The organism is Flavobacterium sp. LHD-85 (assembly GCF_030929595.1).
GTDB lineage: Bacteria > Bacteroidota > Bacteroidia > Flavobacteriales > Flavobacteriaceae > Flavobacterium.
In genome coordinates this window covers 1-230,686 of sequence record NZ_JAVFVR010000011.1, presented here as the reverse complement: position 1 = coordinate 230,686, position 230,686 = coordinate 1, and the positions used below count along the sequence as shown (strand labels likewise).

The following is a 230,686-nucleotide window of genomic DNA, read 5'->3' as shown; positions in this document are numbered from 1 at the left end:
TTCATTAAAGTAGTAACAGGACCGTAAGTTTCTTCGCGCGCCCAGTCTCTTTGAAGTTCTAACAAATATTGAATAGAAGTTACAGGAATTGCTCCAGCTTGTATCATTCTCTGCACAGCACGTTCGTGAGCTTCGGCAGTTACATCACCGCAAGCGTCTGTAATAATGTAAACTTCGTAACCTTCCTCAATAGCCGATAAAGCAGGTCCAACAATACAAACGCTTGTCCATAATCCAGCAAGAACAAGTTTCTTTTTGTTTTTTGCTACGATAGCTTTATAGGCATTTTCGTCTTCCCAAGTGTTCATTGTAGTTCTGTCAATGTAGCCAGAAGTTGCAATAGGGTAAAATTCTTCTACTTCAGGAAAAACAGGCCCAGAGAAGCTTTCTTCTGCAACTGTAGTGACAACTGTTGCTACATTAAAAATTTTAGATGCTCCTGCAACAATTGCTACATTAGTACGTAATTCGCTTACCGGAATATTGTGCGTTGCAAAGGCCATTTGTCCTTCAAAATCAATTAATACTAATGCGTGATTGTTTGGTGATAATAAGTTAACTGATGGTTTCATACTATTTATTTTTAAGATTTTTAATTGGTTAGGCTAATGAAATCGAATAATCATTAGCGATATTTCGTGTTTTTTTTAAGATTAATGAGTTGACAATTTCTTAATCATTTCAGAAGAAATCGAATCGGCATAAATTCCAAAGGCGCTTGTTAAAACACCTTTGATATTGAAGATTTCAGATTTAATCCCATAGACAATATCTTCGTCTCCTGGATCGGTGTCTCCTTCAAAACGGAATAAATATTCAATTTTGAATTCTTCTGGTGACATGCTTTGTGTATTGTTATTGTAGCGAATACAATTAGAGTCCAGATTAAAGTTTTCTGTAAAACCTTGTGTACTCAGCCATTGCAAAGCTTCTGTAACCGTATCAAAAGAGGGTTGTTGAAAAAAACTCATAATTTGAGAACATTAAACTACCTGCAAATGAACCTTTACAGGCAGTGATTATGGATTATTTGATAAAATCTAAAATATCGTTGTTGATGGTCTCAGCATTTATAGTTGGCATACCGTGCGAGAATCCAGGATATGAAATCAATTTTCCGTTTTTCAGCAATGCAGCCGATTTTGGTGCTTGATGATAAGGAACGATCTGGTCATCTTCTCCGTGTAATACAAGAACCGGAATGTCTAAACTTTTAAGATCTTCTCTAAAATCTGTTTCAGAGAAAGCTTTAATTCCTTCGTAATGTGCCAAAACAGAGCCCATCATTCCTTGACGCCACCAGTTTTGCTTAATTCCTTCTTGAACTATTTGTCCTTCACGATTCCATCCATAAAAAGGAATTGGAAAATCATAAAAATATTGTGATCTGGTAAATGCCGTTCCGTTTCTAATTTCATCAAAAATAGACAAAGGCACACCTTCTGGATTTGATTCGCTTTGAACCATAATTGGCGGTACAGCGCTAATAATAACCGCTTTTGAGATGCGTCCTTTTCCGTATTTTGCTGCGTAACGAATTACTTCACCTCCTCCTGTTGAGTGACCAACGTGAATAGCATCTTTTAAATCTAGAGCTTCAACTAATTGAGCAATGTCTGATGCGTAAGTTTCCATGTTATTTCCTTCAGAAGTTTGGCTTGAGCGTCCGTGTCCACGACGATCGTGTGCAATAACTCTGTATCCTTTTTGAAGAAAAAACATCATTTGTGCATCCCAGTCATCGGCTGATAAAGGCCATCCGTGGTGAAAAACAATTGGCTGTCCTGTTCCCCAGTCTTTGTAATAAATTTCGGTTCCGTCTTTTACTGTAAATGTGCTCATGGTTTTTGATTTTAAGATTAATATTTGAATTTTGTATAATTATATTTAGTTTTTTAACAAATGGTTTGTTGTATGTTTATTATTGTGATGTTTCTGATGCAAACTTATTACGGAAATAGATCTGCATCGATTAACCTAGATTAAGAAGTGAAAAATGACCACGATTTTTTATTTATTAAGGTCTTTTCTATGAAAGTTTACTTTTTCTTTTCTCCGAAAGGCTGGATCTCGATCTCTGAAAAGGCGGTAGTTTTGGTTTCATATGATGTTGCATTTTAAATGGTTTATTGGAATGCCATATCTATTGCCAATTAACGTGCCTTATTTGTAGTGTCTTTATATTAAAGGGATTACTGGAAAATGGGTGTTTTTTTATTTACGATATTTCGTTATTTTATGAATATTCCATTATTTTACAAATGCTATGAAAGTTCTCTGATCAAATAAAAAATCAGAATTAGTTAAAAATAAATACAAAATAGTATGTACTTTTGCCAGCAACTATTGAACAAGCAATTGAAAAGGGTAATCATCATAGCGCTTTCTATTTTAATTCTGTCGCCATCTTTTGGCAGCTTGTTCGTTTATGCTTCTTTTAAAATCAATCAGAAAGAAATTGCTAAAACCATCTGCGTTCAGCGTAAACAAGCTTTTAATAGCTGTAATGGTCGTTGCGAACTTCAAAAAAGCATTAAAAAATATTCTGATAACGAACGAAAAATGCAGGATAGCCTAAAAGACAAATTAGAGCTTGTGTATGTTCAAAATACTGCCGAAATCAATTTTAGCATAATTCCAGTTATCGAATCAAAAGAGAATTCTTCAATTTTATTTGAAAAGAAACCTATCGGGGCTTCTAATCTTACTTTTCATCCTCCTCTCAGTTTAGTGTAGAGGTCATTTTTAGTTTTAAATTCCAATATTTTTAAACTCCAAATTCCAAATCCTAATTTTGGATTGGCTTTTTGCAATCTGTTTTTCTTTTAAAATTAATTTCGATCTTCTTTTGTAATTGAAAGGGAAAACTCTTCCATTTTCATTTACGTTGCCATCTCTTTGGCACATTCACAGCATTTTGGCTCTTTTTTTGGTATTCAAAAATTTATGGCAAGGCGCTACATTTTAAACGTTTTTTATAACATCATCAAATGAAATCTTTTAATTTTTGGATAGTCGCACTATTGTTTGCGGTTACTTCCTGTACAATTGATAAAACAGATTACGAAGCTGAAACCGGTTCTGAAGTTCCTGAAAACTATGAATTTAAAGAAGCAGTTTCGTTTACCAGCGGCAACTACAAGATCACTATAGATGCCTTAAACGGAACATTCTACAAAGGATTTAATGAGCTTCATTTAAAAATTGTCAATACGCAGAATAATCAAGAACTGAATTCTTCTGCAGTAACTTTTCTTCCTATTTTGAGTAATGCAGACGGAAGCAAAAGTTCATGTCCGCATGAATATAATTTTGCTTATGATGCGACTAACAAATATTACAGTGGTTATTCTGTTTTTACTGGCGAAAGTTCAACTACTGTAAGCTGGAAATTGTATATCAGTTTTACAGCTGATAATCAAAAATATGAGATTAATAAAGATGTTTCTGTAGCACAGCAAACCAATAAAAATTTGAACATGACGGCTTTTGCAGGAAATGATGGTGAACAATATGTAATCGCGTTGATTTCGCCTCAAAAACCTACTGTTTCAGAAAATCCGCTTGTGGCTGGGATTTACAAATACAATAAACCAACAACGCCTGCTGGAACTTTTCCAGATCCAACGCAGTTTTCGTACTCAGAAGTGGTGGGCTATACTTTAAAACTTGATCCTAGAATGCCAGAACCTTCAATGGGAAATCATTCTTCGCCAAATAACAAGGATTTGATACAGGAAAACGATGGTTTGTATCATGGAGTGGTTAATTACACAATGACAGGAAATTGGACATTGAATTTAATTATGATGAATCAGAACGGATTAATCGTAAAAGGAACCGTAGTTCCAACGGATCATACGCCTGGAGTAGAAGGCGTAAAAAGCGAATTATATATTGATACTTTATTCTAATTACATGAAATATATTATAATGCTGCTTTTTTTGGGAATGTCTGTAACAGCTCAAAATCAGCATGAACATCACGACAGCATCAAAAACTTAGAAGAAGTAACCGTAAAAAATGCCAAAAAAAAGAAAATTGAAACCGAGATGAAAATGGCAGTTTCTGTTGATGAATTTCTATCATCATCGGAGAATATCAGTTTTATAAAGCGTGGAGCTTATGCTTGGGAACCTTTGTTGAACAATATGAGCACAGAACGTTCTACGGTTACTATTGACGGAATGCACGTTTTTGGTGCTTGTACCGATAAAATGGATCCGATTACGTCTTATGTAGAAAGCAACAATCTCGCGGCAATTGATATTAAATCGGGACAGGAGGGAAGTCTGCACGGATCTACCATTGCGGGAAGTATCGATTTAAAAAGAAAAAGCACGCCGTTTGGTCTTCAAAAGAAATGGAATGGAGCGTATCAAACAGGTTTTGAGTTTAATAATAAGCAGTTTTTCAATTTAGGAAATATCTCTTATTCGGGAACTAAATTTGTGGCAGATGGAAGTATTTCGTACCGAACAGCCGATAATTATTCGGACGGAAATAACAATGAAGTGAAGCATTCGCAATACAATAAATTCAACACTTCATTAGGATTGGCGTATAAAACAAGTGATCTTTCATCTTTGCGATTGGACGCTATTTTTGATATGGCCAAAAATGTGGGTTATCCTGCCTTGCCAATGGATTTGTGGCTTTCGCGCGCGCTGATTACTTCGGCTTCTTATAAACAATTGTTTGAAGAAGGATTGGTTAGAGTGGTAGATACAAAAGTATATTTTAATGCAATCGAGCATTATATGGATGATACAACGCGACCAGAAAATTTGGTTCACATGGATATGCCAGGCTGGAGCACAACTTACGGATTGGTTTCTAAAGCTAATTTAAAAAGAAATAATTATTCGTCTGAAATTCAGTTGAATGCTTACGATAATTTGTCGATTGCAGAAATGCGCATGTATCCGCAAGACAGAAGCGAAAGAACGATGTTTGCCTACAGCTGGCCTTGGGTTACCACTCGTTTTGCCGGACTTTCTATGAATAATTCTTGGGAACTTTCGGAAAAAAGTACCGTGAATCTAGGAGGTTCTTTGGGAGTAAATTACAATTATTCTAAATATATAGAATTCAACTGGATTTTTCATCCTGGAGCGCCTCAGGAAAAAACAAGATTTCTGCCAAGTTTAAATGCTAGTTACCAGTTAAATATTGATCAGTTTAATTTCTCTGTAGGAACGGGTTACGGTCATAGAGCGCCTTCGGTTTCTGAAGGTTACGGATATTACATTTATAATAGTTTTGACCGTTATGATTATATAGGAGATCCCAATTTGAAAAATGAAATTTCGTACGAAGGAAATGCAAGCGCAGGCTTTAAAAACGAAAGATTAAGCATTCAGGGAAAAATAAACTATTTCTACATTGATAATTACATTATTGGTAAAATCTTGAGTTTAGGAAGTCCGATGAATTATCAGTCGGTTGGAGTAAAAGGATATACTTCTCTAGATTATGCTACACTTTTAAATATGTCTGCCAATGTGAGTTACGATATTTTGGAACATCTGCACTGGAAAGGAACGCTTATGTATGCACGCGGAATGGATAACAAAGGTGGAAATCTACCATTTATACGTCCGTTAAGCTATTTGACTTCGCTTCATTATATGTATAAAAATTTCGGAATCCAGACTTCTGTCAATGGCGATTTTGAACAGATTAACTACAGTCCGGAATATGGAGAAGATTTGACCGCAGCTTATGCCATCTGGAATATTTCTGCCAATTATTCTTTTACAATCAATAAAGTAAGAAGCACGATACAGATTGGCGCAGAGAATTTATTAAACGAATATTATAGCACATATGCCGATTGGGGAAATATCCCGAGAATGGGACGCAATATTTTCACGTCTTTAAAATTGAATTTCTAATCAGCAGACCATCAAAATTAAATTTAAACACATAGAAACATAGATTTTTTTGATGCTGAAAAGGAAAAATTGAAAGAAACTAGTTTCTAACACATAGTTTGCTATGTGAATTTAAATTAGTGAAACGCCTTTTTTAAAGCTAAGCAAACTATGTTTCTATGTGTTAGAATAATTAACTCAATAGTTTAAAATAAAATAAAATAAAACACAATAAATTAAAATCACAATATGGAAACTTTAAAAAAATACCTTTTATTATCGGCCGCAGCACTAACATTTGCATCATGTTCAAATGATGATAATAGTCCCGCAGCAAACAATCTAACGTTGGAATTCAACAATACATTTAAAGACAAGACAATTGTTTTAGGAGATGCAACTTCGGCTTCTGCATCTACAAATACTTCTGCGGCAGGACAAATTCATCATTTTTCTGAAGTGAAATATGTAATCAGCAATATTCGTCTAATAAAAGATGACGGAAGCGAAGTGCCTTACAATGTAAATGATTTGGATAAAGGCGCAACAGTAATCGATCAGGCAAAAGCAGCTTCTTTAAGTTATGTTTTGAGCAATGTGCCATCTGCAACGTACAAACAGATTAAATTTGGTTTAGGTATCAAAACAGAACAAAACACTTTGGACCAGACAAGATTTCCTCTATTCTATGCAGCAGCAGGAGCAAATGATACAGCAATGATGTGGGAGTGGGGAACAGGATACCGTTTTACAAAAGTGGAAGGTTTTTATGATACAGATAATAAACCAATGTCGATTCACACAGGAAGTACTGTTGCCGGAGAAGAGGGCGCATACAAACAAGGTGTAAATGCCTATAGAGATGTTACGCTAAACCTTACTGTAAATGCAGTTGTTGGAAAAAATGCTGCTAAAATCAAAATTAAAGCTGATTTTGATAAATTATTGAGCGGAAAAATCAACACAATTACATTATCAACAGGAACAGGAATGGGCGATAATGCAACTCCAAATGTTCATACTGCTGCGCAAATGGTAAAATTTGTGGATAATCTGGGAGGAAATGGAACAAATGATATTTCAGGAATGTTTTCTGTTACTAGCGTAGAAAACTAAACTAAGCTTTGATGTACAAAATTAATTGCCTCCATCTTTAGATGGAGGTGAATAAATTTAGCAAAATTAGGGCTTTAGCCTAAACATGTTGGTTTGGCTAAAGCCTAGCTTATTTACATTTCAAAAATCCCCTAGTTAAAACTAGGGGCTATTGAAAAACACTAATCAAACAAATCTAATTAAATCTGCTTAAATCTTTTAAAATCTGCGTGAAATATTTTTGCGCATAATTTTTTTCACGCAGATTTTAAAAGATTTAAGCAGATATAGACAAATTAAATTAATCTGTTGATTTAAATTATATGAGTCGTCTGAAATTAAAAAGACGGCTCTATTTTAAAATTCATTAAAATGAAAAAAGTATTTGGCTTCATCATAATTGTAATCATTTTTGCTTCTTGCAGCAGTAGTGATTCTGATGACACTTATTTTGATAATCCTGAGCTTTCATTGCATATTCCGACTGATTTTCCAGAAGTAAACAGTTATGTGAGTTTGAACAAGCCTACAAAATACGGAACTGAATTGGGAGAAAAACTTTTCTCTGACAAAAGATTTAGTAAAGACAATACCATTTCGTGTTCAAGCTGTCATATTCAAGGAAATGCTTTTGCAGATCATAATGCTCGAGCAATTGGAATTGAAGGTAGAGTTGGACTTAGAAATGCGCCGCCAATTCAGAATTTGATGTTTCTAAAGTTCTTTAATTGGGATGGAAGCAGACTGCAGTTGGAAACACAGCCTTTAGTGCCGATTATTACCCATGAAGAAATGGATTCTTCGATTCTGGAAGTTATAGGGAAAATTAAAGACGATGCTTCTTATAAAGAGTTATTTAAAAAAGCATTTGGAGATCAAGAAATTACTCCCGACAGAATTTATAAAAGTATCGCTCAGTTTGAATATACTTTAATTTCTGCTAACAGCAAATATGATAAAGTAAAACGAAAAGAAGGACAGTCATTTACAGAAAGTGAAGCGGCGGGTTATGCAACGTTTCAGCAGAAATGTGCCAACTGTCATAGCACAGAATTGTTTACAGACCAGAGTTTTAGAAATATTGGGTTTCCTTTAAATACAGATTCTAATGAAGCAGGAAGAGGCAGAGTTACTGGAATTCCGTCTGATTTTATGAGCTTTAGAGTTCCGAGTTTAAGAAATGTTGAATATACAGCGCCTTATGGAAGTTTTGGTCAGTTTGAGACTCTAAAATCTGTTTTGGATTATTTTGATAATGGTGTTTTGGAAGCAGAGAATCTAGATCCGATTTTTAAGAATAATGGCAATAGAATTCCGCTTACCGAACAAGAAAAAGAGAATCTTCTTGCATTTATGAAAAGCCTGAGCGACAAAGATTTTACTGGAAACTAACCTCGAAAGGACTTGATTTTACTGGCATTTGGCATTTCTTTTGTAAAAAAGAAGGAATGTTTATAATATGTTGATAAATAATACGTTGCGAATAGTGTTAAAATCTGATTTCGATAGATTAAATGTTTTAAATTTAGTAACTGAATGATAGTTAATTATTTAAAATTATTTGAATATGGAAAGAGCTATAAAATTACAGGTTCGCAAAGAGCTTGACGGGAAGCAGCAGGTAAACGTAATTAAGTTAAAAGGCAGTTTAATTACCAAAGGCTACACAGAAATTATCCATATTAGCGATAAGGACGATGAATTTTACATTAATTCATTTGCAACCAAAACAGAAGCAAGTAATGAAGTGAAAGAATTTATTTTAGATTTTATAAACAAAGAAAATTTAAGCAATACAATTAGTGTTCTAGCATAATTTGCTAGAACTATACAATTGTAATGCTTAATATCGCAGATTTAGACTGCACTTGTAAAACTTGTATTTTGATCCAGATAAAGAGGCTTGTCTTGTATTGCATCGTCTGGCTTATCGTCCCAATCTCCCCAATCTCCTATATAAGTTTTACGGAATATTAATTCGTTATTATCACCATTACAAACCAAAGTTCGGTCAGTACAGGTTTCATTGTTTGGACTGAAATTTATTTGTAAATTTTTCATGACGTGATTATTTGTAATTGTTTGTATATGAGATTATAAAAGTAGAAATAACCAATGAGAATTAATTATAAAATAATATTAAATTATTGTTTAATTTGCATGTATTAGATTGAAAAATAATGTTATACAAAAAATGCTAAACATATTGTTTAGCATTTTTTGTATAGTTTTTAATCTTTAGTCTCTCATCTCTTATCTTTCATCTTTAATCTTTCTTTCTCTTAAGGCATCTTCCTCTCGGTTCATCGCCTTCTTGAAGTATAATTTCAGAATGTAAAAACTCTGCGGCATCTGCAGAACCTTGTACTTTTGCTGAACTGCGTTCGAGCATTTCAGCTTCAAATTCGTTTAGTACAGATTCTCTCAATCCTCTTTCTCTCCATTTTGACTTTGCATTACAATCTCTTGAAATTTTTCTAGCCAATTTTAAAGCATCCAATAAAGCTTGATTGGCGCCTTGTCCTTTAAACGGACTCATCGGATGTGCCGCATCGCCAATTAAAGTAGTATTTTGATTTTTTTCTAATAATGCTGCACTCAATAATTCCCGATCGTAAACAGGATATCCAGAAATTAGATTTTCTTGCGTTGCTTTTAGAATCTGAGGAATAGGAGCGTGCCATTGCGTTCTTCGGCGAGCTTCTTCTTTTAAGGCTTGAGGCCCTTTTGCACTCAATTCTTTGGCTTCTTCTTCAGACATCGGAAAACTAAGTTGCCACATAACAGAATCTGCAGTATAGGGCATTACATAAATTCGTTCATTTCCGTTGGCTGTCTGAAATATCGTTGCACCGTCTAATAGTTCGCTAGAAAGCCCTTCGAGAGAACTTAAAGGACAAATTCCTAAAATTACAATGCAATCCAAATAACGGAGCGGTGTAGTTTCTTCGCCAATTGTTAATTTTCTAACAGCGCTGCGAATGCCATCTGCACCTACAACAAGATCGGCTTTTACAGTTTTTATATTTTCGTTCGTCTGAAAGTCTAGTTCAACACCTTCTAAAGATTCTCTTAGATTTACTAATTGATGTCCCCATTGTACCTTATTATTTCCTCCAAGCTGTTCCAAAAGTGCCAATCGAAGCGATTGTCTTGCGATATGTATGTTGGTGCGTTTTGTAGGTGATTTAATGGCGGTTTCCAGCCATTTTCTGGTTCCCCATTCGCCTAATGTTTTACCCTCAGTATTATGTACAATATGTTTTGTCGAAATTACGCCGTTTAGAGAAGTAATTCCTAAGCCTTTCATGGCTTTACTGGCTTGCTGTAAAGTAAGTCCGTAACCCTGAGATCTTGCATCAAAGTCGCTGTCTCTTTCGTAAATTGTAAAAGGAATTCCGCGGTGTAAACAGGCTACCGCTAAAGCAACGCCGCCTATACCTGCACCAATAATGGCAACATGCGGTTTTGTGAAATCAGGTTCAAGATACTTTTCAGATTGAATTAGTCCTGATCCTGAACAATTTGTACACAAATGCAGATGCGCCTTGGGACGTATCGGAGCAATGTTACTCTGCTTATTCTCATATGCAGCCAATTCCGTTTTATAAAGGCGTTGCGCTTTTTTACTGAGTCCGCGATTTATTTTGCCCTGTCCTTGGCATTCATGGCATATAGTCCACATAATCTGTTGTATAACTTACTTTGAGTATCGAGGCAGCAAAGTTACGTCAACAAAAGCATTTAAACTACTGATTTTCAAAGCTAGAGTGTTTTTATTATTAAGTAATTATTTTATTGAAAATCAGTAGATTGTATTTTGTTTGTTTTTTTAATTCGATTCTATGAAGTTTTCAATATAGCGAGTAACCATTTCTGGGTACTGGTGATGCGGACCATGGCCTGTTTGAGCAATCGTGATTAAGGTTGCAGTTGGCAGTTTTTGGTTAAGTTCGAACCAGTTTTCTGGCGGAAAACAAACTTCATGATTCGCAGAAATAATCAATATAGGGATATTTATCTTCATTAATTTTTCTCGGGCTTTGTACGGATCATTCCAATAATCATCGTGCGATTTGCCATAATATTCCCAAAGTTCTGGTCTGACTTTCGGATCTTTATTTTCTCTTTTATTTATTCTATTGTGGCTTTCTATTGCAGCATTTCGGCTTATTTGAGAGGCAGGTTCAAAGAATAATATGGTCTCATGTTCGATTGTATATTCAGGAATATAAGCTGTTTTAATGAAAATTTCTTCCAAAGGATGATTGACTTTTCCAGGAGGTTTAGTCCCTATTAAAACGGTATGTGTAATTCGGTTTGAAAATTCTGTTGTTGCAACTTGCGCTGCCCAGCCGCCCAATGACCATCCGCCTAATATAAATTTGTCAATTTTTAAGGCATCGGCTAAATCAATAGCATCTTTTCCAAAACCTAAAATCGTGTCATGAGGTGTTCCCGTTGAAGAAGCTAATCCTTTATAATTGAAAATAATAACTTGATATTTTTGCGCCAACGCATCTAAAAATGCTGGATCCCAATCGTCCAGATTTCCGCGAAATCTGTTGCAGAGAATAATGGGCAATCCTTTGCCAATAATTCGATAAGCAATTTTATAATCTTGAATAGAAGCAAATTTAGTTTCAGATTGATCAGCCTTGACCAAAGTATTTCCTTTTTCCATTGTTCAAAAATTAAAAATTTATAATTGTTTTTGATTCCGTTTGTCTTAGTTCCAAATGCCAGACAAAGCTTTTTTCTGAATGTTTGCTGCAAACAAAGGCGTCTCTTCTTTGTTATGTGCTTCCAAATTATCTTTCATACCCATACGAACGGGTTCTAAATCTGAAACGCCAGCTCCTGCAAGCAGTTGAAGAAAATGTTCGGTAAGCGAAATCACAACATGATTAGAAAGTTCACAAGAAGAATCAGTTAGTTTCTTAACTTTCAGTTCCCACCTAATTATCAAAGTGGTGCGCCCAAGAGGCGACAAAGAATCTGAAAGCGAATTTACAGCGCAATGATTTCTTTTTGAAATATCCTCAACATAATGCTGAATTAATAAGTTTCCTGCAATCTGTTCGACATTTATAGAAATTCTCCGTCCATCTTCTGCTGTTGAGTTTCCTGCTGCAATGTGCGAAGCAGAGCATTCCTGATATTCTTTATCCTTTAAAGTAAAAAGCCATTCCGTTAAATCAATGTTTTCCAGAGGAGCATTGATCGTCGCTATTGTGGTACTTTCTGTAAAAGATTCCATAACTCAGGAGTTGATATTGTTTATGAATTCTTCGGTAGAAGAAAGAACATGCCCGTAATTCGGAAAATTAGTTTCGACCGTTGCTTTAATTTCTTCCCAATTAAAAGCACCAATTCCGTCTTTGATTAAAGTGACATGATAACCGAGTTCTACGCCAAATCTCGCGGTTGAATCGATGCAAGTATTGGCTCTCATGCCGGCAAGAACAATATGGTCAATATCGTGCTGGCGCAAAAGAAAATCTAAATCGGTGTTGGCAAAACCGCTGGCAGTCCAATGGTTCTGTGCTATAAGATCACCTTCCTGCATAATAAGATCAGGATGAAACTCGGCTCCCCAAGAACCTTTTTCAAACAAAGTAATGCTTTTGCTTCCCAAATGTGAAGGTGCCATAAACTTCCAGTTCAAGTAATCTCCTTTTTGAGTATGGCGATGCGGTGCATAAATCACCTGAATTTTCTTTTCTCTCGCAGCTGTCAATAGTTTTTTGATGTTGCCGACCACTTTGTTTCCTTCGACAGTTTCTTTTGTAACAGGAAATAATTTTCCTCCTTCGGAAAGAAAATCATTAAAAGGATCAATAATGACAAGTGCGGTTTTTTGAAGTTGATACAAGCCCATAATTTAAAATTTTTAAGTTAAGTTGCTGTATTCTAATAATGTGCCACTTGTTTTCTGATGCTGTTTTATTGATGTTTTCCGAAGTATAGCAAAATGGAAACTGCGATATTTAACGGATTTTCGAAATAAAGCAAATTAAGAAAGCCGTTTCATTTTATAATTTTTAAAAATGATTATATAACCCAAACCATTGCATTTGAGGTAATTTTAATAATCATTTAAAAACGAAGCATTATGGAAAAGAATAATCAAACCCAGAAAAATCCGAATCCTAAACAGCAGGGCGGAGGAGATCATCGAAATGATACTAGAAAACATCAATATAAAGAACATGATGAAGTGCTGACAAATGATGAAAATTATGATGTTGACACCAAAAAGTTTAAAGGACAAGAACCTGAACTCGATGATAAATTGAATAATGAAGAAAAAAAATAATGCTAAAACGCCTCAAGTTTGTTTGAGGCGTTTTCTTTTTCCGCTAGAAATCATTTTTATAGATATAAAAAGACTTTTTTTGAAGAGATAAAAGTGAAGTAGTGAAAAATATGAGTGGTTTTTTATAGATTTGTAAAAATCTATTACAATCTCTCAAATAATAATTGGGAAACAATATATAATACAAGGCATGAAATCGGTTACTTCAGTTTTTTTACTTTTAATGTTTGTCTGTTCAAGTTCTTACTCACAATTGAGCTCTGATAAAATATTCGAGAGTTTTAAGCAGGGGGAACGCACCAATTGTTCATCGATTGCTTTTATTAAAGCGTCTTTAAACATTTATGGTTTAGATAACTTGTTTGTCAGCGAAAAGTTAAATGATGATTTATATAAAATCACACTAAAAAACAACGCGACATTCAATCTGCACAGCAGCGAAATTCACAAGGCCAAAGAATCTGCGGGCTTTGTTTATATTAAAGACAACTGCGATAGCGAGAAAATTACCGATTATGCAGAATTGACTTATGCGGTAATGGCAAAATACAAACAGATTATCGATAAAGAATCTACTTTTGACAAAGCATTGGAAGATTTGGAAGATGGTACAGTGTATACTCCAACAATTTATAAATACCTTGGATTTGCATTAGGAAAACAAATTCAAAAGTTAAAAAAAGAATCAGGAACAGATTACTGCGGTGTTGTGGCATGGTCAAAAGTGCATGCTGTCTTTGTGTGCGGAGAATTTATGGACTATTATGGCAACAAAAAGAGTTTGTGGATTAAATATCCGAGCCGTTTTAGAATAATTAAGTCGTAAAACAGTAAAATTAACTTTTGAGAAAATGTGCTGAAATAGCCTAAATTCCTGCCTTTGCTGTAATCTTTTACTTATCGCAACGTAACAATTATAATTTTATTGTGAAAAAGAAATTATAAAAGTTGCATTTTAACATAATTTATATATTTTTGTTTTTATTCAAGAACCAAATCTATTAAGAAAATGAAGAGCAAGATTATTTTATTATGTGTCCTTTTCTTCTTGACGACTGCTGCCGTTTCTGCACAGGCAAAAAATGCACCAAGAAGTATCATTAGTACAACAGCTTTAATTCGTAAATACCATGATCAAAAAGAATTAAGTGGTATGCAAAAAGGAGAACTTTTAGAATTGTACATTGAGCGTATTAAAGTTTTAGTAAAAACACTTCCTTACATTGCTTTGGTTACTAAACCTGGGGTTACAATGGCAGATTTAGGTATTCCAGATACTGGCGAGAACAAAAAAATCTTAGATGGACAAGCAGAAGGAACAACTGTTTTCTTAGATACTACAGTAGATTTTCAGAGAAAAATGATGCCATATTCTGATAAAGGAAATCTTATCGCTGCAATCTTATTTTATGAAACTACATTGAAATCTTTACACGAGTTCAACGAATTGTAATATTTCAACAATAAAAAATAGAAGCTCCAAGGTCTTATGATCTTGGAGTTTTTTTTTGTTTATACTTTACTTAAATCCTTTTTAGTCTCACAATAAAAATATCTTAGCGCACTTTACGAGTAATATTTAACGCAAAGTACACCAAGTTTTTTTTCTAAGAATCATTACAAATGAAAGTTCACAAAGCTTTGCGAACTTAAATTATGTTCTGCTTAGGATTGTGTTTGAAAAATCTTAGCGCACTTTGCGATAAAAATGTAAAGCTATGGAAACAATCCCTATAGATATTGGGATTCGCAAAGTGAAAATATTAGGCTTTTAGTACAATTCTTATAAAACAGCATAAAATTACCTTTTTCGTAACTATTTTATTTTTAGTTGTTTAAGTGTGCTGGTTTAAGAGAGTTAACATTTTTTTTGCAAAAAGTTTAATTAAAATTTGGGAACTAAAATTTTTAACATACTTTTGTTCTATCAAATTAGTAGAGTTTAAAAATATAAGTTAAAAGCATAGAGATTAGAACCACAATATTTTATTTCAAATAAGCAAAAGCATTCGGCAGTTTTCTTCCTTATGCATTCTACGGTTAAAATTCCTCTTTTTTAATTCATTATAAATTTTAAGAAACATAATCCCGAATAGGGGTTAAAATTTTACAGGCCAATTTAAAATAATAGTAATCCAAAAAAAGTAAAAATGAAAAAACGAATGTGCTGCAGATAAAAAGAAAAACCATTTCTGTTGCAGCAGAAATGGTAAGAGTTTAAAAGAAATTGTCATCTCTAAAAGGAAAGCCAGAATGGTATTAAATTGTCTGAGCCAACCTTATTTATTAAACTAAAACAAAGTAATGAAAAAAAAATTAGAAAGATATGCTTGGCTATGTATTTTGTTGATTTCCATAGGGGTTAAAGCTCAAGAGACTAAGCCGCTAATCCAGTCTAAACTGGAAGGAACGGTAGTCGATGCCGTTACAAAAGAGCCTATTATCGGGGCTTCGGTAACAATTCAAGGAACTACGCATGGGGTTGTTACAGATACAGATGGAAAATTCTATTTCCAAACAGGACAAAAATTCCCATATGTACTTTTAGTTAGTTATTTAGGATATAAAAAACAAGAAGTTGTAGTCAACAAAAACGCTATTACGATTGATCTTACCGAAGAACAGAATGCGTTATCTGAAGTTGTTGTTACGGCACTTGGAATTTCAAAAGAAAAGAAATCTTTAGGATATACGACTCAGGCAGTAAAAGGGAAAGAATTGGCGACTACAAAAGAAACCAACTTCTTAAATGCGCTTTCAGGTAAAGTAGCGGGTGTTCGTATTACAAATTCACAAGGAGATATGGGATCTTCACGTATTATTATTCGTGGGGAAACTTCTATTGCAGGAAACAACCAGCCGCTTTTTGTGGTAGATGGAGTTCCTGTAGATAACTCACAATTAAATTTTGGAGGAGCTACTCGTGATTTCAGAAATGCAATTGCCGATTTAAATCCGCAGGATATTGAAACTTTGACTGTTTTAAAAGGACCAAATGCTGCCGCGCTTTACGGATCGCGTGCTGCGCATGGTGTTGTTCTTATTACTACAAAATCTGGAAAAGGACAAAAATCAGGATATGGAGTTACTTTTAATACGGGTATAACCGTTTCTCAAGTGGCTACTTTGCCTTCTTTCCAAAATACTTTCGGACAAGGTTCAAACGGAAGATTTAGCTACGTAGACGGAAAAGGAGGAGGAGTTAATGATGGAGTTGACGAAAGCTGGGGACCAAGAATGGACGGGCGTCTTATTCCGCAGTTTTATTCTAAAGGGGAAGCAGTGCCTTTTGTCGCGCACCCAAATAATGTGAAAGATTTCTTTAATACTGGGCTTACTTATGACAATAGTGTTTCTATTGCTAAATCTAACGAAAAATCAGATTTCCGTTTAGGCGTAAACAATCAAAAACAGCTTGGAACGGTGCCAAACAGTGAAATAAACAAAACAAACTTTACGGTTAATACCAATTACCAGATTTCTGAAAATGTAAAAGTTGGGGTTAATGCTAATTATATTGTAACAAATGCTCCACAATTGCCAGGAGGTCCATCAGGTGGACGTGCTGCGGGCGTAATGCTTCAGTTTCTTTGGTTCGGGCGTCAGGTGGATATTGACCAACTGGACAAAGACTGGTCGACTAATTGGAACAACAGTTACTACAGCAATCCTTATTGGAATGCGTATTACAATACAACAAGCCAACAGCGTAACCGTATAATTGGAGATGTTCACTTAGATGCGAAATTGGCTGAAGGATTGAACTTCAGATTCCGTACAGGAGTAGATTATTATAATGACCGAAGAAAATATACGATCAAGTATGGTACAAACGGAACTCCTTTCGGATCGTATGCAGAAGATGCTTACACTGTAAATGAACAAAATACTGAGGGTATATTTCAATATACAAAACAGCTAAATGATGATTTCAGTTTAGATGCACTTGCAGGTTTCAATATTCGTAACCATAGCGATGCTAACAATTATCAGAAAGCACCACGTTTAGCAGTTCCAGATTTGTACACATTGACAAACTCTAGAGATCCGTTAACGTCGTCAAACTCATTGTCAAGATTACGCGTGTATAGTGCTTACGCTTCTGCTCAGGTAGGATTTAGAAACTATGCTTTCTTGAACGTTACAGCACGTAATGACTGGTCTTCGACATTGCCAAGCAGCAACCGTTCTTATTTCTATCCTTCTTTTAACGGAAGTGTAATCTTAACAGATGCATTGAACATTAAGAGCAGTACGCTTGATTTCTTAAAAGTTAGAGGTGGATGGTCTGAAGTAGGTAATGATGCAGATCCGTACCAATTGGCTACAGTTTACAATTTCCAGACAGCATTTGATGGAAATCCGATTCAGACTTCTTCTCAAAAGAAATTAAATGAAAACTTAAAACCAGAAACAACTCGTTCTACAGAAGTAGGTCTTGAAGCTTCTTTCTGGAAAAACAGACTTCATTTTGATGTAGCGTATTACAATACCAATAGTTTCGACCAGATTTTGGAAATTAAAACTACAGCATCAAGCGGTTATAATTCGCAGTTGATTAATGCGGGTAAAATTAACAATCAAGGTATAGAGGTACAATTGGACGGAAACCCAGTTCAAACTGAAAACTTCAAATGGAATGTGGCTTTAAATTATTCAAAAAATAAGAGTAAAGTAGAAATTCTAGATTATGCTGGAGATATTAAAAACTATACAATAGGTTCTTCGGGAGGTGTAGATGTATTGGCATCTGTAGGGCAAGCTTATGGAGCACTTTACGGAACAGCTTATGAGCGTGATGCAAGCGGTAATATTGTAGTAGGAGCAAACGGACTTCCAAAAGCAGATCCAACTAAGAAAGTTTTAGGACACTATACACCAGATTATTTGGCAGGTCTTACAAATACTTTGACTTATAAAAATCTAGAACTTTCGTTCCTTGTTGATGCTAGCGTTGGCGGAGAACTTTTCTCTGGAACAAACAGAACTGGTAACTATACTGGAGTTTTGGCACAGACTCTTCCAGGACGTGGTGCTGAAAACGGCGGATTAAGCTACTATTATCCAGGAAACAATACTGCTAACCCGAAAACTTTGGTTACTGGTGGTGCTGCTCCAAGCGGTGTAACGGTTTATGATGACGGAATGATTTTCGGAGGTGTATTTGCAGACGGAACACCAAATAATAAAGTAATTAGCGCACAGGAATATTACAAGGCGTCTTACAACATTAGCGAAGCGTATATCTACAGCTCAACTTTTGTAAAAATGAGAGAGATAAAACTAACGTATAATGTTGATAAAAAGTTGGTTAAAAAGTTAGGATTGGAAGGAGCAAGCATTACTGCAGCTGGACGTAACTTATTCTTTATTTACAAAGATGCACCAAATATTGACCCTGAGACCGCTTTCAATACAGGAAATGCACAAGGATTAGAAAGTTTAGCGTTGCCAACAACTAGAAATTTCAGTCTTAACCTTAATGTTAAATTTTAAAAACTCGGAATCATGCTAAAAAAACTATCATATACAATACTGTTTGCATTGGCACTGAGCTCTTGCAGTGATACTTTAGACGATATAAATAAAAACCCAAATGCGACTGAAACTCCGCTTGCACCATATTTGCTGACGGGAACTTTAAAACAAGGAGCAGATTTGTATTGGGGAGATGCGAACAACTTTAACTCAACGTTGCTTTTTGTACAGCATTGGGCTAAAATTCAATATACAGAACCAGATCGATACGATGTTTCAAATGCTTCGTTTACCTCATTGTGGGATAAGGGATATGCAACTCTGATTACAGATTTGAACACGATTATAAAATTTCCAGACGCGCAAGCTAATTCTAATTATAAAGGAATTGCCTTATCGTTACGTTCATGGACATTTTTGTTGCTTACAGATGCTTACGGAAGCATTCCGTACAAAGAAGCAGGTCAAAATGTAACGCCTGCGTATAACACGCAGAAAGAAGTTTACACAGGTTTGCTTGAAGATTTGAAGCAAGCGCAATCTTTATTAAACTCTGCAAATGGTTCTGTTACCGGAGATTTGGTTTACAAAGGGGATATAGCAAAATGGAAGAAGTTTGTGAATTCGCTTCGATTGAGAATTGCTTTGAGAATCTCAGATAAAGAACCAGTATTAGCAAAACAGGCAGCAATTGATGCAACAACTGATGCCGCGGGAGTAATCAGTAGCGAAAGCGAAACATTTAAGTTTACTTACACTAGTTCGCCACAGCAAAATCCAGCTTCGGCTTGGTTTGAAACGAGAGATGATTTCCGTATTTCAAAAACTATGGTGGATCAGTTATATGCATTATCAGATCCGCGTTTGCCAGTATTTGCTCAATTGCCATCAGATGCAAGCGTAGGCAAATATGTTGGAGGCGCAAACGGATTATCAAATAGTGACGCTAACAGCCAAGGTTTTGCTAAAACATCAAAACCTGGAACATATTTCCTTACATCGGCTTCACCTGCGGTAATTGCTTCTTACTCTGAAACTTTATTTAATTTGGCAGAAGCTGCAGCAAGAGGTTATATTTCTGGAGATGCAGAACAGTATTATAAAAATGCTATTACAGCATCATTGATTCAATTTGGAGTTAACAATCCAACAACTATTTCAACTTATCTGAATCAAGCAAGTGTAAAATATGATGCTTCAAACTATGCTAAATCAATCGGTACGCAAAAATGGATTGCTTTCTTCGGACAAGGTCTAGATGCTTTTACAGAGTGGAGAAGATTGGATTATCCAGTATTAAAAGCCGGTCCTGCTACTGTTTTGGACGGAAAAATTCCTTCGCGTCTTTTCTATCCTGGTACAGAACAATCTCTTAACGGAGCAAGTTATCAAGCTGCAGTTGCAGATCAAGGAAAAGATTTATTGACAACCAAATTATGGTTTGATGTGAAATAAATTTGCTTGCAAATAATATTCCGTAGGAATATCTGGTTGGTAGAAAAAAAATGGAACGTTATGCATAGTGTCCTGTAGGGACACCTGTTTTGACGAAAGAATATATTTAACGTTTAATCAAACGTTCCTACGGAACGTAAATTCATAATCCGAAATTAATTTCTACCAATGAAACATTCCTACGGAATGAAAAATTCTACCGACCGAACATTCCTACGGAATGAGTTGCATTATTTTTTTGATATTTTAATATTCCGTAGGAATATCTGGTTGGTAGAAAAAAAATGGAACGTTATGCATAGTGTCCTGTAGGGACACCTGTTTTGACGAAAGAATATATTTAACGTTTAATCAAACGTTCCTACGGAACGTAAATTGATAATCTGAAATTAATTTCTACCAATGAAACATTCCTACGGAATGAAAAATTCTATCAACCGAACATTCCTACAGAATGAGTTGCATTGTTTTTTTTTTTTTTTGATATTTTAATATTCCGTAGGAATATCTGGTTGGTAGAAAAAAAATGGAATCGTTATGCATTGTGTCTTGTAGGGACACCTGTTTTTGCGGAAATAATATGTATAACGTCTAATCAAACGTTCCAACGGAACGTAAATTCATAATCCGAATTTAATTTCTACCAATGAAACATTCCTACGGAATGAAAAATTCTACCGATCAAACATTCCTACGGAATGAAAAATTCTACCGATCAAACATTCCTACGGAATGAGTTTTTTTGAGTCAAAAAGCCCTGTATCAACTAAGATATAGGGCTTTTGCATTATTCCATTCGCTGTTTCTGCCTTTCTTGATTTGATTCTTCTTCAGAACTTCCGCGTTTCCAATATGAAACAGCGTGAAAACGATCACGTTCTAATTGAAGTTCTTCTTTCAGATGTTTTCTTATTTTCCTGATTGTTTCAAATTCTGCTGCAGCAAATACATATTGCTGCTTTTCGTTAGCTAATAAATCGATACATTCTTCAGCTAGTTTGCTTCCATCCAATGGTGAAGAATTATAAATCCCTTTTACATTGAGATTTGCTTTGGTATTTAGAATCAATACATCTCTATAAGAATTCACTTCGAGCAAAAGCATAGCATTTGCAGATGAAGGCAAAGTTTCTAGAATAGCCGAAATAACTGGAATTGCAGTACAGTCTCCCACAATAAAATAATTTTCAGCTGAAGGAACAAGCGGTTTTTGACTTTCTTTCATTGCAATTCCAAGAAAATCTCCCGATTTAGCATTTTCTGCCCATTTAGAAGCGGGGCCATTATCGCCATGCGCTACAAAATCGATTTGGAGAGTTTTATTAATGAAATCAATATTTCGTGTGGTATACGTTCGCACCGCCATAAAAAAATCAGAATTCCAGATGGGCTCGTCATAATCAGTAAAGTATATGGCGGTTTCAGAAGGAATGTAAATTTTATTATTGTTTCCAGAACGCATATTCTGAAATAGATTTACTTGTTCGTCAGACATTTTAAAAGTTATTCTGATGTAATGCGGAGTAAGAAATGCCTTTTCTTTTACCACAAAAATAGATCGCGCAATATTTCGTAAAGGTTTATCCATTATTATTTAAATTTTTAGTTAACAATTGCCTGAATTTCTTTTCGCTCCGATTGAAGAAGGCTTGCAATGGCAACAACACAGCTGAATGCCCCGAAAAAGTAGATAGATTGGTAGTCGAGCCATCCCGCAATTAGACCTGCCGTTGGCCCCGCAATTCCTAACGAAAGATCAAAAAATGCCGCATAAGCGCCTAAGGCAGTTCCTCTCATTTGTGGTGTTATTTTTTGTATGGCCAATACGCCTAAAGATGGAAAAACAAGCGAAAACCCAATTCCGGTAAGTGCGCATCCTAAAATAGCTGTCCAGCCGTTAATGGATAAACCTATGCATAACTGACCAGCTATTTCAATCAAAAAGGAAATCATAGCGACTTTGAATCCGCCAAAACGATCTGGATAAGAAGAGAAAAACACGCGGGTCAAAATATAAGAACCCCCAAAGAAAAGAAATCCAAGAGAAGCTCCATCCCAATTTTTTTGACTGAACAATAAAGCGATAAATGATGCAATGCAGGCAAAAGCAATAGAAGAGAAGGCGAGTGCAATTCCTTGCGGAAACACTTTTCCGATTACTTTATAAAAAGGAGTTCTTAAATGTCCTTTGTGCACAGGAATTATTGGCAATCCTCTGGAAACTGTCCAGCTTATAAATGCCAAAACTAGAATTGAAGAAAACGCAAACGCAGTTCCAAATTGGACAATCCACAGACTAAAAGGAGCGCCAATTGCGATTCCGGCATACATCGCGATTCCGTTCCAAGTCATTACTTTACCCGAATTCTGTTGTCCTAAAAGCCCAATTCCCCAAGTAAGCATTCCTGTAACCAGAAAACTTTCAGCTATTCCGTGAACGATTCGGGACAATAGCAATAAAGAAAGCGATAATAAAGGAATTGAAACTGCAGAGCAAGCGCACATATATAAAACGCCAGCCAATAAAACCAGTAAAATGCCTCGTGTTGTACTAATTTTTGAACCTAAAACATCAGTTGTCTTTCCTGCATAAGCACGCGTGAGCAGAGTTGCCAATGCTTGCAGACCAATAACTAAACCAACGGCAAGATTGCCAAATCCTAATTCTTGTTTTATGAATTTTGGCAATATGCCTAGAGAAATGCCGATTGTGGTATAAACCGCCAAAACCGTTATGACAATAGGAATTAAAAGTTTGGTATTCGATTTAGGATTTAGTTTGGGAGTACTGTTTGTAGTGGTACTTTCTGTCATAATTTTACTTTGTATATTAATAATTTTACAAAGGCAAAATTATGCCTGCGCTACCTTTTAATGGTTGTCTATAGCAGGGGTGTTGTTGGACAAATCATGGTTTTTTAATCTGAACTCAGAGGCAGTCATCCCGATGTTCTTTTTCATAAAACGCGAAAAATAAGCATGATCTTCATAACCCAATTCAAAAGCGATTTGTTTGATATCAAGTTCTGTATAATACAGCAAACGCTTGGCTTCCAATACGATTGTCTGCTGTATCCAATAGCTCACCGTGAAACCGGTAACTTGTTTTACAATTTCATTTAGATACAATGGCGTAATATTTAATAAAGCGGCATAATCTTTAACCTGCTTGCATTCTTTAAATTTTGATTGCACAAGTTGCTTAAACGCATTAACGGTTTGATACTTTTGGCCGCCAATGAGTTCTTTAGCAGCATCTACTTGTATAAGTGCTCCGATAAAAAATCCTAAAAAAGCATCAGCCAGCGAATATTCGGTCTGGTCTTGAAAAATTTCCTTTTTTTGTTTTAGCAGATTTTCAAGTATCGGAATAATGGAGAAAATCAAACTATCAGACGTTAGCTGAATTCCTTGTCTGCTGTTTAAATGCGTATTTAAGATTTGGGTATATTTCTCGGAAATTAAAAGCGAATCCATAAAAATATACCATCCTTTGCAGTTTTCTTGATTTGTATAAGAGTGAACTTGTCCAGGAGCGACATAATAAGCGCAATGATTGGACATTGTAATGTGTTTAAAATCCAGTTCCAGTTCAAAAATGCCCTGAGACAACACAATAAACATATAATGGTCATCACGATGAGGCGCCTGCGCTTTCTCTGAAAATGCTCCAATTGGAATAACATCTATTCCCACAGTTTTCATTTCATCTCGATGTATTTCAATATGATTTAGGTTCATGCTTTAGATTAAATTGCATTCAAAGGTAAAAGGAATTAGAAAAAGTTGTTCGTTAATTTGCAATTTTTGCTCTTGAACTATCTAAAATTTCTTCATTCACTTTTATGTATTTCAATATTGTTTTTTATTGTAATTTTAGGAGTAAATTATAGAAATAGAACCGTAATTTACGGTATAAAAATAAGCTAGATAATATGCAGACTATATTAGGTGCCAATGGGCAGATTGGGGAAGAATTGGCAAGAGAACTAAAAAGAAATTTTACTTCAGATATACGAATTGTAAGTCGTAAAGCACAAAAAGTAAACGATACAGATACTGTTTTTTCAGCAGATTTAACTATTAAAGAAAAAGCGATCGAAGCTGTTAAAGGTTCTGAAATTGCATATTTTACATTGGGACTTCCGATGGATTCTGATTTATGGGAGAAACAATTTCTATTGATTTTAAGAAATGTCATTGAAGCCTGCAAAATCAATAAAACGAAATTGGTATTTTTTGACAATACCTACATGTATCCGCAAGACAGTAGAGTGCTTACAGAAGAAACCGCTTTTGAACCCGTGGGAAGAAAAGGAAAAATTAGAAAAGAAATGGCTGAAATGGTTTTAAGCGAAATGAAATCAGGACAATTGGAAGCTGTAATCTGTCGTGCGCCTGAGTTTTATGGACCTGCTAAAACGCAGAGCATTACCAATACTTTAATTTTCAATGCGATTAAAGAAAATAAGAAACTAAAAGTGCCTTTGAGTGACACTAAAAAACGAAGCCTTATTTGGACACCCGATGCAAGTCGAGCGACAGCGTTGATTGGAAATACGCCAGACGCTTTTGGTCAGACTTGGCATTTGCCTGTAGATGAGAGCCATCTTAATTACAAAGAGTTCATTGCATTAGCTTCTAAAATATATGGCAGAGAACTAAAATATAAAGTTATGCCAAAGTTTGTTTTTGCAATAGGAGCACTTTTTAATAAACAAGCAAAAGAATTGCAAGAATTACTTCCAAGATATGAACACGCGAATGTTTTTGATGATTCAAAATTTAGAAAGCGCTTTCCAGATTTTGCCGTAACAAGTTATAGAAGGGGAATTGAAGAAATAAAGAGGGAGCAATATTCTTAATAGAAATGAATGTTTGAAATAAAGAAAATGCTAAATCCAAAAGATTTAGCATTTTAGTATATTTTTTTTAGACACAAAATATATAATTTCTATATCGATTCATACCAATTTAAAATATAATCGGCAACACTTTCCCAGCCGGGTTCTCCGCAGATAAAGTGGCTTTTCCCATCAAATATTTTTAGATCGACACGACCTGCATTTTCTTTGTATCTGCTGGCAATTGTCTCTGTCAAACTAGGAGGAAAGATATTATCGCTCCCGCCGCCAATAAACAAAATTGGTTCGTGCGGTTTCTTGAAATTAATATTGGAGAATGAATTTAAAACCAATTCTCTGCTGACTTTATAACTTTCAGGCACTGCAAATTTCTCAAAAGCATTCTTTTTTTCTGCTTGTGGTACAGTATTAAAAAAGGCATAATCGTACCAGTCACGGCTTCCCATGAAATATTTTTTAGAAGAAAAGAACCCAAAAGCAGGTATTACCGTTTTTAAGGTTTGAAATGGCGGAAACACATTTTTTGGAGGCGCTCCGTCAATGCTTACTCCAGCTGCAGCTTTGCCTAATTCTACAAGCTTTAGAGTTGCCATTCCAGCCATTGAATGCCCTATTACCAATGGTTTTTCGGGCAAAGTGTCTATTAATTTGCTGATGTTATTGACAATATCAATAAATCCGGTTTTAATCAGATCAGGATGCACTCTTGCTCGCAATTCGGCAGGAACTCCATCGTGTCCGGGATTTGCTGGAGCATAAACTGTATATCCTTTTTGTTCATAGTATTTTTTCCACTCTGTCCATGTTTTGTCGTTCACAAAATTTCCATGAATAAGTACAATAGTTTTTGATTTTGACATGATTCTTTTATTTGATTAATGTTAGAATTTCTTTGAAAATTTCCCGTCTGGAATCTTTGACCAATTCATAAAGACACATTTCAATATTGGTTATGGATGCGCCTTTTTGCTGCAATTTTTCTAAAGCCGTTTCAATACTTTCTGCTGAGCGTGAAGAAATGCAATCGGCAACAATTTCAACTTCAAAATTGTTAGATAATAATCCTCGAGCTGTCTGATATACACAAATATGGGCTTCTATACCACAGATAAGCCATTGTTTTCTTCCAGAATCTATAATTGCCTGTTTAAAAGCTTCATTATCCAAAGCGTTGAAAGAATATTTTTCAATAGGTTTCTGATGAATTAATAGCTTTTCTAATTCAGGAATGGTAGAGCCAAGTCCTTTTGGGTTTTGTTCAGCCCAAATAATCGGAATTGAAAGTATTTGACAGCCTCGAATAAGCTTTTCTAGATTCGCTGCCAGCTTTTCACTGTTGTGTACAATTCGAGCAAGTTTTCCTTGCACATCAATTACAATCAATCCAGTTTCTTCTTGTACAAGCATAACGACTCTAATTGTTTTGGAGATTAAATTTATGAAATTATTTTGTTTAAATATTTGATTTTTAAATAATTATAATTGTTTTATTCAAGTGTTAGATTTACTGAGTTGAAGACTAGTTTATTTAACAGAATACGGCAATGAAAGATTACCGCTGGCAACCGTATATACTTTATAAACGCCAAGCATTGGTTTAGAACCTTCAGAATCATGAGAGCCGCCAGCTCCTGTGCTTACTTCCATATAGCAGCTTACAGCATCAAACTTAAAATTGGTTTTGTTGTTGATTCTAAAATCAGGCACAATGACTTTAATAGAATTTCCTTTTGCAACGATATTAAAACCAGGGCTATCCATATACATCGCCATTCCGGGATTTGTTGGGGGCAGAACCACTTTTGGATCTCCTTTTGTAAACTCTTTAACCGAAAGTCCGCCGCCAACACGTTTGTCTTCAACCAGTAAAACCCAGTGTGCGTGCCAGATTAAACCGTCATTAAGGTAATTTCCGTCTAGATTTTCATCCCAAAGCGGAGTGTCTTCAAAATCGGGGTGTGAGGTTAGGGCAAGAGCCACAATTCCTTCGGCTTGACCGAAACCAATATCTGAAGATTTTAAAGTAGTCGGGAAAACATAGGCTAGAACTGGAGCGCCATTTAGCTGGCCAACTGGTTTAGGCATTGTTTTTCCCGCGGTTCCTTCGACTTTGATGTCCCAAACAGTAAGACCTAAATCTGCTTTATGAGTTATTGTAGCCGATTTTATTTTAAAATCACTGTTATTGTAAGAACTGCATTTATCGCAAGCTTTTGTCGCGCTAAAATTTAGAAAGAGAATAATTATTAGCAATATTGAATTTTTCATAATAAATTGGTTTTTAAGGGTTGACTCCCTAGAAAACCAATTTATATGCCATGCCAATAAAGTCTTTAATAATTAGGATTTAGCACTTTTTATAGGGTTTAAAAGCGCTATATTTCGCTAAACCCATTTAGATTAGTGAGATTTCGCTATAAAAGAAATTAGCTTTTATTCTTCAAATTATCTTCTTTTTTCGTTGATTGGAAACTCTTTGGAAAACTCAATTTTAAGAATAGTTCCGTTATTGTTTTCTATAGAAAAAGCAGCATCCAAATCGTCGCTAAGCCCCTTTATAAGACTTAATCCAAACGAATTTATTTTTTTATTGCTGATATTCGCATCAAAACCAACTCCATTGTCAGCAATTGTCAGGAGGTATTTATCTTCGGTTGTCGCTTGGAGTGTGACATAAATCATTCCTGTTCTGTTGTCTGGAAAAGCGTATTTAATCGAATTGGTAATCGATTCGTTTAAGATAAGTCCGAGCGGAATTGCCTGCGCAACATCTAATTCGAGCGGATCAATTTTAAGCTCAAAACGAACGCGCTGTCCAAGCGAAAAAGATTCTCTTAAATACTCTACCAATTCCTTGATATAATTCGGCATATTAATCGTAGCAATATTCTCTGAATTGTACAATTTCTGATGAATCAGAGACATAGAATGAATACGATGCTGACTGTTTTTAATAGCCGACAATGCCATATCGTTCTCCAAATAGGCCGATTGCGAATTAAGAAGGCTTATTACGGTTTGAAGATTGTTTTTTACACGATGATGAATTTCTTTCAAAAGCCATTCTTTTTCATCTAGCAAATGTCTAAGATTAATATTTTTTTGATTGATTTCTTTTTCTTTGAATTCCAATTCGGCATTAGTTATCTGTTTTAAGCGGTAACGATTGTATAATAAAGCGAGAAAAAGAGCCAATAAAATTAGACTCGATATTGAAAGTATATTTAATAATTTGGATTTTTTTAATGCTGTTTCCTGTAAATCAGTTTCTTTGTCTAGTAGTTTGATTTTCTGTTCTTTATTTTCTGTTTCGTACTGAATTTTGAGCTCTTCAATTTGTCTGTTTTTAGAATAATCTAAAACAGAATCGCTGAATTTTTTATATAATTTATGATGTGCAAAAGCCGATTTAAAATTGCCATTAAGCGAATCTAACTTATACAAAGACATTTCTAGCGCTTCTGAATTATAGGTCTTGCCATATTTTTTGGAAAGCGTTTCAATTTTATCGATGTAAAGTTTTGTTTTTGATAGATTATGTCGATTCGCATAAAACAAAGCAATAGACGAATACGTATTGCAGAGATCTCGATACGTCTGCGGTGAATCTAAAGCATCTGCAGCTTCTCCTGCTTTTATAAAATACTTTTCGGCAGTGCCATAATTTTTAATTCGCCAATAACAATTTGCGTAGGCAAAATTCATAATCATGTTATCGAATTTATTTGGTGGCGGATAATGGCTTGTTATAGAATTCATGTATTCTATTGCTTCTTTGTTTTTTCCTTTCATAGACAAAGATGCTGTTGCAGTAATAAAACTTTTGTACCAGCTGCCGCTGCTGTAAACATTTTGTCCGTACTGAATGCTTTTTTGAGCCATTTTCATTGCTTCATCTGTATGCCCCATTTGCAAATAGATTAAACCTAAACGCATATAAAAAATATCTGCAAAGGTGTAATCTTTGTTAGACTCCATTGTTTGCACACTCTTTTGAGCATAATATAAAGCACTTTTCATATTAAATTGAACTGCTTCTATGTAAGCAATCGTAGTTTCGCTAAATTGCTGCTGCCTGAAACCGATTTTTCGCATATCGGCAATATTCTGATACAATATTTTCTTGGCATCGTTTATTTTTCCATGCCAAAAATAGATAGTGCATATCCTTGCTTTTGTAGCAAGCCTTTTTTCTTCAAAGCCCAACGTTTTATATAAAGCTTCGGCTTCTTTCAGAATTTTTTCTTTTTCAGGATCCAAATCGTATTGATTTGTTGCTTGATTGAATAATGCATCTGCCAGCGCAGCTTTATTTTTTTGTTTTCGGCACTCATTTACGACCTGCAAAAAGCATTTTTTGCTTTCTGGATAATTGTTGATTTGGAAATAAAACTTACCCAAAAGTGACAAACTCTCCTGTTGCCATTTTTGAATTTTTAATTCATTACTAATTTTAACTGCTTCTGTGATATAAAAATTAGCTTTTTTTAAATCATCTGGTTTTGTAAAAGGTTTGAACAAATAAAAAATTCCCAATTGGAGTGCCAATTTTATTTTATCTGTTTCTTTAGACTTCAGAAAGAGCTTTTCGGCAGCTACTATATTTCCTTTTTCAATTAAGTCATTTCCAATTAAATAGGAGCCATCATTAAAACCTTCATCATAAGCTAAAGAAACTGGAAGTTTATAAGCTTTGCATGTTAGAACTACCGAACTATCTGCATCAATAGATCCTTGATTTGAATTGTATAAATAAGATGAACAAGTTTGAATTAATAAGCGTTTCTTTTTTAGGTCATAATTTGTTGTCGCAGGATGGTTTTGCGCCTGAGAATTAATTGTAATAAGAAAGAGCAGACAAAACGAGTAAAGTAGCTTCATGGTTTATTAGAATTAAATTTTAATAGGTTTTGGATTAACAAATATATAGAGAAACAATTTTTAATGTTTTAAAAAATAATATGAAAATTACGGTTAATTGTGATTTTTATTTATCTAAATTTGGGAACTATTAATTTTGATTGCGATAATTAACTATTTTTGTATCAATAAATTAAGTGCAAGATAAGGTAAAAAACACTCACTTATGAAAAACTCTCCCGATAACGGATATGAAGCTGTTGCTTCTGGTTTGAAAAAACGAATTTTAATTGTAGAAGATCAATTTATTGAAGCCCACGATTTACAGTTAATTCTCGAAAAAGCAAATTATGAAGTTGTTGGAATAGCGCGGTCGGTAGAGCAGGCCTTAGAGCAAATTGAGGTAGAAAAACCAGATCTGGTCTTTTTGGATATTATGCTGAAAGGAAACCGAAATGGTATCGAATTAGCCTATATTCTTAAAGAGAAATATATTGGTTTTATATTTATTTCTGCCAATTCTAGCAAAAGTATATTGGATCAAGCCAAAACAACTCAACCATATGGATTTATAGTTAAGCCTTTTCGAGATCAAGATGTTCTGACAACGCTTGAAATAGCATTTTATCGTCAGCAATACAGTTTGGAAAGCCAATTAATCCAGCAATTTCAGCTTCAGAAAGGAATTACCGAAATTATAAATTCAAATTTAAAGAAAGAAGAGGCGTTATTGGCTTTTGCGAAAGCGGCACAGACTTTTATTCCTTTTGATTATTTAGAAATGGGTTTTGTTACGTCAACGCATTATGATAATCTCGGAATTGTACGCAGAAATTTAGATCAGTATCAGATTGTCAATCTGCAGAAACTTTCTCAAATCTCCGAATTACCTGAAAGAGAAATTAATGAAACTTATAGAAAGTCTAAAGTTGATAAAGAACCTATTATTTATAGCGAAGAGGCACTGATTAACAACCTGCAAGAAGCGCCAATTAAAGCTTTAATTGCACATAATTTTGGCATAAAATCGTATTTGGTTTTTCCTGTTTCGATAGCCGCAATCCAGAGCTATCATTTTACTTTTTACAGCCGTAATCTTAATGTTTATTCTCAAGAGCATCTACGAATTTTAAATTCGCTTGAACTGCTTTTCCGTCAATTTATTGCTAAAATTTATGCGAAAGAAGATTTGGGTCTGTCTCCTAAAAAAGCTGAAAGCAAAAATGTAAAGCCTGTTAATACTCAAGAAGGATTTGAAGGAATTATAGGCAATAGCTCGCAAATGAATACAGTTTTCAACTATATCCGAAAAGTTTCGGCTTCAGACACTTCTGTTTTGGTTTTAGGAGAAAGTGGTACAGGAAAAGAAAAAATCGCACAAAGCATTCATGCATTATCTCCGCGAAAAGACAAACCTTTGGTCATTATTAATTGTGGTGCTATTCCTGAGAATCTTGCAGAATCGTTGCTTTTTGGACACGAAAAAGGAGCTTTTACAGGTGCGCTGGATAGGCGTATCGGTAAATTTGAAATGGCAGATGGCGGAACGATTTTTTTAGATGAAATAGGAGAGATGTCTCTCGAATTGCAGGTAAAACTGCTTCGCGTTTTGCAGGAAAGAGAAATTGAGCGTGTAGGTGGTATTTCGCCGATGAAAATAGATGTTAGAATTATTGCGGCAACCAATAAAAATCTGGAAGAAGAAGTGGCTGCGGGAAGATTTAGAATGGATTTGTACTATCGTTTGCATGTTTTTCCTATTATGGTTCCGCCTTTAAAAAAGAGAAAAGAAGACATTCCGGATCTTGCGAATCATTTTATTGCCGTTTATAGTGAGAAAATGGGTAGAAAAGCGCCAATTCTTTCTGATGCGGCTTTGCAGCAGATTATGAATTACAACTGGCCAGGAAATATTAGAGAACTTGAGCATGTTATGCAGCGTGCCATATTGCTGACAGACGGAAATGTAATTAAAGAAATTGAACTTTCTATGTCTTCTAAAATCCATCCTGAACCGGCACAAGAATCATTTTCTATAAAAACGATATTAGAAAATGAGAGGGATTATATTTTGTATATCCTTAAAAAATGCAACGGAAAAATTTCTGGTGCTGGAGGTGCCGCTGAAATTCTAGATATTCATCCTTCAACTTTAAATTCCAAGATTAAAAAACTAGAAATAAAGAAAGGGATTATTTAGTAGAAATATTGATTTTGTTTTTAGTTGCAGTTATAAATATAGCCTGTTGTTTCAACCACAGGAACGCTTATAAATATAGTCCAAGGTTTTAACCACGGAAACACAAAAAAAACGCGATCAATCAAGTAATTTTTATCAACCAGTTTGCTATAAATTCGGCAATAGTTTCCCAGTTTTCTTTAATTACACTTAGATGATTTGAATCTTCAAATTCTTTGTAACAAGTTATAGAATGCAGGTTTTTGTATTTTTTGAAGTTTAAATTATTTAAAGAAACAGAAACAAAAGCATCTTTTGAACTTGATACGAACAAAAGCGGATTGTGCTTTTTCTTGAAATCGATTTTGGCTGATTTAGAATAAATGTTACGTATGATCGATTTAGATTCCGGAATCAATAAGGCCTCATAGGCATCTTTTTGTTCTTGAAACGGCATTTGGTTTGCAAAATAGTGTTGCCATGTCTTAAAAGGCATTAAAAACGTCTTATTTGTTGAACTAAAATGATCGGAAAGATCCCAAATGGCTTTATAAAGCGAAAAATTAAAATGCGTAAGATTGCTTGGTGGCATAGAATTGATGCAGATACCCGCATAACCAAGTTCTTTTTGGATGAGTAATTGAGTTAAGAGACCGCCATAAGAATGGCCAATTAAAATTGGTTTTTCAGGAAGTTTATCAATAATTTCCATATAATAATCCAGCAAATCAATTAATTGAATTGAGGCAATTTTTGAATTGGGATGAGCTTTTCTTAAATCGACAGCAGATTCGTTTTTAAATAGCCAGGGCGGAGCCACAGTTTTATAGCCTTGATTTTCAAAAAAAACAATCCATTCTTTCCAGCACGCATGGCTGATGAACGTTCCAGGAATAAACATAATCGTTTTTTTGTTAGATAAGTACATCATATCGAAGCTATTAGGTTAATTTTAGAAATAGGTGCTATTTAATTTACAAAAGACAAAAGGAGTGCCTTTTTTGTAAAGTATTGATTATAAAAGCTTTGTTCTTGGAACTGATTTGGGAATTATTATATATCGTTAAAAAGAAGATTTGATTCTTGAAATATCATAATTCTTCAGGATAACTATAATTGCTAAATGCTTTATTATGAGAGTTATGTGTTTTGGTTTGATCTTTGTCTGCCTCATAAAAATGAATATTGTTTTGAATCTTTAATTTATGATTATGGAAAAAATTTATAATACAGAAACAAGTTTTGCCGATTTGGGCGATCGTACAATTGCTTATCGTTCTTATGGAAAAGGAAAGGCAATAATTTTTGTAAACCGTTTTAGAGGAACGCTCGATACTTGGGATCCGTTGTTTGTGGCATCGTTAGCAGAAAAGTTCAATGTTATTGTATTTGATTATTCTGGAATTGGTTCTTCTACAGGAAATCTTGCTCCAGATATTACTCTTGTTGCCAAAGATGTCAAAGATTTAGCAGATTTCTTAAAGCTGGATTCCGTTATTGTTTTAGGATGGTCATACGGAGGATTAGTGGCACAAACGGCAACTTTGCTGTATCCTAATCTTGTTACACACGCTGTTTTGGTAGGAACAAATCCGCCTGGAAAAAATGAGGTTCCTATTGAACAAGTATTTTATGATGCTGCACTAAAACCTTTAAATGATTTTGACGATGAGATTGTTTTATTTTTTGAACCAAAATCAGAGTCTAGCCGATTGGCTGCAAAAGCTTCACATGATAGAATTCATAAAAGAATAGAGGTAGAGAAGATTCCATCGACAATGGATGTTTTTCAGTTGTATTTTGGAGGAGGAGACACTTTTAGAGAAGATCCCCTTAATTTCAGAGAACAGCTTAAAAAGATAAAAACGCCAATTCTGATTATTTCTGGCGATCATGACATCAGTTTTGCGGTTGACAACTGGTATCCGATCATCAATCAAATGACAAATGCCCAAATGATTGTATATTCTGCAACAGGACACGGACCTCAACATCAATACCCAGAACTTACTGCACAGTATATCATCAATTTTGTAGAATACGTATAATTTAAGTTCATCAGCAGAACTTAATTATATGCAAAAGGAATAGTGTCAGCAGCTATTCCTTTTTTTATGTAAAAAGTTTTTAGTTTTTTTTTCTCAGAATTAATTGCAGATGATATTTCGCTAAAAGCTATCTTTTAGCGAAATATAGCAATGAAAATCTCCGATTTAGATTTCTATTGTGCTGTTTATTTTAGGGAGAAATAATTGGAGCGAAGCATTTTTAAACGTATCCAAAGCTTTTTGATGATCCATAACAATAAAACCGAAAGTATCATAATGAACGCCTAATATTTTATTTACTCCGACAAGTTTTGAAGCTTCAATAGCTTCCTCGATTCCCATTGTAAGACCATCGCCAATAGGAAAAACAGCAAAGTCAAGTTTTGTAAATTTTGGAATAAGCTGCATGTCTAAGGTTAGAGCAGTATCGCCGCTGTAATAAAAATTGCCATCAGAAGTTGTTAGTACAAAACCACAGGCAATTCCTCCATAAGAACCATCTATAAAACTGCTTGGATGCTGAGCTACCACACATTTAACAGTTCCAAAATCAAAATCAAATTTACCGCCTGGGTTGATAGGATGCGCATTTTCGATTCCGTTTTTCAATAGCCAATTATAGATTTCAAAATTCCCCAGCACTTTTGCTCCTGTGTTTTTTGCAATTCGTTCAACATCTAGAATATGGTCATAATGCGCATGCGAAATAAAAATATAATCTGCTTTTATAGCATCAACATCAACCTCTTTGGCTAATTCGTTTGGCGTAATAAAAGGATCAAAAAGAAGGTGTTTCCCGTTGGCATAAACCGAAAAACACGAATGTCCGTAGTAAGTAATTTTCATGGTAAATTGTTTTAAATCAGTTAATAATGAAGAATGTTTTTTCAAGAAATGTGCCAGTGGAGAAGAGCGCTATAAAAGTAAAAATTATGAAGAGTTGTCTTTAAGTGCACCAATGAAGCAAAATATTTGCAGCGAATTTTAAATTTGGCTAAAGCCCTATCTGCTGAAATTCCTGCTAACCTCCAGCTAAAGCTAGAGGCAATTGATTTAATGCTCTGGCGAAGCAAATTATTGGTAGCAGATTAAATGTTACAACAATAAAAAAAACACCAGCTAAAGCTAGAAGCGATTGATTTAATGCTCCGGCGGAGCAAAATATTTATAGCAGATTCAATTCCTAGACGACAAAAAGCTCCAGAGGAGCGACATCAAAATGCTTCATATTTCTAGTTTTCAAAGAAACCAAAAGCATCATATTTTCCATAAATTAAAATAGCACTTATAAAATAAAATCTTTATCTTTAACTAGTTGGTATATCAGTTTATATGCTTTTTTGCTGTTTAAGTTAAGAACCCCAAATTTTCGTAAACAGTATATTTTAAATACATTCAAACAATTTCAGAATTTATCTGAATAATAAGTTTTTATCTCATTTCTATTTTATCCTGCTGTTTTTAATTAGACAGCAAAGAAGTCGCTAGTTAAAAGTAATTTCAAATCATAAGAATATTATATAGATGCACCTAAAACTAAAATTTCTAAAGCTTTTTATTTTGTTTTGCTTTTTGTCCTGTCTGGAAACAAAAGCACAGACCACTTCTCTGGAAGAATGTTTTTCTATAGCGCAGCAAAATAATATTACCATAAAACAAGCGAAATCTGCATTAAAAACAGGAGAGTATAATCTTCAGGCCGAAAAGAAAGGCTATTTGCCCAAAGTTGATCTTTTGTCGAGCTATTCTTATTTGAGCAATCCGCTTACGATAAATCTGCAAACCGTTAAAGACGGAGTTGTTGAAGGTTCATCACAGCAAAGTGTGAATACGGCAAACGAAATTTATCATGAAATTACGGGAAACAATTTATCTCAGGCAGCTCAGGATCGTATTTATAATGCTTCAAAAACGGTTATTGGCGGTATTTATCCAGATTACAATCCTAGTTTAAGTAAACAGTCCTATTTTATTGCAGGAGTGGGAGTTCGCCAGCCAATTTTTCTTGGAAATAAAATAAGTTCGAGCATAGATCTAGCTCAATCGGTAGCCAATTCAGCAGGAATTGGTGTTGAGATTGCAGGTAAAGAAGTTGATTTTCTAATAGCCGTGCAATACCTCAGAATATTATACCTCAACTCTTTAATTAAAAAACAAGAACAGATAGTAAATGCTTTAGATAAAAACCGAAACTACGCCGAAGAATTGGTCAACAACAAAATTCTTCCTCCGTATCAAAAAAACTGGACGAATGTAGTTTTAATTCAAGCACAGAGTCAGTACAATAATATTAAGATGGAAAAACAAAATGCCCATCTTGAGCTGAATAAACTAATGGGAGTTGACCTTGACACTACAATAGTGATTTCAGATACTTTAAGATATGCCGAAATCAATTTAGAAAAACCTATGAAGGATTATTGGCTTACCAATCCAGTTTATAGAATTGCAAACAATAAAATCTCTTATGCAGAAACTGCTGAAAAGATCAGTAAATCTATGGCTCTGCCTAACGTTTTTGCTATTGGAAATTACAATTTGTATCAGAAAGATTTGCCAGTTTCTATTCCAGATTGGTTTGTAGGACTGGAATTGCAATGGACTTTGTATAACGGACAGACAAGCAAAAAGACTTTAGCTGCAAAACAATTAATAGAAGAAGCCAAGTTAGGAGAGGAGAATTCCAGTTTAATGCTTCAGGTGCAGTCGAGAGTGGCAAAGAATAAAATGAGTTCGCTGCAAAATGATGTTATGGCTATGGATGCTGCTAGAAAAGAAGCCAATACGACCAGCAGTTTAATTACCAAAAGAATGAACAATCAGCTATCATCGCCAAAAGACGTTAATGATGCTTTGCTGGTAGAAACTGAGATAGAAAAAGGATATTATACTGCTGTTTTAGGATACTATCTGGCATTAGCTGAATATTTTAATAGTTTAGGAAATCCAAGTCAAATAACGCAATTTATTAAATAGATGAAAGATATATTTAAAAACTACTGGGCACTGATTATTCCAATCTTTGTAGTAATAGCAGGACTGATTTTTTTCTTAAAAGACAATAATAAAGAAGACGATAATTTCATCGGAATGGTTGATGCAACAAGTGTAGATGTTGCGGCCGAATTCCCAGGTCGATTAGATTCGTTGCTTGTAAAACAGGGCGATACTGTAAAAACAGGACAATTGCTAGCTGTACTTCGATCTAACGAAATAAACGCCATAAAAGCACAGGCATTATCGGCAATTGATGCTGCAAAAGGACAACAGGAACTGCTTACACAAGGAGCAAGACCAGAGTTGATAGAAGCGACTTCTAAATTGTATCAAATTAGTCAGGAACAATATAAATTGTTTAGCACAACTTACGATCGCATGGAACGATTGTATAATGAAGATGTAATATCGGGACAGGAAAAGGATGTTTTCTATTTTAAATTTCAAGCTGCGAAAAAGGAAATGGAAACCGCTCAGTTAAATCTGCAAATGCTGAAGAATGGCACAAGACCCGAATTGCTAAAAACGGCAAATGCGATTGTAAAACAAGCAGAACAAGCTTATGAATTGACCAAAGCGCTTGGAGATAATACAAGAGTTTATGCTCCTGCAGATGGAGTAATTTCTAACTTGGTTACACATCAGGGCGAAATTATTTCTATAGGGTATCCGATTATGACTATAGAAAAGAAAAATTCGACTATAATTAAATTTAATATCAGACAGGATAAATCAAACCTGCTAAAAGTAGGGAGCAAGACTGAAGTTAAAGTTCCGGGTTGCGAACCTGAAACGTTTGATGCCGTTGTGCATTCTATTGCGCCTACATTAGAATTTGCCAATTGGGTTCCGTCAAAAGATAAAGGAGAATTTGAACTTAGAACTTTTACAATAGAAGTGAAACCCGAAAACCTTACACAAATTAAAGGACTTCGTTCTGGTATGACCGCTTCTTTAATTCTTCCTCAATGATTTTGATGCTGAACATAATTATTAGGGAATGGAAGCGCATTCTAAGTCTAAAAGTATTTTATTTGGTAATGCTTGTGGTTCCTGTCGCCTTGTTTTTCTTTTACGCTTTTATTTACCAGAAACAAGACGCTAAGAATTTAGCATTTGCGATTTGGGATGAAGATCAAAGTGCGATAAGTCGAGAGCTGATTTTTTTATTGGAGCAAAAAGAAACGCTACAAATTACAAGAAGAGTAAGCAGTGAAGCCGAAGTTAAAAAACTGATTCAAGAAGGAAAAATACTGGGCGCCGTACATTTTCCTGCAAACTTGCAGAAGAATATCTACAGTCGGCATCCGAGTAATGTGACTTTGTATACCAATGCCGCCGCGCTTGTTCCTGCGAAGTTAGTTTATAAGGCTGTCGCCGAAGTTGTAATCACAGGAAGCACAGGTGTAATTTTGCAGAAATTGGTGAAAACCGGAATGAAATCGGATCAGGCAATGGCAATTGCAAATCCTATTAGTCTGAGAACCTATCAGCTTTATAATCCAACTTACAATTATCAGGAATATTTGGTTCCAGGATTGATTACGGTGGGAATGCAAATGATTCTCATTATCAGTTCTATGCTGGCTTTAAATTATGAATGGATAACAGGAACGATGCACGAACTGTACAATTCATCAAAAGGTTCTGTTATTATTGCAATTATTGGCAAAACAATAGCTCATCTCGCGATCAGCTGGATTAATTTTATCATCATTACTGGAATTATTTTTCCTTTTTTTGATATTGGCATTCCTGCTGCTACGGGAAAGTTTTTTGTGCTATACACCATGCTTTCTTTAGCGTGTATTGGCATCGGAATGTTTATATCGGCTTTGTTTAAAGATGTTATGCTTTCGGGAGATGTTGCGCTTTTCTATACTTCGCCCGCTTTTGTCTTCAGCGGATTTACTTTTCCGAGATGGGCAATGCCTTGGTACGATCAGTATTATGCGCTTATTATGCCTTATACCGCTTTTTTAGACGGTTTTTTTAAGGTGTATTATATGAATTTGCCTTTAAAATATGCTCAAGGAGAAGTGGCAAAACTCTTATTGTTTTGTGTCGTAATGTATCCGACCGCGATGTTGTTGTTTAAACGTCAATTTAATTCGATTAAAGATGAAAAAGAAACCGCAACAATCGCTGATTAATCTTTTCCTAAGAGAAGCTTCGCAAGTAGTAAAGGATCATAGTTTGCTGCTTACGCTTCTTATTGCTCCATTGCTTTATGCATTCTTTTACGGAAGTATTTATATCAATAAAGAAGAATTTGATGTAAAATTGGCCGTTGTTGATGATGACGGCTCGAGATTATCACGTTTGCTGCAGCAAAATATAGACGATTCTCCGATAGTAGAACTGATTCATTTTTCGAATTTGGAACAGGCAAAAGAGCAGATGTATCAAGGCAATTGCCAAGGCTATTTTTATATTCCAGAAGGAACAGAAGCCAATTTATTGAGTTTGAAACAAAGCAACGTAGTATTGGCCATAAACGCTGCAAGGTTTCTTCCATCGAGTGATCTGTTATTAAATGTACAGCAGATATGTCTGACCGTTGGAGCAGGAGTACGGCTTCAGTATTATCAAAAAAAAGAAGGTATGAGCACTACCATTGCAATGGAAAATGTAATGCCTGTAAATTTAGATTATCGCCCTTTGTTTAATGAAAGATCCAGTTATGGTGCATTTTTATTACCAGGATTGTTGGCTTTAATTCTGCAGCAGACCTTATTGATTGGTTTATGCGAAAGTGTAGCAGGCGAGCGGCAGCGTTCTCGATTAAAGGAATGGCTCGGTTCTGGTATTTCTAATGGTATTTGGGGAAAAGGATTGTTTTATCTGATACTTTTTTCTTCGTACGGCTTTTTCTTTTTAAATGTAAATTACAAACTGCTCAATTTGCCCATGAGAGGCAGCGGATTTGAATTAAGCTTATTATTGCTTTTGTTTATTTTGACTTTAATTCCAATGGCTCAGTTTATTGGTTCTTTGTTCAAATCGCAATTGCTTTGTTTGCAGATGATGGCTTTTTCGACTTATCCGATTTTCTTGATTACTGGATACAGCTGGCCGTTTGAATCGCTTCCGCTAGCATTGTAGTGGCTGTCTAATCTTTTGCCAACAACGCCATTTATTGTTTTGTATACGGCTATTGTACAATCGGGTGCCAGTTTATGGGACAATCCGTCTGTTTTGTTGCATCTTATACTGCTTTTTGCTTTTTACAGCACAATCTGTTTTGTTCGTTTAAGATATTTGAAGAGAGTTATGAGTTATGAATTATGAGTTATGAATTATGAGTTATGAATTATGAATTATGAGTGTCGCCTAATCATTACACAATATATTCAAAACATAGCCCGTGGTTTCAACCACGGGGATACGTGTGATGCGTATAAATCAGTATTAATTTGAATTGGCTCCAGCTTTAGCTGGAGTTTAAATAAAGGGAATCGAAATGGCTTTAGCCAAACATACGTTATTTGGCTAAAGCCTTATTCTTGCAATCATTAAAAACTTCCAGCTAAAGCTGGAGGCTATTCATAAAAAAACTCTACTAAAAAAAGTTATATATTATTAAATCTTCGAGAGAACAAATAAAAAAAGCTGGAATAAATCGCATTTTACGATTTGCTCCAGCTTCTTAATTGAGTTAGTTACTTAAATTATTACAATACCACCAAAGGAGAAATTACACCAAGCATAATTCTTCCGCTTGTGATATTAGATTGTCCCAAATCTGTTTTAGCATAATCGCTATAATTATAGAATCGCTGCACATAAGTAGCAAAAAACTTTAAATTGAAGTTTTTGATGGGATAAAATTCTACAGTCGGAATAATACCATATGCAGTACGAATTCGGTTTGAACTTATTGAAGGATCGGGAATATCTTTCCACGAAGCCCTACTTGTCATTCCGATTACCGTAAGTTTCCATTGTTCATTTAGAGAATATACAGTTCTAAGCCAATGTTCTACATAATACACATTTTCAGCAGCGTGATCTAAAACGGTATCTGGAATAATAGTACTTACAACTCCAGTACGGTCTAAATCTTCGCTACTCCATTTGAAATCATATTGAAAAAGCCATTTTTTGCTTCGAAATTGATTTCCTAATGCTGTATAATACATATTTACCGGTCTTCCATTTTTTGTGGCTTCCTGAAAAATACTGAAACTGTATATAGTTTTGAATTTTCCACCTAAAAAACTTCCGTTCCAGTTTCCTACGTAAGCGGCAGGAAATTTGGCTTCTTCAACATCGGGTACATTTTGATACAGTTCAGAAAAAGTTTTGGTTCTGGAATTTAAAATCTGTCCCGAGAAAACATGATCAGCATTTAGTTTCCAGTTTACCTGAACTCCAGTTAAAAAGTTGTCTGAATTATCGACAATATCATTGTATTGATAGATATCAATCGGGTTCATGTCGAACTCGTAACCGCCCCAGTTTGCTGTCATTTTTCCAATGGCAATACTTGTTCTGGCGGAAATATTATAGCCAATAAAAGCCAAGTCTGTAGAACTGCTTATGTTATCTGTAGATTGCGGTTCAGTTTCTTTAGTATATCGGTCTCTGAACCTAAAGAATACTTTGTCCTTATAAACTTTTCCTTTTACTTCCAATCTAAACTGGTTTACTTCAAATTTACTGCCAGTGTAATTTCCGTCATCAAAATAGGTGTTAAAACCTACTTGAGTATTGAAAATTAAATCAACATTGTTTAGCAAATCAACTTTGGTTGCTTTTATTAAAGGCGTTTTATGATTTAGGATCGTATCGGTCTGTTTTTCCTGCTGTGCATATGCACCTGCGGAGAGAAAAACGCTCAAAATTATAAAAGTTAAGACACGCATAATTTACAATTTCAGTTGATTAATACTCAAAGAAATACTCCTGCAGTTTTTTACTGTCAGTAGTTTGGGTAAGACCAAGCATCAATAGGATTCTCGCTTTTTGCGGAATTAAATCATCTGCGACTATAGTGCCAAGCTTTTGATCATCGGTTTCGTCAAATAAAGTAACTCTTCCAGACGGTACTCTAGAAGCTCTCGCAACGGCAATTCCCTTTTTAACAGCACTTGACGCAGCATCTGAGTTTACTTTATTTAGATTTCCGTTACCTAAACCGCCAGTTACAATTCCTTTTACACCAGAAGCCACATAAGCATTTATGGCAGTTGCAGGCGCATCGGCGTATAATTCTACAACAGCCACTTCTGGTAAAGTTGTTAAACCTGTGATGTCAAACGGAGTGCTTTTATTGGCTTTTCTTACCGGAGTTTCATAAAGAGAAACTTTTCCGTCATAAACTTGCCCAATTGGACCATTGTTTGGCGCTGTAAATGCATTTAAATGCGTTGTACTGGTTTTTACAGCACTTCTTCCTGTAAAAATGTATTCATTAAATACCAATAAAACACCACTGTGCGCCGCTTGTTTTGAAGCTGCCAGAGTTACTGCATCATACAAATTCTTTGGGCCGTCTGCGCTTATGGCTGTCGCTGGACGCATAGAACCAGTAATGATTACAGGTTTATCAGATCGTACTGTCAGCGATAAAAAATAAGCTGTTTCTTCCTGCGTATCGGTTCCGTGTGTGATTACGATTCCGTCAGCTTCGTTATTTTTATAAATCTCGTTGATTCTTTTATTCAGCTTGATCCAAATATCGACAGTCATGTCCTGACTTCCCACATTTGAAATCTGTTCTCCTGAAATTTCTGCAACTTTGTCAATTCCTGGAACTGCAGCAATTAAATCTTTAATTGGCAATTGTCCCGCGGTATAAGCAGAACGATCTGCCGATGCGCCTTGTCCCGCAATTGTTCCTCCAGTTGCAAGTATCTTGATTCTAGGTAATTTCTGAGCATAAATACCTGTTACTAATAAAACCGATAATAATAATGTAAATAAATTTTTCATAGATCAGATGTGTTTAATTTAGGATTCTATTATTTTGTTGAGTTTTCCCAGCTGGTTACATATTCCATTAAAATTTTACGGATATTTTTTCCAAGAATTAAATAGCTGTCTGTTGGAAGATTGGCAAGAGAAACTCTGATACTCCATTCTGGCCCAGCAAAACCGCCGCCATTTAAAAGTACAATTGCTGTTTTTTCTGCCAAGCGGAATAAAACATCAACTGGTTCAAAATTCTTTTTCAGCCAATTGGCAAAATCATCACCATAAAAGTGTTTTGCTGCCACCATAACATCAATTTCAGAATAATATCCTGCACGCATTGGATCTTCTAGAATTGGAACTTCTAGTCCTTCCCATAATAAATTAAGACGTTTGTGAATAATAGACTGTGTAAGCGTTTTATAAACATCTTGAGTGTCTAATAGACAAAACGCAGAGAAAAGCATCATTTGAAATTGCTGAGGTAGTGATAATCCTGCTGTGTGGTTTAAAGCTACTTGTCGGCTATCGGCAACCAGTCTGTCAATAAATTTGATTTTTTCTGGCTCTAATGTCAGAGAAGAATAGCGATCGTGTAGTTCTTTTTTAAGTTCTGGACTTAAATTGGCAATTTTTTTATCGAAAATATTGTCCTGATGAATGGCAATTGTTCCAAGTCTCCAGCCTGTACAGCCAAAATATTTTGAGAATGAATATACTGTGATGGTATTTTGCGGAATAATAGCCATTAAAGATCTAAAATTATTAACGAAAGTTCCATAAACATCATCTGTAATAATCATCAATCCTGGATTGTGATTTTTTACAATATCAGCAATATAATTAAGCGTATCGGTACTCATTGCAGAAGATGGCGGATTGCTTGGATTTACCACAAAAGCAACCTTAACCGCTGGATCTTTAAGCTTGTCCAATTCAGAATTTGGGTATTGCCAAGTATGGAATCCGTTTTCGCCAACTCCGCTAGCTTCTACATAAACGACATCAAATTTATATCGATCCAATTCAGGAATTTCGATATAAGGCGTAAAAGTAGGAGTGAGCAATGCTATTTTATCTCCGCGCTCGGTAAGGTGATTTTGCATTAATGAATCAAAAATATAGCACATTGCTGCAGTTCCGCCTTCAACAGCAAAAATATCATACTTGCCTTTGTCATTTCCTGCACCGCACATTTCCTGTACCAAATAGTCGTGAACAATAATTTCTATCTGACTTAGCATACGATCTGGGACAGGATAGTTAAACCCGATTACAGCTTCTATCCATTCACGAATCCATGCGTCGCCATCAAAATCATGTTTATCTACACCATAATGATATGTTTTTTCTAAAAGTGATGCAGCAGGAGAATCTTTATGTTTAGCCAAAAATGTTTCAAAACGAGAAGCTACTCCGCTTTTGTTTTGTACAATTCCTGCCAGTATGCCTTGTTCTTCCATAACATTGCGGCATTCTTCCAATGCAAATTGTCCGAAAAGGAAAAAAGCCTCTCTAGGAACGGTAGCGATCCAGTTTGGGTTTCCTCTTCCTGCATTAAGCGTTATCGCTGTCGATTTAAGTGCGCTTTCTTCCGCCAGATGAATTAATTCATTTTTAATTTCAAATGGGCTGAGGGTCTGAAGTGTTTTTTCTACCTCTCTTGATGTTTTTATTTTTGAAATATCAATTGCCATGATTTAAATGTTTAGAGATTATATAAAAATTCGACTAACTCATGATTAAAATAATGACGACGCCCCATATAATGAGCAGCGTATTTCCAACGGCATAGGTCACAGTGTAACCCAATGCTGGGGTTTTGCTTTTTACAGCGTCTTGCAAAGCTCCCAAGGCTGCTGTAGTAGTTCTTGCTCCAGCGGCGCAGCCTAAGGTTATAATAGGATGGAATTTGAAAATATATCTTCCGATAAAAAGGGCTAGGATTAACGGAATGGCTGTTGCTGCAGCTCCGGCAATGAAAAGTCCCCAACCAGCTTCTTGAAAACCAACAATAAAACTTGGTCCTGCTGTAATACCCACAACAGCTATAAAAATGTTCAAACCAACATTATTCATAATCCACAAGGCAGGTTCTGGAATTCGGCCAAAAGTAGGATGCTGGCCTCTTAGCCATCCGAAGAAAAGTCCAGATATTAAGGCACCTCCACTGGTGCTAAGGCTTATTGGCACTCCACTAATTTTAACGGTCAATGCACCAAGCAATCCTCCCAATACAATTCCTAAACCTACAAAAGCCATATCTGTAGTATTTGTTGGACGGTCAGGATAGCCAATATGTGTCGCAACTTGATCTACGTCTCGTTTAATGCCAATCAGTTCGATCATATCTCCTTTTTGAAGAACAGTATTGGGCAATATAGGCATCTGGATTCCAGATCGTTTTAAAGATCTTACGACAACGCCATGCATATATTTTAAATGGCGCAAATCGGCGATGGTTTTGTCTATTACTTCTTTTTTTACAATTAATATGCTTAAAACTTCGACAGGAAAATTAAGAAGTTCGATATCTAGCACTTCTTTTTCGTTTACGGCAACGTAATTCATCATGTATTCTCTTCTTCCTCCCAGTGCCACAACATCATTTTCTTGAATTACAAATTCTGGAGTAGCATCTATGATTTCTTTTCCTCTTCGGATTCGTTGTATAAACAAGCGTCTGCCTTTGCTTTCTAATTCATTTTCAACCTCTGCAATTGTTTTATTGCAAGCATAAGAATGTGCCGCAATCTGATAAGCATTGTATATTACACGATCATAAGCAGAGGCAATGCTTGGATCATCGCCAATGGCATCTCCTCCAAGCTGAATCTCAAGTTCTTTTGCTTTTTCTACTAAATTACCGCCCAATAATTTTGGCCCAATAGAAGCCAATAGCCAAGCAGATCCAGCTGTCCCGAAAATATAAGTAACGGCGTATGCAACAGGAATTTTATTAATTAAAGCCGTTTTTTGATCGGCGGGAAGATTTAGCTGATTGATCGTGTCTGATGCAACACCAATAACGGCTGATATGGTTTGAGAACCCGCAAGCATACCAGCAGTTAATCCCATATCGTAACCCATAATTTTACCGATTAGATAAGGACATACCAAACATAAAACACATACAACAGCAGCATAAAGCATTTGAGGCAATCCGTCTTTTTTTAAGCCGCCAAAGAATTGTGGTCCGACACTGTATCCGACAGCAAAAAGAAACATTAGAAAAAATACTGATTTTACGTTAGGAGAAATGACAATATCTAATTGTCCGACCAAAACTCCCACAAGTAAAACACTGGTAACAGTTCCTAAAGAAAAACTTCCGATTTTAAATTTTCCGATAAAATAACCTAATGATAGCGTGAGAAAAATAGCCAGTTCGGGATAATCTTTTAATGTAGTAATAATCCAATCCATAAGTATTTGTTTTTAGTTTAGATATATCAATATTGATTATAAAAATCTAGTAGTAGGAAGAAGATCTGAGAGGGGCGTTTTTTAGAACGAATTGTTTAGGCCTTTCAAAAATATGCCATAAAGTGAGAATAATTGCATAAAATTGAAGGCATACATGTTTCAAGTTATAATATGAAACAAAAAAACTTGCAACGAAATGTTGCAAGTTTTTATTTGATACTGAGTTATTTAGGTAATATTTCTTTTAAAGAATACTTAAAAAAAGTTAGAATAGTATTCTAGATTCGAATGAAGTCTCTTTTCAAATTGGAAATATTTTAAACGTTTAATAAGCCTGTTTGATATGATTTTCATTCAATTAATATTTTTCAACTACTGGCGGAATCCAGCTTTCGTCTATAATTGCTTTTTCTCCCCAGTAAGCTCTTATGTATAAAGAAAAATCACCTTTAGGTGCAGGAATCCAGTTGCTTTCTTTATCATTTCCAGGGTTTTTGTTCCCAACATAAAGTGTTAACGAACCGTCAGCATTTTTTTTGAGACTTTTATTTTTTGTACCGAGAGAATATCTTTTTAGATCGTTCGCGAAAAAGAAATGTTCAGAGTTATATAAAGTCATTGACCAAAAACCCTTAACAGGAGGAAGTACTTTATAGGTTACTTTGTAATTTTCGTTGCCATTAAGTTTTTCTCCTTTTGTCGTATTGTCGGTGTAGAAATATTGAGTCTCTGTTGGTCTGTTATCAAATATATTGCTTCTTCCTGAGCTGGTACGGTTTGTATAATCAAATCCCCATACTGCATTATGAAAAGATCTGTTCCATCCATTTCCTGCAGGTTTTCCGTTGTATTTCCATTTTAAATAATCTTTAATAAGCGTTTGATCTAAAGTAACAGCTTCTTGAACAATTATTTTTTTGATTTCTGGATCTTTTGCTGCTGTTGCCAACAAGGCTTTAAATTGTGCATATAAAGCTTCTTCGCCTTTTAGAGGTGGCACTTTTTCTAAAATTTCTGGTAAAAGATCAAAGAATTTTTCTGGAACTACCCATTTAATTTCTCCTCCGCCAGTATTACCTGTTGGAATGTTTGGAACTTTATTCCATTCTTTTGTTCTCATTTTTCCATCAAATTCCGAAAGTGGATACGCTACAATTTGATTGATAATGGGTTGTAATGCCACTCTATCTTGTGGAGTGTCATCTAGAAAAACTCTCGGAATTGCATTTCCTAATTCGGTCTCAAATTTAATAACACCAGTAATTCCGCTAGGAACTTGTCCTTTCCAGTTAGGTCCATGAAGCAGATAAAATCCGGGCTTTGTATTATACATTTTACCCATATGTCCAGTTTGCTCAGTTCTGGCATTGTAAAGGGCATAGACCCAAAAACGATCTCCAAAATCTGGAACCTGAATTACAACGGGAGTTTTATCAAGTTCAAAATAGCCATAACCATAAGCTACATCCTGATTAGGGCAAGCAACACTGTTTTGTTGTGGGGCTATATAGTCAGAAAGCATGCAAATTTGTCCCAGAGGAGCACCTGGAAGTACTCCGTTAAGTCTGCCAGGCTCTTTTAATGGACGAAAAGCATTCCTTCTATTAAAAACATTAGCTAATGGATAGCCCCAAATGTAGGCAGCACGAGCAATAGTTTTTACATATTCAGGGTGTAGCGTCACATCTGAACCTGGAACATTAATTGATTCAGCGTTTAGTGTGTCAGGTGATTTTTCTGAAGTGTTTATATCAGGATTTGCTGCTGATTCTTTTTTGCATCCTGCAAGAATAATTAAAAAGAGACAAGTGAATAATATTGATAATTTTTTCATTTTTAATTGTTTAAGGTTAAGTGGGAATGTGTTATCAAATTTACAGAAAGTGCTAGTTGGTACTTATTTTTTGATGTTGCAGATTATAATTTGCAACCAGTTTAAAAAATCTGGCTCTTTTATTAATTGTAATTTTCGTTGTCAAAAAAATTTTTCATTCTGGAATTCTTTGAGAAGTAAAAAAACTCTATTCCTCGCTAAACTTTTTTGCTGAGATTTCAAACAAACCACATTTAATTAAAATTTTAAACCATGAAAAAAAATGCCTTAAAATTAATTTTTGCAGGTTTGCTGTGTTCCACTTTCATAGGATACATAAGCGCACAAACCAAAAAGAAGCCTAACATCATTATGGTAATTTCTGATGATACTGGCTGGGGAGATTTAGGAGTTTACGGTGGAGGAGTCGGACGCGGAATGCCTACGCCGAATCTGGACAAAATGGCAAAAGAAGGAATGCAGTTCTGGTCTTTTTACGGACAGCCGAGCTGTACTCCTGGAAGAGCTGCTATGATTACTGGCCGCATTCCTAATAGAAGCGGTATGACTACTGTTGCTTTTCAAGGACAGGGCGGCGGTCTTCCTGCTGCAGAGTGGACATTGGCTTCTGTATTAAAGAAAGCAAATTATAAAACCTATTTCTCAGGAAAATGGCACTTAGGAGAGGCAGATTATGCCATGCCAATTGCTCATGGATTTGATAAAATGCAAAATGTAGTATTGTATCACTTGAATGCTTACACATATTGCTTTCCTTCTTGGAATCCGGATATGGCACCTGAGATTAGCGACTACATAAAAAAAGCGACTAAAGGAATTTTGGAAGGAGAGGCTGGAAAACCTGCAAGAGAAATAAGTGCTGTAACTGAAGAAAATATTGCAGAACTGGATATGAATATGGTTGACAATAATTTAAAACAGCTGGATGAATATGGCAAATCTAAAGATCCATTTTTTATGTGTATCAATTTTGCTAAAAATCACCAGCCAAACCTGCCTTCAAAACAGTTTGCAGGAAAATCTCCTGCGAAAAGCAAATATGGCGATGCTGTTGTAGAAATGGATTATAATGTTGGCCGTATTATGGATAAAATTCGTCAGCTTGGAATTGCAGAAAATACAATTGTAATTTATACTGTTGACAATGGAGCTTGGCAAGACGTACATCCGGATGCTGGTTATACTCCATTTAGAGGTTCTAAAGGAACAGATCGTGAAGGAGGAAGCAGAGTTCCTGCAATTGCATGGTGGCCAGGCCAGATTGAAGCAGGAAGTGTAAGTCATGATATTGTGGGTGGTTTAGATTTAATGGCAACATTTGCTGCTTTGGCTGGAGTTGAATTGCCTAAAAATGATAGAGAAGGAAAACCTATGATTTTTGATAGCTACGACATGTCTAATGTTTTGTTTAAAAAAGGAAAACCGCTTCGTGACAGATGGTTTTATTTTACAGAAAACGAATTATCTCCTGGAGCTATACGTATAGGAAAATGGAAAGCAGTATTTAATACACGCGGAGATAACGGCGCGCAAGCAGGAAGCGATACGCCTGGACAGCAATTGGGCTGGAGAGGTGACCAGACTTACATTGCAACTGTTCCTGCTGTTTACGATTTATGGCAAGATCCGCAAGAGCGCTATGACCTTTTCATGAACAGCTTTACAGAGAAAACATGGACAATGGTAATTTTTGACCAAGTTACCCTTGAGCTAATGAAAACGTACGCAGCAACTCCGCCAAGACCACAGCAGAGTGGTGCCTATGGTGGACCAATGGAAATTGGCAAGTATAGAACTATCGAGCAGGCGAAACAATTGTTGAACAGTAAAGAATTGTCACTTCCGCCTTTAAGTGTAGATCCTAAACAATAATTTTTTTTTAAATTAAAAATTAAAAGGCAATATTACCTGCTTTATTAATTTTATAGATAAGCAAAACCATGTACTTTTTGAGAAAAGACATGGTTTTCTTTTTTTATTAGTTATGCGTATATTTGAGAGAATAAAAAAATAAAAGCCATTATGAAGAAAATAGGATTTTTATCATTTGGGCATTGGTCTAATCATCCATCATACAAAACCCGTACAGCGGCAGATACCTTGTTGCAGTCTATCGATTTGGCCGTTGCAGCTGAAGAAATAGGAATAGATGGTGCTTATTTTCGTGTACATCATTTTGCACAGCAGTTAGCTTCACCTTTTCCTCTGCTTTCGGCTGTAGGCGCTAAGACAAGCAAAATAGAAATCGGAACAGGTGTAATCGATATGCGGTATGAAAATCCAATGTATATGGTTGAGGATGCTGGAGCTGCCGATTTGATATCAGAAGGACGTTTGCAATTAGGAATTAGCAGAGGATCACCAGAACAAGTTATCGATGGATGGAGTTACTTTGGCTACGAACCTGATGCAGGTGAAACCGATGCCGATATGGGCCGTAAAAAAGCTTTAGAGTTTTTGGATAAATTGAGTGGAGAAGGATTTGCAGAACCAAATCCGTATCCGATGTTTCCAAACCCGCCTGGATTGTTGCGCATTGAACCACATTCTGAAGGATTGAGAGAAAGAATCTGGTGGGGAGCAGCGTCAAATGCAACGGCTATTTGGGCAGCCGAAAACGGTATGCATCTTCAAAGTTCTACGCTTAAATATGATGAAAATGGCAAGCCGTTTCATGTTCAGCAGGCAGAGCAGATAAGATTATATAAAGAAGCTTGGAAAAAAGCAGGACATCAGCGTGAAGCGAGAGTATCGGTTAGCCGTTCGATTTTTGCACTAGTCAATGATCAGGATAGATATTATTTTGCTGGACAAGCAAAAGGCAATGATAGTTTTGGCTATATTGAGCAAGATAAACGTGCGATTTTTGGTAAAAGCTACACGGCTGAACCTGATAAATTGATTGAAGAATTAGCTCAAGATGAAGCGATTCAGGAAGCAGATACATTGCTGTTGACTATTCCGAATACTTTAGGTGTTGATTATAACATACATATTTTATCCTCAATATTAGAACACGTTGCACCTGCATTGGGTTGGCGATGAGTTTTTATAAAGAAAGAAAAGCCCTCTGTTGATGAAACGAGGGCTTTTCCTCTAATAAATTTTAGTTTAAGAGAGTATGAATCAATTTTGATTTGCAGATTGATACTCTTCGTCAGAAACAGGTTGAAGCCAAGTAACCTGAATATCCTCTTTAAAATTGGTAATGGCAATATGAACCATTTTTGCAGTTGCGCTAGCACCATGCCAATGCTCTATGTTTTCAGGAATGTTTACTACATCTCCTTTTTTAATTATTTGTGCAGGTTTCCCTTTTTCTTGATAAAGTCCTTCGCCCTCAATAACCAGCAGAACTTGACCTTTAGGATGAGTGTGCCAATTTGTTCTCGCGTTAGGCTGAAATGTTACAGACCCTGCCGAGAATTCGTTATTTTTATCTTTTGCCACTAAAGGTTTTAAAAAGGCATTGCCTGTAAACCAATCACTAGGAAGCGGTTCTCCCTGCGGAAATATTTCTGTTGTATTCATACGATCTGATTTAGAATTACATGCGGTAAAAATTACTGATGTGAATATAATGATTAATTTTTTCATTTTGTTTTGAGTAAAGCTTAAAGTCTGTTTTAACTAAACATAAATCAAAAATTATTTCAAATTGTCTAGAAAAAAAGACTGTAGTTTTTCAAACGGAATTTTATCCAATCTGTCATACAAATCAACATGTACAGCACTTGGTATAATAACTAATTCTTTAGGCTCAGCTGCAGCCCTAAAAGCATCTTCACTAAAGTATCTCGAATGCGCATTTTCACCTGCAATTATAAGTATAGGTCTAGGGCTGATTTCTTGAATATAAGATAGAATTGGCATATTCATAAAAGAAACCGGATTTGTGGCAGTCCATGAAGCATTAGAGTTGATTGAACGAACATGAAAGCCTCTCGATGTTTTGTAATAATCAAAATATTCTTTTACAAATTGAGGCTCACTGCCCGTAAGTTTTTGAGGAAGATTGTTTGCAGAAGGCGCATAAATTCCGTTCTCAGCATCTTTCCAGCGCTGTAGACCTAATTGCTTCAGAGTCTCCGTGCGTTGCTCGTTAGTCACTACATCATTGTAGCCTTTAGACATTACTCTGGTCATATCATACATACTTGTTGTTGCTACGGCCTTGATGCGTTTATCAATTGCTGCTGCATTCAGAGCAAAACCACCAAATCCGCAAATGCCTATAATTCCGATTTTTTCTCGGTCAATATTTTTCTGTACGCCTAAAAAATCAACTGCAGCGCCAAAATCTTCAGTGTTAATATCTGGCGATGCAACATTTCGAGGCTCGCCGCTACTTTCTCCTGTATAAGAAGGATCAAAAGCTAATGCTGCAAATCCATGTTCTGCTAATTGGTTGGCGTATAAACCAGAAGACTGTTCTTTCACCGCTCCAAAAGGACCACTTATTGCTATTGCAGAAAGTAATGTTTTGTCCGCATTTTTTGGAAGATAAAGATCTCCTGAAAGAGTAATGCCATAGCGGTTTTTAAAATTTACTTTCTGACGTGTTACTTTATTGCTTAACTTAAAAGTATAATGTTCTTCTGTCGTATTCATTTTTTCTTTCTTTTGAATTGATTCTTTGTTTTGTGCCAATGCTTGTCCGATAACAAAAAAAGACAAAGCGACTAATGCTGTTATTTTCATCTATTTAAAACGGTTTAAATTATAACCACAAAATTAAAACGGCACCATCAGGCGCCGTTAAAGAATATCAAACCAAAAGTTAAGAATTTCAAACTTCAATTTCTCTATATGATTTTGGATTAGTTCCGGTATGTTTCTTGAAAAAATTATTGAAATATGTTGGATATTCAAATCCGAGTGAGTATGCAATTTCTGCAATATTCCAATCGGTATGTTGCAAAAGTGCTTTTGCTTCTGCTGTTATTCTTTCTGTGATATGCGATGTGGTTGATCTGCCTGTAATTTTTTTGACTGCTCGATTTAAGTAGTTCACATGGATGTTTAAATTTTGGGCATAATCTTTCGCTGTAGTCATACGAAGGGGACTATCGGCACTTTCTATCGGAAATTGTCTTTCTAAAAGTTCCAGAAAAACAGATGTGATTCGTGCTGTTCCATTTTTACCTTCATTATAGTTTTCTGATGGCTGTAATTTTAAAGATTCATGAATAATTAAGTGAATATAGCTGCGTATGAGTTCATCTTTGTATGCATAATCACTTTTTTGTTCCTCGATCATCTTTTGAAAAAGAGTGTTAAGAAACAATCTTTGTTCTTCTGAGATATAGAGTATAGGTGTTCCGCCTATTTTAAAGAAAGGAGATTGATGCAAGCTTTCAGATCGGTCAGAATATTTTAGAAACTCTTCAGAAAATAAAATGGTGTAGCCTGTATAGGTGGTAGAAATTGTTTCCCAAGAATAAGGAATATGTGGATTGCCAAAAAACAGAATAGTTCCGTGCTGCTCAAAACTTTTGTCAGCATAATGAATTTTGCTATGTCCTGTAGTTAGACATATTTTAAAGAAATCTTTCCTGCTGTAAACTCGGGTGGCATTGCTGTCATCTTCGATTTGAAAAGCTTTGAAACCTTTTAGTTTAAGTTCATTATTAAACTCAGAAATACTTCGAACTGTTTTATCTTCCATGGAGCAAAGTTAATAAAATCAAATCTATTGCCTTTTTTATACAAAAGATAATTTAATTAAGACGCCCAAGACAGCAGCGATTAAAATAATATACGGTTCTTGAATTTTTTTGATATAAATTAAAGAAAGAATGCTTGCAAGAGCTATCAGTATTGTTGAAACATCTACAATGCTTCTTTTGGCAATAATGATGACAGAACCAACTAAAGCTCCAACTACAGCGGCCGTTATTCCTTCAACAAATGCTTTGACAGGTTTGTTGTTTACAATTTTCTTAAAGAATGGCGCCAAAGCAATGGTAAAAAGATAACAAGGCAAAAATGTCGCTAAAGCCGCTGCTATAGCGCCCAAAAGTCCATTTACCAAATATCCTATAAAACCAACAGTTATTACGACAGGACCAGGCGTTATCATGGCTATTGCAACCGAATCCAGAAATTGCTGTTCTGTCAGCCACTTATTTTCAACAACTACTCCCGAATGTAAAAAAGGAACAATTGCAAGACCACTTCCAAATACAAAAGCACCTGCTTTAGTGAAGAAAACGGCAATTTTCATTAAGGTTGAACTTTCAAAAGCCCAAAAGCCAGACGAAACAACTAGTAAGACATTGGTGGTTTTAGCAATCTTAAAATACGGACGAGCCTTTATCAGCATATAAATAAGTCCTGCGGCTATAAATAATAAAATGTGCTCTTTTTCTGTGATGTAGGTTATTATGATGGCAGAGATAAAGAACAGCCATAAAATCCATTTTTCTTTAAAAGAATTTAGGTTTAGTTTTCCGATGGACTTTATAGTAAGTTTATAAGAACTCAAAGTAATAATTCCGATAACGGCTGCACTGACGCCATAAAATATAGATTGAATCCATAACAATCCGCCATAAGCTTGATAAAGTATTCCAAGCAGTAAAACCATTAGGAAAGAAGGGGCAATAAAAGCAAATCCAGCTAACGTAGCCCCGAGAATATTGTAATGAACATAACCAATATATATGCCAAGCTGTGCCGCCAATGGACCTGGAGCCAATTGCGCTAATGCGAGACCTTCCTTATATTCTTCATCAGAAATCCATTTTTTGTTTTCTACTAAATCTTTGTACATGTAACCCACCAACGCAACAGGGCCTCCAAAACCAATTGTGCCTAGTTTTAAAAAATAGAGTATTAATTCTCTTAAATCATATTTAGGTTTTTCGATCATGTTTTGTTCGTTAAAAAAAGTGATGGATTTAGTTTGAACAAAACTAGAACGAAATAGAAGTTTTAAATAGAATCTTATTTACCTTTTGTATACAGATTACTTTTTGTTGTTCTTTTTTCTTTAAAAGATGAGGTTCTGCCTATTTAAAGTTCAAACCGCCAATTGATCGTTCTAAATATAAAAGGATTAAATTTAATCATATATGCTATTTTAATTGTTTAAAATCTTCTTATGTTAATATTTAAGATTGCTGTTTTTAGATGTAAATTGGTCTAACAATATGGCATTGACATAAAAAACAGGTTTCACTTTATAATTTGAAACCAGTTTAATTGGCGGTTCAATTTTTATGTTTTTTAACTGTGTTAATTTTAAAATTTTATCAATGTAAAAACAAGCATTAAGGATTTGGAATCTTATTTGTGTAATTATATATAATAATAAACTTATGTGTACTAGAATACTTTATCATGGCTTAGACGAATTAATATTAACCGCTAGATCAATGGATTGGAGTTCTGATCTTCATACAAATCTTTGGCTGCTGCCCCGAGGTATTAAGCGAACAGGAGAAGAAGGTTCGCAATCTATTAAATGGACTTCAAAATATGGAAGTGTTATATCGGCAGTGTATGATATGGCGGCAACAGATGGAATGAATGAAAAAGGATTGGTAGCAAATTTATTATGGCTCTCAGAATCAAGATATCCTGATTGGGATGGCAAAAAATTAAAGCTAACCATGGCAGGATGGGTGCAGTATGTTTTAGATAATTTTGCGACAGTTAATGAAGCTGTAATTGAATTGCAAAAAGAGCCTTTTGTACTTACGACTGGCGCAATGCCTGGAGAAGGGCCAAAGGCGACGCTGCATTTATCAATATCGGATACTACAGGAGATAATGCAATTTTTGAATATATCAACGGAGAATTAGTGATTCATCATAGTCCAAAATATACTGTTATGACTAACTCTCCAATATTTGAAAAGCAACTTGCATTAAATGAGTATTGGGATTCTATAGGAGGGCTCACAATGCTGCCAGGTACCAATCGTGCGGCAGACCGTTTTGTAAGGGCTTCTTTCTATAGTAATATTTTGCCAAAAACCAAAGAAGCTGCTCCTGCAGTGGCTGCTCTTTTAAGTGTTATACGAAATTGTTCTGTGCCTCTTGGGATAACTACACCTGAACAACCCAACATTGCTTCTACTTTATGGAGAACTATTTCAGACCAGAAAAACTTAATTTATTATTTTGAGTCTTCTCAAACACCCAATACTTTTTGGGTAGACTTTAAAAAAGTTGATTTTTCTGTTGATGCTCCTGCTAAGAAGCTTAATCTAACAAATAATGAAGTATATGCTGGTAATACTACTGAATTGTTTGTACAAAATGAACCATATAAAATTAAGGGAAGTCCAAAATAAATTTATAATTGGCAGCTATTCTTATGGATATCTGTCTTCGTTCGTTTAAAATAAAACTAGAGAAATATTTAACTTTTTTGTGATTTTAAGATCGATAATATTTAAAACAACATTCATTGCTTGCTTAGTCAGTATTATATAAAATATGGCAACAATTATAATTCAAATAATTAGAGCGTACTTCTAGTAATCAAAAATAGAGAAGTATTATAGCGCGAAAACCGCCATTTTACAAGTAATCGCCAAAACAGTTTTACTAATGTAGTTAATTTTCTATAGCTGCTATTTAATAAAAAAATGAGTTAAAAAAAAAAATAATGCAATGAAAGCATTAAAAGAAGGGAATTAGAGTTTTAACTCTAGTAAAAACAACTTCGATGTTTTTAATGGTAATAATAAAAAGCATCGAAGTTGTATTTAATTTTTTTCCGGCCCAAATTGTTTTAAAGTCTATAAATTATAGCGCATCCCAAGATGCGCTTGGATAATAGATAGAACTTGTTACCGGAGCTGTCCAATAATTTTGACTTCCACCACGGAAAGTGTGAAGGCTTACAGCATTTACATTTCGCTTAGAATCGTTAGTTACCCAGCGAATTTTTTCATTCAATATCTCCGTGCCATTTACGTAATATTTAACATATCCGTCTGTATTTGAACCAGTATTTAGTTTCACAGATATCTGGCAGTTATACGTTACACCTTCTTGGATGTAATATTTTTTTCCAAAATCATTACCATACTGTCCAGGCTGATCTCTGTAATATACATAAGGCTGAAGATAAGCGCCGCTTCCTTTAGCAGTATTCGATCCATTTGGGCAGTACCACATAAATCTGGCGCTTCCGCCATTTCCATCCCATGCTGCATCGCCACCTGTATTCTGGTCACCAATTAAGATTCCATACCCACATTTTCCGCCTCGGCTCCAGTAAAAACCGTTATTGAATTTCATTTGAAACCATACAGTGTAAACACCTGTTGACCAAACGCCATACGATGTGCATAAACCGCCAGGACAAGATAGTGTATTGGTTTGCAATGTGATTGTTCTTGCTCCAGCTGTACCTCTAGCTGTAGTGCTGCCTTCAATTGCAGCATTAGATGCGAGCGTATCTTTGCTGGCAATTTGCTGGGCTTCTTTTTTAGCAAGTTGGGACGCATTTAAATCTTCTTGCTCCTTTTCGCAAGAAATAAGTACTAATGCCATGGTCAATAGCATACTGGTTAATTTTAAGAATTTCTTCATCTTTTTAATTTTAAGGTTAGTAAACGATTAATAGTTAGTAATAATAGATAGTAGATTACGGTATTTGGGAACCGAAAGTGTAAAGTTGGGTAATAATAATTTTTGGAAGGAGTAATAAAGTACGTTTTTACGTACGCAATAATACAGGTTATATTTTTTGTATGTTTTTCTGAAAATTGGAAGACAAGATTACTGGATTTTTCAGAAGAAAGAAGCTAATAATGCTTTGGTCTTAAAACTAGAAATTAGCAAATGACTGAATTATAAAATTTTATAGAATGAAAAGATTCTTTTTTATTAAATTTATGTAGTTGTAATATCATATTAAAAAAGTTCTTTTTTTAAGAAAGAACCTTTTTGGTAAAACTAACTGAGTTATAAGGATTTTAAATATGAAAAATGTTTATAAATAGATTTTGTCTATTTCGGAAGTAGTATTTACAATCTGCAGCCCTAATTTTCTCTTTCATTAGTTTGTAATTTAGTCAAAAATAAAAATTTTCAACTATGGATAATCAATCAAATGACATCAGCAAATGCCCTTTTCACAATGGAAGCATGGACAAGCAAGCCGCATCGGGCACGAAAAACGGTGACTGGTGGCCTAAACAGTTAAAGGTAAATATCTTGAGACAAAATTCAGCATTGTCAGATCCTCTAGACAAGGATTTTAATTATGCAGAAGCTTTTAAAAGTTTGGATCTTGAGGCCTTAAAGAAAGATTTACATGTTCTTATGACCGATTCGCAAGATTGGTGGCCTGCTGATTTTGGTCACTATGGAGGACTTTTTATAAGAATGGCTTGGCACAGTGCGGGTACTTATAGAGTGCATGACGGACGTGGAGGAGCAGGAGCAGGACAACAGCGTTTTGCACCGCTTAACAGCTGGCCAGATAATGTTAGTCTTGATAAAGCAAGAAGATTGCTTTGGCCAATTAAACAAAAGTACGGACAAAAAATCTCATGGGCCGATTTGCTGATTCTAACTGGAAATGTTGCTTTAGAGTCTATGGGCTTTAAGACATTTGGTTTTGCCGGAGGACGTGCAGATGTATGGGAAGCCGATGAGTCTGTATATTGGGGATCTGAAACCACATGGCTAGGAGGTGATGAACGTTATAAAGCGGGATCTGATGGTGTTCCAAAAGATCATGGTGTAGTATCGTCAGACGACAATGCAGATGGAAATATTCATAGTAGAAATTTAGAGAAACCTCTTGCAGCAGTGCAAATGGGACTTATATATGTAAATCCTGAGGGGCCAGATGGCAATCCTGATCCAATTGCTGCAGCCAAAGATATTAGAGATACTTTTGGACGTATGGCAATGGATGATGAAGAAACAGTGGCATTAATTGCTGGTGGACATACTTTTGGTAAAACGCATGGAGCGGCTTCTTCTGATAATGTAGGTGCTGAGCCCGAAGCGGCTGGTTTAGAATTGCAAGGTTTAGGATGGCAGAATAGTTATGGTTCAGGAAAAGGGTCAGACGCTATTACAAGCGGACTTGAGGTGACTTGGACAAAAACGCCAACACAATGGAGCAATAACTTTTTCGAAAACTTATTTGCTTACGAATGGGAACTTTCTAAAAGTCCAGCAGGGGCACATCAATGGGTAGCAAAAAATGCTGAGGCTATTATTCCTGATGCTTTTGATCCTAACAAAAAGCATTTGCCAACGATGCTTACTACCGATTTGTCATTAAGGCTGGATCCAGCTTATGAGAAAATTTCTCGTCGATTTTTAGAAAATCCAGACGAATTTGCAGATGCCTTTGCACGAGCATGGTTTAAATTAACACATCGTGATATGGGACCGCGTGCTCTTTATTTAGGAGCAGAAGTGCCTAAGGAAGAACTTTTATGGCAAGATCCTATTCCAGAAGTAAATCACGCATTAATAGATGACCAAGATATAGCTCAACTAAAAGAGAAAATACTAAACTCAGGATTAAGCACATCTCAGTTAGTTTCAACAGCATGGGCTTCGGCTTCTACTTTTAGAGGATCAGATAAACGAGGTGGTGCAAATGGAGCTCGCATTAGACTTGCACCACAGAAAGACTGGGAAATAAATAATCCAGTAGCACTTAAAGTAGTTTTAGATAAGTTAGAGGCAATTCAAAAAGAATTTAATGCTGCAAATGGCAGTAAAAAAGTTTCATTGGCAGATTTAATAGTTCTTGGAGGTAGTGCGGCTGTCGAAAAAGCGGCAAAAAATGCAGGAGCTTCTGTAACTGTTCCTTTTTCACCTGGGCGTATGGATGCATCTGCAGAACAAACAGATGTTGAATCATTTGGATATCTAGAGCCAAGAGCAGACGGTTTTAGAAATTATAGAAAAACAAAATCATCTGTTTTAACAGAAGAACTTCTTATCGATAAAGCACATCTATTAACTCTCACTGCTCCTGAGCTAACAGTTCTTTTAGGGGGACTTCGAGTTTTGGATATTAACGCAGACGGAAGCAAAAACGGTGTCTTTACCAATAGACCAGGTCATTTGACAAATGATTTCTTTATTAATTTATTGGATATGAGCACAAAGTGGCAATCGGTTTCTAATGATCAAGAACTTTATACTGGGAATGATAGAAGTACTGGACAGCCTAAATGGATAGGTACGCGTGCTGATCTTGTTTTTGGTTCAAATTCAGAATTGAGAGCAATAGCAGAAGTATATGCTGCTTCTGATGCACATGAAAAATTTGTACAAGATTTTATTGCAGTTTGGACTAAAGTAATGAATCTGGATAGATTTGACTTAAAAGCTTAATGCAGCAGAAAAGAATACTCTTAAAAAGACGCCTACTAGGCGTCTTTTTTTTGGGATAGATAATTTAAAATGATATTAATTTACCATGAAATCAGGTATTGTTTTCTCTAGGTGGCGTCAGTAAATTTGTGGCAAATCAAATAAATACCAATGAGAGTTAACACTATAGATAGTTTTTTAGCAATGAAATTAACATTTTTAAAGAATAAAAGTGTAAATCTGGTAAAACAGTTTTTTTATTTAATGATACTGCTTCCTTTTATTGCATTCAGCCAAAAAGAAATTGTACCCGGCAGTAAGGATATCAATACGAAGTATATCAAACCAGGAAAATCACTTTATACCGTTTATTATGTAAAAGGTACAGAATGGAAGAATATGGGAGCATTGACCTATGATATTACATTAGCAAACAATCAGTTAACTTTGGATAATACTTTTACTCCAAAAGACAATGGAAAACCAACTACACGTATTAGCACAGCAGATGCACTAACACTTAAAGCGATCAGTTATTCTGATGAAACCAAAAATGCAAAACTGAACCTTAACTTTGGAGAAACAATTACGGGTAATTTTTATTCGAAGAAAACCAAAAAAGATAAAAAACTGAAACTTAAACCTAAGGAAGAATTTTTTGATTTCAATTGGACCGATCATTTAATCGGAACATTGCCTTTAGATGTAGGATACAAAGGCCGTTTTCCTCAGTTTTATTATAATGATGAGTCAAATGTGCTGGTTGAATATTATACCATTAAAGAGGTAAAAAGTTTTGTTTATAGTTCACCGAGAACTGGTAAACACGAGTCATGGATTGTCTCGGTTTTGGAAGAAAGCACTAATGCCTATTATAATTATATTATAGACAAAAAAGACCGTCGTCTTTGGCAACGAGAAATGTCTATGGCTAACGGAATGTGGGAAATAACCGTTAATGAAGAATTGGATTATCAACCCATTAAAAATAAATTTAATAAAGAGGAAGTTGCCCGACAGATTGCAAATGGCAATGGCGTTATAATAGGTACAGCTTACGCACGATCTGACTCTGGCAAGAGATTGGGCGGTTTGGTTAACACAGCTAAAAAACAATACGCTCCAAAAGGTACAGAGATTACGCTTTTTCCAAGTTCTGCTTATTATGAAGAATGGTTAGAGGTGAACAAGAAAATTCGCAAACAGAAAAAAATGCCAGAAGTTCCGTTGGATAGTGATTTTGGATATTCGGTTAAAAAAGCCAAAGTTTATGACGATCAAGGACATTTTGAATTTGCAGATCTAATGCCAGGAACTTACATTGTTATGGTAAGTTTTGATTTTACAAACTCTTATAATTATTCGTATGTATCTGGTTATACCAATTATTATAATTATTTTGGCTATCAAGGTTCTACGACCAATTATGGTACAGCAAGCCAATCTTATAATGATAAAGCTAACATTGAGAAGCGTGTGACCATTGATAAGGATGGGGAAAAGAAAGAAGTAAATTTAAAAGAAATATAAGAAAATGAGAAAGCCGTATCAGCAGAGAGTTAGATACGGCTTTAGTTTTTTTAATTTTCCTGCTCAAATTTGGACATATACATGTACCAATTCCATTCCCAAGAGTTTCCGTTATCTTCAGAGAATGCTTGGCTCCATACTGGATTATTTTTGTCTCTCGCATCCCATCGGAAAATCACAACAATATCTTTCCCGTTAAAAGTATCTTTAGTAATAAAGTGGCCTACATTATTTTCGAACGAGCCTAATACTGGCGGATCTAGTTTTCCTTCATTAGAATCGGCCCAGTAAATACTCCACAATCTACTTTTCGGATTAAATAATCTAACCGTCATTCCTTCAAATGGATTTCCGTCAAAAGTGGCAAGAAAATTATCAATATTGCCAATTCCATTGAGAATCTTGTACATTTCTTGTGTCGATTCAAATTCGGTCCATTCCGTACAATTAGACAATCTGGAATTGAGTTTCTTATTATGAAGTTTCCATTTTCCTTCAAAAAAATCAAAATCATCTTTAGATGAAGTAGGAGAAGCTGTAATGATTAATTCTCCGTTTTCATCAAAACTGATTTTCGGTATTTCTAAATTTTCAGTTTGCATCATTTTTAGTTCTTTGATTATTAGTTTGTTGGTTTAAAAGTAATAATTTATGATGGATTGTTACCAATTGCTGTATTGAAAAATTTAATGAAGATGACATACCATCAATTGCTTTTTGCTTGGCTTCATAATCATCTTTATCTTCAAAATGAGTTATAGATACCAAGAGATTTTTATCTTGAAAAACAGGAAGTCTTGGAAAATCGTTTTCTTTCATTTCGCTAATCCAAAATGAAATATCGGTAATATTTATAGTTTTTAGAAATGGTTTATATTCAGCATCAAATAACTTTATTACTTGTTCAATTGTACTATTGCAGATATAGAAATCAATCACTGTAAAGCTTTTATTCGTTTTGAGATTATTATTGTTTAATGGTTTTAACAGATAAACATTATCGGAGTTGATCATCATTTCATTTGCTGCTTTTCCGTTTTCTTTCCATGCAATGCTTTCACAGTAAAAGTCATTTAGAAATTTTACTCTTGTGTCCATATCTTTAAAGCCGCGCAACCAAACAAACCGATCATTTAAGCTGTCAATTTTAAATTCTCCTAAAGTGTAACCGCCTAATTCCTTCATTGATTCAACAAATTTGGAATGAAAATATTGGCTGAAAGTATCTGCTAAATTTGGTTTCAGCAAATAATTACGAATTTCCAATACTTGAATATCTTCTGAGTCTTCTAGATTATTGTAAGCCATATTTTTCTATTTAAAATGTTTATACAAAGTAAATTAAATGATATCTTTATGGCAAGTAGGCACTAATTTGTATCCTACATACTAAAAGTATATTAATGCTGATTATCAGTAAGTAATAATTTTAAAAATGATGAAAAAAAATAAATTTGCCTATTGTCCAGTTGATTATGCTTTTCAAAGAATTGGAGGTAAATACAAAGGAAGAATCTTATGGTATTTGAAAGATGGTATTATGAGATATGGGGAGTTAAAAAGAATTGTAGAAGGAATAACACCCAAAATGCTTACGCAAACGCTAAGAGAATTAGAAGAAGATAAATTAATTATAAGAAAGGTTTATAAAGAAGTGCCGCCTCGCGTAGAATATCGTCTTTCGGAAACTGGAAAAGAATTAATTCCATTTATTGACCAGATGCGAATTTGGGGAGAAAAACAAATGGCTATAAGCTAGCCTTTTGATTTCTTCTAAAGAATTTCCAGTATTAGAAAATTAAGCACTTTATATAAAAATAATATCTACTTTTATTAGCTGATTATGAATTGACTATTAAACCAAAAATATGAGTTCTCAAAACCAAAAAAACGAAATAAACCGACGCAAGTTTTTGCAAAATACTACATTAGCAACTGCTGGAATTTACTTGGGTGTTTTAGGTATGCCTAAACTGTTTGGAAATGTCTTGAATGATAATAGTTCTGTTGTTGCGATCCCAGATGTTAAATTGAATAACGGATTGAAAATGCCTATACTAGGTTTTGGAACTTACGGACTTAGCGGCGAGGTTTGCCAGAAATCTGTAGTTGAAGCCATAGCTGCAGGTTACCGTCTTATTGACACCGCAAAAGTGTACGGAAATGAAGTAGAAGTAGGCAAAGCAATAAAACAAAGCGGAATAGACAGGAAACAGCTTTTTGTCACTTCGAAATTATGGGTCGATGATGCTGGTTATGAAAATGCTAAAAAAGGTTTTGAAGAAACACTAAGAAAATTGCAGCTCGATTATCTTGATTTATATCTGATACACCGCCCAAGAGGAGATGTAAAAGGATCGTGGAAGGCAATGGAAGAGCTTTACAAAGCAGGAAAAATCAAAGCTATTGGAATTAGCAACTTTGATCCAGCTCAATTGGCAGATCTTTTGTCTTATGCGAAGGTAAAACCTGTAGTGAATCAAATAGAAACGCATGCTTATTATCAGCAAACAAATGATTATATGGTGCTAAAAGAGCATAATATCCAAATGGAAGCATGGGCGCCTTTTGCAGAAGGCCGCAACGGTCTTTTTACAAATGAAACATTAACCCAGATTGCCAAGAAGCATAGTAAAACTACAGCACAAGTAAGCTTAAGATGGCATTTTCAGCGTGGTATTGTTGCTATTCCGAGATCTTCACAAAAAGCACATATTGCTGAAAACCTCAATATATTTGATTTTAAGCTTGATGATGCTGATATGAAAGCGATCGAAAAATTGGATTTAAATAGAACCCAGTTTCCAGAGTGGAGTTAAAGCTTAAATTGAAAACTATAATCAAAAGCCCATTTCTAACGAAATGGGCTTTTTTAGTTTGTGATTCTTTGCAGAACCGCTATTAACTTTTTTAATCTAATGAATAAAAATTAAACGGATTTATAAAAAGTATTAGCGGATATCCAATCATCTTAGACGAATTTATATCTGTTTAAATTCTCATTCTCTTTTTTCTAAAATTTGTGTTCTAATATTGTTTTGTTGTAAGACAAAATAATAAAACAAGAAGTATTTAAAACCAAAGTAACAAACAAAAAAGTATGAATCCATTATTTTTAATTCCAGTTGTATTGATAACTGCAGGTGTAATTTTTATGATTAGCATGAATAAAAAACACAAGACTGCAAAAGCAGAAATTGATTTAAATTTTGAACGAACAAAATATGACCAATACAAACAAGAATTGCTGGCTAACGATTTCTCGCAATTGAAACATTGGATGAAAGGCAAATCTATTGACGCTTTTACTTCTGCATCTGTGCCTCAATCTACAAGCAGTAAAATTCAGGAAATTGTAAGTGATGGTATAAAGAATGTTGCATTATCACCAGTTGGTGTAAAATTGAGAAGAATAGAAACAGATTGCTTTTGGGTTTTGAGCGGAAACGATTTGCACTTTTTTTGCACTAATACAGTTGGCGAATTAGACGAACATATTGTTTTTGATAATTTCAGAATTGAAGATGCCAAACTTGAATATGGTGGGGTATTAAAATCGCAATTGGGTATTTATTCTAAATCTTCTGAAGAATATTTGCCAAAAACACATATTATCACTTTTAATATCGATGGCAGTCCATTGTCACTTGAAATACACGATAGGCTCAATTATATAGTCGATCCAGCTGATGTATTAAACTTGAAAAAACAATTGGAAATAAGAGCAAAATATAGAGTGGTGGGCGAAAGATTTACCGCTATTCTACAAGGCAAATTTTCTAATTTGAAAGCAGCATAATAGGCATGGGATTTTTTTCAAAAATTTTAAACTCATTTCAAAGTATTAAACTAAACAAAGAAAATGAGGTAAAAGGGTATTTGTTAGACCATTTGCTTGTTGGTTCAATGTATGCCGAACAGCAATCAGCCTATTTGAATTCTTATGAAACAGGTTTAAATAGATCTGATATCGTCACATTGGCTGAGGATTACTGGGGAATATATAATAGAGATCAAGCGATAGAAATTCTTCAGAATCTGCACGACAGAAATCAAGATGAAAATATGAATGTCGTTTATAAAGCTTTTGAGGATAGGGAAAATTATGTTAACATTTTAAAATCAAATCTGCCAAAAGAAGAAGGCTTGTTTGAACATTATATAGAGCTGTTTAGAACACTAAATGATATTGTTCCAGAATTAATGGAACAAAATGTTATAACAGATTTTTCTCAAATAAAAATGACAAAAGATAGCGCCTGGAATTACGGAAGAGGCGCCTTCTTAGCACGCTGCTGTTATGATTTGGGATATCTTTCAGAAAAGGAGCTTAAAGACTATTTAGAAAAATCCCATACCGATTTAAAAAAATACTGTAGCACTTGGAAAGAATACACAACAAGCTATATTTTTGGAAGAGCCGTTTGGGGTGGCGCAAATAATAGCGGAATGATACAGATTGCACATGATTTGCTGAATAATGAAAATAGTCCGCTTAAGAATAAAACCTATATCTAACTGCTTTTTTAATTAATTATAAAAATTTTAGGGTATAATTTTATTCTTTGATTTATTCTTTTTTAATTTGATAGAGGTGAATCTTTGTGAGGTATTTAAAAATGTAGATTCCTTATAAAGATTCACCTCATTTGAATTTTAAAGATGTTTTTTAATGATTTATAACCAAGAAAATTTTCCCAAAATATATTCTGAACGCAATCTAGGAATTACCATTTTAATATATTCACTTTTTGGACTTTTAGGTGTTGCAATGCTCGCCTTATTTGTTGCCCTGCCGCTCAGCATTCAGTTGGAACACAATAGTCCTTTATCTAGTGGCGAGATGATCTTCGATCTTATCTATTTTCCTTTGCTGCTTTGGGGGATTTGGGCGCTGTACAAAAATTATCAGCGACAAAGGCTGAAAAAAGTCACTATGATTTCTGTAGATCGTTATGGTGTGCATCACCATCAGTTAGATGGTAAGATTCAAAGCGTTTTATATAAAGATTTGGAGGTTAGTGCAGAAGTTTACGTAAGTGATATCGATCGAAAAACGGGAACAAAATATTCTCCAAGCTATATTTTCGGATTTAAGAACGGAAAGCGCATTCCCATTTATTTTTCTACATCAGAGAATGGGCTGTCATATTTACCTAAGAATGAAAATCAGTTAATTGCTCATTTTTTGCAGGGCGTCGCTTTGTTTTGCCCGCATCTAAAGGTTTCCCAAATGGTTTATGGCTTTTATTTTATAAATCCTGAGATTTTTGAATTAGATAAAAAAGCCCAAAGAATCGCGTATTTGATAGCCTTTGTACTAGTTGTAATTATCCTTCTTGCGATCGATCTGCTTCTAAAATACACCAAAGGCTTTTCGTTATTGTTTTAAATACAAACACAACTTTGTAAAATTTTCAGATTTTAACTTATCTTCGCTGTTTATAGGTTTCCAAAAACAATTAACTCTTTTAAAATCTAATTTGTGAAAAATAATCATGATGCCGCAGAAGACAATCAGCTAAAACGTGGACTGACTAATCGCCACATTCAATTAATTGCCCTTGGCGGATCAATAGGAACGGGGCTTTTCCTCGGAATTGGCCCAGCGGCTGTATTAGCAGGACCATCTGTTATTTTAGGATATGCCATTGCCGGAATTATCGCTTTCTTTATTATGAGACAGCTTGGTGAAATGGTTGTTGAAGAACCTGTTTCAGGAAGCTTTAGCTACTTTGCCTACAAGTATTGCGGTTCTTTTGCTGGTTTTGCATCAGGTTGGAATTATTGGATTTTGTATATTCTAGTTAGTATGGCCGAGCTTACAGCCATTGGGGTTTATGTGCAATTTTGGTGGCCAGAAATTCCGTTGTGGGCATCCAGTTTATTTTTCTTTTTAGTTATCAATGCTTTAAATTTTGCTTCGGTAAAAGTTTACGGAGAAACCGAATTCTGGTTTTCAATTATAAAAGTTGTTGCCATTATTGCGATGATCCTTTTTGGGGCTTATTTGCTAGTAAGCGGAACAGGAGGAGAGCATGCTACCATTCATAATTTATATAATGATGGAGGTTTTTTTCCAAAAGGTCTTTTCGAAAAAACAGCAAATGGCAGTTTTCAAGGTTTATTATCTGCAATGGCGCTCATTATGTTTTCTTTTGGAGGCTTAGAACTAATCGGAATTACCGCTGCTGAGGCCGAAAATCCAGAAAAAAATATCCCTAAAGCAACCAATCAGGTTATTTATAGAATCCTAATATTTTATGTTGGTGCATTGGTTATTTTATTTGCCTTGTCACCTTGGCGACAAATTACTACAGACAGCAGTCCGTTTGTAATGGTTTTTCAGAATCTTAACGGAATGGAATTTGAACTGTTTGGCAACAAAATATACTTTACGCGCCTTATTGCCAATGTGCTTAATTTAATTGTATTAACTGCCGCTTTATCAGTTTACAATAGCAGTGTTTACAGCAACTCACGAATGTTATTTGGATTAGCAGATCAAGGTAGTGCTCCTAAGTTTTTAAAGAAGCTCAACAAACATTCTGTGCCCGTTAATGCTATTTTAATTTCGTCATGTTTTGCAGCCATCTGCATTTTAATCAATAAAATAATTCCAGAAGAAGCTTTCAGTATTTTAATGTCTCTAGTGGTGTCTTGCTTAGTTATTAACTGGGTTATGATTTCGTATACGCATCTGCAATTTAGACGCACAAAAGACAGCGAAAATATAAAGACCAAGTTTGCTTCCATATTTTATCCAATAAGCAATTACATCTGTTTTGTATTTTTATTGGGCATTTTATTGATCATGTGGATGACAGATATGAAGTTATCTGTAGAATTAATCCCTATTTGGCTGGGCATTCTTTTTATTTTTTATAGAGTTTTTAAAACTAAAAAATAAGCAAGTTTTAATGCTTCATGTATTGTATAAATTTTGTGATACATGAAGCAAATAGTTTTGAAATATTGTACCATGAGCAATACATTTTCTGATAACAGCCAAATTGGAGTAGTAGCTACTTTCTCCGAACTTGTGCATACCAATTTCAAGGGAGAAATGAATGCGCTATGCTGGCATAGAAATTTGGATGGCGATTTTAAGGAAATTGTAGCCAAACTGTCTTTAAAAGAAAATATAACCGAAGTTTCTCCCAAAGATTTAATTGAACTCCAACTCTCAGAAAAGGGGAATATAGCAAGAGAAATAATCTTAAATGATTTGCAATTATTAGCCGATTTTGGTGCTTCGCCTTCTCTTAATTTACTGAAGTGTTACGAACGTGACGATGAATTTGATTTCATATCTACAGATGTATATTCGTTTCACGTCGATCGTTCGCCCATTGCAACCGATACTTTTTTATGCACCTATCATGGAGCGGCTAGTGATATTGTTGCTAATGCGCAAGCAGAACAAAAGATTCTAATTCCAGAAATTCGAGCAAAGTTAAAAGAGCTTCATGATGGAGCAGAAGAGGACTTTGAAGATTTTTTAAAAGAAAATTATTTTGACTTGCATTATCAGTTGCACCAAAATGCAGAACCAATTAATTTAGGATTAGGGCATCTTTGGCGATTGGCTGTAGATCATCCAAAACAAGAAGTAATGCCTTGTATTCATAGAGCACCTGTAGAAAATGAAGGAGAATATAGATTGTTGCTGATTTGTTGAGAAATACGGTCTGTCGAGTTTAGATTTCTATTGCAATAAAGTATTCCCAACAAATTGATTTGCTTTAAAAGTCTTGTCTTCCGATGATGGTAATAATCTCTATGCGCTTATCTCCCTTAATTCTGTAATAAATAGTGTCAACACCGCAAACACAATAGCGATATCCTGTTTTAATGTGATCAGCAGATGGAAATAAAAAAGGATTTTCTTCTATTTTTTCAAAACAATCATAAAACATATTAAAATAATTGTCAGCTTGATTAATGCCAAACTTACCAATACCATAATAATAAATTCTTTTTAAATCTTCTTTGGCTTCGCTACTTAAATAATAGCTATACATTAGGCAGATCTTTTTTAAATTCGGCTAACATTTCTTCTCTTGTCTGTTTTTCTGCAAAGCCGCTTTTTTCTCCTTTATCTATTTTAGCTCTCACAAACTCATAATATTCTTCTTTTATACGAGCCTGCTTAATCAAATAGTTAATAGCTTCACTTTTACTGCTAAACTCTTCTGTGTCAACCTGATTTTTTAACCACTCGTCATTAGGGGCAGTTAATGATATGCTTTGTCGTGTCATAATGATTCAAGTTTAAAATTGGTGTAAATTTACACCAAAATCTTTAGATGAAAGACATAATTTAGATGAAATTGTTTTTTAGTTCTTGGGATAATGAAGTAGATATTTTAGATCCTAATCTGTCGAAGATAAAAATAGGTTTTTAATAACATTATTAAAAAACGAGAAGAAAATATTTCACTTGAGTTTATAAGACTGGCATTTTTTTGATTAAACAGTTATCTATTTTACTAAAAGTTTGTTGCAAATTATAATCTGCAACATCATTAAAAGATTTTGTAAAACCCATGTTTGTAAATTTATTACGAATAACAAAATCTCGTAATATGAAACCGTTTATCAGCCCAAAATTGCTTTTAATTTTAGCTGTATTTTTTTTCAGCTGCAATCAATCCCAGAAAACAGATTCTGTAACAGAAAAAACAGATTCAGGAGAATTAGACCGAACTACACTACCAATTCCTGAGCCACCTTTTGGCGGAAAAATTGGAGAAACCTACAAAGAATCTAAAGAAGAATGGCCAAAACTGGTTACGCCTCCACAAGGAGCTCCAAATGTAATTGTTATTCTTTTAGATGATGTTGGTTTCGGACAGGTAAGTACTTTTGGAGGGCCCGTTCCAACACCAGAATTAGATAAATTAGCGGCAAATGGTTTAAAGTACAATAGATTTCATACTACTGCAATTTGCGGACCTTCTAGAGCGGCTTTATTAACCGGAAGAAATCATCATAATGCCGGTTCTGGTTTCTTGGCCGAATGGGCAACAGGATATCCTAGTTACAATTGTATGATTCCAAAAACTACTGCAACTTCGGGTAGAATCTTAAAAGGAAATGGATACAGTACAAGTTGGTTCGGAAAAAATCATAATACTCCAGACTGGGAAACTTCTGTTACTGGTCCTTTTGATCGCTGGCCTACGGGTTTAGGGTTTGATTACTTTTATGGATTTAATGCCGGAGAAACACATCAATATTATCCAGTTCTATTTGAAAATACAAAAGCCGTAGAACCCGATAAATCTCCAGAGCAAGGCTATCATTTCATGACCGATATGACTGATAGAGCTATTAACTGGCTGGAATATAGTAAATCAGTAGCGCCTCAAAAACCGGTTATGCTGTATTTTGCTCCAGGTGCGGCACATGCACCGCATCATGCACCAAAAGAATGGCGTGATAAATTTAAAGGACAGTTTGATAAAGGCTGGGATGTCGTGAGACAAGAAACTTACGAACGTCAGTTAAAAATGGGAATTATACCAAAAGGAACAAAATTGACTCCAAGACCAGACTGGGTTACGCCATGGGACAAACTTTCGGCAGATCAGAAAAAGCTTTTTGCACGTTTGATGGAAAATTATGCGGGATATCTTTCGTTTGCCGATCATGAAACAGGACGACTTTTAGAAGCCATCAGTAAGCTTCCTGATGCAGATAATACTTTGATATTTTACATTGTAGGAGATAATGGAGCAAGTTCTGAAGGAGGAATGGAAGGTACAGTTAACGAAATAAAAGCATTGAGCGGAATCGCAACTCCGTTGAAAGATAACTTAAAACATCTTGATGAAATTGGAAATCCTAATACGGAGCCTCATTATCCTGTGGGTTGGGCTTGGGCAGGAAATGCTCCTTTTCAGTGGGTAAAACAAGTTGCGTCTCACTTTGGCGGAAGCCGAAATCCGATGGTGGTTAGCTGGCCAAAAGTAATAAAAGATAAAGGCGGTATGCGAAGCCAATTTGTGCATTTGATTGATGTGCTTCCAACCGTTTTAGAGGCGTCTCATTTGCCAGCGCCAAAAACGGTTGATGGTGTTGAACAGAAACCTATGGACGGAGTTTCGTTCTTATCTACTTTTACTGATAAAAATGCAAAACCAGTTAGAACTAGACAATATTTTGAGATCTTTAGCAACAGAGCTATTTATGATAATGGCTGGGTTGCCGCGACACAACACACTTTCCCATGGAGACAGGATTTTGCACCAGGAAACTGGGATAAAGATAAATGGGAACTTTATAATATTGATGAAGATTATAGCGAATCGGTTGATTTGGCTAAAAAATATCCTGAAAAGCTTAAGGAACTGCAAGCGATTTTTGATGAAGAAGCAAAAAAATACAATGTTTATCCATTAGACGATAGAGGAACAGGCCGATTAATTTCTCCAAAACCAACTCCATCAGATCCTAAACGAAAACATTTTACTTTCTATGCAGGAGCAACGAGATTGGCGGAAACGGCATCTCCAAACACCAAAAATAAATCGCATAGTATTACAGCCGAAATCGAGCTGAAATCTAAATCAGACAGCGGTATTATTGTAGCTTCTGGCGGAAGTTCGGCAGGATTTGCGCTATATATTCAAAACGGAAAACTGGTATATCATTATAATTATTTTGATGAAGCCCGTTACGTCATTACTTCAAAAGAATCACTTCCAGTCGGAAAAAGTACAGTAAGATTTGATTTTGCTTATGATGGCGGTGGAACTGGAAAAGGGGGAACAGGAAAATTGTATATCAACGATAAATTAGTTGGCGAAGGACGAATTGATAAAACCGTGGCGGCGCGTTTCGGAATCGATACTTTCGGAATCGGCGAAGATACGGGCTCTCCAGTTGCATACTCGTACAAGCTTCCATTTAAGTTTACGGGTAAAATTGATAAGGTGAATATTGACCTGAAATAATTATTAATTATAAATGGTGAATTGTAAATTAAAAAAATTAACATAAATAAGCATGAAGAAATATATTGTTTTATTAGCAGCCCTTGTTTTTGCCACAAAAATTACCGCACAGCAAAATTATTTTAATCCAACGGTTAAAGTGAAAGAGTATTTAGAACCTGCAATTCCGCATCCTGATCAGGATAAGGAAATGAAGGATAAAATGAGCAAATTAAAGAAGAAACCTAATGTTCTGATTATCTTAATTGATGATATGGGATATGGCGATATTGGCGTTTATGGTGGAGGAGTAGCAATAGGAGCACCAACTCCAAACATGGATAAAGTAGCTCATGAAGGTTTACAGCTAACTTCGACCTACGCGCAGCCAACCTGCACACCAAGCCGCGCCGCAATCATGACAGGAAGAATCCCCGCAAGATCAGGACTAACAAGACCAACTTTGACAGGAGAAAATCCAAAAGTAAATCCGTGGGCTTCTGAAAATACTACAGCCAAAATACTTTCTCAAAGCGGTTACAAAACCGCCATTTCAGGAAAATGGCATTTAGGCGAAAGCAAAGGAAGTTTGCCAAATGAAGTGGGTTATGATGAATGGCTTGGATTTGGTTCTGTTCAATCCGAATATGCACAGCTTGTCAATGAGTGGATTTATCCGGATTTAATCAATAAACCAGACCGATTAAATGCGGTTAAAAAAATGGTGAACCAAAATATTCTTACGGGTAAAAAAGGAGAAGAAAATAAAGTTGTACAGCCCATTTCGACTATCGAAGAATTATCTAAAGTAGATCAAGTTTTTGCTGATTACAGTGAGGATTTTATCAAGCGTTCTGTAAAAGAAAATAAACCTTTTTATTTAATTCATTCTTTCTCTAAAGTGCACAATGACAATTATGTGTCTCAAGGTTATAAAGGAAAAAGTCCAGCTGCGATTCCATACAAAGATGCCATTGTTGAAGTTGATGATATTGTGGGCAGATTGATGAAACTTTTGCAAGATTTGAAAATAGACGAAAACACATTTGTATTTATAACTTCAGACAATGGACCAAACGAAGATGTATGGCCAGATGGCGGATATACTCCGTTTAGAGGTGGAAAAGGAACCACTTGGGAAGGTGGAGTAAGAGTGCCGGGAATTGCTTATTGGAAAGGTATGATTGCTCCAGGACGCATTAGCGACGGTTTATTTGATATTTGTGATTTGTTTAATACTTCACTTTCACTTGCTGGAGTTGTAGATAAAATTCCGTCAACAAATTATATTGATGGAGTCGATCAGGCATCGTTTTTATTATCAGATAAAGGATTGTCAAATAGAAATGCCGTTTTCATGTATTCAGAAACCAAATTTATGGCAGTGAGATGGCAGGAATATAAAGTGCATATGAATGTTTTTAATACATCGGCAGAACGAAAAAACTTGGATCAGTCTACCATTCAAAGTATTGGAATGAGTCCGTGGGTATATAATCTGTATTCAGATCCAAAAGAACAATTAAGTACAGGACATCGTTATTTTGAATGGGGAATTCCAGGCGTTATGAGCGTTATTGCCGCTCATTTGGCAACCTATCAAAAATATCCAATGAAAGATATCGGTTTGAAGAAACCGGGTGCAGAATAATACTTTAATAAATTCATCAAAAACAAAGACTCCTAAGCAGAAGGAGTTTTTGTTTTTGATAGTAAATGCATAGTAAATCAATGTTTTATGAAAGAGTTTTATAATTTAAAGTCAACCGCATATTTCGAAAATAAACTTAGCATTATAGTTTTATTTTTTGTTTTGATTTTTGGTCATTATTCCAAAATTTACGCACAGGATGTTTTGCCTTTTCCACCAGTTCCGAGTGCCAGTGTTGCCAATGAAACCCTTGCAGAAAGCACACATAAGCGAAGAGCGCAACCAGATCATTTGCCAAAAGATGCACCAAATATCGTTATTATTTTAATGGACGATTTGGGGTTTGGCACACCGTCAACTTTTGGAGGTGGAGTAAATACGCCAACATTAACCAAAGTATTTAAAGAAGGAATTGCTTATAATGAATTTCATACGACTTCGATTTGTTCTCCGAGTCGTGCTGCTTTATTAACAGGCAGAAACCATACTCATGTAGGAAATGGAACCATAGCAGAAAGAGCCGTAGATTGGGATGGGTATACCGGAATTATTCCAAAAGAAGCTGCGACAGTTGCCGAAGTTTTAAAAAATTACGGTTATAGCACATCGGCTTTCGGAAAATGGCACAATACGCCTGCGAACCAAACAACTGTTGCAGGGCCATTTGATTATTGGCCTGTGAATTATGGATTCCAGCATTTTTACGGATTCTTGGCTGGTGAAACTTCACAATATGAACCAAGATTAATAAACGATTTCACACCCGTTGAACCTCCAAAAAATGAAAAATACCACCTTACAACTGATTTGGCTGATCATGCTATTGATTGGATGAAACAGCATAAATCGTATGCCGCGGACAAACCATTTCTATTATACTTTGCCCCAGGTGCAGGCCATGCTCCACATCATATTTTTAAAGAGTGGGCAGACAAATACAAGGGAAAATTTGATGACGGCTGGGATGCGTATCGCGAAAAAGTATTTAAACGCCAGAAAGAATTAGGCTGGATTCCTAAAAGTGCCATGTTGACTGCAAGAGACAAAACAATGGCTTCTTGGGAAAGTATTCCGAAATCTGAAAGAGCGTTTCAAATTCGAATGATGGAAGTATTCGCTGGATATGTAGAACACGCCGATCATGAAGTTGGACGCGTTTTGGATGCGCTTGAAGCAAATGGACAAAAAGACAACACAATCGTATTTTTCATTTGGGGAGACAACGGTTCGAGTGCTGAAGGGCAAAATGGTTCAATCAGTGAATTATTGGCTCAAAATGGAGTTTCAAATACGATAGAACAGCAATTAAAAGCTTTAAATAAACTTGGCGGATTAGACGCAATTGGCGGGCCGCTTTTAGAAAACAATTATCATGCAGCCTGGGCTTGGGCAGGAAATACGCCTTTTAAACATACAAAATTAGTGGCTTCTCATTTTGGAGGAACACAAAATGCAATGGTTGTTCGTTGGCCAAAAATGATAAAACCAGACAGTACGCCAAGAAGTCAGTTTCATCATATCAATGACGTTGTACCGACTATTTATGATATTTTAAGTATCAAAGCGCCAAAAGTGGTTAATGGTTTTGAGCAAATGCCTTTAGACGGAGTAAGTTTTAAATATACTTTTAATAATGGCAAAGCAAAAGAAGTATCCAAAGTTCAGTTTTTTGATAATAACGGAAGCAGGGGAGTTTATAAAGATGGTTGGTACGCCTGTACTTTCGGGCCTTTATATCCGTGGATTCCTGCACAAAAAGGCTTAGCCGAATGGGATTCTACAAAGGATGTTTGGGAATTGTATAATATCAAGGAAGACTATACACAGTATTACGATTTGGCCGCTAAAAATCCGCAGAAATTAAAAGAACTTCAGAAAGTATTTAACGAAGAAGCGAAAAAGAACAAAGATTATCCAATTGGTGCTGGAATCTGGCTTCGCATTCATCCAGAAGATGTTATTAAAGCGCCTTATACTTCGTGGGTTTTTGATGAAACCACTAAAAGAATGCCCGAGTTCAGCGCACCGGGTTTAGGCAAAAAAAGCAACAAAGTAATTGCTGATGTTGAAGTTAAAGAAAATGCTTCGGGAGTTTTATATGCGCTCGGAGGTTCTGGTGGCGGCGTGACTTTATTTATGGATAACGGAAAACTAGTTTACGAATACAATATGCTGATTATAGAGCGCTATAATGTAGAATCGGCTGAAAAGATTTCGGTTGGAAAACATACCATTGAAGTTTTAACCACAATTGCAAAACCTGGAGCATCGGCCGATATTGTAATTACAGTTGATGGCAAAGAATATGCTAAAGGTCAAGTAAAACGTACCGTTCCTGTAGCCTTTACAGCCAGCGAAACGTTTGATGTTGGCGAAGATCTTGGAGGGCCAGTTTCTATTCGATATTATAAAAAAGCGCCTTTTAAGTTTGAAGGAAAAATAAATAGCGTAAAAGTGAATTTGCTTTAATTGATTAAATAATAAACTTTCTGTTATGGAAACTAGAAAATATAAAAAACTGATTTTCTTTTTTAGCGTAAATGTTTTATCGATACTTTTTGTAAATGCGCAGGATGTATTGCCATTTCCTCCAGCTCCTTCGGCTTCTAAGGCGGGAGTTACGATTGAAACTTCGAGTTACAAAAAAAGAACAGAGCCGAAACATTTGCCAGCAGATGCGCCCAATATTCTAATTATATTAATGGATGATGCTGGACCGGGTGCTCCATCTACATATGGCGGAGAAATAAACACCCCAACATTGTCCAGAGTTGCCAATACCGGAATTTCATATAATCGTTTTCATTCCACAGCCATGTGTTCGCCAACTCGCGCTTCCTTGCTTACGGGACGCAATCATACTCGCGTAGGAAACGGTCAGATTGCGGCTATTGCGAATGATTTTGATGGTTTCAGCGGAACTATTCCAAAGAGTTCTGCAACAATAGCTGAGATTTTAAAAGATTACGGTTACAATACCGCCGCATTTGGAAAATGGCACAATACGCCCGAAGAACAGATTACTTCAAAGGGTCCGTTTGATTATTGGCCAACAGGTTACGGATTCGAGTATTTTTATGGTTTTTTGGCGGGAGAAGCTTCGCAGTACGAACCAACTTTAGTTAGAAATACATCTTATGTAGAACATCCCAAAACTTCCGGCGGACATGATTATTACCATTTATCAGAAGATTTGGCAGATGACGCCGTGCTTTGGCTGAGAGAACAAAAGGCATACGCGCCTGAAAAGCCCTTTTTTGTGTATTGGGCGCCAGGTGCTGCTCATGGGCCGCATCATGTCATGAAAGAATGGGCAGATAGATACAAAGGCAAATTTGATGACGGATGGGATGCTTATCGTGAAAGAGTATTTAAACGCGAGAAAGAACTAGGATGGATTCCGCAGAATACGTTGCTTACGCCAAGAGCTGCTTCTATGACTGCATGGGCAGATATTCCAGAAGCGGAAAAGCCGTTTCAACGTCGACTTATGGAAATATGGGCTGGTTTTGCAGAACATGCCGATTCTAATGCAGGGAGAGTTATTGATGAAATTGAAAAATTGGGAGAACTAGACAATACCATTATTATTTATATCTGGGGAGATAATGGCTCATCTGCAGAAGGCTTAAATGGGACAATTAGTGAGCAATTGGCTCAAAATGCCATTCCAACCAAAATTGAGCAGCATATTACAGCTCTAAACGAACTAGGAGGTTTAGATGTCTTAGGTGGTCCAAAAACCGACAATATGTTTAATGCAGGATGGGCATGGGCAACAAGTACTCCGTATCAAGGAACAAAATTGCAGGGCGCTTATTTTGGAGGAACACGTCAGCCAATGGCTGTTTCGTGGCCAAAAGGAATTAAACATGATAAAACGCCAAGACCGCAGTTTCATCACGTAATTGATATAGCATCAACGATATATGAAATCGACAAAATTCCGATGCCAAAAGTGGTAAATGGCTTTGCTCAAGACGAATTAGATGGCGTGAGTATGGTTTACACCTTTACTGATCCAAAAGCAAAAGGAACACGCCGAACGCAATTTTTTGATATTATGGCAAGCCGAGGCATTTATAATGACGGTTGGTTTGCAAGTGCGCGCGGACCAAGAGAACCGTGGGTAGGAGGAATTCCGAAAGGCATTAAACAATGGTCACCGCTTACAGATACTTGGCAGTTGTATAATCTGGATCAGGATTGGTCGCAGGCGGTTGATTTGGCACAAAAAGAACCAAAAAAACTGGAAGAGATGAAAGCTTTATTTTTAACCGAATCGGCAAAAAATAAAAACCTTCCAATTGGTGGAGGATTATGGTCAACTGCGCTCTATCATCCAGAAGACGCGCCTTCTTCTCCTTTAACCGAATGGACTTTTGATTCGCCAATAAAAGGAATGCCAGAATCGGCGGCTCCAAAATTAGGAAAAGTGAGCAGTATTGTAACCATGGACGTAGAAGTTCCAGAAAATGCAAACGGAGTTTTGTATGCTTTGGCAGGATTTTCAGGGGGAGTTACCTGTTATGTAAAAGAGGGGTATTTAAATTATGAGTTTAATTTATTTGAAGTACAACGCACTAAAATTAAATCGAAAGATAAACTGCCAAAAGGAAAAGTGAAAATTGAAATAGAATCAAAGCTCGTAGATAAAATTGGTGGTTCAATGAATGTGACTTTAAAAGTGAACGGAGCAACAGTTGGGCAGGGAACTGTTCCAACAGCTATGTCGCTTCATTTTACTTCAAACGCCACTTTTGATATTGGAACCGATTTAGATTCTCCTGTTTCTTTAGATTATTTTGAGCAGGCTCCATTTTCATTTAATGGAAAAATAGGAAAAACCAAAATTGTTTATTTAAAGAAAAGTTGATGAAACCTGATTTTTTTGTTCTGAATAGCAATGCAGTAAGCGTGTGAAGAAACTAAATGCGTATATTTGAGGTATGAATAAACAAACTCCTTTTTCGGTATGCGGAGAATTATTGTCGGCTCCAATGCATATTTGCGGTTTTTTCGATTCGAGAGAACAGCAATATGAAGTAATCATTCCCTATATTCTGGAGGGGTTGGAAGCCAATGATAAAGTTATAAACATTCTTGAAGGAAATCGCCATGGTGAACATTGCCGTTGTCTGGCTGAGAATGGAATTTCTATTGCCGAAAAACTATCGAGCGGCCAACTGGAAGTTCTGGCTTCTGAAAATTCTTATATAAAAGATAGCGAGTTCGCTGCAGATAAAATGTACAAAATGCTCGAACAGACTTTATTGTCGGCTTCAAGAGCGGGTTATGATAGCGTAAGAGCGTGCGGAGATATGGTTTGGGCTCTCAAAAACTTGCCAGGAACTGATGAACTCTTAGAGTATGAGGCAAGATTGAATCTTCTAACCCCACAACATTCAGTTTCACTAATTTGCATGTATGATATCAGCAGTTTCAGCCAAAAAGCACTTGCAGATATATTGCTTACACATCCTTACGTGATTAAGGACGGAAAAATTAGCAAAAACCCACATTATGTAGAACCTTTAGAATTGCTTTCTAGTCTTTCTTCTCGATCTGGTGCGCTTAAATCTTAAATCATTCTTTTATTTCTTAGAATAGACACTGTCAATTTCAATTTAGATAATGGCAGTTTATTCAAAACAGCTTAAAAATACTACAAAAATATTCTTAAATATAACAAAAATTACTATTTTTGTTATATTAATGCAATTAAACTGATTATCAGTATTGTAGTGGTTTAATTTTTAAAGAAAAAATGGAATTCAGCGCTGATAAAAAAACGTTAAAAGCATTCTTAATTTTAAAGTGGCACAATTCCTGCCTGCAAAAAATCATTGAATAATCAGAGCGCTTAATCGGTGTTCTAAAAAAATTAAAATAAATGAAAAGATTTAAATGTATGTATGTTTTTGTAGTAGTGTTATTATCAACATTTACATATGGTCAGGAAAGTTTAAAAATGTTTGTGAAAGAAAGTAAAGTGCCATGTACAGGTGTTGGCCCTATGGAATGTCTGCAGGTAAAGTATGACAATGACAAAGAATGGCAATTATTTTATAATCATATTGAAGGTTTTAATTTTGAAAAAGGAAATCGATACGAGATACTGGTAACGAAAACAAAAAGACCAGAACCCATTCCGGCTGATGCTTCTGCATACGAGTATAAACTGAAAAGTATCATTTCTAAAACTCCTGTAAATAAGGAAAAAGGAATTTATGATACCAAAATGATTTTAACGCAGTTAAACGGAAAAAAGATAAACAGCGGAAAAGCATTTATCACCATTAACGATGAAACTGGAACAATAAGCGGTAAAAATGGATGTAATAATTTCAACGTAAAATACACGAAGCTTTCTTCAAAAAATCAAATTAAGACCAATTCTCCTATGGGAACTTTAATGGCTTGTGACAAAGAAAGCATGAAATTGGAACAAGATTTTAGCGCTGCAATAACCAATAAAAAGTTCAAAATTGTCAAGAAAAACAATACAGTACAGTTTAAAAATACTAAGAACAAAGTGGTTATGGAATTTTCTATACCAACAGAAGACCAATTATGGAGTTTTATTGCAAAAAACAATTGGAAACTAATTGCACTTGAAAATGTTGGACAAGACTACGGAAAAGCTTCTATTAAGTTTGATCCAGCAGGAAAGAAAGTGAGCGGAAATACAGGTTGCAACAACTTCGCTGGAACTTATGAAACTAACGGTAATCATATTTCTTTTGATAAAGTAGCAGTTACAGCAATGGCATGTATTGGTGAAGAAGGAAATAAAACAGAACAAAAAATAGTATCTTATTTAAATAATAAAGACTTACGTTTTGACGTAGCAGACCAAACTCTTAATTTTTATCTTAATGATAGATTGGTCATGATGTTTGGCATTACAAAATAAATTCAGTTCTATTAGTCATCTTGAAATAGATGATTTATGAAATAATAGAAAACCAGTGAATTAACTTCACTGGTTTTTTTGTTTATGACTCATAGGTTTTAAATTTCATATATGTAAATTAGCGCAAAGTCGGAGACATTTACGCAGCTTTTCATAAGAATACTTAGGAGAGCAGGGAAAGCTATATGAATTTTTGAAAAACCTTTGTCGTTTGCCCATGGATCTCTAAAAACAAGCTTTGCCTTCTATTTTTAAAAACTACTAGAAAATTAGGGGTTATATAAAGTTAAGACATGCATATTTTCATATTTATGATTTCAAAGTAAATAATTGAATTAAAAAGAATAATTGATTATTTTAGCTAATAAATTTTATTTTCATGATTGAAAAAATAACCTTTGAAGGCTATAAAGGCTTTAAAAATTCAAATGAGCTTGATATCAAACCTATGACCGTACTTATCGGAAAAAATAGTTCTGGAAAAAGTGCTGTTGCAAAGTTACCCACCATCATAGAAGAATCTCTCTCAACTACAAGTAAAACCCCAATACTTCATACTATAAAAGGAATTGAGCTTGGCGCTGAATTTAGAGATTTGTTGTATGGTAGAGATATTCAAGGAGAGCTTAAATTCATGATTCAAAATTCTGAAAATGAATCTATAAATGTTCAGATAAATAATTCTCCTATCAATAATTCTCCTATTATTACAAAATGGCAGTATCAAGACGATGTGGTAATTACTAATATTGATCCCTCAAAAATAAAAAATGTAACCTTTGAAGGTATATTACCAAATGATATCGAAGATTTAAAAACTAAATTCAAATTTGAAACTAATTACTTAGGTCCATTTAGATTAAATCCTCCGAGGAATTTTTATCTTCATGGAACAACAGAATATAAAAGAATCGGAAATAAAGGTGAAAATGCATATCAGATATTAGGAAACAGTTTTAATAATAATGATGATTTAGTTAAGAAGGTAGGAGATTGGTATTTTAATAATTTTGACGGATGGAGATTGAAGGTTGTCAAAAATGAGCCTTATTATGAAGTTAAAATTGTAAAAGACAATTTTGGTAGTGAAAGTGAAGTAAATATTGTTGACGTTGGACAGGGAATGAGTCAAGCTTTGCCAATAATTGTTAAAGCTTATATGAAATCTAATCCATCACTCGTAATTATAGAACAACCTGAATTACATCTTCATCCTGCAGCTCATGGGAATTTAGGGGAGTTACTAGTTACATCAATTAAAGAGTCAAAAAATAGATTTTTAATTGAGACACACTCTGAAAATTTTATTTTGAGATTAAGGAGAATGGTTGCTGAAAAAAGATTGGATGTAAATGACTTAGTAATATATTCTGTAGAGTATGACTTGGAAGATAATTGTAGTTTTTTAAAGAGAATTAATGTAGATGAAAATGGAGAAGTGGACTACTGGCCAAAAGACATATTTAAAGAAAGTTTTGAAGAAGTTAAAGCATTGAGAAAAGCACAAACTGAAAGAAAATGATTGTGCATATAAACTCTGCTGCATTTAATGTAGAAAGCAATTTTCAGAAATTAAATCATATGTTTGCTTTTTTTGAAGATGAAAAACATACTTTGTTCTTAAATGAGGATATCTCTGAATCAGAATGGGTAAACAACGCTAGTAAAATAACTAAAAAGTTTTGTGAGATTGAATTTAAAAATGGTGCATACTCAATTGAAGCAGAAGTTGACCTGAGAATTGGCAATGAAAATGATTTAGAAAATAATATATATTCTGTTTTTGATGGATATATATTGTTACAGAATAATCCTATAATTTTTGTTGAAAATGCTACTAGCGATGGATTATTTCTTTATAGTATATTTAATAACTTTACAGAATGTGATAAAATAAATAAAAATTTCAAAAACAGATGGATTGAGGTGAGAGGAGTAGGGGGTAAAAATGAATTTAAAAAGGGAATCAATAATGAACTCCGAAAATTTAGAAAGGAAAACTTACCGAATGAAAAATATTTACGCGCTATCGTTATAGTTGATAGTGATAAAAAGTATCCTCATGAAAGTTTAAGTAATACTCACAATGATATTATAAATTATTGTAATGAAAAAAAAATAAAGTATCATGTGCTTGAAAAAAGAGAAATAGAAAACTATTTGCCTATAGAAGTTTTTAATGATTTTCCTCATAATCATCCAATTGTTAAGAGCTATTTAAATTTAAATAGTAAACAACAATCATATTATGATTTTCAAGATGGTTTTAAAGGTAGAGCTATAAAAACATTTGACATAAATATTCAAGATCTTTTTGCAGGGATATCCACTGATGATGAGAAATATTTAAGAGTAGGATTTGATAGATCAATTAAAGATTTTTTTTCAAAAAAAGCATTTCCTTTATTATTCAAACATGCTAGAATTTCTCGAGAAACTCTTTTAAAAAATTGTAATATGCAAAATGACCCAGAAGAATTGATTCAAATTATTAAAAAGCTAGAACACTTACTTTAATCAAAATGAGTTTAAAAAATAAAATATACGTCAAACCTGAAAAAAGTAGATTAATAAATTTATTAGAGGATATTAAAGCAGGAAGAATTAGGATTCCTATTTTTCAAAGAGATTACGTTTGGAAAAAAAATCAAAGGCTGGAATTATTTGATAGTTTAAACAGTGGTTTTCCAATTGGAAGTTTGTTGTTTTGGAAGCCTCAAGATTTAGTGTTTAATTATTCTCCAAAAATAGGTCCTTTTGAAATTAAATCAAGTTCTTCTAATTATTCATACGTTTTGGATGGCTTTCAACGAGTTTCAACATTATTTGGAGCTTTAATAAATCCTTTTACTTATGGGGATGGAGTTAATGAAAATTATAATGATTTTGTAATCCATTATGATTTGAAAGAAGAAGAATTTGTACAATTACGAGGTAAGGAAGAAGTCTTTCAGATACCTCTTTATAAACTAATAGATACTTTTGAATTTTTAAGTTTCTCTGAAAATTTAAGATTAAGTATTTTAGATGTAGATATTAGTTCGAAATATATTAATAGTGCAAAGAGATTGGCAAATCAACTTTTAGATTATGAAATACCTTTTGTTGAGATTATTGGGGGAGATATCGAAGATGCAGTAGACATTTTTCATAGGATAAACTCAAAGGGCAGTGATATATCCCCGATTTGGATGTTGAATGCATTGACTTATGTCGAAGATGAATTTAGGTTTCATAATGAAATTAAAGAATTAAAAGAAAAATTAGAGCGTTATAATTTTCAAGATTTACCAGCAGACATTATTTTGCATTGTATTGAAACATCAACAGGTAAAATCTATTTTGATGTTAATCTTCAACTATTATCAAAAAGGAAAGATTTTCCGTTGTTAGTTAAAGAAACGTTTACAAATATTGAAAAAGCTGTTGAATTTCTCTATTTTAAAGTTAATGTATTTGACAACAAAATTTTACCATATAATCTTCAATTAATTTTTATTACAGAATTTTTTAGATTAAATCCATTTCCTAATTATTTTCAGTTACGAGAATTAGAAAGATGGTTTTGGACAACATCATATGCTAATTATTTTTCAATTTACTCTTTGAGTAAGCAAAGGATTGCTTTTAATCAATTTCAGAGTTTTGCTAGAGGGGAAATATCAAATTCTATTTATAATGACGATGATAGACAAAGATTTAAAACACTTGAGTTTCCAGAAAAAATTATTTATGGAAGCGTACGGTCAAAATGTTTAGGTTTGTTTTTAATTAAAAATTATCTAGCATATACAGATTCGGGTCTTTTAGTAAATAATGAAAATGATTTTAGAGATTTTGAATTTAAGTATTTAATTAATAAGGTTAAAAAGGCAGAGATGGCCATTCCTGTTAAAAAAAATAGTTTTGAATCTTCTTTTTTTGATAAAAACAATGAATTATTATCTTATTTTGAAGATTTAGTTGATGAATCATCATATAATGCGCTTTTAATTGATGAAACGATAGTTGAACTTTATCGAGAAAATAGAGTTGACGAAATGATTAGCCATCGAAAAAATTTGATAATTAATTCTGAATCTAATTTTGTTGAAAATCTGAATATTGAATATTTAGGTATTGATAGTTATTACTATATAGATAATTTCCATAAATCAACAATTAGGGCTCATTGTTATAGGCTAGAATGGGATACATTGCAAGATTGTGTATTTTATGATGATGCACGAGGGGCAGAATATTTTACTGCATTTTATGATATAGATGAGCTTGTATTTTTTTTGGACGAATTAGTAATCCAAGATGTTTTAAGTGAATTGCCTACAAGTTTTCTTAAAGAGAATAACGAAATACTTGATTATACAGATGAAATTCGACTTTTTCTTTCTGAAAACTATTTTGTTGAGATGTCTAAAATTGGATGGGACGTGTCAGATATTGTATAAAAAAAGAATTTTACATTTCCAGCTTATTTAATAAATTAGTTAATAGCAATGCAAATTTATTAGCTTATTATGTTAGTATCAAAATAAAAAAGAGACTTTAAAAAAGTCTCTTTCTAAAATTACTATATCTCTATAAATAATTACTTCCCAATCAATTTCTCAAGTCTCTCCATCATTTCATCTTTCCCCCGCTGGCGCGAGCGTCTCGCTCGTGAATGCAAAGTATTTCTTACATTAGCCCAAAAATAATAAATGAGCAGAAGATACAAATTTGGAGATAAAACTGAAGCTTACTTTATAAGTTTTGCTACGGTTTACTGGATAGATATTTTTACAAGAGAAGAGTATTTTTGGGTGCATTGTTGAATCATTAGATTACTGCAGAAAAAATAAAGGAATGGAGATTTATGGTTATTGCATAATGCCAAGTCACGTTTATTTAATTTTCAGATCTGAAAATGGAGACCCTTCTGGTCTTATTAGAGATTTTAAAGGTTTTACCTCTAGAAAAATGCTCAAAGCAATTGAAGAAAATCCGCAAGAAAGCAGAAAAGAATGGATGCTCTGGATGTTTGAAAGAGCCGGAAAGAAAAACAGCAATGTAATATTCAAGCAATTTTGGCAACAAAACAACAAACCTATTGAAATCTGGTCTTTAAAAGTTTTTGAGCAAAAGTTAAACTATATTCATAATAACCCACTCGAAACTGGTTTTGTCACTAATTCTGGAGATTGGAAATACAGCTCTGCTAGAAATTATGGAGATAACGTCAGACTGTTTTAGAAATTGACATTAATTGACTTTCTTGGTGTGCACGAGTGAGACGCTCGCGCCAGCGGTGTATTATAAGTAGCATTTATCGATTATTCTCATACAAAATAATTTCCAAATCATTTTAGGAATGATTGAATGAAATTGGATTTTTTTTAAGTTTATTTGTAAGATAATTATTTTAAAATTTTCAGTTTAAAACCGATTTGCATTTAAAACGAATTGGACTTAATGCGTAGATATAATAGTGCGGATTTATAAATAATAGTTGCGAATGTTTCAATATTTAAGACGAATTTATATTGGCTTACATTCTTATTCTCTTTTTTTTAAAATTTGTATGCTGACTTGTTTTCTCAGTTGCAAATCAATTACTAGAATTAAAAGAAACATTTAACATAACCACCAAAATATGAAACCAGAACATTTAACAGAATTAAGCGATCAAGAGCTTTTACAGAAAATGAAGAAATTAAAAAACAATAAAATAATTGACGCTACAATTATTGGAGTTACAATCGGAATTACGGTTTATGGCGTTGTAACTAAAGGTTTTGGGTTTTCTGTTTTCTTTCCTTTAATAGTTGGATATGTAATTATGAGAAATTCGAAAAATAATGAACTATTGTATCAAGAAGTACAAAAAGAACTAGAAACTCGAAACTCAAAGCAATAAACATTTTTCCGAAAAGAGATTTAAAGCAAAATGAAAAAACTAATTCCGATTTTACTGCTTTTCAATGCTTTTCTTGTCAGTTGCAAGCAAGAGGCAAACCCACTTAAAATAGATTCCAAAAGCGAAACATCAATTGAACCGAGAGTTCAACCTTTAGAAGTAGAACCTATTGATTCTACGCAATTTCCGAAATTATTGAAATATGAGGGATTTGTAAAAAATGCTGTTCGTTGGAAAGATAAATGGGGTGATAATATTGTAATAACTACAGAAACTGGAAACTACAGAAGTGAAAAATTTCAGCATGAGTTTGATGAAAGCGGAGATGCCGAATTATTCGGGTATCATTTTTTAGTAAAAAATGGTCAGCCAGTTCAAACCTGGAAAGTATACGATTACATTCAAGATTGTCCGGTTGATATTGTGGCTTCATTTGTAAAAAATAGCTTTGAAATTACCGATTTGGATACTAACGGAATTGCAGAAATTTGGTTGATGTACAAAACGATATGCCATGGCGATGTGAGCCCTTGCGATATGAAAATTATCATGTATGAAGGAAAACAAAAATTTGCTATGCGTGGTGAAAGCAAGGTTCAAATAGGAATTGGCGATAACGGAGAAAAACTATTTGAAGGTGGCAATTACAAATTTGATGCTGCATTTGAAAAAGGTCCAAAAGCTTTTAAAGATTTTGCTTTAAACTTATGGAACAAAAATATAATTTAATGATTTTAAGATTTTTACGACACACTTATTTATGAAGAATTTTTTAGTACTGCTTGCCATTTTTCCATTTATGATTTCGTGCAATAAACAAGAGAAAATCGATTTGTTTAAACTAAAACTAAACGAACCAATAAAAAATGTGGTAGATTTTAATGACAGCTTGTTTGTTGGCGTTGAAACGGTAGAATATCCGTTTTGCTTATTGGTCGAAGTAGAAAAATCTGCAAAATATACTTTTGAAGGAATTGATTTGGAGGAACAAAAAGTAACTTTTCAGATACATTCAGAAAAGCTTAAAACAGATAGTATTACAAGATTTGGCGGTGCTCATATTGATTTAAAATTAATCAAAGAGGAGAACGAAATGATGAAGACTTTAAAAGATTTTAATGCAGAGGATAAAATCTATGGAGTAAGAATTGCAGTAGAAAATGCAGGTTTAAAATCGGAGATTCTAAAGAAAATAGAATTAAAATATGGCAAGGGAACCAAAAATCCGAATACAGATAATGGTTTATATTGGAATGTAAAAAAAGAAAACAAGTATATTTTCTTTGCGCCAGATTATGACAGGCTTATTATTTTAAACAGTACCAATTTATCTAAAACTTGCTATTGGGACATTTTTAATGGATTAATAGATTTCGGTGGCTGCGATAACGAACAATACACCAAAGATTTAGTGAAAAATAGTACCAAACCAGAAGATGTTAAAAATAAACCCGTTGTAAAAATCGATAAAAACTGGAATGTAAATGATCTGATTATAGGCAAATCAACCGAAGAAGATTTTTTGAAATCTCAAACCAGTAAAAATTTTGAGCGAGTAGAGGAGATCAGCGGAAGTTCGGGAAGTGTAAATCAAATCATGTATCAAAATGAATATCATGATTTCTATTTCTATTTTAATACGAATTTAAAAAATCCAGAAAATAAGAAGACAAATGTCATTAAGGGCTTTTTATTGGACAATTTGAAAAAAGTCGAAATTTCATTTGAAAATGGTCTGAAACCAGGAATGAAGTTTGAAGATGCTTTAAAATTACTTGACAAAAAAACAGTAAAAAAGACCATAAAAAATGAAGGCGAATTGAGTTTTGCAAATTATATCATTATCGAAAACGGCCAATATGAAGTATCATTGGTTTTTAACGAGGAATTGCTTTTTTCAGGAATGCATATACGATAGGAAAACTTGTTGAAAACGAAACTGTTGTAGGATATTTTAAATCAAAAAAGAAATAAAAAAAATGAATTTACGTGCTGTAAAATGCCTTAGGCAAATGGTAATGGCGGTTTTCTTTGCAAGTTTTTTAGTAAGCTGTAAAGCGAATAAAATTTCAAGTGAAAAAAGCAAAACGTTAAATGAAGTCGATATTTATGTTGCTGGCTACGAATATAATGACAGCAAATTTGAGAGTTCGATAGAAGAGATTGCCGACGAAGTAGGGATGAAGCATGTTGTAAAGTTATGGAAGAACGGTAAAAGCATCGATTTGGAAGGAAAAGAATATTATTCTGATGCAAATTCTGTTTTTGTGCATAAAAATGATGTTTATGTTGGAGGTTCTATTAGACCTGATGAAGAGTATGTGGCAATTATTTGGAAAAACGGAAAAATGCAGAAGCTAACTGATGGCATAAAAACGGCTTTTATTCAATCGCTATTTGCTGAAGACGATACGATTTACTTTTTGGGACAACAATTTAATGATCCCAATTATATTATAAAAGTTTGGAAAAATGGTACAATAACCAATATTACAGACGGAAAGAAATGGGAAGACGGAAACTCATTTTTTGTTGATAAAGGAAATGTTTACATCTGCGGACATGAAAAAAAAGGAAATAAAAGCGTGGCAAAAGTCTGGAAGAACGGAATTCCTCAAGATCTTACAAATGGCCATAATAATGCGTATGCACTTTCTTTGTACGTAGAGAACGGCAATGTGTATGTGGTAGGATATGAGATTGAAAACGATAGATATATTGCCAAGTTATGGAAAAACGGAAAAGTTCAAAATCTTTCTGACGGTGTAAATAATTCGTATGCATCTTCTGTATTTGTCCAGAAAGGAAATGTTTATGTGGCAGGAAATGAAAATGTTAATGAAAAAAGCATATTGAAATTATGGATAAACGGCAAAGCGCAAAACATTACAGATGGTACCTATAGTGCTGATGCCAATGCTATTTTTGTACATAACAGCACAATTTATATTGCAGGATATGAAAACAACAGTTTAGATCGAAATGTTGCAAAATTATGGATAAACGGAGTTGCTAAAGATCTTACTGACGGAACAAAAAATGGATATGCAGAATCCCTTTTTATTGTAGAAAAGAAATAAATCCATTAAAAAAATGAACATAGCGTTTATGCAAAACATCTTGATTCTTATCTTTTTATCGTTTGCAGTTGGATGTCAAGGTCAGGAAACTTCTACTCCGTTGGTGGTTTCAGAGGTATATTCTTCTTCAAAAAAAGAGAAACTTTCTACAGCTGCTTATGAAGTTTTTAGAACCAATAAATTTTTAAATTTTAAAGATAAAGATGTTCTTGTGGAAAAAATTGATGGTGTTGTTTACAAGAAAACCGATTTGAATAATTTTTTTGATTCTAAAAAAGATTGGGTAAAAATTCAAAAAGAAGATACAGCTTCATACGTAAAAAAAGAAGGTGCAAAGTATGCCTATAAAGACAATGCAATGATTGAAACTGTTGTTGAAGTTGGAAGTTATAATGTGCGAAAAGAAATAGAAACAGTTTACAGTCCGAAATGTTTTGTTTTGCGATACGAGAAAAAATATTTTGTGGGAGAAAATTACAATCGCACCGAAAGTATTGCCAATGAATATGATAATCTTAACAGAGTCACCAAAATCATAAAACGTACAGAATATAGCAATAAAAAGGATAACACAGAAGCTACAATCGCAATAAAATACGATGATGGAAATGCAATTATTAGTACTGAAAATGGCACTATAGTTTGTGAATTGCTTAAAGATGAGAATTCAATTGGAACGATTTCTAAATTAAGCGCAAATGATACTGCAGAATATTTTCGTTATGCAATTGCGCAGCAGCAAATTGAAACGGCCAAAGAATATTGCAGCGAAAAAATGGTGAAAAAGATAGATGAGAATTTGAATCTGTATCAAAACGTTGGTGGTATAAAATGGTTGGGCGGCACTGGCAGTTTTGGAGAAAAAGTGACTATTAATGAGGATTGGGAAATTACATTTAAAGACCAAAAAACAGAAAAATGCCATGCTATTTTTGTTTTGGTAAAGCAAAAAAACGGGTGGAAAATAGATGATTTTGAAATAGCAAAAGAAGCGTTAAAATAAAACGCTTATTAAGTAGAGTTTGTATGAATTTGAATGAAAGAGCAATTACAAAATTAGTTGGTGTTTTTACACTAATATTGGGGCTGGCAGTAATCTTTTTTTATATCAAAAGCGGATATAAGTCTTTTGGTTTATACCTAATTCCCATTGTTTTTGTTATCGTTTCATTATCGATTATTTTAAAAGAGAATGTTACAAGATGGTTGAATGAAAAAAGAGCGGAAAAACCAAGAAGGTCAATATCGCAATTTTCGTTTTTAGGCTTTTTTATTTTACCGCTTTCAATATTTTCAATAATTGGATTCTTTTTGCTGTTTTTTGCTATTAAATTAAAATGGGATGTTGGTTTATTAGGCTGGATAACCGTTTCTACATTCGCATTTTTTCCTTTAGTTTTAATTTACAGTTTGATATTCGGATTTCCAATTTCAAAAAAACGGCAAAAACAAATAGAGGAAAGGCAAAATAAATTGTTTGCTGACGATAAAGGAATGACAATTGAAATGCCTTTATTTGACAAAAACTGTTTTATAAATTGGCAATCTATAGAAGCAATTAGTTATTATAATTATATTATAAATAGTGACTTCACAGAGCATTATGAAGGTTATAAACTCTATTTGAATGCAGTTCCCATCTATACAAAATACGAAAAGCAATTTTGGTTAAATAGGCTGTTTCCAAAAGATTCACAAAGCAAGATAATTGATATAAATAATGAAACAAAAAGCTTTGGTGAAATACCAAAAATTGTAGAGAAATATTTAAACGCCAAAGTAGGAATTGAGGTTAAAGATCTAATGAAAAATACATTGATTTCAAGCGAAACTTATATCAGAAAAAATAAAATTTCTACCGTTGAAAAATGGAAACCAAGCAATGGGAGAGACGAAGAGGTTGTTTTTGATAAATTCAATAGGAGTATAGACAAAATTAGAAAAAGCTATTATTAAGAATAGATAATATTAGTCCAAAGAATAAAGAAAGAAAATATGAAGAAAGCATTATTTGCAATTATGACATTTGTATTGGCCGTTACAAATACTTATGCGGGTTGGTATGAATGTTTTAGCTATAAAGGCAAAATTGATAAATACCCCATTTCACTGTCTTTTCAAATAAAAGAAGGATATTTTGGCGAAAAGAGCAAGAAAGATTTCAATGTTATTGGGGTTTATAAGTACGATAGCCATAATAGCCCAATTAGGCTTGAAGGCACTTTTGATCATAAAAAGAACAAAGTTTTACTTTACGAAATCAATAATGATAAACATACAGCCACATTTGAGTTTGATTTTTCTAAAGAAAAATGTGCTGGCGTTTGGACAAACCTCTTAACCAATAAGCAGTTGTCTTTACAATTAACCAATACTTCGATTTTAATTGATCAAATAGAAGAAAACGAGTTTAATAATATTGATATTTTGCAAGCAAATTCATTAGGCGCATTTTATTTTATTGGTGTTTATTCAAAAAAGAGGAATCATGATACCGCACAAATGGATCGACTTAAAATTATTAATAAAAAAGATAATGCCGTTTTTCAAACAATTGATTTTTCAAAAATAGAAACTTTAACGGGTAACATAAGAACCATAATTTTTGATAATGTTGAGATAATCGATAATAAGAAAAAAGAACTGATTGTTTGGAATGATGTTGGAAGAATGGGAGGCTATTTAACCATTCAATTTGATTCGAAAACCAATAAATTCAAACTAGATCCGAAGCCAGCAATTGATGGTCCAAATTAATGCAGATACTAGCATTATAATAAATATTAACTAAATGAAATGGTTTAATATGGCAAAAAGAATTACAATTATAATTTTATTGATTTCTCTACCTTTTCTATTGTTTTATGTAGCTACTAAACTATCGCAGATGTATAACAAAATGCACTATGATACTAGTTACAAAAACTACGAAGAGGGAATTAATGCCGAAAGTTATGTCCTACTGCCAGTATCGAAAGTTATTCCGCAGGATTTAATATCCGGAAATATTAATTTTGATACTTTAAGCCATAAATTTATTCTTCCTCTAAAACATCAATATTATGATGAACAAAAGCAAGAGGCTACTGTAACTAATTGCATGTATGTATTTGATAAAAACGGCGTTTTGCTTTCTAAAACAGAATCTGCGGAGGAAAGCGAACAAGAAACAGAATTTGAGCATTGCGTGAAGTTAGAAGATATTTTTTTTGACAACAGCAAATGTGTTAGCGTTGCCTATTTCTTAAAAGAGAGTTATCGTTACAGCTGGAATCCTTTTAGAGGAATTGGCAGTCCCACTGGCGCTGGCAGAAATATGACTTGGGAGGGAACTGCGTATGTCGATTTAAAACTGAAAAAAGAAGCTTTAAAACTTAAAATAGGAGAGGTATTTGCTCAAAATTTTTTTTCGAATAAAGTTGAAAGAAATGATTATGCATTATATATAAGTCTTTATCAGTTGCCACTTAAATTTCAAAAGATGTCAAGTATTAGCTTTTTCGTGAGACGCAAAGCGTACGGTCCGAATGAATTGTATATCATTAAATCAAAATAATGAATAGAATTATGGTTTTTCGGGATACGCATCTTTTAAAGGGATGACGACACCGTTTTTCGAGATTTCACCTTTAGCATAAGCATTTTTATAAATTTTAAAATTAAAATTTATATCGCCCGGAGCATCATTCGCATTTAATTTTCGGAAAGCCGTTAAAATTTCAATAGGAGAGAAAGTATATTGAATGCTATAATTTTTTTTATTCTCCCAATAAATGTAAAAAGTGGATGGGATACTTCGAATTGATGCCGTATCATTGTCTTCTAGGACATCTATACTTTCCTTTTTAAAAGAATTTGCGTAAACGCTTTTGAGAATATCACCATCTTCTTTTTCGATCTTTACAGACCATTTAAACTGATTTTGAAGCAAATCTGCATAGTCAGTAATGCTTTCTATGCCAGGATAGCGATTATACTTTTCGCCTAAAGATGTTTCATAAACCAGCATATTCAGATCTCCTGTAGTTTCTTTAGAAACAAATGTTTCTACTAGTTTTGGTTCGGCATTTTCTTCATTTGGACGTATTTTCAAAAGTATTTTCCCTTTTGGTTGAACTTCTAAAATTAAAAAAGGGACCTCGTTTTTATCTTTAACTAAGTTTTTCATTTTCTCATAAGGGAGGTGAGTTTGAAGCAGATAAAATTTGCGTTCATCGATAGAGAAATATTTCAAGTTGAGAGAGTCTGGCAATAGTTCTTTTTGCCAAATTTTAAACGAAATAAAATCTTCACTTTTTGCACTCGTTACCCGTTTTGATTCAGAATCAATATCGCTTACAGATTGATTGAAATTGTTGTGTAAAGAAGCCTCAACAATTTGGATAATATTTGAATTTTCTGTTTGTGAATCTTCAGTATAACTATGAATTTCAGCATTCCACAATATCTTATCTTGTTCTTTATTTTTAAATCTTGCGGCAAAATTAAGCATAACTAATACGACCAAAATTATGGTTAAAGAGATATTGATATAGTCTAACTTTGTTTTTCTCATAATTCTTCAATCAATGTTGGTATGCTTTTCCTAAAGCCGATAAATAAGATAATATCAGAAAAACGATAACGGAGATAATAACAAGAAATATAGAAAAGTTTCTAAACTCTTTTTTGTGTTCGATATCGTTAACGGAAAGCGAAATTAAAACCGAAACAGCGGGAACCGTAAAGCAAAAAATAGGCAAAATTAAGCCTGCATATTCAGAAGAAGGCAATACTAGATCTATATAATCGATATAAATGTACAGTACTATTTCTATGCAAAACAATAGAATTACTGTAATAAAAGGATTGTTTCTCATAGATGAATTGCGTTTGATTTTTAGATTAAAAATAAAGGTAAAAATTTAATTTTAGCATTTCAGTGTCACAATATATTGCAGCTTTTTATTCTGCTTTAATTGGCGCATAGATTTTACCTTTCCAAAATATTGGTTTTTCTGGGGCTTCTTTAGAATCAAAAGTAAAGTCAAATTTAGCCTTCATAATTCCATTATTCCACAAATTTTTATCGATTTTAATGTAGCCTTTTTTACAAATATATATTACCTTTTTTGCGGTGCCAGTAACGCTGTTGAGCTTGATTACAGGTATGCATTTATCCTTTGTAATGATCAGGTCTAAACTGCTATGAGTGGCTGCATTATTATCTGTAAAGCAATGAATGGTATCGTTACTCATTTTTACTGCTGTTAGAAAATTTGTTCCTGTCCATTCATAACTATTAGAATTCGATTTAATAGAATGAAAAAGATGTGTTGTATCTACCAATTGATAAAATCGGGGCAATGAGTCTTTAAATATTCGTCCATGGTCATCTTTCATTTTGTCTGTTTCGGCTGGACAAAGACCATCGCAGCTTACTTGTCCAAAATCGTTTCGATAAATTCCTTCGGGATAATCCCAGTTTTCTTTGAAAGAAAAACTACCTGATAAATTTTTCATCCAATCAATTTTAATTTGACCATATTTCAAATTTTCGTGCTTGTCAATTACTGAACCGCACGAGAATACTATTGCGATTAAAAATGCACCTATAAGAGATTTTACCATAGAATAGTAATGCGATTGCATTTTATTATTTTGATTTTATAAATGTCAAGTACTTTTCGTCGCACTGTACAAAATGCACAAATTCATTCATTGAATTTCCGTAATTCTGAATCTGAATTTTATCTGTATCATACATTCCGCCAATTTTTCCAAAAGACAAATAGAGAATTTCATCGTCTTTTTGTTTTTTGACTTTACCTTTTGAAATTACTTTATTCCTGTCATAAATTAGAAACAAATATTCCCCCGCTTTCTTTTCTATTTTGATTTTAAATCTTGAATCTTCGCAAGATTCCAAAACATAAACACCCATAATTTCGGGATCGGCAGTATAAAATAAAGCTAAAGATGACTGTCTTTGAAAAGCGTTGGCAAATAGAGAGAAGCTCATAAAAACGCAAAACAGAAAGTTTTTATAGTTCATAATGATATAGTTAAAAAAGAATTGCATACTAGATACAAATTTGGTGATAAAAGGTTTACAAATTAAGACCAATATAAATTCGCTGAAGATTTCTCGAGATTTGCAGTACTCTTTTTTTGATGTGCATTAAACTTATAGATTGTTTAGAAAATATTGTAATAATGGTCTAAAACAAAACAATCATTTGGCATTGGGACAGAGATAATATTCTATTAAGAAGATTGGAATAAAAAATTATATATTCGTATCACAATTTACTCCCATATGAGGAGCAATTTCCAAGCGCTGTCATTCAGGACAAAAGATAATTTGTAAAACTGTTATTCCATATATGGACAAAATTAGAACATTAATTATAGAAGATGAACCAGCGATTAGGAAAGAATTGCAGTGGTTAGTTTCGCAAGAAGAATCATTAAAGCTTGAAGCAATGGCGGGTTCGGTAAAAGAATCGTTGCAAATTATAAAAAGTACAGAGATTGATTTAATTTTGATGGATATTCAGCTTACAGACGGGACGGCTTTCGATATCTTAAATCAATTGGAAGAACCTTCCTTTCAAATTATTTTCATTACTGCATACAATCATTTTGCCATAAAAGCAATTAAATATGGTGCGCTTGATTATCTTTTAAAACCAATTGATAATGATGAATTTTTGACTGCAATCCAAAAGATCAAAAAAGTAAAACAGGCAGACTATCAAAATCAGATTAAACTTTTGAAAGCACACCATACAGCTAAAACTATCGATATGAATTCCAGAATTTGTATTACCTCTTTAGACTGTATGCAGATTGTTCGTCTTTGTGAAATAGTGTATCTCTCAGGAGATGGATCTTATACTCAAATTCATCTGGAAAATAAGAAAATAGTAACAGCATCTAAACCCTTAAAGTATTATGAAGATATTTTGCCTGAAGACTTTTTTATAAAAACTCACCAGTCTTATATTGTCAATAAAGATTTTATTGATAAGTACATGAAAACTGGTGTGATTATTATGAAAAATTGTGCAGAAATCCCTGTTGCAAGCCGGAGAAAAGAGTTTGTTGTGAATCATTTAAATCCTTTGAGGTAATGAAGAAAGCAATTTTTTTTCTGTTGTTCATTGTAATTTCTTGTCATAAAAAAAACGAAAAAGCCCAAATTCATCCAGAAAAAATGCTGGATAGCTTGCAGGTTATTAGCGATAGCTTAGATCAAGACCCAGAAACAGATAAACTTGTTTTTTGGTCTAGCCGACTTAAAGAAAAAGAATTCTCAAAAACAGGTTCTGCTTTAGCGTTTATTCATTATAATTTGGCTAAAAGTTCGGTGAAAAAAGATATTGATAGCGCAAAAAAACATATCAATATTGCCTTAAGTCTGATCGAAAAAGAAAAAGAATCCAATGCCCTTAAATTTACCATTTACAATGGTGCAGGTTTGATATCAGAACTTGAAGGGAAGTATTATCAATCGGTATATTATTTCAACAAGTCCGCGGCTATAATAATGAACGATGATTCGCTGAAGTGTAAACCGTTGGCAAAAGTGATCTGTCTATTAAATGCAGCTCAGGACAACAATAAAATTAGCCAATATTCAAAGTCTATAGAGCAAAACCAGCTTGCTTTAAAAATTTTAAAAAAACAGCCAGAGGATCATTATAAATATAATTTTAGAGCCTATTCGCAACTCTTTACTGCTTGCGAGGAAGGTTCTATTTATAAGGCAGATTCGCTTCTTTTGTATATTAAAAAGCTAAAAGAGATTTCTTCAATAACAAACGATCCAATTCAGATTAGATTTACTAATGAGCACATGGCGCATTATTATCTCTTAAACAATCAGTACGATGAGGCAATACATCATTATAGTTTAGTAAAAAAGTATGATGGCGAAAGTTTAGCAGCAGACCCTGAGAATCCTGTAGCGATTAAAAATTTTTACACGACGATTGCAAACCTGATTGATTTGCATGTTTTGAGCAAACAATTCCCTGAAGCAGAAGATTTAATCGAACAGGCCGATAGAATAGAAAAACAGCATTTGCAACTATTGTCTTATTATGAAAAGTGTTTAAATAAGAAGGCAAAAATGAACTATTATTTAGCTAAGGGAAATAATGAGAAAGCAAAAAGTGAAGCTGATGAAGTATTGTTGCTTAAAGACAATATTCTTAGAAATGCAGGGATTCAGGCAACAGAAGAAATGGCAACTATTTATGAACTTCAGGCAAAGGATAAATCTATTTATGGACTTAATAAAACCATCGATACAGCAACAAATCGTTTGGAACGAAATAGATTATTGCTGTTGATTGTTGGATTATTGGCGCTTTTGGCAGTTTCGTGGGTGTTTTTGCTTTATTTCTTCCAAAGACAAAAAAGACATAAACAAGAAAGAGAGAAAATTCTATTGCAACAGCAATTGCTTAGAACGCAAATGGAACCTCATTTTATTTTCAATACTTTATCAGCATTGCAAAGTTTTATCAGGTTTGATGAAAAAGAAAAATCAATAAAGTATTTAAATCAGTTTAGCAGATTATTGAGAAGCAGTTTAGAGCTAAGCCGTAAAAATTATGTGCCACTTGATCAAGAGCTCGAAGCAATTGAAAATTACCTGAGCTTGCAGCAAATGCGTTTTGAATATTCATTTGCTTACGAAATTATTTCACCAGATACGGATACTTCAACTTTGCTAATACCTCCAATGCTCATTCAGCCTTTTGTTGAAAATGCAATAATTCACGGTATTGGAAATCATTCAGATAAAGGATTTATAACGCTGGAAATTGTGCTGCATGAAAATCAGGTATTGGTAAAAATTACAGATAACGGAAAAGGATATCAGGATAAAACGAGTATAGATACTAATCATCAGTCTTTGTCTGGTGCGATAGCCCGAGAACGTTTGGAGATTCTGGCTCGCGAGAATAAAATAAAAACTAATATAGAAATTACTTCTAACAACAACGGAACCATTGTTCTGCTTACGCTTCCTTTAAAAAATTAAAGGCATTAAAACGAATTTATAAAGAATCTTAGCGAATATTCAATTGCATGAGACGGATTTATATCGGCTCAAATCTGTGCACTTATATTGTTCAAATTTGTCGTGAAATAAAACCATAAACAATCAAAATCAATTGCAACATTATGAGGCTTCTATTTTTTATCTTTTTTGTTTTTACTTCTTTATCAGGCTCAGGACAGGGCAAGATCCAGAACGAAATCAATTACATTCGGAGTTTACGTAAAGAATCCACCAGACTTGTTGTAGAGTTGGGCGTTAAACCAAAACTCTGTTTTATAGCCTTAAAAAATAATCCTAATTATGCCAAGTTTAGTGCCTTATTGCAACCGTATGATAAGAAAGAAAATCTATATGAATTAGGAATTGAAGAGAATACGGGTAATGTAAAGACTCTTAGGGTTTTAAGTAAATTGGAATCAGCAGAATACGAATATATTAAACCCTATTTTGGAGTGGCTATTGCGGCTGTTTCGGAAAGTGATATGCCTGAAAAATTTTATGATATAGCGCTTGAACTTTATAATAAACAGCAATATGATGAAGCAATTGTGACAATAAATAAGTCGATTGAAATAAATACCCAGAATCCTGAATATCATCAGTTAAAAGCGCTTTGTCTCGCGAAACTTGAGCAATACAAAGAATCTACTAATGAAACAAAATATGCGCTTGAACTGGATAATGCCAATCCTGAATTGTATGAATTGATTGCAAATAACTACTATTTTTTGCGAGATAATGAAAATTCAATTCAATACTTTGAAAAAGCCATTCAATATAATAGAGAAAATATTACTAGAATTTACCATAATTATATAAAATGCCTAATTGATATACCTAGTCCGCAAAGAGCAATTGAAGTTTACAAACTTTATAAATATCGCTTAGACGGGCCAGATTACTATGGTGATAATTCAGGAGATTTTGCAGATGATTTAGAGTTTTATGCAGGTCAGGCCTATCAGCAAATAGAGGATTGGAATACGGCTCTTGAAATTTACGATAGGCTAATTGTTATGTCGCCGAATGTTTATGGATATCGCGCACAGAGAGGAAGACTTTATCAGCAGAAAAAAGAATTTCCAGCTGCAATCAAAGATTTTGAGATTGCGTTGAAGCTAGACCCAAATGAGAATATTCTATGGACAAATCTCGCTGAAATATATATGGAACTTCACGATTATCAAAAAGCAGAATCAGCTTACAATCAATATCTCGACAAAAATTCAAATGATGCTCAGCAAATGAGTAATTACGGTTATCTTTTATTGGATGAAGCAAAGTATAAAGAAGCGCAAATTAGATTTGAAACATCATTTAAATTGGACGAGAAAAGCATTGATACTTGCATAGGAAGAATTCTAGCAGCTCATCTGCTTGGCGAAGTAAAAAGAAAGAATCGATTAATTGCTGAAGCAAAATTACAGTTTCCAGAAACTCAAATTAACAAAGAAACTTTAACAGCTCTTATAAAAACGGGAAACTATTATTATTCTGAAAAGATTATAACCATTTGGAATGATATGATTCCTTGAAAATGAAAAATTGATCGAGGAGAAGAAGTGATTAAACAATAGTCTTTTTGATAATTTTCTAAAGTATAGATAAATCGTATGAGTATAAAATATTTCGTTTTTGTTTTGTTGCTGAGTGTTTCATGCAGAGAATACAAGGAGACAGGAAAAAAAACATTAGAGCAAGAAGTAGTGAAAGGCCATCACAACGAAAAATTAAACGTTCAAAAAGAAGAGAAACTTAAAAAAGACATTAAAATTATCGAGATTGGCTATCAGGAAAAACTGGACAATCTACCACATTTTCGACTAGATAGCATTAGCGAAGCTGAATACAGCAGATTTCCTTCGAATAAGAGTTTTAAAGAAGTGAATGTAGAGAGCGATAAGGATTTTTTTTATATTCAGGGAGCAATTAAAAAATTTAAGTTTAAAAAGTACAGAGATTACAAAGGAGAGGAAAGCTGGAGCGGTTTTGAATTTATGGGTTACTGCGGCAGTTTAAGCCTTGTAGCCGTAAGAGAATCAAGTACAGCAGATCATTTGGGTTTTTCAGAACTGCAATTATTGGACACATCCAACGATTTTCAGTATAAGATCATTTCCCTTGGCGATTCGAGTGTTTCTGTTCCAGAACTTTCGCCAGATGGCAAATTGATGGTTTATTTTCAAAATCCGGAATACGAATTAGGAACTCTCTCTATTGTAGTTTTAAAAGTTAATGGCAAAACTGACCCCACAGGATTTTTAACGGAATATAAAAGCAGTTTTTCAGAAGGCAAAGATTCCATTGAAGAGATCAAATGGTTAAATGATAATACATTTTATATAAAAACTTCACAATCGGCTGGATTTAATGAAAGTGGACAGGAATTAAAATATTACTCTTATTATAAAGCTGAAATTTAGAGAAAAAAAATAATTCATTTGCGTATAATAGACGATATAACGCAACGTAATAAAAATTATAATTTGTATAATCCCATGTATTTCGTTATCCATAATAATATTGCGATAATCTTCTGGTAATCGTTCACTGAATTTTATTAAACAGCTGTCGAGACTTTCTTTATTATCAAAATCTGTTTACAGGGGCAATGCTCTTCAAAAATAATTTAAAATTTTCCATTTCCACTTTTTTTAATTGATTTAAATACTAGAAGCTTAGTTTGAATAGAATCTTTTTCTGAACCAGAAGGCAAGATTAACCAATGCAATAAGAGCCGGCACCTCGACCAAAGGCCCTATAACCCCTGCAAAAGCCTGACCGCTGTTTATTCCAAATACGCCGATCGCCACAGCAATGGCAAGTTCAAAATTATTCCCGGTTGCTGTAAAAGCAATAGAGGTGGCTTTTGAATAGTCGGCTCCAAAATATTTTCCGGTAAAAAAGCTGATGACAAACATCAAAGTAAAATAAATCACAAGAGGTATTGCAATACGCACAACATCCATAGGGATCTGAACAATAAGTTCTCCTTTCAGACTGAACATTACAATAATTGTAAAGAGCAATGAAATAAGTGTAATTGGCGAGATAAATGGTACATACTTACTCTCAAACCATTCAGAACCTTTTAAAGCTATCAAAGTATAACGGCTTATGATTCCCAAGGCAAAAGGAATCCCTAAATAGATACCTACACTCTCTGCAATCTGAGCAATGCTGATGTTCACCTCAAATCCAACATATCCAAAGTAGGGAGGGAGAATGGTTATAAAGATATAAGCATATACGCTGTAAAGCAGCACCTGGAAAATACTGTTAAGCGCAATAAGTCCTGCGGCATACTCACGGTTTCCGTCTGCCAGATCGTTCCATACCACAACCATTGCGATACAGCGTGCTAGACCGATCAGAATCACCCCGATCATGTATTCAGGATATCCGTTCAAAAACAGGAGTGACAATAAAAACATTAAGACAGGACCAACAATCCAGTTAAGAAATAAAGAAGCACCCAAGACTTTAGTGTTTTTGAAAACCTGTCCCATCTGCTCATATTTTACTTTTGCCAGTGGCGGGTACATCATCAGGATAAGTCCTATTGCCAATGGAATGTTTGTTGTTCCACTTGAAAAAGAATTGATGAAATCTCCGCTTGAAGGAATAAAGTACCCTATTGCCACGCCTATTGCCATAGCAAGGAAAATCCACAGGGTTAAGAAGCGGTCAAGGAAACTTAGTTTTTTGCGCTCGACAGCTGGTGCACAGTTATTTGCTGACATTTTAATTTTTTATTTGTGAAAACACATAAAACATTTCGGTTGCTATCTGGAGGCTACGTTCCAGATAGGTCTCTTTTTGCAGAGGGGTTCCATCAGAAATTTTAGGATCTTCAAAAGTAATCGGGATTCTTTTCTCGGCGCCTGCTATAAAAGGGCATCCGCCGTCGGCCTGTGAGCAGGTCATTATAGCTGCAAATCCGTTTTCAGGATTGAAATCATCATCATAGGTTTTAGAAAAACCGATTACAGGAAGTTCATTTGCGGAATATTTTATTGCATAAACAGGATTCGATCCTACTGAAAGAGTTTTGATTCTAAATCCTGAGTTTTTTAAAGTTTCAGCGACCATTGGGAACAAAGCTGTGGCTTCAGTTCCTCCTGAATAGCATGCAACATTTTTGATGTCGTAGTAGGACGCCGCGGTCTGCGCCCAAACCTGCGAGAGGTGGCTTCTTCTAGAATTATGGGTACAAATCAAATTAAGTCTTACTTCCTGTTGATTGGTTGTTTTGGCTTGAATAAATTCAATTAGTGGTTGCAATATTTGTTTTCTGTCTTCAGACAAGAACGCAAAAGGCAAAGATTCTATAGTTTTTGTTAAATCTGGATACATTATTATTTCTTTTTAAAATGACAAAAAATAAAGTTCTGTACTGTTTCAAAAGGAGTTTGATGATTTTCTGTAAAACATTCCATTTTACGAAAAGCATCAGAAAAAACCTTGTCTAGTTTTGATTCAGAATATTGTGTTATTTCGAGCCCACTGCATTTTAAAGGGCCAGATTCTGAAAAAGTTCCCATAAAAAGATTGGCATTTGCATTTGTATATTTTTCAGCAATTGCCTTGTATTTTTCTATTTCCTCTATTGAAGTTAAGAAGTGAAATGAAGCTCGGTCGTGCCAAAAATCAAATGACTCATCAGTAGTAAACTCTAAAATGTCTGAAACAATAAATGTTACATAGCGAGATTTCTCATTCAAACGATTTTTGATTCGATCGATGGCCTTTTCAGAAATATCCAAAAGATAAAGATTAGTATATCCTAAATCAATCAATTTATCTATCAGGTAGCTGTCACCACCTCCAATATCAATAATTTTAGCATTTTTTGGCAAATTACTTTTTAGAATAGCTTTTATCGATGTTTCAGGATTTATTTGATACCAGCTTACTTCATTTTCTTTCTTAGTGGAAAAAACGTTTTCCCAATGTTCTTTTCTACCCATAAATAGTCGTATTAGCAGCATCCTCCGCCCGGAGTGCATGAAGAACCGTTGTCAGAATTTAGCTGAGATAATTTCACTTTAGGTTTTTCTGACGGAATGCCGCACTGTTCTTGAGCAAGGCAAGCTGTCTGCTTATTAAGTAAAGTGAAGTTTTTTCCATCAAAATCTAAATCGTATTTACCAATAGTTGTGTTTTGGTATTCCACTTCAATTTCATGATCCTCAATTCCAAGCACTTTTTCTGAAAGTTCGATTATGTGAATTAGTTTCTGTGGTTTAAGCCTGTGTTCGTAGTCGTTGGCATCCCAAAGCTGAAAGTTTACCACAGTTTCTTTTCTAACCGTTCCTCCGCAATCAATGAAATTTTTGGTAACTAAACCTACTTCAGTTACGTGAAAATATTCTGGTACAAATGTGCCGTCAGGCAGTTCAAAATTTACAGCTTCAACTGTTTTAAGCACTTCTTTAATTTCTGAAAGTTTCATGATTTTTTATATTTAGTTAAACTATATTTTTATTAAATAATAGCAGAGCTTCTTCTTTCAAGAAGCGCAGTATCTCTCCAGATACCATTCTGTTTTCCGATTTTTTCCCTTATTCCAAGTATCCTGAAACCAGCTTTTTCATGGATGCGTAGGCTTGCTATATTCTCTGGAAATATTCCTGCCTGAAGTGTCCAGATGCCTTCTTCTTCACTTTGATTTACAAGTTCATTTAAAAGAGCAAGGCCAATTCCTTTTCCTGAATGCACAGAATCAACATATACGCTTACTTCTGCCACCCCTGCATATACGCAACGGGAAGAAACGGGAGTGAGGGCGGCCCATCCAATTACTTTGCCGTATTCTTCCATCACAATTCGGCAAGAAGTAAGGTGCGACTGGTCCCAGTCTTCCCATGTTGGGGCACTAGTTTGAAAAGTGGCGTTGCCAGTGTCGATTCCTTTTTGGTAGATTAATTTTACCTGATCCCAATCTTTGCTTGAAAGTTTTCTGATTTCCATATGTCTAAAATTAACAGCATTCATTTCTCTTTTTTGCTAAATGATTTGATATATGCTCAAAAAATCCTTTTATCTTTTCGAGTCCTGGTTCATTGATACAATAGCAGATTGAATTTCCTTCAATACTTCCTTTAATGAGGCCGGCATTTTTTAATTCTTTCAAATGTTGGGAAACTGTCGGCTGTGAAAGAGGAAGTTCGTTTACAATATCTCCGCAGATGCAGGCATCCACTTTTAATAAATATTCCATAATAGCAATACGCGCAGGATGTCCTAACGCTTTAGCTAAAATAGCCAGCTCATTCTGGCTTTCTGTAAAATGATCTGTTTTTGTTGCTCCCATCGCTTTATATTTATATTGCAATATTACGATAATGAATTTAATAGACAAAACTTTTTTGCTCTTATTTTCAGGGTGTTGGTTGTTTGAAGGCTGATGATTTTTTTAAGACTCTAAAAATATTGCAATTATATTACTTGGATCTACCTATATACTGCGTGTCATAGTGGTTTAAATTCTGGGGTGGCCATCTCAATGACATGCTTAATTTTTTTTAGATAAAGATTTGAGTGTGCAAAAATAGGGTATAAAAAAACGCTGAAACATACGTTTTAATGTTTTTAAAAGTGACGGGGACAGGACAAATTTCAACATCATTTTTGGATGATTTGAGGAAATTGGCTTTCCATATGTAGTGTCTGTCTTCTATTGGCTTTGTATATTTGGTTTGGATGTCCTGAGTAGGATTGATGCAAAAATTGTAAAAACTCAAGAGATTCATCGCATTAAACTGATATATAAATTTAAAAAATTTAGGGAGGATTTTAAAAGAATATTTTAAGTTAAGGCAAGATTGTCTTTATTTGGCTCTATGAATTATTTGATTGTTGTTCAACTGGAGCTAAAAAAATGATTTATTTCTATTATTTCTTTTCGTATTTTTTAATTAACAAAAACTCTTCCAATGAAGAGTTTTTGTTAAAAAAGTTATAAGTGGATTTTAAGTTAAGGCTTTTTTCTTTTACTGCCAATGACCGTTACACCATTACCTTTAGGTTTATCAGTTTCAAAGTAACGAGTTCCATCTGTTATATAGCTGCGAATATAGCTGGATGATTTTTTTAGTGTTCTTAATAAATGATCGAATCTATTCCCTGCAAGCTCAAAATTAGAATTTCCGTCTTTTATTATATTTAAGTAAATTTCACCATTATCACCTTCTTTATAAATTCCATCTGAATCCAAAACGTAATAATTAATATGAGTAGGGGCATCATACAACGAAGCATATGCATCATTGCTATTCTTAGTCGATTTCATTCTCTGATCTTTAGGGATTTTAAATTTGAGTGTGTCCACTTTGTTTAACTGCATATTCGGAATTTCCTTTTCCAATTCATAAGACAATACCATCAGATATTGTTTTTTTGTCTTTTTATATGTAAAATATATTTCAGAATAACAATAAACATTAGGACTGGGGTAGTCTTGAGGCTTGATGCTTTTAAATTTGGCCTCATAATCTTTCAGCTGTTTTTCAGAGAAAGATTTAGGAGGAAGAATGAATGAGTTTGCTTCCTTAGCATAGTCTTTAAATGCGGGAGGATAATTTTTTGCGCAATATCCCCAGTACCATGAAGGCTTGTAATCTGTTTCTACTGGTTTATGAGCATATATGTAATAAGGTGTCTGGTAATAAATGATTTTATCTATTGTTAAATGCTCTAATTTTTCATAAGTTTTAGTTTTTTTATTATTCTGATTTTGTGCACATAAAACTAATGGCAGAAAAAAGAATAATTTTAACAGAATTGAATATTTGAATTTCATAATTATATTTATTTTATATTTTGTTAATTAATCGGCACTATAAATTATCCATGGACTGTATGGAATATCCTGTTCGTTCCATATAGGAAAGCTTCCAGCAATAATTTCACATTTTTCCTCTAGAGTTCCAATGTTGACTTTTACTGACAGGCTGTAATCTGCGCCAACTTCTCCAATTTTGAGACGCGGAGTTAAAAGTATCACTCTTCCCAGATTATTTGCCATTAAAGTTCCGCCAACTTTAAAATATCCAATGTTGACAGTTCCTGTAGCTGCTGCACAAAGTTTTTCTTCATCACCAATTACTGCTGAAACTCCTCCTGAAAATGCGGTAAAGCCTAATTCAAAACCGCCTTCGAATTCTGCAGTAGCTTCCGTTGAATCATCAAAGATCCCTTTTATATTTGCTGAACCTGTAGCTGTGCCTAAATCAATTGTAGCATATAAATGAGCCACGCCACTTTCATAGATAGGGATTTTGATTTTTGGCATGGTCATAGTGTATGTTCCTTTTAAATCTAGAGAAGTTGCCTTTCCGCTTCTGGTCCCATCATTCAACATGTCAACGTTCCATCTTTCAATAGTCCCGGTAAAATCCAAAAATTTTTGCCCCTCAGTAACTTTATTTCCCTTTGCTTCAACAAAACTTTTAAAATTATCAGCTAAGTCATTAATCTTGTCTTTTATCCCATTAATTTGAGCTGAAAAATTAGTCTTATTTTCATTTATGATCTCAATCTTGCCATTTGTAGATAATTCCTGGGTAATTTTCATGTTAAAATTAGAAGTAGAATTTCCTGCGTAAGAAGCTGAAATTCCATTACCTGTAATGCCTGTTCCAGACCATATGGGATAATTTGATCCAATCGCTGGTGTGTAATTGTCTAATTTAAGAGATATCTCTGCTGTTCTATCAGAGTCCTTTTTGACCATGACCAATGCTTGTCCATCAGTAGCAACTCTATTTGGGTTATTACCGTCAGTAATTATAAAACCAGGACTGCATTGATTTTGTAAGTTGTAATATGTATCATCACAATCTCGACCCATTGAAGTACCTAAATACCAGTGCTCGCCAGGAGGCTCATTTTCTTCGGTAATCGCTATAGCGGAATCAAAAGCATCTGTATCCTCATCTTTAAACCATAAAAATAGCCGTTCATCTTCTTGTATTTTTCTCATAAGTTCCTCAACATCTCCTGCACCACCACCAGAAGAGGGTTCAATTCTGTAAATTTCCCATTGCTCTAATATAGAACGCAGGTAATGATAGTCATTAGTAACATCAACATTATTCAGCTGATTGCATCCAGATCCCACGCAAACATTTTGTAACCAGCCCAAATTCCACATGTAATTTGGATCGTCAAAATTCGTGCCCCCGTTTCCTCCGTTATAGTCCTGCCCAAAAGTGATCTGCCCGGTGAACAAACACAAAAAAGTGAACACTATTAAAATAAGTCTATTTTTCATCTGTTTACTGTTTAATTAAAATTGTAGTTTTTACTTCGTTGTTATATTTTAGTTTTAAAGGATAGTAACCTGCAGGCAGATTGAGCGAAATTGTCTTGCTCTGGTGTCCGGCTGCCATCTGTTTCCACTCTCTGTTGTATAAACTCACACCATTCATGCTGTAAATCTCTACGCTGACATCCATTATGGTATCCAGGTCAAAGCTTATATTAAACTCACTTGAAATGGGATTTGGAAATATAACAACTGATGAAAGGCTTTCTTTTGTGGGCTTAACCGTTTCGCTTTTTTGCATTATTAGAAACATGGGTTTCTCATTTTCATGTCTTTTGCTGTCATAAAGCTGAATGTTTCCTGCAAGAAATAAGACGTCGTCTGTTTGGATAAGCTGGATTTGAGCTTCTTTTATTTCATATGAAGTAGGAGAGCCTTTATGATAATAGTCCACAAGTTCTATATTAGAATCTTCAAACAAAACTTTATTATTCTGGATCTCTCCTTTTAACTTTACGTTTTGACCTGTTTTTTCTTTTAACAAACCAGTAATTTTTTTTCCATTCTGCACAAAGTTTAGCTCTAACGGAATAGTAGTAATGATGTTTTGTCCGCTCCAGTCGTAACGAACCAGACTTCCTGAGTAATTTCCAGTTAAACTATTGCTTAAGGGAAGCTGCTTGACTTTCATGAAAGTCTTGGGAGCTTCATTATTGCTGAGATCTGTTACTTCATCAAATGGTTTTGACAATGTTTTGGCTTGATTTGGTTCTGCATTTTCCGGAATCGATTCAGATAATTCACGATCTGATGATTTTACTCCCAGCGAAGCAGATTTGGTTAGCCAGAATTTTGCTTTTTCCGTATCTATGGCTGTTCCATATCCATTTCTATAGCACAGCCCAAGCATATACATAGCGAATTTATTGCCTTTCTGTGAAGCGGTTTCAAAAAGCTGTAATGCTTTGGAATAATTCTGCTGAGAGCCGAATCCCTTGTAGTATAAGTATCCCTGAGCGTAAATACAGTGCACGTTACCATGCTCGCTGCCTTGTCTGAAGATATCTAAAGCTGCTGCGTAGTCCTGGGGAACATCTATCCCATCTTTGTAAATTTCCGCCCATTTCTGCCAGGCTTCTTTATAGCCTGCCTTAGCCGCTTTTTCAAAATAGGAAACAGCTTTATTTATATCTTTTGCTTTTCCCACGCCATCCTTATAAAGAAGGGCTAAATTGTACCAGGATTTTGCATATCCGCTTTCTCCCGCCTTCTCGAGCCATTTAATACCCTCTGTTTCATCTACAGGGGTTGCTATGCCCTTAAAGTAAATTAGTCCGAGTCCATTCATGGCTCGAGGATTGCCTTTTGAAGCAAGGTCAGTGTAGGTTGCTACTGCTGCACGCGGATTATAACCTAGGCTTCCTGCAATAAGCTGTTTTTCAGCCCTGTATAGAGCGTTCTTGTCGGTAATTGATTCCTGCCCATGGCATAAGAAGGGGCTGATACCGCACAGAAGCAGCGTAAGTGCTTGTCTAGTAATTTTTTTCATGGTTTGTATTTAAGGTTAGATAATTCGTGCTTTACCAGGTGAGCTCATTTTTTGTGGCAATTCCTTTCGATTTGTTTCGAGCGATTAAATCCAATTTCTTTAGAAGTTCTGGTTTTTTCTGTTCTATATCTCTTCGGTAAAATGAGTATTCTGATGTATTATACATTCTTGCTTTCTCATCAGCAATTAAAAATTGAAGTTGGTATGCTGCAAATTCTTTTACCACAGCATCCTGATTGAGACCTTTTATTAGTCCTTCCATTTCCAATTTTTTCCAATTTTTTTGAGCAACTTTTAATGACTGGTTCTTATTTTTACTTGCCAGCCAGATGTCAATTTGTTCCGTAGTTAAAATCTTTATAACATTTTCATACTCTGAAGGTTCTTTAATTGGCAGTTTACTGGTAAGATCCCTTTCTTCATTTTCAAATCTTAGAGCCACTAACTGCTTATACTTTGACAATATGGAATCAGTTTGTGAAGAGGTAAGCTTTATATCTCTTTCATATTTTATAATTGTAGAATAGGTATTGTTTTTATATTCACCTGCTGATAATATATTGGCTCTTATTAAAAGAGGCGGTTCCTGAAGAGCAATTTTTTCAGTCTCAAATGCAAGTTTCTTTTTGTCATATTGTTCGGAATCTGCATCTAGATAGCTGTTTTTAAGCAGATGGTATTTTTCCAGTTCAGCATACTGAACACCATTGTTTTTATCTGTAATGAGATTAAGCTGTTTTATTCTCTCCCAGTCTTTTTTGGCATCTGTTTTCGATTTATCTCTGTAAGTGATCTGCAGTAAGGAAACGTACTGTTCTTTAGTGAGTATGCTGCTGAGTTTGCTGTTATAAAAAGCAATAATTTCTTTTTTATCGGTAAGTTTCTCAGTAGGCTGTACATCTTTTTGCTTTCGGATTTTATTTATCTGATCAGGGTTAAGCTGTAAATCTGCCGCAAATTTTAATGCGGTCAGAAAACGGTCACTGTTGTTGTTTTCAAACTCATAGCAATCGTATTGATATGGCGTTAGTGTTGTTTTAAGCGTTTGGCTGTCGTCATTATAGAAGCCAGCAAGCTTGGAAAGGGACTCTCCGCTGGCGAGACTTTTATTTGCCAGACTGTCTTTTATAAAAAAGCTTCGCCCCAGTCTTGATTGCTGCTCTTCACTTAGGTTGACTAGAGTTGAAATCTGCTGCACCTTCCAAACTATATGGGCAGGAAGGTTTCTAATTGCTTTATCGTTAATTTGTGCGGTAAGGAACACCGGACAAGTCAACAGCCCAAGCATTATGGCTGGTAAAGTTTTGTTTTTCATTTTGAGATAGTTTTGTATGTATGTTTATTTTTTGTAATCGATTACATTTTTAGGTAAAAAAATGCGGATTCTTAGATTATTTTAATACCAGGTCCTGCTGCCGTCATCTCCAACTGTAAAAGGTCTTTCCAGCTGTTTGGTATCACTCGCCACCAAAAGCAGTAAGGCATTTTTTGGAACTTTTTCAAATTTTAATTCTGATACAGCAGTGGAGACATTCTGAATTCCTGCTATTTTCCACCCGTCCTGCCAGTAAAATAATCTGTATGAAACCCCTAGTTTAAACTTTAAATATTTCTCCTTTTCTGCTAAAACAATATCTCTCCTCTCGTTAAGATCAGGAACCAATATCTTATTATCATTTGAACCAACAACTACTGGTGGGCCTGCAGGAACTAATTTTCCATTAATGAAGTATTGGGGTATGATAACTGTTTCTTTACAAATAGAGGTAAATACGGTTTCATTATTTATGATGGTTCCCCACCAGAAAGGCTGCCAAATTAGCCCATTAAATGTTGTGGCGTATACAATTTTTGACTTGTTATAAGTCTGATAGAGAGAACAGCTGACATCTCTAGTATCCCAAAAATCTTTAGTTACATCAATATAGTTTTGCTGCTGCAGTATTCCCGGCGGAATTTTCCTGATGTCTTCAAAGGAAGCAAGTGTATTCGGATTCTTAGAATAAGTTTTTCGAAGTACTTTTGCAGGTTCTCTCTGCAGTTTTTCTTCAAAACTTTTCGCACCGTAATCGCAGTAATTCTCTTTCATCTGATCCCCGAAGAAGGTATTCATGAAGTGCCCTCCGGTTGATGTAGCCCAAAAGGGGATAACATTTACTGTGGCGGGTATGCCTTGGGAACGCATTATAAATACACCCAAATCAGCTATGTCAGGACAAGGACCCTGTTTTCTCTGCAGGAGCTGTAATGCACTAAGTCTTGGCAATGGCTCTTTTCTTTGTTCGCCCCATGTGTTGGTAAACCATTTATCATAGTCATCCTTTACGTAAGGCAGTACCTCACTGAATCCTTTAGATGATATTTCTTTATCGATCCACTTAAATTTTTCAGAATAGGAGCTTCGCCATTCCTGAATAGGTTCCACATCTATGCGATAAGGGAGTATATATTCACAAAAGTCATTAAAGGAAATGTTTTTCAATGGCGTATCCTGCCATGATTTGAATGCTTTTTCTAAATTTTTTATAAGAAAATCTGCCGTAATGGTTTCGATGTCCTTTAAGATGACGGGTACAGGTTTTATGCCTGGATTCTGTTCTTTCAGTCTAATAAAAGCCTCTTTAGCCTGTTCAAAATCAGTATATTCCAGTTCGCTGTATGCTATTTTTTGTCCAGAGCTGTTTTCCCAGTAATAATCTGATGTGTGGTGAATATCCATATTGGTTATTAGGAAATCCATCGCTTTAAATTTAAGCTCGTTGTTTTTGCCCGAAAAATGTTTCAGCGCCTTTTCAAGTTCTGACCTGTTGTTTCCCGCTTTTTTTAAAGCTATTTCCAGTTGGGGAGAATACTGGGCAGATGAAGAAATAAATGTAAATAAGAAAATTAATTTCAATGCTGTTTTAAACATGGTTACTTTGGTAGTTAGTTGAGATTATGATATGAACTGTAAACTAGAACAGTATTTTCTCTTTCTGCTGGCTGGCAATTTTTAGTAGATTATAGCACATCTTTTTATAGCTGTTTACTTTATCTGAAGGTATCTTAGGCTTGGTATGAATGATTTCCGATGCCAGACTCAAAGCCTTTTCGGTGTTTCTGTTTTTTAGATACATCTGCAGTAATGCCATTTTATAAATGAATCTAGATGGGTCTAAAGAGGTCAGTATTTCATATTCTTTTATAGCTTGAGGATATTTATTCATTCTTTCATAACATATGCCGCTGTATGAATATACTTCGGGAAGGGAAGTGGCTTTTTTTGCTTTTTCAAAGCAAATAACGGCTTTCGAATACTGGCCCATATCGAGATAAATCCGGCCGTAATTTTCCCAATAATCGCTTTGAAAGGAGATTTTGTTTTCTAATGCGGGCATAATTTCTAGAGCTTTCTGGTAATTTCCCGCATTTCTCAGCATGGCTGATTTTTTATTTAGCCTGTCAGAACATGCTGCCGATGCAATAAAATACATTAGATAAATACACGGCAAAGTCAGTACGGTCCTATAAAATACAGAAGTTATTCGATTTGTTTTGGGATATGCATGCAGAAAAAGGATTTTGATAGGCTGCTGCACACTTGAAATCATAGCTGCATATAAAATAAGCATAAAAACCAATGGAATAATCTGAAGTGTAGAATTGACCATTGACATTGCAATAAAAGAGCCCACGCCTGCATAAGCGACATTTATAATGTTTTTATCAGATGATCTTGATGTCTGTGGTGAGACAGAATTTTCAGCATCTTTCTTATTATTTTTAATTTTTAAAAACAGTGAGGTGAAAAATGAACAAACAAGAAATAGCCCTATAATGCCTCCTTCGACCCAATTTTGGATTAGCTCATTGTGAGGCATTATTACAGGTCCTGCGTTTTGAATTTCCGCAATTGATGCGTATCCTTTCCTTATATAATCTGACTGAAATAAATTATATTCCTTTTCAAATAAGCCGTATCCATATCCTGTATAGGGTTTTTCAGATGCCATCTTAATGGATACACCCCAAATGAATTTTCTTCCATCGGCGGACTCTTTTTTGGCGTTGTATAAACTAGAAAATAACGGAGCTAATATTAGCAGGGCAATAACAATTAATGCCCTGTAAGAATTTTTGTTTTTTTTGTCTCTAATCCAGTTGATTAGACGGAATTCTAAGAAGAAGTATATTAATATTGAAAATAAAAAACCAATCAAAGAAGTCCGGCATTTCAGCATCATTAAGACAATAACAACAAATACGATATTTAAAATTATTAGACTTTTAAAACTGCGGCGAAGCAGAAACATATGCACCGGCAACGTCAAAGAAAGAAACATAGCGGTGACATTAGGATTATTCCACGTTCCTGTAACTTTGTAAAAAATGTTTTTGCTATCTGCGAATCCGAAGTATTGGAGTATACAATAAATTGACTCTAATGCTGTAATAAATACTATTCCATACATCAATAGATTTATATCAATCATTTTTCTTCTAAGCAGATTGCTGATAATAACCAGCAGAAGATATAACGTTATCATTTGGATTGAAATTAAGGCAGTTGCGGATTTGTCTGAAAAACGTAACAGAACATAACAACACCAAATTCCAAACAAAGTATTTGTAGGGGTTAATGCAGAATTTAAAGGCGATTTACATAAAATGCCGATTATAACAAATGAAAGAGAAAAGATTGTAAATGTGTAATATGGCCAACTTATCGGAGAATAAAAAAAATCAGAAGTGACAAGTGCTGATAAAAAAATGTTTAACAGAAAGATGGTTAAAAACAGTTTTACAGCTGGCACTGAAAAGTATTTAAATTTCAATTTTGTTTTTTTTTAAGTTAATTGTAGGACAAATCTATAATATTGGACTATTATTTTTATTAATGCTTTAATTTTTGATAAATTATGTATTTAGATGTCTTTTTATTATTTTTTTTAAAATTAAATGTCAATTAAACACTTGTTAAAATGATTTAAATGTAAGAAATATGTTAATTTACGTGATTCCTCATTTTGAAAAATGGAGACAATTTTATAAAAAAAAAGAAAAAAAAATGCTACGAAGCACCTCTATAAGCTATATGATATTTTTTACTTATTGTGAAAGTGACTATATTTGAAAAAATAGATTAATGAAAGTGCTAAAATTTCCTTTTATATTTTTCCTTTTTATGTTTGCCAGTGTCAAGAGTACTGGAGCAAATAATATGGCAGGAAATGAAGTAAGTTTTGAATCTACAACTACTTATAAACTGCTCAAGATGGACACTGTTTTTTATGGAAATAACAGCATTGAAATAGATTCCTATAAAAAAATGTTTAATAAAGCAATAGAGAGGATAAAAGGCAAATTTTCATATCATGAAATAAAAAATGCAGATTCTCTGGTAGCTGTCAGCATACTTAAAATTATCGACAGTACATTGACAGAAGAAAATTTTCTTTTCAAGACAGGTCAGAAAAGGAATTTTGACTTTTTGACTGGTGCTATGAGAGAGCAGTTTAGTTTTGAAAGTGCCGGTCTGAGGCAAAATGAATATAGAGAGAAATATTGGCTTAACAGAAAGGAAAAATTATGCAGATTTATTGATTGTGACCTCTATTGTGAAATTTACATTGGAATAGGGCAGATGGCGGGACTTCCGTTGAAAATGGTTGAGATTCCAAGTCATAATTACATTAGATGGTTATTTGCGGATGGAGGGTATATTGTCTGGAATGGAAATGACGGTAAAGTGTATGCTGAAAATAAGATGGAATGTTACTATAAGCTGACAGACAGTAACAGGAGTCATTATCTTTTTAACTTTCAGGAAAATAATATTTTAGGGTATTATCTGTTTTTGATCGGTATGAATTTCCATTTTAGGAATCCAGTGGATTTGAACCGTGCGAAAGAGTTTTATGAGTTGTCGATAGAACTTGATGGCGATAGACCTTCGACCCTTAATAATTATGTATGGCTTCATATAATGAGTCCAGAGCTGGATGATAGTTTCAAAGATAAAAAAATGATGGTCTACATTGATAAAGCGATTTCTCTGGAAAAGAACTTAAATTTTTACGATGCAAAAGCATGCCTTTATGCTCTTCAAGGGAATTTTGCAGAAGCTTTGAAAGTTCAGAGTGATGGATTAAAACTTTTACACGATCCGTTCTTTAAAAGGAAGAAAGCAGAGAATCATTTTAAATGTTTCTTGAAAAATGAAGTTTGCAGGGAAATCCCTTAGATCCTTATTGATTAAAAATTGAAATATGAATTCCAAATTGAGTCAATGTTTAGCATAACTTAAGATTTTTTCTAAGTCTCTTTACTTTTATTCGTTTTTTAAGGAGTAATAACCGGTAACAAAATTAATTTTTTTCTTCATTATTGGTGTTCGAATCCTGTTAAGTTATCGAATGGTAAATCAACTATCTGTGCTGCTTTTTATATAAATATATACACTCAAGCAATTTTGCTATTATTTTAAAGAAACAAAATGATAGCAAAAATGACTCAAAGTTAGCGTGTTTAATAGCATAAATAAAAAAATGGCGCCAATTGTCTTCAATTGGCGCCATCTGGCTGAGTGACGGGGACAGGACAAATTACAACATCATTTTTGGATGATTTAAAGAAATTAGCTTTCTATATGTAGTGTCTGTCTTCCATTGGCTATGTAAATTTGGTTTAGATGTCCTGTTGGGGATTGATGTAAAAATCTATTTAATTCCAAAATAATTCGTAGATAAATATTTTAAGATAATTGTTTATTTAAAAATAGACACATGGAAAATTTATAGCAAAAAGAAATCAAGTATAATTGGGCAAAAAAACAAATGGTTACAATTATCTCAGTAGACTTAATTTAAGAGAAAAAGCAATTAGTGATTCTTTGTCAGTTGATAAAATTCCTAACTTCGTTTTTATTATAATTGCAAAACCAAAATTTGTAAAAAAAACTGACTGTAATAATGACTTCGAAATTTATTTTATTTTTTATTTTAACATTAACAACTTGTTTTAGCCAAAATATTACGGATCCTTTGCCAACCGCTGAAAAAGAACTTAATGAATGCATTAAAGCCAATAGCAAGGAAGAGTTAAATTGCAGAAAAGAATACTATCATGAACTTCAGTTCTGGGAAACAGAAGTTTTTAATGCTGTTTTAGAAATTGTTTATGGAAATAGAACTGAAGAAGAAAGAGCAGCATTTGAAAAAAAACAAGCGGAATGGAAAGAGACAACATATTATTATTTTGCAAAGACCATGAAGGAGTTTCAAGTGAAGCATCCTGGTAAATTTGTGTGGGATAATGATTCTGCTTTAAAACCCGATGCCAGAATCTTTTATCAAAAAAATGCCAAATATTATACGGATAGGATTTCTTATTTATTAAGTTTAGTAAAAAAGAAATAAAGGATGTAAAACAAAAAGAACTAATTAAAAAATAGAGGGTGTTGATTACAAATAGCTATTCATCAAAAAAAAATAAAAAACAGCGAATTTATTTTACTGTATTCTCATTTATTATTTTGCCTTTTTTCCATACAATCTTAGCTCAAGACGCAAATAAATACACATTAATTCCTGATATTAATTTTGAAAATGCTTTAAGGGATTCTGGTTATGATCATGGTGTACCAGACGGAAAAGTTCTTACTGCTGATATTGCAAAAGTAACGGAACTTCATCTTAGAAATCGTGATATAAAAGATTTAACCGGTATAAATGATTTTGTTTCATTAAGAAAACTGATTTGTTTAGAAAATAAGCTAACCAAGTTGGATTTATCTGATAATTTGGCATTAACCACTTTGAATTGTGAAGAAAATAAATTAACCATATTGAATATTAGCAGAAATGAAGCTCTGATATCTTTGAATTGTTCAAATAACAGGATAACCGCATTAGATTTAAAGCAAAGTGTGAAATTGACATCTTTAAGTTGTGATAGAAATCAATTAGATGAACTAGATGTTTCTAAAAATATAAGTTTGCGTGAATTGCGATGCGGAAAAAATAAATTAACTTCCTTAGATATAAGCAGAAATATAGTTTTAGCTAATTTTTACTGCAATACCAATCAGTTAAAGGCATTAGATTTATCACATAATATTAATTTGATGTCATTCGGATGTTCTGAAAATCAAATAACAGATATAGATCTTTCGGCAAATCTTTATTTGTCGAATTTTTCTTGTAGTAATAATCCATTGAACAAGTTAGATCTAACACATAATATTTATTTGAGTTATTTAGTTTGTATGAATACGCCATTGACCAACTTGGATTTAAGCAAAAATATTGCTTTGAATAAAGCGTATTTAGACGAAAATAAACTGAACTCTCTTGATGTCTCAAAAAATATAAATTTAACGTACTTGAGCTGCTATAAAAATCAGCTAGTTAAATTAAATGTAGCCAACGCGCCATTAAACGAGTTGGTTTGTTATAGCAACAAGTTGGTTGCCCTTGATGTAAGCCAAAATCCATTATTGCTCAGTTTGACTTGTTCGAACAATCAGTTGGTTAGTTTGGATATTTCGCAAAACCCGAAAATATATGCGCTCTATTGCAACTCAAATTCACTTACGAGTTTGAATATTAGTAATGGAAACAATCAAAACCTGAATTTTCATGCCTATTTTAATCCCAACCTTAAATGTATTCAAACGGACAAAGATATAGTTCCTCATTTTAACTGGCGGAAAGATGGAATCGCTAATTATAGCTCAAATTGTAAATTAATAACTTATTAAGTAAGAAATTTACGAATCTTTTAGTTTTTGAATTAACACTTTGTCACAATAAATATATTATGAAAATTAAAAATATAGTAATACTAATTTTAATATTGCCTTTTTTTTCTTTTAAGTCGTTTGCAAAGAGAGAGGGAAAAATAACGGCCGATCTTTCCCCAATTAAAAATTATTTTGATCATGTCGTAATAAAAATGACAGGCTATGCAGAATTTGGAGATTCTGTCGAGACAATTGATACCATAAAGGCTATAGGAGGGAAATTTGAGTATCATTTTTCTGTACCGGAAACAAGAATGACAACTATTGTGCTGTTAAAAAATAATGAAGAAATAACTGATCTTGCAGTCAAAGACGCAGCGCTTTCTGAGGAGTATGGCTATGATGGAGAGTTTTTAGTTGGAAACGAGGATATAAAACTCAGTTGTACCTATCCCGAGTGGCTTGGAATGCCTTATGTTCAAGTTTCCTCTATAGGTTTGAAAGAGCACAAGTTGTACAGTTGGTTGAATATACATGATTTAAATTATCACTATGTAAATAAAGATTTTATTAAAAAACATCCTGATAGTTACAGTGTATTGCAGGCCGTTTATTTTCAAAGAGGAAGTTTGCAAACGGATGATATCGCTAGCATGATCGAATTATTTTCTGATGAATTGAAACATTCGAAAAGTTATGCTGCCATAAAAAAATACCTAAGTAAAATAAAAATGCTGCAAAAAGGTGAATTTGCAACAAGCTTTAATTGGTTTGATGTGAATGGGGTTGCATATGATTTTAAATCGGTTTTAAATGGCAAAAAATACGTTCTAGTTGTTTTCTGGTCAAGTGATTGCGAGTCGTGCAGGTATGAGGTCAAATTTGCAAAAAATATAGAACAGCGATATGGAGATAAAGTCAGCATCGTTTATTTAAGTATTGACACTGATTTTCAAAAATGGAAACAAGCAGTTGAAGAAGAAAAAATGACTTGGTATAATTTGTCAGGACTTCCAAACAGTAAAAAGACCGTCGCAGAAAATTATTATACTGATTACGCTCCAGAATTTCTATTACTTGACACCGAAGGAAAATCATTAATGCCGAATAGCTGCCATCTATTTTTTGAAATTGAAAGTTTCTTTAAAAACGAATTGAATCTTTCCAAATAGATATAGGAAATTAAAAACTGGAGTTAATTGTTTTTTTGCCTGATTAAGCAGCAAGCAGTAATCGAAGATTGGAGCTATTGAAATGCTATTTAAATTAGCGTAGGCATGCTTAAATGTTTTTTAGGAGCTCTTCCCGCTATACGTTTCATTCTTTTGTGCCAAACCCCGACACAAAAGGATTTTCACTGCTATCGGGGCTAGGGCCGCTATGACGCCCTGTTTCTTCTTTTGAGAACTGATAGTCCAACCCAATTGTTGCATTAAAAAATCATTGGCAATTCAATGCTGATTCGACAAGTTATTCTCCTGAAAGCAGAGGTTTTCTTTTTGAAATAGAAGATACGGCAGAACCTTTCTAAGCCTTGCACTGATTTTTCAATTGTGCAAGTATCGCTTGCACAATTCATGGTATCGCATTGGCCGCTTGGTTTTATTTTTAGTTCTGATTTCTCTATAGAAAATGCACACTAGATAGGTTAATAGCTTGATTAAAAACAATAAAGAAATGGCGCCAATTGTCTTAAATTGGCGCCATTTGGCTTTTGTGACCCTTACTGAACAATTTACAAACCATTTTATGAATGATTTAAAGAAATTAGCCTGGTTTCAAGTGAATTTGTAAGATAATTATTTTAGGTTTTATCAAGAAGTGGTTTGTATGTATCGTAGAGGTTTAATGTTCGTGCTACTCACGGCAAGGAATCCCTTAGCTGTTGTAGGTTGTTTTTTAACTTTTCTTGAAAATTTTGTATTTTGGTTTTTCGTAATCTGTTATGTCCAAAATAATATCATAAACACCTGTTAAAATTTCTATATTATCTCCTTTTGGCATTATTCCGTCGCTCGTATCTTTTCCAAAATTTAAAGTCCAATCGTCATTAAAACGAAATTTAAACTCTCCTGTTTTTAGAGTCATATTTTTAATTGTCCAAATTCCTTTTGTTTCAGTTTCAACAAGTTTTGCATCAGGACCTTCCCAGCCATTTTCTGTTGCACTTCCTGCAATTCCCCAAGAAGGAAATATTTTTTTTGCTTTTTTTAGTTGATTTCCTACATGAAAATTTAATGACTCTATTTGTGAAGTCTCGTTTCTTTCAAAAACTACATCACCCATTAATTCTTCAGCGTAAAACAAATTTTCTTTTACAGGAAATAGAATAGTTGTGGGCCCATTTCCACTTTGCAATTTTAATTTATTGTTTTCAAGGGTAAGGTAAATTACAAAATTGTTTTCTACTTGATAAGTTCCCAGATATTGCTTTAAAGTTTCTGAGCTCATGTTGGCGACAATTGGAATTTTATAATCTTTATTATATAAATTATACAAAGTTTTTATAATAGCATAAGTGGCAGTGTCTAAACCTCTTTCTGTATTTGTAAGTAGTATAATGCAGATATCATCTTCGGGAATTTGAACAAAATTGCTGCAAAAACCTGCTGCATAACCACTATGGCCAACTGTCATTTTTTTAAACATCGGCCTTATAATCCAGCCATAGCCATAATTGTTTTTGAAAGGTGTATATGCTTTTTCTAAACTTTCTTTGGAGATAATCTTGTAATTTTTTAGTCCATTATAATATTTATTTAAATCTTCAACAGTTGAGTATATTCCACCAGCAGCAAAAGGCATAGGCGGATCATAAACAATCGATGGTTTTTGTTCTTTTTCAGAAAAAATCTCATACCCCGTTGCTTTATTTTCACTTTTCAGATTTTTAAAAGCAAAACCACTTTGCTTCATTTTCAATGGTTTAAATATGTATTTTTCAACTGCTTTTTCGTAACTTATTCCAGTAACTTTTTCAATTATATAGCCTAGAAAATAATATCCTGAGTTAGAATAACTCCAATCAGTTCCAGCAGGAAAATCCAAAGGTTTAGTTTTTTGAAATTCAACAAATGATTTTTCTGTTTGGTCTTTCATATCATTGCCTCTAGTATATTCATAAATTCCAGAGGTATGGGTTAGCAAACTTTCAATTGAAATAGTATTTGCATCAGGATAATCCGGATAGAACTTTGAAAGTTTATCCTGTAATGAAAGTTTTTTTTCTTCTACTAATTTTAAAATTACCGTTGCTGTAAAAGTTTTTGTAATGGAATATATTTGAAAAATACTGTTAGCGTTATTTTCCTTTTTTAAAGTGACATTTGATAATCCATAACCTTTATTTAGTAAAGTTTCTCCTTTTTCAGAAATAAAAACAGAACCGTTAAATAGATTTTGTTGATTGTAAAATTCAAAAAGCTGTTCTAATTTTTCTTTCTTACTTTGCGTAAAACCCAATTGTGTTATAAATAATAAAATAAAAGTGATTGATTGAATTGATTTCATGTTTTTTTGACTTTTTATTGAATTCTAACTAGCGGTTAGTCCTTTGTGATAGTTGGGTAAAATTATAATAAAAGATTACAAATAAAAATGCCTTACTGAATTTCAAGCAAAATTGAGAGTACAAGTTATATCCATTCCTTCATTATAAAGCATTTTTGAGTCTTTTGAGGTGTAATTTTTTATTCGAGATTTTCATTGTCAAATTCCATAAAACTAAAATTATTGTTAACAGAAAGATAAGAAATTTGTAAGTCTAATGTTTTACAGTGTTGAGGAGCGGTTTGAATCCAGTAAGGTCAACTCTACAGGACAACCAAACCATTTGTTTTTAGAGGTATTAACTGATTAAATCGATATAAGAAGGTCAAAAAAAATCCCATTTCGTTAGAAATGGGATTTTAAGTTTGTGACGGGGACAGGACAAATTACAACATTATTTTTGGATGATTTAAAGAAATTGGCTTTCTATATGTAATGTCTGTCTTTCATTGGCGTTATGAATTTGGTTTGGATGTTCTGAGTAGGATTGATGCAAAAATTGTAAAAATTCAATAGATTCATCGTATTAAACTGATATATAAATTTACAAAATTTATGGAGGATTTTAAAAGACTGTTTAAGTTAAGGCAGGATTGTCTTTATTTGGCTCTATGAATTACTTTATGCAATTTAGGTTTTGTGGCACGAATGTAATACCTTTCAAGCTTCAATGTCGACAGCTATCGAGAATGTTTCTATGATTTCAAAGGTGATTAATATTGTTGTACGGTGTAAGGAATAGAATATAAACACTTTACTTTTTGCCCATTTTTTATTGCGGGATTCCACTTTTTACACAGTTTTAAAACTCTTATAAGTTCGTCTCCAGTTCCATATCCAATATCGCGAAGAATTCTTATTCCGGATAATACGCCATTTTTTTCAACTACAAATGTAGTATATACTTTACCTTTAAGCCCTTCTTCGGTCGGTATGCGATATTCTTTTTGTACAAATTTATAAAATTCATCAATTCCACCAGGGTAGTCCGGTTTTGTATCTACATTTACTGAATTATATATATCATTATCAGTAATGTATTTGTTTTCTTCTCTAATTTTTTCCCATTTAGGATCATACATTTTTCCTAGAAAATTATATGATATAGTAGTAGTTGAACTTTTTATTACCCAATATCCTTTGTTATTTTTTAATATGTAATAATTTGAAGGTGAAAAGAAACGTTCTGTAGTATTTTTGACTGGAGGTTCTTCATATTGTATATTGTCCAATATTAATTCCAAATTCTGACTTCTAATTATTTTTAAGGTCTTTAAATACAAAAAGTTTTTATCTGCTAAAAAAGAACCTAAAATACGTAATGAATTTGGATCAACATTCGGAATCTTCTGCAACCCTAAATCTGCGCTGTAATAATAGACATTATTATTGTTTTTATAATAATTTAGTCCCACACGCTGAAAACCTTGGGCATCAATATTTGTTAATTTGTTTTGACAATATATCTGATTATCCTTTTTATAAAAGTCATAATCGTAGTATTCTGTATTAGGTTCACTAAAATAACCCATACCACAGATTGCGGAAATTTCTTTTAATTTATATCTAATAACCTTTAGGAATATTTAAATTAGGATCCATAATGGCGGTATCCTTTTTTTTATTTTGGCTATTTGCAATTGAAAATACGCCTAAAAAGATAAAAAATAGTGCTCTCATTTGATGGATGATATTTTGGTTTGTAATTCTTTATTAGATGTGTTTGATTCTATAAAGGTTGGAAGCTATATTTTGTATATATTACATTAATTATTTGAAATGTAAAAAATGCTAATATATAAATTTGAACGTTACAGTAAGCCGAACTTTTGTGAGAAGATTTTAAATCATATAACGATCTTCGCAGGTTTGATTTTACTTTTGAGACAGCCTCATCTCTTTAAGTGCCTTATTGAACAATTGACAAACCATTTTATGATTGATTTAAAAAATTGGCTTATTCTTATAATAATTTGTAGGATAATTATTTAGAATTTTAATTCTAGAGAGGTTTGTATAAGGGTCAAAAGTTGAAAATTGCTAAGTATCAATATCTTTTTTAATTTTTTTTTCATTCTATCCCAACCTTTTTACCTTTTAAATTATCTATGTGATTATGGAGTAGATTTATTTAGAAGATTTTTATTTTATTGTTACTGTAATGAAATAAATTTTGTTTTTTTACTTCTAAAAGCAGATAAAAATAGTGATGCCCCATTCATTAAGCCAAGATCTATGATAAGAATATTTTTAATATCCATTAGTTTTGTATTATTCTTTAGCTGCCAAAATACTAGTATACCAGCATTGGAAGATCCTGCTCTAAAAATAGAATATGGCGCACGAGAATGCAATTTTGTTGAAAATCCTACTTACATCGTAAACAAAGATTATGTTGTGTATCAAGATGCTTGTACGCATATTGTTTTTTATCCGAATATTGTTTCTTTTAAACCAGGGGAAAATAAGGAATCTGGGTTCGCTTTTGATAAAAACGGGATGTATGTTAAAGGTGAATTTTTAAAAATAGATACCACTGGTTTTGTTGTATTAGGGAGAAATGAAGAGAATGATCTCCTTTGGAAAACAAAATATAAAGTATTCAAAAACACTTTAGAATTAAAGGATATTGATGTGGCAACTTTTCAGCCTAATCCTTGCAAGAGTTACAATGGAGAGGTTAAAGATCAATATTATAAAGACAAGAATTTCATTTATTACTTCGACAAAAAAATAGAAGGTTCTGATGGCGCTACGGCAAATACCAGTCCGTATGATTTTTGTCATGATAAAAAATACATTTATTTCAAAGGTGAAGTTGCTTCTTTTGGAGGAGAACCCTATCAATATGTTAACTGTGATTTTTTTAAAACAGAAAAATACGTCTTTCGCAATGGAGAATTAGTGGATGATATGCATCCAGACAATTTAAAAGCACTGTCGGGACATTATACCAGATATAACAATGATGTATATTTTAGAGGTAATAAAACTCCAATGAAACTTAAAAATTCTAGTAAAGTTAAAGTTTGGACTGCTGATAACTATGATTTTTTCATTACTGATGGTAAAAGCATTTTTAAAGATGGTAAAGAGATTGACCAAAAAGTAGATCTTCCTTCTTTCGGTTTTCTTAGCGGTGCCTATTGTTTTTATGATAAAAATGGAATTTATGAAAGAGGGTATAATCAAGAGTTGAAAAAAGACATTATCGAAAAATTACCTTTTAAATACTACGGAAAAATTGATCACAATGCGATTTCGTACAATAAGTTTAGCGGTATCGTTTTTTATAAAAACCAAGCTTATGCCACTCGAACAAAATCTTTTTATGAAGATTTAAGTCCAAAACAAATTGCGGTAGCAAAAGCACAAAAAAATGATGTTGACGACTTTGATGGTTCCAATAAGGTTTTCATCGATTATAATTTTTGCAAAATGTATGATCGTATTTATTTTAGGGATAAACGAACTTCATTTGATGCTGAAACATTTGCACCAATGGATGAGGGAGATAAATATTCTGAAGATAAATATTATAAAGATAAGAATGTGGTTTCTTATTGTAATGAAAGAAGTCCAGAGATAAAAAAAATGAGTGATGTCGATGTGAATTCTGCCCGAACTTTCAATATTTTTCTGGTTGACAAAAACTATTTGTATTGCAAAAATGTAAAAATTATTAAAAGTACAGGAATAGAATTATTGGCTTCTTTTTCTGGATATAGAGGTGGTTTCTGCGGTAATGATCCAACGCCTCTTTCAAATTTTTATTTGTTTCGAAATTCGGAAGGTTTTTGGCTTGTCAAAATTTCAGATAAAATTTCGTATCGCTTTTTAGGTAAAGTATTTGACCGTAAATGGGAATCTTCTTTTGAAGCAATTGATCTTGCCAAAAAATATGGAAACAATAGAACAATTGTACCTCGAAAAATAGTAAAACAAGAAAAGAAAGAGAATAAAAGTAAAACAATTGATAATGAAGTTTATAATGTTGTAGCTGTCCAAATTAGGCCTGATTATCCGGGCGGAATTCAAAAGTTTTATGCTTTTATAAAAAAGAATTATGTTATTCCAAAAGAAATACTGGATGAAGAATCTTCTAGAGGCGGAGTTTTTGCAAAATTCATAATTGAAAAGGATGGAAGCTTGTCTGAGATAGAGGTGCTTCGTGATATTGGTTACGGATCGGGAAAAGAATTAGAAAGAGTTTTAAAATTATCTCCTAATTGGATTCCGGCAATTAAAGATGGAAGTCCAGTAAGGTGTTTGTACAGTATTCCATACTATGTTCAATAATTAATTAGTATATATAATGAAAAATTATATTTATATCATTTTGTCTTTTGGAACACTTCTTTGCTATAGTCAAGAACCTCCTGCAATCTTTAAATTAAAATATAGTTTACTAAATACCGATTCAAATCACTTAGTAAGTGCATATAGAATAAATTCCCCTTCGTTAGACTATTATAAAAAATCAAAAAATGCTTATTTGACAGAAAGTTATTGGGACAATTATAAAGATCGAATTAGGATTGATGATGAATTTGCTTATTTGTATATGGGGAACCCATTTCCCAGAGAAAATGACATAATTATTTTGAATATTTTTAGAAAGGATGATATTAAAATGAGCATCTTCATAAAGATTAATTTTGATTTAGATTTTGGAGAATTCTTGTATTTAAAAGGATTGAAATTTGCGGAAGGAAATTTTTTCATTGACTTATCACAATCAAAAAAGGAAATTAATAATTTGTATATAAGCAATTACAATAAGAAAGAGGTTGATTTAAGTAATATTGAAGTTTATAAAATTAGTTCCAAAAATCTAGATCATAAATTTATTAAGTAAAGCAGAAAAAGAAATAACGCTGTTTATGTTCCGAAAAATAATTATAATAATGACGATATTTTGTTTTTTATCATGTAATGATAAAAAAGCAATCTATTCTGAAAAATTTGATGCAAAGACTTCAGAAAAATTCGATTTAGAAAAATTCAATGATAATAAAATTGACAGTATTTACGAATATGCTTTGCAGGATACAATTATCAAGTTATATGAGGGAAAAGATCTGTATAAGAAAGAACTAATTTCTGATAATCATAGTTTTAAACAGACGTTTGTTTACGATAAAACAACTAAATTATTGGTAAATCAATTTAGTCATTTTTACGGAATGCCAGTTGGTATCTGGAAAAGTTATGATGAAAATGGAGTTTTAATAAGCTGGAAAAATTATGATGAAAACTTTGATTTTTCGGTAAATGAATTGATCCTGATGCTGAAAAAAGATTTGCAGATTGACTTGATCAACGACACGAATTATCAGTCATTATTAATAGATAGATTTTCATATAAACATCTTTTTTTGTTTACCAGTTATTGTTATGCAGTACAAATAAATTCAATGGGAGAAACTAGAACAATAAAAATTGATGGTAAAACAGGAGAAATTTTAAGTGATGTAAAAGACTTTATGTTAGAATAGAAAAACAAAAATAGACAACAATATGGCTGAAATTGAACAGCAAAAACTAAAAAAAGGATTTCAAAAAAAAGTTACTAATTTATTTATTATAACTGCATGAAAAAAATATTGCTAATATTATTTGCCTTATTGCCTTTAATAAGTTTCTCCCAAAGTAGCGAAGCTTTAAGAAAACAAGCTATGCAGTTTTACAATGAAGGAAAATTTAATGAATCTCTTAAAACATTTAATAAAATAAAAGATAAGGAATTTTTACAAAATACCAATATTGGTGTTTGGAAAGAGCATATTGCTTCGATTCTCAATCATAATTTTTCGGAGAAATATGCAATATCCGATAAAGATACCTTGAACATTAAAGTTAGAGTACAAACTTTAAATATTGTATCTGAAGGTATTTTTAATAGAAAGACAAATAGTTATGTGATTGCACCTGTTTACGATTGGATTTTAAATTTCGATGATAAATTTAATTTTTTTGTGGCCAACAAAATCAATCAGCAAGCACTTCTTGATAAAACTGGAAAAATTGTAATACCATTTAAAAATCAGAAAATTACAACCAGCGAAGATTATTTTACTTATTACAACGGTTTGCGTGGGACGCTAGAATATTTTATCGTAACCGATTTGGATAAAAATTCAAAAACTCAAGAAACCATTGGTATTTATGATTTAAACAGCAAACTGGTTTTTGAGTGCTCTTCTGCTATACTGTATAGAAATAACCTGTTATTGGCTAAAAAAGATGAAAAATGGAAATTTATCAATCTAAAAACCAATGAAGTTTTAGTTGATTCTATTGATTCTTATGAAGAAATGTATCCGAATTATGCTGAAGAAAAGGAATCGAAATATTTTATTTTACATATTGGCAATCATCTTTCAATCTACCGTCCTCAATCTAACCAATTCATCAAGGATGTTTTTGACTCGTATACAGAAGAAAGCCAGGATGACAATATTTTGTCAGAGATTATTTTTAGCAAAGAAAATTTTAGCAAGCCCAACGAAATCCCTTTAAAAGATAAAAACAAATATTTAATTGTAAAGAAAGACAACAAAGAGGGGGTTTATAATTTTAGCAAATTTGAGTATTATACAGAACCTGTTTATGATTCGATTTCGAATATGGGAAATACCTTTTTAAAAGGTAAGGAATCGAATCTTTTCTTTCCAGAGCCTGTTGTAGAACAAAAGGAATATTCAAAATACTATATTTTCATTACTAAAAATAAAAATAAGTTTGGTGCCAGGCTATTAGATGGGAAAAAGCTATTGGATAATGATTATGATGAAATTAAAAGTTTTAGCAGTAATAACTATTACAAAGATGTGTTATTTTATAGGATAAAAAACAAATGGGGGTTTACTATTTTGAATAATAAAAAAATAGAAAAACCACAGTACGATTTTGTATGTAGAGATTATTTTAAAGCGCAGGATTTACTTATAGCAGCTTATCATAACAAAAAAAAGACCCTTTATAAATTGAATGGTGAATTATACCACGATTCAAAGGACAATAATCCTAAAGAATATGTATCAAGCCAAAATGCGTTTGATGGACTGAATGATAGTTACACAGATCGACAATTATTTAAACAAAATAATAAATATGGTATTGAGGATGCTGATGGTAAAGAAATTCTAAAGGCTCAATACTCGTATATAGATCGTATTAGTAAAAATATTTTTTTAGCTGGAAATGATATAAAAGATTCTAAATCGCTTCAAGGTTTGTTGGATATTAATGGAAAAGAAGTTTTACCCGTAAAATATGAAAATATTATTACTTATCCGAGTCCAAACTATAATGAAAAAAGAGAAGAATCCCTTGTCTTTGAAGTAAAAAATAAAGATAATAATTATGGTCTGTATAACAGCAAAGGACAAAGCATTTACCCTTTTATCATTCAGGATATAATACAAAGATTAATTATCCGAAATGATTCCATAGAAACATACTATTATATTATTTCTGAAAAAGTAAATTATCAAGGCATTACCTATTTTGATAATGGGAGACAAATTTATGATTACAAAATATCCTTGTTAAAAATACAGGGAGACACACTTACCAAAGTATTGGATAATTGCAATAATATCCAAACTGATATCCACAATATTATTCTTGGTTATCAGGATAAATTAGGTCGATACGGATTATAAAATCTTCAAAACGGAAAGGATTCGGGAACAATATTGGCACGTTATACTTATTCACAGAATGATCAAAAATTTATTTTCGCACACACTGCTGATGAAAAACAAGTGTTTTTTGATACGGATTTTAATATGTATCAGGCTCCTTATCCAATATTTTCGTATAAAAATAAATATTTTATCTATAATGATAAAGATCTGTACGGAGCAATTAACGATAGATTGGAAATTGCCAAGTTCAAGTATCCAGTAGTAGATTATTATTATCAAAATGATAAAGAAAGAAATCAAGTTTCTGAAAATCAAAAGATAATTTTTAGTTTATTTAAGTTTAAGACCGATGCCAAAAGTGATAAATACGGTATAGTCAACTTTGACGGAAAAGTTTTAGTGTCAGAAGATAATAAATATGATGAAATCATTTTTCCATTTGAAAGTCATAATAGTGTTTGGTGCAACAAAGCAAAAAGAGATGTTATTTTAGAATATGTCAACAAAATATTCATTTGCAAAACCAAAGACAAAGTAGATATTATAGGCCCAGAAAACAAAAAAATAGTTTCGTTTATAGCTCCTGCCAATTGGAAATTTGATTTTAGTGATATAACCGTCAATCATCATTTGATACTTAGGGACGGTAACACCATTAAACTGCTGAATTTAAAAACGCAAAAAATAGATTTAGAAACTACAGTAACAAAATTTAGTGACGACATTGACGGAGGTTATTCAGATAGGGAATATGACTATAAAAATCATAGTGTGAAAATGATTAAATACAGTAAGTATGGTCGCTTGATCTTTGAAGATTCAAAAACAGTGCAGCATTATGATCTTAATTACGATCCATTTTTACAAACTACTCTTTTTATGGTCAAAAGAAATAATAAATATGGGGTAATTGATGCATACGAAAGTATAGTAATACCCTTTGTAAATGATAGCTTATATACGCCGGACAATATCAATTTCATTGCTAAAAGAGGTACTAAATATGGAGTGCTTACCAATAAAAATCAGATGCTTCATGAATTTGTTTATGATAATATTAAAAATATTGATTTTAATAAAGGGTATGCAAATCAACAAAAGGTATTGCTAGTTACAAAAAACAAGAAAAAAGGAATCTTAGATTTTCTGAGCGGTCGCGCAATAATTCCGATAGAACAAGATGATTTAAATTTTACAGAAGTAATCCAAGGCAGGAAGAATAAAACTCGCACAATTTATGGAAGCTATGGAGAAAAACAATTCTCAATTGAATGCGATACATTGTATAGAGAAAAAAATCTTCCTTATTGGTGCTATACCTTTATAAAAGATGGAAAAAAGGGGCGAATTGATTATTATGGAAACCTAATTGATAACGACCGTAATCCGTATGAAATTACTCCTGCAAATCAGGAAAATGATAAAACCAAATCGGAAAACAATAAAGACTATGATGATTATCAAATCCTTGAAGGGACAAATTTCGCTATCGTTTCCAAAGAAAAAAAGCAGGGAGTGGTAGATTTATCAAACGTCATTATTATTCCACTTATTTATGATGATATCAGATATATAGAGAAGGGGTATTTTGAATGTAAACAAGGTAAAAAAACAGTCTTGCGAACACCTCAAAATAAAGTGTTTTACGAAATAAAGAATAACTCAAACTGATGAAAAACAAGTGGATTAAAATAGTATTGAAAATAACAGCTGTATTTCTGATTTTAGTTCTTATCATAATGGTAATTCCTGAAAATTCTTTTTTATTCAAACAGAGACCCATTGAAAATCAGCAGCAATTAGGAACTGAAATCCTAACAGCATTTAAAAACAAATACGTTACTGTTGACACTGTATTTATTGCTACCGGAAGAAATTATTTTGTGGAGTGTGGTACGGGTATTGAAAGTAGCTTACTAGACAAGATAAAATACAACATAGTATATAAATACAAAAAGTTAACCCATAGAAACATAATTTACAAGGATAATGTATTTCCCTTGTCTCAAAAGAGGTCTGATAAAATTGTGGTAACTGAAATAATAACGTATGATAACGAATCAATGCCAAATGATAGTGATCTTATAACAGTGGGAAATGAACAAAGCTTAACACATCTAAAATCAAGTAGTAAAAAGATATTTCTGGTGGATTTTGTCTCAGTTACTAGCGACAAAGTAGAAGTTGTCTTTACAGATTATAAAAAAAGTTCAACTGCCTTTCAATTCTCATTGGTTTGTGAAAAAAATGATAAATGGAAGATACTTGATAAATAATACAAAAGGTATTCGGCATCATCATTTCAAATCAGAAATATTCCTTTCTCAGGATGAATAAATTGCAATTCACCTTCCTTTTAATAAAACAATTTATTGTTTCAATCGTGCAGCAATTATATTTGAAAAAAGGAGAGAATGAAATTCAAATAATTTTGAAATATTAGACCATTTTAAAAATGAGATTTCATTTTATGAAATTGGACGGTAATTAGAAAAAACTACGATATAATAATGCCATAATTAGAGTTAATTGTGGGTTGTTCTAATCCTGTAAAGTTATCGAAGGGTAAATCAGCTATTTGCGCAATTTTTTATATAAATATATACGCCTGGTGCAATTTACTATTACTTTAAAGAGTTAAAATTAAAACAACAATGATTCAAAGTTAGCGTATTTATTGAGCTTAAATAAAAAATGGCACCAATTGTCTTCAATTGGCGCCATTTGGCTGAGTGACCTCGACGGGACAAATTACAACATCTTTTTTGGATGATTTGAAGAGATTGGCTTACTATATGTAGTGTCTGTCTTTCATTGGCTTTGTAAATTTGGTTTAGATGTCCTGTCGGGGATTCATGGGAAAATCTATTTGAATTCTAATTTGATTAAATGAATATTAGTATTTTTATTATTTCGCATTAGATATATTGTTTGCTCATTTGTGTACATGAAATAAAAGTTTAATTTTACTTTTTAAACTATACACCTTTTCCGGCTTGTCATTTAAAAAATAATCCTTCCTAATTATTTAGACAAACAAGATTAAAGAATGCATTTTTAAATGCTTATTTTTTATTTACAAAACTCAAAATTTCATGTATCAATTTGTAAAATATATTTTGATGCTCATTTTGGCATCTTTAAGTTTAATATCCTGTAAACAAAAACAGGGTGACAAAATTAGAGTTGGTTTCTCACAGGCGATGACGACTGACGATTGGCGCAAGCAAATGAATAGTTCAATAAAAATTGAAGCTTCTTTACGACCTGAAGTCGATTTGACAATCAAAGACGCTAATAATAATGTCGATAAGCAAATCGAAGATATCGAGCGTTTTATTTCTAATAGAGTAGATGTTATTATTGTATCGCCAATTCAATCCAAACCTTTAACGGCAGTTGTCGAAAAATCCATTAAAGCTGGAATTCCAGTTCTTGTTGTAGATCGAAAAATTGAAGGAGAAAGCTACACAGCTTATCTCGGAGCGGATAATATTGAAATTGGACGAATTGCCGGCCGTTACATTATCTCGCACAGTAAAGGTTCTGGCAATGTTATAGAAATTACAGGAGCCAGTGGATCATCTCCGGCGTACGAAAGAACACTTGGTTTCAATCAGATTATCAATGAAAATAAGCGTTTTAAGATTGTAAAAACCATTCAGGGCGATTGGGAAAAAGAATCGGTTAAAGCGCCTTTGAAAGCAATTCTTCTACAAAATCCGAATATTGAATATATTTTTGCTCATAACGACCGAATGGCTTTAAGCGCTTGGGAAACTGCTAAAACCCTGGGACTTGAAAAGAAAATAAAGTTTATTGGTGTTGACGCCTTAAATTCAGTAAACGGTGGAATTGAGCTGGTAAAAAGCGGCGTTCTTGATGGAACGATTTTATATCCAACCGGAGGAAACGAGGCTCTAAAATTGGCATTGAAAATGTACAACAAAGAATCAATTTCCAGAAACAATATCTTAAATACGATTGTTATTGATAAAAACAATGCTGAAATTATCGAAAACCAAATGGATAAAGTCGATCAACAGCAATTGGTAATCGAATCACAGCAAGGTGCTATTAAAGTTCAGGAAAGAGAATATGCTTCGCAGAATAATTTGGTAAGATTGCTTAGCTTTTTTCTTGTCATTATTTTGAGCTTAACGATTTACAGTATTTATTCTACCATTTCGATTTCAAAAAAGAAAAAACAACTAGAAAGAATCAATCAAACAGTAATTGACCAGAACAATGAAATTCAGGAAATGGCACAAATTGCAGCTAAAAGCAATGAAGCAAAACTGAATTTCTTCACCGGACTTTCGCATGAATTTAAAACGCCAATTACGCTAATAATGAGTTACGTGGAGTCTTTAATCGAAAATGAAAAAATTAAAGGAACTGCATTGATTGAGGAAGTAAAACTGATTCACAAAAACTCAAACAGACTACTGCGTTTGATCAATCAATTACTGGATTTCAGGAAAATTGAAGAGCAAAAATTTACGCTGAGGGCTTCGAATACAAAAATTTACGATTTCACAAATGAAGTCATGGCAAACTTTAAAGGTGAAGCCGCCCGAAGAAATATTGATTTTCAATTAAGCTGTAAAAACAAAAATCTGGAATTGTTTATTGACCGTGGATTAATGGATAAAGTGTATTTCAATTTATTGTCAAATGCCTTTAAATTTACGCCGGACAATGGAAAAATTAGTATTTCAATTGTCGAAAATCAAGATAATACCGTAAAGATACATTTTAAAGATTCCGGAATTGGAATTCCTGACGATGAGCTTTCAAATGTTTTTGATCCATTTTTCAGGGCTTCAAATAATAATAAAAACAGTTCAGGAATTGGTTTGCATTTGTCTAAAGAGTTTGTGCTTTTGCATCAGGGAACTATTGAACTGAAATCTAGACAAGGCAGCGAATTTGTGATTACTTTATTAAAAGGAAACAGTCATTTGCAGCCTGGTGAAATTATTCAGAAAGTAGAAAGCCTAACCAGTATTCCGAATTTAATTACCGATAATTTAAACATAGAACCCGATTTAAAAGAATCAAATACGATTTCAGATGCTGAAAAACACTCGCTGCTAATTATTGAAGACAATGTAGATTTGGTTAATTTTCTAAAAGCAAAACTGTCTAATGAATATGTAGTTTATAATTCTGATGGAAGCGATGCGATTGAAAAAGCGTTGGAAATTATTCCGGATATTATTATCTGCGACATTAATTTGGTAGACAAAGACGGTTACGAAATCAGCAAAGAGCTAAAGAAAGATCTTCGTTCCTCTCATATTCCAATTATAATTCTAACGGCACAAAGTAACAAAGAATCTGTTTTAAAAGGCTTGCAGAGTGGAGTAGACCAGTATTTGACAAAACCATTTAGTCTTTCAATTCTAAAACAATCCTTATCGAGTTTGCTTTTCAACAGAGAAAAACTGCGCTATTATTATACCAATAATATTTACAGAGTTGAACCTGAATCTAAATTTGGCAATCAGGAACAGTCATTTATTACCAAAATGAATGACATTATTAAAAAGAATGTCGAAAATCCAAAGTTTTCAGTTGAAGATTTGGCGGATAAATTGGGCGTTTCGAGAGTTCAGCTGTATAGAAAAGTGAAAGCAATTATCGGAATTAATATTAGCGATCATATTAATAATGTCAAATTAGAGAAAGCCGCGGAGCTTTTGAAGTCAAATGAAATGAATATTTCTGAAATTGCCTACTCGCTAGGTTTCTCTTCGCCAAACTATTTTTCTACAGCTTTTAAGAATAAATTTGGAATTTCTCCTAAAGAATACAAAACGTCCAGCTAATTTGTCTTTGAAATTGTTTCTTTTAAAGTATCAATTTTGAAGGTTATGTAACAAAATCGAAACTACAAGGTTTTCGTAAAAGTTTTTTAATTTGTGTAAAACCTTGTAAATAAAGGTTTTGGGTTTGAAATGCTAAACTGTCAATATTTATAGAAATAAATTGTAACATCATTAAAAATAAGTTGTTTTTTTTGCAGATATCTTAGCAACAAGTTTTTAATACATGTACAATGAATAAGATATTGATTTGGTCTGTTACTGCTGCACTGGCAGGTTTTCTTTTCGGTTTTGATACCGTAGTTATTTCTGGAGCTGATAAACAATTACAGCTTCTGTGGCACTCTTCAGATGCCTTTCATGGTTCAGTTGTTATGGCAATGGCATTATGGGGAACTGTAGTTGGTGCAATCTTTGGAGGAATCCCAACAAATAAAATAGGACGTAAAAAAACGCTGTTCTGGATTGGCATTTTATACTTTGCTTCTGCAATTGGTGCTGCTTTTGCCAACGATCCTTTTGTTTTTGCTGCCTTTAGATTTATTGGTGGTTTAGGAGTTGGCGCTTCTACTATTGCTGCTCCCGCTTATGTATCAGAAATTGCTCCGGCAGACAAAAGAGGGAGATTGGTAGCTTTGTATCAGTTTAATATTGTATTAGGAATTTTGATTGCCTTTATCTCTAATTATTTTCTTAAAGATATTGGAGAAAATGCCTGGAGATGGATGATTGGCGTTCAGGCAATTCCTTCTCTAATTTATATTCTGTTTATTTTGTCAATTCCTGAAAGTCCGAGATGGCTTTTGTCTAAAAATCGTGACGAAGAAGCTCGTAAAGTTTTATATAACATTGATCCGTCTGCAAATATTTCAGACTTGATAGACGATTCCCGTGAAAACGGTGTTACCAAACACGAAAACATTTTCATGAAGAAATACCGCTTTCCTTTGATTCTGGCTTTCTTAATAGCCTTTTTCAATCAGTTTTCAGGAATTAATGCATTTCTATATTATGCGCCAAGAATTTTTGAAGAAGCCGGCTTAGGACAAAATACAGCGTTGTTAAGCAGTATCGGAATTGGAGTTACAAATCTTATTTTCACCTTAATTGGTGTGGCATTAATTGACAAATTAGGAAGAAAGTTGTTAATGTACATTGGTTCTGTCGGATATATTATTTCACTCGGATTAGTATCGGCTTCTTTTTATTACAATTGGGGAGGTTTATCAGTTCCTATTTTCCTTTTCCTTTTCATTGCTTCACATGCAATTGGTCAGGGCGCGGTCATTTGGGTTTTTATTTCAGAAATATTCCCAAATCATATTCGCGCATCTGGACAAGCATTCGGAAGTTCAGTACATTGGGTTTTGGCAGCGATTATTCCGTCTTTAATTCCGATGTTGTTTTCAGAAATCGGACCCGAAGTTGTATTCCTTATTTTTACATTGATGATGGTACTGCAGCTGTTGTTTGTAATTTTTCTGATGCCGGAAACAAAAGGAATCTCTTTAGAAGCTTTAAGCGAAACACTAACTAAAAAAAATAACCACAAAAATGAAATCAAAGAAACATCTGCCGTTAGCTCTTTATAGTGCTGCCTTACTGTCGATAGTAGGATTAAAACCGTTTTCTGCAACTGCACAAACTTCTGCCGTAACTGTATCGAACACCGCGGAAGAACAAATGTATCGACCAAATTTTCATTTTACGCCAAAAAAAGGCTGGATGAACGATCCTAACGGAATGTTCTTCGCCAATGGGTATTATCATTTGTTTTACCAGCATTATCCTGATGGAAACACATGGGGACCAATGCATTGGGGACATGCCATTTCTAAAGATTTAATCAAATGGGAAGAACAACCAATTGCGCTTTACCCAGATAAAGACAAATATATATTTTCAGGAAGTGCCGTTGTCGACACCCAGAACACATCTGGATTAGGAACAGGAAAAACAGCTCCGATTATTGCCATTTATACGTTGCATGATATGACAAAGGAGAAAGCAGGCAAAATTGATGTGGAACAGCAGGATATTGCTTTTTCTAATGATAACGGTTTTACATGGCAGAAATTTGAGGAAGGAAATCCTGTCGTGAAAAACCCTGGAATTAGAGATTTTCGTGATCCAAAAGTATCTTGGGATGAAACTCACAAACAATGGATTATGGCTTTGGCAGCGCAGGATCGAATACAGTTTTACAAATCATCGAATCTGAAAAACTGGGAATTTACATCTGAATTTGGAAAAAACATTGGTGCTCACGGCGGTGTTTGGGAATGTCCTGATTTCTTCGAAATAAAAGTAGAAGGAACAAAAGAAACAAAATGGGTTTTAATCGTAAACCTTAATCCGGGTGGACCAAACGGAGGTTCCGGAGTTCAATATTTTGTTGGAGATTTTGATGGCAAAACTTTTACAATAGACGCTACTTTTGCTGAAAGGGTAAATAACGAAAAAGCAGTCTGGGCAGATTATGGAAAAGATAATTATGCAGGAGTGACCTGGAATAATGTTCCAACTTCAGACGGAAGAAGATTGTTTATCGGATGGATGTCAAACTGGGAATATGCACAACAGGTTCCAACAACGACATGGAGAAGCAGTACCACGATTCCGCGTGAATTGAAATTGGTAAAAAATGATGGCAATTATAATTTGGTCAGTATGCCAGTACGAGAATTAAATAATTATGTTGCTGAAACTATTACTGCCAAGAGTTTGAACGGAAAAGGAAATTTAACATTGGTTAAAGATGGTTTTAATGATTTGACTAAAAGCATAATTAGTTTAGATTTAAAAAAATTAAAACAGTGCGATTACACTTTTACACTTTCTAATTTAGATGGCGAATCTTTAAGTTTCGGTTTAAACAACAAAGAAAATTATTTATTTGTTGATCGTTCAAAAGCTGGTAAAGTTGATTTTTCAGATAAGTTTGCGTCACCAGTGAGTAAAGCATTTTTGGGAGGAAGCCAAAAAAGCGCCGCTTTTAAAATTATTTTGGATAAAACTTCAATCGAAATCTTTTATAACAATGGCGAAAAAGTGATGACGGAAATCTTTTTTCTAAACAAACCATTTTCAGCTCTTTCTATTTCTTCACAAGAGAAAATAGAGGTAAACAATTTTAAAATTCAAGAATTAAATTTTTTTAAAAGTCATTAAAAGAGAATAGCAAAACACTTTTTCTTTAGTGAAGAAATAACTGTGAAGGCTTGAAAAAACTCGAAAGATTTTTCTTTCTGACTTTTTATGCCTTGTTCTGAAAATTATCGGATGCTTATCGCAAGCGAAATACTAACTACATAATTAACCAATTAAATATAAACCAAAACCATTATTTTATGAAAAGTAAGATTATATATTTTCTATTTTTCTTCTTTCCGATGCTGATGATGACGGCGCAGGAAAACGGAATTAAAGGAACGGTAATTTCGTCTGATGACGGAATGCCGCTTCCTGGAGCGACAGTAATTATTTCAGGTACAAATATCAGTTCGGCAACCGATTTTGACGGAAATTTTTCTTTCCCAGATGTTGCTTCAGATGCTGTGCTTGTAGTTTCTTTTATAGGATACGCCCCGCAATCGATCTCTGTTAAAGGGCAAAAAACAATCAATATAACACTAAAAGTTGACAACAATCAATTGAATGAAGTTGTTGTAACGGGATATTCAAAACAAAAGAAAACGGATATTACAGGAGCGGTTGCTGTTGTAAACATGAAGGAAGTCATGAAACAGCCAGAACCAAACCCTATAAAAGCTTTACAAGGAAGAATTGCTGGAGTAAAGGTATCGTCGGATGGTTCGCCAAGCGGTGGAAATACCAAAGTGGTGATTCGCGGTGTTGGAACTTTAAACAACACAGATCCGCTTTATGTAATTGACGGAATGCCTACAAAATCGGGAATGCATGAACTGAACCCGAATGATATTGAAACCATTCAGGTTTTGAAAGATGCTTCGTCAGCAAGTATTTACGGTTCCCGAGCTTCAAACGGTGTTATTATCATTACAACCAAAAAAGGAAAAGAAGGTAAAATGAGAATCAATTTCAGCACTTATGCTTCTTTTTCTGATTATTCAAGAAAATTGAATGTTCTTAATGCAAACCAATTTGGGCAGGCACTTTGGCAGGCCAATATCAACGACGGTTTAAATCCGAATAATAATAATTTGCGCTATCAGTTTGACTGGTCGGTAAATAATAATAAGCCGCAATTGAATAAAGTTTTGGTTCCGGAATATTTAGATGCAGAACAAACCATAAAAGCTTCAAATACGGACTGGTACGATGCGATTTCTCAAACTGGAGTTGCCAATTCTTATGATTTATCAGTTTCGAATGCTTCTGATAAAGGAAATTATGTTTTCTCGTTAGGTTATTATGGAAATGAAGGTGTTGTAAAAACAACAGATTTTGAAAGAATATCTGCCCGAATGAATAGTTCTTACAAATATTTTAATGGCAAATTAGTTATCGGAGAAAACTTCAGTCTAAACCGCACGAACGAAGTGACAGATCCGGGCGTTTTAGATCCTGCATTGAGAGCTTTGCCAATTATTCCGGTGCATACGGTAGACGGAATTGGTTGGGGAGGACCTGTCGGAGGAATGAACGACAGACAAAATCCGGTTCGTCTTTTAGAATATAATAAAGATAACAAATACGATTATTTGCGCCTTTTTGGTAACGCTTACGCGGATTTGGAAATCATTAAAAATCTACACATCAAAACCAGTTTCGGAATGGATTATGGTTTTTATAAAAAACGCACGTTACAAAGAAGCTACAAATCGGGTTATCTGCAAAACGATCAGACTTCTGTAACTATCGATCAGTCAATCAGTGATAAATGGACTTGGACAAATACAGCAATTTATAGCTTAAACTTTGGGAAAAGCAATCTGAATTTGATGGCGGGAACGGAGATGTACAAAGACACTTATGATACAAATACGCTACGTAAAAATGACTTTTTGATCGAAACGCCAGACTACATGTATCCAGATGCAGGAACAGGAGAATCTTTTACCAGCGGAACTTCGACTGTATATTCTTTGCTTTCTTATTTTGGAAAAGCAGATTACGAGTTTGATAATCGTTATTTGGTTTCGGCTACAATTCGTCGTGATGGTTCTTCTCGTTTTGGAAAAAACAATCAATTCGGAACATTTCCGGCAGTTTCAGCGGGATGGAGAATCAGCAATGAAAACTTCATTAAAAATAGTGCTCCAGTTTTTTCTGATTTGAAATTAAGAGCGGGCTGGGGACAAACCGGAAATCAGGAAATCAGTAATACGGCAGTTTATTCGCTTTATCTGGCAAGTTACGCAGGCGGAAGTCCAACTTGGGCAACGTCTTACGGAACAGCTTACGATATTGCAGGAAACGGAAACGGATTGCTTCCGTCTGGTTTTATCGCAACGCAATCAGGAAATGATGATTTGAAATGGGAAACGACTACACAAACCAACATTGGTTTGGACTTTGGTTTATTCAAACAAAAATTAAGCGGATCTATAGATTATTATATCAAAAAAACAGATGATATTTTGGTATTGCCACCTTATTTAGGAGTTATTGGAGAAGGAGGAAACCGTTGGGTAAACGGAGCGTCTATGGAAAATAAAGGTTGGGAGTTTTCTTTAGGTTATCATGATGAAACTTCATTTGGATTGAAATATGATATTTCCGGAAACATTTCGGCAAATAAAAACAGGATTACAAAATTGCCGGATGAAGTTAAAAACAATTACGGCGGCGACGGACTGGATGATAATATTTTAGGACGACCAATTAATTCGATGTACGGTTATGTTACTGACGGATTATTTACAAGTCAGGATCAGGTAGACAACTCGGCAATTCAGGAAGGAAAAGGACTTGGAAGAATTCGTTACAAAGACTTAAATGGCGACGGAACAATTACAGATAAAGACCGTACGTGGATAGGAAATCCGAATCCGGGATTGTTGTACGGAATCAATTTAAACTTATCTTATAAAAACTTTGATTTTACCACTTTTTGGGAAGGTGCAACTGACGTCGATGTGATTAACAACACAAAATACCAGACTGATTTCTGGAGTGTTGATGATGTTGGGTCAAATAAAGGAACACGTTTGCTGAATGCCTGGTCTTTGGATAATCCAAATTCAACTATTCCGGCACTGACAACAGTTGACAGAAATGCAGAATCTAGATTTTCAACTTATTATGTAGAAAACGGAAGTTATTTGAAACTTAGAGTTTTGCAATTTGGCTATAGCCTGCCAAAAGATTTACTGAAAAAACTAAGCATGGAAAGTTTCAGGTTTTATATCAGCGGTCAAAATTTATTGATTATCGATGCGAAAAGCTTCACAGGAGTTGATCCGGAAAATGCAGGTTTTGGTTATCCTCAGCCGACAACTTTTACTGCTGGTCTTAATTTTACTTTATAATAAAAGATTTAAAAATGAAAAAAATACTATATATAGCAGGATTTGCAGTGATAGGTTTATTCGCTTCCTGTTCCGATTTTTTAGAAAATGATCCGCGTGGTGTGTTGTCAGAAGAAGATATTGTTACACCGCAGTCGGTTGAAGGATTTATGAATGCAGCTTATGCACAGTTAGGAAATGATCATTACGATTCTCCCTACAGTTTATGGCCGTTTGGAAATGTTCGTTCAGATGATGCCTACAAAGGCGGAAGCGGTACAAATGATATTCAGGATTTTCACTTTTTTGAAGTTTCAAATAACATACGTCCAGATTTTGGGGAATTAGATAATTTCTGGTACATCAGTTATGTAGGGGTTTCAAGAGCCAATAAAGCCTTGAAAGCCTTGGAGCAAATCTCTGAGGCAGATTATCCGCTGAAAAAAATACGTATGGCTGAAATGCGTTTTTTGAGAGGGCATTTTTACTTTATGCTTAAAATCATGTTTAGAAATGTGCCTTATATTACCGAGGATATTCCTGTAGAGGAATACAAAACGATTTCGAATACATCGCTTTCAAATGAAGAGCTTTGGAGCAAAATCGCAGAAGATTTTCAGGCTGCAGCTGAAAATTTACCTGATGCTCAGCCAGAAGTAGGGCGCGCTACTAAAAAAGCGGCTTATGCTTATTTGGCAAAAACGAGATTGTATCAAGCATATACACAGGATGAAACATTCAAAGTAACGGGAATCAGTCAACAGCATTTGCAGGAAGTAATTGCAGCAACCGATAAAGTAATCGGGAAAGCTTCCTTAGAACCTGATTTTGCCAACAACTTCCTGCCGGGAACTTATGAGAATGGACCTGAATCTATTTTTTCGATTCAGTTTTCAGATAATGACGGGACACTATACGGAAGACTGAATTTTTCAGATGTTCTTTCTACACCGCAAGGTTTAGGATGCTGTGATTTTCATAAACCAAGCCAGAATCTAGTGAATGCTTTTAAAACCGGAACAAACGGTTTACCGGAATTTGATACCTATAACGATCAGGATTTTGATTATAAAAATTTAGCTGCCAACACCGTCGATCCCAGATTATACCATACAGTAGCGATGCCGGGTCTGCCTTATAAATATGACCCAGAATTCCTATATGTTGAAGCTTGGGTACGATCTCCGGGAACGTATGGTTATTTTGCTTCTTTAAAAGAAAATGTTGCCCCAAATTGCAGCTGTGTCGTAAATATTGATCCGTTTTACGGAAATTCAAAAAACAGAATCCAAATTCGCTATGCTGATGTGATTTTGATGCGTGCCGAAGCTTTGATTGAATTAGGAAGACAATCAGAAGCTTTACCGCTAATCAATGAAATCAGAGAAAGAGCAGCGCAAAGTACAGGAAGACTGCCTTATGTGAGCAACTTCAAAATCAATACGTATGTGGATGGAAGCAACTGCAACTGGACACAGGATTTTGCCCGTAAAGCTTTGCGTTGGGAACGCCGTTTAGAATTGGCGATGGAAGGAAGCAGATTCTTCGATCTTGTTCGTTGGGGAATTACAGATCAGGTTATGAATGATTTTTATGCAAAAGAAAAAACAAAACGTACCTATTATCAAGATGCCTTTTTTGATGCACACAAAGAGGAGTATTGTCCAATTCCGCTGAAGCAGATTAATTTCAGTCAGGGATTGTACAAACAAAATCCAGGTTATTAATCTTTAAAGAATCAGCAATATGAAAAAAGCTTTAAATAAATATTGGACTAAAATGTCTATAGTATTGGCAATGATTTTTATGATTACTGCCTGCGAGAATAGTTTTGAAACTGGCGGATTTGATGTAAGCTCGCCTTCAAATGTACTTTCATTCAAACTTAACGGAGTTGCAGGAAGCATTGATCAGGCAGCAGGAAAAATTACTGTTGTAATGCCTTACGGATCTGACATAACATCAATAAAACCGGAAGTTGTCTTTGTAGAAGGGGCAACATCAAATCCGGAATTAAATTCGGCTAGGAATTTTACAAATCCGGTAAAATTCAGAGTGGTTAATGGTAATTTATATAAAGATTATACGGTAACAACAACCATTTTGAGTCCGATTAAGAGTTTTAAGATTAATGGCGTTGCAGCAACGGTAAACGACATTAGCAAAACCATCAATATGACGCTTCCAGAAAATACAGATTTAACAGCATTGAAACCAGTAATTGAACTAACAGCTGGTGTTACAATTTCACCTGCTTCAGGAGCAACCGTTGATTTTACAAACGCAGTCACTTTTGTAATAACATCAAACGGAAAAAGTGTTAATTATACGGCAAATGTTGGAGTTCCGGTTACTGGATTAACCGTTGCATTTTTAGGAACTGCCGCTATAAGATCTGGAATCACAAATATGGATGAAGTTACAGCTTCAAACTGGTTGTTTGATAGTTTCCCAGGAGCTAAATATATTTCTTTCGAAAGTATACAAAACGGTGCCGATTTAAGTGATATCGATGTGATTTGGTGGCACTTTGATTCGGCTGCAAATTTACCTTCTGTGGCTTATAATCCTGCGGTTACAAACGCTTTGAAAAATTTCAGAACAAATGGAGGAAACTTTCTTTTGACATCTTTTGCTTCGCAATATGTAGATGCTTTAGGAATTGTTCCGTCAGGAAAAGGACCAAATAATGTTTTTGGAGATTTTCCTCCAAATGGATTTGTAGACGGTAATTCATGGGGAATGTCATTCGTTGGTCATGAAGGTCATCCAATCTTTCAGGGTTTAACTACTTATGAAGCAGGAAAAGCCAATTTACTACAAAGCGGAACTTTCAGATTAAACCATACAGCGTGGTGGTTTTTACCGGAATGGGGAGGCTACAATAATGGAGAAGGTTGGAGAAACCAAACAGGAGGAACCAATCTGGCAAGTGAAGCCTGGGATAATGAACTGAACGGAAGAGTTACCATTGCAGAATTTCCAAATACAAGTACAAATAAAAATGTAATTGTTATTTCTATGGGAGCTTACGATTGGTACAATGAAACCAATAGCAGCGGAGTGCCAAGTCAGGCCAATGAGTTTATAACAAACATCAGACTATTGACGCAAAACAGTATCAATTATCTAGCGGCAAAATAAATCACTTTGAATTTAATAAAATGAAATATAGAAATATAATAACAATCGCCTTCGTTTTCTTTTCACTGGCTTCATGCAGTCAGGATGAAACGTATATTGGAGGTTCGATTTCGGGAGGGAATTCTGAAATAGCAAGTGTTTTTCCTGTACCACCGGCGCAATGGATGGGTGCAAATGATCCCTATTACAGCGCAGGTTATACGGGAGATATTATGCCTTTTTTCGATAACGGAAAATTTCATATTTATTTTCTGCATGATGCTCAGAATAAACCTATCGGAAAAGGATTTCATGATATTCATGAATATCAAAGCACAGATTTGGCACATTTTACTTATGAAGGCCAGACTATTCCGTATGGTACAACTCTTGAACCTGATTTTGCTATTGGCACAGGATCAGTTGTCAAAGTAGGCAATCTTTATTATTTCTATTACACAGGACACAATGAAAATCCGGCTTTTGTTCAGTCCAATGCCAGAGAAAGTGTGTTGTGTGCCACAAGCAGTGATTTGAAAAATTGGACAAAAGTTCCATCTTTTAAAATTACAGCTCCAGCGGGCTACTACAATTATGATTTCAGAGATCCGCATGTGTTTTATAATGATGAATTGAAAAAATATTCCATGTTAGTAAGCACGCAGACAGAACCGGGAAGAAAAGCCGTTTTGTTGCATTTTACAAGCGCAGATCCTGCATCAGGAAAATGGAATGTCGAAGCTCCAATTTATACCACAACTCCTGAAGATAATTATCTGATGATGGAATGTGCGGATATTTTCAAAATGGGAAGCAATTGGTATTTAATTTTTTCTGAGAATTGGAGTGGCAATAAAGGAACGCATTACAGAATTTCATCATCTATAAATGGCCCTTGGACAAAACCGGAAAATGACAGAATCGATGGAGAATATTTTTATGCCGGAAAAACAGCTTCTGACGGAAATAAAAGATATGTTTTTGGATGGAATGCCAGAAAAACGCCTGATAATGATTTAGGAAATAAAGATTGGGCAGGAAATATGGTCATTCATGAATTAACTCAGAATTCAGATGGAACTTTAGGAACTCAGTCGCCGAAATCGGTTAAGGATTTATTTTCGAAAAAGAATACTACTGCAGAAGTAGATGCAATTTCATCTAATGCAACAGCCAATAATGGAACTTATTCTTTAACGGGAGAAACAGAAAAAGCAATGGTTACTTTTAAAAGCGTTGGAAAGAAAGTCAAAATAAAAGCCGAAGTTACTTTAGCGAAAGCTAGTGGAACAACTGGATTTGTTTTTCATACCAATGATACAGGAAGTTATTATAAAGTGGTTTTGGATATTGCTAATAGTAAAATAAGCGGTTACAACTCGGCTTCACAGGAAGTAACGCGTTTGCCATTTGTATTTCAGACAAATGTAAAATATGATGTTGAAATAATTGCCGAAGGAAGTGTTGTCGTAGTTTGCATCAACGGAAAAGCAGCACTTACCAACCGCATTTACGGAAGAGACAAAAATAAATGGGGCTTAATTGCTGAAGGACAAACGAGCACAATCTCAAATCTTCAGATTACGCAACCTGAATAAAAACTAATAATAAAATATTTTAGAATGAATAACGGAAAAAACCTTAAGGCGATGGCATATGGAGAGGTACTTTGGGATGTTTTTGCCAATGAAAAAAAAATTGGCGGAGCACCATTGAATGTTGCCTTACGCATGAAAACGCTGGGTTGCGACGTGGCCATGATAAGCTGTGTAGGAAATGATGAAGACGGAAAAGCAATAAAAAATCAGGTAAAAAAACTGGGACTTGAAACGGATACAATTGTAGTTTCTGAAGATTTTCCGACTGGTTTGGTCAACGTTACCTTAAATGAGCGTGGATCGGCAACTTATGAAATCAGTTATCCGTCTGCCTGGGATAAAATTGAATTGAATGATTTGGCTAAAACAACTGTAAAATCGGCTGATGTTTTGATTTACGGAAGCTTGGTTTGTCGTGACAATGTTTCGAGAAATGCTTTAGAACAGTTGCTTCAATATGATGTTTATAAGGTATTTGATGTGAATTTAAGAAAACCACATTATACGTATGGAATCCTGAATCAGCTTATGCAATCGGCTGATTTTATTAAGTTTAATGATGAAGAATTGCTTGAAATTGCAAAAGCGATGAATTCTCCTTTTGAAAGTCTGGAAGAAAATATGGCTTTTATTGAAGAAAAAACAAAAGCTACTGCAATGTGTGTAACAAAAGGTAAACACGGCGCTTTATTATTATGGGAAGGAAAAATTTACGAAAACAACGGTTATCCAATTGAAGTTGCTGATACCGTTGGTGCCGGAGATTCATTTCTTGCCGCTTTGATAACTTCATTATTAACCGAAAGAGAACCTCAGTATTCAATTGATTTTGCCTGCGCAGTTGGTGCATTAGTGGCTGAATCTCCTGGAGCTAATCCCGAAATTTCATTTTCCAGAATTGAAAAGATGATGTTAAAAATGAAAATTTAACTTTTATGAAATTTATATGAAATAGGAGTTGTTTAAAACAAAATTCTTGCAATTGGCCTTGTTAACAGCAATAAGTTTAATATCGCTTATAGGAGGTCTTATCTATTTTTAAAATCCGAATTTTATTAAATGCATGGGATTTTGTTTAAGTTTTAATTACTTATTTTAATACCCGTTTTTTGAAGTAAAGCCTGATATCTTTTAGATATTAGGCTTTTATCGTAATAGTATAAAACTCGGAAGCAAATAAATGAGGAAGATGCGCTAGATTTTACATTTTCGGATAAAAATGTCTAAGAATTTGTTTAGGTGTTGTAACAACTTCTTTACTAATTGGGTCAAACCATTTTACTTCTTTTGTAACTTCTGCACAACACTCGTTATTTGAGTTAAAAAAACAGCTTTTAATATTGATTTTATCCGCTATGTAACAATGCTTCATTTCAACAAAAAAATGTTCTGTAAACATCAGGTTTTTATAGATGATTAATTCATGATTTCCTTCCTGTAAACCTAAATGCATATAATTAAGTTTTTCTTTGGAAAAACCATTGTAAAATAAAAAATGGTATAACAATCGGATCGTATAGGAGATGTATGCGGCATCTTCCATAATCATATAATCATTTACATCTTCACCAGTAACAACATAATTTTTACAGATCATTTTAATGTGATTTAAGGTTAAAAAAAGAGACCGGCGTAATCAATTTACCGGCCTCTAGAACATTAGTCATGTTTAAAATTCTTTTGAATGGGATTATTTAGCTAATAAAAAATTGTAATTAATCTTTATTTTGTCAGCAATTTTCTTTCTCACAAGACTTGGTATTTCAATATCAAAATCTTCTGGTTTTGCTTCAAATGTGCCAATAGCATTGACACCGTTTGGAGCTTTGGAAATTTTTACAATCACTGAGACAGCTTTTGTTTTTCCATGAATAGTAAGATCTCCTTTTAGTGTAAAATTTTTAGGAGAACTTGTAATTTTAGAACTATCAAAATCTTCTATTTTACCTTTGAATGTTGCTTTCGGAAATTTTTCTGATTCCATATAATTTTCATTAAAGTGCTCCTCCATTAAAGCTACTTTAAATCGAAAACCTTTTATAAGAACCAAACTCGCAAAATCTCCTGTTGTCTGATCCAGAACTGCTGATACTGATTTGCTTTCGGCTGCAACTTCTTCGTAAGAAGGCATTGAAGCTTGAAATTTTATATTCCCAGTTTTTGTAATTAGTTTTTGCGCAAATCCACTTGTATTTGCAACCATAACGAGCAATAATGCAAAGAAATTTAGGAATGATTTTTTCATAATAATTAATTTTCTTTTAGACCATCGGCGTTCCATTTCACAATTAGATCAATATTAGCCTGAGCCATTCTTCCGCCTTGAGGCATAAGCCCTTGCTGGCCGTTTTGAAGCTGGATTCTCCCTAATAATCCGGCACTTTCTACGGCAGCTTTTACTTGAGCAAAAGTAGTCAGCGGTCTAAAAGCTGCAGACCTTCCGCTTGAGTGGCAGCTTACGCAGTTGGCGTCAATAATAGATTTTACATCTTTATTGTAAGTAACCGCAGTTGTCGGATTTGTTGGGTTCGTCGGGTTTGTTGGATTTGTTGGTGTAGTAGGTGGTGTTTCGATATCCTCATAGGTATCAGAATCACTACAGCTTGCAAATGCAGCCAATAAAATTGTAAGTAAGATTGTTTTTTTCATGATTTATTGTTTTAATTATTAGAATACTCTGTAAAGGTTAAAGCCAAAGAAGAAATCTCCTTTACCCCAGTCTCCAGAGGCATTAGTAAGGTATCCGCTCTCACTCATAGATTGTGAATTGGTAAAAATTAATTGAAATACGTGTCCGCCAGTTTCTACATCAAGACCTACAGACAAAGGATTTTTATAAAAGTCGGGTTTGTCAAAATTGTGCATGTATTCTAAATTGACAGATAACCTTTTCGTGATTTTATAGCGTCCGCCACCGCCAAAAGAAAACTGATTGTCTCTTTCGATATCAGGATTGTAAAGGTTTTTGTGTATAAAAGATGGCACTAACTCTAATGAGAATTTCTCGCTGATTTTTCTAGAAATTAAAACCTGCTGCACATACGTCAATCGGTGCTTAAATTCTAAACCAGGATATTGGTCTTTTTCTAAAAAAGTATTGATATCTGCAACACTATACCCAACAATATCCAGCGGAAAATTATCATTTTGTCTTGCTAATCTGTACTTTAATCCTGTTTCATACATTTTGTTTAAAGTATGTCTCGAAAGGCTGACAGATAGCCAGTCTGTAACACCATAAATTCCTCCAAGTTTTGTGGTAGCATTATCAAGGCCAAAAAAACTGTCAAAACCATCTTTTACAGTTCCAAAACGATGCGAAACCACAAAATAAAACTCTTTTTTAGCAGGCATTTTTGTGGTCTGCAGCGTTACAAGCTGTAAAGCTTTAAAAGTTGCTGTAGAGTAACTTTCTTCTACTTGAGTAGAATCAAGACTTTTCAGTAAATCATCCTGAGAGTAGGCCAGCGTAACTAAAAACAGGCAGAACGGAACTAGAATTTTCTTCATAAATTAATTGTTATTTGTTTGGTTTATTTAATGCTGCATTGATCTATTTTGACTTCCATAAATAGTTCGTCATAACCAATGCATTTGCCTTTAATGGTAGTTTTATTATCCATCAATTTGACTTTCAGTTTTTCTTTAAAAAGACAGAAGACGGTATTTTCAAGTATAATTGCAGAGTCGGTTTCTTTGGTCACTTGACCTGTTATTTCAATAGTTTTATTGAGGTATAGTGAATCTGCTTTTTTAGGATCTACGTTGTAATCTTCAAGTAGTTTTTTTGCCGTTATGCTAAAATCTGGAGCTTCTGATTCTATATTTCGGGCTTCTTTAAATATTATTCCGTAATAAAAATAAATTCCGGCAGAGACCATTAACAGTAATACCGCAGTTATAATTGCTGTTTTTTTTCTTTTCATATTTGGTTTGTATTGGTGATAATAATAATAGTCAGTCAGCGCTTTTTTTTATCTGATGGCTTTCATCACGGATTTTTTTTCGATGCTGAATTCCAAAATTTCGCAATGCTTTAATTATAGGTTCAAGCGATGAACTGTAATCTGTCAATTGATACTCGGTTTTAGCGCGGCTTTGATCATCTGTTTTCTTTTCAACAAATCCGTTTAGTTCCATTTCTTTTAACTCATCTGCTAAAACTTTGGAGGTAATTTTCTGGAATTCTTTCTGTATTTCAGAAAACCGTTTGTTGCCTTCCATAAGTGTTAGAATTATTGGAATTCTCCATTTCCCGTTAATGATGTAAAGAGCATCCATAATGGGCACTATTTCAGATTTGCATTTTGACGCAAACCTGATCTGACGCTTATTATCTGATGCATTTTCTTGTGTATTCATACTTTAAAACTGTTTCAAATCAAATGGTGATTCTATAGTGAAACAGCCTTGGCGCAGATTACCCTACCAAAGAATTGTAATTTTTTGAAAAAAAAGTAAAAAGGAAGAATTAGAGCTTTAAAACTCTTGTAGAAAGGATATTAAAATGAACCTATTGGGTACAATTCATTGTTTTTCTTTTCAACACATAGAAACATAGATTTTATTTAAAAAAAAAAGGGATTAAAAAGAAACCAGTTTCTAACACATAGCCAACTATGTTTGTTTTAATAAAGTGAAACGCCTTTGTGGGTATCGTAAATCTATGTTTCTATGCGTTTGAATTAATTGTACCCAACGGGTTAAAATGAAACTCTAAAACTCAGATTTGGAGTTCTTTGCAAAGAGAAAGTATCCACTTCTTCTATAGAATTGGTTAAAGAGTTAATTCTATAATATTCGCTGATTTCATTTCTTCTGTTTAGGATATTTAAGATTGAGATTCCTATTTTGTATTGAATTCCGCTTTCGGTTTCCCACTTGTAAGTCGACGAAAAATTAACCTGATAAAATACATTCAGATTGCTGTTATTGGGTTTGTTGTAAACCAAAACAGGATTAGAAAGATCAATTTGAGATAAGTCTGGAGATGTTTTTGGTCTTCCGGAAGACCATTTTGTTCCTAAAGCAATTTTGAAGTTATTCTTCTCATAAATACCTGCCCAAGACAAAGTATGTGTGAGCTCAAAGTTGTTTGGAAAACGAGGATATTCATAATTCGGAAAATTATAATTATTTTCATTGTAAGTGTAACTTAACCACGTAAGAAAGTGATTTATTTTTTTCTGAACCAACATTTCTGTTCCCCAAATTTCGTAACCGCCAGTAGTTCTAACAAATTCCAGCTGATTCTGAAAACCTTGACTAGCAGTAGTTATTCCGGTTACTTTTTTATAAAAGTTTTCGATGTCCAAAAGCCAGTCGTTTTTTTTATAAAATAAGTTTAAAGATAACTGTCTGCTCTTTTGTATCGGAATTGAGCCATTATTTGAGACAATCCAGCGTCTTTTTTCAATACCAAAATAATCTTTCTGCAAATCAATAATCTGCTGGGAGTTTTGGCTTTTGAGTTCGCCAAGCAATTCTAAATTAAGGCTTTTGCTTATTCCGTAACCCAATTGAAGTCTTGGTTCTGCAATGTACTTTTTAAATTTTTCAATATAATTTAACCGCATTCCGCCCTTAAAATATATTCGAGAAATGGTATCGTTATATTTTCCTTCTAAAATTAAAGCGTGTGTCCTTAATACGTCTTTTACTTTACGATAAAAATCAGGATTAGTTACCTGTTCTAAATTAGTAATACCAATTTCATTAAATTGATAACCATCACTAAAACTAAATTTAGCGTTTAGGATATGATTGTTTTCTAAATTTACACCATTGTTATTGACCGTATTCTCTTGAATAACAGTTTGGTTTTCATAAACTGACTTTTGATCAGCTAGAAGTTCATAGGAAGAATTGTAGATATTAATTTTGGTTGTGTTGAAGCTGTTCCAGTTTCTTTTCCAAGACAAATTTCCGCCATAATTCTGCTGGCGTAAAATATTATCTTGTGCTTTATTTATATTGTATGAAGCGGCACTTTTAGTAACTTCCAAATTGTCTTTTATTGTTATTAAATCAAGTATGATTTGATCTTTGCTGCCAATTTTTTGCGCATATTTTATAGTAGCGTCATAAAAGCCAAATTTTTTATCACTTTTATAATTAAGATTTTGATTCTGCGAAAAATCTGTTATTGTCGTGTTTTGAAATACTTTATTGAAATATTCTTTATAAGTAGGAGTTTCAACAAAATCGGTAATCGATTTGCGCGCCGAAATTTCGATGTAACTTTTTTTAGAAAGATTATACTTTCCATAAACATCAGCATTAATCATGTTGATTCCTGCGCTGAAAGAGTTTTTTTCTGCTTTTTCTGGAGTAGAAGAAATAGCAACTACGCTTGAAACGCTTTCTCCATAAAAGGCAGAACTTCCGTTTTTATAGATGGAAATGGTATGCCCAAGATTTGGATTGAAAACGGATATTAAACCAAAAAAATGTCCCGTTTGAAACATTCGTATTCCATTCCACAAAAACAAATTCTGATCGTGCGTACCACCGCGAACATTAATGCTTGAAACGCTTTCATCCAAACTGTTTACACCCGGAATCTGCTGCATGGTTTGCAACGCATCGGGTTCAATAAGGCCGGGAAGGATACCAAATTTTTTAGGCTTAATTTCAAGAGATCCATCAGTGTTTTTTGAAATGCCCGAAGCCAAAATCGCATTCGTTTTAATTTCGTGCAATTCTGTAATTTCAGGATCTAAAAGGATTTGAATGCAATCTTTTGCCTTTGCATTTCCTGCTGTAATTCTTTTTGAAGCAAAACCAACGTGACTAATTACAAAAGTATTTTTGTTTTCCTTGTTAAACTCAAAATAACCTTCTGAATCAGTTATAAAATGGTTTTTATTGTTTAAAATAATGTTGGCATTTTCAATAGGCTTTTTATCTATGGAAGATAAGACATAGCCACAAATCATCTTTAAAACAGTATCTTTTTTATAGATGTTGATGAATTTGTTGCCTATATTTTCAAAGGATAAATGGGTTCTTTTTTCAAGATATTCCAGTTTTTGTTCTAAAGAAAATGATTTCTTAGGAGGATTTAATTCGAGACCTTCAATATTATCTTCGGTATAATTAAAGCTCACGCCATATTGTTCTTCAATATCAGTTATTATTTTTTTAATGGGCATCACTTTTTCTTTGTCCTGAGCAAAAAGATTCAGGACAAGGAAAAAGAGGAAAAACAAAAAATGAAATTGTTTGGGGCGGAACATTTATTTTTCGTCAAAAATTATTTTATTGTTAGAAACTTTTCTAGCTTCTAAATGATAAGTCGTACCAATAATCTGCAAAGCGGTATTGAGATCTTTTGCAGGTAATTTTCCTGTAAATAGGGAGATGGTATCTTTAGCGTTTAAATCGATTTTAATATTGTATTGCCTTTCAACTTCATCTAAAATTGTTCTTATGTTTTCTTTATAGAAAGATATCTGGTTATCCATCCATTCCGGCTTTGATGAACTTACAGTCATTTTGATCTGTTTTCCATTCTCAAAACGAACGCTTTGTCCATGAGTTAATAAAACTTGAATGTTGTTATAATTTACTTTGACACGGCCTTCATAACAGACAACATCAAATCTATTTTTTCTGGCTTTAACATTAAATTGCGTTCCTAAAACAGTTACTTTTCCAAGATTGGTCTGCACTTCAAATTTTCTGCCTTTTGCAACTTTAAAATAAGCTTCTCCTTTTAGTGCCAAATGTCTGTTGTTGTCCCAATTCCACTTTTTATAGTGTATTTCAGAACCTGAATTTAAAACCACTTCAGAATTGTCGGGCAGTGAGAAAGCAGTCTTTTTTCCAAGATCGGCAGTTTCAGTTTGAGGCACAAACACTTTCATTGCAAACGTAATTCCAAGAGCCAAAACAAAGATAGCGGCAGCTCTAAAGGCCCATTTTTTGTATAGCGGAACCACTTTCGGAGCTATTTTTTTCTGACTTAAAATATTCGATAACATAGTATTTTCATCCAAATCACTTACTTCGAGATGATTGGTGTATTTTTTTATCCTTTGGTATTTTTCAAAATCGGGACTTGCCTCAAATGTTGCCAATTCATCCGGAGATAATTCGTCGTTGAGCCATTTTGCCAATAAGCGATCTTTTTTCATTTTATCGTATTATTTAATTAAAACAATTAGAACTAAATTTACCCTACTTTTTATAAATCAATTTCTTTGCGTAAGCTTAACAGGGCTAAATGAATGCGTTTTTCTACTGCCTTTACGCTAATGTTAAGCTCCGTGGCAATTTCGCTGTATTTTTTGCCGTCAATTCTGTGCATTAAAAAAGCAGTGCGCTGTTTTTCGTTTAAGTTTTCGATGGCTTTTAAAAGTTTTGCCTGAAACTGTTTTTCTTCCAAGAGATATTCTGGACTTTCATTTGTCTTATCCAAACCAGTGAAGTTTTTTTCATATTTCAAAACCACTTTCTGGTGCGCAATCTGGTTGAGGCTGCTATTATTTGCGATGGTGTAAAGGTATGATTTTGCTTTTTCTAAAGGTACAGAAGCGCAGTTCTGCCAAAGCTTAACAAATGCTTCCTGAGTTATATCTTCTGCCTGTTCTGCGTTTCCGAATTTGTAAAAAAGAAAATTTCGAAGTGCTTTTACATGACTTTTGAAGAAAGACGAAAAAATGATTTCATCACAAGTATTAGATTGATTTTGGTCTGGCATTTAGGGTTTCAATTTTTTCAGCGTAAAAGTATTTGTTTTTAATTTAAGTAGGGTAAAAGTAAAGATGATTGTTTTATTGAGTAATAAAATGCTATTGGTTTTTGATAATTTAGTATAGATGAAAATTATGAACCCCTTGATGTTAGTTTATTAAAAATGGTTTCTTTTAAAATTTATTTACCTTTGTAAAAACATAAATATGTTCCTTTTGAAAAAATATTTATCAATTGCAGTTTTCCTGTTGTTATTGTTTTCTTGTCAAAGTGAAATAGACGAACAAAACAATAATTCGCAGGGCACAATTACTACTGTTTCTCCGCTCACTACTTATCTGCAAAGAGTTGCTATGGTTAGAACTGTACAAGATAATATGATCGACGGATCGAGCTACTGCACCATAAAACTCCCATATACTGTTACAATAAATAATGAACAAATTGCAGTAAATACCGCTTCCGATTATCAGAAAGTTTTGGATAATGCCAATGCAAGCAACTATGATGATGATATTGTAAAAATAGATTTTCCTGTAACAATGGTTTACTATAATTACATTGAAAAACTGATTCCAAATCAGGGAGATTTTGATGCTTTAATTGATTATTGGAATCTTTACCCAGATCTTTTATCCAAAATCAACGGTCTGAATATCAATTATCCTATCACTATCAATATCTACAACAGCGTTAATCAAGTAGCAAGTTCTCAATCGATTGTAAGTGACGAGGCCTTTTTTAATTTCATTAAAAATTTAAATGAAAGCCAGTATATATCTCTAAAATATCCTATCACGGTTGCAGATTATAATAATCAGGCAAAAACTATTTCAAATAATCTCGAGTTCGAAAACGCTATTAAATATGCTATAGATTATTGTCCCGAAAACAATCTTGTAACACTAGATTTTACAGAAGCTATCACAAATGGTTCTTGGGAAATACCCTATTTTTACTATGGTACTGTAAAGACTTCAAATTATAGTGGCTACACTTTTGTTTTTAAAACAGATAAATCTGCAGTTGCCACAAAAAGTGGAATTTCAGAAACTGGGCAGTGGGAAAGTTCTGTTCAAAATGGTGTTAGAGAAATAAAAATAGTTTTCAGTACAGGAGTGCTTTCTAAATTAAATTTTAGCTGGAAATTGTTTGAGTTTAATAATTCTCAAATACGCTTAAGAGATATGAATACAACAACTAATTATCTTTACTTCCAGAAAAAAAACTAATTGCTTTTTTTCTTTCTTCCTAACCAGATGAGAAGTCCCGTAATGGGTAATGTTGCCGCAAAAAGACAAACCAGAAAAGCTAAAAATTTTGTAGGATAACCATAGATGCTCCCTGTGTGAATTGGGTAAATTAAGCGTCGTATTTTATCGCCATTGCTGAAGGATTCATAAGGTCTTATTTTCAAAAGTTTACCCGTGTATTTGTCAAAATAAGCCATACTTGAAATATTTGGAATAGATTTTTCAAGATTCAATTTAATAGCCATAATGCTATTTATGGTATCAGATGGAATTCTAATCTGGGTGTCTCCCTTATCGTGTGATATTTCCATTCAAATCAATTTCGATACCTTTCGATTCCTCCTCACCAAATAAAAAATGGCGCCAATTGTCTTCAATTGGCGCCATTTGGCTTTGTGACGGGGACAGGACAAATTACAACATCATTTTTGGATGATTTGAAGAAATTGGCTTTCTATATGTAGTGGTCTGTCTTCCATTGGCTATGTAAATTTGGTTTAGATGTCCTGTTGGGGATTGATGCAAAAATTATAAAAATAAATTGGTTCATACCAGTAAACTAACATACAATTCTACAAATATTATGGAGGATTTTAAAAGAATGTTTTAAGTTAAGGAAAGGTTGTCTTTCTTTGGCTCTATGGATAACTTTATGTGATTTAGGTTTTGTGTCACTAAGGTAATCCCTTTCATTGGAGTTGTTCGCGCTATGCGCTACACATGAGCGGTAGAGAACTGGCGAAGCAATCTTTTGAGCCGAATCCCGGTTTGATTGTATAATTTTTTTAGGAGCTTTATCTCGCTATCCGCTTCAATCTTTTGTGCCGAACCCCGGCGCAGAAGGATTTTTACTGCTATCGGGGCTAGGATTTTTCTGCATATTTTTTAAAAAGCGGATCCGCCTTTTGCCAAATCTTCCTTATCAGGGGATGTGGATACGGTCTTGGCTTTTCCTTTTACCATCGTTTCGGCAACAAAAACAATCTGTCCTTTTTTGTTGGCAAAATAATCTGAATGCAGCACGCGGAAATGGCCTTTTCTGAAATGAGGCATTTTGGAGAGCGTTGATTTCTCGGTATCACGGATTTTATCGGATAGGCCGACGGTAAAGTTCTCCGCCTTATTGTGCTGGGTTTTCTCCAGCAGATCATGGGGAACGCCGTCCGTCACGCAGTCCGGGAAGCATTTCATATAGGCGATTTTATTGATGGCAAGGCGGAACATTTTTGAGGCTTTCAGTGCAACCTGATCATTCCTTTTGAGGGTTTCCGTGTAGAATCTGTCGGCCATGCGCCCGCCGTTCTGCCCTTGTGAAAAATACAGCTCCACGCTTCCATCTTCCTCTATGCTTAAAGAAAAGGCGCAGCCCTCCGCCTCGTAGGGCACTTTACATGACTCTAAAAAAAGAGAAAAATCAGGCCACTCCCCAAAATAATCTATAATTATGACAATTGATTGATAATTTATTGCCTTATTTTTTAATCTTTTCTTATACAAATTAATTATACTTTTTATTAAGAGTCATCTAAAAGAAAATAATGTTTTTAACTTAGACTTTTTTTTCTAATTTATAATTTAAGATTTTGTGCAGGGCTTCCAAAGTTTTTCCAAAACCCTTTTTTGTACTTTCTTCGAGGGATCAGGTAAATTTAAGGGATCAAGATTTCGATAATAATTCCAAAGTTCTGCATAAGGTATTTTGGTTAAATCCCATTATTTTCTCTCAACACACCAGCCCAGTGCATAAGAAATATCGGTCGTTTGTACGGATCTGTGAACTTTCCTCCCTTTACGATTCCTCCAGGCAGACCAGCCCAGCATTCCAACTTTATATCTTTGGTAATTGTACCGCCCCACATAAAAAAAACAAATAAACTTCCGTAATTATACCCCGAAGTCACAATCAAATAATTCAGAAAAGGCTGCTCCATACATAATAATTCCATATCGTCTTTGAGAGTTAAGGCTTCCTCTACTTTTTCCATTATCCAGCTCATCGGTAAAATGTTTTTTGAACTTGCGATAAAACCTGTATTTGTCGCATATTCAATTTGTGTTTTATTCAATTTATTTTTAGCGTAAATTGAATCTTTCCAGACCCATTGTCTGATTTCCGGAAGATTGGAATGTGAGGTAAAAATTCTACAGTGTGATAAATTTTGCCAGACAAAAGAAAGACTATCGAGAATTACGGTGTATATATCGATATATATGAATTGCTCAAATTCACCTTCCCATGCAACCAGTTTTCTATAAGCTCCAACAACATTTCCATGGAATTTTAAGCTGATATCATCACAGTTTTTTAACAACTCTTCATTAGGAAATACATTAAATTGTAAATATTTTTCATCGCTTCTACCTGATCAAATTCATTATTATAAGGTATGAGGCAAAGTGGAATTTCTCTATTATGGGTTCGAAAACTATTTAAAAAAGCAGTAGCCATTTCGAGCACTTTGTTATTAGCTAAAAAATAGACTCCCTGACTTTTTATAGGTGTTTTCATAATAATTTAAAATAGTTTTATAACAGTATTTTGCTCATAAAATAGTATGGAGATACTCAAAGTTCATATTACTTTTCCTGTATATTTAACATTTATTTAACTGATTTATATATTGTGTAAACTATTTTTTTAATCATTTTTACAAAAAAAATACTTACTAATTTTTCGACTAATTAATTTAAACTTAGCAACTAAAACAAACTAATTTAAATTATTTCATAAAATTAAAAATATATTAATTTATTGTAATGAACAAAAATATAAATTACTGCGACCCTGCTTATGGTCATTTTGACTTTTTAAATTATTTTACATCTACAATAAATTTTGCGATATACCTTTTCACTACAGATACTCTCCAAGTACAATTTGAACTTTTCTTTAATTCACTAAATTTTGTATTCAAGAAAAATCAAAAGAATTATTGTCTTGCATAACCTCTTAATTTATGATCAGCTAAATATATCTGTCTAGCAATTGTTATAAAAAACAGAAATGACAACCTGCGATTTTCCTAAATAATAATATTTTTTGATTTTTTTTTTATAAAAAAATCTTGCTTTTATATTCAAGTTATCCTTTTATAAAATATACATCATAATGAAAAAATATATATTGATCTTTCTCTTACTAGTGATCCAAACAGTACTGGGACAATCAAAACCTACTGAAATACAAAAACTTGCTATCACTTGTAAGATTTGGGGGTACCTAAAATATTATCATCCAGAGGTGGCTAGTGGGAAAACAGATTGGGATAAACAGCTTTTTAATGTATTACCAAAACTAGAGGAAGCACAAACAAAAGAGGAGTTTTCTTCAATTCTTGAAAATTGGATTGATGCTTTAGGAACGATAAAACAAAATGATCCTGTCCTGAAACCAAAACAAACCGTTTATTTTGATAAAAATTTCGATTTAAGCTGGATCAGCAAAAATAAACTGCTCTCGAAAAATCTTTCTGCAAAGCTGAAATTCATTGAAGATAATAGGTATCAGGGAGAACAATATTATGTGGCGCCATTTGATGCTGAAAATATTTTTGTAAAAAATGAAAATTATAAAGATTTAAATTTTAACGATAAAAATCCAAGAATTTTAGCACTATTTATGTATTGGAATTTAATAGAGTATTTTTTTCCATATAAATATTTAATGGATCAGAAATGGGACATAAGCCTCACCCAAATGCTGCCCCTCTTTATTGAAGCTAAAAGCGAAGATGATTTTTATATTGCTTTGCAAAAATTATCAGTTAAACTTAATGATTCTCATGCTGTATTTGTTATGTATCCTAGAAAAAACAGCCTGAATTTCTTTCCCGCAAAATGCAAAATAATTGACGAAAAGATAATTGTTACCGAAATTTTAGCAGACAGTCTTGCAAAAGATAATGGAATAAAAGTAGGAGATATTATTACTAAAATAAATAGCAAGACTATAAAAGAAATTATATCCGAAAAAAGAGCGTTAATCAATGGATCGAATGAAGCCGCTTATTTAAATAATGTTGTAAAATCAGCATTATCTGGTTATTCAGAAAATGTAACACTGGAGTTTTTAAAAGATGGCAGTTATACAACAAAAACAATAAATTGGTACGAATATTACATTTCTCACAAAAATGAGTATGTAAGAAAAAACAAAAAGGAAAAATTTAAAATTTTAGAAAATAACATTGGTTATGTAAATATGGGCACTTTGAAAGTTCAAAATATCCCTGCAATGATTGAGAAACTTAATTCTACAAAAGCAATCGTTTTTGACATGAGAAATTATCCAAACGGAACTTTTGAAGAGATAGCAAAATTTTTAAACTCGAAAGAAAAGGAATTTGCGATCTATACAACGCCTGATTTAAGTTATCCGGGAAGATATAAATGGACTAATGCACAGAAGTGTGGTTCAGAAAATAATAATAATTATAAAGGTAAAGTTATTGTCTTGCTTAGTGAGGACTCTATGAGCCAGGCAGAATGGACTGCAATGTGTTTTAAAACTGCTGATAATACAACTATTATTGGAAGTCAAACTGCTGGTGCAGATGGGAATGTAAACGGCATTGATTTTATAAGAGCATTTCATACACAATTTTCGGGGGTGGGAGTCTATTATCCGGATAAAAGCGAAACACAAAGAATCGGAATTATTCCAGATATCGAAATAAAACCTACTATTAAAGGAATTCAGCAGGGGAAAGATGAGGTTTTAGACCGCGCTATAGAATTTATTAACTCGGGAAAATAAATCACTAATACTTGATTTCTCAAAATCTTATAGATAAGACAGAGTTTAATAGTTTTAGAAGATTAATGCTTATTAAGTTTTTAAAACAATATTACTTGTATTTAATATAAAATTGAGTTTTTAATACTTTATACCTGAGCCTAATATATTATTTTAAATACCAATACTAACTTAAAATGAAAAAAAACATATTATTTCTTTTTTTAATCATTTCACCAATTGTATTGGGACAAGTCCCAATAAGCCAAGCAGAAAAATTAGCCACTACATGCAAATTTTGGGGCTATCTGAAATATTACCATCCAACTGTTGCCAGTGGAAAAATAGATTGGGATCAACAGCTTTTTGAAGCATTGCCTAAAATTGAAAAAGCAAAAACCAAAGGAGAGTTTTCGTTATTGTTAGAAAAATGGGTTGATGCCTTGGGTATAGTTCCGGTTAACAAGTCTAAAACAGCGGATACAAACGTTGAATATTTCACTAAAAATCTCGATTTGTCCTTGACTAAAAAAAATGGAATGGAAGTGCCGTTCTAGGAGGGCATTCCTATGCTGATTCGCCTCAGTTTTATCAGGCAACACTATATTACGTTAAATCAAATAAACCTTAAAAAATGAAAAAAATATTGTTTTTAATTTCGTTAAAGTTTTTTCCCAGACAGCTTCTCAAAAGCAAAATGCAAAGGCATGGTTTGATGATTATGCAGTCTGCAAATGCATTACGAAGACAGACTGGATTAATGGAATAAAGAACGAAGATAAAAGTATTCTCTTTTACAATAAAAAATTGGGGCTGTCTCCCAATAGTTTTGAAACACTTGACTCTTTTATAGGTTTCTATATCAATGAAAAAATAAAAGGAAAAGATCAGATATTAAGAAGTTGCGTAAACATTAAATATGATGATGGTTTTAAGAATTTGGTATTAAAAATTCTAAAGGATGATATAATGCTAAAAGGTAAAATTTTTGAATCTCCGAAATAAAAGGATGGAGATTTTATTCTGGCAGATGTATCTAATAAAATAAATATTTATTTTAAATGCTTAATTGCAAAGGCTCCAAACTTGGAGCCTTTGCAATTGGTGGTAAAATTGGAACCAAAAATAAGGAGGCGGAAATGCATGTTTTATTTTATTTTTTAAGTTGATGTCAAATAATTGCACGGCTGCAGCTAAAAGTGTTTTTTTATTGCTGTTGGAAATATTGGCTTGACTGTCGGGCCTTATCCGTTTATCTTATCCTTGTGGTGGTCGGTGAGCCATTTTTCCATCCCCTGCAGCAGCCGGATCTGCTCCGGATCCCCTGAGGGGTCGGAAAGCCCTGTGACGGTTCTCCGGTAATTGAATTTTTTGTCTTCAAACAGGTAGGTGAACTTCGGGAACTCGTTGTGGGATACCAGCCATTGGCCGTTCTGCTGTTTTTTAATCTGAAACTTCTTCATTTTTATTTATTTCCTTAATCCATGCCTCCAAATCAGCAATAGATGCCCTCTGTGCTGTTTTTGCCTGCGCATTTTAAACTGGAGAATTAGCGTATTATTGCAGTGTAGGGCAGGATGTTTGAGGTTTAAGATTTTTTTTGGAGCTTATCCCATTTTCGCTTTATTCGAGAGCTGCCGGACTGGGGAAGCAGTCTTTTGTGACCAGCTGTGCGCCAATTGCATATAATAATGCTTTTTTTGGAGCTTTTTCCCGCTATGTGTTCCAATCTTCTGCGCCGAAACACGGCGCAGAAGGATTTCCTCTGCTATAGGGGCTCAGGAGCTGGAATTTTTTTTTGATGAATGATGATTAGTTAAATATATGATTTTCAAGTGAAATGTTCTTCGAATGTGAAAAAATAAACTGAATTGGACTGCACATGAAATTCCCGTGGATTGATCATTAAATTTGATTATCAAGACAGTTTCGAACTTAAGCTTCCACCAAGCGGCGGAGGCGGATAAAAAATTACCAATAATTTGGGACTTAGATTAGTTTTTAGATGGTATCTGCCAATATAAAAAAAAATATGTTTTATTTTTAATTGAAATAATTTCAAAAAAACACAAGGATAGTATGTTTCATAAATTAACAGATGAAGAAAAAGAACAATGCTTATTTAGAATAGAATTTCATATAAATTCTAAAAAACTTTTTTTAAGTAAAGATTTATCTTTGGCTCAGCTATCAGCTGAAACAGGAATTACAGTTCATAAGATTTCTTATCTGATTAACAATGGGTTTGGGTTAAATTTTAATGATTATATAAATTTAAAAAGAATTCAATACTTGATAGAAAATATAAGGGAACCCATATTAAAGGATTTATCTGTTGAAAAAATGTCGCTTGTATGCGGATTTGGCTGCCGAACAAGCTGTTTTAGGGCATTTCGCAAACATAAGGGTAAATCTCTTTTGAAATATTTGAACGATATCTGCAAAATCTGATAATGCTTCTCAAATTAGGTTGGATATATGGGGAAGAAAAATTAAGAATAATCTGAGATGAGTACTTTGCAATTATGGAGAAGGCTGCTAGCTGCAGTAAAAAGTTCTGCAGGCATCTCCAAAATAGTTTTAACTATAAACGGCATATCCTTATCGACGAGATTAAATAGTAAAATAAAAAATGGCGCCAATTGTCTCCAATTAGCGCCATTTGGCTTTGTGCCCCATAAAGGACAGATTACAAAACATTTTATGGAGGATTTGAGCAGATTGGCTTATTGGAAGTAGAGGCCGTCTTTTATTGGCTATGTAAATTTGTTTTGGATGTCCTGTTGGGGATTGATGTAAAAAATTATAAAAACTAAATTGCTTTATGGCAGTAAACTAATATACGATTCTACAAATATCATGGAGGATTTGAAAAGATTTTTATGCTTAAGGCAGAGCTGTCTTTCTTTGGCTTTGTGAATTGCTATCTGGGATTTTATATTAATGATTTTTAGGAGCTCTTCCCGCTATGCGTTCCAATATTTTGCACCGAACCCCGGCGCAAAAGGATTTGCACTGCTATCGGGGCTAAAAAGTTAAAAAGACAATTCTTAATTGTAAAATCGGCCCCGTTGTTATTTGGCATTAAAAACAAATTGAAACAATTTAGAATGTTAAAGAGCCAGTTTTTGTCCTATCCCTGTTGTTAGAATCCTGTTTTAAGTTATCAAACTACAAACTTTAAATTTATTTTATTTATCGTACAAATAAATATTTAAGTTAACTTATTTAATGTTGCTCGACTAAAGCTAAAAATTGATTTATTCCTAGTTTATTATTACTGTTATTTAGTTTTATATAAGGGACAATATAAATACACAAATTAATCGTTGTTATTAAGTACAACGATTAATTTGTATCTGGAATTTCTTTATTTTTTAAAGATTACTTTTCCATCCTTATTAAGTTCTATATTTTCCCCTTTCCCTCTTAATTGATAATGCTCATTTTTATAAAATATTCCTGATGCTGTTTCTTGGCCATTTAAATTAATTTCAGTTCCATTTAAATACATGGTAGCTGTATTTGCCGTATTGTCAAAGATCATTTCAAGGGTCTGATTTTTATCGTTTTTTATTGTAGTGATTACAATTTTGCCATTGTTTGTAAAAATTAGCCTTCCATCTTTTTTTAGTTCAACAATATTTCCTTTGCCTCTTAATTCGTAGCGGTCATTCTTATACCAAATCCCTGACGCAGGTTTTTGCCCGGTTAGTTTAATATCATCACCGTTAAAGTTTAAAAAAACCATGTTCTTTGTATTGTTGAATGACATCTCTAATTTTTTACCATTTTTGGAGACTGCATAATTTGTTACAATTTCATCGTTTGTTTGTTCTGTTTTTTTTGTCTCGACAGCCTCTGTTTCCTTCTGTTTTGGGCTTTCTTTACAAGAATTTAAAAATAGTACTATCAGTATTGCGGATATAATTTTTTTTGCTTTCATTTTTCATTTTTTTTGGTGTTTATAAAAAAGTTAGGGATTATAGATTTTACTTTTCGTGAAATTTAAAACTCAATTTAAATTAGCTTAAGATAAGAATAATTTTTGAAAGAAAATAGTAGTCACTTGTTTTTATATGTGATTTAATTTAGGCCTTCATATTTTTAGGTATTTTTTATATTAACAGGATGATAATAACTTTGGCTGAGATGTTTTTTTAGTGTAAGTTTCTAATTGAGCCGTATTTTTTTCAAAACGGATTCGATTGGTAAATCTCCTGGGCGCAACCCCATGAAAAAGCAACACCGGAACCCCCATGGCCGTAGTTGCGAATTATTGACGAGTTCTTCTCCCAAGCTTTAAACGAACATTTCCTTCGCTCTTAAGCTTTTTGATCAAATGAAATACAATAGGCCTTGTCTAAAAATAGCAAATTTTGCTCCATAATTTTTGATTCGTACTAAGGCCCCTCTTAAAGGATGCATAATTTTATTCGCTAATTTTATTGAACCTAAACCAGTACAGTTTATTATATAATCACACTGATATTGTTTTTTGAGTTTTTTTTCGACTGAAATTAAGTCTGAATTAACATCTCCCTGAATGACTTCTGCTCCTAATAAAAGAACTTGCTGCATAAACCATTCCGTATAGGTAAAAACTCAAGTATTGATGAGATAAACTATTTTCTAAATGAGATCGCATTATAAGTCTTTGAACAACAGCTAAAAATAGTTTAGGGAATTTAAAACTTTATATCTTTTCTGTTTTTGGTGTTAGAATCCTGTTAAGTTGTCGAAGGCTAATTTTAAATTTGTCTAAACTTTTGGGTGCAGTCTATTTTGCTAGTTGTCTCCTTTAAGTGACTCTGCTGAACAATTTATAAATCATTTTATGAATGATTTAAAGAAATTGGCTTATTTTTAAGTGAATTTTTAATGTAAATATTTTGGTTTTTTATTTAAGGAACGGTTTGTATGTCCTGTGGGAGTTAAACGTTAAAAATTGTTAAAAACATATGCAGCTTTAATTTATTATAGCATAATAGTGTTCTATAAAATTCTCGGCAATAAAATATAGTAGTGTCAGAAGAAAACGAATTAGTTTTTAGTAAAAATATATAATAATCTGGAGATCAATCCAATCAAAATTTGTTCAGGATATTGGTTTTTAAATGCCTTTAATCTAATTATGTTAGGCATTTACCAGGTATGAGGAGAGCAGAATTCGGATCTTAAGCTAGAAACCGCTGTATATGCCACATTTATTCCTGTTTTGAACCTCTGTGCACTGATTCTGCACCAAATTCAAATTTTTACGAATTAATAGAAAGTAGAGTTATTCTTTTTTTGTATTATAAATACATTAAAAATATATTAAAAATACTGGTTTCTTAATTCATTTAACTAAGCTTTTAAAAATCTCATTAACATTGATGCAAATTTTATGAAGTAGGAAGGCAGTCCCATTTCATGTCAAAATTTATGACGATTGATTTCTGCAGGCTACAATCTTAAATTTAAGTCGCAAAAAGGTATTGCCTCTACTTTTTTTAGTCAGTTAGCCATGTTTCGATTAATGGATATTTTTCTTTTTTTTAAAGCTGTTTTTTTTGTTTTGGACGGCGATGGGCAAACCGGTAAGGTAGTGTGTGTATTTGAAAAGTGTTTTTGAAATAATGGAAGGTGAAAGAGGTCTCCGAATATATTGCCTCCAGTAAATATCGGGAGTTTATCATTATATTAAATTTATGGAAAGCTAAGAGGCCAACTCCCTAAGTTGAGCTGGATCATTGCGTTAAAATTACAATTAAAAGTTAAATGCAGAATTTAAAAAATATATTATGATGCAAAGCAGGACTTTCTTTCTAATACCTCCAGTTTATCTTTGCATATCCGTTCTTATAAGTGTTTTCTTTAAAAAAGAATAGAGTTACGTGCTTGTGCGGTTTTTATTGTGTTATTTAATAAAAAATTATAATTTAATATTTCCTTTTGTTACTTTTACTGTGAATTTAACAGGAAAACAAGGAATTATGATAAATTTAACACGAAGAAATTTTATAAAAAATGTTGGATTTGTTAGTGCAACAACTCTTTTTTGTGGCTCTCTAGTAGCTCAGAGCACTTTGGAAAATTTTTCGATTTCAGAAAATGATGAAGGAAATATTCTAGCCAAATTTTCAAAAGTAACCTTTTTTGATGCTTTCCTTTTAGATCAGCCTCTAGCAGATTGTTACAAAAAATCTATTTTAAGTTGGGAAAAAACGGGATATGCCGCTTCAGGAAATTATTGTTTAAGTTCTTCAGACGGCTTATTAAAAATGTTTCCCATGCATCTTCAAACTGAGACTACTGGAAAAGTAGATAATGTTTTATTATGTTTTGGAAAAGATTCAAATGGCAGCTGGAAATCTCTAAGGGCTTTATCGGGATTTGATTTGGAAGCTATTACCGTAGCTATGCGTGACTTAAATATCTATCGTAATGAGGTGAATTTATCCCATTATTTATTTCCTGCGCCTACGCAAAAACAAAATCCTTATGGATATGATACGAGAAAAGGCAGTGTTTCTCTTCAAACTAATTTAGCCATGGAACAAACCGTAACAAAAATTATCATAAATGAAGGCAATTCTATTGTATACCAGAAGGAAATAATTTCAAAGCATAGTCTTGCCGCTGATTCTTTTTTTGTCTAATATAATTACTTTGAATAACCTATAAATAGTCAAAATTATGGCAACACCTTATTTAGGAGAAATACGTATTGTGTCTTTTAACTTTGCTCCAAAAGGCTGGGCTTTATGTAATGGGCAGTTTTTGCCTATAAACCAAAATCAAGCTTTATTTTCACTATTAGGAACAATGTACGGAGGCAATGGCCAAACGACATTTGCTTTACCAAATTTAAAAGGAAGAACTCCTATTCATTTTGGAAATGGACATACAATAGGAGAGCAAGGTGGAGAGGAAGCACATACCTTAAGTGTATCAGAACTGCCTCAACACACCCATGTATTGCAGGCGAAAACAGATTCGGTAAGCACCAATATACCCAGTTCGTCAAATTTATTGGCTAATACTGCCCCCAATTTAGTTTATAGCGGCCAGAGCCAAAACTTTACTTCGATGAACTCCGGTTCTCTTAGCAGTGTTGGCGGAAGTCAGCCTCATTTAAACATGCAGCCATTCCTTACCTTGAATTTTTGTATTGCTTTACAAGGTATTTTTCCTTCTCCAAATTAATTATTAATTGTAAAAAGTAAAGATATGTCACAACCTTACGTTGGTGAAGTTAGAATGTTTGGAGGAAACTTTGCTCCTGCAGGATGGATGTTCTGTGAAGGGCAGATTCTTCCTATTTCTGAGAATGAAACATTATTTCAATTAATTGGCACTACTTATGGAGGCGATGGAGAAAGCACTTTTGCTTTACCAGATTTGCGCGGAAGGGTTCCTATCCATTTCGGTACATCCTCTAGCGGTTCAAATTATATATTGGCAGAGACAGGCGGAGCAGAAGATATTACGTTAACCACTAATCAAATTCCTGCTCATAGTCATAGTTTAATAGCAACTACAGATTTGGCAGATACTGCAAGTCCGTCCAATGCACTATTTAGTACAAATCCTCCGGGAAGTAAAATGTTTTCTAGTGCTGCACCAACAGCAGCTTTAAATCCATCCGCGATTACAAGTGCAGGGGGAAGCCAGCCTCACACCAATTTTCAACCTTATTTGTGTGTCAATTTTATTATTTCATTGTTTGGAGTATTTCCTTCCCAAACATAGAAATTTAAAGTTTTCAATACTTTTTTAATAAAAATAAAACAATACATCTATGGATCAATTTGTTGCCGAGATACGCCTTTTTCCGTTCAATTTTGCACCAGTAGGCTGGGCCATGTGCAACGGGCAATTATTGCCTATATCTCAAAATACAGCACTTTTTTCTTTATTGGGAACCACGTATGGGGGGGATGGGAAAAACACTTTTGCTCTCCCGAATTTGCAAGGGAGTGTTCCTATGCATCCTGGACAAGGTCCCGGATTATCTTTACATGATTTAGGAGAAACAGGCGGAAGTGAAAATGTTAGTCTGCTTGAATCTGAAATTCCAGCTCATAGCCATTCATTAATGGCAGCAACTTTAAACTCGCAATCCACATCTCCAACTAATAATAGTTTAGGCCGCGGAAATCCTGTACGAATTTACGGCCAGTCAGGAACAAATGCTAATATGAGTTTAAATTCTGTATCTATTGCTGGCTCTGGATTGCCACACAATAATATGATGCCTTATTTGACAATGAATTTTTGTATTGCTCTTCAGGGGATTTTCCCATCAAGAGGCTAATTTAACTGGATTTGAATTTAGAAATAAAAAATATTAGTTTTCGAGATATTCTGGAAAGTGATAAAACTCTTCTTCGGGAAATGTATGGAAGTACCCGTCAAGAAGAACTGGATAAAGGAACAAATTGGAATGATGAACAAAAAAAGCTTTTTATTGATCAGCAATTTTCTGTCCAGCATGAATATTATCAGAAGAATTTTTTAGACGCAAAATTTTATATAATTGAAAATGAAAAAGTCCCAGTTGGAAGATTGTATATTGATTTCGTTTCTGAAAATGAATCTGTTAAGGTTATAGATATTGCAATATTGCCTGAATGGAGAAATAAAAATATTGGCAGCTCTATTTTAAATGAAATTCTTAAAAAAGCAGGCAGCAATAATTTAAAAGTCTCGATACATGTTGAAGCTTTTAATCCTGCAATGAATTTATATAAACGGTTAGGCTTTAAAAAAATAAGTGAAACAAATGGTGTTTACCACTTAATGGAATGGAATTCTAATAACTGAAATTAACGATTAGCAAAATTATATGGATATATCTTTACTCTCTATAAATAACTTTAATTCACTACTTAACGAAGTATTTATCATTAAATTTTCGGAAGAAATGCAGCTTAATGCTGAATTAATTTCAGTTAATGAGTTTAATAGCTATTCTCTGTTAGAAAGAACTCCATTTTCTCTTGTTTTTCGAACTCAACAAAAAGACGAATATTACGAACAAGGCATTTTTACCATTGTGCATCCTGAAGAAGGCAATTTAGAATTATTTCTTACACCACTAGGGTTTGATGAAGTGGGAATGAAATATGAAGCAGTATTTTCTTAATTAGGCTAATTTAAAGCGAAAAAAAATGAAAAATAACAAACTCTTAGTTGTAATAATACTTGTTGGATTTCTAAGTTTCGGAATGAAATACAATACTATTATTAAGAAAAATTTTGTTACCCCTATAGTCGAAAGTTTGGTAAAAGCTGAAAAAACTTTTATTTATCAGAAAGAAGAAAATAAAAGTAAAAAAGCTGAAACTAAAGAAAGCACAACTAGTAATTCTGCTGTAGCAGCAACGGTTACTGTGACAAACGCTGTAGCAATAAATGGAGGTGGAAATGCCCAGCCAGGTTCTCAACTTGATTATACTATAACAATTGCTAATACAGGTGCCGATGATGCATTGGGAGTAAATTTTCAGGATATTTTAGATTCTAATTTAACCTTAGTGGCAAACTCTTTTAAAGCAACACCAATAGCAAATAATAATTCTTATTCCTGTATTGGAAATGTTGGAATTAATGTGGATGCTGCCGGAGGGGTTTTAACAAATGATGCTAGCCCAGATGGAACCGCTTTAACAGCAACTCTTTTGACTGGAGCAACAAACGGAACTACTGTTTTGAATGCAGATGGTTCTTTTACTTATAATCCAAATGCGGGATATTCTGGATCTGATAGTTTTACCTATACTTTAGCCACTGCCAGCGGGAAAACTTCAACTGCCACTGTAAATATTACTGTAAGCACTCCTATAATCTTTGTTAATAGCGCAGCGGTAACAGCAGGAAACGGAACTTTAGCTGCACCGCATAAAACTTTAAATAGTATTACTGGAAGCACTGCATATCCTATTTTTATCTATACAGGTACAGTTACCGGACTTTTGACTTTAAATGATAATCAAAAAGTAATTGGACAAGGGGCAACTGCGAGTCTGGCTTCTATATTAAGTCTTACTGTGCCAACTTATAGTAATACTTTACCTTCTACTGGCGGAACAAATCCTACTATTGCCGGTGTCAATTTAAAAGCAAATAATGATATTCAAGCTGTTGCGCTAACAGGTACTTTGTCTGGTTCGAATGTAGGAGCTTTAAAAGTAAGGAATACGACTATTAGTACAACAAATGCACAGGCCGTTAATATTACCAGCGGCGGTGCTTTAGATTGCATTTTTACCAGTATTTCTGCTAGTGGTGTTTCTAAAGGAATTTCTGTAAATAGTTCACAAGGAAGTTTTCTGGTTACAGGAACAGGATCTACTGCAGGATCTGGAGGGACAATACAAAATATATCGTTAAGAGGTGTTGAGTTTATATCGTGTGCTAATGTTACGCTTAAAAATATGAATTTTACTAATGCAAATAATTCTACTTCTGTAATTATTGATCCTGAAGATGATAACACTAATTCTTATGGTGCACTGCATTTTAAAACTATCTCTGGAGGTGTTAATTTAGATAATATTGTTATCACCGGTACTACAAACTCTGTCGGAATAAATTTAAATGATGTTAATAATTTCATATTAGCCAATAGTACAATTACAGGCTGCGGAAGTGCAAATGGAGGAAATGTAAATGTTGGAGGGATATTTGCATTAAATTTAAAAGGAACAAGCTCAATAACAAGCACAAATGTTAATGATTCTTGGGGAAGGGGCTTTTTTGGATTTAACGGCCAGCTTTCTCAAAATCCTACACTTAATTTGACAGTAACTGGTTGTCAATTTAAAAACTCTTTTAATAAATCAAACGGAGACAGTAATTTTATTTTTCAAGCTAAAGGAACTACAAGCAATACATTAGTTTTTAAAAAGAATGATTTTTCTAACTCAAAAACTACTGGTTTAGCACTAAATTTTAGCGGATCTTCTATAAATACTGTTCAAATTGGAGGAAATAATGCATCTACAGATGCTAATACAATAAATGCTGCAACATTAAGTCCAGGAAGCAATGGTTTATCTTTACAAGCAATTGGTGCAGCAACTGTAAATTATAATATTATAAATAATACTTTAAAATCAAGTTATAATGGTCTTTTTGCATGTAGTGTGGGAAATCAAGGCTCTGGGACTATAAAAGGACGTATAAATAATAATATTATTGATGGAGGAGGCTCAACTTCTTCTAGTAACGGCATTAGCGTTGCTGCTTATGGAAATGCTAAACATATTACTGAAATAGCCAATAATGTAATTACTAATGCTGCTAATTATGGTATTTTCTCTGAAGCAAATGATAACGCTGTATTAAGTACAGGAAGAATTGATGCTTCAATTACTAATAATAATATTGGCGTTATAAATAATGCTTATACTCATATTGGAGTAGTTGCCTATGCTGATAATACTTCTAGCACAATGGTTAGCGCTGCAAAGGTTACTGGTAATATAGTTAACTCTGCAAGCGGATTGGCAGCAGGAAATTTTGATGTGCTCTCTCAGGGACCAAATTGTTCGGTAATTTTGCAAGGTAGTCCAGTATATGTTTCAGGAAGCGGAAACAGAAGCGCTGCTCTAACAGCCTTCTGGAATAGCAACAACCCTAATACTCCAACAGGAGTAGGAGTGGATGAAGGTGGTACCGGAACTATAATTTCAGGAACTGTCACTATTCCTGATAATGCAAGTGCTTCAAAAATGGCTATTCAAAAAGAAACAACACAAGAAGAAACAACTTCTTCTGTATCAGAATCTGTGAATAGTAATACAATTAATAATTCAGTATCTGCTAAAACTGTAGCAGCAAATGCTGTTAATCAAACGCTTACTGCCGGGCCATTTACTTTAACTGCAGGAAAAAGCACTGTTATTACTTTTAGTGCGACAATTAATGCGGCGGGCACATTACCACAGAATACCTGTTCAGTTACAAATCAGGCAATCGTTAGCGGTGCTAATTTTGCAACTGTTAATTCTAATATTACAACAACATCAATTAAACCAGAAAGTGCTACAGTTACTGCAGATACACAAAATATTCCTTGTTTAGGAAGCACTGCTGTTACTTTAAACGCTTCTTGTCCGCTTGGTACAACTGCTACCTGGTATACCGCGATGACTGGAGGAACAAGTTTTGCAACAGGAAATTCAGTTTCTGCAACACCTACAGAAAATAATACTACTTATTGTGTTGCTTGTGAAACAGCTTATTGTGCTAGCGACAGAGTGCTGGTAAAAACTGTAACAGGTACTCCTTCAACCACATCACCGCCCGTAACAGCAAATGCATGCGATTCTTATATATGGAGTGCAAACGGAACGACTTATACCGCTTCTGGAACATATATAACTGTGGTTGGATGTGATACCAAAACTCTAAATTTGACCATTACTCCATCTACAGCGTCTGCACCTGTAACGGTAAATGCATGTGATTCTTACACTTGGAGTGCAAATGGAATAACTTATACAGCTACTGGAACATATACTGCAGTTGTTGGGTGTGATAGTAAAACTTTAAACTTAACAATCACTCCTTCAACTTCATCTCCGACTGAAACTATTTCTAGATGTGATTCTTACACATGGCCAGTAAATGGCACTACCTATACAGCTTCTGGAAATTATACCTATTCTTCAGGATGCGACACCAAGACTTTAGCATTAACGATCACTAATTCTACAAGCTCTACGCAAACCGAAACCGCTTGCGATAGCTATACATGGCCAGCAAATGGCATTACCTATACAGCTTCTGGAAATTATACCTATTCTTCAGGATGCGACACCAAGACTTTAGCATTAACAATCACTAATTCTACAAATTCTGTACCTGAAACAATAACTTCATGTGATTCTTACACATGGAGTGAGAATGGAACAACTTATACAGCTTCTGGAGCATACACAGCAGTGGTTGGATGTGATACCAAAACCCTAAACTTAACAATCACTCCTTCGACTTCATCTCCAACTGAAATTATTTCCAGATGTGATTCTTATACTTGGCCAGTAAATAGCACTACTTATACCGCGTCTGGAAATTACACCTATTCTTCAGGATGCGACACGAAAACTTTAGCATTAACGATCACTAATTCTACAAGTTCCATACAGACTGAAACTGCTTGCGACAGCTATACCTGGCCAGCAAATGGCGCTACTTATACAGCTTCTGGAAATTATACCTATTCTTCAGGATGCGACACCAAGACTTTAGCATTAACTATTAGCAGTTCTTCTGCAATTCTAAAAACAGTAGCATTAAATTCTGGAATTTTAACATCAGATCATTCTGGAGCCATTTATCAATGGTATAAGTGTCCTAACACACTGCTGGCAAATGAAACTAACCAATCATTTTCACCATCTGTAGTTGGAGATTATAAAGTTGAAATTACTGTTGCTGGCTGTACAATTGTTTCTGACTGCATTGCTGTAAGCACTTTGGGACTAGACGATTTCAAAGTATCCAACTTTAAAATGTACCCTGTTCCAAGCATGGGAATTTTAAATATCGTCACGAGATACAGTGGAAATTACACCATAATAGACGGCTCTGGAAAAATTGTAAAATCAGTAAATCTAGATGCAGATATCTTAAATGCAATTCACTTGGAAAATCTTGCAGATGGCGTTTATTTAATTAAAAACACCGATCGCAATTCATTTAAAGCCCAGAAATTTATTTTGAAAAAATAAGGAGATCTGTTAGATGTGCTGGTAGTTAATTGCTCCTTCCAAACATTTACGGGAAATCAGAGGTTTATAGTAAGATTGCAAAAAAAATTAAAACAGCCTTTTGGGCTGTTTTTTTATTTTATAATGTTTTTTATGCTAGCTTATGTCAGAAAAAAACAAATTTTGGCGTCAGTAGAACAGCAAATTAATAAGTAGTTTAGGAATAAAAGCAATCTGGCTATTTTTTGAATAATTTACATGTTTTCTAATTTTGAAGAGGTACACCCTGCCATTCGAAGCTTAGTAGAGAAGAGTTTGATTTTAATGAATTAAGTACCATGTGAAGAGCCTGAAGCGGAGGCAAAGTATAAACAAATACTTACCGCAATTGAAGCCGCCAAAAATGATCCGAAACTAAAACAGGTTATAATAAATGCTGCTACTGGCCAAAGGAAGAAGTAGTAGAAGGTAAATGGATCCTCCGGCATTAATAAAAGTGAAATGACAATATGCTGTTTTAGATTTAATACAGTTTCGAACGTAAACTTGTCTTGTTTTTTGCTGGATTTTTGATTTAAAAAATACCTTATGCTGTGATTTTGCCATGAAGTGTCAGAAAAAAGAAAGCAAGATTATAAATAATTTGCTTCCTTAACTTCTTGTGGCAAAATAGAAGGCAACACCAACCGATAGATGCTAATATTGGAAGTGGCGAAGCAATTTTGAAAGAGCAAAAACGACTCAAAAAAGTATGCCTGTGAAATCCCAATCTTTAAAAATAAAACCAATTAGAAATATAATTTATCTATGAAATAATTGAATAAACATTTTTAGCAAAAGTCCAAATTAGTTTGAAGATGTGCAGCTGTAAAGTAGATTATGCTTTTGAATTAGATTGTTTTTAATTAAATTTAATCCTATTTTACTTAAAAAAAATATTATTTTTGACGAAAAAATATAATTGAATAAACTGTCAATCGATTAAATATAAAGTTCTTGAAGGCTAAAAAGTATTAAAAATGATAAAGTTTGCATTTTTTAATAGAATTTATTTTGTCATATTATTTTCTGCAGTTTCAAACCAAATTCATGCACAAATAATAAACCTAAGAGAAGATCAAATATACCCATATAATTTGACTAATTTTGTATCAGTCTTTAAAGATTCAACAGCCAATCTAAATTTACGTGAAGTTCAAAAACAGGTTTTCATTAAAAACCAAAAGGAATATCTTAGTTTTCCTTTTTCTAATGCTGTTTATTGGGTAGAATTTAAAATTAAGAACAATTCGGCACAAAAACAAGAATTATTTTTGCAATGGACTAACCCATTAGTTGAACAGCTTGATTTTTATATTTTTAATTCTTCTCAAAAAAAATATATTCACAAGACACAAAAAAACATTACTTCTGAGAGAGAGAAAATATTGATACACGAATACCCTAAATTCGCAATCACATTGGAACCTAACCAATCCAAAAGTGTTTTTATAAAAGTTAGTAGCAAACGAGGACATTTTGCAATGGTTAGGCTTTATTCTCAACAGGCTTATTACCTCTCTCGCATTGATAATTGTACTGCTCAAGGCTTGTTAAATGGGTTAATCATTTTTAGGCTTTTTTTAATTTTTACTCTCAGTTTTTTTGTAATTAAAGAGCTGGATTTTAGGCTATATTCGGTAATTGTCATTTTTAAAACTTTAGCTTATTGGGGTTATACTAATATAGCAGGCCCTTTATGCACCAACGATCCGGAACTGGCGATAAAAATAAATTTTTTTTGTTATAGTAATTTTGCCACTGGAGTTGCCATTTTTCTATTGTATGCTGTTGATGTCAAAAAAATATCGAGTACGATCAAACGATTTATTTTAATTTCAATTTTTGTTTCGTCATTTCTCAATGTTATGACTTTTTTTGATTATCAATGGTATTGGCTTAAAGGAGGAATTTATAATGTCGTTTTATCTTGTATTTTTTTTCTTGTTTTGATTATCTATTGTCTGTACAAAAAAATGCTGATTGACATTTATTATGCAATACCAATCATTTTAGGATTAATTGGAACCACTCTATTGTATTTTCCACTTACTGGATGGATAGACTATTTTCCTTTTTATGGTTTGTCATATGCTATTTTTATCAATGAGATTATTGTTTTTATATTTTTCTTAGGTAGAATTATTAAAAAGTCAGAACAGAAAAAAGTATTTTCGGAGAAAGAATTACAAATAAAACATTTGCAAAATAAGCAGCTTAAAGAACTAGATGACTTAAAAACAAGATTTTTTACTAATATTTCTCACGAATTTCGCACACCGCTTACCTTATTGATAAGTCCTGTTGATGATTTGCAAAAAAAATACCCTGATGAAAGCATTCTCAAAGTAATGCAGCGTAACTTGAGCAGATTGCAAAACCTGATCAATCAAATACTGGAAATCTCAAAACTTGAAGCAGGAGAAATGGGAATTCAAAGAGAAAAAGCAGATGTAGTTTTATTTTTGCAACAACTAATAGAATCTTTCGAATTGTTAGCACAAGATAAAAGTATTGTTTTTAATTTATCTGTAAACAAAAAAACGGAGTTTGGTTATTTTGATTTGGATAAACTAGAAAAAATAATTGTAAATGTACTGTCAAATGCTTTTAAATTCACACCAAAAAATGGAAGAATTTCAGTGCAAGTTTTGTTTGATGCTTCTGGAATTCGATCAGCAAGAAAACATAAAACAGAGTGTAGTCTGGAGATAATCATAGAAGATTCAGGAATTGGAATAGCTCAGGAAAGATTGCCCTATATTTTTAATAGATTTTATCAGATTGATGATTCGAGCCAACGTTTGCATGAAGGAGCAGGCATTGGTCTGGCACTTGTAAAGGAGCTGGTAGATGTATTAAAAGGGACTATAAAGGCAGAAAGCCAATTGAATAAAGGCACTCGTTTTTCCCTAAACTAGCCCTATGAACATTTAGAGGCACCAGCAAATTATGCCCATAATTGCAAAGCCAATAATAATCTGTTAAACTTTTTTGAAAAAAGTAAAGCAGATTCAGAGAACCAAAATAGTAATAATGCGAATATTATGCTCATCATCGAGGATAATCCGGATTTGCGTTTTTATATAGCTTCTATTTTTGAAAATCAATACCAATTTATAATGGCAGCTGATGGTGAGGAAGGATTGATAAAAGCGATTGAATTTGTGCCAGATATTATAATTTCTGATTTGATGATGCCAAAATTGGACGGATTAGGTTTTTGTTTTAAACTTAAAAATGATGAAAGAATTAGTCATATTCCTGTAATTTTACTTACGGCAAAAGCCACCATAGATGATAAATTAGTAGGATTAAAACAGGGTGCTGACGACTATTTATCTAAGCCCTTTAACAAAGAAGAACTAATTTTACGGGTTGTGAATTTGATTCAGCAAAGACAAGTATTGAGAGAGAAATATACAGCCAAAACTATTGCCAGTACAGCAGAAAAAGCACTTGAAACAGCTATAATAATAGAACCATCGCTAGATGATTTATTTATAGAGAAAGCTAAATTAATTATCGATAAATATTTAGACAAGAGTGAGTTTGATGTTGAGGCTTTTGCCCAGGAAATGAAGTTGTCAACGGTACAACTTCGTCGAAAGCTAAAAGCCATAACCAATCAAAACAGTACCGAGTTTGTACGTAATTATCGTATAGAAAAAGCTTCTGAAATGCTCAAAAAAGGTGATAAAACGGTTTCACAAGTTGCATACGAAGTAGGATTTGAGAGCCTGCCATATTTCTCGAAGGTGTTCCAAAAGAAGTTTGGAAAAACGGCTTCGGAGTGGCGGTGGTTATAGTTCAGGCAATATATAGTGGCTTTTGTTCTCTGTAAATTAGAATGATTAGTTTTTTATAGAAAAGTATTAAATTATAAAGCATCTAAAGTAATAAGTGTGTTGACTAATAAAAACTGGTAATTAGCGCGAAAAGTTTTAGAGAGAATAAAAAGTCCAAAACAAGGAACGAAATAAATAATTATTTTAAAAAAAAGGCGGTTGTTTCATGTTGAAACAACCGCCTTTTTTGTCAAAATGAGGAATAGAAAGTACTTTTTGAGTAATAGTATTGATGAGATTTTATTTGAAGTTTGTAAAGGTATTTGTGATTAATGATCGATTGATTACAAACCTAATTAGACAATATTAATTAATAATTAAAACACACTGACAAATGAAAAAACATTCTATTACAATCGACAAAATTATATGCAATTCTGATTCAGAAATTGGATATGATGAAGTCTACTTAAAATGCCAAAGTGATGCAGGACTTACTTTTAGACTGCCCAGGAATAGATACGAATCAGAATCAATGAGTAATGGAGATACTTGGGTGCCAATGGTCACGGGGGCTAATGGAATTAAAAAACCACTAACACTGTATTTTTATTTTGAGGTGCTTGTGACCTTGTGGGATAAGGATGAAACTAGATTACCAGGTAATGACACTTATTTGCAAAGTTATGATTTTCGGCCTGGATCTGGATCGGGCAGCGTTACGCTAAGCAATCTTAATGGCCAAAGCTACACTATTGAATACACTTATGGTAAAAAAAACATTTAACAATCTAAAAAACTATCTAATGAAAGAACAATTAATAGCCGATTTGGCTCCCTATTTAGAAAATTACGACAGAATAAAAGAGCCCTTAACTCAAGTGTTTAGGCAAAGCAATACATTGTCTACAACTGAAAAAGAGGTGTTTGCAGAAGCTTCAAAGGCTTGGGAAGCTTATTTGGTATCAACTGATGGTCAGGAGTTGGAACTTTTAATTAGTGAATCTAACCTGCCAGGGATTCAACAAAAACTAAAGTCAATATTTGATAGTAAAGTGTTTGAGGCGCTTAAAATATTATTAGACAAAACAGGGCTGGATGCAGGAAGTTTTTCTATTGGTCTTAATATTGAAGATGAGATGTTTTTGGGTTTTACAGTAACGATAGGCTTAGCAATAGGGGTAGGAATTAATAAAGGAGTATCTTCGTGCGAGTTTATATCGGTTGGACTAACCGAAGGAATAGATGAAGGAGTTCTTGTGGGAGTGCAATTCGGGCTTTGGTCTAATGCTCCTGCTGATTTAGGAGGTTTCTCCCTTGCCACAGAAGTTGATTTGGGATTAGGTGTAGAGATTGCTACAAAAGTAGTTTATGAAGCAAAAGGTTCTAGTAAGGTATTAGGCGTTACAGCAGAAATAGGTGTTGGTGAAGAAGATGGAGTGAACGAACAAGAAATTTATATTTTTGTGTTTGGTTCTCAGGACTTAGGGGGGATCTTTAGAAAAACCTATCAATCAGAGAGAAGCAATTTGCTTATTATAGAATCCATAAAATGTATTCATCCAAAAAATGATGGTACTGGAGATGAAAATGAGATTTTCTTCACATTCAGAGCTGATAATATCACTAATCCGTATTACTATCCAACATATGATTATATGTCTATGAAAGAAGGTTATACCTGGAATTGCGGAAGATCCGTTTGGTTCGATGAAACTATAGAGATTTTCTTGTATGACGATGATGGTAATGGAGTAAGAGATAGTGATAAAATAACCAAAAATCCTATTATAATCAATGTTTTAGATTTCAAATCAAACCCTTCTAAAGTTTATAAGATTGATTATAAGGACGGTTTAGATAATATTGAATACGAAATTACTGCTGCCTTGGTTGCAAGCAATAAATAATTGGTTTGGCCTTTTATTTAATTAATGAATTAATAAACAATAGATTTGGCAACTTTCTGTAAGATGTCAAATCTATTTTCAGAGATCAACAAATTTTATAAAAATAAACTAGTTAGTTAGTTAGTTAGTTAGTTAGTTAGTTAGTTAGTTAGTTAGTTAGTTAGTTAGTTAGTTAGTTAGTTAGTTAGTTAGTTAGTTAGTTAGTTAGTTAGTTAGTTAGTTAGTTAGTTTTAAGTGGATGGTAGGTTGGTTTGAGCAGAAGTTTATTTTAATATAATCGAACCATGTTTTTTAGGTTTTAATTTTGCTAAGGGGTTGCATTTCTATTTTAGAATGCGCCATGATTCTGCCACAAAACTTAGATAGCATGAAAAAAATAAAATAGCTTTAGATTTCAGATATAGAAAATGTAAGTACTTCAAGTATAGTATACCAGATTGCAGCTATACAATTTATTCGGAATTTATCTTTATATCAAGATTGAGAATGTTCTTTAAGTCTTATAAACAGTCTTTTATTTGATTTTATTATTCTTTGTTTCATTTAAGATAAAAAATTAAGTAATCAATGTGGAAAACCGTAAAAATATCTTGTTAAATAAAATTAATTTTGGTTAGGATTGAATCAAATTTTTATAGAAATAACCAAGTGCACGCAGTTAAAAAAATATGGAAATTTTGAGCAACTTTTAAAATTTAATAGAACTATTAAAAATTGGACGATGAAAAAACTAAAATTAAGAAATTTGACTGTTAAAAAATTGATTAAGGGATATTTAAATCAAATTAAATTTACAAAAACGGTTTAATGAAAAAAATAGTTCACATCCTGTGTATTCTCCTGGTACAAATTGGATATTCTCAAAATAGCATAAGTGAAGTTAATAAATTAGTACTGACTGCTAAGGTTTGGGGGTTTTTAAAATACTACCATCCCAATGTTGCAGACGGAAGCAGAAACTGGGATGAGCAGTTAGTACAAATTTTGCCTCAGATAGAAAAGGCACAAACTGCAACTGACTTCTCAAAAATTATGGAAGACTGGGTAGATTCATTGGGAGCGGTGAGGCAGGTAAATAGTATTCCTTCAAAAGATATTGTTTATTATGAGCGAAATTTTGATTTGTCATGGATAGATCAAAAGGTTTTTTTTTCAAAAGAGCTTTCTCAAAAGCTCAGGTTTATAGAGAACAATAGATATCAGGGTGTACCATTTTATGTAGGTCAGACGGAAGCGGGGAATGTATTTTTAATGAATGAAAATTATTCTGATTTTAAATGGGAGAAAACAGATTTACGTCTTTTGGCACTTTTTAGGTATTGGAATCTAATAGAGTATTTCTACCCTTATAAGTATTTAATGGATTATAAGTGGGATAAAAGCCTCGAGGAGGTATTGCCTAATTTTTTGAAGGTCAAAAATGAAGATGATTTTAAAATTGCCATGCTGAAACTAGTGGTTCGTATTAGTGATACGCATTCAGGTTTTTACTACAAATTATCTAAAGACATGGGAAAAATGAGAAATTTTCTCCCTGTGAAATGCATTATTCTGGATCAAAAGATGGTGGTAAGCGAGATTTTAAGCGATACCTTAGCGCAGCATTTTGATATTAAGATAGGAGATGTTATCTCAAAAGTGGATAATAAAACGGTTTCACAGATTATTCGTGATAAAAGGGACTATATAAGCGCTTCTAATGAATCTGCTTATCTGATGAATCTTGCTTCTGAAATTTCGTCCAATTACAATGATTTTATGGATTTGGAGATTACGCATAACAACATTACAAGCAATAAAAGAATTGAATGTTTTGATTATAATATTTCACATAGTAATGAATTTAAAAAAACGAAAAAGGAGAAATATTATGTAATGCAGGATAATATAGGATATGTAAACATGGGCAAACTAAAGGTGTCTGAAGTTCCTGACATGATCAGCAAGTTGAGGGATACACAGGCCATAATTTTAGACTCCAGGAACTATCCTAAGGGAGCAAATTTTGAAATTTCTAATTTTTTAAACTCTAGCCCTAAAGCTTTTGCCAAATACACAGCTCCCGACCTTAGTTATCCTGGTAAATTTTATTGGCAGAAAGAACTGCATATTTGCGGTACAGAAAATAAGAACAATTATAAAGGGAAGGTAATCATACTGGTTAATGAAAATTCCATAAGCCAGTCTGAATGGGCTACGATGTGTTTTCAGACAGCAGATGATGCCACCGTCATTGGAAGCCAGACAGCAGGTGCAGACGGTAACACAAGCCATATTGATTTTGTTAAAGATTATGATGCCCCTTTTTCGGGAATAGGGGTTTATTATCCTGACGGGAAGGAAACACAAAGGATTGGAATTATTCCTGATATTAAAGTAAAACGTACAATTTTGGGTATTCAGCAAGGAAAGGATGAAATTTTAGATTGGGCGATTCTTTTTATTAAAGAGAATAAATGATTGATAAATTAAGAGAGCATTTAATAAAGAAAGCGATTAGAGGAATAAACCAATTTTTTGCTTCTGGAATAAATCGATTTGCAGCCTCAGTTGAGTAAAAGCTAATAATTGCATACATGAAATTGATTTAATTAATGATCGGCCATTTTCTAAATGAGATTACACTATTAGCCTTTAATAAGCCGTTAAATACAATTTAGGAGAATCTGAAACTCATTTTCAGCTTTATTCTTAGTGTTGGAATCCTGTTAAGTTATCTAATTATAAATTTTGAATTTTTATTACTTATCCTACGAATAAGTGTTTTTCTATAGTTTTTCTTTTTTATAAAATTTAAAAAGAAAATAAAGCAGAATCGAGCATTGATAGGGGATATAAAAAAATGATGCCATTTGGCTTTGTGACAGGACAAATTTCAACATCATTTATGGCCGATTTGAAGATATTGGCTTGCTATATGCAGTTTCTGTGTTTCATCGGCTTTGTGAATTCGGTTTGGATGTCCCGCTAGGGATTGAGGTAAAAACCTGCTTGATTTATCAAATGATCTTAATGAAATATCTCAGCAATCATGTTTTTAAGCGCTGCTGTGTTTTCTGCACTGCTGCCCATCCATCTGCCGATGATAATGCCATTTTTATCGATTAAAATTTTTGTTGGAATTGCTGTGACAGCATAGATGCCTTCAATTGCGCTTTTATTTTCTTTGGTTGAAAAATGTTTCCATTTTCCAATATTTTCTTTTTGTATTGCGGCTCTCCATAAGTCTAGTTTTTCATCCCTGGATACACTTATAATTTCAAAGCCTTGGTCTTCATATTTGGAGTACATTTCTTTTAGAAAAGGAAAATCTTCTCTGCAAGGGCCGCACCAGCTTGCCCAAAAATCAAGAAGCACATATTTGTTATTCCTAAACGAGCTGATTTGCAATAAATCGCCATTCAAATCATTTGCCTCAAAATCAGGGGCCAGGCTTCCCGTTCTGCTATTTTTAAAATAATCTAATTTTTCAGCCAATTCTTTTCCGCCGTAAGATTTTTTTACTTCTGGCCCTAATTTATTGTATAAATTTTTAACTGTATCGTATGAAATTTGATCATCCTCTTCTGCCAATATGCGATCTAATAAGTCAGGCGCTACAAATGAATTGGGATTTTTTTTTACAAATTCAAAATCCAACTGCATATTTTTTTTTACACTTTGATCCGCCAATTGATCCAATTGCTGGTCAAGGGAATCTAAACTCTTTTGGAATTTAATTTTTAAAGAATCATCACCTGTTTCAATCATTTTAGCAGAATAAAGTCTGTTCAATTCTCTGATAGAGTCAATTTTATTAGTGTTTTTTTTCCTTTCCGCTGCATTCTGTAATGCATAAAATTCATCATTTGTTTTAGAATTATTAATAGTCATAGTGCTCAAATCATCAAAATCGAGTTTAATATCCATTGTACGCGGCTCCAAATAAAATACCATTGAATTTAATTTTGTCATATAAAAATTAGGGTTAGTGCTAATAATTGCTCTTACGGGAAAATCAATTTCACCATTAAATGCAAATTTATTGTTAGAAATCTCTGAGGGTTTGCTAATGCGCTTCCCGTTGACGCTATATGTCAAATAAATGTTTTTTTTATTGGCGATTTTGGAGCAGGAGCCATTTAGCACAAAGTTGTGCTGTGAAATCATAATAAATGGAAGAACTGAAAAGAAAAGTGAAAGCCATAATTTCATGTATATTTATTTTAAAATTTTAAAAAACAATTAATCATAATTTAATGAGATTTGCAGTTTTTAAGCCTAATCTGTTTCATATAGAAGCACTACACAACATATCGGATAAAAGAAATTATTAATATTGCCGCACGCATTTGCAGCCTGATTCACAATCATATTGTTTGCAAAAATAGGGATTGGAAATATATAAATATTGTTATTAACATAATTAACGGCTTTGCCGCATTGGGAATAAAGCATTTTTTTGTTTCAGTCGGGCAACAAGGTTCGGTCGCATTTAGGAATAATTTTATCTTTAGAATTTTAAACGCGCCGAAAAATGAATGCCAAAGGGCATTGTTATCCAAAGGCTGTTATTCTGCAGGCAGCCTATCTCAAGCTTGGGTCTGCTTTAAGTTATCGAGATGCTGGAGAAATAATGAAAATAAGGGGCGTGATTGTGACCATGCCAGGATGGAAAGCTGGGCTTTTAAGTTTTACATCTTTCACCGAAGCTATTTTTAGCAGCTCTTCCCGCTATTCGCTCCAATCTTTTGCGGTGAAGCCCAGCACAAAAGGATTTCACTGCTATCGGGGCTAGGGCTGCTGAGGAGCCCGACTCTTTAGACGAATAAAAATAAGGAAGGTTTAAAAAAAATGGCGCCATTTGGCTTCAATTGGCGCCATTTGGCTTTGTGACGTTTAGTTCACAATTTGCATATCATTAACTGCAGTGGGTAAAGAACAAGAACAGCTTATTTCGCCGTTGCTGAATGAATTTTATACTGTGCTGCACTCAAACCTTGATGATAAAGAGATAGCACAAGCTATTGAAGTTTTAAAGAAAATGCAGAAAAATATCAGTTGATGTTTTTTTTATATATAGTTTGATATTTAACCATATAACTTTTAACTATTATATGTAATATTATTTTTAAGGAATCAACCGGTTTTTTAAATATAAATAATAGAAAATTAGTAAAATAAAATAGATGAATAAAGAATGCATTAGCGTAATAATACCTTTGCTGAACGAGGCGGAGTCATTGATTGAATTATATAATCAATTGAAAAATTCTCTTGGAAAGATGACTGAGAATTACGAAATTATTTTTATTAATGATGGATCGAGAGATAATTCTGATTTGATATTAGACGAATTGTCGAGGAATGATGCTAAAGTTAAAGTAATTTCATTTTATAGAAATAACGGCAAATCTGCTGCATATACTGTGGGTTTTAAAGCAGCTAAAGGAGATGTTTTTTTTACATTGGATGCGGATTTACAAGATATTCCCTCGGAGATGAATAAATTGTTAAATCCGATATTAAACGGATTTGATTTGGCAATAGGATGGAAACAGAATAGAATAAATAATGAGCCATTAAAGAAAATCCCATCATATATTTATAATTATTTCAAATATTTATTGTTTGGTTTAAAACTACATGATTCCAATTCAGGTTTTCGATGCATGAAGCGCGAAGTTGCACTAAGTTTAAGTTTATATGGTGACAGATATAGATTTATTCCTGAATTTACACATTTGGCAGGATTTAAAGTCGTTGAAATCCCAACTTTACATCAGGCAAGAAAATTTGGAAAATCAAAGTACAGCGGTGCTCGATTTTTAAGAGGACTTCTGGATTTAATAGGTGTTCGATATTTATCATATTATGCCAATAATCCCCTTCAGTTTTTTGGATCAATTGCCTTGTTTTTATAGTGTTGGCAGGTTTTGTTGAAGGTTATGTAGTGCTGGAAAAACTGAATGGTTCTTCTTTTCAGATGCATATTGCAGCATTAATATTAGGAGCTTTATTCGGCACTATGGGGCTAATTTTTTTGAGTATAGGACTTCTGGGAGAAATGTTAACATTGAAAGATCACGATTCTAATTATGGAATAAAATCTAAAAATGGGTTTGAACTTTAAAAATAAATTTGGAATATAAAATAGAAAGTAATTTTTAACTTTAGGTCTTCCACTAGCAGAACTTCAAATTATTTAATTAAAACAGCAATTTTCGGGATACATTATTCAGGGATTGGGATACATTTTTGATGATACATTAGTAGAACTTTGCTATAAATAATTAATGTCAAATTTTAAAAATTATAATATGTCAGAAATTAAAAAAATAAAGCTCGGAAGTCAGGGACTGGTAATTCCCGCTGTAGGATTAGGGTGTATGGGGATGACCGATATGTTTGGTGGTAATATGTACGGTAAAGCAAACGAAAGAGATTCAATAGCCACTATACACCGTTCACTTGAACTTGGAGGAAATTTTCTAGATACTGCCGATTTGTACGGTCCATTTATAAACGAACAACTGGTTGGGAAAGCGGTTCAAGGCAATCGAGGCAGCTATATAATTGCCACTAAATTTGGATATGAGATAGAGGAGAATAATCAGCTCACGGGAAAGATAAATGGAACAAAGCAATATGTTAGAAAATCTATTGAAAGATCTTTAAAGAATTTAAAAACAGATTATATCGATATGTATTATTTGCATCGTTTAGACAAAAGCATTCCCATTGAAGAAACGGTGGAAGAAATGGCGGGACTGGTAAAAGAAGGAAAGGTAAGATATATTGGCTTGTCCGAAGTTTCTTCAGCAACGATAGAAAAAGCAAATGCAATACATCCGTTAACGGCTGTACAATCAGAATATTCGCTTTTTGAAAGAAGCATAGAAGAGGCAGGAATTCATAATACTCTTTTTGAATTGGGAATTGGTTTAGTTGCTTATTCGCCTTTGGGCAGAGGCTTTTTATCAGGACAATTTAAAAAAACGGAAGATTTTCCTGGGAATGATTTTAGAAGAACTTCGCCAAAATACAAGGGGCTACAATTTCAAAAGAATATCGAACTGTTGGAAAAAATTGAACAGTTAGCTGTTGAAAAAAATATAACGAGTTCACAATTGGCACTGGCATGGACTATTGCTAAAGGTGCAGTTCCTATTCCGGGTACCAAGAAAATTAAATATGTTGAAGAAAATATTGCGGCCACAACTATTGAATTAACACAAAGTGATTTAGATAAACTGGAAAGTATTATTCCTTTAGGTACTTCTACTGGAAATCGATATGACGATGCAGGCATGCAAATGATTGATTAAATTGTTTATTAATTGATTCTTAAATACTGGAAATACTTGTTTTTAAGTCTTTCCAGTAAATCTTTCTTAACTTGCAATTTATTCTATAAGACAGATAATTCTATGAAAAATAAAGCTGTTATACCAGAACAATTTACTACAATTTCTTCACTTCACAACTATCTTAAAATCAAAGGTCCAAAGAATCCATTGGTTAGTATTATTTCTCTTGACGAACTTGAATCAGATTATTTGGAGATTGAAAAGTCCCTTTCCTATTCTTATAACTTTTATGTTATTGGATTCAAAAAAAACTTCGAAGGAAAAATACGTTACGGACAGCAATATTATGATTTTGATGCCGGAGTAATGACCTGTATTGGCCCAGGACAAGTTATAACTATTGATAAGAACTCACCTTCTAAAGTAGAAGGCTACTTGCTTGTGGTTCATGCTGATTTTTTTGCAAATTATCAACTTGCGACCAGAATAAAAGAATATGGTTTCTTTTCTTATGCTACAAACGAGGCTTTACATTTATCAGATGATGAAGAATCACTTGTGATTTCAATGTTTAAAAATATTGATATGGAAATCTCAGCAATGATTGACCTTTATACTCAAGATCTTGTAGTATCTCATATTGAGTTATTGCTTAATTATTGTAACAGGTTTTATAATCGTCAGTTTATAACTAGAAAAACGATAAGTAATGGTATTTTGACAAAGCTTGAATTTGAACTTAATAATTATTTCGAAAGTAAATCTTTGGCAGATAATGGGCTTCCTTCTGTTCAGTATATTGCCGAAAAGTTAAATGTATCACCTAACTATTTAAGTGATATGCTTCGAGTCTTTACAGGAAGAAGTACCAGTCAGCATATACAGGATAAAGCTATCGATAAGGTTAAGACGCTGCTGACAACTACAAACTTAACTGTAGCAGAAATAGCTTTTGAGCTAGGTTTTGAATTTCCGCAATCTTTAAATAAGTTTTTTAAAAGAAAAACAAATATGACTCCGATTGAATACAGGCAGTCCATGAATTAATTTAAAACTACTGGTATAGATTAGTTTATCCAAAAAACTAATTATGAAGATACATTTGAAAGTATTTAGTCCCACTAAAATTTAGCAGTGTAAAGCCAAAACAGACCAATAAAGGCGATAAACTGACCTAGTAATGCACATTTTGATGGAATACATTTGCCCTAATAAATGAATCCTCTGTTGCATGAAAATTAATTCTTTTTTGGTAGTACTATTTGTATCTGTTTTTGGACACGCACAATTTCCTGTTGACAGAGATTCTATAGATAAAATCATCACACGTCTTCCTGCTTTTTCAATTTATAAGGATAATTATTTTGTTACGGGTGTCCATCTGGGAGAGAATCCTTCAAGGAACACTATGGATGCTAAGTTTCAATTCAGTTTCAAACAACGCTTGTCGGATAAAGCCTCAATTTTAGGTGCATATCCTTATCTTACCTATACTCAGAAATCATTTTGGAAAGTTTATAAAGCCTCAAGCCCCTTCGAGGAGAGTAATTATAATCCTGGATTAATGCTTCTTAAACCTGTATTTAAAAATGATCGATTCTTTGGTGCTTTAACCTTTGGAATAGAGCACGAATCAAACGGACGTGATAGTATTTATTCAAGAAGTTTAAATACGGTTTCAGTTGGATTTACCAGGGTGTTTTCTCCTAAATTATTGGTTGGTGTAAAAGCATGGATACCCTTTCTTATTGATAACAATCCTTCACTTCCAAAATATATTGGTTACGCAGAGGGGCAGTTGCAATGGGTAATAAATAAAGATAGATTGTATTTTGATGTAACCGTACGAAAAGGGGCTGACTGGGATTTTAAGGGAAGTATAAACACGGCAATTAGTTACAGAATAACCAAAAATGCAAATCAGCTCATTACACTTCAATATTGGCAAGGGTACAGTGAAAGTCTTATAGATTTTAAAACGGAAAGAGGAATGTTGCGGATTGGATTTGTTTTAAAGCCTACTTATTATCGATTTTATTAATTTTTTTCTTAAGTATAAAATTTGCTAAAAAAATGATTACACAAAAATCATACTTATCAGAAAAGCTATAAATAGACCAATCTTGGCGATGAACAAACCTTTTAAATCAGGATGTGGTCAGATATCTTTGCAGGAAACTGTATTGTAATTACTCCTTAATTCGACCTGATACACTTTATAAAAAAATATTTAATTATGCCATCATTACATACAATACTTGCTGCGACAGATTTTTCTGTTATTGCAACTAACGCTGTTACTTACGCCTGCGGATTGGCAAAAGCAACAGGCTCTAAACTTATACTGCTTCATGCATTTTCGCTGTCCGTACACAGCTCAAATTCTAGAATATCAAGTCAAGGCATGCAGCAGGAACTAGATCTGATTACAAAAAGGCTTAAAAATCTAGGCAGCGATTTGTCTAAACTCTATGAAATAGAGGTTGATATTTTTTGTGCTTATCTTCCATTGGAAGAGGAGCTTTTTATGCTCATTGAAGCCCATAAACCTGAACTTGTTGTCATGGGTATGGCAGAAAAATCTTTAGAACAGGATTTACTGGGGAATTCTACAACTTCTGTTATAAAAAATATAATTATTCCAGTATTGGCAGTTCCGCAGAACGCTCGTTTTAATAATGCTAAAAAAATACTTTTTGCTTTTGACAATTTTAGTTTATCATCTGCAGAAAGAGTGAGCTGGTTCACACGTATGGCTGAAAATTTAAATGCTGAAGTTGAGTTTTTTAGTGTTGATGAAAGGGTGGTTGAAATGCTCAGAAAGCCAAATAAAATAGAGACTATTGAAGAGTTGGGTTTTGAAGCTAAGTTTGTATATAAAAATCTAGATTCTAGTACGGTATTAAGTGAAATTAAGAAAGAAATTAGAAATTACAATGCTGACATCTTAGTAATGATGCCTCAAAAATATGGTTTTTGGGATTCGATGATACATATAAGTAAAACAAGAAGTATGGCTACAGGTTTAGATATTCCTTTATTGTCGTTGCCAAATTATTAATTTTAGTCCGTGTAAATAGAAAGAAAAGACTTTAAACTACTTTTTTACCCAAATGAAAGTTTAAATTTTTTCCTCGATAGAAAACTTAATTTTTGTGTTACTTGACTATTGTTAATTAAAGAACCTTCCTTACAAATGTTTGTGAAGGCTTTTTTTATGGAGAACCATAAGCTAAAATGCTACATTTAATGATTGAATGGTTGCGTTTTTTACAAATTATGAGCCTTATTTAATGTCCTGTTTTTTAGAGAAAGAAAAGTCAATACTACGAAGTACAATGCATACAAAAAGGTTAATGTTTGGAGAGTGTTCTATCAAACTTTATACACAAAAACGGATTGCAGTCTAATTTGATCTGCAGTCCGTTTTTGTGTTTTAAGGTATTTGGTTAATTTAAATCGTTGATTGCTTTTTTATATCTTGCTTCGCTGATTTTATAACGGGCTTTAGCATCAATGGTGTTTGAATAGGCGTGCTGCCATAACACTTGAGCCTCAAGAACATCTTTTCCTACAACGGTTCCGGCATCAAAGCGATCGTTGTTTAAACGTAAATTCTCTTCAGAGCTAATTAATGATTCTTTGCTAAGTTCGACTTGCTCTTTTGCCTGAGCGAGCTGGAGGTAGGTGTCCTGAACTTCTATAGCAATTAATTCGCTGGCTTCTTTTAGATCAGTTTTTCTGGCCTCGGTTTTAAATTCCTGTTCCTTAACTTTTTGTTTTCTGCCTCCCCAATCGAAAACTGGAACAGAAATATTAACCAATCCATAAAAAGAAGTCAGATCATCTTTTCCGTTAGAAAAGTTAATCGCCTTTCCTGCGGAATAAAGTCCTGAAGCGCTTAAAGCTACAGTTGGTTTTCTGTCAGCTTCTAAAATTTTGGTTTGCAACTGATCTATTTCAACAGCATTTTTAAGCAAAGCTGTTTCAGCGCGATTCTCTGATTTCAGCCTGCCATCTTCTTCAAATGGAAGTATGTAATTATCTGAAAAATTGCCCGTTATAGTGAAGTCTGTATTTTGAGTTCCCATAATTTGGGCAAGGGTTAATTTTGATATTACCAGACCGTCTTCTGCTTTTTTTAGGTCGAGTTGTGCTGTGTTAAGCTGTACCTGTACTCTTAAAACGTCATTTTTGTAAATTAACCCTGCTGTAAATGAATTGTTTAAGTCCTTTTCGAGAGCTTGCAGCAGACTGATGTATTTTTTAGATAAAATAACTTTTTCATTCAGATTTACAATTGTCCAATAGGCAGTCTCCGTTTTTAATAAGACTTCATCGGTTGTGAGCTGATTCTGCAATTCGCTTATCTCGACCGCTTTTGAAGCTGTTTTTTTTGCATAATTGATTTTTCCGCCGGCATATATGAGCTGTTTTAATCCCAGGGTTGCATTTGCACTGTATTCGGGCAGGATCGCACTTAGAGGATCCCCTACATATAACCCTATTAATCCTGCGTCTACAGAGGGTTTGTCGAGTGTATGGGTTGCTTTTTCAGCAGCCTGAGCAGCCTGAATATTCTGCGTTGTTTTTTTTATATTGTTATTGTTTTTTAAAGCCTGTTCTTTGGCTTGCTCCAGCGAGAGTATTTGATTCTGCGCTTTTATTTGTGAAACGCTGCAGAGTATAATCAGGCAGAGTGTAGTCTGGATTTGTTTTTTTATTTTCATAATAACTATTTTAAAGGAAAGTCTAAGGTTATCTAGACTGCTGTGGATAAATCAGAATCCTAACTATATTTAATCGAGCGTTACAGCAGTCCGATAACACTATGAATTAATGACCTTCATGATGAGACGGTTTGTATAATATTTCGTCATCATTATCAGGATGATAATGCTCGTTGTTTTCTTCTGGTTTTACAAATTTGTAATATAGGATAGGCACCACAAATAATGTCATAATCATCGAGACTACTAACCCAACTGCAAGCACACTACCTAAAGGAGCCCAAAGTGGAGATTTTCCCACAATCATTGGAATTACACCTACTGCTGCAGCTACAGAAGTTAAAAAAATTGGACGCATACGTCGTTTTCCGGTTGCTATTGCTGCAGCTTTTATAGTATATCCGTGCTCGTGAACTAGTTCATCTGCATAATCAACCAATATAATTCCATTTCGAACTACAATTCCAATAAGACTTATGATTCCCATAAAAGCAGTGAATCCCATTGGATTTCCAGTTATTTTCAGTCCAAGAAAAGCGCCTAAAAGACTTAAAGGAAAAGTAGAGAGTACGATAAGCACTTTACTAAAGTTTTTAAACTGAAACAATAAGACTAAAAAGATTAAAATTAGACTTATTCCTAAGGACATCATCATTCCGGGACCCGTTTCATTGGTGCTTTCAAATTCTCCTCCATAAACAAGTTTTATTCCATCGGGAAGTTTGATTTGATCAATTTTTGGCTGTATCTCAGTGAGTATTTTTGCTGCTTTAATTCCTTTTTGAGCTTCGGTCATTACAGTAAGGGTGCGTAATCCATTTCGATGCGCAATAACTCCTGTATGCCAGGCGGGTGATATGTCGGCCACTTCTTTTAATGGTACTTTTGTACCGTAAACCGTTGAGATTGTAATGTTCTCAAGTTCGGTAAAATTAGAGCGGTTTTTTGAGTCTAAACGCAGTAAGATATCAATTGGTTTATCACCTTCGTACAATGTTGAAACAGGAAATCCTTTAAGTCCTGCTCCAAGAGTCTGCGCCACCGCACTGCTTGATACTCCTAAACGTTCTGCTTTGTCTTCTTTTAGAACAACTTTTACACCATAATAATCTTCCTGATAGCTTGTTCTGGTCCAGTTGGTTCCCTGAGCATTCTCCATTATAGCTGCAACTTGCTGAGCGACCCTTTTTTGATCATTTAAATTATCACCAATCACGCGTACTTCAAGTGGAGCAGGACTTTCTTTCATCGATAATTGTCTTACTCTCACATAGCCATCTGAGAGAAACCCATCGAATTTTATTAGATATTCATCGGCTAGCTGCTGCGTTTCTTCTTTTCCGGCAGTGGTAATGAATATCTGCGCAAAATTACGTCTTGGTGTCTCAGGCGCATAAGTAGAATGGAAACGAGGGGAGCTTGTACCGATAAAACTGGCGATGCTCAGTACTCTTTTGTCTGATTTGATTTCATTCTGAATTTTAGCGACAGTTTGTTCTGTTTGTTCTAGACTAGCACCACTAGGAAGCCAGATCTCCAGGTTAAATTGATTTCTTTCGGCCGTAGGGAATAATTCCTGTTCAACTCCTGATGCTATAATTAAAGCTAAAATAACCGAAAATAATCCTGCTGCCAGAGTAGCTTTGGGCCATCTAAAACTAAATTCAAGGGCATTATTAAAAACATTCTGCAGCCTGTCAAGCATGTTTTTCTTAACAGGACGATCGCTGACTTTATGTTTTAATCCTTTTTTTATAAATACATAGCTCATGTATGGCGTTAACAATACCGCTACAATAAATGAAGTGATTAGCGACACAGCGACAGCTATGGGAAGTGACTGAATGAATTCTTTTGCAATTCCGTTTAAGAAAAATGCCAGTGGAAGAAAAGCAAAAATAATAGCGGCTGTTGCCGTAAAAATAGGCAGTAAGAGTTGTGTCGCACTTTGCCACGCTGCGGTCCATGGATCGACTCCTTCATCAAGTTTTTCAATATAATTATCAACAACCACAATGGCGTTATCAACCACCATTCCTAGAACGATGATTAGAGCCGCCAGGGTTACCTGATGAATTTCTATACCAATTATATTAAGTACTCCAAAGGTGATTACAATGGCAATAGGACAGGCAACGGCTGATACCATAGCTACTCTAAAAGGCAGTAGTACAATCACTACAACAATAACCGATAAAATGGCTATAGCAAATTCAAGCATAAAGTGGCTAATACTTTCTTTAACAACTTCTGGCTGATCTACAATAGTATTGATTTCAACATTTTGCGGAAGCTCTTTTTTTACTTCGTTAATTTTATCACGCAGTTTTTCTCCAAATTCAACAATATTTTTTCCCGGCTGCATTTCTACAGTGAGCATCATTACTTTTTGGTCTCCGAGTTTGATGAAACTTGCAGGTTCTTCGTAACGGCGCTCAATTGTTGCTACATCTTTTAATCTTACAACTTGTCCTTGAGGATTGCTATAGACAATTTGATTTCCTATTTCAGCTTCATTCTTATATTGATTTTTTGCAAATACCGAAATTTCACCATTTTCAAGTGTTAATCCACCAGTAAAGTTTGTTCCATTTTGAGCCTGTAGTACTCGTGCAATTGTTGAAAAATCAAATCCGTATTGATGTAATTTCTCATCTTGAACCGTTACGTAAATCTGCTGCTTCTGACCGCCGTATCGTTTTATTTTTGAAGTTTCAGGAAGAGTTTTAAGTCCGTCTTCAAGTTTGTCCAGATATTTTTCAATCTCTGCATAACTTCTTTCAGGCGCAGAGACCGTAATCATTTGAGCTACAACATCTCCAAAATCACTATTTACAATAGGACCCACCATACCTGGAGGCAGTGTGTTCTGCATTCTAAAGGTGGTATTAAGACCATGCTGGAGTGTCGCCCAGAATCTCTTGGTATCTTTTACATTTTCATTCAGTTCGCAGGTTATAACAACTTGGCCTTCCTTAGTTTCTGATTTTGTTTTTTCTTTTCGAACTTCTTCAAAACTGAAAAGATATTGTTCAATTTTATTGGTCAGCTGTTTTTCAACCTGAATTTCATCGGCACCGGGAAGTGCTGCGATAATTAATCCGCTTCTTACAGTTATTTTTGGATCTTCACTCCTGGGCATGTTCAAGAGCGCCACTAGTCCGAAGATCATTAGTAAAACTGTAACGACAATAGTTACCTGACGGTATTTCATTGCGGCTTCTATGAAATTTATTTTTACTTTTTTCATTTTTATTGCGTTGACTATATTTAAAACTTAAAAAGAAATTTCCTGTCCGTCTTTAAGGTTTCTTTGTCCACTTATGATCACATTTTCACCTTCTTCCAGACCTTTGGTTACAATCACTTCTTCTGCTTTAAAGCTTCCAAGATTGACTCTTTTTCTAATTGCTTGTTTTTTTGAAGCGACAAATACATAATTAATATCATCAGCGTCTCTAATTACTGCCGAAGCAGGAATTGTTATGGCTTGAATCATTTTGCCCGTTTGTATTTTAATATCGCTTATCATTCCCGGAAGTAGTGTTCCTTTAGTGTTGTTCAATAGCACTTTAACATCAAAAGTTCTTGTGGCAGCATCAGCGCTCGGATTAATAATGGTTACTTTTCCGTCAAAGGTTTGATCAATTGAGGCAATTTTTACCTTTGCAGGAATTCCAATTTTAATATTGGCTATTTCATTTTCATTTATAGAAGCTTTTGCATATACTTTATCGGTTTTCATGATTGTAAAAGAGGGTATTCCCGGTGCTACACTGGCACCTCTTTCGATTAATTTAGCAGTTATGATACCCGAAAAAGGGGCGTAAATTTTGGTGTCTTTAAGTCTTTTTAATGCAGAACCGCTATTTGCTTTGGCCTGTTCCATAGCAATTTTAGCATTGATATGATCTCGCTGGGGAAGACTTCCTTTTGCGTACAGCAAATCAAGTCTTTTAAAATTGTCAACAGCCAGATCAAGTCCTGCTTTGGCAATCGTATACGCATTTTGATATTCTTCTGTTTCAATTGTAGCCAGTAATTGTCCTTTATTTACACGCTGCCCTTCTTCGATGGTAACCGAATTTACTCTCCCCGATACAGAAAAACCTAGAGATACGGTATTATCCGCTTCTATAGTACCGCTGTAGCTAAACACTTCAGGCTGGGCTTCTGCATTTAATGTTTTGATGCTGACTTTTGGAATGCTCTTGGGAGCGTCTTCGTTTTTTTTCTCCCCACAGCTGTTTAATAAAACTGCTAATGCAAGAAGTATTGAGATATTTTTTAATGATGTAGACATAGATAATTTTATTAAATTATTTTTTAATTTAAATGTTGGACTAAGACTCTCTTTTTGTAGAAATACCAGATGAGCTGGTATAGGTAAAGAGGATATCCATTAAAAACAGCCAATGACAGTTTTGTTTTGAGCTTAAAACGCTAATGCTGAGTGTTTTTTTTACTGTTTAATGAGACTCGTGCAATACCTATAAAGGCATTTTCTCTTTTAGAAGTTTTGTTAATTGGTATGCTTTCCAGCAATAAGAAGCAGCTGGCTCTACTTGTGGTTTCTTTGAAATCATCAAGTACTAATTTTTTTTTGTAATACATTTTATCCGCTATAATTTGATTAAATAATAGTGCAAAGATGTAATAGGAAGTAGTTTTATAAAAGGTCTGTTTTATGACATAATTGGTCAAAAACAGTTTTTTTAAATAGAATTGTTAAAAATGACGTAAGCCAATATTTTTATCTTTTACGTTGTAAATGCACATATTAAAAGTCAATTGTGAATTTATTGAAGATTTGAAAAATAAGAATTGAAAATGTAATTTGAAGAATTTAGTCCATATTAATCATTAGAACTAATAAAGTCTATTCTTGTTTTCTATAGTCAGAAGGGGAGAGTTTCATGTGTTTTTTGAAGAATTTTCCAAAGAAAGACTGATCGCTGAAATTTAATTCCTCGGCGATTTGAGCAATGCTTAGAGATGGATTACTCAGAAGGATACGCGCCTCCATAATAATGGCTGCATCAATAAGCTCTCCGGTTGTTTGTCCTGAAACTTCTTTAAGGGTTTTTGAAAGATGCCCTGCCGTCATAAATAAGGCATCTGAGTAAAACTGCACTCTTTTTTCTTTTTTAAAATTTTCTTCCAGCAGTTTGAAAAAAATGATAGTTAGTTCTTCCTTGCGTGTTATTTTTGCTTTGACTTCTGCATTATTTGTTCTGTAAATAACTGCAATTTCGTACATTAAGAGATTGAAACTGTGTGTGAGGATTTCTCTGCCGTAAAAAGGATTGATTCGAGTATTATTTTTATGCAATAATTCGATTAGATTAGAAATAGAATTTATTTCTTCTTTGTTGAGTTTTAAATGCGGGACAGTTTTGGAGGCAAAAAAATCAAAAGTATCCATTTCGTTTTTAGTGACATTGCTGTTGATGGCAAAATTAAGCGTGAAGCTAACGCCTGCCATAACTATTTCCTCTTCTATTTCCTGCATATGAGTAACGGTATGAGGGGAAACCAAAACCATATCGCCTGCCTGTAGATTGTAGGTAATCAAATTGAATTGTATTTTGATACTTCCGGAGACCAATAGAAAAACGGAATAATTATCTGAACGGAAAGGATAAGGGAAAGGTCGGTGCGTTATTCCCTCTTTACCAACATATACGTAAAGCCCGTCTGATTGAGGAACATCTCCCAAAGCTTCAAGCAGATCATTTATTGAGTGCTTTTTTATATTTGTTTTATTCAATGTAGATATTTTTGGGTAAAGTTATAGTTTTTTTGAGACTAATTATCAGTCTTTCTCTTTGTAAAGGAAGAGAAACTTTAAGAAGATTCTAAAAATATATGAGTCTCTTAAAAATATATAAAAACGTTTAAAATAATTGGTCTTATAATTTTGATTTTTTAAAACAATATAAAGAGTATTTTATTTGGCGTTTTTTTTTGAAGAATTGTTTTTTTAGCTCCAATTCCCATTCCTTGTTATAAAAAGTTTTTTATGAGGTGTACAAATGTACAACTCGTTTCCAAAAAATGTGCACGAGGTGTGCGTGAGGTGTACAAGGTGCACAAATTAAAGATAATAGAAGAAATAAAAAATAATATAAAGTCAATAATTACGGGCTAATAGCAAGTGATGGAAACTTAAAGAAACCTGATTTACTGTCCAATTTGGGTAGTTATTTCAATTATTCTCCGCAAAAACTGCGGTTATTATATTGTTTTTTACCGCATATAATAGTATGCTTTATTGGATTTAAATGGAGTTGAAATACATTTTGCCTTTTAGTGAGCTAAGCAATAGGAGGGAAATGCAATGAGATAAAGTATCAGAAAATAAGATTTAATATAATGATGGTAGAAGATACTCTGCCTAGATAATTTTAGCTTTTTTTTTAGAAATTTCAATTAAAAGATTGTCTAAATTCCAAAGGAGAAAGATTTGTTTTTAACTTAAAGAGTCTATTGAATGAGGATTGGTGTTCGAAACCTAATTGGTAAGCGATTTCACTAATAGTTAAATTGGTTGTTGATATCTTTTCTTTTGCTTTTTCAATAAGTTTTTGATGTATGTGCTGCTGTGCATTTTGTCCGGTAAGGTTTCGAAGCATATCGCTTAGATAACTTGGTGAGATTTTCAAAGTGGTGGCAAGGAATAGAACTGTTGGAATACCTTGCGTCAGCGATTTTTCATTCCTAAAATAATCATCTAAAAGCTCTTCCAGTTTTTGCAACAAATCATTGTTTGCAGATTTTCGGGTAATAAATTGCCTCTTATAAAAGCGATTGCTATAATTTAATAATGTTTCAATTAGTGAAATAATCACATCTTGACCAAAAATCATCAAGCCTGTTTTGTAATTCTTGATCAATGATTTTGAAAATAGAAATAATGTTTTCTTTTTCTTTATCTGAAAGATGCAGTGCTTCATTGGCTGAATACGAAAAGAAACTATATTGTTTTATTTTTTTTAGCAAAGGATACCCAGCTAAAAAATCCGGATGAAAAAGTAATGTAAAACCGGAATGATCTTCATTGTTAGTATCATTTGCACTTACTTGATTGGGAGCTTTGAAAAATAAACCGCCTTTTTGAAAATCATAAAAGCCTTGCCCGTATTTTAATTTCCCACTGAGTTTCTTTTTATATGATATTTTATAAAAATTATAGATAAAAGAATTAGGGAGTTTATCTGAATCTATTTCATTGGTCTTGATCTCTACCAGACTTATCAAAGGGTGCAATGATTTTGGCAAGCCCAGCACCCGATGCAAGTCGGAGAGTGATTCAAATTTATGCGGAATGTTTTCTTCCTTTTTCATCGGGTTAATTTAGCCATTTTTTTCGAAGATATTGCATTATTTTGACGTTCAATTATTCAAGTATCTAACGTTTTATCTGTTTAAAGTATTCATAAATTTGTCCGGATAACGATTCCCTGATACAATTCCAACAGGCATAATAGCCTCTATACTTTCCAAATCTTCTTTGGTGAGCTGGACATTTTCTGCTGCAATGTTTTCTTCGAGGTATTTTATACGTTTGGTTCCAGGGATCGTAATAATATCTTCTCCTTGTGCGAGTACCCATGCAATTGCTAATTGAGAAGCTGTACAGCCTTTTTCAGAAGCTAAAGTTTTAATTTTTTCAACCAGTTCCAGGTTTTTATAGAAGTTCTCTCCTTGGTATCGGGGCATGTGTATGCGATTGTCTTTGAGATCTTCCGGATTTTTGAATTCGCCGCTTAAAAAGCCGCGGCTTAGAGGCGCATAGGCGACCAGACCGATGCCGAGTTTGCGAATAGTTGGCAGTATTTCGGCTTCAATCTCCCTTGTCCAAAGCGAGTATTCTATCTGCAGTGCTGTGATGGGATGTACAGCCGCTGCTTTTTCAATAGATGCTAGCGCCGCTTCTGAAAGGCCAATATAGCGAACAATTCCTTTGGCAACAAGTTCTGATAATGCACCGATGGTTTCTTCTATTGGGATGTTGGGATCTACCCGTGCCAGCGTGTACAAGTCAATGTAGTCGGTTTTCAGGCGTTGCAAGCTATGCATAACAGCGTTACGAATGTAATCTGGATGGCCACTTACCGGACCAGGACCTGTGGGAGAAACCAATTGACCGGTTTTTACAGAGAGAAAGGCCTTGTCTCTTTTTCCTTTAATGGCTTTTCCAATTAGATGTTCATTATGTCCCGCCAGATAGTAATCAGCAGTATCTAAAAAATGGTGTCCAAGCTCTAATGCTCTTTCTATGGCAGCAATAGAAGTGACATCATCACTTTGTCCGTATGCTCCCGACATTCCCATGCACCCTAAACCTATTGCCGATACCACAGGACCGTTTGTCCCCAGTTTTCTATTCATCATTTTTTCTTTTAAATTAATATTAAAGCAAAGTTCAGTAGAAGTCTTTTAACAGATTTAGCCAAATTGAAGGATTGTTTACCCAAAATGAGAGAGTAAGCTACTGTACAAGGTTATGTGATGTCATATACTTAATGAATACTTCTGTTTGATTATAAAAACGCCTTTGGCTTATGAATTAAGAAGTAGTTGTGTCTCAAAGCCTAAATAAATATTTTTTAATTAAATCTATTTATCTTTAGTCTAAATAAGGTTTAATGTTTTATATTTGCACAAAATTTTTAAATGCCCTTTAAATTGAAATATTTCGTTCTACTATTCCTTTTCATTGCAACTACTATTTCGGCACAGCAGCACATAGTAAAAGGCCATGTTGTTGAAAGTATCACTCAAAAACCACTGCAAAGCGTTACTGTTTTAGAAGTAAAATCGAACAAATGGACGATAACGGACGAAAACGGATATTTTGAGATCAAATTAAACGACATCAAAGAATTTAGTTTGAATTTTCGTTTATTAGGAAAGCAAGAAAAAAGTATCGTTTATACCAAAGAGCAAGTTGCAAAATCTATAATTGTAGAATTAGAGAATGACGATTTGAGATTAAAAGAAATCATCGTTTCGGCTCGAAAAGGAAAAAACTTCTCAGAAATTATCATGGGAAGAGAAGCGATTAACCAGGTTCAGGCCTTTTCTCTTAGCGATGTTTTAGAGCAACTACCCGGTCAGGCTACAACTAATTTTGATATGAATGAGTTTAAGACTATCGCTTTTAGAACTGTAAAACCTAGTTTTATTGGTAACTCTGCATACGGTAATAAATCTTTTGGAACCTCTATTGTCGTAGATGGGATTCCGATTTCAAACAATGAAAACATGCAGTCCTATGCAGGAAATTATGGGATAGGAGAGGTAGGGCCATTCTCTCCAAATTTGCTTGGTTTTGGAGATCCTTCTGCCAATGATTTTAACGGTTATTTTTCTAATGCCAATTTTGGAGCAGATTTAAGACAGATCTCAACAGGAAATATCGAAAAAATCGAAGTGGTTCAAGGTATTCCGTCAGCAAAATATGGAGATTTAACTTCGGGATTAATTAAAATTGAACAAAAAGCAGGACAATCACCTTTTAGAGTTTATGCTTCCTTAAGAGACGGAACCAGCGAATATGGTTTCTCTAAGGGATTTAAAATTAGTGATAAGTTTGGGTTTTTAAATGCCGCAGTTAATTATACCAAATCCAACTCAGAGCCACGTGTTTCCTATACAAAATACGATCGTGTCAACACGAATTTGATGTGGAGCTGGGCAAACAAAAATATTCGTAATTCATTTTCTGTAGACTATGGTTTTAATAATGACAATGTGAATTATGAAGCGGAAGGAACAGATGATAAAATTGTAAAAAACAAAAAGACAGACCTCTCGATTTCGAATCGTTTTAAAATGAATTTTTCAGAAAGTTTTTTTGATAATTTAGATGTGAATTTTAATTTTTCACACGGAAAACAAAACACTTTTGAGTCCGAATTAGTAAACGTTGGCGGAACTATAGTAGGTACAAGTACGACAGAAGGTGTATATACCGGAACATATACAATGCCAAGTTATACTACTGTAAAGGCAGTAGAAGGCATTCCTATTTCTTCTTTTTTATCGGCAGATTTATATAAGTCATACGCTGCTGGTAGCTGGATGCATAATATGTCTTACGGAACTGCCATAAGAATGAGTGATAATAAAGGGCGTGGCCGTTTAGGAAGTCCGGAGACAATGAACAGCGCTTTTACAAACACTAATGGCGGGTCAGGACAGGCTTTTAGACCTTATAATTATGCTGACAATATTTTAGCTGAATACCAATTTTCATTGTATGCTGAGGATAATATTGTAAAAAACTGGAGTCGAAGCGCTTTAAACATTGATGCCGGTTTGCGTTATGATAATCAATATGGATATTCATTTTTAGCGCCCCGCATTAATGCGTCTTATGCGCAGGATAATTTTAAAATTCGTGGAGGTTTTGGTTTAACTTCAAAAGCACCTTCTTTAAATCAGGTATATACAGGTCCCCGTTATTATGATGCCGTTTTGGGAGATTACAGACTTCCGGGTTATTATAATTTAGGGATCGTTCAGACTTTTATAGATTTTTCTAATAATGAAAATTTAAAACCTTCAAAAAGTTTGCGTTCAGAAATTGGTTTCGATTACAAACTGCCTTTTGCAACCGTTAACATTACCGGATTTTATAATAATTTGTATGACGGAATCACAAGTCAATCGCTTCCTACAGCACGTCAGGTTGCCGATCTTCAAATTAACTACAATGGAAATCAGACTCCAACTTATGATATTACGGGATATTCTCCTTTTTATTATTTGCAAACACAATTGGTAAACAAATATTTGTCAAAAGACAGAGGTGTTGAGTTCTTCATGAATTTTGATAAAACGTTTATAAAAAATATCTCTTTTGATCTTAACGGAAGTTACATTGAAACAACAAATCGTAATGATATTGACAGTTATTATCGTTCTACGAATGTGAATACAATAGAAAAATTCGGCGTTTACAAACCTTATGATGAACATTACAAAAGTTTTAGTTTAGCAGGAAACCTTAGTTATCATTTGCCTAAAATTGGTATGGTCATCGCAGTTAGAAGTGAGCATTTTATTGTAAAAGATAATAATTATAATAAAGATAATCTGTTGTATGCCTATTTAGATCAAAACTTAAACAAGGTTTTAATTCCTGCAGAAGATCAAAACAACAAAGTGCTTTACGGACATATCTTGAAAACACCGTCGGTTTATGATAGAGAGCTTCAAAAAGTGTATCATAACTTTAACCTGCGAGTTTCAAAAGATTTCCTTAATGGATTTCGATTTTCATTCTATGCCAATAATTTCTTAGATCTAAAACAAACAGAAATTGCACTTGTAAATGGTACGTATGTACAACGAATAAAGCCAGACATGGTGCAATTATCATTTGGAACCAAGATCGAATATCAATTTTAAATTCTAATACAATTTCAATTTTATGAAAAATATAATCCTCTTATTTGCTATTGCGGTTACTCTTTTTTCTTGCACTATCAATGATGATTTTGGAGGCGGTACAAATTTGCAGCCTGTTACTTTTACAGTAAATTTAAAATACGATAAAGAGCAATATAATGGTTTAGAGGTTAATACAGGTAATGTAGTTTTAACAAATACAAATACCGGAGATTCTTATACTGCAACATCAACTGCGGCCGGAATAGCGAGTTTTGCCAATATTCTTCCGGGAACTTATAATGTTACGGCAACGAAAGCAGTAACAAGCGAAGAGTTTTTTAACTTATTTCAGTTTGCTCCAACAACTGCAACGGTAACATTTAATGGTTCTCAGGAAAAAATAATTGTCAATGCTAACATCGCGACAACCAATGTTGAATTGAAGGCAGCAAGAATTGGTGATTTAGTAATTAAACAAATTTATTACGCAGGTTCACATGCGTCGCAGGGTGCGGTTTTTAGAGATCAGTTTATTGAAATCTACAACAATTCTAACGAGGTTATTTATGCCGATGGTTTGTATTTAGGACAGTTATACGGAAAAATAAATATTACGCAAAGCGCTGTTACATTGGCAAATGGACAGTATGATTGGAGCAAATCAATTGGTATGACAGCTGGAGCTGATGCCAATACCAAAAATGTATATGCAGATTATGTTATGAGAATCCCTGGTACCGGAATGCAATACCCAATTAAACCTGGAGAAAGTATTGTTATTGCACAAACAGCAATTAATCATAAATCTCCTTTGGTTGATAATACAGGTATTCCGTTAAGTGTGAAAAATCCTGATTTAACTGTTGATTTAAGTGCTGCCGATTTTGAAGTCTATTTAGGAGATTATCTCTTATCAAAAGGAAAAGATGTTTTTCGTTATGATATTCAGAATCCTGCGGTTAAAGATTTGGAAATTGCCTATTGGGGACGCGCTGGGTATGATAGTGGCAATCAGGATTTTTTAATGGATAATCCGGGAAGAGATAGCTTTGTTATTTTCCGTGCTGATAATTTTGATAAACTTTTGGATTATTCAGATCCTTCGATAACAGTAATAGACAGCAAGGCTAAATTTTTTGTTCAAATTCCAACAAAGGATATTATTGATGGGGTTGATTTACAGAATTTCAATCCTAGTGCTCAAAGGCCAAAAATGCTGCCTTCAGAAATAGATGCTTCGTTCACGAATTGTGATGCAGCATATAATTCGCAATCTGTTATTAGAAAAACGAAAAGCATTGTCAACGGACGCAGAATTTTAGAAGACACTAATAATTCTGCTAGTGATTTTGTAAAATTGGCTATGGCAAATCCAAAAGGTTTTGCAAACTAAAATATAAAGAAAGAATTAGAATGACAGCACGTTTTTTATTTCTTTAACAAGTTAGAATCTTAAAAATGATTTCAAAAAAAACAATACTATTTTTTTTACTGCTGTTAAGTTGTGCCATGCAAGCGCAGCTTACAGATAGTTTATTAGTCAAACAAAATTCATTTTATAACGATATTGAAGTTCGATTATTTGAAACTCCGTTATTATTTACCTCTCAGAATTTAAGTGATTTTACACAAACCCAACTTGATTTTGAGCAAAAGATATCGCCGTTTAAACGGGTGCAAACTGCAGAAAAATCTACAAAATATGCGTTTGCAACACAGGGAATTTATAATTTAAAACCTCGATTGCGGCTTTTTGGAAATTTTGTCTATAATCAAATGTTTGAAGATGGTTTAGGATATAATCTTACCACAGAGCGCACCGAAAATCAAAATGTACTTTCTCCAAATTACTTTTTCGCTCCAAAGAAAGGGAATTGGGAGATTCAGAATTACACTCTAAATGGAGGATTGTCTTATCAATTAGAAAATAATATCTTACTTGGAGCAACGGTTTTTTACAACAACAGCAAAAATTATAGAAAAATTGATCCTCGTCCACAAATTTCTTTGAGTAATTATGGAGGAGAACTTCATGGCGGATATGTTTACAAAGATCATCGAATATTTGGTTCTGTAGGGATGTCAAAAAAAACAGAAACAGGTGATATCGATTATGTTGATGCTACTCAAAATGCACCTGCATATCCAGAAACATTTACCACTTTTTCGTCAGGATATGGCAGGGTTGTTTTTAATTCGTCTTATAGTAAATATATTTTTAGTACGATCGACAAGAATTTTGGTTTAGGATATCAATATCAAAATGATAGAAATAGTTTGGGATTAACTTATAAATTCAACAAATCGATGCAGGATTTTTATGGAAAAGATGCCAATGGTAATGTGTACATTGAAAATGATTTAAGGCAGTACCGTTATCGTTTTTATTCGAATACTGCAAAATTGAATTATTATCACGATGGAGAAGTTAAAGATTATAAACTGCAATTAGAATATAGTGCCGGACAGGGAGATAATTTCTCGGTTGCCGAAAACGGACAGAATTATAGAATGAACTTAGACCGTTTGCAGCTTAGCAGCGGAATCATTAAAAAAGAAAATGATCGCGTACTTTATAATTTTGAACTTATTGGTGCTTATGCAAAACACAAATACATTGATTTACTGGGAAGCACGAATAAAAAGTTAAACACTTTAGTGATTCAGGCGGTATTCAATAGAGATATTTTTGCTAGTGAAAAGAATAAATTGAACCTCGAATTTGGTGTAAATTATTATGTTGCCTTAAAGGAAGAATTATTATATGTGCCAATTTCATCAAATACGTCGTTTGCCAATAATGTGATCATTCCGGATCATGCTTACGATAGCACTTCAAAATTGCAATCGAATATTACGGCCAATTATTATATCAAATTGCCTAAGAAGAAAACGCTTCAATTTTTTATAAACTATAAAACGTTAACGGCATTAGATAATAAATATTTAGAGTATTACGCCAATTTAAATACAAAAGCGAGTACTTATTTTAATGGTGGAGTTTCGATAAATTATTAAGTTTTATGCCAGTCAAAAAATAATAATTTATAGTTTTGCAATCCTTTTGATTTGAAAGTCAATATTACCACAAATGAAAAAAAAATCAGCACTAATAATCCTTTTATTACTTAGTATAACATTAGTTTCAGTACGAAATTATAATCCTGATAATGGCACCTATTATTCTATAGCCGAATTAAAAAAAATGTACAGCAGCGGCGATCATAGTAAATGGCCTAAAGCTACTATTGATAGTTCGGTTGTTGATTTTGAAGATATAGGAGTACTTCCGGATGCTGTATTTCCAGCAGATAATCCGTATTCGCTTGCCAAAAGAGAATTGGGTAAAGTATTGTTTTTTGATCCGCGATTATCTGGTTCCCAGCAAATTTCTTGCGCTTCGTGCCACGATCCTGAATTGGGTTGGGGAGATGGAAAACGTGTTTCCAACGGACATGACAGAACTGCGGGGACACGAAATTCAAAACCGATTATCAATGTTGCTTTTTCTAAAGTATTTTTCTGGGACGGACGCGCTGCGACTTTAGAAGAGCAGGCAAAATTTCCTATTGCTGATGTTAAAGAAATGAACAATCATATGGATATTGCTGTAAAGAATATTCAAAAAATTGAAGGCTATAAGAAGTTCTTCTATAGCGCATATGGAGAAGAAAAAGTAACCGAGGAAAAAATTTTAAAAGCAATTGCAACTTTTGAACGTACGGTTGTGAGCCGAAAAAGCCGTTTTGATAAATTTATTGAGGGAGACAGCACGCAGCTTTCAGATAAAGAAGTTAACGGATTGCATTTGTTCAGAACAAAAGCAAGATGCATAAACTGCCATAATTCACCTTATTTCTCAGATAATCAATTTCATAATGCTGGTTTGACCTACTACAAACGAAAGTATGAAGATTTAGGAAGATACAATATTACGCACGATCCCGCAGATGTTGGAAAATTTAAAACGCCCTCATTAAGGGAAATTTCGCATACGGGGCCATATATGCACAATGGGCTATTTCCGCAGCTAAGAGGAGTTTTAAATTTGTATAATGCCGGAATGCCCAACTTGAAGCCTAAAGGTGATCAAGTTAACGACCAATTGTTTCCTGTGACTTCGCCTTTATTGAAAAAATTGAATTTGACCGAGCAAGAATTACAAGATTTGGAGGCATTCTTAAAAAGTTTATCATCCGGGATTTACCGTGAACCTGCTCCCGAAGAATTTCCTAAGAAGAAAGAAAGCAAAGCTGTGAAAATTAAAAATGGTTCCGCGACAATAAAAGCTCCTATTGAATATGTTGATGAAAAATCTATATAATTGATATCTCCATGCGCGACAAAATTAACAGTTATTAAATTTTGTTTTATATCGGGATGACGAACTGTATAAGTACGAATCGTTGCCCAATTTTCTCCATTTCGGTTTTCAGATTCAGGCAAAATAATTATTTCTTCTTTGTTTTGTGGCACTAAAATTTTATTGGTGTCGCCAATTCGTGCGTCAGAAAAAACAGCCATATCATTACTTTCAAGAATAATTAGAATATAGTTTGAGGTTAAAAATGTTTTTGTTTTCACTTTTAAGGCAGCCTGCATCATTTTGTTTTTTTTATTGTTTTTTTTAAAACAAAATTATCTGATAATCAATAATAAACTAATGTGTTGTTTCTTGTTTTGCTCAATCATTCATGTAAAGTATGATTTGTTTAGTGTTATAATTAAATTATCGACTGTATTTATTTAGTAGCTCTTTATATCAGTAATTTAGAAGGATTCAAGGTATGTAGATGCAAAAAAAAGAAAAAAAAATCTAGCTTCTTTTTAGATTATAGTTATATTTGTAACCGTTATAATTATAATTAATATTAGGATGAAACGAAAAATAGCTGTTGAACTCAATAGTGTAGATCTTATAAAATACGCCTTGTTTAAAGATTATTCTTTACCCGAAGAATTGGCATTTCTCAATCTTACCCAAGAAAGAATTTTGATGACCGTAAAAAAGTCTGTTAATGTATCTATGGTGTCCATTTCCAGAGCTATAGGCTTAGAAAAAGGTCCGTTTTCTCAAACAGTTGATAAATTGGAAGAACTTGGATTGTTAGAAAGAATAAGATCTTCTTCAGATAAAAGAGTGATTTGTTTGTTTTTGACAAAAAAAGGAGAGTTGCTCGCTGAAAAAGTGGAGCAAAGTATGGAGAATCATTTCTCTAACAATATAAAAGTGCTTTCAGATAAAGAGCTGAACGATTTATACCGATCACTGGACACATTAAAACAAATTGCAGAAACTTTAATATCAAAATAAGAATATGAATAAAATGCCAATTAATAAGACAGAACACTTAGTATATACCTTTTTGATGGTTATATTTATGGCCAGCGCAATGACAGCTTACAATGTAATATTGCATAAGGGATTTTCGATGGAAAGTCTAAAAATTGCGTGGTTAATGTTTCCTTTTACTTTTATTGCAGCTTTTTTATGTGAATGGTTTCTAGTGGGGAAGTTAGCGATGAGACTCTCTCATAAATTTTTAAAAGAGGATGATTTATTATTAAAAAAAATACTTATAACGGCTCTTTGTTTTGTTACAGGAATGGTTGTATTGATGTCTTTTTTTGGGCCTTTAATTGCAAATGGGCTGCAATCAAATTTATTTGAAATATGGATAAAAGGCATTCCAATGAACTTTGCTATGGCTTTTCCTCTTCAAGTAATTATTGCCGGACCATTAGTAGGGTTTGTATTTAGAAAATTTTTCCCGATTGGAACTATAGTTGTACCTGGTGAAGAGGTTTAATGCATTGTTTCAAATTTGTTAGATCTTATAAAAGTTCTAAATTCCCAATATAAAACTTGACTTTTGTATCAAGGTATCTGCTAAAAGCCACTCAAATTGAGCGGCTTTTAGCGTGAAAAGAAGTTAAATGGTTCTGTCACATTTTGGAATAATTTTATCTTTATAATTTTAAACCCATAGAAAAATGAATACCTAAGGTCATTGTTATCCAAAATCTATTATATTGCAGGCAGTATATTTTAAGCTTAGGTTTACATTAAGTTATCAGGATGTTGAAGAGATCATGAAAATGCGAGGAGTGCTTGTGGATCATGCCACAATTCAGCGCTGGGTCTATAAGTTTACACCTTTGCTTGAGTCGGAGATGAAGAGGAGAAAAGGCAGGGTGGGGGCGTGTTGGAGATTGAATGAGACCTATATCAAAGTGAAAGGTATTTCGTGTTATTTATATAGAGCAGTAGATAAATTAGGTAATTAATTTGGAGTGGTGATCATCGTCAATTGTATGTAATACTATTTTTTAGGAGCTCTTCCTGCTATACGTTCCACCCGAGCTTCAGCGAAGTGGCGAAGCAATCTTTTGTGCCCAGCCCCGGGTCAATTGTATGTTTTAGGTTTAATATTATTTTTTAGGAGCTTTTCCCGCTATTCGTTCCACCCGAGCGGAAGCGAACTGGCGAAGCAATCTTTTGTGCCCAGCCCCGGGTCAATTGTATGTGGTGTATTTTTTAGGTTTAATATTATTTTTTAGGAGCTTTTCCCGCTATTCGTTCCAATCTTTTGTGCCGAACTCCGGCACAAAAGGATTTCCACTGCTATCGGGGCTAGGGCTGCCGAGGAGCCGGATTCTTTAGACTAATAAAAATAAGTGAGATTATAAAAAAATGGCGCCGATTGTCTTTAATTGGCGCCATTTGGCTTGTTTGTGACAGGAACGGGACAAATTTCTATAAAATTTATGGAGGATTTGAAGACATTGGCTTACCATATAGTACCTGTCTTTCATTGGCTGTGTGAATCTGGTTTAGATGTCCTGTTGGGGATAGTGTCTTTTTAGATGAGAAGAATACTGTCTATGATGTTACATTTTTTTCTTAAACTGAACCTTAATATATTTGTCAGCGATTAATAGTAAAAATATAGTTCTATTATCTTCCATTTTTTTGATGTGCTACTGTAAAATTGTCCGGCAGATGTAGCTGCCATAAGCGAAATTTCTTCACACAGACATAGACATACAGCAATGTCGGCGAATTTGTCGCTTTTTCCTGAACCCAAAAACCCCATTAACTCAAGGCATTCTTTTTGTGTTGGAAATGAAGTGCCTCCGCCAACGGTTCCATTTTGCAGATAAAGAAAATATGAAATAAGAAGAATCGATGGATTTGAGTTTAATTTTTCAGTATCCCGAAGATTAAGGCCTTAAGTTTTTGTGACAAAATTGGAGGCAGCTCCAGTTGGATGTTTCTTTTTTATTGCTAAAACTATTTTTTTATGTTCTTTTTTTTGTTTTTTTTATTTTTTAATTCTATTTTTTTGATAATTAGGTAAATATGCTGTAAAAAAGTAAGAAATTACCTTATTATATTTTTTATTTATATAACTTAGCTTATATAAAAATAAAAGAAACATATGAAGAATTTACCTAGTAATGTCAGTCGCGCAAAGTATGATTTTATAGATTCATCAGTTGTAGAAAAATTAGAATCTTATCTCCCAAAGTTAACCTCGGATCTGGAAAAAATTCCAGCGCAAGATCCATACAGTTTAAATGGTCAAAAATTACGTTTAAATTTTATCCGTCAACAGTTAAAAATTGATGTAGATTATCTTTCAGGCAAAAAAAAATTTGATGATAACGAGAGTCTTAAAGGTAATATAGAAAACTACATTGGAATGAGCCAAATTCCAACTGGAATTATTGGACCAATATTAATAAATGGAAGTGTGGCCCAAGGTCCTTTTTATGTTCCGCTTGCAACGACTGAAGGAGCGCTTCTGGCATCATACAACAGAGGATCGAAAGCCTGCAGGGAATCGGGAGCAATTACTGTAATTACCTTACAAGAGGGTGTACAAAGAACACCTACTTTTAAGTTTAAAAATTTAATTGATTTAGGTAAATTTACAGCATGGGTATTAAAGCATAAGGAAATTTTTGTTTCAATTACCAGAGAGGCAAGTAATTATGCCATTTTAAATGATTTAAGTATAAGTATAGAAGGTAATATTCTAATTTTAAGGTTTGAATATACTTCTGGTGATGCATCAGGTCAAAATATGGTTACGATATGCAGCGATAAAATCTGTAAATATATTTTAGAGAATTGCCCTATTGAACCTGTTTTTTGGACTATTGAAGGCAATACCTCTGGAGACAAAAAAGCTACCTCTTTAGTCACAAGAGTTCGAGGAAGAAAAGTAACTGCCGAAATTACATTAAAAAAAGAAGTTGTTGACTCTGTTCTTAAAACTACTCCGGCATTACTACAACAACAATGGAAAATATGTTCTTCAGGACCTGCCAAAACAGGAACTATCGGTACAGGGATGCATCCTTCAAATGCTTTGGCGGCTTTATTTATCGCTTGTGGACAAGATGTTGCCTGTACCGGTGAAGCTTCTACTGCTATTACAAGGATGGAAATTGACGAAAACGGGGATTTGTATTGCTCTATTACTATGCCCAACATAATTGTAGGAACTGTTGGTGGAGGCACTTCATTTCCAACACAAAAAGAATGCCTTGAGTTAATGGGGTGTTACGGCGCTGGTAAGAGTGGTAAACTTGCCGAAATTGCAACAGCCTTATGCCTAGCTGGTGAAATTTCAATTTTAGCGGCTATGTCAGCAGGGCAATTTACGGCTGCCCATCAAACACTTGGAAGGTAGTAATAATAATGAATTATCGTGCTTTAGCTTTAATTTGCTAAAGAAAAAGATTTCAAATTTAATGAAGATCATTGAAAAGTCTTTGTTTTCAAGTATCATTAAAAAAGCCTGTATATTTGGTTGTTTTAAAATTTAATTTCCTTATAATAAATCGCGTAGATAATAACCCAAAAGAACGAAATTTAGTGTTTTTGCTCTTTTGGGTTATTACCTTTTTTCCTATTTTAAGAGACTAGCCCTGGGTATAAGGAATGCTCCATTAAACAGGTTATGAAAGTCTTTATTAACCAGTCTATTACATATCGAAAAGTAAAAGCCTTGGTTGCACTAAAAAGAAAAGACATGTAAACAATTGCCGATATGATGGAATTTATTAAAAGATTCCTATGATTTTAGGAGGGAGTAACTGTACATCATCTGATAATACTATCTTAAGTAACTTAAAAATTTGCTATTAATAGGCGTAAAGAAAATATATTATTCTTGGCATTATCGATTCCAAAGTAATTTATACATTAAGCGGTCGGAATGTTGAGAAAATAATGAATCAATTTACCTGCTATTTATAGGTAAGGAATTTAGCTAAGGCCACGATATTTATAATGAGCATTTGATCTTGTATTTTTAAGAAGTATTTTTGATGCTAAATATAATGCAGTGGCTTCTTATTTTAAATTAATGCTTTTTGTTAAGTCATTATTGTACAGGTGAAATCAATTTGAAAATGGATTGAGTAAAATGTATTATCGTATTTAAATAAACAAATTACAACTAAAAATCATTTGATAAAAGTTGTAAAAAGAGTTTAAAAAGAGAAATCAAACATTTCTTAGTATATTTATACTGAAGAATTTATATTAGATTAGAAAAGACTTCTATTTAAAGGGAATTAAAATCATAGAAGTCTTTCTTTTGTTTGTAGTCTTGAGCTCATAAAAGCATGACTATAGGTAGAATTGCAGCATTGGAAAAGCAATTGCTGGAAAATTTTAATTTATAAGATTAAAAAGTTGAACCATATTTTAATTATGAGTGGAAAAAATGACGCGATACATAGTAAATTAACTTTAGGAGGTTTATTTGTTGCATTAGGAATAATTTACGGAGATATAGGAACTTCTCCTTTATATGTAATGAAAGCTATAATTGGAATTCATTATATTAAAAATGATATAGTTTTAGGAGGAGTATCAGCAGTACTTTGGACATTAACATTACAGGCTACAATAAAATATATTTTCATTACACTCAGCGCTGATAATAATGGGGAGGGAGGGATTTTTGCTCTTTATGCACTGGTAAGGCGAACTAAGGTGAAATGGCTAATTATTCCGGCAGTTATCGGAGGCAGTGCATTACTTGCAGATGGAATCATCACTCCTCCAATGTCTGTATCTTCAGCGATTGAAGGAACAAGGACTTTGTATCCTGAAATTGACACCGTCCCCATTATTATTGCAATTCTATTCACGCTTTTCGCAATTCAGCAGTTTGGTTCTAAATTAGTAGGGAAATTTTTTGCACCGGTAATGCTGATATGGTTTGGTATGCTGGCAGTATTAGGAGTTATGCAAATCACAAATCATCCAGATGTCTTAAAAGCAGTAAATCCATATTATGCTTACCATTTATTAAGAATTCATCCGGAAGGGTTTTATGTTTTAGGCTTTGTTTTTCTGTGTACAACGGGAGCTGAAGCTTTATACTCAGATATGGGGCATTGCGGTAGAAAAAATATTAGGATCAGCTGGGTTTTCGTTAAAATTGCTTTACTGTTAAATTATTTTGGGCAGGCAGCTTATTTGATTCAGCATGAGGGGAAAACGTTGTTTAGTCTCGGAGGTAAATATGCAAATCCATTTTATTTAATGATGCCACAATGGTTTGTGCCTGTAGGAATATTGATTGCTACACTAGCTGCTGTTATTGCTTCGCAAGCTTTAATAAGCGGTTCCTTTACATTAATCAATGAGGCTATCAAGCTTAATTTTTGGCCTAAGGTAAAAATTAAATACCCTACAGAACAAAAAGGGCAATTGTACATTCCATCAATTAATTGGCTGATGATGGCGGGCTGCATCATGATTGTACTTCATTTTAGAGAATCTCAAAAAATGGAAGCCGCGTATGGACTTGCAATAGTTTTATGTATGATTATGACCACTTTACTGCTTAATTATTATTTGATAATGAAAAGAGTCCCATGGTATATTATTGCTGCTTCCATAACAATTTATATGATACTCGAAATTAGTTTTTTAATTGCTAGTTTAAACAAATTCATGCACGGCGGATATGTCGCAGTATTAGTAGCCCTAACATTGATTGTAGTAATGACTACATGGTGGAAAGCCAAATCGATAAGTAAAAAATATACAAAATACGTCAATATATGTGATTATAAAAAAGTACTGTCTGAACTAAGTACTGATGAGTCAATTCCAAAGTATGCTACACATTTAGTTTATATGACAAATGCTGTAAGAATTAGTGAAATAGAGCAAAAAATAATTTATTCTATCCTGCAGATGCGTCCTAAACGAGCTGATATTTATTGGTTTATTCATATAAATATTGTAGATGAGCCATATAAAAAAGATTATAAAGTGACTGAAATAATGAAAGATGATTTATATAGAATTGATTTTTATCTGGGATTTAGAGAGCCGATAAAAACAAATTTGATGTTTAAGGAAGTAATTCGTGATATGGTGCTAAATAATGAAGTTGACATAACAAGCCGTTATTTGTCCTTACACAATAATAATATTATAGGAGATTTTAAATTTGTATTATCTCAAAAAATACTTTCGATTGACAGCAATTTCAGCTGGTTTGAAAAACTAATTATGAATAGTTATTTTTTACTTAAAAAAATCAGTTTATCTGAGGAAAAAGGCTTTGGCTTGAATACCAGTGCTGTAAAAATAGAGAAGTTTCCTTTACTGCCGGATTTTCCAGAAGAATTTAAAATGACACGTGTACGAATTCAGAATTAAAACTTATGCATAAATTGAAATAAGCAATATTACCAACGCTTTACTAATTGAAATTGGCGCAATGAAATGCAATTGCGAAATTTAAAAAAACAATAATAACAACCTGACTAAATTTGCTTAATAGTAAGCGCAATATTGTATTGAGTTTATTACTGTGTTTAATTTACTGTAATTTTAAAATTAAAGCCTTTTACGGTTTTAATGTGTTAGGTTCTTGTTGCATTGTTTAATATTTTTTAATTTCAAATATTTTTGTTTGTAGATATCGTAAAATCTGCTATTTGCCATTACCTAATACTTTTATATTGTACTATATATTTTTCTTTATTTAAATTAGGAATGATTCCAGGATAAGAAACTCCAGGGAATATTAACAGTTCCATAGGGCGTTTGTGAAGATTGGCTATAATCTAGCGGATGTGAGGTAATGATAGATTGCGGTATGTTAGTTAATCTATGAAAAACGTCATCATACTGGATGTGATATTCTTGAGAATCTGATATTTTTTGAGATTCTTCCTCGTTTGATTTTGGAATTTCTGAACTCATAATTTCTAATTTTTAAGTTATTTTTAGATTTTATTTTTAGATTTTATTTTTACTTTCTTTGGACAACAATTGTATTTTTTTAAAGATTATATAATGCTAAGTCATAGAATCTCTAAAAACTGATTCAAATAAAAAAATCTCCTTTCGGCATAATTAAGTTAAAGAACTTTTATATTTAATGTTTGATAAAAGTAAAAAAAATAACTCATAAAAAAGAAAAATCTTATATTCAGCATTTAGTATATTGATTTACAAGTGTTTGTGTGTATTTTTTTTATTTAACTCATATGAAGGGGGGGGAGTACTACGAAGCTATTTAGATACGATACGAGACCAGCATTATCATTTGTTTTTTTAAAACGAAATGACTCAGCTGTTAAAAGAAAGTACAGGCTAATGTTCTAAAAACTGTGGTACATTATGTGAATGAATTTGAAAGGAAGGAAAAATAAAAGCTTTGACGAAAAAGAGGGAAGTAACCATCAAGTTTAAGTAAGGAACTAAACAATAGAGGTATAGAAAATATTTTAATTCATTACCTTTGATAAGAGACATTTTTTCTTAATGATGCGTAAAATTTTGCTTATTTATGTTTTATAGCTGATAAATTATATTATCATTAAGTAATGATTGTATTTGAAAATTATATTTGTTCGTTATTTATGCGGTTGATTTTAAAATATATTATTTAAATAGCATTATGATTTAATTATTAATTTTAAAAAAAAACAAAACATTATGAGAGATTTATTCTGCTATTGATAATATTAACCAGCTGTTTTTTGAATCAAAAAAGTAATATTTTGCTAATTTAAAGTTTACGGTGCTGCTGTTTATTTTTTTTATTGCTAAAATTGTGGGGCTGCTGTGATCTTTTGTGATTATATTATCGCAAAAGAAATATTCAAGATTTTTTTAGGGCTGTTCCTGGTAGATGTTACTGTTGCGTGCCTTTATAATTTTTGTCTATTAAAAAATGTATTGAAATTTTCTCCATACTTGTTTTTAATTAGTAAGTCATTTGTGTTTTTAGTCGCCCCAAGTTCATATCTTTATATTAGAAAAGATCTTTCTTTAAATAGAAAATATTCTAATAGTAATGTGTGGCTTCACTTTATTGCATTTATAACTTGTTTTTCTTTAACATTGATAACATTGATAATATTGATAAACATTTTTAGTAAGGTGCGAATCATTCAATATTATTTGTTTAAGTGTCACGACCTGCTTTTGGCGATAGGTTTGATAATATGGCTTTTTCATATGTGTTTTATTTTTTTTGAGTCCAATAAAAATCTGCTAAAAATCTAATTTTAGTCTTTTGAATCAATAATTAAGAGTCTTTCAATAGGTTGTATTTGCTTAATTGTACCAGTTTAATTTCTTTGATTTTTATTTATAAAAGGATAAGAAAAATGTAAATTTTCATATTCGTGCTTCTGATCTGTATTACTACAATTCTTTGCGACAAGTGTTTGTGCTTATCCAGTTAATACTCAGTTTTTATCACAGATTTATAGTCTATTAAAAGCTACGAGCTTGTATTATCTTTATGCTGTTGGAGTTAGTCTTACACTAAATCCCAGGCCAGCTAATTGGGTAACGAATTTTTGAACATTTTTTTGTTTATTTCTTTCTTTTAACTTTTCTATCTGCAACAATGGTTCTTTATATTCTTCTTTGTTCTTTAGAATATGATACGTTGCTTTGATAATTTTATGACTTACTGCTAGTAATGCTTTTTTACTTCCTTTTTTAATTAATAATCGCTGGTAGAATCCTTTTAAATAGCCTTCCTTTTTCCTACTTGCTCCCCATGCTGATTCTACTAAGCAGGATTGGATGTGTTTGTTTCCGTGGATGACTCGTGTACTTTTTTTTTACCAGCACTTTCATTAGTTCCAGGACTTAATCCAGACCAAGAGGCTAAATGATGTTCATCTGCGAACCTACTCATATCAGTCCCAATTTCGCTTATTATAGTAATTGCTGTATCACGTCCAACTCCGTCGATAGTTTGCAGAAGTTGTAATTCTACTTGATATTTTTCGACACTCAAATCGATTTGCTGATCTAATTTGTCAATTAACCGTTCATTTTCAGCGATGGTTTCACGAATCATTCTTAGCATAAAACGATGATGGGGTGTAATTCTTCCAGTTAAGGCTTTTGCAATATCTTCCTTGCTTGCTTTTATTCTGCCATGAACATAGGTTAATAAATTAGTAACATCATCTTTACCATCAATAATCTCGTTGATGATTTTTGTTGCACTAGCTCCCTGTGTATCGCTAACTACACTACTTAATTTGATATTACAATCTTCTAGAAACTTGATCATCCTGTTTTTCTCCGAGGCAATGAATTGCGTTTTTTTCTTTCTGTAGCGAATTAAATCTCGTAATTCTCGTATCTCTACCGGTGGAATAAAGCTGCCTTTTAGCAATCCACTCAATAGTAATTTACTAATCCAAATACTGTCTTTCTTATCCGTTTTATGTCCAGGAACATTCTTAATATGACGAGCATTAACTAAAATGATTTCAAAATCCTCTTCGAGAATATTGAATAAGGGTTTCCAATAGATCCCAGTACTTTCCATCGCGATATGGGTAACTCTTTCCGTTTTACACCAATCCCGCAAATCTATCAATGAACTTGTAAAAGCACTAAAGCTTTTGGTTTGATAATCTTTGTTACTTCTACGAATGGTCGCAACTATAACATCTTTATGAACATCTATTCCGCATCCTACGCAAATGAGCTGTTCGAATTGAACGGTTTCCATAATATTAAATGTTTTTTAGGACATCTAATTTACGTAATATATTCACGTCGTGCGAAAAACTCATCGGTGTTTGCGTGCGCTAAATCATGATTGTTTTTATGTGTTTTTTCAAATGATGATTGTTTTGAATTATGATATTACTCAATATAAATAAAATAGTTTTAATAGAATGAAGTTTTTACAGTGGATTCGTATTTATAATTTAGCAGTACTATTTTTATTTTCATTGTTATTTGTTTTTCATTTTTTGAACATTCAAATTGATGAAATAAATTACTGGAATGAGATATTATGTTTTTTTATAGCTCTATTTACTGCTGGTTGTTTGTGTTTTAAACTTCAGTTGCTTTATATGGCAACATCAGATGAGATTGCTGACAGCTTGTATTTAGTGAAAAAGAGATTTAGCTTTACTAAGTTAGATGAAACTAAGACTAGAACTATATCGATGATTAAAAACGAATCAGATTTAGGTTTTGAAAAACAGTTTAATTGCCTATTACGCTTGGAGAATATTTTTATTAATGAAAAAATGTTTTTAAAAAAAGACTTGCAAATTAGTGATGTGACAATTAAAATGGGACTGTCGGTAAATCAATTGTCAAATATGATTAATTCGGAACTTAATATGAATTTTCGGGATTATGTAAATTTAATGAGAATAGAATATTTTGAAGAAAAAGTCATTAATTTGGAGTGGGAACATTTCTCATTTAAGGATATGGTTTTGGCATCCGGTTTTAAAAGCAGAACGACTTGTTTTAGAGCCTTTGTAAAGCATACGGGAAAATCTCCAACGCAATTTTTGAAATTAAAAGTATGATCTAAAAAAAGAAGGTTGAAGGATTTTACTTTATTAATTTAAAATTTATGTCATGATGTTAAATAAATATATTTCGGTGAAATATTGGTCACGGTGAATACTATGTTTTATTTATGGCCTAGTTAAAGATTAACATACATTTAATCTAAAAAATTTAGGTTAGTTAAAAAAAAACCTGAAGATTATAAAAGTAAATAGGAGTCTTACTTTTTATGGAATATAAATTAATCTTTTGAGAATTTGTTTAATAGTTGTTTTTATTTAAAGTTTTGAAGCTTTATGCATCTGCTTTTGTTGAAAGATGTCGTGTAGTCAATTTTTTTTTAAGATTACTAAATATCAATTTACTTACTATAATTGTAAAACCAGATGATTGTTTGATATTTAAAAACAATTATGAATTGAATTAATGACCTAAAATTAGATTATAAATTGTAAAGAAAGAAATCTTTTTAAGAAGTATATTAAAAGCTTTATAAATGAATAGATACTACTTGATATGTGAAATCATTTGTAGAATAGCAAGGAGGCGGTGCTTCTGAAATGTAGAAATTGAGATAAAATTTATCTCCAATATGTCATTGTTTTCGTGAAATACCAGAGATAAATTTTCATTAAAAAAAAGTAAGATATATTTTGTATTAGTTTTTTTAATTCATAGGGCTGGCAAATAAATAATTTTCACCATTGCCTCCCACATTTGCAGTAGGTGGACTACCATTACTATTAAATTCTCGAAACCATGAATAGATAGTAGTAGGAGTGGTTACCTGTATAGGAATGACACCTGATAGAAAAGAATATCCAGTGCCTCCAGCATTACTTTGAGGAAGCCAGCCTCCTACAAGATTACTGGCCAGATAGGTGTACCCTGTGTTGGTTATTGTGCTATTGCTGCTGCTCAGTGTAATCCTCATCCATGTGTTGTTAGTTGCGGTTGCTGCTGATCCAGTTGTAATTAATTGGCCAATATAAATTACCCATTTGCCTGGTGGAAGAGTTATATTTGAGCCAATTAGTGTATTTGGGCTGACTACTTTTGATATTGTATTCATAGTGCCGAGTACTGTTGCAATCGTACTTGAACTGGTTATCCAGGTCGCTTTACCTGAATTGTCACTCATTAAAACCTTATTAGCTCCTTCGTTTCCATCCTGAAGTTGAAAACCATCATTTGGAGTTGTACTTACAATGTGCAATTTTGATGCAGGATTTATAGTGCCTATTCCTATGTTTCCGGATGATTTAAGAGTCATTCTTGGTGCAAAATCTATAGAGTTTCTTGTGAGAAATTGCAAGCCTGCAAAATTATTGGTTATATCTCGATCTATTCCTTTAATTGTGGCAGCCGAGGGAGATGCAGAAGATTGACCAGCAATAAAGTCTATGGTAGCAAATTGTGTTGCCCATTCCTGCTCGTTAAACAAAGTTAGATTTCTTATCTCCGGATTTCCACATGGGATGCCGCAGTTTCTAGCTCCCAATGAAAGTATGTCTATATTTCCTTCCGCGGTTGATGGAAATATGGATAGAACCGTAGAAGGAGCTATAGTTCCCATTCCAACTCTATTGTTTGCGGCATCAACAGAAAACGTACTGGCATCAACAGAAAACGCGTTTACGGATGTACCGGTAAATGCCAATTTATTTGCGTTCTGAGTTACGATGCGATCTCCTGATAGTGTCCCGTTAGCATTATAAATATTTATGGGAGCAGCTATTAATTTTGTCCAAGCTGTTCCGTTGTAGTAGTAATACCCAACTACATCAATGTTAAGTGCTGTTCCGCTTTGAGTGCCAGTTGATACACTGTTTACATATATCAATGTTGAGATAGGGACCGCTGACATGCTTTGTGCTTTTTGACGGTCTATTCGAGGAATTAATAAGCCTTCTACAGAGGTGGAAGTACCGGTGGAGGTTTTAGCAGTTATATCCAAAGTAGAGGCTGGGGTAATTGTATTAATCCCTGCTTGAGAATATAAAATGTTACTAAAGCAAATACTTGCTAGAATTGATATTAGAGTAATATTTCTTTTCATTTCAAAATAATTTAATTAAGGTTAGTGTTCTATTATGAAAGAATATCTTGTATCTTGACTAGTTTGTCGAATAATTATAGCAACCTAATTTTAGTTATATGTAATGTGTGATCGTTTGGGACATTTATTCGTTTAGTGTTCTTTATTTTTAAATTTCTCCTGTCTTATTGCTTCGTGTAAAAGAAAATAAGATCAAGACTTGTATAAAGGCAATATTAAAAAGAAGGTTAGATTTGGCATGTTTAAAAAAAATCTTTTTAACTCTAATGTGAAATAAATACTGCTATAATGGTTTTTCATTACTTTAATGCTATTACTTCATTTGCTTTATTGATGTTAATTTTATATATAGATTATTTATAAAGAAAAGTTTATTTATCTCAAATGTTAGTTACATATTAAAGTAGACATTCAAATATAATACTTGTTTTATTAAAAAAAAAATATAAATGCAGGTAATTTCATGCAAACTGGTTTGTGGTGAAAAATGAAATATAATAGAAGGTAAATAGAGTTTAATTTTGGACAGTCGATATACAAAAAGAAACTAAATTGCTTATTATCAATTCATGTTGCTATAATGCTGATGGAATAAATTTAAAACGATAAGAACTTACTCATTTAAAAAATAGAGCAATTAAACATTTTACAAGTATTACAAATTTTAAATAAAGTTTTTTTTTAAGATTAATTATATGCTTTAATAATAAAGATCCTCGTAGAATCTTATACGCATGAGCAAGAGCTTTTGAAATTGTTTATTAAAGAAAGTAAAGTTTCTTGTCAAGGTACTGCATCTATAGGATACTTGCAGATAAAAAAATATAATGAGAAAGTTGACCTTTTTTTACAATCACATCGAAGGTTTTATTTTCGGAAATGGATACCGATATGAAATTATTGCAATCAAAATTAAAAGACAAGGTTCTGTTCTTATCGTATCTATATAAATATAGACTTAAGTATAATTTCAAAAATATTAATACAGAAACCTAAAGAAATTTAGGATACAAAAGGGGTATCGCAACTTTGTGTCAAATTAGACACGAAATTTACCTGCATTATATTAATAAGTTCATTCTATCTCTTTTTGCATTGTAGATTATGATTGAAATAAAATAATAATTAAGAAATGTAGATGCAACGAAAAATACAAATGTAATTATAGTGCTACTTGTTTTTAATAAAAAACTTTTCTCTTTAGAAGTAAGAAATATATTGCTTTATATGAATTGCATAATAACATCATTCGTGTCTAGGGGTAAAGTTTTAAGTTTTTACTTGCTTTTTCAATATTTAATGATTTTGTGATATTTAGATTGGAAACCTGAAGAAGTATTTGATTAGTTTTATTTTAAAGCTTATGGCATACTTACTGGATTGTCTTTAGGAAAAAGTTTTTTGAAATTTGAGTTTTTATTTATTTTTGTAAGATTAAAAAAAAAAGTAAATATTTTCTTAGTTATGTATTAATATTTTGATTAACTTCACTTTACGTAAATAAAGTCATTTGGATTGGTTTTTAATTACACTCAAAGAATATCCTGAATAAGCTTTTCTTACATTATCACGAGGGTGTTTTATTGGAAATTTAGAATTGGACGTTTCTCTTTAGGGACTGTAACAGGTGTTTTACTTGTTGTGGGTAATGGACTATTATAATTTCTCCAAATGTAAAATCGTTTTTTTATTTTATCATATTGTTAAAGGCAATTTCAAATTAACAGTTTTTTAATTCTAATCATCTAAAAAAAATGATATGAATAAAGTTTTTTTTTTTGTTGTTATTCACATGTTATGTGAGTAATGCACAAGTAGGAATCGGAACAAGTCTTCCGAATTCATCTGCACAATTAGACATTGTCGCAACCAATAGAGGAATTTTAGTCCCTAGAGTAAATCTGCAAAGCACAAGTGATAATTCGACAATTCAAAATGGTAATTTAAATAGTTTGTTGGTTTTTAATATCTCTGAAAACCAATATATTAGCCAAGGTTTTTATTATTGGTTGAATGATAAATGGAACAAAATCATTGTTAAAGATGATATTATTGATTCATTAAGTAATGTGATTTACAATTCTGTACTGAATCAGTTTTCATATATTGATCTTTCTGGAAACCCCGTTGTAATTAATTTTGATAAGATTGTAAAGGAGCATGAGACTTTAACTTTTTTGAAGTTGGATGATCTTTCCCAATCTTTAGAATATAAAGATGAACATGGTTCGATTACAGCAATTGATCTTAAGGAATTAGTAAAAGCTAATGAGACCGTAACCAGACTTGTAAATAATGGAAACGGGACAATATCATATTGGAATGAGGAAGGTTTGAAAACAACAATTTCAATACAGGGGACGCAATCTGGGCCTCAAGGACCGCCTGGTATAGATGGTAATGGGATTAGTTCAACAGTAGATAATGGAAATGGAACTTTTACTATCAATTATACAGATGGTGGTAGTTTTACAACCTCTGATTTTAGAGGTGCCACAGGTGCGCAGGGGCCAATGGGAGATAAAGGGGATCAAGGGTTTCAAGGCATTGCCGGACAGCCTGGTTTAGATGGCGCAGTTGGTGCCGCAGGAGCGCAAGGACCAAAGGGAGATAAAGGAGATCAAGGGGTACAAGGCATTGCCGGACAGCCTGGTTTAGATGGCGCAGTTGGTGCTACAGGAGTGCAAGGACCAAAGGGAGATAAAGGAGATCAAGGGGTACAAGGCATTGCAGGACAGCCGGGTTTAGATGGCGCAGTTGGTGCTACAGGAGTGCAAGGACCAAAGGGAGATAAAGGAGATCAAGGGGTACAAGGCATTGCCGGACAGCCTGGTTTAGATGGCGCAGTTGGTGCTACAGGAGTGCAAGGACCAAAGGGAGATAAAGGAGATCAAGGGGTACAAGGCATTGCAGGACAGCCGGGTTTAGATGGCGCAGTTGGTGCCGCAGGAGCGCAAGGACCAAAGGGAGATCAGGGGGTACAAGGTATTGTAGGACAGCCAGGTTTAGATGGTGCAGTTGGGGCCACAGGTGCGCAGGGACCAAAAGGAGATCAAGGAGACCAGGGGCCACAAGGGCCGGCTGGAGCAGATGGTGGTGGGGCGATAATCCAAGCAGGTGATAATGTAAGCATTGGAGGGTCTGGAAGTGCAGTTGATCCTTATATAATAAATGCAAGGGTCAATAATGCTTTATTTAATACCTCTGATAATGTTATGCATTCGCAAATTGATGGTGTTGAAGCAACAGCTTTAATTGTTACTTCAGTAACGAACTCGCTGATAGATGGAACGTTGACAACTTCAGTAAATGGTGTTGAAGGTTCGATAAATCTAAATGTTTTAAGCAATGAACCTTGGTTTGAAACTGCAAATAATGGACCTGCAACTACGAACGATCAAAATATTTATACCAAAGGTTGGGTAGGTATTGGAGGACAGATGACTCCATCTGGCAGTGGTAGTGAAAAATTGAGGGTAAACGGAAGTATTACAACTGCCACTACTTCTTATCCTGATTACGTTTTTGAAGATTATTTTAAAGGAAAGTCTAGACTTAAAACTGATTATAAATTTAAATCGCTTTTCGAGGTTGACAAATTTATCAAAGAGAATAATCATTTGCCGGGGGTAGCATCAATAAATCAATTAGAAAAGACTGAGAAGGGATATTTTTATAATGTTTCGGAACTTTCTATTCAGTTACTAGAGAAAACGGAAGAACTTTATTTGTATACAATTGAGCAGGATAAAGAATTAAAAAAATTAAACGAGCTGTTGAAATGTAAAGAGGCTGAAATTGAAGAGCTCATAAAGAAAACGAATAAATTAAACGCAGATCTTGATTATATGAATGAGAGAATTAAAGAAATTGAGGAAGTGATTTCAAAAATGAATTAAAAAGTTTTAAGCATTTTTTTAAAATAAATTAAAAGTGAAACTGCTCATTGAGGTTTTGAATAATATTGATTATCTAGAATTACTTTTTTTAAGATTATTTATTTTTTACTATTTGCATAATTATACGTTGTATATGGGTTAAGTTTTTCTTGAGCGAATATTAAATTTGATTTTAATTTTCTGCCAAACTTGAGTTGTTGATATTATTGGTCTCAGGTCGAGGTTGAAAACTTACAATTTATGGCGGTACTTAAGAGATAAGGGAAAAGGAATAGTTAATGCTTTATTAGTAAATTTTGATTAAATCATCTTAAAAAAAGTAGAGGAGTTTTGAGTCGGATTCCAAATAAATCGATGCGTTAAAGATGCAGAACAGTTTAGTTTATATTAGGCTGTTATTATTATTATTTTGAGTTATACACTTAGTTGTTGCTTGATAATCAGTTAATTGAATCTATATTTTGCGTTTAATATTCTAAACAACTATAAAGATTAACCTTAAAACAACATCTAATAAAATTAAATAGTTAATAATAAGCATTTTACAAAATTGCTTAAGCGTATAACTCAATTATTATTATTATTATTATTATTATTATTATTATTATTTAATGTTTTTTATAATTACTTATAATGAAATCCATTGGCAACAATGATTTAATTCTGAACTTTCTAAAATGATTAAGAAGGGCGGGTTTAATATTTTGCTAATTTACGCAGGAAAAAAAAATAAAAAATTTCTTATATTTACTTAATATTTATCTTTATATTTATTTAGTAAATGAATTGGTTTGAATTTAATTAATAGATGAGCACATAATTTAATAGTTGTTTTATAAGGAGGAATTGACTAGCTAGAATTTTTATTTTTTAGATGTTCTGTAAAAAGGAAGAACATGTTTTTTTGACAATTGTGCAAGATATTATTGAGAGCGTGAAGGTAATGTGTTTTTTAATCAAAAATAAATTTAGGCAGCTTTTGAAGTTATATCTCTTATGGCTATGTATAAAGTATTTTTTTTTAGCCAATCAATGCTTTGATCTCTAGATAAAACACTTTCGTGTAGAGAACTGGTACCTATAATATGTCCATTGGGCGCTTTAAGATAAAAATAGAAGAGCCAATTAGAGTTGATTCTTTTATGAAATCTATTATGATGCTGTGTGTATATTTTGAATCGTTCAATTCCTTTTTTGCAGTTAGCCTTTGTTAAATAAGTTGTGCTGGTAATTAAAGTTTGATTTTTTTCATTTTTTAAAGTAAACTGAAATTCTCCATTAACTGTTTTGTAGATAATAAAACGTCCCATATATAATAGAATTAGAAATAATATATAAAAATACAAAAATATTCTTACATTTTTAAAAGAAAAAAAATAGAAGTTAAAATAGATCTATATATCTAGGTGCAAAGTTTTTAATAATTGATTATTTAAATTTGTTTTATAAAGCTATATTATGAAAGCGTTAGTAATTGGAGCTGCAGGTCATACGGGAATGGTTTTGGTTGATAAACTATTACAAGATAGTGATTACACTTGTGTTGTTGTTTTTGTAAATAGATCTACGGGGAAGAAGCATACTAAATTCAGGGAATATATTGTTAACTTATCTGATATTGACTCTTATAGGAAAGATGTTGTTGGAGATGTACTTTTCTTCTGTTTTGAAACTGCTATAAATGGAGTTGCGATAAGAGAGCATCAATGGAAATCTGATATTGAAATTTTAAACGGCTTTATTATGCTGGCTTGCGAGAATGGTGTTAATTCTTTTATTTTGGAATCTTCACTTAACGCATCGTCTAACAGTTGGGTACATTATTTTAGAATGAAAGGGATATTAGAAGAAATGATAGCTGAGTTTTATTTTGAGCAGTATGTTATTTTTAAGCCAGGACTAATAATAAAAGAAAGAACGAGCTGGATTAAGGAAAAAATTATAGTAAATACATTACGGGTATTTAATGCAATGGGAATGTTTGAGGAATTTAGGCCGTTGTCAGCTTCATTATTAGCAGAAAAACTGGTTAAAGCTCCTAAAGTTCTGCCTAGTGGTACTTCTGTGATTAAATTTGAAAGAATATTTACTCTTTAAGTTAAGTGAGTTAACGAAAATATACCTATTGATTTTTTAGGAAATCATTCTGGTTTGAAAATCAAATTAAGGGATAGTTTTAGTCTGCTATTGCAGATTAATACTCAAGAAAAATGTGTCGAATCAAATTATGTACGAGAAGTATTGATTTCATCTCATCGTAAAATAAGTTTTGATAATCTTAGGTGATATTGAAGCCGAACTAATCTCTATGAGTACATTTTATAAAATATTGTGGCAGATTTATTTTAAGTGTTCAATTGGTAAAGTACAATTAGTGAAGAATTATTGAAGATTAATTTAAACACTATTATTGATAAAATGTAAGATTTACGAATTTGTGTAAAAGTAAATTATTAGAATTTAGATATAGTCAATATTTTTTTTTAATGAGTGATTTAATGTGTAATAGTTTTATTATCAATGTTGTTTTGGTGATTTGTTGGTTTCGATGAATTGGTACGTCCTTTAATATGGTGTTTTTCTTGTAGTCTTTTTTTTCTAAAAAAAAAAATATTTTTTGTAGGATAGTTTTCGAAATGTATGTAAATTTACGTTTATATTTTTAAATAAGAATAATTGTTGTAATGTTTATTTAGTATTTAATTTATTCGTTTTTTAGAATTGCATAATTTCAATTTTTTCAATTTCTGTTTTTTTTAATTTTTTATTGTTACCCAATAATTTATTTTGTTTTTTGATTGACTTACTTATAATAAATATTTATTTGCCTCCTTTCGTACTCTAAGTTTTTTTATTTCTATTGTAAGAAAATATATTTGATAATCTTAATAATTGAATATTATGAAGAATAAATTACTTCTGTTTTTATTGTTTTTAAGTAGTTATTTGTCTTATTCTCAGGTTGGTATTGGTACAGTAATGCCTAATACATCTTCTCAATTAGAAGTTGCTGCGGCTGATAAAGGAATTCTAATTCCGAGAATTAAATTAACAAGTATAACTGATGTTACAACAATCGCCAATGGTAATGTAAGTAGTTTGTTAGTTTTTAATACCGCCACTATATCTGATGTAACTCCGGGATATTATTATTGGTATGAGAATAAATGGAATAGAATTATTGTATCAAATGAAATTACAGCAACTCCTGGGACAGTTATTTATAACCCATCTAGTCAGTTATTTACTCATGTTAATACTTCAGGGAATGCACAATCTTTAGATATAAATGCAATTGTAAGAGCTAATGAAAGCTTGACTACTGTAGTTAATAATGGAGGAGGATTATATACTTATACAAATGAAGCAGGAACTAAGGTAAATATTAATATTGTTGGTGATGTGAAAGAGAATTTTACTACTATTGCTAATGAGCCTGCTGTAATTGCTATTATTCAGAATATAGCAAACAAAACTGAAGGAAACGTAGTTTTCGATTCTACACTAAATCAGTTCAGTTATATTAGTGCTTCTGGTATTAGAGAAGTAGTTGATATTGGTAAAATTGTAAAGAATAATGAAACTATAACCACACTAGGTAAAAATTTAACTAATAAAGGAAAATATCTTTACACAAGCGAGGATAATACCGTTACAGAAATCGATGTTATTCAGGATGTTGTAGCAAATTCCGCAACAATTTTAAATAATTCAAATTTTAAAAGTGAATTAGTAAACGTTGTAAAACTAAATCAAACCACAACAACGCTTGCGCAGAGCACCAGCACAGGGGGGATCACTTACACCAATGAGGACGGGACAGCCCAGACAGCTGCAGTCAGAAGTTCGGATTCAGGCAATATCATCACTGTT

181 protein-coding genes and 3 pseudogenes (1 of these 184 cut by a window edge) are annotated in these 230,686 nt (G+C 33.5%); 106 read left to right on the top strand and 78 right to left on the bottom strand.

From position 1 onward, the window contains the following. The 3 genes from RB618_RS18270 to RB618_RS18260 all read right to left on the bottom strand — a co-directional run. Nucleotides 1–572, bottom strand: the 5' portion of a protein-coding gene (locus tag RB618_RS18270) for a hydrolase (RefSeq protein WP_308070077.1). Its footprint begins 61 nt before the window's first position; 572 of the gene's 633 nt are visible here — the first part of the coding sequence; it begins with the start codon at nt 570–572; its stop codon lies beyond the left edge, outside the window. An 81-nt stretch (nt 573–653) separates the two neighbouring features. Then, nucleotides 654–971, bottom strand: coding sequence for a phosphoribosylpyrophosphate synthetase (locus tag RB618_RS18265; RefSeq protein WP_308070076.1), 318 nt, complete (start codon nt 969–971; stop codon nt 654–656). Between the two features lie 55 nt (nt 972–1,026). Next, nucleotides 1,027–1,842, bottom strand: a complete 816-nt coding sequence (locus RB618_RS18260; protein WP_308070075.1) for an alpha/beta hydrolase — start codon at nt 1,840–1,842, stop codon at nt 1,027–1,029. Between the two features lie 483 nt (nt 1,843–2,325). On the opposite strand from RB618_RS18260, the gene RB618_RS18255 reads away from it, so the two are divergent. The 6 genes from RB618_RS18255 to RB618_RS18230 all read left to right on the top strand — a co-directional run bounded on the left by RB618_RS18255 (nt 2,326) and on the right by RB618_RS18230 (nt 8,788). Next, nucleotides 2,326–2,736, top strand: coding sequence for a hypothetical protein (locus RB618_RS18255; protein ID WP_308070074.1), 411 nt, complete (start codon nt 2,326–2,328; stop codon nt 2,734–2,736). 254 nt (nt 2,737–2,990) lie between these two features. Further along, nucleotides 2,991–3,914 carry a hypothetical protein gene (locus RB618_RS18250; protein WP_308070073.1) on the top strand — a complete coding sequence of 308 codons (924 nt, stop codon included), beginning with the start codon at nt 2,991–2,993 and terminating at the stop codon, nt 3,912–3,914. Between the two features lie 4 nt (nt 3,915–3,918). Continuing rightward, nucleotides 3,919–5,898, top strand: coding sequence for a TonB-dependent receptor (locus RB618_RS18245; RefSeq protein ID WP_308070072.1), 1,980 nt, complete (start codon nt 3,919–3,921; stop codon nt 5,896–5,898). A gap of 228 nt (nt 5,899–6,126) precedes the next feature. After that, a complete protein-coding gene (locus RB618_RS18240) occupies nt 6,127–6,993 on the top strand; it encodes an MbnP family protein (RefSeq protein ID WP_308070071.1) in 867 nt (288 codons plus the stop codon). 351 nt (nt 6,994–7,344) lie between these two features. Beyond that, nucleotides 7,345–8,364 (top strand): cytochrome c peroxidase, encoded by a 1,020-nt coding sequence (locus tag RB618_RS18235; RefSeq protein ID WP_308070070.1) that lies wholly within the window; start codon nt 7,345–7,347, stop codon nt 8,362–8,364. Nucleotides 8,365–8,539: 175 nt separating this feature from the next. Further along, nucleotides 8,540–8,788 carry a hypothetical protein gene (locus RB618_RS18230; protein WP_111369468.1) on the top strand — a complete coding sequence of 83 codons (249 nt, stop codon included), beginning with the start codon at nt 8,540–8,542 and terminating at the stop codon, nt 8,786–8,788. A 41-nt stretch (nt 8,789–8,829) separates the two neighbouring features. On the opposite strand, the gene RB618_RS18225 is transcribed toward RB618_RS18230, so the two are convergent. From RB618_RS18225 to RB618_RS18205, 5 genes are all read right to left on the bottom strand, one after another. Continuing rightward, complete coding sequence (locus tag RB618_RS18225; protein WP_308070069.1) at nt 8,830–9,033, bottom strand: hypothetical protein; 204 nt, start codon at nt 9,031–9,033, stop codon at nt 8,830–8,832. Nucleotides 9,034–9,238: 205 nt separating this feature from the next. Then, on the bottom strand, nt 9,239–10,657 hold the full coding sequence (locus tag RB618_RS18220) for an NAD(P)/FAD-dependent oxidoreductase (protein WP_308070068.1): 1,419 nt from the start codon (nt 10,655–10,657) through the stop codon (nt 9,239–9,241). A 147-nt stretch (nt 10,658–10,804) separates the two neighbouring features. Then, nucleotides 10,805–11,656: an alpha/beta hydrolase gene (locus tag RB618_RS18215; protein WP_308070067.1), complete on the bottom strand. Its 852-nt coding sequence runs from the start codon at nt 11,654–11,656 to the stop codon at nt 10,805–10,807. A 45-nt stretch (nt 11,657–11,701) separates the two neighbouring features. Next, nucleotides 11,702–12,232, bottom strand: coding sequence for a hypothetical protein (locus RB618_RS18210; RefSeq protein WP_308070066.1), 531 nt, complete (start codon nt 12,230–12,232; stop codon nt 11,702–11,704). 3 nt (nt 12,233–12,235) lie between these two features. After that, nucleotides 12,236–12,853 (bottom strand): isochorismatase family cysteine hydrolase, encoded by a 618-nt coding sequence (locus RB618_RS18205; protein WP_308070065.1) that lies wholly within the window; start codon nt 12,851–12,853, stop codon nt 12,236–12,238. Nucleotides 12,854–13,087: 234 nt separating this feature from the next. Here RB618_RS18205 and RB618_RS18200 point away from each other — a divergent pair, with 234 nt between their 5' ends. The 5 genes from RB618_RS18200 (at nt 13,088) to RB618_RS18180 (ending at nt 20,224) form a co-directional block, all read left to right on the top strand. Beyond that, on the top strand, nt 13,088–13,291 hold the full coding sequence (locus RB618_RS18200; RefSeq protein WP_308070064.1) for a hypothetical protein: 204 nt from the start codon (nt 13,088–13,090) through the stop codon (nt 13,289–13,291). Between the two features lie 190 nt (nt 13,292–13,481). Then, entirely contained in the window at nt 13,482–14,117 is a 636-nt protein-coding gene (locus tag RB618_RS18195; RefSeq protein WP_111375969.1) for a hypothetical protein, read from the top strand. 183 nt (nt 14,118–14,300) lie between these two features. After that, the gene (locus RB618_RS18190; RefSeq protein WP_111375968.1) at nt 14,301–14,744 is read left to right on the top strand and encodes a hypothetical protein; all 444 of its coding nucleotides are present in this window, start codon (nt 14,301–14,303) and stop codon (nt 14,742–14,744) included. An 851-nt stretch (nt 14,745–15,595) separates the two neighbouring features. Further along, nucleotides 15,596–18,787 carry a SusC/RagA family TonB-linked outer membrane protein gene (locus RB618_RS18185; RefSeq protein ID WP_308070063.1) on the top strand — a complete coding sequence of 1,064 codons (3,192 nt, stop codon included), beginning with the start codon at nt 15,596–15,598 and terminating at the stop codon, nt 18,785–18,787. Nucleotides 18,788–18,799: 12 nt separating this feature from the next. Next, complete coding sequence (locus tag RB618_RS18180; RefSeq protein WP_308070062.1) at nt 18,800–20,224, top strand: SusD/RagB family nutrient-binding outer membrane lipoprotein; 1,425 nt, start codon at nt 18,800–18,802, stop codon at nt 20,222–20,224. 787 nt (nt 20,225–21,011) lie between these two features. Here RB618_RS18180 and RB618_RS18175 read toward each other — a convergent pair. The 3 genes from RB618_RS18175 to RB618_RS18165 are packed head-to-tail and all read right to left on the bottom strand — an operon-like array spanning nt 21,012 to nt 23,965. After that, nucleotides 21,012–21,812, bottom strand: a complete 801-nt coding sequence (locus RB618_RS18175) for a siderophore-interacting protein (RefSeq protein ID WP_308070061.1) — start codon at nt 21,810–21,812, stop codon at nt 21,012–21,014. A gap of 14 nt (nt 21,813–21,826) precedes the next feature. After that, nucleotides 21,827–23,038: an MFS transporter gene (locus tag RB618_RS18170; protein ID WP_308070060.1), complete on the bottom strand. Its 1,212-nt coding sequence runs from the start codon at nt 23,036–23,038 to the stop codon at nt 21,827–21,829. Between the two features lie 57 nt (nt 23,039–23,095). Further along, nucleotides 23,096–23,965, bottom strand: coding sequence for a helix-turn-helix domain-containing protein (locus RB618_RS18165; protein WP_308070059.1), 870 nt, complete (start codon nt 23,963–23,965; stop codon nt 23,096–23,098). A gap of 194 nt (nt 23,966–24,159) precedes the next feature. On the opposite strand from RB618_RS18165, the gene RB618_RS18160 reads away from it, so the two are divergent. Then, a complete protein-coding gene (locus tag RB618_RS18160) occupies nt 24,160–25,089 on the top strand; it encodes an NAD-dependent epimerase/dehydratase family protein (protein ID WP_308070058.1) in 930 nt (309 codons plus the stop codon). 89 nt (nt 25,090–25,178) lie between these two features. On the opposite strand, the gene RB618_RS18155 is transcribed toward RB618_RS18160, so the two are convergent. From RB618_RS18155 to RB618_RS18140, 4 genes are all read right to left on the bottom strand, one after another. Then, nucleotides 25,179–25,949, bottom strand: a complete 771-nt coding sequence (locus RB618_RS18155; protein ID WP_308070057.1) for an alpha/beta hydrolase — start codon at nt 25,947–25,949, stop codon at nt 25,179–25,181. A gap of 7 nt (nt 25,950–25,956) precedes the next feature. Next, nucleotides 25,957–26,496: a hydrolase gene (locus RB618_RS18150; protein ID WP_308070056.1), complete on the bottom strand. Its 540-nt coding sequence runs from the start codon at nt 26,494–26,496 to the stop codon at nt 25,957–25,959. 117 nt (nt 26,497–26,613) lie between these two features. After that, on the bottom strand, nt 26,614–27,357 hold the full coding sequence (locus RB618_RS18145; protein WP_308070055.1) for a hypothetical protein: 744 nt from the start codon (nt 27,355–27,357) through the stop codon (nt 26,614–26,616). A 177-nt stretch (nt 27,358–27,534) separates the two neighbouring features. Continuing rightward, on the bottom strand, nt 27,535–29,970 hold the full coding sequence (locus RB618_RS18140; RefSeq protein WP_308070054.1) for a sensor histidine kinase: 2,436 nt from the start codon (nt 29,968–29,970) through the stop codon (nt 27,535–27,537). Nucleotides 29,971–30,175: 205 nt separating this feature from the next. Here RB618_RS18140 and RB618_RS18135 point away from each other — a divergent pair, with 205 nt between their 5' ends. After that, a complete protein-coding gene (locus RB618_RS18135; protein WP_308070053.1) occupies nt 30,176–32,149 on the top strand; it encodes a sigma 54-interacting response regulator in 1,974 nt (657 codons plus the stop codon). A gap of 121 nt (nt 32,150–32,270) precedes the next feature. Here the strand turns inward: RB618_RS18135 and RB618_RS18130 are convergent, their stop codons facing one another. Beyond that, a complete protein-coding gene (locus RB618_RS18130) occupies nt 32,271–33,059 on the bottom strand; it encodes an alpha/beta hydrolase (protein WP_308070052.1) in 789 nt (262 codons plus the stop codon). A gap of 280 nt (nt 33,060–33,339) precedes the next feature. Here RB618_RS18130 and RB618_RS18125 point away from each other — a divergent pair, with 280 nt between their 5' ends. Then, a complete protein-coding gene (locus RB618_RS18125) occupies nt 33,340–34,176 on the top strand; it encodes an alpha/beta hydrolase (RefSeq protein WP_308070051.1) in 837 nt (278 codons plus the stop codon). 165 nt (nt 34,177–34,341) lie between these two features. On the opposite strand, the gene RB618_RS18120 is transcribed toward RB618_RS18125, so the two are convergent. Beyond that, nucleotides 34,342–35,022 carry a metal-dependent hydrolase gene (locus RB618_RS18120; RefSeq protein WP_308070050.1) on the bottom strand — a complete coding sequence of 227 codons (681 nt, stop codon included), beginning with the start codon at nt 35,020–35,022 and terminating at the stop codon, nt 34,342–34,344. Between the two features lie 678 nt (nt 35,023–35,700). On the opposite strand from RB618_RS18120, the gene RB618_RS18115 reads away from it, so the two are divergent. The 4 genes from RB618_RS18115 to RB618_RS18100 are packed head-to-tail and all read left to right on the top strand — an operon-like array spanning nt 35,701 to nt 40,278. Next, the gene (locus tag RB618_RS18115; RefSeq protein WP_308070049.1) at nt 35,701–37,152 is read left to right on the top strand and encodes a TolC family protein; all 1,452 of its coding nucleotides are present in this window, start codon (nt 35,701–35,703) and stop codon (nt 37,150–37,152) included. Beyond that, on the top strand, nt 37,153–38,145 hold the full coding sequence (locus RB618_RS18110; RefSeq protein ID WP_308070048.1) for an efflux RND transporter periplasmic adaptor subunit: 993 nt from the start codon (nt 37,153–37,155) through the stop codon (nt 38,143–38,145). A gap of 5 nt (nt 38,146–38,150) precedes the next feature. Beyond that, entirely contained in the window at nt 38,151–39,326 is a 1,176-nt protein-coding gene (locus RB618_RS18105; RefSeq protein ID WP_308070047.1) for an ABC transporter permease, read from the top strand. Then, entirely contained in the window at nt 39,295–40,278 is a 984-nt protein-coding gene (locus RB618_RS18100) for an ABC transporter permease (protein WP_308070046.1), read from the top strand. The genes RB618_RS18105 and RB618_RS18100 overlap by 32 nt, the downstream gene beginning before the upstream one ends. Before the next feature lie 569 nt (nt 40,279–40,847). On the opposite strand, the gene RB618_RS18095 is transcribed toward RB618_RS18100, so the two are convergent. The 5 genes from RB618_RS18095 to RB618_RS18075 form a co-directional block, all read right to left on the bottom strand. After that, nucleotides 40,848–42,041: a porin gene (locus RB618_RS18095; RefSeq protein WP_308070045.1), complete on the bottom strand. Its 1,194-nt coding sequence runs from the start codon at nt 42,039–42,041 to the stop codon at nt 40,848–40,850. A gap of 19 nt (nt 42,042–42,060) precedes the next feature. Continuing rightward, nucleotides 42,061–43,110 carry a type II asparaginase gene (locus RB618_RS18090; protein ID WP_308070044.1) on the bottom strand — a complete coding sequence of 350 codons (1,050 nt, stop codon included), beginning with the start codon at nt 43,108–43,110 and terminating at the stop codon, nt 42,061–42,063. A 29-nt stretch (nt 43,111–43,139) separates the two neighbouring features. Next, the gene (aspD, locus tag RB618_RS18085; RefSeq protein WP_308070043.1) at nt 43,140–44,786 is read right to left on the bottom strand and encodes an aspartate 4-decarboxylase; all 1,647 of its coding nucleotides are present in this window, start codon (nt 44,784–44,786) and stop codon (nt 43,140–43,142) included. A 34-nt stretch (nt 44,787–44,820) separates the two neighbouring features. Then, a complete protein-coding gene (gene aspT / locus RB618_RS18080) occupies nt 44,821–46,515 on the bottom strand; it encodes an aspartate-alanine antiporter (RefSeq protein ID WP_308070042.1) in 1,695 nt (564 codons plus the stop codon). Nucleotides 46,516–46,873: 358 nt separating this feature from the next. Next, complete coding sequence (locus RB618_RS18075; protein ID WP_308070041.1) at nt 46,874–48,349, bottom strand: DUF1254 domain-containing protein; 1,476 nt, start codon at nt 48,347–48,349, stop codon at nt 46,874–46,876. Between the two features lie 252 nt (nt 48,350–48,601). Between RB618_RS18075 and RB618_RS18070 the strand changes: the two genes are divergently transcribed. Then, nucleotides 48,602–50,221, top strand: a complete 1,620-nt coding sequence (locus RB618_RS18070; RefSeq protein WP_308070040.1) for an arylsulfatase — start codon at nt 48,602–48,604, stop codon at nt 50,219–50,221. 150 nt (nt 50,222–50,371) lie between these two features. Then, entirely contained in the window at nt 50,372–51,394 is a 1,023-nt protein-coding gene (locus RB618_RS18065; protein WP_308070039.1) for an LLM class flavin-dependent oxidoreductase, read from the top strand. Between the two features lie 81 nt (nt 51,395–51,475). On the opposite strand, the gene RB618_RS18060 is transcribed toward RB618_RS18065, so the two are convergent. The 4 genes from RB618_RS18060 to RB618_RS18045 all read right to left on the bottom strand — a co-directional run bounded on the left by RB618_RS18060 (nt 51,476) and on the right by RB618_RS18045 (nt 55,223). Then, complete coding sequence (locus RB618_RS18060; RefSeq protein WP_308070038.1) at nt 51,476–51,946, bottom strand: cupin domain-containing protein; 471 nt, start codon at nt 51,944–51,946, stop codon at nt 51,476–51,478. Nucleotides 51,947–51,997: 51 nt separating this feature from the next. Continuing rightward, nucleotides 51,998–53,050 carry an alpha/beta hydrolase gene (locus tag RB618_RS18055; RefSeq protein WP_308070037.1) on the bottom strand — a complete coding sequence of 351 codons (1,053 nt, stop codon included), beginning with the start codon at nt 53,048–53,050 and terminating at the stop codon, nt 51,998–52,000. An 88-nt stretch (nt 53,051–53,138) separates the two neighbouring features. Continuing rightward, nucleotides 53,139–54,017 (bottom strand): helix-turn-helix transcriptional regulator, encoded by an 879-nt coding sequence (locus RB618_RS18050; RefSeq protein ID WP_308070036.1) that lies wholly within the window; start codon nt 54,015–54,017, stop codon nt 53,139–53,141. Between the two features lie 36 nt (nt 54,018–54,053). Continuing rightward, on the bottom strand, nt 54,054–55,223 hold the full coding sequence (locus RB618_RS18045) for a chromate transporter (RefSeq protein WP_308070035.1): 1,170 nt from the start codon (nt 55,221–55,223) through the stop codon (nt 54,054–54,056). Nucleotides 55,224–55,671: 448 nt separating this feature from the next. Between RB618_RS18045 and RB618_RS18040 the strand changes: the two genes are divergently transcribed. Beyond that, nucleotides 55,672–56,652 carry a linear amide C-N hydrolase gene (locus RB618_RS18040; RefSeq protein WP_308070034.1) on the top strand — a complete coding sequence of 327 codons (981 nt, stop codon included), beginning with the start codon at nt 55,672–55,674 and terminating at the stop codon, nt 56,650–56,652. A 457-nt stretch (nt 56,653–57,109) separates the two neighbouring features. Here the strand turns inward: RB618_RS18040 and RB618_RS18035 are convergent, their stop codons facing one another. Next, the gene (locus tag RB618_RS18035; protein ID WP_308070033.1) at nt 57,110–57,901 is read right to left on the bottom strand and encodes a polysaccharide lyase; all 792 of its coding nucleotides are present in this window, start codon (nt 57,899–57,901) and stop codon (nt 57,110–57,112) included. A 507-nt stretch (nt 57,902–58,408) separates the two neighbouring features. Between RB618_RS18035 and katG the strand changes: the two genes are divergently transcribed. Both katG and RB618_RS18025 read left to right on the top strand, forming a co-directional pair. Continuing rightward, a complete protein-coding gene (gene katG / locus RB618_RS18030; protein WP_308070032.1) occupies nt 58,409–60,682 on the top strand; it encodes a catalase/peroxidase HPI in 2,274 nt (757 codons plus the stop codon). Nucleotides 60,683–60,832: 150 nt separating this feature from the next. Next, entirely contained in the window at nt 60,833–62,191 is a 1,359-nt protein-coding gene (locus tag RB618_RS18025) for a hypothetical protein (RefSeq protein WP_308070031.1), read from the top strand. A 50-nt stretch (nt 62,192–62,241) separates the two neighbouring features. Here RB618_RS18025 and RB618_RS18020 read toward each other — a convergent pair whose 3' ends face one another. Together RB618_RS18020 and RB618_RS18015 are read right to left on the bottom strand one after the other, a co-directional pair. Further along, nucleotides 62,242–62,796, bottom strand: a complete 555-nt coding sequence (locus tag RB618_RS18020) for a hypothetical protein (protein ID WP_308070030.1) — start codon at nt 62,794–62,796, stop codon at nt 62,242–62,244. Further along, entirely contained in the window at nt 62,783–63,499 is a 717-nt protein-coding gene (locus RB618_RS18015) for a hypothetical protein (RefSeq protein WP_308070029.1), read from the bottom strand. The genes RB618_RS18020 and RB618_RS18015 overlap by 14 nt, the downstream gene beginning before the upstream one ends. A gap of 130 nt (nt 63,500–63,629) precedes the next feature. On the opposite strand from RB618_RS18015, the gene RB618_RS18010 reads away from it, so the two are divergent. The 7 genes from RB618_RS18010 (at nt 63,630) to RB618_RS17980 (ending at nt 69,872) form a co-directional block, all read left to right on the top strand. Beyond that, entirely contained in the window at nt 63,630–63,950 is a 321-nt protein-coding gene (locus RB618_RS18010; RefSeq protein ID WP_308070098.1) for a helix-turn-helix domain-containing protein, read from the top strand. A gap of 109 nt (nt 63,951–64,059) precedes the next feature. Further along, the gene (locus RB618_RS18005; RefSeq protein ID WP_308070028.1) at nt 64,060–65,010 is read left to right on the top strand and encodes an aldo/keto reductase; all 951 of its coding nucleotides are present in this window, start codon (nt 64,060–64,062) and stop codon (nt 65,008–65,010) included. A 281-nt stretch (nt 65,011–65,291) separates the two neighbouring features. Then, complete coding sequence (locus tag RB618_RS18000) at nt 65,292–65,990, top strand: hypothetical protein (RefSeq protein WP_308070027.1); 699 nt, start codon at nt 65,292–65,294, stop codon at nt 65,988–65,990. A 5-nt stretch (nt 65,991–65,995) separates the two neighbouring features. Beyond that, entirely contained in the window at nt 65,996–66,709 is a 714-nt protein-coding gene (locus tag RB618_RS17995; RefSeq protein ID WP_308070026.1) for a DUF1266 domain-containing protein, read from the top strand. A gap of 154 nt (nt 66,710–66,863) precedes the next feature. Beyond that, entirely contained in the window at nt 66,864–67,583 is a 720-nt protein-coding gene (locus RB618_RS17990; protein WP_308070025.1) for a hypothetical protein, read from the top strand. A 93-nt stretch (nt 67,584–67,676) separates the two neighbouring features. Next, entirely contained in the window at nt 67,677–69,101 is a 1,425-nt protein-coding gene (locus tag RB618_RS17985) for an amino acid permease (protein ID WP_308070024.1), read from the top strand. 72 nt (nt 69,102–69,173) lie between these two features. Next, nucleotides 69,174–69,872 carry a DUF1826 domain-containing protein gene (locus tag RB618_RS17980; protein ID WP_308070097.1) on the top strand — a complete coding sequence of 233 codons (699 nt, stop codon included), beginning with the start codon at nt 69,174–69,176 and terminating at the stop codon, nt 69,870–69,872. A gap of 64 nt (nt 69,873–69,936) precedes the next feature. Here the strand turns inward: RB618_RS17980 and RB618_RS17975 are convergent, their stop codons facing one another. Further along, the gene (locus RB618_RS17975; RefSeq protein ID WP_308070023.1) at nt 69,937–70,215 is read right to left on the bottom strand and encodes a type II toxin-antitoxin system RelE/ParE family toxin; all 279 of its coding nucleotides are present in this window, start codon (nt 70,213–70,215) and stop codon (nt 69,937–69,939) included. Then, entirely contained in the window at nt 70,208–70,453 is a 246-nt protein-coding gene (locus RB618_RS17970) for a CopG family transcriptional regulator (protein ID WP_308070022.1), read from the bottom strand. The genes RB618_RS17975 and RB618_RS17970 overlap by 8 nt, the downstream gene beginning before the upstream one ends. A 326-nt stretch (nt 70,454–70,779) precedes the next feature. Between RB618_RS17970 and RB618_RS17965 the strand changes: the two genes are divergently transcribed. From RB618_RS17965 to RB618_RS17880, 18 genes and pseudogenes are all read left to right on the top strand, one after another. Next, nucleotides 70,780–73,152 (top strand): arylsulfatase, encoded by a 2,373-nt coding sequence (locus tag RB618_RS17965; RefSeq protein WP_308070021.1) that lies wholly within the window; start codon nt 70,780–70,782, stop codon nt 73,150–73,152. Nucleotides 73,153–73,204: 52 nt separating this feature from the next. Continuing rightward, nucleotides 73,205–74,782, top strand: a complete 1,578-nt coding sequence (locus tag RB618_RS17960; RefSeq protein WP_308070020.1) for an arylsulfatase — start codon at nt 73,205–73,207, stop codon at nt 74,780–74,782. A gap of 87 nt (nt 74,783–74,869) precedes the next feature. Next, a complete protein-coding gene (locus RB618_RS17955; RefSeq protein WP_308070019.1) occupies nt 74,870–77,251 on the top strand; it encodes an arylsulfatase in 2,382 nt (793 codons plus the stop codon). Nucleotides 77,252–77,276: 25 nt separating this feature from the next. Then, on the top strand, nt 77,277–79,658 hold the full coding sequence (locus RB618_RS17950) for an arylsulfatase (protein WP_308070018.1): 2,382 nt from the start codon (nt 77,277–77,279) through the stop codon (nt 79,656–79,658). A gap of 73 nt (nt 79,659–79,731) precedes the next feature. Then, nucleotides 79,732–80,367, top strand: coding sequence for an MEDS domain-containing protein (locus tag RB618_RS17945; protein WP_308070017.1), 636 nt, complete (start codon nt 79,732–79,734; stop codon nt 80,365–80,367). Nucleotides 80,368–80,675: 308 nt separating this feature from the next. Beyond that, the gene (locus tag RB618_RS17940; protein ID WP_308070016.1) at nt 80,676–81,698 is read left to right on the top strand and encodes an META domain-containing protein; all 1,023 of its coding nucleotides are present in this window, start codon (nt 80,676–80,678) and stop codon (nt 81,696–81,698) included. Between the two features lie 379 nt (nt 81,699–82,077). Further along, complete coding sequence (locus RB618_RS17935) at nt 82,078–83,220, top strand: AAA family ATPase (RefSeq protein WP_308070015.1); 1,143 nt, start codon at nt 82,078–82,080, stop codon at nt 83,218–83,220. Further along, entirely contained in the window at nt 83,217–84,215 is a 999-nt protein-coding gene (locus RB618_RS17930) for a hypothetical protein (protein WP_308070014.1), read from the top strand. Before RB618_RS17935 ends, RB618_RS17930 begins: the two co-directional genes overlap by 4 nt. Nucleotides 84,216–84,220: 5 nt before the next feature. Then, nucleotides 84,221–86,143: a DUF262 domain-containing protein gene (locus tag RB618_RS17925; RefSeq protein WP_308070013.1), complete on the top strand. Its 1,923-nt coding sequence runs from the start codon at nt 84,221–84,223 to the stop codon at nt 86,141–86,143. A gap of 252 nt (nt 86,144–86,395) precedes the next feature. Next, a pseudogene (locus RB618_RS17920) lies at nt 86,396–86,944 on the top strand (transposase). Between the two features lie 383 nt (nt 86,945–87,327). Further along, on the top strand, nt 87,328–87,591 hold the full coding sequence (locus tag RB618_RS17915) for a hypothetical protein (RefSeq protein ID WP_308070012.1): 264 nt from the start codon (nt 87,328–87,330) through the stop codon (nt 87,589–87,591). A gap of 30 nt (nt 87,592–87,621) precedes the next feature. Next, complete coding sequence (locus RB618_RS17910) at nt 87,622–88,320, top strand: M949_RS01915 family surface polysaccharide biosynthesis protein (RefSeq protein WP_308070011.1); 699 nt, start codon at nt 87,622–87,624, stop codon at nt 88,318–88,320. Between the two features lie 31 nt (nt 88,321–88,351). After that, nucleotides 88,352–89,509: a hypothetical protein gene (locus RB618_RS17905; protein WP_308070010.1), complete on the top strand. Its 1,158-nt coding sequence runs from the start codon at nt 88,352–88,354 to the stop codon at nt 89,507–89,509. A gap of 61 nt (nt 89,510–89,570) precedes the next feature. After that, nucleotides 89,571–90,671, top strand: a complete 1,101-nt coding sequence (locus RB618_RS17900) for a hypothetical protein (RefSeq protein WP_308070009.1) — start codon at nt 89,571–89,573, stop codon at nt 90,669–90,671. Nucleotides 90,672–90,684: 13 nt separating this feature from the next. Continuing rightward, complete coding sequence (locus tag RB618_RS17895) at nt 90,685–91,674, top strand: hypothetical protein (protein ID WP_308070008.1); 990 nt, start codon at nt 90,685–90,687, stop codon at nt 91,672–91,674. A gap of 23 nt (nt 91,675–91,697) precedes the next feature. Then, nucleotides 91,698–92,627 carry a hypothetical protein gene (locus tag RB618_RS17890; RefSeq protein ID WP_308070007.1) on the top strand — a complete coding sequence of 310 codons (930 nt, stop codon included), beginning with the start codon at nt 91,698–91,700 and terminating at the stop codon, nt 92,625–92,627. 39 nt (nt 92,628–92,666) lie between these two features. Next, nucleotides 92,667–93,428: a hypothetical protein gene (locus tag RB618_RS17885; RefSeq protein WP_308070006.1), complete on the top strand. Its 762-nt coding sequence runs from the start codon at nt 92,667–92,669 to the stop codon at nt 93,426–93,428. Between the two features lie 34 nt (nt 93,429–93,462). Beyond that, nucleotides 93,463–94,227 (top strand): hypothetical protein, encoded by a 765-nt coding sequence (locus RB618_RS17880; protein ID WP_308070005.1) that lies wholly within the window; start codon nt 93,463–93,465, stop codon nt 94,225–94,227. Between the two features lie 9 nt (nt 94,228–94,236). On the opposite strand, the gene RB618_RS17875 is transcribed toward RB618_RS17880, so the two are convergent. The 4 genes from RB618_RS17875 to RB618_RS17860 all read right to left on the bottom strand — a co-directional run bounded on the left by RB618_RS17875 (nt 94,237) and on the right by RB618_RS17860 (nt 96,705). Beyond that, nucleotides 94,237–95,226 carry a hypothetical protein gene (locus RB618_RS17875; protein ID WP_308070004.1) on the bottom strand — a complete coding sequence of 330 codons (990 nt, stop codon included), beginning with the start codon at nt 95,224–95,226 and terminating at the stop codon, nt 94,237–94,239. 10 nt (nt 95,227–95,236) lie between these two features. Then, nucleotides 95,237–95,530 carry a hypothetical protein gene (locus tag RB618_RS17870; protein ID WP_308070003.1) on the bottom strand — a complete coding sequence of 98 codons (294 nt, stop codon included), beginning with the start codon at nt 95,528–95,530 and terminating at the stop codon, nt 95,237–95,239. A gap of 85 nt (nt 95,531–95,615) precedes the next feature. After that, a complete protein-coding gene (locus tag RB618_RS17865) occupies nt 95,616–96,173 on the bottom strand; it encodes a hypothetical protein (RefSeq protein ID WP_308070002.1) in 558 nt (185 codons plus the stop codon). A gap of 133 nt (nt 96,174–96,306) precedes the next feature. Then, on the bottom strand, nt 96,307–96,705 hold the full coding sequence (locus tag RB618_RS17860; RefSeq protein WP_308070001.1) for a hypothetical protein: 399 nt from the start codon (nt 96,703–96,705) through the stop codon (nt 96,307–96,309). Nucleotides 96,706–97,036: 331 nt separating this feature from the next. On the opposite strand from RB618_RS17860, the gene RB618_RS17855 reads away from it, so the two are divergent. From RB618_RS17855 to RB618_RS17840, 4 genes are all read left to right on the top strand, one after another. Then, nucleotides 97,037–97,786 (top strand): LytTR family DNA-binding domain-containing protein, encoded by a 750-nt coding sequence (locus RB618_RS17855; protein WP_308070000.1) that lies wholly within the window; start codon nt 97,037–97,039, stop codon nt 97,784–97,786. Then, nucleotides 97,786–99,708, top strand: coding sequence for a histidine kinase (locus tag RB618_RS17850; protein ID WP_308069999.1), 1,923 nt, complete (start codon nt 97,786–97,788; stop codon nt 99,706–99,708). Before RB618_RS17855 ends, RB618_RS17850 begins: the two co-directional genes overlap by 1 nt. A gap of 143 nt (nt 99,709–99,851) precedes the next feature. Then, nucleotides 99,852–101,264: a tetratricopeptide repeat protein gene (locus RB618_RS17845; protein ID WP_308069998.1), complete on the top strand. Its 1,413-nt coding sequence runs from the start codon at nt 99,852–99,854 to the stop codon at nt 101,262–101,264. Between the two features lie 78 nt (nt 101,265–101,342). Continuing rightward, nucleotides 101,343–102,152, top strand: a complete 810-nt coding sequence (locus tag RB618_RS17840) for a hypothetical protein (protein ID WP_308069997.1) — start codon at nt 101,343–101,345, stop codon at nt 102,150–102,152. A 255-nt stretch (nt 102,153–102,407) separates the two neighbouring features. Here RB618_RS17840 and arsB read toward each other — a convergent pair whose 3' ends face one another. The 12 genes from arsB to RB618_RS17780 all read right to left on the bottom strand — a co-directional run bounded on the left by arsB (nt 102,408) and on the right by RB618_RS17780 (nt 115,363). Continuing rightward, nucleotides 102,408–103,472: an ACR3 family arsenite efflux transporter gene (gene arsB / locus RB618_RS17835; protein WP_308069996.1), complete on the bottom strand. Its 1,065-nt coding sequence runs from the start codon at nt 103,470–103,472 to the stop codon at nt 102,408–102,410. Between the two features lies 1 nt (nt 103,473). After that, nucleotides 103,474–104,085: a protein-tyrosine-phosphatase gene (locus tag RB618_RS17830; protein ID WP_308069995.1), complete on the bottom strand. Its 612-nt coding sequence runs from the start codon at nt 104,083–104,085 to the stop codon at nt 103,474–103,476. Nucleotides 104,086–104,087: 2 nt separating this feature from the next. Next, on the bottom strand, nt 104,088–104,699 hold the full coding sequence (locus tag RB618_RS17825; RefSeq protein ID WP_308069994.1) for a class I SAM-dependent methyltransferase: 612 nt from the start codon (nt 104,697–104,699) through the stop codon (nt 104,088–104,090). A gap of 11 nt (nt 104,700–104,710) precedes the next feature. Beyond that, nucleotides 104,711–105,184 (bottom strand): DUF6428 family protein, encoded by a 474-nt coding sequence (locus tag RB618_RS17820; protein ID WP_308069993.1) that lies wholly within the window; start codon nt 105,182–105,184, stop codon nt 104,711–104,713. Between the two features lie 32 nt (nt 105,185–105,216). Then, nucleotides 105,217–105,702, bottom strand: a complete 486-nt coding sequence (locus RB618_RS17815) for an N-acetyltransferase family protein (RefSeq protein ID WP_308069992.1) — start codon at nt 105,700–105,702, stop codon at nt 105,217–105,219. Nucleotides 105,703–105,712: 10 nt separating this feature from the next. Further along, nucleotides 105,713–106,045: a metalloregulator ArsR/SmtB family transcription factor gene (locus RB618_RS17810; RefSeq protein ID WP_308069991.1), complete on the bottom strand. Its 333-nt coding sequence runs from the start codon at nt 106,043–106,045 to the stop codon at nt 105,713–105,715. Nucleotides 106,046–106,708: 663 nt separating this feature from the next. Continuing rightward, nucleotides 106,709–107,533 carry a hypothetical protein gene (locus tag RB618_RS17805; RefSeq protein WP_308069990.1) on the bottom strand — a complete coding sequence of 275 codons (825 nt, stop codon included), beginning with the start codon at nt 107,531–107,533 and terminating at the stop codon, nt 106,709–106,711. A gap of 27 nt (nt 107,534–107,560) precedes the next feature. Beyond that, complete coding sequence (locus RB618_RS17800) at nt 107,561–108,970, bottom strand: hypothetical protein (protein ID WP_308069989.1); 1,410 nt, start codon at nt 108,968–108,970, stop codon at nt 107,561–107,563. A 40-nt stretch (nt 108,971–109,010) separates the two neighbouring features. Next, a complete protein-coding gene (locus tag RB618_RS17795) occupies nt 109,011–110,549 on the bottom strand; it encodes a T9SS type A sorting domain-containing protein (RefSeq protein ID WP_308069988.1) in 1,539 nt (512 codons plus the stop codon). A gap of 31 nt (nt 110,550–110,580) precedes the next feature. Continuing rightward, the gene (locus tag RB618_RS17790) at nt 110,581–111,864 is read right to left on the bottom strand and encodes a hypothetical protein (protein WP_308069987.1); all 1,284 of its coding nucleotides are present in this window, start codon (nt 111,862–111,864) and stop codon (nt 110,581–110,583) included. 81 nt (nt 111,865–111,945) lie between these two features. Continuing rightward, nucleotides 111,946–113,460: a hypothetical protein gene (locus tag RB618_RS17785; protein ID WP_308069986.1), complete on the bottom strand. Its 1,515-nt coding sequence runs from the start codon at nt 113,458–113,460 to the stop codon at nt 111,946–111,948. A 43-nt stretch (nt 113,461–113,503) separates the two neighbouring features. Continuing rightward, on the bottom strand, nt 113,504–115,363 hold the full coding sequence (locus RB618_RS17780) for an O-antigen ligase family protein (RefSeq protein WP_308069985.1): 1,860 nt from the start codon (nt 115,361–115,363) through the stop codon (nt 113,504–113,506). 311 nt (nt 115,364–115,674) lie between these two features. Here RB618_RS17780 and RB618_RS17775 point away from each other — a divergent pair, with 311 nt between their 5' ends. The 4 genes from RB618_RS17775 (at nt 115,675) to RB618_RS17760 (ending at nt 120,443) form a co-directional block, all read left to right on the top strand. After that, a complete protein-coding gene (locus RB618_RS17775) occupies nt 115,675–116,772 on the top strand; it encodes a hypothetical protein (RefSeq protein ID WP_308069984.1) in 1,098 nt (365 codons plus the stop codon). A 727-nt stretch (nt 116,773–117,499) separates the two neighbouring features. Then, nucleotides 117,500–117,946: a hypothetical protein gene (locus tag RB618_RS17770; RefSeq protein WP_308069983.1), complete on the top strand. Its 447-nt coding sequence runs from the start codon at nt 117,500–117,502 to the stop codon at nt 117,944–117,946. A gap of 41 nt (nt 117,947–117,987) precedes the next feature. Beyond that, entirely contained in the window at nt 117,988–119,289 is a 1,302-nt protein-coding gene (locus tag RB618_RS17765; RefSeq protein ID WP_308069982.1) for a hypothetical protein, read from the top strand. A 59-nt stretch (nt 119,290–119,348) separates the two neighbouring features. Beyond that, on the top strand, nt 119,349–120,443 hold the full coding sequence (locus RB618_RS17760; RefSeq protein WP_308069981.1) for a thioredoxin family protein: 1,095 nt from the start codon (nt 119,349–119,351) through the stop codon (nt 120,441–120,443). 727 nt (nt 120,444–121,170) lie between these two features. On the opposite strand, the gene RB618_RS17755 is transcribed toward RB618_RS17760, so the two are convergent. Both RB618_RS17755 and RB618_RS17750 read right to left on the bottom strand, forming a co-directional pair. Then, nucleotides 121,171–122,781: a serine hydrolase gene (locus RB618_RS17755; RefSeq protein WP_308069980.1), complete on the bottom strand. Its 1,611-nt coding sequence runs from the start codon at nt 122,779–122,781 to the stop codon at nt 121,171–121,173. A gap of 752 nt (nt 122,782–123,533) precedes the next feature. Then, nucleotides 123,534–124,352, bottom strand: coding sequence for a DKNYY domain-containing protein (locus tag RB618_RS17750; RefSeq protein ID WP_308069979.1), 819 nt, complete (start codon nt 124,350–124,352; stop codon nt 123,534–123,536). 703 nt (nt 124,353–125,055) lie between these two features. Here RB618_RS17750 and RB618_RS17745 point away from each other — a divergent pair. The 14 genes from RB618_RS17745 (at nt 125,056) to RB618_RS17680 (ending at nt 148,391) form a co-directional block, all read left to right on the top strand. Further along, on the top strand, nt 125,056–127,119 hold the full coding sequence (locus RB618_RS17745) for a DKNYY domain-containing protein (protein WP_308069978.1): 2,064 nt from the start codon (nt 125,056–125,058) through the stop codon (nt 127,117–127,119). A 16-nt stretch (nt 127,120–127,135) separates the two neighbouring features. Beyond that, a complete protein-coding gene (locus RB618_RS17740; protein WP_308069977.1) occupies nt 127,136–127,678 on the top strand; it encodes a hypothetical protein in 543 nt (180 codons plus the stop codon). A 49-nt stretch (nt 127,679–127,727) separates the two neighbouring features. Continuing rightward, on the top strand, nt 127,728–128,318 hold the full coding sequence (locus RB618_RS17735; protein ID WP_308069976.1) for a hypothetical protein: 591 nt from the start codon (nt 127,728–127,730) through the stop codon (nt 128,316–128,318). 96 nt (nt 128,319–128,414) lie between these two features. Continuing rightward, nucleotides 128,415–130,490, top strand: a complete 2,076-nt coding sequence (locus tag RB618_RS17730; protein WP_308069975.1) for a WG repeat-containing protein — start codon at nt 128,415–128,417, stop codon at nt 130,488–130,490. A 33-nt stretch (nt 130,491–130,523) separates the two neighbouring features. Beyond that, nucleotides 130,524–132,146, top strand: a complete 1,623-nt coding sequence (locus RB618_RS17725; protein ID WP_308069974.1) for a WG repeat-containing protein — start codon at nt 130,524–130,526, stop codon at nt 132,144–132,146. Then, entirely contained in the window at nt 132,146–132,751 is a 606-nt protein-coding gene (locus tag RB618_RS17720) for a hypothetical protein (RefSeq protein ID WP_308069973.1), read from the top strand. Before RB618_RS17725 ends, RB618_RS17720 begins: the two co-directional genes overlap by 1 nt. A gap of 819 nt (nt 132,752–133,570) precedes the next feature. After that, nucleotides 133,571–136,309 carry a substrate-binding domain-containing protein gene (locus RB618_RS17715; protein WP_308069972.1) on the top strand — a complete coding sequence of 913 codons (2,739 nt, stop codon included), beginning with the start codon at nt 133,571–133,573 and terminating at the stop codon, nt 136,307–136,309. 230 nt (nt 136,310–136,539) lie between these two features. Further along, a complete protein-coding gene (locus tag RB618_RS17710; protein ID WP_308069971.1) occupies nt 136,540–137,898 on the top strand; it encodes a sugar porter family MFS transporter in 1,359 nt (452 codons plus the stop codon). Next, nucleotides 137,861–139,477: a glycoside hydrolase family 32 protein gene (locus RB618_RS17705; protein WP_308069970.1), complete on the top strand. Its 1,617-nt coding sequence runs from the start codon at nt 137,861–137,863 to the stop codon at nt 139,475–139,477. The genes RB618_RS17710 and RB618_RS17705 overlap by 38 nt, the downstream gene beginning before the upstream one ends. 179 nt (nt 139,478–139,656) lie before the next feature. Beyond that, on the top strand, nt 139,657–142,761 hold the full coding sequence (locus RB618_RS17700; protein ID WP_308069969.1) for a TonB-dependent receptor: 3,105 nt from the start codon (nt 139,657–139,659) through the stop codon (nt 142,759–142,761). 14 nt (nt 142,762–142,775) lie between these two features. Further along, complete coding sequence (locus tag RB618_RS17695; RefSeq protein ID WP_308069968.1) at nt 142,776–144,467, top strand: RagB/SusD family nutrient uptake outer membrane protein; 1,692 nt, start codon at nt 142,776–142,778, stop codon at nt 144,465–144,467. Nucleotides 144,468–144,486: 19 nt separating this feature from the next. Continuing rightward, entirely contained in the window at nt 144,487–145,884 is a 1,398-nt protein-coding gene (locus RB618_RS17690; protein WP_308069967.1) for a DUF4960 domain-containing protein, read from the top strand. 20 nt (nt 145,885–145,904) lie between these two features. Beyond that, on the top strand, nt 145,905–147,461 hold the full coding sequence (locus tag RB618_RS17685; protein ID WP_308069966.1) for a glycoside hydrolase family 32 protein: 1,557 nt from the start codon (nt 145,905–145,907) through the stop codon (nt 147,459–147,461). Nucleotides 147,462–147,485: 24 nt separating this feature from the next. Then, complete coding sequence (locus RB618_RS17680; RefSeq protein ID WP_308069965.1) at nt 147,486–148,391, top strand: carbohydrate kinase; 906 nt, start codon at nt 147,486–147,488, stop codon at nt 148,389–148,391. Between the two features lie 271 nt (nt 148,392–148,662). Here the strand turns inward: RB618_RS17680 and RB618_RS17675 are convergent, their stop codons facing one another. From RB618_RS17675 to RB618_RS17635, 9 genes are all read right to left on the bottom strand, one after another. Next, nucleotides 148,663–149,058, bottom strand: a complete 396-nt coding sequence (locus tag RB618_RS17675; protein ID WP_308069964.1) for a hypothetical protein — start codon at nt 149,056–149,058, stop codon at nt 148,663–148,665. A 93-nt stretch (nt 149,059–149,151) separates the two neighbouring features. Further along, nucleotides 149,152–149,706, bottom strand: coding sequence for a YceI family protein (locus RB618_RS17670; RefSeq protein WP_308069963.1), 555 nt, complete (start codon nt 149,704–149,706; stop codon nt 149,152–149,154). A gap of 5 nt (nt 149,707–149,711) precedes the next feature. After that, nucleotides 149,712–150,110 (bottom strand): cytochrome c, encoded by a 399-nt coding sequence (locus tag RB618_RS17665; protein ID WP_308069961.1) that lies wholly within the window; start codon nt 150,108–150,110, stop codon nt 149,712–149,714. An 18-nt stretch (nt 150,111–150,128) separates the two neighbouring features. Beyond that, entirely contained in the window at nt 150,129–150,971 is an 843-nt protein-coding gene (locus RB618_RS17660; RefSeq protein ID WP_308069960.1) for a DUF5777 family beta-barrel protein, read from the bottom strand. Nucleotides 150,972–150,994: 23 nt separating this feature from the next. After that, on the bottom strand, nt 150,995–151,387 hold the full coding sequence (locus RB618_RS17655; protein ID WP_308069959.1) for a hypothetical protein: 393 nt from the start codon (nt 151,385–151,387) through the stop codon (nt 150,995–150,997). 31 nt (nt 151,388–151,418) lie between these two features. Continuing rightward, nucleotides 151,419–151,823 carry a helix-turn-helix domain-containing protein gene (locus RB618_RS17650; protein ID WP_308069958.1) on the bottom strand — a complete coding sequence of 135 codons (405 nt, stop codon included), beginning with the start codon at nt 151,821–151,823 and terminating at the stop codon, nt 151,419–151,421. A 341-nt stretch (nt 151,824–152,164) separates the two neighbouring features. Beyond that, on the bottom strand, nt 152,165–154,615 hold the full coding sequence (locus tag RB618_RS17645; RefSeq protein WP_308069957.1) for a TonB-dependent receptor: 2,451 nt from the start codon (nt 154,613–154,615) through the stop codon (nt 152,165–152,167). 84 nt (nt 154,616–154,699) lie between these two features. After that, nucleotides 154,700–155,599, bottom strand: coding sequence for a FecR family protein (locus tag RB618_RS17640; RefSeq protein ID WP_308069956.1), 900 nt, complete (start codon nt 155,597–155,599; stop codon nt 154,700–154,702). Between the two features lie 50 nt (nt 155,600–155,649). Further along, nucleotides 155,650–156,165, bottom strand: a complete 516-nt coding sequence (locus RB618_RS17635; RefSeq protein WP_308069955.1) for an RNA polymerase sigma-70 factor — start codon at nt 156,163–156,165, stop codon at nt 155,650–155,652. 199 nt (nt 156,166–156,364) lie between these two features. On the opposite strand from RB618_RS17635, the gene RB618_RS17630 reads away from it, so the two are divergent. After that, the gene (locus tag RB618_RS17630; protein WP_308069954.1) at nt 156,365–157,390 is read left to right on the top strand and encodes a hypothetical protein; all 1,026 of its coding nucleotides are present in this window, start codon (nt 156,365–156,367) and stop codon (nt 157,388–157,390) included. Here RB618_RS17630 and RB618_RS17625 read toward each other — a convergent pair. The 3 genes from RB618_RS17625 to RB618_RS17615 form a co-directional block, all read right to left on the bottom strand. Beyond that, nucleotides 157,387–157,722 carry a PepSY-associated TM helix domain-containing protein gene (locus RB618_RS17625; RefSeq protein WP_308069953.1) on the bottom strand — a complete coding sequence of 112 codons (336 nt, stop codon included), beginning with the start codon at nt 157,720–157,722 and terminating at the stop codon, nt 157,387–157,389. The two genes, RB618_RS17630 and RB618_RS17625, sit on opposite strands and share 4 nt — an antisense overlap. Before the next feature lie 574 nt (nt 157,723–158,296). After that, nucleotides 158,297–158,908 carry a hypothetical protein gene (locus tag RB618_RS17620; protein ID WP_308069952.1) on the bottom strand — a complete coding sequence of 204 codons (612 nt, stop codon included), beginning with the start codon at nt 158,906–158,908 and terminating at the stop codon, nt 158,297–158,299. Between the two features lie 206 nt (nt 158,909–159,114). Continuing rightward, nucleotides 159,115–159,723 (bottom strand): hypothetical protein, encoded by a 609-nt coding sequence (locus RB618_RS17615; RefSeq protein ID WP_308069951.1) that lies wholly within the window; start codon nt 159,721–159,723, stop codon nt 159,115–159,117. 797 nt (nt 159,724–160,520) lie between these two features. Between RB618_RS17615 and RB618_RS17610 the strand changes: the two genes are divergently transcribed. After that, nucleotides 160,521–162,167, top strand: coding sequence for a S41 family peptidase (locus RB618_RS17610; protein ID WP_308069950.1), 1,647 nt, complete (start codon nt 160,521–160,523; stop codon nt 162,165–162,167). A gap of 176 nt (nt 162,168–162,343) precedes the next feature. Beyond that, nucleotides 162,344–162,703: a hypothetical protein gene (locus RB618_RS17605; RefSeq protein WP_308069949.1), complete on the top strand. Its 360-nt coding sequence runs from the start codon at nt 162,344–162,346 to the stop codon at nt 162,701–162,703. A 687-nt stretch (nt 162,704–163,390) separates the two neighbouring features. Here RB618_RS17605 and RB618_RS17600 read toward each other — a convergent pair. Then, nucleotides 163,391–163,609, bottom strand: a complete 219-nt coding sequence (locus tag RB618_RS17600; protein ID WP_308069948.1) for a hypothetical protein — start codon at nt 163,607–163,609, stop codon at nt 163,391–163,393. A 616-nt stretch (nt 163,610–164,225) separates the two neighbouring features. On the opposite strand from RB618_RS17600, the gene RB618_RS17595 reads away from it, so the two are divergent. Then, complete coding sequence (locus tag RB618_RS17595; RefSeq protein ID WP_308069947.1) at nt 164,226–164,597, top strand: helix-turn-helix domain-containing protein; 372 nt, start codon at nt 164,226–164,228, stop codon at nt 164,595–164,597. 57 nt (nt 164,598–164,654) lie between these two features. Further along, nucleotides 164,655–164,885 (top strand): hypothetical protein, encoded by a 231-nt coding sequence (locus tag RB618_RS17590; RefSeq protein WP_308069946.1) that lies wholly within the window; start codon nt 164,655–164,657, stop codon nt 164,883–164,885. A 631-nt stretch (nt 164,886–165,516) separates the two neighbouring features. On the opposite strand, the gene RB618_RS17585 is transcribed toward RB618_RS17590, so the two are convergent. Then, on the bottom strand, nt 165,517–166,092 hold the full coding sequence (locus RB618_RS17585) for an MliC family protein (protein ID WP_308069945.1): 576 nt from the start codon (nt 166,090–166,092) through the stop codon (nt 165,517–165,519). Nucleotides 166,093–166,484: 392 nt separating this feature from the next. Then, a complete protein-coding gene (locus RB618_RS17580; RefSeq protein WP_308069944.1) occupies nt 166,485–166,727 on the bottom strand; it encodes a hypothetical protein in 243 nt (80 codons plus the stop codon). 1,397 nt (nt 166,728–168,124) lie between these two features. Here RB618_RS17580 and RB618_RS17575 point away from each other — a divergent pair. The 12 genes from RB618_RS17575 to RB618_RS17520 all read left to right on the top strand — a co-directional run bounded on the left by RB618_RS17575 (nt 168,125) and on the right by RB618_RS17520 (nt 184,049). Next, nucleotides 168,125–168,790 (top strand): hypothetical protein, encoded by a 666-nt coding sequence (locus RB618_RS17575; RefSeq protein ID WP_308069943.1) that lies wholly within the window; start codon nt 168,125–168,127, stop codon nt 168,788–168,790. Between the two features lie 37 nt (nt 168,791–168,827). After that, nucleotides 168,828–169,337, top strand: coding sequence for a tail fiber protein (locus RB618_RS17570; RefSeq protein ID WP_308069942.1), 510 nt, complete (start codon nt 168,828–168,830; stop codon nt 169,335–169,337). Between the two features lie 24 nt (nt 169,338–169,361). Further along, nucleotides 169,362–169,883 (top strand): tail fiber protein, encoded by a 522-nt coding sequence (locus RB618_RS17565; RefSeq protein ID WP_308069941.1) that lies wholly within the window; start codon nt 169,362–169,364, stop codon nt 169,881–169,883. 49 nt (nt 169,884–169,932) lie between these two features. Beyond that, nucleotides 169,933–170,448 (top strand): tail fiber protein, encoded by a 516-nt coding sequence (locus RB618_RS17560; RefSeq protein ID WP_308069940.1) that lies wholly within the window; start codon nt 169,933–169,935, stop codon nt 170,446–170,448. Nucleotides 170,449–170,459: 11 nt separating this feature from the next. After that, nucleotides 170,460–170,957 carry a GNAT family N-acetyltransferase gene (locus tag RB618_RS17555; protein WP_308069939.1) on the top strand — a complete coding sequence of 166 codons (498 nt, stop codon included), beginning with the start codon at nt 170,460–170,462 and terminating at the stop codon, nt 170,955–170,957. 22 nt (nt 170,958–170,979) lie between these two features. Then, complete coding sequence (locus RB618_RS17550; RefSeq protein ID WP_308069938.1) at nt 170,980–171,279, top strand: hypothetical protein; 300 nt, start codon at nt 170,980–170,982, stop codon at nt 171,277–171,279. A gap of 25 nt (nt 171,280–171,304) precedes the next feature. Next, nucleotides 171,305–175,873, top strand: a complete 4,569-nt coding sequence (locus RB618_RS17545; RefSeq protein ID WP_308069937.1) for an Ig-like domain-containing protein — start codon at nt 171,305–171,307, stop codon at nt 175,871–175,873. Between the two features lie 998 nt (nt 175,874–176,871). Next, entirely contained in the window at nt 176,872–178,812 is a 1,941-nt protein-coding gene (locus RB618_RS17540) for an ATP-binding protein (protein ID WP_308069936.1), read from the top strand. Nucleotides 178,813–178,938: 126 nt separating this feature from the next. Next, nucleotides 178,939–179,700 (top strand): response regulator, encoded by a 762-nt coding sequence (locus tag RB618_RS17535; protein WP_308069935.1) that lies wholly within the window; start codon nt 178,939–178,941, stop codon nt 179,698–179,700. A 373-nt stretch (nt 179,701–180,073) separates the two neighbouring features. Beyond that, nucleotides 180,074–180,466, top strand: a complete 393-nt coding sequence (locus RB618_RS17530) for a hypothetical protein (RefSeq protein ID WP_308069934.1) — start codon at nt 180,074–180,076, stop codon at nt 180,464–180,466. Beyond that, the gene (locus tag RB618_RS17525; protein WP_308069933.1) at nt 180,435–181,589 is read left to right on the top strand and encodes a hypothetical protein; all 1,155 of its coding nucleotides are present in this window, start codon (nt 180,435–180,437) and stop codon (nt 181,587–181,589) included. The genes RB618_RS17530 and RB618_RS17525 overlap by 32 nt, the downstream gene beginning before the upstream one ends. 807 nt (nt 181,590–182,396) lie before the next feature. After that, complete coding sequence (locus RB618_RS17520) at nt 182,397–184,049, top strand: S41 family peptidase (RefSeq protein ID WP_308069932.1); 1,653 nt, start codon at nt 182,397–182,399, stop codon at nt 184,047–184,049. A gap of 549 nt (nt 184,050–184,598) precedes the next feature. Here RB618_RS17520 and RB618_RS17515 read toward each other — a convergent pair. Then, nucleotides 184,599–185,783, bottom strand: a complete 1,185-nt coding sequence (locus RB618_RS17515; protein WP_308069931.1) for a TlpA disulfide reductase family protein — start codon at nt 185,781–185,783, stop codon at nt 184,599–184,601. Between the two features lie 322 nt (nt 185,784–186,105). Here RB618_RS17515 and RB618_RS17510 point away from each other — a divergent pair, with 322 nt between their 5' ends. The 6 genes from RB618_RS17510 (at nt 186,106) to RB618_RS17485 (ending at nt 191,939) form a co-directional block, all read left to right on the top strand. Further along, nucleotides 186,106–186,366: a hypothetical protein gene (locus RB618_RS17510; protein WP_308069930.1), complete on the top strand. Its 261-nt coding sequence runs from the start codon at nt 186,106–186,108 to the stop codon at nt 186,364–186,366. A 391-nt stretch (nt 186,367–186,757) separates the two neighbouring features. Beyond that, on the top strand, nt 186,758–187,492 hold the full coding sequence (locus RB618_RS17505; protein ID WP_308069929.1) for a glycosyltransferase family 2 protein: 735 nt from the start codon (nt 186,758–186,760) through the stop codon (nt 187,490–187,492). 396 nt (nt 187,493–187,888) lie between these two features. Then, entirely contained in the window at nt 187,889–188,896 is a 1,008-nt protein-coding gene (locus RB618_RS17500; protein ID WP_308069928.1) for an aldo/keto reductase, read from the top strand. 102 nt (nt 188,897–188,998) lie between these two features. Beyond that, nucleotides 188,999–189,925 carry an AraC family transcriptional regulator gene (locus RB618_RS17495; protein ID WP_308069927.1) on the top strand — a complete coding sequence of 309 codons (927 nt, stop codon included), beginning with the start codon at nt 188,999–189,001 and terminating at the stop codon, nt 189,923–189,925. A gap of 184 nt (nt 189,926–190,109) precedes the next feature. Beyond that, entirely contained in the window at nt 190,110–190,919 is an 810-nt protein-coding gene (locus RB618_RS17490; RefSeq protein WP_308069926.1) for a phospholipase A, read from the top strand. A gap of 195 nt (nt 190,920–191,114) precedes the next feature. Further along, the gene (locus tag RB618_RS17485; protein ID WP_308069925.1) at nt 191,115–191,939 is read left to right on the top strand and encodes a universal stress protein; all 825 of its coding nucleotides are present in this window, start codon (nt 191,115–191,117) and stop codon (nt 191,937–191,939) included. Nucleotides 191,940–192,327: 388 nt separating this feature from the next. Here the strand turns inward: RB618_RS17485 and RB618_RS17480 are convergent, their stop codons facing one another. The 7 genes from RB618_RS17480 to RB618_RS17450 form a co-directional block, all read right to left on the bottom strand. Further along, entirely contained in the window at nt 192,328–193,608 is a 1,281-nt protein-coding gene (locus RB618_RS17480) for a TolC family protein (RefSeq protein ID WP_308069924.1), read from the bottom strand. A 106-nt stretch (nt 193,609–193,714) separates the two neighbouring features. Beyond that, nucleotides 193,715–196,858 (bottom strand): efflux RND transporter permease subunit, encoded by a 3,144-nt coding sequence (locus RB618_RS17475; RefSeq protein WP_308069923.1) that lies wholly within the window; start codon nt 196,856–196,858, stop codon nt 193,715–193,717. Nucleotides 196,859–196,885: 27 nt separating this feature from the next. Beyond that, the gene (locus RB618_RS17470) at nt 196,886–197,911 is read right to left on the bottom strand and encodes an efflux RND transporter periplasmic adaptor subunit (protein ID WP_308069922.1); all 1,026 of its coding nucleotides are present in this window, start codon (nt 197,909–197,911) and stop codon (nt 196,886–196,888) included. 576 nt (nt 197,912–198,487) lie between these two features. Further along, nucleotides 198,488–199,378 (bottom strand): helix-turn-helix domain-containing protein, encoded by an 891-nt coding sequence (locus RB618_RS17465; RefSeq protein ID WP_308069921.1) that lies wholly within the window; start codon nt 199,376–199,378, stop codon nt 198,488–198,490. Between the two features lie 658 nt (nt 199,379–200,036). Beyond that, the gene (locus RB618_RS17460) at nt 200,037–200,477 is read right to left on the bottom strand and encodes a helix-turn-helix domain-containing protein (RefSeq protein WP_308069920.1); all 441 of its coding nucleotides are present in this window, start codon (nt 200,475–200,477) and stop codon (nt 200,037–200,039) included. Beyond that, complete coding sequence (locus RB618_RS17455; RefSeq protein ID WP_308069919.1) at nt 200,440–200,955, bottom strand: hypothetical protein; 516 nt, start codon at nt 200,953–200,955, stop codon at nt 200,440–200,442. The genes RB618_RS17460 and RB618_RS17455 overlap by 38 nt, the downstream gene beginning before the upstream one ends. 72 nt (nt 200,956–201,027) lie before the next feature. Continuing rightward, entirely contained in the window at nt 201,028–202,005 is a 978-nt protein-coding gene (locus RB618_RS17450; RefSeq protein ID WP_308069918.1) for an aldo/keto reductase, read from the bottom strand. Nucleotides 202,006–202,299: 294 nt separating this feature from the next. On the opposite strand from RB618_RS17450, the gene RB618_RS17445 reads away from it, so the two are divergent. From RB618_RS17445 to RB618_RS17430, 4 genes are all read left to right on the top strand, one after another. Further along, the gene (locus RB618_RS17445; protein WP_308069917.1) at nt 202,300–205,029 is read left to right on the top strand and encodes a TonB-dependent receptor domain-containing protein; all 2,730 of its coding nucleotides are present in this window, start codon (nt 202,300–202,302) and stop codon (nt 205,027–205,029) included. 22 nt (nt 205,030–205,051) lie between these two features. Beyond that, nucleotides 205,052–206,404 (top strand): DUF4876 domain-containing protein, encoded by a 1,353-nt coding sequence (locus RB618_RS17440; RefSeq protein WP_308069916.1) that lies wholly within the window; start codon nt 205,052–205,054, stop codon nt 206,402–206,404. Nucleotides 206,405–206,469: 65 nt separating this feature from the next. Beyond that, nucleotides 206,470–208,029 carry a DUF6850 family outer membrane beta-barrel protein gene (locus RB618_RS17435; protein WP_308069915.1) on the top strand — a complete coding sequence of 520 codons (1,560 nt, stop codon included), beginning with the start codon at nt 206,470–206,472 and terminating at the stop codon, nt 208,027–208,029. Between the two features lie 73 nt (nt 208,030–208,102). Continuing rightward, entirely contained in the window at nt 208,103–209,335 is a 1,233-nt protein-coding gene (locus RB618_RS17430) for a cytochrome c peroxidase (RefSeq protein WP_308069914.1), read from the top strand. A 17-nt stretch (nt 209,336–209,352) separates the two neighbouring features. Here the strand turns inward: RB618_RS17430 and RB618_RS23725 are convergent. Continuing rightward, a pseudogene (locus RB618_RS23725) lies at nt 209,353–209,613 on the bottom strand (siderophore-interacting protein); the annotation flags it as partial. 274 nt (nt 209,614–209,887) lie between these two features. Here RB618_RS23725 and RB618_RS17425 point away from each other — a divergent pair. The 3 genes from RB618_RS17425 (at nt 209,888) to RB618_RS23720 (ending at nt 211,299) form a co-directional block, all read left to right on the top strand. Next, a complete protein-coding gene (locus tag RB618_RS17425; protein ID WP_308069913.1) occupies nt 209,888–210,325 on the top strand; it encodes a MarR family transcriptional regulator in 438 nt (145 codons plus the stop codon). Nucleotides 210,326–210,329: 4 nt separating this feature from the next. Continuing rightward, entirely contained in the window at nt 210,330–210,821 is a 492-nt protein-coding gene (locus RB618_RS17420) for a DUF2798 domain-containing protein (protein ID WP_308069912.1), read from the top strand. Between the two features lie 283 nt (nt 210,822–211,104). After that, complete coding sequence (locus RB618_RS23720; protein ID WP_374121142.1) at nt 211,105–211,299, top strand: DDE-type integrase/transposase/recombinase; 195 nt, start codon at nt 211,105–211,107, stop codon at nt 211,297–211,299. 647 nt (nt 211,300–211,946) lie between these two features. On the opposite strand, the gene RB618_RS23715 is transcribed toward RB618_RS23720, so the two are convergent. Next, nucleotides 211,947–212,189, bottom strand: a complete 243-nt coding sequence (locus RB618_RS23715) for a hypothetical protein (protein WP_374121141.1) — start codon at nt 212,187–212,189, stop codon at nt 211,947–211,949. Nucleotides 212,190–212,453: 264 nt separating this feature from the next. On the opposite strand from RB618_RS23715, the gene RB618_RS17415 reads away from it, so the two are divergent. Beyond that, nucleotides 212,454–213,713 carry a hydroxymethylglutaryl-CoA reductase gene (locus tag RB618_RS17415; RefSeq protein ID WP_308069911.1) on the top strand — a complete coding sequence of 420 codons (1,260 nt, stop codon included), beginning with the start codon at nt 212,454–212,456 and terminating at the stop codon, nt 213,711–213,713. 1,028 nt (nt 213,714–214,741) lie between these two features. Next, the gene (locus RB618_RS17410; RefSeq protein ID WP_308069910.1) at nt 214,742–216,712 is read left to right on the top strand and encodes a KUP/HAK/KT family potassium transporter; all 1,971 of its coding nucleotides are present in this window, start codon (nt 214,742–214,744) and stop codon (nt 216,710–216,712) included. 333 nt (nt 216,713–217,045) lie between these two features. Here RB618_RS17410 and RB618_RS17405 read toward each other — a convergent pair whose 3' ends face one another. Beyond that, nucleotides 217,046–217,261, bottom strand: a complete 216-nt coding sequence (locus tag RB618_RS17405) for a hypothetical protein (protein ID WP_308069909.1) — start codon at nt 217,259–217,261, stop codon at nt 217,046–217,048. A 1,828-nt stretch (nt 217,262–219,089) separates the two neighbouring features. Then, nucleotides 219,090–220,049 carry an IS110 family transposase gene (locus tag RB618_RS17400; RefSeq protein ID WP_308069908.1) on the bottom strand — a complete coding sequence of 320 codons (960 nt, stop codon included), beginning with the start codon at nt 220,047–220,049 and terminating at the stop codon, nt 219,090–219,092. Between the two features lie 169 nt (nt 220,050–220,218). Here RB618_RS17400 and RB618_RS17395 point away from each other — a divergent pair, with 169 nt between their 5' ends. Continuing rightward, on the top strand, nt 220,219–220,872 hold the full coding sequence (locus RB618_RS17395; RefSeq protein ID WP_308069907.1) for a helix-turn-helix domain-containing protein: 654 nt from the start codon (nt 220,219–220,221) through the stop codon (nt 220,870–220,872). A gap of 650 nt (nt 220,873–221,522) precedes the next feature. Here the strand turns inward: RB618_RS17395 and RB618_RS17390 are convergent. Beyond that, nucleotides 221,523–222,914, bottom strand: a complete 1,392-nt coding sequence (locus RB618_RS17390; RefSeq protein WP_308069906.1) for a hypothetical protein — start codon at nt 222,912–222,914, stop codon at nt 221,523–221,525. A 1,778-nt stretch (nt 222,915–224,692) separates the two neighbouring features. On the opposite strand from RB618_RS17390, the gene RB618_RS17385 reads away from it, so the two are divergent. After that, on the top strand, nt 224,693–226,813 hold the full coding sequence (locus RB618_RS17385) for a hypothetical protein (RefSeq protein ID WP_308069905.1): 2,121 nt from the start codon (nt 224,693–224,695) through the stop codon (nt 226,811–226,813). A 968-nt stretch (nt 226,814–227,781) separates the two neighbouring features. Here RB618_RS17385 and RB618_RS17380 read toward each other — a convergent pair. After that, on the bottom strand, nt 227,782–228,123 hold the full coding sequence (locus RB618_RS17380; RefSeq protein ID WP_308069904.1) for a YegP family protein: 342 nt from the start codon (nt 228,121–228,123) through the stop codon (nt 227,782–227,784). Nucleotides 228,124–228,271: 148 nt separating this feature from the next. Between RB618_RS17380 and RB618_RS17375 the strand changes: the two genes are divergently transcribed. Both RB618_RS17375 and RB618_RS17370 read left to right on the top strand, forming a co-directional pair. Further along, a complete protein-coding gene (locus tag RB618_RS17375; RefSeq protein WP_308069903.1) occupies nt 228,272–228,910 on the top strand; it encodes a semialdehyde dehydrogenase in 639 nt (212 codons plus the stop codon). 804 nt (nt 228,911–229,714) lie between these two features. Next, nucleotides 229,715–230,686 (top strand): annotated as a pseudogene (locus RB618_RS17370) (hypothetical protein); the annotation flags it as partial.

Bases quoted from the DNA above. Each gene is read 5' to 3' on its own strand.
- RB618_RS18265 (WP_308070076.1), bottom strand. From the start codon at position 971: ATGAGTTTTTTTCAACAACCCTCTTTTGATACGGTTACAGAAGCTTTG.
- RB618_RS18260 (WP_308070075.1), bottom strand. From the start codon at position 1,842: ATGAGCACATTTACAGTAAAAGACGGAACCGAAATTTATTACAAAGAC.
- RB618_RS18255 (WP_308070074.1), top strand. From the start codon at position 2,326: ATGTACTTTTGCCAGCAACTATTGAACAAGCAATTGAAAAGGGTAATC.
- RB618_RS18250 (WP_308070073.1), top strand. From the start codon at position 2,991: ATGAAATCTTTTAATTTTTGGATAGTCGCACTATTGTTTGCGGTTACT.
- RB618_RS18245 (WP_308070072.1), top strand. From the start codon at position 3,919: ATGAAATATATTATAATGCTGCTTTTTTTGGGAATGTCTGTAACAGCT.
- RB618_RS18240 (WP_308070071.1), top strand. From the start codon at position 6,127: ATGGAAACTTTAAAAAAATACCTTTTATTATCGGCCGCAGCACTAACA.
- RB618_RS18235 (WP_308070070.1), top strand. From the start codon at position 7,345: ATGAAAAAAGTATTTGGCTTCATCATAATTGTAATCATTTTTGCTTCT.
- RB618_RS18230 (WP_111369468.1), top strand. From the start codon at position 8,540: ATGGAAAGAGCTATAAAATTACAGGTTCGCAAAGAGCTTGACGGGAAG.
- RB618_RS18225 (WP_308070069.1), bottom strand. From the start codon at position 9,033: ATGAAAAATTTACAAATAAATTTCAGTCCAAACAATGAAACCTGTACT.
- RB618_RS18220 (WP_308070068.1), bottom strand. From the start codon at position 10,657: ATGTGGACTATATGCCATGAATGCCAAGGACAGGGCAAAATAAATCGC.
- RB618_RS18215 (WP_308070067.1), bottom strand. From the start codon at position 11,656: ATGGAAAAAGGAAATACTTTGGTCAAGGCTGATCAATCTGAAACTAAA.
- RB618_RS18210 (WP_308070066.1), bottom strand. From the start codon at position 12,232: ATGGAATCTTTTACAGAAAGTACCACAATAGCGACGATCAATGCTCCT.
- RB618_RS18205 (WP_308070065.1), bottom strand. From the start codon at position 12,853: ATGGGCTTGTATCAACTTCAAAAAACCGCACTTGTCATTATTGATCCT.
- RB618_RS18200 (WP_308070064.1), top strand. From the start codon at position 13,088: ATGGAAAAGAATAATCAAACCCAGAAAAATCCGAATCCTAAACAGCAG.
- RB618_RS18195 (WP_111375969.1), top strand. From the start codon at position 13,482: ATGAAATCGGTTACTTCAGTTTTTTTACTTTTAATGTTTGTCTGTTCA.
- RB618_RS18190 (WP_111375968.1), top strand. From the start codon at position 14,301: ATGAAGAGCAAGATTATTTTATTATGTGTCCTTTTCTTCTTGACGACT.
- RB618_RS18185 (WP_308070063.1), top strand. From the start codon at position 15,596: ATGAAAAAAAAATTAGAAAGATATGCTTGGCTATGTATTTTGTTGATT.
- RB618_RS18180 (WP_308070062.1), top strand. From the start codon at position 18,800: ATGCTAAAAAAACTATCATATACAATACTGTTTGCATTGGCACTGAGC.
- RB618_RS18175 (WP_308070061.1), bottom strand. From the start codon at position 21,812: ATGGATAAACCTTTACGAAATATTGCGCGATCTATTTTTGTGGTAAAA.
- RB618_RS18170 (WP_308070060.1), bottom strand. From the start codon at position 23,038: ATGACAGAAAGTACCACTACAAACAGTACTCCCAAACTAAATCCTAAA.
- RB618_RS18165 (WP_308070059.1), bottom strand. From the start codon at position 23,965: ATGAACCTAAATCATATTGAAATACATCGAGATGAAATGAAAACTGTG.
- RB618_RS18160 (WP_308070058.1), top strand. From the start codon at position 24,160: ATGCAGACTATATTAGGTGCCAATGGGCAGATTGGGGAAGAATTGGCA.
- RB618_RS18155 (WP_308070057.1), bottom strand. From the start codon at position 25,949: ATGTCAAAATCAAAAACTATTGTACTTATTCATGGAAATTTTGTGAAC.
- RB618_RS18150 (WP_308070056.1), bottom strand. From the start codon at position 26,496: ATGCTTGTACAAGAAGAAACTGGATTGATTGTAATTGATGTGCAAGGA.
- RB618_RS18145 (WP_308070055.1), bottom strand. From the start codon at position 27,357: ATGAAAAATTCAATATTGCTAATAATTATTCTCTTTCTAAATTTTAGC.
- RB618_RS18140 (WP_308070054.1), bottom strand. From the start codon at position 29,970: ATGAAGCTACTTTACTCGTTTTGTCTGCTCTTTCTTATTACAATTAAT.
- RB618_RS18135 (WP_308070053.1), top strand. From the start codon at position 30,176: ATGAAAAACTCTCCCGATAACGGATATGAAGCTGTTGCTTCTGGTTTG.
- RB618_RS18130 (WP_308070052.1), bottom strand. From the start codon at position 33,059: ATGATGTACTTATCTAACAAAAAAACGATTATGTTTATTCCTGGAACG.
- RB618_RS18125 (WP_308070051.1), top strand. From the start codon at position 33,340: ATGGAAAAAATTTATAATACAGAAACAAGTTTTGCCGATTTGGGCGAT.
- RB618_RS18120 (WP_308070050.1), bottom strand. From the start codon at position 35,022: ATGAAAATTACTTACTACGGACATTCGTGTTTTTCGGTTTATGCCAAC.
- RB618_RS18115 (WP_308070049.1), top strand. From the start codon at position 35,701: ATGCACCTAAAACTAAAATTTCTAAAGCTTTTTATTTTGTTTTGCTTT.
- RB618_RS18110 (WP_308070048.1), top strand. From the start codon at position 37,153: ATGAAAGATATATTTAAAAACTACTGGGCACTGATTATTCCAATCTTT.
- RB618_RS18105 (WP_308070047.1), top strand. From the start codon at position 38,151: ATGCTGAACATAATTATTAGGGAATGGAAGCGCATTCTAAGTCTAAAA.
- RB618_RS18100 (WP_308070046.1), top strand. From the start codon at position 39,295: ATGAAAAAGAAACCGCAACAATCGCTGATTAATCTTTTCCTAAGAGAA.
- RB618_RS18095 (WP_308070045.1), bottom strand. From the start codon at position 42,041: ATGCGTGTCTTAACTTTTATAATTTTGAGCGTTTTTCTCTCCGCAGGT.
- RB618_RS18090 (WP_308070044.1), bottom strand. From the start codon at position 43,110: ATGAAAAATTTATTTACATTATTATTATCGGTTTTATTAGTAACAGGT.
- aspD (WP_308070043.1), bottom strand. From the start codon at position 44,786: ATGGCAATTGATATTTCAAAAATAAAAACATCAAGAGAGGTAGAAAAA.
- aspT (WP_308070042.1), bottom strand. From the start codon at position 46,515: ATGGATTGGATTATTACTACATTAAAAGATTATCCCGAACTGGCTATT.
- RB618_RS18075 (WP_308070041.1), bottom strand. From the start codon at position 48,349: ATGAAAAAATTATCAATATTATTCACTTGTCTCTTTTTAATTATTCTT.
- RB618_RS18070 (WP_308070040.1), top strand. From the start codon at position 48,602: ATGAAAAAAAATGCCTTAAAATTAATTTTTGCAGGTTTGCTGTGTTCC.
- RB618_RS18065 (WP_308070039.1), top strand. From the start codon at position 50,372: ATGAAGAAAATAGGATTTTTATCATTTGGGCATTGGTCTAATCATCCA.
- RB618_RS18060 (WP_308070038.1), bottom strand. From the start codon at position 51,946: ATGAAAAAATTAATCATTATATTCACATCAGTAATTTTTACCGCATGT.
- RB618_RS18055 (WP_308070037.1), bottom strand. From the start codon at position 53,050: ATGAAAATAACAGCATTAGTCGCTTTGTCTTTTTTTGTTATCGGACAA.
- RB618_RS18050 (WP_308070036.1), bottom strand. From the start codon at position 54,017: ATGGAAGATAAAACAGTTCGAAGTATTTCTGAGTTTAATAATGAACTT.
- RB618_RS18045 (WP_308070035.1), bottom strand. From the start codon at position 55,223: ATGATCGAAAAACCTAAATATGATTTAAGAGAATTAATACTCTATTTT.
- RB618_RS18040 (WP_308070034.1), top strand. From the start codon at position 55,672: ATGTGTACTAGAATACTTTATCATGGCTTAGACGAATTAATATTAACC.
- RB618_RS18035 (WP_308070033.1), bottom strand. From the start codon at position 57,901: ATGAAGAAATTCTTAAAATTAACCAGTATGCTATTGACCATGGCATTA.
- katG (WP_308070032.1), top strand. From the start codon at position 58,409: ATGGATAATCAATCAAATGACATCAGCAAATGCCCTTTTCACAATGGA.
- RB618_RS18025 (WP_308070031.1), top strand. From the start codon at position 60,833: ATGAGAGTTAACACTATAGATAGTTTTTTAGCAATGAAATTAACATTT.
- RB618_RS18020 (WP_308070030.1), bottom strand. From the start codon at position 62,796: ATGATGCAAACTGAAAATTTAGAAATACCGAAAATCAGTTTTGATGAA.
- RB618_RS18015 (WP_308070029.1), bottom strand. From the start codon at position 63,499: ATGGCTTACAATAATCTAGAAGACTCAGAAGATATTCAAGTATTGGAA.
- RB618_RS18010 (WP_308070098.1), top strand. From the start codon at position 63,630: ATGAAAAAAAATAAATTTGCCTATTGTCCAGTTGATTATGCTTTTCAA.
- RB618_RS18005 (WP_308070028.1), top strand. From the start codon at position 64,060: ATGAGTTCTCAAAACCAAAAAAACGAAATAAACCGACGCAAGTTTTTG.
- RB618_RS18000 (WP_308070027.1), top strand. From the start codon at position 65,292: ATGAATCCATTATTTTTAATTCCAGTTGTATTGATAACTGCAGGTGTA.
- RB618_RS17995 (WP_308070026.1), top strand. From the start codon at position 65,996: ATGGGATTTTTTTCAAAAATTTTAAACTCATTTCAAAGTATTAAACTA.
- RB618_RS17990 (WP_308070025.1), top strand. From the start codon at position 66,864: ATGATTTATAACCAAGAAAATTTTCCCAAAATATATTCTGAACGCAAT.
- RB618_RS17980 (WP_308070097.1), top strand. From the start codon at position 69,174: ATGAGCAATACATTTTCTGATAACAGCCAAATTGGAGTAGTAGCTACT.
- RB618_RS17975 (WP_308070023.1), bottom strand. From the start codon at position 70,215: ATGTATAGCTATTATTTAAGTAGCGAAGCCAAAGAAGATTTAAAAAGA.
- RB618_RS17970 (WP_308070022.1), bottom strand. From the start codon at position 70,453: ATGACACGACAAAGCATATCATTAACTGCCCCTAATGACGAGTGGTTA.
- RB618_RS17965 (WP_308070021.1), top strand. From the start codon at position 70,780: ATGAAACCGTTTATCAGCCCAAAATTGCTTTTAATTTTAGCTGTATTT.
- RB618_RS17960 (WP_308070020.1), top strand. From the start codon at position 73,205: ATGAAGAAATATATTGTTTTATTAGCAGCCCTTGTTTTTGCCACAAAA.
- RB618_RS17955 (WP_308070019.1), top strand. From the start codon at position 74,870: ATGAAAGAGTTTTATAATTTAAAGTCAACCGCATATTTCGAAAATAAA.
- RB618_RS17950 (WP_308070018.1), top strand. From the start codon at position 77,277: ATGGAAACTAGAAAATATAAAAAACTGATTTTCTTTTTTAGCGTAAAT.
- RB618_RS17945 (WP_308070017.1), top strand. From the start codon at position 79,732: ATGAATAAACAAACTCCTTTTTCGGTATGCGGAGAATTATTGTCGGCT.
- RB618_RS17940 (WP_308070016.1), top strand. From the start codon at position 80,676: ATGAAAAGATTTAAATGTATGTATGTTTTTGTAGTAGTGTTATTATCA.
- RB618_RS17935 (WP_308070015.1), top strand. From the start codon at position 82,078: ATGATTGAAAAAATAACCTTTGAAGGCTATAAAGGCTTTAAAAATTCA.
- RB618_RS17930 (WP_308070014.1), top strand. From the start codon at position 83,217: ATGATTGTGCATATAAACTCTGCTGCATTTAATGTAGAAAGCAATTTT.
- RB618_RS17925 (WP_308070013.1), top strand. From the start codon at position 84,221: ATGAGTTTAAAAAATAAAATATACGTCAAACCTGAAAAAAGTAGATTA.
- RB618_RS17915 (WP_308070012.1), top strand. From the start codon at position 87,328: ATGAAACCAGAACATTTAACAGAATTAAGCGATCAAGAGCTTTTACAG.
- RB618_RS17910 (WP_308070011.1), top strand. From the start codon at position 87,622: ATGAAAAAACTAATTCCGATTTTACTGCTTTTCAATGCTTTTCTTGTC.
- RB618_RS17905 (WP_308070010.1), top strand. From the start codon at position 88,352: ATGAAGAATTTTTTAGTACTGCTTGCCATTTTTCCATTTATGATTTCG.
- RB618_RS17900 (WP_308070009.1), top strand. From the start codon at position 89,571: ATGAATTTACGTGCTGTAAAATGCCTTAGGCAAATGGTAATGGCGGTT.
- RB618_RS17895 (WP_308070008.1), top strand. From the start codon at position 90,685: ATGAACATAGCGTTTATGCAAAACATCTTGATTCTTATCTTTTTATCG.
- RB618_RS17890 (WP_308070007.1), top strand. From the start codon at position 91,698: ATGAATTTGAATGAAAGAGCAATTACAAAATTAGTTGGTGTTTTTACA.
- RB618_RS17885 (WP_308070006.1), top strand. From the start codon at position 92,667: ATGAAGAAAGCATTATTTGCAATTATGACATTTGTATTGGCCGTTACA.
- RB618_RS17880 (WP_308070005.1), top strand. From the start codon at position 93,463: ATGAAATGGTTTAATATGGCAAAAAGAATTACAATTATAATTTTATTG.
- RB618_RS17875 (WP_308070004.1), bottom strand. From the start codon at position 95,226: ATGAGAAAAACAAAGTTAGACTATATCAATATCTCTTTAACCATAATT.
- RB618_RS17870 (WP_308070003.1), bottom strand. From the start codon at position 95,530: ATGAGAAACAATCCTTTTATTACAGTAATTCTATTGTTTTGCATAGAA.
- RB618_RS17865 (WP_308070002.1), bottom strand. From the start codon at position 96,173: ATGAAAAATTTATCAGGTAGTTTTTCTTTCAAAGAAAACTGGGATTAT.
- RB618_RS17860 (WP_308070001.1), bottom strand. From the start codon at position 96,705: ATGAACTATAAAAACTTTCTGTTTTGCGTTTTTATGAGCTTCTCTCTA.
- RB618_RS17855 (WP_308070000.1), top strand. From the start codon at position 97,037: ATGGACAAAATTAGAACATTAATTATAGAAGATGAACCAGCGATTAGG.
- RB618_RS17850 (WP_308069999.1), top strand. From the start codon at position 97,786: ATGAAGAAAGCAATTTTTTTTCTGTTGTTCATTGTAATTTCTTGTCAT.
- RB618_RS17845 (WP_308069998.1), top strand. From the start codon at position 99,852: ATGAGGCTTCTATTTTTTATCTTTTTTGTTTTTACTTCTTTATCAGGC.
- RB618_RS17840 (WP_308069997.1), top strand. From the start codon at position 101,343: ATGAGTATAAAATATTTCGTTTTTGTTTTGTTGCTGAGTGTTTCATGC.
- arsB (WP_308069996.1), bottom strand. From the start codon at position 103,472: ATGTCAGCAAATAACTGTGCACCAGCTGTCGAGCGCAAAAAACTAAGT.
- RB618_RS17830 (WP_308069995.1), bottom strand. From the start codon at position 104,085: ATGTATCCAGATTTAACAAAAACTATAGAATCTTTGCCTTTTGCGTTC.
- RB618_RS17825 (WP_308069994.1), bottom strand. From the start codon at position 104,699: ATGGGTAGAAAAGAACATTGGGAAAACGTTTTTTCCACTAAGAAAGAA.
- RB618_RS17820 (WP_308069993.1), bottom strand. From the start codon at position 105,184: ATGAAACTTTCAGAAATTAAAGAAGTGCTTAAAACAGTTGAAGCTGTA.
- RB618_RS17815 (WP_308069992.1), bottom strand. From the start codon at position 105,702: ATGGAAATCAGAAAACTTTCAAGCAAAGATTGGGATCAGGTAAAATTA.
- RB618_RS17810 (WP_308069991.1), bottom strand. From the start codon at position 106,045: ATGGGAGCAACAAAAACAGATCATTTTACAGAAAGCCAGAATGAGCTG.
- RB618_RS17805 (WP_308069990.1), bottom strand. From the start codon at position 107,533: ATGAAATTCAAATATTCAATTCTGTTAAAATTATTCTTTTTTCTGCCA.
- RB618_RS17795 (WP_308069988.1), bottom strand. From the start codon at position 110,549: ATGAAAAAAATTACTAGACAAGCACTTACGCTGCTTCTGTGCGGTATC.
- RB618_RS17790 (WP_308069987.1), bottom strand. From the start codon at position 111,864: ATGAAAAACAAAACTTTACCAGCCATAATGCTTGGGCTGTTGACTTGT.
- RB618_RS17785 (WP_308069986.1), bottom strand. From the start codon at position 113,460: ATGTTTAAAACAGCATTGAAATTAATTTTCTTATTTACATTTATTTCT.
- RB618_RS17775 (WP_308069984.1), top strand. From the start codon at position 115,675: ATGAAAGTGCTAAAATTTCCTTTTATATTTTTCCTTTTTATGTTTGCC.
- RB618_RS17770 (WP_308069983.1), top strand. From the start codon at position 117,500: ATGACTTCGAAATTTATTTTATTTTTTATTTTAACATTAACAACTTGT.
- RB618_RS17760 (WP_308069981.1), top strand. From the start codon at position 119,349: ATGAAAATTAAAAATATAGTAATACTAATTTTAATATTGCCTTTTTTT.
- RB618_RS17755 (WP_308069980.1), bottom strand. From the start codon at position 122,781: ATGAAATCAATTCAATCAATCACTTTTATTTTATTATTTATAACACAA.
- RB618_RS17750 (WP_308069979.1), bottom strand. From the start codon at position 124,352: ATGGGTTATTTTAGTGAACCTAATACAGAATACTACGATTATGACTTT.
- RB618_RS17745 (WP_308069978.1), top strand. From the start codon at position 125,056: ATGATAAGAATATTTTTAATATCCATTAGTTTTGTATTATTCTTTAGC.
- RB618_RS17740 (WP_308069977.1), top strand. From the start codon at position 127,136: ATGAAAAATTATATTTATATCATTTTGTCTTTTGGAACACTTCTTTGC.
- RB618_RS17735 (WP_308069976.1), top strand. From the start codon at position 127,728: ATGACGATATTTTGTTTTTTATCATGTAATGATAAAAAAGCAATCTAT.
- RB618_RS17730 (WP_308069975.1), top strand. From the start codon at position 128,415: ATGAAAAAAATATTGCTAATATTATTTGCCTTATTGCCTTTAATAAGT.
- RB618_RS17720 (WP_308069973.1), top strand. From the start codon at position 132,146: ATGAAAAACAAGTGGATTAAAATAGTATTGAAAATAACAGCTGTATTT.
- RB618_RS17715 (WP_308069972.1), top strand. From the start codon at position 133,571: ATGTATCAATTTGTAAAATATATTTTGATGCTCATTTTGGCATCTTTA.
- RB618_RS17710 (WP_308069971.1), top strand. From the start codon at position 136,540: ATGAATAAGATATTGATTTGGTCTGTTACTGCTGCACTGGCAGGTTTT.
- RB618_RS17705 (WP_308069970.1), top strand. From the start codon at position 137,861: ATGAAATCAAAGAAACATCTGCCGTTAGCTCTTTATAGTGCTGCCTTA.
- RB618_RS17700 (WP_308069969.1), top strand. From the start codon at position 139,657: ATGAAAAGTAAGATTATATATTTTCTATTTTTCTTCTTTCCGATGCTG.
- RB618_RS17695 (WP_308069968.1), top strand. From the start codon at position 142,776: ATGAAAAAAATACTATATATAGCAGGATTTGCAGTGATAGGTTTATTC.
- RB618_RS17690 (WP_308069967.1), top strand. From the start codon at position 144,487: ATGAAAAAAGCTTTAAATAAATATTGGACTAAAATGTCTATAGTATTG.
- RB618_RS17685 (WP_308069966.1), top strand. From the start codon at position 145,905: ATGAAATATAGAAATATAATAACAATCGCCTTCGTTTTCTTTTCACTG.
- RB618_RS17680 (WP_308069965.1), top strand. From the start codon at position 147,486: ATGAATAACGGAAAAAACCTTAAGGCGATGGCATATGGAGAGGTACTT.
- RB618_RS17675 (WP_308069964.1), bottom strand. From the start codon at position 149,058: ATGATCTGTAAAAATTATGTTGTTACTGGTGAAGATGTAAATGATTAT.
- RB618_RS17670 (WP_308069963.1), bottom strand. From the start codon at position 149,706: ATGAAAAAATCATTCCTAAATTTCTTTGCATTATTGCTCGTTATGGTT.
- RB618_RS17665 (WP_308069961.1), bottom strand. From the start codon at position 150,110: ATGAAAAAAACAATCTTACTTACAATTTTATTGGCTGCATTTGCAAGC.
- RB618_RS17660 (WP_308069960.1), bottom strand. From the start codon at position 150,971: ATGAAGAAAATTCTAGTTCCGTTCTGCCTGTTTTTAGTTACGCTGGCC.
- RB618_RS17655 (WP_308069959.1), bottom strand. From the start codon at position 151,387: ATGAAAAGAAAAAAAACAGCAATTATAACTGCGGTATTACTGTTAATG.
- RB618_RS17650 (WP_308069958.1), bottom strand. From the start codon at position 151,823: ATGAATACACAAGAAAATGCATCAGATAATAAGCGTCAGATCAGGTTT.
- RB618_RS17645 (WP_308069957.1), bottom strand. From the start codon at position 154,615: ATGCCCATTAAAAAAATAATAACTGATATTGAAGAACAATATGGCGTG.
- RB618_RS17640 (WP_308069956.1), bottom strand. From the start codon at position 155,599: ATGAAAAAAGATCGCTTATTGGCAAAATGGCTCAACGACGAATTATCT.
- RB618_RS17635 (WP_308069955.1), bottom strand. From the start codon at position 156,165: ATGCCAGACCAAAATCAATCTAATACTTGTGATGAAATCATTTTTTCG.
- RB618_RS17630 (WP_308069954.1), top strand. From the start codon at position 156,365: ATGTTCCTTTTGAAAAAATATTTATCAATTGCAGTTTTCCTGTTGTTA.
- RB618_RS17625 (WP_308069953.1), bottom strand. From the start codon at position 157,722: ATGGAAATATCACACGATAAGGGAGACACCCAGATTAGAATTCCATCT.
- RB618_RS17610 (WP_308069950.1), top strand. From the start codon at position 160,521: ATGAAAAAATATATATTGATCTTTCTCTTACTAGTGATCCAAACAGTA.
- RB618_RS17605 (WP_308069949.1), top strand. From the start codon at position 162,344: ATGAAAAAAAACATATTATTTCTTTTTTTAATCATTTCACCAATTGTA.
- RB618_RS17600 (WP_308069948.1), bottom strand. From the start codon at position 163,609: ATGAAGAAGTTTCAGATTAAAAAACAGCAGAACGGCCAATGGCTGGTA.
- RB618_RS17595 (WP_308069947.1), top strand. From the start codon at position 164,226: ATGTTTCATAAATTAACAGATGAAGAAAAAGAACAATGCTTATTTAGA.
- RB618_RS17590 (WP_308069946.1), top strand. From the start codon at position 164,655: ATGAGTACTTTGCAATTATGGAGAAGGCTGCTAGCTGCAGTAAAAAGT.
- RB618_RS17585 (WP_308069945.1), bottom strand. From the start codon at position 166,092: ATGAAAGCAAAAAAAATTATATCCGCAATACTGATAGTACTATTTTTA.
- RB618_RS17580 (WP_308069944.1), bottom strand. From the start codon at position 166,727: ATGCAGCAAGTTCTTTTATTAGGAGCAGAAGTCATTCAGGGAGATGTT.
- RB618_RS17575 (WP_308069943.1), top strand. From the start codon at position 168,125: ATGATAAATTTAACACGAAGAAATTTTATAAAAAATGTTGGATTTGTT.
- RB618_RS17570 (WP_308069942.1), top strand. From the start codon at position 168,828: ATGGCAACACCTTATTTAGGAGAAATACGTATTGTGTCTTTTAACTTT.
- RB618_RS17565 (WP_308069941.1), top strand. From the start codon at position 169,362: ATGTCACAACCTTACGTTGGTGAAGTTAGAATGTTTGGAGGAAACTTT.
- RB618_RS17560 (WP_308069940.1), top strand. From the start codon at position 169,933: ATGGATCAATTTGTTGCCGAGATACGCCTTTTTCCGTTCAATTTTGCA.
- RB618_RS17550 (WP_308069938.1), top strand. From the start codon at position 170,980: ATGGATATATCTTTACTCTCTATAAATAACTTTAATTCACTACTTAAC.
- RB618_RS17545 (WP_308069937.1), top strand. From the start codon at position 171,305: ATGAAAAATAACAAACTCTTAGTTGTAATAATACTTGTTGGATTTCTA.
- RB618_RS17540 (WP_308069936.1), top strand. From the start codon at position 176,872: ATGATAAAGTTTGCATTTTTTAATAGAATTTATTTTGTCATATTATTT.
- RB618_RS17535 (WP_308069935.1), top strand. From the start codon at position 178,939: ATGCTCATCATCGAGGATAATCCGGATTTGCGTTTTTATATAGCTTCT.
- RB618_RS17530 (WP_308069934.1), top strand. From the start codon at position 180,074: ATGAAAAAACATTCTATTACAATCGACAAAATTATATGCAATTCTGAT.
- RB618_RS17520 (WP_308069932.1), top strand. From the start codon at position 182,397: ATGAAAAAAATAGTTCACATCCTGTGTATTCTCCTGGTACAAATTGGA.
- RB618_RS17515 (WP_308069931.1), bottom strand. From the start codon at position 185,783: ATGAAATTATGGCTTTCACTTTTCTTTTCAGTTCTTCCATTTATTATG.
- RB618_RS17510 (WP_308069930.1), top strand. From the start codon at position 186,106: ATGAATGCCAAAGGGCATTGTTATCCAAAGGCTGTTATTCTGCAGGCA.
- RB618_RS17505 (WP_308069929.1), top strand. From the start codon at position 186,758: ATGAATAAAGAATGCATTAGCGTAATAATACCTTTGCTGAACGAGGCG.
- RB618_RS17500 (WP_308069928.1), top strand. From the start codon at position 187,889: ATGTCAGAAATTAAAAAAATAAAGCTCGGAAGTCAGGGACTGGTAATT.
- RB618_RS17495 (WP_308069927.1), top strand. From the start codon at position 188,999: ATGAAAAATAAAGCTGTTATACCAGAACAATTTACTACAATTTCTTCA.
- RB618_RS17490 (WP_308069926.1), top strand. From the start codon at position 190,110: ATGAAAATTAATTCTTTTTTGGTAGTACTATTTGTATCTGTTTTTGGA.
- RB618_RS17485 (WP_308069925.1), top strand. From the start codon at position 191,115: ATGCCATCATTACATACAATACTTGCTGCGACAGATTTTTCTGTTATT.
- RB618_RS17480 (WP_308069924.1), bottom strand. From the start codon at position 193,608: ATGAAAATAAAAAAACAAATCCAGACTACACTCTGCCTGATTATACTC.
- RB618_RS17475 (WP_308069923.1), bottom strand. From the start codon at position 196,858: ATGAAAAAAGTAAAAATAAATTTCATAGAAGCCGCAATGAAATACCGT.
- RB618_RS17470 (WP_308069922.1), bottom strand. From the start codon at position 197,911: ATGTCTACATCATTAAAAAATATCTCAATACTTCTTGCATTAGCAGTT.
- RB618_RS17460 (WP_308069920.1), bottom strand. From the start codon at position 200,477: ATGATTTTTGGTCAAGATGTGATTATTTCACTAATTGAAACATTATTA.
- RB618_RS17455 (WP_308069919.1), bottom strand. From the start codon at position 200,955: ATGAAAAAGGAAGAAAACATTCCGCATAAATTTGAATCACTCTCCGAC.
- RB618_RS17450 (WP_308069918.1), bottom strand. From the start codon at position 202,005: ATGATGAATAGAAAACTGGGGACAAACGGTCCTGTGGTATCGGCAATA.
- RB618_RS17440 (WP_308069916.1), top strand. From the start codon at position 205,052: ATGAAAAATATAATCCTCTTATTTGCTATTGCGGTTACTCTTTTTTCT.
- RB618_RS17435 (WP_308069915.1), top strand. From the start codon at position 206,470: ATGATTTCAAAAAAAACAATACTATTTTTTTTACTGCTGTTAAGTTGT.
- RB618_RS17430 (WP_308069914.1), top strand. From the start codon at position 208,103: ATGAAAAAAAAATCAGCACTAATAATCCTTTTATTACTTAGTATAACA.
- RB618_RS17425 (WP_308069913.1), top strand. From the start codon at position 209,888: ATGAAACGAAAAATAGCTGTTGAACTCAATAGTGTAGATCTTATAAAA.
- RB618_RS17420 (WP_308069912.1), top strand. From the start codon at position 210,330: ATGAATAAAATGCCAATTAATAAGACAGAACACTTAGTATATACCTTT.
- RB618_RS23720 (WP_374121142.1), top strand. From the start codon at position 211,105: ATGAAAATGCGAGGAGTGCTTGTGGATCATGCCACAATTCAGCGCTGG.
- RB618_RS17415 (WP_308069911.1), top strand. From the start codon at position 212,454: ATGAAGAATTTACCTAGTAATGTCAGTCGCGCAAAGTATGATTTTATA.
- RB618_RS17410 (WP_308069910.1), top strand. From the start codon at position 214,742: ATGAGTGGAAAAAATGACGCGATACATAGTAAATTAACTTTAGGAGGT.
- RB618_RS17405 (WP_308069909.1), bottom strand. From the start codon at position 217,261: ATGAGTTCAGAAATTCCAAAATCAAACGAGGAAGAATCTCAAAAAATA.
- RB618_RS17400 (WP_308069908.1), bottom strand. From the start codon at position 220,049: ATGGAAACCGTTCAATTCGAACAGCTCATTTGCGTAGGATGCGGAATA.
- RB618_RS17395 (WP_308069907.1), top strand. From the start codon at position 220,219: ATGAAGTTTTTACAGTGGATTCGTATTTATAATTTAGCAGTACTATTT.
- RB618_RS17390 (WP_308069906.1), bottom strand. From the start codon at position 222,914: ATGAAAAGAAATATTACTCTAATATCAATTCTAGCAAGTATTTGCTTT.
- RB618_RS17380 (WP_308069904.1), bottom strand. From the start codon at position 228,123: ATGGGACGTTTTATTATCTACAAAACAGTTAATGGAGAATTTCAGTTT.
- RB618_RS17375 (WP_308069903.1), top strand. From the start codon at position 228,272: ATGAAAGCGTTAGTAATTGGAGCTGCAGGTCATACGGGAATGGTTTTG.